Origin of the sequence: Phytoactinopolyspora limicola, assembly GCF_011320225.1 — a bacterium.
GTDB lineage: Bacteria > Actinomycetota > Actinomycetes > Jiangellales > Jiangellaceae > Phytoactinopolyspora > Phytoactinopolyspora limicola.
Genome location: NZ_JAAOEN010000004.1, coordinates 1 through 230,686 on the forward strand (window position 1 = coordinate 1; position 230,686 = coordinate 230,686).

Sequence of the window (230,686 nt, forward strand, 5' to 3'; positions counted from 1 at the left end):
CGGTTGTCCCGACCATGCTCACCTGGATCATCCGGACGCTTATCCCGACCGTCCTCACCAGGATCATCCGGACGCTTATCCCGACCATGCTCACCTGGATCATCCGGACGCTTATCCCGACCGTCCTCACCAGGATCATCCGGACGCTTATCCCGACCATGCTCACCAGGATCATCCGGGCGAACGTTCAGGCTCTCCTCCTCCGGGGGCCGACTCTCGGGTGCCGCGTCGTCCTCGGCCTCTTCCACCTCCACGCCAGCCTGCTCGTCACTGGAGAAGCTGACCGGCGTGACCGATTCGACGACGGTACGCACGCGATCCCCCACCGCGTCGGGTAACGCCCCAGCGGCCGCGGCACCGGTGGCTCCGATCATCATCACAACCACGCCGGTGGCCAGCCGGGTCCGCCGGGTCATGGCGGCCAGCAGCGACTGGGCCCGCATGATCAGGCTGCGCCGGACCGGATAGGGCGCGGCCGGTACTCCGGTGAAGTCTCCCCGAGCCATCCGTTCGGCTAGCTCAGCCGACGGGTGCGCCGTCGCCGTCGCCTCGTGCCGGATGGCGAGCGTCACCTCGCGCAGCGGCGCATGATCCGGCGTCACCGGCTCGCCGCCGAGGATGGCTTCGGCGGTAGCGTCGTCGATCGGGCGGGAAGTGGTCATCTCACCTATGTCATCGTCACGGTGGCTCATAAAGACACGCCCTCCCGTGACAGTTTTTTTCGTAGGGTGTCTAAGCCGCGGCGCTGCAACGCTTTCACCGCTCCAGGGGTCTTGCCGACAACACCGGCGACCCGCTCGATGGAAAGATCGGCGACGATCCGCAGCAACAACACCTCCCGTTGATCATCCGACAGGTCCGCGCACAGCGCCTGCACTCGGTCCCGGCCCATGGCGTTCAACGCGTCCTGCTCGGCGTCTCCCCCTGGTCGGTCGAGCACGTCGACATCGCCCGTCGGGGTTGCGGGGCGGCGCGACATACGGCGCCGCTCGTCGATCAGCCGTCGGTGGGCGATGGTGAAGACCCACGACCGGAACTGCTGCTCGGAGCCGGTGAACGACGTCAGGCCGGCGAACACCCCCATGAAGACCTCACTACTGAGGTCATCAGGTTCAGCCGAACCTTGTAGTCGGGCATACCCCACCACCGCGGGCGCAAGGTCACCATAGATCCGCTCGAACGCCCACGGCGCGCCCGAACGCGCAGCATCGAGCACATCATCGAAATCACTACCGAGCGACAGCTGAGCCTCCCCTTGAGCGCCACTCTGCCTCATATGAGTAATCGAACCAGCCCCGCGAAAGGGTACGGGTTGTCAAGAAAAACACCGGATGAGCATCGCGCTTCCCACGAGCCCGACGGTCGGGCGGACGCGGACCACCGCAGTACGATTCAGGGTGCCACGCGGTGTACGGCGCTGCCAAGCAGGGCGGCCCAGGTCACGTCACGGGGTCGAGCGAGGCGATAGCCTCGTCCGCCGCGGCCACCTTCGTCGCGAGCAGCCGAGCCAACTCCCCCACCCGTTGCTGGACGGTGGGCTCGTGCCCACGGATGTATAGGAAGCCGATCACGTCTCCGACCGGGACGGCGACGATGAAGCCACTTGCCCGGCTCCCATCCGGATAGGTCCACCTGTCGTCCAACGCCGCGGCCCCCTCCGGGAGGCCGGCCGGCGCCTCGGCGGCGGCGAACACGGCTGAGGCGCCGCTCGCGTAGTCGGCGGCGGGGCAAGTGTCAGGCACCGCCGCGAAGGCCGACATCGTGTCGAGCGCCCCGCCCGGTTCGTAGTGCACCACCTCGACACCGACGGTGTATCCGCCGTCGGCCACGTGCGGCCACAACTCGTTCTTCCACCATTGCTGCGATCTGGCGGTACGCGCGCCGTCCACCACATCCGAAGTGTCGTCGCAGTAGGCGAAGGTGGCCGTCTCGAGTCCGGACTCACGCCGGTAAGAGATGTCGATGGCGAGACCGATGTCGGTCTCGGAGAACCGGGCGTCGTCCAACAGCTGCTGGATGAGATCGACCCGCGGCCCCGGTTGCGGGCTTTCCGGGGTGTCGTCCGGGTGATCGTCGCCGCCGCTGCATCCGGTCACGACCAGAACGGCGGCGACGATCACCGCGAACGGCGGCCTCATGGGGCCAGCATGTCCGACGTCAGGTTCGCATCGGTGCCGGGTATACCCAGGTCTGTTGCCTTACGGTCGGCCATGGCCAATAGCCGGCGGATCCGGCCCGCCACGGCGTCTTTGGTCATCGGCGGATCCGACAGCTGCCCCAGCTCCTCCAGGCTCGCCTGCTTGTGCTCCAGCCGCAGCCGGCCGGCCGTACGGAGGTGGTCGGGTACGTCGTCGCCGAGGATGTCCAGGGCTCGCTCGACGCGGGCGCCGGCGGCAACCGCGGCTCGGGCCGAACGCCGCAGGTTGGCGTCGTCGAAGTTGGCGAGCCGGTTGGCCGTAGCGCGGACCTCACGGCGCATCCGCCGCTCCTCCCACGCCAAGACGCTGTCGTGCGCCCCGATCCGGGTCAGGAGCGCGCCGATTGCTTCGCCGTCGCGGACGACCACCCGATCCGTGCCCCGGACGTCACGCGCCTTGACCTGGATACCCAGTCGACGGGCGGCGCCGACCAGCGCCAGTGCGGCCTCCGGCCCGGGACAGGTGATCTCCAACGACGACGAACGGCCTGGCTCGGTGAGCGAGCCATGGGCCAGAAACGCACCCCTCCACGCGGCCTCGGCGTCACACGAAGCACCGTTGACCACCTGCGGCGGCAAGCCACGCACCGGCCGCCCGCTGGCATCGATCAGCCCAGTCTGGCGGGCTAGATGTTCACCGTCCCGGGCCACCCGCACCATGTAGCCGGTGCCCTTGCGTAATCCTCCGGCGGCCACCGTCGCCAATTCGCCCTGGTGGCCGAACACGTCGGCAATATCACGTCGCAGCCGGCGAGCCACGACCCCCGTATCGACCTCTGCCTCGATGACGATCTTGCCACTGACGAGATGCAAACCGCCGGCGAACCGCAGCAGCGCCGACACCTCCGCCTTACGGCAACATGTCTTGGTCACGTCGAGGCGAGCCAACTCGTCCTTTACCGATGCTGTCATCGCCATGGGCCGATCCTGCCACGTCCGAGGGTCCGGGCGAACGCCCAGCCCAACAACTCGGGGTCGTGCCGCGGTGTACCGTCGGCGGCGGCGACGTCGGCGATCACTAGCTCGGCCCCCATATCGGCGGCTACTCGCCGCAACACCGGCTCATGCGGCACCGATCGGCGGTCCGCGATCACCAGGTCGATCCGGAGGTCGGGGGCATAGGCGCCGAGCACCTCCAAGTGCATCTCCGGGGTGAAGTTGGTGGTCTCGCCACCTTCCGGGGTGAGGTTGAGCGTTACCGCCCGCAGTGCCGGCGTCGCCACCAGCGCGTCGCGCAACTGCGGCACCAGCAGGTGCGGGATGACGCTGCTGAACCACGAGCCAGGTCCGAGCACGACCCATTCGGCCTCGCCGATGGCAGCAATCGCCTCCGGGCAGGCGGGTGGATCCGGCGGAGTCAGGCAGACCGCGACCACGTCGCCGTCGACGGTCGCCACGGCATGTTGACCGGTGATGGTGCGGATGTCTCGGACACCGTGGACCGATCGGCGTGGACTGCCCACCAGGGCCTCGATGTTCATCGGCACCAGTGCCATCGGCAGCACCCGGCCTTGGGCACCGAGTAGCCGAGCCACCCAGTCCAGACCTTCGATGACGGGCTCCGCACCTCTGGTGGCGCCGATGGCGCCAGCGCCGTCGGCACTCCGGGTGGCACCTGCGTCCCCACTGGCCGCGCCGCCAGCCAGCATGTCCCACAGGGCGACGATCAGCAGGTTGCCCGCCGCGTGCTGATGAAGGTCGCCGCCGCTAAACCGATGCTGCAAGACGTCGGCCCAGGTGCGTCCCCACTCGTCGTCGCCACACAGCGCCGCCAGAGCCATCCGGAGGTCGCCGGGCGGCAACACACCTAACTCACGGCGCAGCCGACCGCTTGAGCCGCCGTCGTCGGCCACCGTCACCACCGCGGTCAGCCGGCCGGCTATCCGGCGCAGCGCCGATAGTGATGCCGCGAGACCGTGCCCACCGCCGAGGGCCACCACCCGGGGGCCAGCCAGCGCATCCATAGTCAGTGTCGGATTCCCCTCATTCCCGGCCAAGGTCACGATGAACGACGAGAGTCTCCACGCCTTGCTCACGCAACCGAACCGCCAACGCCTCGCTCATGGCGACGCTGCGGTGTTTGCCGCCGGTGCAGCCAATGCCGATGGTGACGAACCGTTTGCCTTCTCGCAGATAACCTTCCGACACGACGCTGACCAGGTCGCCGTATCGGTCGAGGAAGTCAGTGGCGCCAGGTTGGTTGAGTACGTACTCGCTGACCTGAGCGTCCCGACCGGTTTGGGGGCGAAGCTCCGGCACCCAATGTGGATTGGGCAGGAAGCGCATGTCAGCGACGAGGTCGGCGTCGACGGGCAGCCCGTACTTGAAGCCGAACGAGACGATCACCGCGCGCAGCCCGATCTCTTCGCCGGCGAACGCGGTGCGGATCCGGGCGCTCAACTCGTGGATGTTCAGTAGAGACGTGTCGATGACGACGTCGGCGTTGGCCCGAAGTGTGGCCAGCTCACCCCGCTCGCGTTCGATTGCCTCGACCACCCGTCCGCCACCCTGCAACGGGTGTGGCCGACGCGCGGACTCGAAACGTCGCACCAGGACCTCGTCGCTGGCCTCGAGGAACAGGATCGACGGGCGTGCCCCCTGGTCGGCCATGGCCTGTAGGGCGCCACGCAGCTCGCCGAAGAACGCGCCGCCGCGGACATCGGCCACCACCGCGAGCCGGCGGGTGGCTTCGTCCTTGCTCACCATGGTGACCAGGTCCATGAGCAGCGCGGGCGGGAGGTTGTCGACCACGAACCAGCCGAGATCGTCGAGTGCCGCGGTAGCGGCGGTCTTGCCAGCGCCGGACATACCCGTGACGATCAACACCTCGGGCACCGCCGACGCTCCGGCATCATGCGATTCATCCTGAAGCTCCACCTTTTTCCTCCCCCGTCAATCCGAGTGGCTGGCTCCCCCGGCCACTGGTGTTCAACCCGCTTAGTAACGCCCCGCCATGATCCCAGCTTCCACGCCGCTACGCACGGCCAACTATGGCTCACACTTCTCGAAGCCGACGGCGATCGATCCGAGCACCTGGTGCGTGCGCCGCTAGCGATCCCCGTATCCGCCGGCCCAGCGGGACGCCAGCACACCAGACCACGATGCCGTGCACCGGCAACACGCCGCACCGGAAGTTAACCCGCGGCTTGCAGAGTCAACGGAGCACCTCTCGGGTGAAGGGATCCCACAGTGTCTCGGCTGATCGACGCCCTGGCCGGCGAGCACGCCTCCGATGATGCGCCCCACACCGCGACAAATCACCCCAGAACCTCAACCAAGAGGCAGAACGATCATCAGCGCGCAGCCCATGAAAGATCTGGGCTAAAGACGCAAGCGGCGCCAGTTGACCCACCGCTAGCCGGCATCAGCGGCCGTATACAAGTTGGGCAGCGGGGCTGATCCAACTCTCCCAGAAGGTCTTAGTCCAAGTGCTCGGCATAGATAAGATAGGTGCTGGCCAGCGCCCCTTCACGGGCGATCTTGGGAGAAACCCAGCCGGCAAAAATCCGGTCCCCCACGTTGAAAGTCAGGGCTTGCCCATCTACATCCCGCACCGCGACCAACGCACATCCAGCGCTCGCTCGCTCATCTGTTGGCGGGCGATCACCAAAACACACGGCGGAACCGTCAGCATCAACCGCGTGAACATACTGCTCCTTGGTGTGCACCCAATTGGTACCGCCCACGGGGTCAACCCCGAGCAGCAAGAACGTAGCCGCCACCGCCACGCCAGCACCTACCAGTGCACTGGCGAGCATAGTCAGCCACCGCTGCGGGGATCGTGCAGCCAGCACCAGCACAGCCACCGCCAGGACCACTAGCACAACGATGACGACATATCTCATTTTGAGTTCCCCTATCACTTGCACACATGAACTGGTGGGACTTCCCGCCGGGAAAGCCCCACCATACCGCGCTGGCGTCTACTTACCACACCCAAGTAAAGCCAATTCGGTAACTGAATCCAGTAACCGAACCCTTCCGATACACCGCATCTACAGCCATCGTTCGACGCGTGCCGGTCGTGTGGGAATACCATGGATTTACCCAGGTCACGCGGAATTCTTTACCCTTATCATGGAAACTTGGGCTTAGCTTAGCAGGACACACCGTTGAACTCTGACTCCATGAGATGCCTTGATAACTTAGCCCAATCGTTCGACTTCCACAGGATCCAGCACTAATGTCTTCTTGTGGGCGCCACCGCCGAATCTCAGTGGTGCTATTGTATATGTGGCGTGTCCGCAACCGCTCCAGCGAGCGTATCCCTTTAGCCGACCCACTCACCACACTTGATGTTCCCCAATAGCGCGACGTGTTACCCGTCTTTCTTGAGTAACAACCATGGGCCCATCCATTAGAATTGTCGATATCCACGCACGCCTGTGCGGTGAACTCTCCATCCTGAAGTTCTGCACTTGAGACGAGCGCCAACGACTCGCCGCGCGTCACCATGCCGACCTCTTCGGCCAACGCGAGAGCATCGACCTCTGCCACCTCCTGAAGATCACCCGGGGGTGTGACCGAAGCCCAGGACTCGCCGCCGTCGTCGGACGATTCCGTTCCATAAACTATCTCCGAACCAACCGGAGCAACGACCCTCACCCCTTCGCCAAAAGAAGCGTAGACCATCCCTCCCCGGAGAATCTGCACATCCGTAGGTGACGAAAGTCCACGGGTCGAAATTAATTCACCATCGTCGGGAGAATCCGAACCGGAACCTACCGATGCCGGCGCCAACATCACCACCACTGATAAAAGTGCCACGAAAGGAAGACGGATTAATTTATCCACCACTAGCCCCCTCTATAGGGTCCCCCAGGAAAACAACTAGAGTCGACCCGAGAGATACGAAGCGCCTTGACCTAAGGCTGAACTCACCTGCGAGCAGCTGGAACGGCCACGCAAGCTAATTCGGCATCACATGAAGACGGAATAATTTGCCAGCCCCATGCCACCCATCATGGAATGATGGCGAAGTCCCCTCCTACTCTTGCATCACGCTGGGCCTTGCGATTTTCTGAAGGTACAACCAGGTCACATGCCTGTCAATAGTGGTCAGAGCAACAACGCTGAACAACTGCGCCAGCCCTACTAGGAGCTTTCGCCAAGCGATCTCAGCCTTCGATGATCTCGCCGGTGGCGGTGTTGACCGAGCGGGCCGGCTGACCTTGGGCGAGCGCCTCGGCGATGGTCTCGGCGAGCGCCGGACCGATCCCCTTGACCTGGCTGATCTCATCCGGGGTGGCCGCACGTAGCTTCTTCAACGAGCCGAAGTGGGCCAGAAGTGCCTTCCGCCGCGCCGGCCCGAGGCCCGGTATGGCGTCCAGGACGCTATCTGTCATGGACTTCGACCGCCGCTGCCGGTGGAAGGTGATGGCGAACCGATGCGCCTCGTCCCGGACCCGTTGCAGCAGATAGAGCCCTTCACTGGTGCGCGGCAGGATGACGGGGTAGTCGGTGTCGGGTAACCAGACCTCCTCGAGCCGCTTGGCCAGGCCCACCACCGGAATGTCCGGCACCCCGGACTCGTCCATAGCCTGCCTCGCCGCGTTCACCTGCGGCTGACCGCCGTCAACCACCACCAACCCGGGAACATAGGCAAACTTGCGAGGCCGCCCGGTGTCAGGATCGATCCTGGACGGCCGGGGCGTCGGATCGTCGTCACTCTCCACCACGGGTGCGTTGTCGGCCGCTTGCTCGCCGTTCATCCGCCGGAACCGGCGACGTAGCACCTCGCGGATCGAGGCGACGTCGTCAGTACCGTCGACGCCCCGGACGCTGAACTTCCGATACTCACTCTTGCGCGGCAACCCGTCCTCGAAGACCACCATCGAGCCGACCACCTCGGTGCCCGCCAGGTTGGAGATGTCATAACACTCGACCCGCAGCGGTGGCTCGTCGAGCTCCAACGCCTCCTGGATCTCTTCGAGCGCCCGGCTGCGGGTGGTGAGGTCGCTGGCTCGCTTGGTTTTATGCAGCGCCAGAGTCTGGGCGGCGTTGCGGGCAACCGTCTCCATTAACGCCCGTTTGTCACCCCGGACCGGGATCCGCAGGTCCACCTTTGCGCCGCGTAGCTCGCTCAGCAGCTCACGCAGCGCCTGGGCTTCGTCGGCATCAGCCGGTAGCGAGGGGACGATGATCTCGCGGGGCACGGCCTCACCACCCAGCTCGCCGTAAAGCTGCAGCAGGAAGCGCTCCACGAGTTCACCAGCCGGTGCGTCGTCGGCCTTGTCCGCCACCCAGCCCCGCTGTCCACGCACCCGGCCGCCACGCACGTAGAAGATCTGAACGGCGACTTCCAGGGGATCCTCAGCCAGGGCAACGACGTCGGCGTCCGTACCGTCACCCAGCACCACGGCGTTGGCCTCCATGGCCCGTTCGAGTGCGGCGATGTCATCTCGAAGCCGGGCGGCGCGCTCGAAGTCGAGGTCAGCCGCGGCCGCCTTCATCTCACGTTCCAACCGTTTGACATACGTGCTGGTCTTGCCATCAAGGAAGGCGACCAGATCCTCGACGATCTCACGATGTTCGGCCGCGCTCACCCGTTCCACGCAGGGTGCCGAACACTTGCCGATGTAGCCGAGTAGACACGGGCGGCCGATCTGACGTGAGCGGTTGAACACCCCTTTTGAGCAGCTCCGGATAGGAAACACCCGGAGCAGTTGGTCGAGCGTTTCCCGGATAGCCCAGGCGTGGGCGTACGGGCCGAAGTACCGCACCCCGCGCTTCTTGGCCCCGCGCATCACCAGAGCACGTGGATATTCTTCGTTGAGGGTGACCGCGAGGTACGGATAGGACTTATCGTCCCGGTATCGGACATTGAACCGGGGATCGAACTCCTTGATCCACGAGTACTCAAGCTGTAGCGCCTCGACCTCGGTGCGCACCACTGTCCACTCGACCTTGGCCGCCGTTGTCACCATGGCCAGAGTGCGTGGATGCAGCGCGGACAGGTCCTGGAAGTACGACGACAGCCGCGACCGCAGGCTCTTGGCCTTTCCGACGTAGATCACCCGGCCCGTGGCGTCGCTGAACCGATACACGCCAGGCTCGACCGGGATGGAGCCGGGTGCGGGACGGTACGTCGAAGGATCAGCCACGCCACCAACCCTACGAGCCGTCACCGACACCGGACACGTACTGGTCGGCTACTCCACCACCGAACCGACCGATAATTCACCATTTCCCCACCATTTCCCCATTTTCCATGTTTAAATACCGGCGCAAAAACTCACCCCAACTGGCCACCACCATGCGATTTCGCGAGCCATCCGTCGTTGACTTCGATATGTTCGTGCCACTGACGGACCGAACAACAACAAGGAGTGGGTGCGGAATGCATTATTACTCAGCAGACTTTGACTTTGTTGATCAGCTAGTCGACTCGTTCTCGGAGCTTGGCCGAGATATCGGAAACTTTGTCCCACGCCTGGTCACAGCCCTCCTACTACTGCTCATCGGGCACTGGATAGCCAAGCTCATCAGGCGTCTGCTGACGTCAGTTCTCGAGCGTGTCGGAGCGGGACGGCTGACCGAGGCGGCCGGCCTCGAGCCCATGCTTCAACAAGCCGGAACGTCTGGCGTTCGCCTACTCGGGCAAATCGCATACTTCCTGATCTTCCTTATCTTTATCCAAATAGCGGCCGAGGTACTGGGCATAGATCAGCTAACCCAGATGCTCACGGACCTCATCTCGTACCTACCCCTGGTACTGATCGCACTCCTGGTGCTGTTCGTCGCCGCCGCCATCGCCAATTGGGCCGCTGGTGTCGTCCGGCCATTGGCGGAAAGCCGCAACATGGGTTGGGCCGCCACGGCCGTGCGCATCGGCATCCTGGTCATCGGTATCTTGGCCGCCCTGGACACCTTGAGGTTCGCACCGTCGGTGACCGACAAGATCGAGAACACGCTCCTCCAGTTCCTGCCACTGGCCGTACTCCTGGCTGCCGTGATCGCCTTCGGTGTGGGCGGCATCAAGACGGCACAGCAGTGGTGGGCCAAGGTGGCCCCCCGGCCACGCAACGGCGGTGGCGAGCCCGAGCCGCCGGACCGTCAGGATTCGCCGTTCCTCTGAGGTTCATAGTGCTGCCAACACGGACAGCGTTCTGACCAGCACAACGAGGCGCCCGCACCGACCACGGTGTGGGCGCCTCGTCATGTGGGGACGGAAGCCGCCGAGATAACGGTATGGGAACGCTCCCAAATGATCTCTTGATCTCGCCTTAACTCAGGGGCAACGTGATGTGGGAGCGCTCCCGGCACGTCGATTCGACGGCGATCGATCGACGGGCCCGGCCGCGCGGACCCAGCCGCACCCACCCTGGAGGGCCACCGTGAGACTCAGCCGACACCGAACCCGTAGCGCCCTGGCCGTCGCGGGCGTGACAGCCCTACTCGTTGCCGCCTGCGGTGGGGACGACGATTCAAGCGACGCGAGCGGACCCGATACCGAACCGGCCGGTGATACCGACGTCGACGACGCCACCGAGGAAGAACCCGCGGGCGAGCAGGTCACCCTCGTGCTCCAGACGTTCCAAGACTTCGGATACGACGCCGCCCTCGAGGAGTTCGAGCGCCTCCACCCCAACATCACGGTCGACCACCAGCGCATGGGAGAGCTGCGCGACTTCGCTCCCCAGCTGGCCCAATGGCTGGCCGCGGGCAGCGGCGCGGGTGACGTCGTCGGCCTAGAGGAAGGTATCCTCCTTGGCTACATCGAGAACCCGGACGCCTTCCACAACCTTCTCGAACTCGGCGCTGACGAACTCGATGGCGTTTATCTCGACTGGAAGTGGGATCGCGGCATCACCGCCGACGGTCAACTGATCGCGCTAGGCACCGACGTCGGCGGACTCGCCATGTGTTACCGCGCCGATCTGTTCGAGGCAGCAGGTCTCCCGTCAGACCGGGACGACGTGGCCGCACTCTGGCCGACATGGGACGACTACCTTGCCGCCGGTCAGCAGTTCCGCGACAGCGGCGTAGACGCCTACTGGCTCGACGGTGCGGCCGGTATCCCCCAGCCCTACGTCATGCAGAACTCGGACGTCTTCTTCTACAGCCCCGATGGTGAGTTCATCGGCGACACCAACCCCGTCTTCCGGGAGGCGTGGGACTTCGCGGTTCAGCTACACGAGGAGGACCTCACCGCCGGGCTCACGTTGTGGACCGAAGACTGGACCGCGGCGTTCGAGCGTTCCGAGTTCGCCACCCGGCCATGTCCGTCGTGGATGACCGGTCTGATCGAGAACTGGTCCGGCCCGGACCACGCCGGGCTGTGGGACATCACGACGATCCCCGGTGGCGGCGGCAACTGGGGCGGCTCCTACCTGGGTATACCGGCACAGACCGAACATCCGCAGGAGGCCTACGAGTTGGCCAAGTTCCTCACCAGCCCAGAGGGGCACTTGTTCGCCTTTGACGAGGTCGGCGCCATGCCGTCCAGTGTGGCCGCCCTCGAGGACCCGTCCTTCACCAGCTCGACGAGCGGCTACTTCCGCGACGCACCTGTCGGTCAGATCATGGCCGAGAGCGTGGCCGGCCTGGAGCCTATCCACCTCGGCGCGCTTCACCAGGAGACCTGGGAGAACATCTTCGAGCAGGCGCTTAACCGGGTCGACGCCGGACAGCAGAGTTCGGACGACGCGTTCGACCAAGCCGTCAGCGAAGCCCAGGCGCTTCAGTAAGCGCGGCCCGTCTTGACGACAACCACGAAGCCTCCCCCGGGCGAGCGCCGGCAGCGCACCCACCGCCGCCGGATCTCGCTGCGGCTCGGCCGGTTCGAGGTGAAGGCCGCGCCCTACCTGTTCATCTCGCCGTTCTTCATCCTGTTCGGCATCTTCGGTGCGTTCCCGATTATCTTCACCGTCTACGTGTCGATGTTCGATTGGACACTGCTGGCCGGAAACCAAGGCTTCGTCGGCCTGGACAACTTCAGCCGCCTGCTCGGTGACTCGTTGTTCTGGAACGCGCTGCGCAACACGTTCGCGATGTTCATCATCGCGACCGTTCCCCAGTTGCTGCTCGCCTTGATGATCGCGAACCTGCTCAACCGCACGCTGCGGGCTCGCACCATGTTCAGGATGGGGATCCTGGCGCCCTACACCACGTCGCTGGTCGCCGTCGGTATCGTGTTCGGTTTCATCTTCGCCGAACGGTACGGCTTGGCGACCTACCTACTCGAGATGATCGGGGTCGGCCAGTTCAACTGGCGCAACGAGCAACTGCCGGCCTGGGCGGCGATCTCCATCATGGTCGACTGGCGCTGGACCGGGTACAACGCGCTGATCTATCTGGCCGCGATGCAAGCCATCCCGCGGCAGCTCTACGAAGCCGCGGCGATCGACGGCGCCCGCCGATGGCGACAGTTCTGGACCATCACCGTGCCACTCATCAAACCGACCATCCTGTTCACGGTCATCCTCTCGACCATCGGCGGGATGCAGTTGTTCACCGAACCCTTGGTGTTCAACTACGGCCGGATCCAGGGCGGCATCGGACGGGAGTCCCAGACCGTCGCCATGTACGTCTACGAGCGGACGTTCGGCGGCACGTTCCACGTGGGTTATGGCGCGGCGATCTCGCTGGTGCTGTTCCTGATCATCATCCTGGTGGCGCTGGTGAACTTCACCCTGGTGCGCAGGTCCATCCGGACGGCGGAAGGGTAATGCGTTGAGCACGCTCACATCCGATCCGAAACGCACGACACACACCCCGCCGCGCCGGCCCACCCGACCTCGCAGAGGTGTCGGCAGCCGCCTCTGGGAGGCCAGCCCGCTCACCTATCTGGCCCTGGTGATCGCGCTCGTGTTGTCCGTGTTCCCCATCATCTGGGCTTTCCTCATGGCGACGCGGGACAACCGCTCGGCCTACCAGGTGCCACCACCGCTGCTGCCCGGTGGCGACTTCGCGGACAACGTCTCTCGAGTGTTGGACGCGGAGAACGGCATCTTCCTCAGGGGGCTGGTCAACTCCGCGATCGTCGCCGGGATCATCACGATCTCGGTGGTGTTCTTCTCGTCGATGGCCGGCTTCGCCTTCGCAAAGCTGCATTTCCGTGGCCGCACCGGGCTGATGTTGTTCATCATCGCCACCATGATGGTGCCCACCCAACTCGCCATCGTTCCGCTCTACTTGATCATGATCCGCCTGGACTGGACCGACACCCTGCAAGCGGTCATCGTCCCGTTCCTCGTCAACGGCTTCGGCGTGTTCCTCATGCGGCAGTACGCGGTCACCGCCATTAGTGACGAGCTGATCGAGGCGGGGCGGGTCGATGGCTGCTCCACCTGGCGGATCTACTGGAGTCTCGTACTACCCGCGCTGCGCCCCGCGGCGGCGGTGTTGGGCCTGCTGACGTTCATGCTTCAGTGGAACGAGTTCATCTGGCCATTCGTCGTGCTCACTCCGAACACCCCGACGGTCCAACTCTCGATCAAGATCATCTCAGCGGCGCATTACACCACTGACTACGCGATGGTCTTCGCCAGCACCGCCCTCGCGATGCTGCCTCTGCTCGTGGTGTTCGTCGTCTTCGGCAAACAGATCATCAGTGGGATCATGGAAGGGTCGGTCAAGGAATGACCATCGGTCGCGAGAAACCACACCCCGTCAGCACCACAGAGAACCCGTTCCCGGTCGGATTCCGGTGGGGCGCCGCCACGGCCGCGTACCAGATCGAGGGGGCCGTCGACGCCGACGGTCGAGGGCCATCCATCTGGGACACCTTCAGCCACACCCGAGGCGCCATCGCCGACGGATCCACCGGCGACATCGCCTGCGACCACTACAACCGGTTCCGCGACGACGTCCGACTAATGGCCGAACTCGGGCTCACCGCCTACCGATTCTCCATCGCCTGGCCACGAGTACAACCCACCGGCCGCGGCGCCCCCAACCCCGCCGGACTCGACTTCTACCGCCGTCTGGTCGACGAACTCCTGGGCCATGGCATCGAACCATGGCCGACGCTCTACCACTGGGACCTGCCACAACCACTCGAACACGACGGCGGCTGGCCGGAACGCGACACAGCGCAGCGGTTCGCCGACTACGCCGCCCACGTCCACCACGCCCTCGGCGACCGGGTGGACCGATGGACCACACTCAACGAGCCGTGGTGCTCGGCCTTCCTCGGGTATGGCTCGGGAGAACACGCCCCGGGCCGGCGCGATCCGATCGCCGCCGTTCGGTCCGCACACCACCTCATGCTCGCCCATGGCCTCGCCTGCCAGGCCATACGCGAAGCCAACCCGAGCGCCGAGGTAGGAACCACGGTCAACCTCTACGCCGTCTCCCCCGCCACCACCAGCCCCGCCGACGCCGATGCCGCCCGGCGCATCGACGGCCTGGCCAACCGGATCTTCCTCGACCCCCTCCTACGAGGCCGGTACCCGGCCGACGTCCTCGACGACATAAGCGTCGCCACCGGTCTCGACCACATCCACCCCGACGACCTGGTCACCATCGCCGCGCCACTCGCCCACCTCGGCGTCAACTACTACAGCCGATACGTCGTCGCGCGATCACACCACGATGGTCCGCTGCCGCTCAGCCACGGCGCCTGGCCCGGCGCCGACGACATCCAGTTCGCCGAACCCCACGGGCCCACCACCGACATGGGCTGGGCCATCGACCCGGCCGGCTTGACGGAAACCCTCGTCCGCCTCCATCGCGACTATCCTGCCGTTCCCCTCTACGTCACAGAGAACGGCGCGGCGTTCGACGACATCGTCGGCCCCGACGGGCGAGTCGACGATCCCCAGCGCGCCCGATACATCGAGCAACACCTGGGCGCCTGCCTCGACGCCATCAGCCACGGCGCTCCAGTACGTGGCTATTTCGTATGGTCCCTCCTCGACAACTTCGAGTGGGCCCACGGCTACAGCCAGCGGTTCGGCCTCGTCCATGTCGACTACACCACCCAGCGCCGCACACCGAAAACGAGCGCACACTGGTACGCCGACGTCATCAGACGCCACCGACTCAGCCCATAATGGGCGCGTGAGCAGCGCACGCAAGGACCGCATGAGCGACCGCCCCACACTCGACGAGGTGGCCGCCCGCGCCGGTGTAGGCCGCGGCACCGTGTCGCGCGTGATCAACGGATCGACACAGGTCAGCGACCAAGCTCGGCAGGCTGTGGAGCAAGCCGTCGCCGAACTCGGATACGTCCCCAACCTCGCCGCGCGGTCACTGGTCACCCAGCGCACCGAAGCCGTCGCCCTCGTCGTCTCCGAGTCCGAGGAACGTGTGTTCGGCGAGCCGTTCTTCGCCGGCATCGTCCGCGGCATCAGCTCAGCGCTCGTCGACACCGGCCTGCAACTGTGGCTGGCCATGGCGCAAACCCCCGCCGAGCGGACCCGCGTGGAGCACCACCTGACCGCGCAACACGTCGACGGCGTCATGCTCCTGTCTCTGCACGACGCCGACCCACTCCCCCTGCTCGTGGAGCAGCGCGGCCTTCCCCTCGTGCTCGGTGGCCGCCCCGCCCGCCTCACCCGGCCGGGTGCCGCAGCAGGATGGTTCGTCGACGCCGACAACGAAGGTGGTGCGCGGCAAGCGGTGGACCACCTGTACGCCACCGGGCGACGGCGCATCGCCACGATCGCGGGCCCACAGGACATGGGTGCCGGCTCAGCGCGCCTCGTCGGCTACCGCGACGCGTGCCAAGCTCATGGGCTACCACCGGAAGCCAGCCTCGTCGCGTACGGCGACTTCAGCTTCGACGCCGGTGTGGCCGGGATGCGTGAGCTGCTACAGCGGCATCCGGATATCGACGGCGTGTTCGCGGCCGCGGACCTGATGGCCGCGGGCGCCCTACGCACACTGCGGGAGGCCGGGCGACGGGTCCCCGACGACGTTGCCGTCGTGGGGTTCGACGACTCCGGTGTAGCCCGCCAAACCGACCCCACCTTAACCACCGTGCGCCAGCCCACCGAGGAGATGGGCCGCGAGATGGCACGGCTACTGATCTCGCGGATCGCCGGCGCCGACCCCGAACAGTCCTTCGCCGTCTTGGACACCACCCTCGTTGTCCGCGAATCGGCCTAGCCGGTTCGGTCGCGGAGTCTCACCCGTCCGGGTGCGGGTGGGGGGGTGTGAGGTGTAGCGGTGTCCGGTGGGTGTGGTGGTTTCGACGATGTGCCGGTACGGGTCGACGAGGCGGATGGTCCAGCCCGGCATCTGTTTGACGTAATTGCCGCGGGCGCAGGTTCCGCGCCCGTTGGCCGGGGTGGTGGGCCCGCCGTGGGTGTAGGGATGGATGTGATCGAAGTGCCGGATCGGTGCGTCGCAGTAGGGGTCGCGGCAGGTGCCGCCGTCGCGGTAGGTCAACAACCGGGCCAGGGTGCCGTCGAAGCGGCGGCGCCGGGGGTCGCAGTCGACCACGACCCCGGTGACCGGGTCGGTGAACAACCGCCGCAGGAACACCCGGGCTTGGTGCTCGTCACCGCCTTGGCTGTCACCGCGGTGGTTGTCTCCGCGGTGGTTGTCTGCGCCGCGGCGGGTGATGTCGCGGGCGGTCTCGGCGGGGATGGGTCCGTACCCGAGTAGCTCCGCCGCCTCGGTGTTGTCTCCGCCGAGCAGCGCGCTGTCGGTCATCACCAGCCCGATCTCAGCGGACACCGCGTCAGCGCTGGCTTGTCCGGTGAGCCGCTCCACGAGGGTGTCGGCCATGATCTGATCCCGGGAGCGCCCATCACCACCGGCAGCGACGACCGCGTCGGCGTGGCGGCGCAGCGCAGCATAGGCCGCGACGCCTTGTTCACAGGGCAGCAGCGCGGAGAGCACGGTCATGGTGTCCGGTGCGGGGCGGATGCCGACCCGGCGGTCTTTGCGGGCTCGGGCGGCCCGGGCGACGGCGGCGGCGGGGTCGGCTTCGATGGCGTAACGCCGGGCCAGGCCTTGAACCCGCCGCGGCCCCACCCCGACCACCTCGCCGGCGAGGCGGGCGTCGACCTGGCGGCGCTGCTCGGGGTCGAGGTGGGAGGTTTCGTTCACGATCACCGTGGCAGCGAACTCGGAGATTTCACCCTTGCGGAGCAGGTCGAAGGTGGCCGGGAGGTGGCAGGTCAACGCCTGGGCCCGGCTGAGTTGGCGGGCCGCGGCCGAGGGTGAGGTTTTCGTGGCCAGCCCGATCTGTTCGGGCACCCCACGGGTGGCGTGGCGCTCAGCGAATCCCATCCCGCGGCGGGCTGCGCGTTGGGAGGTGGCGAACTGGACCATCACCTCGTACTGGGTCGCCGCGGCGGCGGCTTTGAGCCGTTCCAGCCCGGTGAGCAGGTCGATGCGGGCCGCGTCATCAACGACGGTGGTGGGTAGTTCGGCCAGCCGGGACAGCATCGAGGCCAGCTCACCCACCACCGCCGGCTGACCGGCGACCGCATCTTCGTTCATGTGTTCGATTCTACCGCTCTAACAGGCTCCAACACAACCAGTCACACCAACCAGCCAGCCACCCCACCCACCACACCAACCCCGGTGATCGAAAACGCGATCCAGTCGCTATAGCGACACAAAACCGGCAACGATCACCGGGCTAGGTGGCAGCGGCCCCATGCCCCGGGACCCACACAAACCCGACCAGCCAACCCAACTCACCCCGAGCAACCCCAACTCACCCCGAGCAACCCCAACTCACCCCGAGCAACCCCAACTCACCCCGAAGCCACACCAGCCAACCACCCCAACCCACCACCCCAACCCACCACCCCAACCCACCACCCCAACCCACCACCCCAACCCCGGTGATCGAAAACATGATCCGGTCGCTATAGCGACACAAAACCGGCAACGATCACCGGGGTAGGTGGCAGCGGCGGGTCGTTGCGCTCGGGGATCGACGTGCTCAGGGATCGACGTGCTCAGGGATCGACGTGCTACACGCCCAGGATCGGACGGAGGAAGCTGCCGGTGTGGGACGCCGCGACCTGTGCCACCTGCTCTGGTGTTCCGGTGGCCACGACCTTTCCACCACCGGTGCCACCTTCTGGTCCCATGTCGATGATCCAGTCCGCGGTTTTGATGACGTCAAGGTTGTGTTCGATGACGACGATGGTGTTGCCCTTCTCGACGAGTCCCTGCAATACGCCGATCAACTTGCGGATGTCCTCGAAGTGCAGGCCGGTGGTGGGCTCGTCGAGCACGTAGATGGTGCGTCCGGTGGATCGCTTCTGTAGCTCCGCGGAGAGCTTGACCCGTTGCGCCTCGCCGCCCGACAGCGTCGGGGCCGGCTGCCCCAACCGGACATAACCCAGCCCGACATCGACGAGTGTGCGCAGGTGCCGGGAGATCCGCTGCACCGGCTCGAAAAACTCGACCGCTTCTTCGATGGGCATCTCGAGGACCTCGGAGATGGTCTTGCCCTTGTAATGGACCTCGAGGGTCTCGCGGTTGTATCGAGCACCGTGGCAGACCTCACATGGGACGTAAACGTCCGGCAGGAAGTTCATCTCGATCTTGAGGGTGCCGTCGCCGCTGCACGCCTCACAACGCCCACCTTTGACGTTGAACGAGAACCGGCCCGGTTGATAGCCCCGGATCTTGGCTTCTTGGGTCTCCGCGAACAACTTACGGATGTGATCGAACACTCCGGTGTAGGTGGCTGGATTGCTCCGCGGTGTGCGGCCGATAGGTGACTGGTCTACGTGGACCACCTTGTCCACGAGGCCCATGCCGTCAATGCGCCGGTGCCTGCCGGGCACGGTCTTGGCTCCATACAGCTCTTTGGCCAGTGACGTGTACAGGATGTCGTTGACCAGCGTTGACTTGCCCGAGCCGCTCACACCAGTAACGGCCACGAACAGGCCCAGCGGGAACGCGACGTCGACTCCACGCAAGTTGTGCTCTCGGGCACCCACCACCGTCAGGGCGCGGCTGTCGGTAGGTGGCCGGCGGACGGCCGGCACGGGGATCTCTCGCCGGCCGGACAGATACTCGCCAGTGATGGAGCTTGGACTGGACAGCAGTTCTTCAACCGGTCCGCTGACAACGACCTGGCCGCCGTGCTCACCGGCCCCGGGGCCGATGTCGACCACCCAGTCGGCGGTGCGGATGGTGTCTTCGTCATGTTCGACGACGATGAGAGTGTTGCCCAAGTCACGGAGCCGGACCAGGGTCTCGATCAACCGGTGGTTGTCTCGTTGATGCAGGCCGATCGATGGCTCGTCCAACACGTACAACACACCAACCAGCCCAGAGCCGATCTGCGTGGCCAGCCGGATCCGCTGCGCCTCCCCACCGGCCAGGGTGGCCGCTGGGCGGTCGAGGCTGAGGTAGTGCAACCCGACGTCGACGAGGAACTGCAGACGCTCGTTCACCTCTTTGAGCACTCGCGCCGCGATCTGCTGCTCACGCTCGGAGAGCTCAAGCTCGCGCAGGAACCTGGCGCACTCACCGATCGGCATAGCCGCGACCTCGGCGATGCTGCGGCCACTCAGCGTCACCGCCAGCACCACCGGCTTCAGCCGGGTCCCCTTGCAGGCAGCGCACGGGATCTCCCGCATGAAACCCTCGAACCGCTCGCGGCTGGCGTCGGACTCAGCCTCGGAGTATCGGCGCCGAACCCACGGAATAACCCCCTCGTACGACGTGTAGTACGACCGCTCTCGCCCATACCGGTTGCGATAGCGGACATGCACCTGTTGGTCGAACCCGTGGAGTACCGCGTCGCGCGCCTTCTTCGGCAACTTCTCGAATGGCACGTCGGTTCGGAATCCGAGTGTTTCCGACAGTGCCGTGACCAGCCGACCGAAATACTCGGATGTCTGTGCCGGAGCCCACGGTGCCAGCGCGCCATCGTCGAGGCTGCGCTCCGGATCGGGAACGACGAGTTCTTCGTCGACCTCCATCCGGGTGCCGAGCCCGGCACACTCCGGGCAGGCTCCGAACGGTGAGTTGAAGGAGAACGACCGAGGTTCTAGCTCCTCGAACGACAGCTCGTCATAAGGGCAATACAGATGCTCGGAGAACGTCCGCTCACGGTTTTCGTCATCCTCCGGCAGGTCGACGAAGTCAAGGGTGATGAGCCCACCGGCCAGCCGCAGTGCGGTCTCGACCGAGTCAGTCAGCCGACGCACCGCCGACGACTTGACCGTGAGGCGGTCCACCACCACCTCGATGGTGTGTTTTTCCTGCTTCTTCAGCTTGGGTGCGTCGGCGAGTTGGTGGACGACGCCGTCGATGCGAGCCCGCGAGTATCCCTGCGACTGCAAGGTGCGGAACAGCTCGACATACTCACCCTTACGTTCGCGCACCACGGGCGCCAACACCTGAAAGCGGGTGCCTTCGTCGAGCTCAGAGACCCGATCCACGATGGACTGCGGGGTCTGCCGCCCGATCGGGCGGCCACATTCGGGACAGTGCGGGCGGCCGGCACGGGCGTATAACAACCGCAGGTAGTCATACACCTCGGTGATGGTTCCGACCGTTGACCGCGGGTTGCGCGACGTGGACTTCTGGTCAATGGACACCGCGGGCGAGAGACCCTCGATGAAGTCGACGTCGGGTTTGTCCATCTGCCCGAGGAACTGCCGGGCGTACGCGGACAACGACTCGACGTAGCGGCGCTGCCCCTCGGCAAAGATGGTGTCGAACGCAAGGCTGGACTTACCCGAACCGGACAGGCCGGTGAAAACGATCAGTGCATCTCGAGGCAGGTCAAGCGAAACATCCTTGAGGTTGTGCTCCCGAGCACCCCGAACCACCAGGCGGTCGGCGGCATAACGTGTGGTCTTGTCGGTCATCTGCGGCCCGGCTCTCCGATCCAGCACAGTGGTTTAGGCATTCGGTTCGCATGGTAAAGGTCGGCACTGACAAGGTTGGCTTCCACAGCGCCTCCCCCAGTAGATTCGGACCCGTGCCTTCCATGTCTTCCAAGAACGCCGACAACGACGCCGTGGAATCCGCTGGCCCGGTCAGTGCCGCCACCGAACGACTGGTGACGACGGCCAGCGCGTTCGACGCCGAAGCACTGGCCGCACCCAGCTTATGCGCGGGCTGGACCCGTGGCCACGTGCTGGCCCACCTAGCGCGCAACGCCGACGCCTTGACCAACCTCCTCACCTGGGCCCGAACAGGTGTGCGAACCCCGATGTACCCGAGTCGCGAGGAACGCGAGGCCGACATCAACACCGGAGCCGCCGCGTCGCCCGAGGCGCTCCTGACCGATCTTCAGGAGGCATCGGCCCGGTTCACGGCGGCCGTCACCGACCTGCCCGCCGATCGCTGGCAGCGTGAGGTCGTCACCGGTCCTGCCGCGTCGGGCCGGACCATCCCGGTACGCCGGACCTTGTGGATGCGGCTGCAGGAGCTCGAAGTGCATCACGTCGACCTCGACGCCGGCTACACCGTCGAACACTGGCCCGACATGTTCGTCGGGCGTGCGCTCACCGAGACCGTACGTAGCTTCAGCCAACGTGATGACACCCCCGCCTTCGTACTCGTCACGAACGGTTTCACCACCCGCATCGGCACCGGTGGTCAGGTCACTGTGAGCGGGGATTCCCGATCGGTCCTCGCCTGGCTCATGGGCCGGTCCCCCGGCACCGGACTGAGCACCGAGCCGAACCGCCCGCTGCCGGAACTCCCGGCGTGGTTGTGATGAGCTACCACGGCCACGTCGTCCCGGGCGGTCCACCGGCCGTCCGCGAACTGGCACATGTCATCGTCAACAAAGTGTCCGTCGGCGGTAGCTGGGACAACAACGCCTACGTGTTGCGTTGCCGTGACACCGGCGAGGAACTACTCATCGACGCCGCCGACGAGGCCGACAGAATCCTCACCACGTGTGGCGACGGGCCCCTCATCCGCATCGTGACCACCCACCGGCACCGCGACCATTGGCGAGCGCTCGCCGACGTTACCCGCCATACCGGTGCTATCACCATGGCTCACCCGGACGACGCCCCGGCCATCTCCGTACCCACAGCGGAGCTGGTGAACGACGGCGACCGGATCCGATTCGGCCACTGTGAACTCGGCGTCATCCATCTGGTCGGTCACACCCCGGGTAGCATCGCGTTGCTCTACGACCCCGCCGGTCAGCCCCACCTGTGGACAGGAGACTCGCTGTTCCCGGGTGGCGTCGGCAAGACCACCTCTCCCGAAGACTTCGCCTCACTCATCGACGACGTCGAGCACAAACTCTTCAACCGGCTCCCGGACGAGACCTGGGTGTACCCCGGCCACGGTGACGACACCACCCTTGGGCGAGAGCGCCCGCACCTGTCCGAATGGCGCAGCCGCGGCTGGTAGTTAACGCAGGCGGACCTTGTCGCGGCGGGTCTTGAGCAGGCTGGCCACCGTCGTGACGGCTAACGTCGCACCGATGAATCCCAGTGAAACCAGGATCGAGATCTGGGGAACGTGGATCGGCTCTCCCCCATTCACGAATGGCAGATTGTTCTCGTGAAGTGCGTGCAACACCAGTTTCACGCCGATGAACGCCAGAATGACGGCGAGCCCAGCCGAGAGATATACCAGCCGCTCCAGCAGCCCGCCCAGGAGGAAATACAGCTGCCGCAACCCCATCAACGCGAACACATTCGCCGTGAAGACGAGGAACATCTCCTGGGTGATACCAAAGATGGCTGGAATCGAGTCAACCGCGAAGAGTAGGTCGGCCGAGCCGATAGCAACAAAGACGATCAGCATCGGGGTGAGCATCTTGCGGCCGTCGACCACGGTGCGGAACTTGATGCCGTCATAGTCCGCACTCACCGGGAACCGTCGCCCGATCCGCTGTAGTAGCGGGCTGTCGAACTTCTCGTCCACGTGAGGGCCGCTGGCTTGCTGTTGGGCCAGCTTCGCCGCCGTGTAGATCAAGAAGACCCCGAAGAGGTAGAACACCCAGGCGAACTGGTTGATGGCCAGGGCCCCGAGGACGATGAACACACCTCGCATGACGATGGCTAGCAAGATCCCGAACATCAGTACCGACTGCTGGTACCGCCGTGGCACCCGGAACTGGTTCATGATGATGACGAAGACGAAGAGGTTGTCGACGCTGAGACTCTTCTCCGTCACCCACCCGGCGAAGAACTCCCCTGACGCCTGGCCACCGCTGATGATGAGCAGGAGGATGCCGAACACGATCGGCAACGCGATATAGAACGACACCCATGCCGTGGACTCCCGCATCGACGGCTCATGTGGCCGCCTGGTGACAATCAGGAGATCGACGATGAGCAGGAGAGTCAGCGTAACGAGGGTGACAACCTCGAACCACACAGGCAGATCCAGCAACGGGCAGGCTCCCTCTCCGGTCGCTTCGACACACAACGGTTGTTGCGTGCGACCGGAGGTCTCTTCCGCCCTGAACTAGCTGGGGCCGACGGGGCCGGGGTCCGTTGCCAGATCCGAGATGACGACACCGCCGCGAAGGAATACTCCCCTCCACTACGCCCACTATCTCACACCCGGATGACCAGGAGGTCAGCCGACGCCGGCCTCGTGCATGCCGCGTAGCTCCTTCTTCAGCTCCGCGATCTCGTCCCGCAGCCGGGCGGCCAGCTCGAACTGCAACTCAGCCGCGGCGTTGTGCATCTGGTCGGAGAGCTGCTGGATCAGCCCGGCGAGGTCCGCGGCCGGCATTCCGGCCAGGTCAGCCGCGTGTCGGCCGACATCGGACGTGCTCTGCATACCCGGTACCGGTGCCTTACCCCGGCTGGCGGTCCGGCCCGAGCCACCAACGAGCTCCTCGGTGTCGGCGTCTTCCCGGGCCAACATCTCGGTGATATCGCCGATCCGTTTACGCAGCGGCGTGGGATCGATGCCGTGTTCGGCGTTATACGCCACCTGCTTCTCGCGCCGCCGATTGGTCTCGTCGATCGCGTTCCGCATCGACGGAGTGATGGTGTCGGCATACATGTGGACCTGGCCGGAGACGTTCCGGGCGGCCCGGCCGATGGTCTGGATCAGCGACGTGCCGGACCGGAGGAAACCCTCTTTGTCCGCGTCGAGAATGCTCACGAGTGACACCTCGGGAAGGTCGAGCCCCTCGCGTAGTAGGTTGATGCCGACCAGCACGTCGAACTCGCCGAGCCGCAACTCGCGCAGTAGCTCTACCCGGCGCAGGGTGTCGACCTCACTATGCAGGTAACGGACCCGGACCCCGTTCTCCAGCAAGTAGTCGGTGAGATCCTCGGCCATCTTCTTGGTCAATGTGGTGACGAGGACGCGTTCGTTCCGCTCCGCCCGGCTGTTGATCTCGTGCATGAGGTCGTCGATCTGCCCCTTGGTGGCTTTGACGACCACCTCCGGGTCTACCAAGCCGGTGGGCCGGATGATCTGCTCGACGACGCCGCGGGCCCGCCCGAGTTCGTATGGACCGGGAGTAGCCGACAGATAGACCTTCTGTCCCACCCGCTCGAGAAACTCCTCCCAGCGCAGTGGTCGGTTGTCCATAGCGCTGGGCAGCCGGAACCCGTGCTCGACCAGAGTGCGTTTACGGCTCATGTCGCCCTCGTACATGCCGCCGATCTGCGGCACCGTCACGTGCGACTCATCGATGACCAGAAGAAAGTCCTCCGGGAAATAGTCGAGCAGGCAGTGCGGCGGCGATCCGGGACCGCGCCCGTCGAAGTGGCGCGAGTAGTTCTCGATGCCGGAGGTGAACCCGACCTCACGGATCATCTCCAGGTCATACGTGGTCCGCATCCGCAATCGCTGGGCCTCCAGCAGCTTGTTCTGCCGCTCCAGCTCGGCGAGCCGCTCCTCAAGCTCGGCCTCGATCGCATGTAGTGCCCGCTCCTGTGTCTCCGGCGCGGCGACATAGTGCGACGCCGGGAAGACGTACATGAGGTCTTCCTCGCTGATGACCTCACCCGTGAGGGGATGGAGAGTGGTGATCCGCTCGATTTCGTCGCCGAAGAACTCGACCCGCACGGCCATCTCGCCGTACTGCGGGATGATCTCCAGTGTGTCGCCACGCACCCGGAAGGTGCCCCGGGTGAAGTTCTGATCATTGCGGGCGTACTGGATCTCCACCAACCGGCGTAGCAGCGCCTCGCGGTCTCGCACCTCACCAACCCGGAGCCACACCATGCGGTCGGAGTACTCCTGCGGGTTCCCCAGGCCGTAGATACACGAGACGGTCGCCACGACCACGACGTCTCGACGTGTCATCAGCGACCCCGTAGTGGAATGGCGCAACCGCTCCACTTCGTCGTTGATGGACGAATCTTTCTCGATATAGGTGTCCGTCTGCGGGACGTACGCCTCGGGCTGGTAGTAGTCGTAATACGACACGAAGTACTCAACCGCGTTGTGCGGCAACAGGTGGCGGAACTCGTTGGCCAGCTGCGCCGCGAGTGTCTTGTTGGGTGCCATTACCAGGGTGGGCCGCTGTAGTCGTTCGATCAACCACGCGGTGGTCGCGCTCTTGCCGGTACCCGTAGCACCAAGCAGGACGACGTCGTCCTCTCCCGCGCGCACGCGGCGCTCCAGCGCGTCGATAGCGTCCGGCTGATCACCGGACGGGTCCCAGTCGCTGACGACCTGGAACGGTGCGTCGCGTCGGGTGAAATCGATAGTCGGGCGCATAGAGACCACGGTATGTCCTGACACCGACAACGTCATGCGTGACTGTCGGAGCCGTGTTCCGGACGCCGGGGACGACGGGGTGCAATCGAACACTGCGGGAACAGGCGACGCCGGGTGGAGAGGCTGGTTTGCGCTTGGAATCGCGGCGTCAGCGAGGCTGACACGCCCGCCGGCCAGCCGGACGACCCGCTCATCGAGGCGTCAGCGGCGCCGAGGAGACGACCTCGAACACCACTCACTGACGAGGAAGTGGATGCTATGCGAACGTGACGAGAAATCGGCGCCAGGAGTGTCATCCGCGGGGTGAAGAAGCGGGCCGGGGTCGGCCTTTAAACTGAGCCGATGAGGAAGTGGGTAGTCCTGGCCTCAGCGGCGTTGGGACTTGCCGGACTCGCGGCGCTTCTGGCGTGGCGAGGGCCTCGTCTGCCGCCCGGCACCGATAGCACGATTGCCCGCGTCCGCGCCGGCCCCGTGACCGGAGTCGTCAGCGGCGAATCGGGGTACGCCCAGTCCGGCGGGGTCCGGATCTGGTACGAGTCCATCCCTCCGGTCGGTGCGGAGAAGGGTGTCGTATTGCTCAACTCCTCACTCGGTGTGGGCTCGTTGTTCTGGCCGCCCGCGTTCCTGCGCGCCCTGGCGGCGGCGGGATACCGCGTGGTCAGGTACGACCAGCGGGGTACCGGCGCGTCGAGTTGGATGACGGGCTGGAGCCGAAAGCAACCGTACTCGCTGATCGACATGGCGAACGATGCGATCGCCGTTCTCGACGAGCTTCGCATCGACCGCGCTCACCTGCTCGGGCTCTCCCTCGGAGGGTTCGTCGCCCAAGAGGTCGCGGTCGAATACCCCGAGCGTGTCCACTCGCTCACCCTCATGTCGACATCGGCGGACCCGACCGACGCCGCTATGCCCGGACCACAGACCTGGCCGCTGATCCAGTCCGCGATAGCGGGCTTTCCACTGCTGCGTTATCGCTTGCTCGGCGGCGAAACAAACCTCGTGAAGGAGTTCCTCGCGGGGCTGATCGCGCACGGCGGAGATGAACCTGTCGACGTGGAAGAGTGGACCAGGATCGTTCTTTACGACCTGCGCGAACGAAACGGACTCAACCTCCGTGCACTGGTGCAGCACCAGGCTGCTGTGGCCGTGACCCGCTCCCGATACCCGCTTCTAGGCACCATCACGGCACCCACTCTCGTGATACACGGGACCGCCGACGTGCTCTTGCCGATCGAGCACGGCCACCGACTCGCCGCAGCCATCCCTTCCGCCCGCGGCCTCTGGCTGGAAGGCGCTGGTCACCCGTTCCCATACCCTGACATGCCCAAGGTGACGGCGGCCATCACGAGCCACCTCGACGCTACCGATCCCTACGTCTCCGGACCGGCGGGGCGGTCGGGCTAGGCCTCGGGTTCGCGCCCGTCTGAATGCGCGTAACCCAGGTGGCCGTAGAGCCATGTTTCCTGGACCGAAGACGAGCAGCCGTGCCCGCCCTTGGCCTAGCCCTTCGCCACCATCGTGACCGCAACCGGGCGGAGGAGACGACGGCACATACGGAAACTCGTGCATCGGGGACACCGGGTTCGGTTCGCCTGCCGGGTGCCGTCCTGGTCGATGAATGCATACGCAAGAGCGATGAGGCGACCGCAACCGTGGTCACGAACACTGACGTAGCCTCGGCGCGGCCACCATGATCCAGGCGTCCCGCTCCATCTCGATGCACCGCTCCTCTACGCCGAGACCGCGCAGCCGGTCAGGTCGTCCACGACGCTCCGCGGGAGCGCCAGGTGCTCTCCGGCGGCACGGCACTCGAACTTCCCGTTTTCCCAGCGGTACCCCGAGCAGCTGAGATACGTTGACCGAGGCTCGGCCGGTAGCCGAGTCACCAAGCCGATAAACGCACACCACCACGGGGACTGACATGGGCACCACTCAACACCGCTCCGCGCCTACGCGCCGGAGCCGCTTGACCGGCATCTTCGCTTTCGCCGCCACAGCCGGACTCGTGACGGCTACTGGCGTGGCGTTCGCACTCAGTACCACCGCCGACGACGACGTTCCAAGTGGATGTATCGGCGATGAGTGCCCGGAGGAGTGGCTCCCACCGCACAACGGCGACTTCTCCGGCACCGACGCCGCCGTTAACGTCTTCGCCGGCGGCGACTTCACCGTAGAGAACGCCGCAGCCGAGTCTGAGGGTCTCCTCGTCGTGCTCGGTGATGCTCATATCGACCTGGTCAATCGCGTATACAACATCGGTGTAGTGGGCGTGGGCTCGAGGGTTCCGCCGCCGGACGGCACCGATCACTTCATCGTCGGCGGCGATCTAGCCATCAATCCAGGTTCCCGGATAATTCTGGGTGGCATCGACACATCCGGCCGATTCATCAGCGGTAACGTCGCGTACGGCGGAGCCAAGAACTTCACCGACGATCAGGTCGACGTCGCTCCCGGCACAGTGCGCCAGGATCCCGAGGCCGTCGAGCCGTACCTGGACCTGCCCGCCTTGGTAACGGAGCGCTCGCAGTGTGTCGCCGAATCCGAGGCTACTGGCCAGGTGGTCGAGGAGTTCGGTACGGCCCAGTTCATCGGTGACGGCGAGAGCAACCCACAGGTCTTCGAGATAGACGAGCGGCTACCGTCGGTCGGCACGCAGAACATGATGATCGAGTTCGTCGATGTACCAGCAGGCGCCACCATCATCGTCAACGTGTTGGGCACCGACGTCGACCTCGCGCTCGACTCCCCCGCCCTTGACCCCGAGTTGGCTCAACGGGTGCTCTGGAACATTCCCGCCGCCAGCGACGTGAACATTCACGGCTTCGCCCAACTTCCAGGATCGATTCTGGTCGCCCGGTCCGACAGCAGCACCCGCATCGACCTACCGGGCACCAACGGCCGGGTTCTTGTCGCCGGCGATCTGATCCACGGCGGTCGGAGCTTCGGCAGCGAAATGCATAGCTACCCGTTCACCGGTCAGCTGCCTGATTGCGACGAGAACGGCGACGAGAACGGCGACGAGAACGGCGACGTCAACGGCGACGTCAACGGCGACGTCAACGGCGACGAGAACGGCGACGAGAACGGCGACGAGAACGGCGACGTCAACGGCGACGTCAACGGCGACGTCAACGGCGACGTCAACGGCGACGAGAACGGCGACGTCAACGGCGACGTCAACGGCGACGAGAACGGCGACGTCAACGGCGACGTCAACGGCGACGAGAACGGCGACGTCAACGGCGACGAGAACGGCGATTCACTGCCGGACACTGGTGGCAGCCTCGCGGTCCTGGCGGCTGTCGGGTTGATGGCCCTGGGAGCTGGCGCTGTGGCGCTTCTGTCCGGTCGCCGTCGCCACGCGCTGCACAGCTGAGCATGCCGAAAAGTGACGGGTGCCCTCGGCCAGCCGCCGAGGGCGCCCGTCAACGTCCGATCTATCCGAGCAACGAGATCCGCACCGCGTCGGCGATCACATAACCCGAACCCGACGTCCATCGGCTCACGCCGACGACCTGGCGGCGCCCGCTGCCCATCTGGAAGTTTCCGATGGAGCGCCACTGCCCGCCCCCGGTGCGCTGGTTGACGCGGACCGACTGATTGCCGCCGGTAGCTGCGACCACGTATGGAGTGCTGTCGTTGTAACCCGAATCAGCTGGGTGCCAGACCTCGATCCGGTAGGTGCCAGATTCGGGCAAGGTGGCGTAGTACCAAACCGGATCGGAGATCGGCTCCGGGGTGTTGAACAGGTAGTAGTCGCCGTACTTCTGCGACGACCACGAAGACTGCTGCCAACTCGAACCCGCGGTGACATCACTCGAGGTGGCATCCACCACAGCCGTCCAGATCGGGTCGCCGCCATTGTCCTCGGTGACGTAGCTCATGTACCGGCCCCAGTCCCAGATCTGACCTGGACACGGCGTCGCGTTGACTTCTCCGTGGCCGACGATGCGAGAGCGGGTCTTCGGGATGTTGTGCATGTCGCAGATGTGCCGGGTCAGGGCCGCCGACGAGCGGTACATGGCTTCGGTGTACCACTGCGCCTGGTCGAACCAGCCTTCGTGTTCGATCCCGACGCTGCGCGAGTTGTAGTCCCGCGCGTGCCAGCCGATGTCCTTGTGCCGGACCATCTGGGTGACTTGTCCGTCGGAGGATCGGACGCAGTAGTGCGCGGACACGTTCGCCGACGGGTTCTGGAACCACGAGATGCTGCCCGCGTAGGTGCCCTGCATGACGTGGATGACGACATGGGTAATCGCATGGCTGCTTGGGCGGTTGGCCACCGTGAAGTTGCTGGAGTGGGCCGCTACCCACAGGGCCGGCGGGTAGTCGACGTGGTTCGACAAGGTGCCGAACTCGGTGTCGACGGCGTCGCGGTCCGGATCGACTGGATCGGCCTCCAGCCGGACGCCGGCGGCGTCGGCACCGGTCCAGAAGACGTCGTAGACGCCGTCGGCGTAGAGCCGCGCCACGTACGGGTCTTTCGCACCCGAGTAGCGGGCGACGACGGGGTACCAAGCACCAAGGTCGCGCCGGGTGCCAGCCGAGAACCGTGCGTCGTCGGCGTAGGCCCGCAACACGGCAGCAGCACCTTCGATGTTCGCTGTGGTGTCGACGCGTAGGGCTCGCTTCGAGTGGTCGGTCAGGCGAGCGGCCTCCGCCAGGGTCTGGTGCCGTGGGTTGTCGACGAGGTGCATGAGGCCGAATCCGCGGGCCTGGCTTGGTCCGTCGTGCCGGGTCAGGCGGGTTTCAGCGTAGCCGATGGCGACCAGTAGGTCGCGTGGTACACCATAGGCGGCTGCCGTGGCCTCGAACACGTCGGCGAGCGTGCTGGTGGTTCGCGCCTGGGCCGGCAGGGTCAGGGCGGTCCCGCTTGCGGCGACGCCAAGGAGCGCACCTCCTCCGAGGGCCAGGGCGCGGCGACGGGTGACGATGGGGGAATTGGGCGAGGGGCCGGGCGACATGTCACTCCTCCTGTCGCGGAGTTTCTCCGGGTCGCCTGGAATATATTCGCGATTTCACGCGTCGTCGACCCCTTTAGAAAAAATTCTTTCCGACCTTCGGGTGAGGACGAGAGGAAAAACCGCAACCGGATCTGACCGATGGTCATGCCCAGGTGTGTCGCTGAGCGAGCACGTTGACAAGTACCCGCAACCCTTCCTCAAGCTCCGCACGATGCTCCGGAGCCGCGTATCCGAGAGCCGCTCCGAACATCCACGGCGACCCCGTGAAACAACGCCGCAGCCCATCGATCCGGACACCGGCATGTGCCGCCTCCCCCACCAGGCGTTCCTCGTCGACGAGGCGATCCAGCAACACCGCCACATGACTCCCGGCGCGGTCGCCGGTCACCGGGACACCCGCCTCAGCCAAGGTCTGAGCCACCAGGTCACGTCTGGCGGACAGCTCACGCCGGATCCGTCGCAGATGCCGGGGAAGATCCCCAGCTTCAGCCATCGCCGCCAACACTCGCTGCCCCGCCAGGCCAGGAGAAGCACTGCTGATGTCCCGATACGCCAGCACTGCCGAGCGCACCGCCCGCGGCGCCACCATCCATCCCACACTCAGCGTCGGCGACAACAGCTTGCTGGCCGTTCCCAGATGGATGACGACGTCCGGTCCGATCGATGCCAACAGGGGAAGCGGGGCGACGTCGTAACGCAGCTCGCCATCGTAGTCATCCTCGACGATCAATGCGCCGGCCTGCCTCGCCCAGGCCACCAATTGTGCGCGGCGTGCCGCGGGCAGCCGGCCACCCAGCGGGAACTGATGCGCCGGGGTGCAATACACCACCCGCGTCGACGTAGGGATCGCATCGACGAGCAAGCCGTTCGTGTCCACCGGCACGGCCACTACCCGCATACCAGCGGCCTGAAAAGCCGCAACAGCCCGCGGATACCCGGGTTCTTCCACCGCGACAGTGGTGCCACGCTCGAAGGCTGCCATGGCCAGTTCCAGAATGGCCGCCGTGGTCCCGGCGGTGGCCAGCACGGAACTGCCGGGCATGGCCAGGCCTCGGTGTCGTAGCAGGTGTTCTACCACCGTGGTCCGGAACTCCGGCAGCCCAGCGCGGAGATGCCTGGCGTCCGGTGGGGTATCCCCCGCCCGACGCCAGGCGCGGCGCCAGATCTCCGGCGGGACACCCGCGGCCCATGCTGCTCCGGGACGCAGATCGGGTCCCTCACCATCCGCCTCCGGCGGGTTCTCCGCGAGCTGGCGAACCCGGGACCGGAAGACAACACCTTCGGCCGCCACCGGCCGGATCGAAGGCACCGTCGTCGTCGGTGGCACAGGGGTGGACGCCACCACCAGCTCAGGGTCGATGGCGGAGGGCACCGCCGCGACGAACGTTCCCGAGCCGCGCCGAGAGATGATCCACCCCTCGGCATGTAGCTGGTCATAAGCCGCCTCGGTGACGGTCCTGCTGACCTGCAAACTCTTAGCCAAGGCTCGGGTGGACGGGAGCCGGTCCCCTACCCGGATGAGGCCTTGGGCGCAGACCTCGCGGATGCCATCGGCAACCTGGCGGGCCAGCGGTCGTCTCGACGTGCGGTCGATGGCGAACGGCAAGTCACTCATGGTCCGAAGTGGCTCTCTAGGATCGATGGGAATTGGCCATTCAAGGCTGCCACATGGTGGGCCATGATGACAGGCATGGCTAGCAGTACACCGCTCTCCCCTACTCCACGAAGCACCGTGAAGCGCGGCCGCCAACGTGCGCAGACCGACCGGGCCACACTGCACGGAATACTGGACTCGTGCCTCATCTGCCACCTGGCCACAGTGCGCGACGGTGTTCCCATCGCCTTGCCCACCGGGTACGGGCGAGACGGAGACACGCTTTATCTCCACGGCTCCACCGGGGCGGCCAGCCTCCGCGACGCCACCGGTGACATCCCGATCAGTGTGACGGTCACCAGGGTCGACGGCATCGTGTATGCCCGCTCGAGCTTCCACCACTCGATGAACTACGCCAGTGCGGTGATCATCGGCGCGGCCACACCGGTGACCGACCCCGACACCAAGCTGCGTGCCCTACAGGTACTCACCGAACACCTGGCTCCAGGATCGTGGGCGGCCACCCGCCCTCCGACCCGCAAGGAACTTGCCCAGACCGCGGTACTCGCGCTGTCCTTAGACGAGGCATCGGTGAAACTGCGATCGGGACCGCCCGGCGACGACGATGACGACATCGGTGTACACGGCGACTGGGCCGGCGTGCTGCCGTTGCGCCAGGTGTGGGGAACACCGGAGCCGTGCCCGCTGCTACCCACCGACGTGCCGGTGCCCGACCGGGTCGCCCACCGTTCGCCACTTGTCCCACGGTCACGTCCAGTAGCCCACCTGTATTAGCTGGGCTCCAACCGCCAGCCGGTGTCCCGCGCCCACTCGTCGGCTCGACTCAACGCGGCGTTGATCCACGGCGTCTTCCGAACCGCGTAGTCGTCCATCGTCTCGTACGTGTCACCGGCCAGCTTCCGCTTCAGGGCGGCGTACTCAGCCACAGCGCGCGGCTGAGCCCGCAACCAGTCACGGAACATCACGGCGTGGCGCCACGTCGGCGAGTCGGCGTGACGAATGTGGACGTTGACCGCCCGGTCCGGATCGGCGTTGCCCGCCATCACCTTGTCGACCTCGGCTCCGTCGCGGGCGGTGTCGAACCACCGGCCAGGCAGCCGGGCGAACCCGACGTCGATCAGCCGGTCCGCCACGGACGCGGCCTGCTCGAGGTCGTCTACCACCACCTGGACGTCGATGACATCCTTGGCGGCCAAGCCGGGCACCGACGTCGACCCAATGTGATCGATCCGCTGGGCATCGTCACCGGCGACGTTCCGGATCCGGGCAGTGATGCGGGCCGCATCGGACGTCCATGCGGGGTCGGCGTCGACAATGACCGGCTGGCCCGAACGCTCCGCCGCCCGGCGAGCCCGTACGTTGCCCTCGAACGGCACCAGCCGTTGCGCCCAGAGTGCGGCCACCTGTGTCGACAACACGTCAACGGAGCCAGTGTTGTCCAGCCACACATCGGCCGCGGCGCGCCGGGCATCGTCACTGGCCTGAGCGTCGATCCGGGTTTGTGCATCGGCCGCCGACAGTCCGCGCGCGACGAGGCGTTCGATGCGCGTGTCGACTGGTGCGTGGACGACGATGACCGCTGGGTAAGCCGCCACCAGGCCGTTCTCGACCAGCAGGGGGATGTCTTCGACGACGATCGCATCCGAAGGTGCGGCCGCGACCAACTCAGTGCGGCGCTCATGGACCCGGGGGTGGACGATCGCGTTCAACGCGGCCCGGCGCTCGTCGTCGGCGAAGATGATCCGGGCCAACTCGGCCCGGTCCAGCGAGCCGTCGTCAGCCAGTACCTCTCGGCCGAACTCCCCGACGACCTCATCGAGGCCCGGCGTCCCCGGCGCCACCACCTCGCGAGCCAACCGATCCGCGTCAATCAGCACGGCGCCCAGCTCGACGAGCTTCGTCGCCACGGTGGACTTGCCCGATCCGATCCCGCCCGTCAATCCGACACGCAACACACCTCAGACTCTAATGCCTGAGCCCTCGGGGGCTGGGAGGGCATTAGTTGGAGGGAGTCGGCTCCGCGATACCCAGCAGCTCGGCCGCAAGCTCCAAGATAACCACCACCTCAGCTGCCTCCGGCACCACACCACGGCGCAGGGTAATGACGTAGGTACGCACACCCTCGGCCACGATGTACGACACGTCGTCATCACCGGTGAGCAGGTACCCCTCCTCGCCGCCGATGGTCTGCGGGTCGATATCACGCGAGGTCGCGCCGACCGTCGACTCGATCCGGCCGCTCGCCGTTTCCGCGTCGACGTAAGAACTCACCGCGATCTCCACTGCCGGTGCCAGCTCATCCGCCTCCGCGTCCGGAGTAGGCGACGCCGTCGGGTCACTGGTGGGCACACCATAACGACAGGTCAATCTGCCGGTTCGACCGGAACTCTCCAGAAACTCGTCGTTGTAGATCCGCTGGGTCTCGCCGTCCAGCGATGTCTGCACGATCTGCACTACTCGGCCCGCGGTCAGCATGTCACCACACTCGAACGGGACATCCAGGGCCTCGGTCGGGTCGGCCGTCGGATCGACCACGGACGTCGGCTCCGCGCCGTCGGTGGGCTGCTCTGTACCGCCCGGCACCTCGGGGACCTCCGGCTCGTCCTGATCAGTGCAACCACTGACCGCGACGAGCAACGGCAGCACACCACCCAAGGCGCACCAACGCATAATCCGCTTCACGGCGACAACCGTACCCGGTGCTGACCACCAGGTTTCATGATCACATGTCACGATTACTCTACGGTGCGCGACGCTAGGGTGTTCTCGCCAGGTCATGGTGCGGTAAGCACAAACAGCGGTGGCGCCGAATGGGTAACCCATCCGGCGCCACCGCCGTTGCCGTCACAAGTTACGACCCAGCGCAGAAACCGGCCGGTGCCGGTCAGCCTCTCCCCCCCCGCCTGCAGCGCCTCGTCCGACGCCAGCGTGCCGCCTTCATCAGGCTTGGGGTCCTCACCGCGCGAGGTGTACTCGGACGGCGCGGCCTCACCCTTGGCGTCCGCATCCGCGACCTGAGCGGTCTGGATCTGCGTCTTGTGCGCCTCCCAGCGGGCGTGCGCCTCCGCGTACTGACGCTCCCACTCCGCACGCTGCTCGTCGAACCCAGGCAGCCAATCGTTGGTTTCGGGGTCGAAACCTTCGGGGTACTTGTAGTTGCCTTGGTCGTCGTAGTCGGCCGCCATGCCGTACAGCGTGGGGTCGAAGTGCTCGGCGACGTGCTCGGCCGTCTCGCCCTCGTTCGCCTGCTTCAGCGACAGGGAGATACGGCGACGCTCGAGGTCGATGTCGATGACCTTGACCATGCAGTCCGAACCAACCTCGACAACCTGCTCGGGCACCTCGACGTGGCGCTCGGCCAGCTCAGAGATGTGAACCAGGCCCTCGATGCCATCGTCGACCCGGACGAACGCACCGAACGGAACCAGCTTGGTGACCTTGCCCGGCACGATCTGGCCGATCTGGTGGGTCCGCGCGAACTGCTGCCACGGGTCTTCGAGGGTGGCCTTGAGCGACAACGACACCCGCTCGCGGTCCATGTCGACGTCCAACACCTCGACGGTGACTTCCTGGCCGACCTCAACCACCTCGGACGGGTGATCGATGTGCTTCCACGACAGCTCCGACACGTGCACCAGGCCATCAACACCGCCAAGGTCGACGAAAGCGCCGAAGTTGACGATGGACGACACCACACCGGACCGGATCTGGCCCTTCTGCAGGGTTTGGAGGAAGGTGGAGCGGACCTCGGACTGCGTCTGCTCCAGCCAGGCACGCCGGGACAGGACCACGTTGTTGCGGTTCTTGTCCAGCTCGATGATCTTGGCCTCGATCTCCTTGCCGACATACGGCTGAAGATCCCGGACCCGGCGCATCTCGACCAGCGACGCGGGAAGGAACCCACGCAGCCCGATGTCGAGGATGAGCCCGCCCTTGACGACCTCGATGACGGAACCGGACACAACGCCGTCCGCTTCCTTGATGGCCTCGATCTTGCCCCAAGCGCGCTCGTACTGAGCCCGCTTCTTGGACAGGATCAGCCGACCCTCTTTGTCCTCTTTCTGAAGGACTAGGGCCTCGACCTCGTCACCAACAGCAACAACCTCATGAGGATCGACGTCGTGCTTGATGGAGAGCTCACGCGAGGGAATAACACCCTCGGTTTTGTAGCCGATGTCGAGCAGGACCTCGTCCCGGTCGACCTTAACGACGGTACCGGCAACGATATCGCCGTCATTGAAGTACTTGATGGTCTCGTCGATCGCGGCGAGGAAGGCCTCCGCGGACCCGATGTCGTTCACTGCGACCTGCGGGGATGCAGGCGTGTTCACGGTGGGTGTTTCAGCCTCGATGCTGCTCGTCATGTGGAAGCGGGCTCCGGACAGGTGTGTTTGCGCTACGTAACGCCACGGGCCCTTTGGATCGCCGTGCCGAGGGACGGAAAACCTTGGAGAGCACCGGCCGAACGACATGAACGAGCGCGAGCCTGCTCGGTCCGAGGTCGCGCAGGCCCACAGCGCACAGGCAAGGTTACCTGGCCACCACATTGATGGTCAATCGTGTGCGCGTATGTTACGTCTTCTTAGTCAACGACTCGGCGCCGGGAGGGGTTCCACACCGCACCCCGCCACCCGGGCCGCCGTTGTCCCCGCCCTACCTCAGCAGGCCTTTTAGTCGCGCCGGTTCGGCGCCGGGGTGTCACCCGGGGAGATCGACTCCGGGTGTTCGTCCTCATCCTCGTGACCGTCATCGGAGGAGCGCGCAGACGTCGACTCGGGGTTGTCCTCGCCTAGACACTCCGCGGGCTCGGACGGCTCCGACGACTCCGGTGATGTGGTAGGCCCGGTTGGCGCCGGCGACTCGGTGTCCGCGGCGTCGTCAGGATCGGCTTCGGCACCCTTGAGCTCCGGACACTGCTCGTCGGGCCCATCGGTGGGTTCCGGCGGCTCGGGTGTCTCGGTCGGTTCGGGCGTCTTCGTCGGTTCCGGTGTCTCGGTCGGTTCCGGTGTCTCGGTCGGCTCGGGCGTCTTCGTCGGTTCCGGTGTCTTCGTCGGCTCGGGCGTCTTCGTCGGCTCCGGCGTCTTCGTCGGCTCCGGCGTCTTCGTCGGCTCCGGCGTCTTCGTCGGCTCGGCAGTCCTCGTAGGCTCCGGCGTCTTCGTCGGCTCCGGCGTCTTCGTCGGCTCGGCAGTCTTCGTGGGTTCCGGCGTCTTCGTCGGCTTCGGAGAGGTGGTTGGCTCCGGAGACGGCGCCGGGTTCGTGGTCGAGTCGGTGGCGTCGGTCGAGCTGTCTGAACTGCCACGGCTCTCCGGTGGGGCCGCAACAATCAACTCGCCGGGACGATGACTACCCGGCCCGGCCTCGGCCACCGGAGCGATGTTTCCGCTGTCATAAGCGGCGATCCAGGCACGAACTTTGAGGACGTATGCCCCCGAATTGTTGTACCGCCGGAGGGCGGCGTTCAGTCCGCTGTCAGTCGACAGATCCGAACCTCCGAAGCACAGGTAACGTGCCGCCGAGACGGTGGCATCGAACAGGTTGTGTGGATCGGCCTCACCACTGCCAGTGGCGTCGACGCCGAAAACCCGCCATGTGGTGGGGATGAACTGCATCGGCCCAACCGCACGATCCCAGACCGTGTCGCCGTCCCAACGGCCGTTGTCGGTATCGGCGATCGCCCGGATCCCCGGCCCACCATTCAGTGGCGGCCCGTAGATCCGTGGCTGACTGTCGCCCTGCGCGGTAACTTGACCACCCCGGGCGTGGCTCGATTCGACCTTCCCTACGCCCGCCAAGATCTGCCAGCGGATGTTGCAGCTGGGCTGCCGTTCCTGCCAGGTGTCGGCTGCCCGCCGGTAGGCTTCGAGGACGATCGCGGGAATGCCGATGGCACCGCCCCTCGCTGCCGCCGGACCGGCAGCGACCGGCTCGAATCCACGAGGTGTCTCGACCTCAGCATCAGGGGGATCGTCACCCTGATCGACCGACACCATGCCGGATCCGGGCTCAGCGCCCGGCTTGGTGCCGAGTTCAGCCGTCACCGGGGGCAAAGATGAGCCGGCGGGCATAGTGTGCTCAGCAGACGTCACCAACGGCTGCTCGACGACCAGCTCAGGGCTGGTCAGTGCCGCCGCTCCCCCCAAGCAGAACACGCTGGTGACCGTGGCCACCCCTACCGCCGCTCGAACAACTCGCTGCACGCAAGAACCTCCGCTCGCAACGCGACCGACGCCCCCTGTGAGTTGAGCTTGTCACGAACCCATAAAGTTCGCTACCCCCTGCGCCGAAGAGGTGTGGATTCTCAGTGCGCGGCGTCCTGCCACGTCGCGCCGGCGCCGACCGATACCTCCAGCGGCACCCGCAGTCCGTGGGCGGCGCCCATCTCCCGCCGAACCAGTGCTTCGACTGTGTCGCGCTCACCGGGCGCCACCTCGAGGACCAGCTCGTCATGCACCTGGAGCAGCATCCGGGACGCCAACCCCTCGGACGCCAGCGCCCGCTCGACGCCGAGCATCGCCACCTTGATGATGTCGGCCGCCGACCCTTGGATCGGAGCGTTGAGCGCCATCCGCTCGGCCATCTCTCGACGCTGGCGGTTGTCGCTGGTGAGATCCGGGAGGTACCGGCGGCGCCCCAGGATGGTTTGGGTCCACCCCTCGGCGGCAGCGCGTTTGACGACCTCGCGCAGGTAGTCACGGACCCCGCCGAAGCGCTCGAAGTACTCGTCCATCAACCTCTGCGCCTCGGCGACGTCAATGGTTAACTGCTTGGAGAGGCCGTACGCCGACAGCCCGTAGGCGAGTCCGTAGTTCATCGCCTTGATCTTGGCCCGCATCTCGCCGGTGACCTCGGCCGCGGCGACGCCGAACACCCTTGACGCGGTGGCGGAGTGGAAGTCCATGCCGGACTCGAACGCCTCGATCAGGCCTTCGTCGTCCGACAGGTGCGCCATGATGCGCATCTCGATCTGGCTGTAGTCCGCGGTCAGCAGACTCTCGTATCCGTCGCCGACGACGAACGCCTGCCGGATGCGCCGTCCCTCCGCCGTGCGGATCGGGATGTTCTGCAGGTTGGGATCGGTGGACGACAACCGTCCGGTGGCGGCGATGGTCTGATGGAATGTTGTATGGATGCGGCCGTCCGGTGCCACCGACTTCAGGAGGCCCTCGACGGTGACCCGTAGCTTCGACGCGTCGCGATGCCGGAGCAAAGCCTCCAGGAACGGATGCTCGGTCTTGGCGTACAGCTCAGCCAACGCCTCGGCGTCGGTGGTGTAACCCGTCTTGGTGCGCTTCGTCTTCGGCATGTTGAGCTCTTCGAACAACACCACCTGCAGTTGTTTCGGCGAGCCGAGATTGACCTCGTGACCGATAGCGTCATAAGCGTCCGCGGCCGCTTGGGCCACGGCCGCCGCGAACGACGACTCCAGCCCTTCGAGGTAATCCACGTCGATCCCGATGCCCCGTCGTTCCATGCTGGCGAGCACACCAACGAGAGGAAGCTCGACGTCGTCGAGAAGTTGACGTCCGCCGCGTTTACCGAGCTCATCGTCGAGCGCCGCACTCAACTCCAGGACCGCCCGCGCCCGCACCGCCTCGTCGTGCCCCAGCTGATCCTCGTCACCACCATCGAGAGACAACTGGACGTCCGCCGGAGCACTCTCGCTACGCAGCTCCTGCCCAACGAACCGGAGCACCAGATCGGCGAGATCGTACGAGCGCTGCCCGGGCAGCGCGATGAACGCCGACAGCGCGGTGTCGGCAGCCAGCCCGGCTACCGGCCAGCCCCGCGCACTCAGTGCATGTAATGGCCCCTTGGCATCATGCATGACCTTGAGCTGCTCCGGATCGGCAAGCCAGGCCGCCAGCGCGGTGTCGTCCTCCGGCGTGAGCTTCGCCGTCTCGAACCACGCAGCGGCCCCATCGGTACTGGCCAGTGCCAGCTCGGTGGCGTCGCCAGTGGCCCGGGCCCAAGTGCCGCGCACCGAGACACCCGTCGGGCCGTCGGCGGTGTGCTCGGCCAGCCACCCCGCCAACGTGCCGGGCTCGAGCCGGCTGGCCTCGACCTCCAGCACCCCGGCCGCCTCGGGCTCGGCCGCCTCCAACGTCTGGTAGAGGCGGTCGCGGAGTACCCGGAACTGCAATGTGTCGAAGACACGATGGACGTCCTCGCGGTCCCACGACTGACGGACCAGCTGGTCGGTGTGCAGCCCGAGCTCCATATCCCGGACCAGCTCGGTCACCTGCCGGTTGGTCATCACCTGGCCGAGGTGTGCCCGCAACGCATCGCCCGCCTTGCCTTTGACCTCGTCAGCACGTTCGACGAGCTGCTCCAGCGAGCCGAACTGCACCACCCACTTCGCGGCGGTCTTCTCGCCGACACCGGGGATGTTCGGAAGGTTGTCGGAAGGGTCTCCGCGCAACGCCGCGAAGTCTGGGTATTGGGTCGGGCTGAGCCCATAACGTTCCTGAACCGCATCCGGCGTCATCCGGCTCAGGTCGGAGACACCACGCTTCGGATACAACACCGTGACGCGCTCGTTGACGAGCTGGAAGGTATCGCGGTCGCCGGTGCAGATGAGCACGTCCACCCCATCGGCCTGGGCACGTTCGGCGAGCGTGGCGATGATGTCGTCGGCCTCGTACCCCTCCTGCTCCACCGCCGGAATCCGCAGCGCCGCCAGGACCTCCTTGATGAGAGCGACCTGGCCTTTGAACTCGTCCGGTGAGCTACTGCGGTTGGCCTTGTACTCCGGGTACATCTCATTGCGGAAGGTCTTCCTGGACACGTCGAACGCGACGGCGACGTGGGTGGGTTGCTCGTCCCGCAACACGTTGATCAGCATCGACGTGAACCCGTACACGGCATTGGTGGGCTGGCCCGTCGTGGTGGAGAAGTTCTCCACCGGCAGAGCGAAGAACGCCCGGTAGGCCAGCGAGTGACCATCGAGCAACAACAAGCGGGGACTCTCAGCAACATCGACCACGGCGCCACCCTAGTCCCCAGCGGCGACAATGTCCGCCACGCTCCCCGGTTCGGCTGGGCCGTGAGCCGCGGCACACCAGCGATACGGCAGGATCAGGTCATGAGCCAGGTCGAATCCAACGAGCGTGACGCCACCCCATCGTCAGACCGTTCACCGTCGGAATGGCCGGACATCCCGCCGCCGTCGGCGCTCGACGAGCGGATGGGCATCACCTTCATCGAACTATCCCCCGACCGTGTGGTGGGCCGGATGCCGGTGGCCGGCAACACACAGCCGTTCGGCCTCCTCCACGGTGGCGCATCGTGTGTGTTGGCCGAAAGCCTCGGCTCCACGGCTGCCGCCCTCCACGCAGGTCCAGGGCACATCCCCCTCGGCGTCGATATCAACGCCACTCACCACCGCGCCGCGCGCGACGGATACGTCACCGGGGTGGCCACCCCGGCGCACCGCGGCCGAAGTTTCGCCACCTACGACATCGTCATCACCGACGATGACGACCACCGCGTCTGCACCGCCCGGATCACCTGCTTCCTCCGACCGATCCCGGACGAAGCCCGTTGAGCAGCGATATCAACCGCCCGCGCGCCCGCTTTATACCAAACCTCCCACCGCCGTCTCGAGCCGCATTCACTGAATCACCTTCTGATATCGAAAGGGCTACATCCAGCCACCCGCGTCGGCAACAGGTGGAATAACAGCTATGCTCCCTCCACGCCAAAAGCGAATTCATCACCGGGGAGCCACGTGGTAAATGGTGTCGTACCGCGCCTTGCGCGGGGCATGGCCCTTCTTCTGGCCAGCGTCGTCATGGCATTACTCGCCGCCGGGGCACTCGGTCCCACGGCGGCGGCCAGCGGACAAGAAGAATCGGTCAGAGGCCGCCTAGAAGAACGCACCGCAGATGACGAACGTCATCCCGTCGCGGGTGTCCGAGTGTTCGTCGAGGGGCAAGGTTTCGTCGAAGAGACTCAGACGGATGAGAACGGTGACTGGCTCATTCCCGTGCCGCAACCCGGCTCGTACACCGTGACGCTGGATGAGGCCACTCTTCCCGACGACGTCGTCCTCCGCGATCCCGACGACAACCCCTGGAGCGGCGACGTCCGGTCCGGGCGAAGTCAGATCGTGCGGTTCAACCTCGGCGAAGGACTGACCCGCGAAACCAGCACTATCAACCGGGTCATCGAACGCACGGCCGTCGGTATCCGCTTCGGACTCCTGCTGGCTCTGGCAGCCGTCGGGCTGTCCTTGATCTTCGGCACGATGGGCTTGACCAACTTCGCCCATGCCGAGCAGGTCGCCATCGGTGGGCTGGTCGGCTATACGTTCGCGGCCACCATGGGGATACCTCTGCTGCTGGCCGCCGTGCTCACGTTGCTGGCCGGCTGCATCGTGGGCTGGACGCAAGACGCCGGATTGTGGAAACCGCTACGAAGACGCGGGACCGGGATCATTCCGATGATGATCATCACCATCGGATTGTCCTTGTTCGCCCGGTCGGTGCTGCAAGCAATCTACGGCTCCTCACCACGCGCCTTCCCACACCGCTCCGACGTGGTAGCGCTCGGCCCCACCCGGCTGACGGTGAACGACTACATCAGCATGGCCGTCGCGCTCGTGCTGCTCGTGGCCGTGGCGTACGTGCTGCTGCGGACCCGATGGGGCAAGGCCACTCGTGCCGTGTCCGACAACCCGGCGCTCGCCGCCGCGTCCGGCATCAACGTCGACATGGTCATCCGGGGCGTGTGGACCGCCGGCGCCGGTCTCGCCGCGCTCGGTGGCATGCTCCTAGGGCTCTCGCAGCAGGTCAGTGCTCAGATGGGCATCAACATGCTGCTCCTCATGTTCGCCGCCGTCGTGCTCGGCGGACTGGGAACCGCGTTCGGCGCCATGGCCGGTGCGTTGATCGTCGGAATCTTCATCGAGGTGTCGACCATCGTCATTCCCACGGAGATCAAAAACGTCGGTGCCCTGGCCATTCTTATCGTCATTCTGCTCTTGCGCCCACAAGGCATCCTGGGCAGACGCGAGCGGGTCGGGTAAGGGGAGGCCACGATGGACTGGAACCTACTTGTCGCCAACGCCTTTCACGCCGCCCTCGGCCTGAATGCGATCGCCTACGCCATCGCCGCGATCGGCCTGAACGTGCACTTCGGTTACACCGGACTGCTCAACTTCGGTCAAGCCGGCTTCTTGGCGGTAGGCGCCTACGGCACCGCGATCTCCATTGTGCACTTCAACGTGCCATACCTGGTCGGCGCGCTGATCGGCGTCGCGGTGGCGGTGCTGCTAGCGCTGCTGCTCGGCATCCCGACACTCCGATTGCGGGCAGACTATCTAGCCGTCGCCACCATCGCCGCGGCGGAGATCGTCCGCCTGGTGATCGGCTCCACGGTGTACGCCCGGTGGACCGGCGGCTCGTCCGGCTTCTCCGGTGCGTTCGCCCGCACGTTCTACAACTGGAACCCACTACCGGCCGGCACCTACTCACTCGGGCCGGTCCGCCTGACCGCCGACCGGGCCTGGTTCATGCTCATCGGCTGGTCGCTCGTCATCATCATCGCGCTGCTGGTCTGGCTACTGGTACGAAGCCCATGGGGACGGGTACTGAAAGGGATCCGCGAAGACGAGGACGCCGTGCGCAGCCTCGGCAAAAACGTCTTCGCGCGGAAGATGCAGGCGTTGATCATCGGTGGTGTCATCGGAGCCGTCGCGGGCATCGCGTTGGTCACCGGCGAACAATCGGTCAACCCCCAGACGTTCAATACCCAGCTGACGTTCTTCTTCTGGACACTGTTGCTGCTCGGTGGTGTGGCGCGGGTCATCGGACCAGTCCTCGGCGCCGTCCTGCTCTGGCTGGTGTTCTCCGTCACCGAAACCGTGCTGCGGTCCGGAGCGAGCGCCGGTTGGGTACCGGACACACTCGTCTCCGAGTCCCAGATCGGTCTGGTCCGCGTCGCACTCGTCGGCCTGGGACTGATGTTGTTGATGATCTTCCGGCCGCAAGGCATCTTGGGAGATAGAAGGGAGTTGGCCTTCAATGTCCGCTGATGCCACATCGCCGTCGGCGCCCATCCGGGCTCAAGTCCTGGCCGACGTGCCACCGGTTCCCGGTGCACCGAAGCCGGATCCGATCCTCGTCGCCGATAACGTCACCCGCCGCTTCGGTGGCCTCACCGCAGTCGACGTCGAACACGTCGAGGTCCAACGCGGCGTGATCACCGCGTTGATCGGGCCCAACGGAGCTGGCAAGACCACCTTCTTCAACGTCCTCACCGGGTTCGATCAAGCCGACACCGGCAGCTGGACCTTCGAGGGTGCGTCGGTGGCCGGCAAACCGTCGTACAAGGTGGCCCAAGCCGGTATGGTCCGCACGTTCCAACTCACCAAGGCCCTGTCGCGGCTACGAGTGCTGGAGAACATGCGGCTCGGCGCCACCGGCCAACGCGGCGAGAGCGTCTGGCGAGCCCTGCTGCCCTTCCTCTGGCGCGACCAAGAGGAATCCATCACCGAACGCGCCGAACAGCTGCTGAGCAGGTTCAAACTCGACCATATGCGCGACGAGTTCGCCGGCGCGCTGTCCGGTGGGCAACGCAAGCTGCTCGAGATGGCCCGCGCCCTGATGTCCGAACCGACCATGGTGATGCTCGACGAACCCATGGCCGGGGTCAACCCCGCCCTCACCCAGTCCCTCCTCGGCCACGTGAAAGACCTGCGGGCCGAAGGGATGACGGTGCTCTTCGTCGAACACGACATGGACATGGTTCACGACATCTCCGACTGGGTCATCGTGATGGCCCAAGGCAAGATCGTCGCCGAAGGGCCACCGGAAGCCGTCATGGCCAACCCCGACGTCATCGACGCCTACCTCGGCGCACACCACGACGCCCCGGTCACCGAGGCCGAAGAACAACAGCAGCTCGCGGAGATCGAATCGGACATCGAGGCCGAGCTGTCCGCACCGGACGAATCACCCGCCACCGAACCGTCGACGGGAGGCTCGTCGTGAGTACCCAGAATCCTGTCCCCGATCGCAGCGAACACCTCACCCACGCCGACGGCGCCATCCTCCGCGCCGACGAGATCGTGGCCGGCTACTTCCCCGGCGTCAACATCCTCAACGGATGCGACCTCTACCTCACCGAGGGCGAACTCGTCGGCATCATCGGGCCCAACGGGGCGGGCAAGTCCACCTTGCTGAAGGCGCTGTTCGGACTGGTCAAAGTCACCTCGGGCAGTGTCACCTTCAACGGTGAGGACATCACCGGCCAGAAGGCCAACGCGCTCGTATCCCGCGGCATCGGCTTCGTGCCGCAGACCAACAACATCTTCCCGTCGCTCACCATCGCCGAAAACCTCGAGATGGGCGTCTTCCAGAAGCCGCGCCAGTTCAACAAACGGCTCGAGTTCGCGCTCTCCCTCTTCCCCGCCCTAGCCGACCGGCGCAACCAGCGCGCGGGCTCGCTGTCCGGCGGTGAACGCCAAATGGTCGCCATGGCTCGGGCGCTGATGATGGAGCCGTCGGTCCTGCTGCTCGACGAGCCGTCGGCCGGCCTCTCCCCCGCCATGCAAGACGAGGTGTTCATCCGCACGCGGCAAATCAACCGTGCCGGGGTGTCGGTCATCATGGTGGAACAGAACGCCCGTCGCTGCCTACAGATCTGCGACCGCGGCTACGTGCTCGACCAAGGCCGCAACGCCTACACCGGCACGGGTGTGTCGCTGCTCGACGACCCTAAAGTCATCGAACTCTACCTGGGGACCCTCGCCCGGGCCTGACCGGCAGATCGGGGTAGCACCAAACCACTCACCCGCCCCCGGTGTGCACCTGATCTCCGTTTTGACGCCTGATCGTTTGTGTGGCGACGATCAGATGCGCGGTGGTGACGACGGCCAGCGGCGACGCGCGGTAGCCGCGCCTGATCGTCGCCACGATGTGGGACGGTTGGCGATCAGATGCGCTAACCACCCGAGTACTGTCCGATGACGCATCTGATCGTGCGAAGCGACACCGTCGGTAGGGCGAAGACCGGGAACTAATCGCGGCGACGAGCAGTGCGGCGCTGACAGACCAGGCATGGTGCGCTGAGCGCTCGTTGAGCTGGGCAAAATGTCGGAAACGTGGAGGCCGTCAACGCACCATGCCCGTACGCAGTCCCGCGGTCCACCGATGAGCCCTTGGACCACGTCGAGCACGCCGAAGAACCCGCCCAGCGCCGATAGAACACCAGCCAGCCGTCGCATCCACCCCACGGGCATCGCCCCAAAAGATCAGATGCGCTGCCGGACACAATCCGTGGGTTAGCGCATCTGATCGCCAGCCGTCCCACATCGTGGAGACGATCAGGCGCCGCTACCGGACGTCGGCACTAGCCGTCGTCACCACCGCGCATCTGATCGTCGCCACACAAACGATCAGGCGCCAAAACGGAGATCAGGTGCACAAGGGTGGGGGACGTGGGCCGCGTTTCTGGCTCCGCTCACGGGATTGAGACGACGAACGGCCCCACAACGACGGAGGTCCCGCAACGACGGAGGTCCCGCAACGACGGAGGTCCCGCGACGACGGAGGTCCCGCGACGACGGAGGTCCCGCGACGGCGCAAACCATCGCGGGACCTCCTGTTGAGCGACTAGCCAACCAGTCCGGCCGTGCGAACGGCCGGACCGTCGGGAGTTGATCAGTCGACGTCGAGCGTCCGCGCCTCGCGGAACTGCGGGGCGTTGTCGGCATCGAAGTCGTAGATACCGATATAGGCGCTCTGCGGGTCACCGTTGTCGTCGAACTCGATCGGACCGGAGATACCGTCGTAGTTGACGTCCTCGCCGGCTTCGATGAGCTGCTTGCACTCGACGAACGACGAGCAGGCCGTACCGCCACCACCGGAGACACTGGCCATCTCGGCGGCGATGTCCTGGCCATCCGACGAACCCGCCTGGATCGCAGCCAGCGCGACCAGCACGATGGCGTCGTAGGCCTCACCAGCGTAGGTGTAGGAGTCCAGGTCCGGCGTGATCTCAAGCAGGCGTTCGCCGAACGGCGTGCCTTCGACGCTCTGCCCCGGAATGGTGCCGGTGGCACCCTCCACGACACCCTCCGGCAAACCTGGCTCGTCAGGGGTTGGGCCCTCACTCAGGTTCTTCGTGTTGCCGTCCACCAGGTAGAGGTTGTCCAGGCTGTCGAACGCCCGCTCCAACTCCGGCACGATGGCGTAGATGTCGTCATAGGTGATCACCGCGATAGCGTCCGGGGACTCCGCAGCCAAGCCGGAGACCTCGGCGCTGTAGCTCTCCGACCGCTCGGCGATCGCAGAGTTGTGCACCACTTCGACGCCGCCGGCCTCAGCGGTCTCGGCCAACGAGGTGGCCAGCCCTTCACCGTAGGGGTTGTCCAAGTACAGGATGCCGAGCGTCTCGTGTCCGTCCTCGAGGATGACCTCACCGAGGATCTCACCCTGCAGCAAGTCGGACGGCGCGGTACGGAAGTACAGGCCGCCGGTGTCCCAGTCGCTGACGATGACACCCGTGTTGGACGGGGAAATCTGCAAGATGCCAGCACCTGTGATCTGGCTGTAGACCCGCTGCGACATACCAGTGGCTGCCGCTCCGAGGATGGCGTCGACCTCCTGGTTGATGAGGCTGTCGGCAGAGGCACCCACGATGTTCAGGCTGTCGTCGCCCTCATCGGCATTAACCAACTCGACGGGGGCACCATCGATGCCGCCAGCCTCGTTGATGTCGGCCGCCGCCAGTTCGGCGCCGGTGGTCATCGGCGGCCCGAGGAAGGCCAGCGTCCCGCTCTGCGGCAGCAACGTGCCGATGGTCAGCGCGGGATCACCTTCAGCGGGCTCGTATTCGCCAGCTCCGGGGTCGTCACCGGGATCTTCCGGATCGTCGTCCCCCGGCTCGTCCGTTTCTTCGGCGACCGGGCCGTCGTCATCCGACGGCTCATCACTGTCGTCGCCACCACACGCGGCGAGCACGAGAGCGGCAACGCCCACGGCGGCGATCGACCGCCATAGTCGCGTACTGCGATTCATTTGCTCTCCTTCTTAGGTGGGCACCGCGGTGGAGCCCCACTGACGTGGCAGTTGGACCCCCTCCAAGGACCGGCCATCACTTGGGCTGGACACGGTACCGACTTGGTCTGTGATCGTCGAACCTATTCCCGTCGGCACCAGGACGCACGTATCTGAGTCCAGCTGGCGCACGTTGTTAGGAACATGTGACCTAATGGCCTGCTCATAGAGACCATCGACGATTCAGCGTGGCTCGACGGCCAACGGCGACCACACGTTGCCGTTGACCTTCAAGAGAACCGGATTGGCACCGACCCGATCACCATACTCGTCGAACGCAAGCTCCGCAGTGCCACCGCCAACCGTCACCTCCGCCATTTCGCCGATACACCCGCGCCGTGCAGCCGCCGCCGAACTCGCCGGCGGCAAACAGCCGGTCAACACCGTACCGACCGCCAACCCGGCATCGTAGGCTGCCGCGACCTGCGGGACTCCGACATCGAGGCCGGACTCGGCCAACCGACTCCGCGTGTTGTCGTCATCAGAGCCGGCCAGCTCACCGGCGACCGCCGTCCAAGCCCCCTCGGCCGACGAGCCGGCCTCGGCCAGGAAGTCGTCGTTCATCAGCGCCGCCCCGCCCAACAGTTCCACCCCGCCCCCGGTTCGGGCCAGCTCGTCGGCTAACGCCGCGGCGAGGGCCGAACTTCCGGTGACGAACACCGCTCCGGCATCCGCGTCTCGTACGGCTTGCACCAACGCGGCACTGGTGACCGTCTCGTCATCCACGGCCTCGTCATCCACGGCCTCGTCATCCACGGCCTCGTCATCCACGGCCTCGTCATCCACGGCCTCGTCATCCACGGCCTCGTCATCCACGGCCTCGTCATCCGCCGCGTCGTCGGCGATCTGGACTACCTCGCCGCCGGCCCTGTCGACGGCCTCCGCGAACGCCGCGGACTCGTCGTGGTCCCCCGCATCGATCACCGCGATCCGGTCCGCCTCGAGTGATCCAACCGCATGCCGGGCCAGCATCCGCAGCGGATGCTCGCCGGTCACCACGGTCCGGAAGTAGTTGGGATAGGGACGCAGCGGAGCACCCGGGTCAGCACCCCTCGTGTGCTCCGGGACGGTGTCGGCGGGTGAGACGAACAACACCGACGACGCACTCAGCACCGGCTGCGCGGCCCGCACCACCTCGGTGGACATACCTCCGATCACGGCGATCACGTCGTCCTCGGCGACCTCACGGACCAGCTCGGCCGGTCCGTCGTCGTGGCTGTCGTCAGCGACGAACCGTACGTCGATCGTCCAGCCCGGCACGTCGCTGGCGGTCTCACCGATAGCCAGTTCGACCGCGTCCATGACGGCGTCGCCGCTGGCGGTACCGCCGGGCGCGAGAACCACCACGGCGGCCTCGCGGGATCCGGCCTCCTCATCCGCGACGACCCGCTCGAACAGGCTGCACGACGTCAGGACCAGGACGGAGCAGAGCACTCCCGCGAGCATCGATGCCCGGGATACCCGGGCCGCACCCCCAGGCGCCATCAGTCCGCGTCGGCCTCCTGCGCCGCGTCCTGCTCGTCTGCGCCGTCGTCGAGGATCACTTCGGCGACGTTGCGCATGGAGGTGCGCTTGTCCATGGCGGCCTTCTGGATCCACCGGAAGGCGTCCGGCTCGCTCAACCCGTACTGCGTCTGAAGCACCCCTTTGGCGCGATCGACCAGCTTGCGGGTCTCCAACCGCTCCCCGAGGTCGGCGACCTCCTTCTCGAGGTGCAGGATCTCCTCGTGCCGGGACAACGCCATCTCGATCGCTGGAACGAGATCGGCCTTGGAGAACGGCTTGACGAGGTAGGCCATGGCGCCAGCCTCACGGGCTCGCTCGACGAGATCGCGCTGCGAGAACGCGGTGAGGAACAACACTGGTGCGATCCGTTGGCGGGCGATGCGCTCGGCAGCCGAGACACCGTCCAGCACGGGCATCTTCACGTCCATCATGACGAGATCGGGACGGTGCTCCTCAGCCAGCCGGACCGCCGTCTCTCCGTCGGCAGCCTCGGCGACGACGTCGTACCCCTCTTCCCGGAGCATCTCGATGAGGTCAAGCCGGATCAACGACTCGTCCTCGGCCACGAGGACGCGACGGGCCGGAGCGGTCTGGGGCTCGGTAGCTGGCGTATCGGTCACCCGGGCAGACTACCCGCCCGGCAAGCGTCGTCAGCACCCGACACCGCTCCGAGGTTGTTCCGCGCCACGTTAGCCGAGCCGGGCCATAAGTCCCCGGGTCTCCTGAGCTGCGCTCTCCATACCCATATCAGTGAGCCGAGTTATGGCTGACTCGGCCAACTCTCCGGCCGCCGCGACGTCACCAACGGCCGCCAGAGCACCCACCAACGACGCCGCGATATGTGCTTCGGTGCGAGCGCGCCCGGCCTGTTGCGCGATCACCATCCCCCGCGTGAGGGTGGCCCGCGCCTCGACGTAGTCTCCGTCGTCGAGCTGCGCCTTTCCTAACCCGCCGAGCACGTGGGCCTGGAGGAAGAGTGATCTGCCCCGCTCGGCATACCGCAGCGCTTCGGTGAAGAGCCGACGCGCCCCGGTGGTGTCGCCATCCAGGTAGCTGAGCTCGCCGCCCCGCGTCCGGACGTGCGCGAGGTGTCCCCAACCACCGAGTTGTTCGGCAAGGGCCTCAGCCTTGGTCAGCAGATCCGCGGCAGCGCCCAGCTCACCTTGCGCCATGAGAACGTGGCTGGCTTCCAAGAGGGTGAAGAACCGGATCTCGACGTCCGGGGCCGCGCGGAGCAGTTTCAACCCTTCCTCACAACACTGCAACGCAGCCTCGAGGTCGCCGTGCAACCGGTTGAGGAAGGCCACGTAGCGCAGGGCATAAGCCTGTCCTCGTGGTTCGCCGATCCGCCCGAAGAGTGCCAGCGCCTGTTCGAGGTACGGGCGGCCGCTGGCCTGCTGCCCCACCTGCAAGCCGCCCCACCCGAGCATCAGCATCGCCGTGCCGAGTCGATTTCCCGCTGCACGGGTAGCGCTGAGCGCGGTCAGATACATCTTCTCGGCATCGTCGTGGTAGCCCACCGGCCGCTGCAACCCGAAACAGGTCAATGCGAGCTCCCAGCACAGCTCGTCCTCGCCGAGACGGGCGGCCTGCGTGACGGCGGCAACGAGGTTCTGCCACTCATTCTCCAGCCAATCGTCCACCTCGAGTAAGGCGTCAGCTACTTCGGCCGGCACACACCAGCGCGGCGCGCTTCCCACCAGACCGGTACTGCCGCCTGAATCGCGGCGCACAGCGGTTTCGGCGAGGGCTAGCCAACCAGCGAGTACCCGCGCTACGGCGGCATGTTGGGTATCGGCAGGTTCTTCGTCTCTGGCGCGGTCGCGGGCGAACAGCTTCATCAGGTCGTGCATCCGATAGAGGCGCACGGCGTCGTCACCATCGACCACATCGATCAGATGCGCCTCCCACAGCTTGCCCAGAAGGTGTTCTCCCTGTTCTGTGGAGGTATCCATGAGTGCGGCGGCGACCCAGGCGGATACCACCGGGCTGTCCAGCAGGCCGATCCGGCGGAACAGCGCCGCTTGATCACCATCGAGCCCTCGATAGCTCAGCATGAAGGTCGTCGTAAGACTGGATGATCCTGCCTGCAAGTCCGGAACCAGTTGCCGGCGCAACTCTCCGACCAGCGCCCGAACGCTGGAGACCAGCCCGGTCGCGAGCCGGGTACCGGCGATCCGCAAGGCAAGGGGCACGTAGCCACACAGGCGCGCGGCCTCGGACAGGTTGCCGTCGGCTGAGTCAGGCGGCTCCGCGACCAGCAGCGAGACCGCGTCCTGCTCGGACAACTCCTTCAGCCGCAGCACACTCACCCCCTGCTCGACGATCACGTCCAGAAGGGCGTCTCGGCTCGTCACGATCACCACGCAGCCTGGACCGCTCGGTAGCAGAGCACGAACCTGCTCCGCCGATCGAATATTGTCCAGCAGCACCAACAGCCGTTTCTCGGCGGTCAGGCTCCGGTACAGCGCGATGCGCTCCTCAACGTCGCGCGGGACGCTACTCGCCGGGACACCCAAAGCTCTGGTAAACCGGGCCGCCGCGTGCCCCTCGGTGACTGGGTCGCGGTCGCTGTAGCCGCGGAGGTCCACGTATATCTGGCCGTCTGGGAAGTGGCTGGCGTTCCGCCGTGCCCACTGGAGTGCCAGGGCCGTCTTTCCGATGCCTCCCATGCCCGTGATCAGCACCGCTCGCGGACCGTCCGGCGCTCGATCGCCGAGCAGTTCGTGGTCGAGCCACGTCAACTCCTTCATCCGCCCGCGAAAGTTCGCCACCATGGGCAGCTGACGAGGACGTACCTGGTTGGTCGGTGCGGGGACCTCCGGTTCGTCGTCAACGGCGCCGACTGGAGCGGTGCGAGGGGCCGGGATCGGCGCTTGCCGAAGAATATGCTGGTGGGCCAGCTGCAATTCGGTCCCTGGATCGGCTCCGGTCTCGTCCCTGAGCCGCTGGCGGAACTCTGCGTGCAGTCGCAGCGCTTCGGTCGGCCGGCCAAGGCCGTAGAGGGCCTGCATCGTCAACGCGCCGAGCCGTTCGTTAAATGGGTCGGCGTCGAGGGCGGCCGCGAGGTCGTCCAGCGCCTCCCGGTAGAAGCCGAGCTGGACATCGAGTTCGATACGTTCCTCCAGCAATGAACGGCGCAACGCGTCGAGCCGGTGCCGCCATTCACCGACTACCTCAGCCGACACGACGTCTTCGAGAACCTCCCCACGCCACAGGGCTATCGCGCGGCGATATTCACGCGCCGCGTCGTCGTTGTGGCCGGCCGCGCGAAGCTGGCGGGCCCGCCGTGCGTGGTCGGTGACGAGACTAGAGTCCACCTCGCAGGTGTCCGGGTTGAGCACATATCCGCTCGCGGAGAAGTCGATCAAATCCTCGTCCACACCCACCAGAGCGCGACGCAGAGTCGTCACACAGATCGCGAGTTGCTGAAACGGCTGCTTGGGTGGCTTCTCCCCCCATACCGCGTGCGCTAATGCCTCCCGGCTGACCACCCGGCCAGCATCGAGCGCCAACATCCCGAGAACAATGCGCAACCGGTTCTGGCGAAGCACCACCGGCTGGCCGTTCGCCATCACCTGAAGCGGACCAAGGACTCCTACCCATCGGTTCACCGCTGGCCGGCCTCCCCTGCCCGGGAACGATGTCTCCCGGTCACCTCCGACAGCCGCGAGTCTAGGAGTTGCTCACATATCGATCAATCAGCTGCTCGCTGGTTGAGGCGCCATGCGGCCAGAATCACCGGCACCATACAGGCCGTGAACAGGATGTAGGGCACGCTCGTGGCTCCCGTCAAGCCGCCACCTTCAGCTTCTGCCCGCAGCAGAACACCTGCCACCGCCATCCCCAGCAAGGCGCCTGTCGTCTCAGCCAGGGTCACCGACGTCGCCTGATTCGTCGCCTGTCCCTCGTCGCTGCTGTCAAAGGCAGCCAAGGTGATCGGTGCGTAACACAGACCCATGCCAAACCCGCCGATGGCCCATGACATCCACAACAGCGTCACCGTCGCCGTCGGCGAGTGGTCCCCCAGGAGATTGATCAGAAGCACGACAAGTCCTGCCATCACGAGGACGGCACCGAGTCCTGCTGTGCGACGGAACCCAAAGCGCCGATACTCCAGCAGACGGGGCTGCAAGAGGCTGGCCATCGAGCGGCACACTGCCCCGGCGGTCAAGGCTAGCCCGGCTTGCAGAAGCGACGTGCCGAGATCCGCCACGGCCATCAACGTGACGATGCTCTCCGCCCCATATAACGCGAAAGACAAGAGGAGCATTGCCAGAATCGCCGCTGGTGTACCGGTCTGTGCGCGGAACGTGCCCGGCGGAAAGAGCCCTTTCAGCGCGACCACCGTCAAGCCGATCCCAACGGCGAGCGCTACCGCACCCCACCCCGCAAGTGATCCACTGGCTGCGAGCACGCAGAGCACACCGATCGCCAGCAGCCCGGCTCGACGCAACGGCAAACCCTGCGGCCCGGAGACCGACGGTGGGTAGGCGCCAAGCCGCTTGGCCACCAAGGCTCGGGCGGCCAGCATCGGCGGCACCAGGATCAGCAGTGCCCAGCGCCAGCCCAAGGCGGACGAGACGAGTGCGGCGTACGCGGGCCCCACCAGCGCCGGCACGATCCACATACTCGAACTCAGGGCGATCATCCGCGACCGCAGATGAGGGGCGAAGGCGGACACCATGGCGCTGAGACTGAGCACACCAAGCACCGATCCCGCCGCGCCACGGATGAGCTGCCCGACGACAAACGCCCACATAGTAGGCGCAAGTGCCGCACCAAGCAGACCCAGCACGAAGACCGGAGTGGCGACGTACATAGTTCGGCGCAGTCCGAATCGAGCCATGAGCGGCCCAGCCATGGGCACCGTCACGATGGTGGCGAGCAACACTGACGACGTGGCGAAGCCGTACCACCGCTGGCCATCGAACTCCGCGGCCACGCTTGGCATGATCGTGGACAGGGTGAACACCCCGATGGCAGTGGTGAACTGCATCAGGAGCAACCCGAGAGCCAGCTGCCCCCGCGCCCCGTGGAACAACTCCCGCCATGCTCGGCTCGACGGGTTCGGGGCACTGGAGGAAGGGGCGACTGAGGTGTGCTGGTCTGTCATGTCAGTTCCTGCCCGGTGGTGCGGCACGGTGGTCGCGTGCCAGGGAGTCGGCCGCTATCCCGAGAGGATTCTCCGACGTCTCGCCTTCCCCCGAGCTCTGTGCGGATTTCCTCGCCGCTTCTGCCCTTCTGGGCTGTGCCCGCTCAGGCCTTCGGGCCGATGAACGAGTCGAGGATGGCCACGCTGGGACGGCGAGCCACCGAGATCACCCTCGGCCGGCTAGGCCGCCACTCCACCCCGATGGCATCGCAGGCCCGGGTAAAGATGGTCCGGATGTCGGCCGAGGCGTTGGTGAACTCGTAGCGCGGATAGGGCGGGTATTTGGTCCCGTAAGCCCGGTTGAGCGCGCGGCAACCGTCCGAGTGGATCAAGCCGCGCAGCAGCGGACGCGGATCCTGATCCACCAATTCTTGCTGCCACTGCGCCAACTCGATCTTCCGGGTGTGCTTCACCCCTGGACCGTGCTGCGGGAACAGGCACGGCCAATGCTTCGAGTACGACGGATCTCAGTACAACCCCGCTTGCGCACCCGGCCCACTTTGGTTGGGAGCACGGCTGCCATAGCGTCCTGGCACAGTTCCGCCAGCTTCGGATACTTGTCGTCGCAGAAGATTCCCAACCGGTAGACACCCTTCGGACCTCGATACACACAACCGTCACCGAGATAGAGCCCCAGAAGGTACACGTAGTGCGCTTGAGGCAGAGCCTCGTGACAGTTCGCACATATCGGGCACGCGTAGCCATTTTTCCCGCTCCGGCCACGGCGACGGGCCTCGAAGTCCGGCACTGTGCCTGACACCCACCGGGCCACCGTCCGGTACGGAATGCCGGTGTAGCGGGCGATCTCAGCGTTCGTCATACCTCGCACCCGGAGGTCATTAACGAGGGCGACTTCATCGGGCGTCCGCATCCACGCTATCCTTTCCGGTGTCCATGTTGGAGCCGTCGGCTTGGACATGACGCCCGAGTGGAGAAATTGGCAAACTCGATGGATTCAAAATCCATTGTCCGTAAGGGCTTGCGGGTTCGAGTCCCGCCTCGGGCACCATCAACCTTGAAGACACGCTAGCCGCCGGCACCGACAGGGTCGCCGGCTCCGCTGGAGCACTCAGCAAGCCGTCCATGGCCGAACCACATAGCGCCGCAACCATGTTGATCTTGACCCACCAAGCGTATTCTCAGTGGCGTCGTGCGGCCGGGCCAGACGGCCGGTTGCCGTGAAAGGACGTCGTGTGGACGAGGTCGTGGCTGCGGCGCGGGCAGGCGATAAGCAGGCGTTCGCCGCGGTGGTCGAGCGGTATCGTCGCGAGTTGCTCGTCCACTGCTACCGGATGACGGGTTCGCTCGACGACGCCGAGGACCTGGTGCAGGAGACGTTCGTGCGGGCGTGGCGGAGCGTCGGGACCTTCGAGGGCCGATCGTCGCTGCGTACCTGGCTGTACCGGGTAGCTACCAATGCCTGTCTCGATACTCTCGCCTCCGCCCACCGCCGACGAGTACTGCCGTATGACCTCTCGGCACCCAACGTCCCCGGCCCGCCGTCAACCGACGTGGCGTGGCTGCAGCCCTTGCCCGACCGACTGTGGCAGCCGGCTCATGATGGCGAGGCCGAGCCCGAGGCAGCCGTCGTCGCTCGGGAGACGATCGAGCTGGCGTTCCTGGCCGCCATCCAGCACCTGGCACCGCGGCCCCGCGCCGTACTGCTCCTACGCGATGTTCTCGGATGGCCAGCCAAAGACACAGCTGAACTACTTGGCCTCACGGTGGCGGCAGCCAACAGTCACCTGGCCCGGGCTCGGGCCACACTCCGGAAGAGCGTGCCCGACCGCCATGATGCCTGGGAGCCGGGAAATCCGCCGAACGACGACGAACGTGCCGTACTAGACCGCTACATGACGGCGGTCGGCCAGGGGGACCTCGCCGCGATCGCCGCGGTGCTCGCCGAGGACGTCCAGGCGTCGATGCCGCCGTTCACCTTCTGGTTCCGCGGCCGGGATCACATCCTGGCGGCGCTGGCCAAGAGCTGGGACCCCTCGTCGCCGGACTACGTCGGCGAGTTTCGTATGGTGCCTACCGCCGCCAACGGCCAGCCGGCCGCCGCGGCCTATGTTCGAAGGCACGACGACGCCGCGTACCACCCTCTTGCGGTGTCGGTGCTCGACGTACGCGGTGGCCGCATTCGTGAGATGGTCGCGTTTCACGACCCCGCCCTCTTTCCGGCGTTCGGCCTGCCGGACGCCTTGCCTGCCGGCTGATCAGTTCTCGGAGCACCGTTCCGCGTCATCAACCAACCATATACATGCTTACAGTAACCATGTATATTATGGCCATGAACGCCGATCCAACTACCGCCACCTGGCCCAGCATCGGCTACCTCGTATGGCGCCTGAGCATCAAATGGCGGACAGAACTCGACCGCACGCTCGAGCCGTTCGACCTGACGTCGGCGCGCTACGCGCTAATGGCCTCACTACACGGCCTCTCCCAGTCCGGCGGACTCCCTACCCAGCGCGAACTAGCTGACTTCAGCGGCCTCGAGCCGATGTTCGTCTCCAAGCTGGCCCGAGCGCTCGAGCAGGCCGGCCTCATCGCCCGCCAGACCAAGGCGGACGACCCACGAGCACGCGAACTCACCCTCACCACCAACGGACAGGCCGTGCTCGACGAGGCGCGCGCCATCGTCAGCCGGCTCGAGGAACGACGATTGGCGGCACTCGGCACCGACGACGCCACCCGCCACCAGCTGGGCAACCTCCTGCACACCCTCCTCCATCAGCCACTCAGTGCCGACGCACCCCCGGACACAGCCGGTGCCCCAGCGAAAGGACAGCCACACCCATGAGAATCACCGTCTTCGGGGCCGCCGGACGAACCGGCCGACTCGTCGCCGCCGACGGCATCCGCCGCGGACATGAGATCACCGCCTGCACTCGCCGGCCCGATGCGCTGGACGACCTATCCGGACTCGCCCGTGTCGTGAGCGGAGACGGACGCGACCCCACGGTGGTGGAGACGGCTGTCACCGGCGCCGATGCGGTCATCTCGATCGTCTCGCCGCCGGGACGCAAGGGGCCACACCACACCGCGGCGGTGGCCGAGACGGTCACGAGTGTCATGAAAGCGCAGGGTGTTGGCCGGTTGGTCGTCACCAGCGCCTACCCGAGGGTCGCTGACCGCCCGCGCCTACTGGTAGCCGTCCTGCGTCGGATCCTGGCTGACTCCTACGCCGACGACGCCGCGATGGAAGAGATCGTGCGCTCGAGCGACCTCGACTGGACCATCGTTCGCCTCAACATGCTCACGGACAAGCCAGCTACCGGGCGGCTGCACACCAGCCGCGACCTACTCTCCAAGCCCCGGTCGATGACCCGCGCCGACGCGGCCATCCTGCTACTCGACGTCATCGAGGATCCAGCCGCGACCCAGACCGCCGTCAACGCGACCGGCATGCGTTGATCGGTCCGCGGCGGGTACCGAGCAAGCCATCACAAGGGTACGGTGAGCGAATGGCGCTCGGTGCGCCATCCTGGCCGAATCCGACATCGGGCCGGCAACCTCGCCCGCCCCGTACGCTGGGAGGATTAGCATGACCACCACCGGAGCGGCCCTATGACGGCCAGCGGGCGGGTCTTCTACGACGGCACCCTCACCCGCCCGCAGCTCGACCACCCCGAAGGTGTCGCTATTCACCCCGACGGCAGCGTCTGGTGCGGCGGCGAGCGTGGCCAGATCTTCCGGATCGCCGCGGACGGCAGCGCCATGGACGAGGTCGCCACCACCGACGGCTTCATTCTCGGCATCGCCTTCGGCGCGGAGGGTGACCTCTACGCCTGCGACGTCCGCCACCGAGCGGTGTTCCGGATCGACACCACCACCGGAGCCGTGCGCCGCCACAGTGATGGCGCGCCACGCCGGCCCTTCGTCGCGCCCAACTTTCCCGTCGTCGCTCCAGACGGAAGTCTCTACGTGTCCGACAGCAACGTTGCCGGTGAGCCGGGGCCCGGTATCTACCGGATCCACCCCGATGGCACCACCGAGCTGTGGTTCTCCGGCCCACTCAATTTCGCCAATGGCCTCGCCCTGAGCGCCGAGGGTTATGCGCTTCTCGTGGTGGAGTCGTTCGGGCCGGTTATCACCCGTATTCCTATCACCGCGGGTGGCACGGCCGGCCGCCCGGAGCCGGTGGCCACCTTACGTGGCACTGTTCCCGACGGGATCGCGGTCGGCCCGGACGGCATGCTCTACGTCGGCTGTTATGAACCTAGCCAGGTTCTGCGCGTCGACCCATCCACCGGACAGGTCAGCACCGTGCTCACCGATCCAACAGCCCACTTGTTGTGTCATCCCGCCAATGTCGCCGTCCGCGGCGACCAGCTGTTCACCAGCAATCTCGGGCGGTGGCACATCACGGTGATCGACGACGTCTTCGACGGTGCCAGCGGCCAGCGTGTCCGACAAACCTGACATTGCACCGCACGTACATCTGCATACACATACATCCATGCAGATCCTCCGGTACTATGCACGCGACGAAGTTTTAGACAAAGTGCTAGACATGAGGACAATTCGGTAGTGAGGTGCGATGAGGCACACCACGTGCACCGCCCCGGTTGTCCGCGCTGCTGTGCTGTCCGATCTCCACACTGCGTTCGAGACGTTGGGGCGAGTGGTCTGCACCGGCCCGGCCGGCATCGGCAAGACCGTCCTACTCGACCAACTCCTGCGCGCCCTCCCCGAAACACAGGTTCTGCGGGCCTACCCGCGGGGTGAGCCGGAGGCCTATTCCACCCTCGCCGAACTGCTGGACGGCCTGCCACCCGCGTGTGTGGCCGAACTCCCCGGGCCCCGGCGCGCCGCGCTGGCCAGTGTCCTGCGCTGGGACCAAGCTGACGACACACCGGACCCTACGGCGCTGCGGCTCGCGGTCCGCGACGTGCTTGCCCGACTAGCCGGCCCCGATCCGGTGCTCCTAGCCGTCGACTCCATCGACGACGCCGACGATGCCTCACTCGACCTCCTCGGACACGTGCTACGTCATGTCCCCGCGGACCGACTGCACCTCCTCGCGACGGCGCGTAGCCCAGGTTTTGCCCACCGCCTCGACCTGTCCGGCGATCACGATGCCCCGATCCCGGCCTGGACCATGGCCGAGGTGGCCGAGCTGTTGGCACCCCTGAGACTGCCTGGCCAGGTTGTTCTACAGGTGCACCGTCGAAGCGGCGGGTCGCCCGACCTGGCCGCCCGGATCGGGGCGGCCGCCGGATCGGCGTTCCACGATGCCGCGTCGATGCCGGCGCTTCCACCTCCGGCCGCGGCACTCACTCGGGAGCACCTGTCCGCGCTGTCGGCCAGATCCCGGGAAACCCTGTTGTTCGCGGCGCTCGCCGTCAAACCGTCACCCCCGCTCCTGCAACGGGCCGGCCGGCACAGCGCCATGGAAGATCTCCTCGAGGCAGCCGTGCTCGGTCTGATCCGGCAGAACACCACCGGCGAGATTCAGTTCACCGCCGACGCCACGGTCGAAGCCCTGATCACCGACACCCCAACACCGGAATGCCAACGCGCTCACGAACTCCTCGCCGAGGCAGAGACGGATCCGGTGGTAGCCCTCCGGCACCGGGCCAACGCTGCCCGCAGCCCAGCACCGGAGCTGCTCACGGAGTTGGACGCGGCCTGCGCTACCGCCGCCCAGCGCGGATCCGCGCTGCTCGCGGCCGAGCTGGCGCTCCTCGCTGCTGACCACACTCCACATTCCGACCATGACGCGCTGATCGAGCGGCTCGTCCAAGCTACTCAACACGCGAGCTGGGCCGGCAGATACGGCCTCGTCCAACGAGCGGCACACAAGGTGCTGTCGATGGCGACCGACCCGTCGCACCGGCTGCGCACCTTCCTCGCCGTGATCAACTCGGTCGGGCAAGGTTTCACGAAGGTGCACGACGTCTTCACCGAAGCCGCCGCCGAGGACGGCGTCGACCCCTTCCTCAAGGCCCAGCTGACACTCTGGCGAGCCTGGCGGGCCAACGTCAGCGACGGCGACCTGCAAGCCACTCTCGACCTCGCCGGGCAAGCCGTCCAGCACGCTCGGGAGGGCGCCGATACCTTCACCGAGATGCAGGCATACGCCCTGATGGCGCGCATCCTGCGCTACCTGGGGCGGGACGGGGTCGAAGACGCGCTGATCCGCGCCGAGTCGCTGGAGACCACCCCCGACGTCGAGATTCCCGCGTCGCCCCGGTTCGCCCGGGCCCGCGATGCCCTCTTCGACGACCGGCTCGACGCCGCCCGGCAACAGTTCGGCGCACTTCTCCCGATGGCTCGGCGCAACGGCGACGTCAAGTCGCTGCTGGAGGTGCTGCGCAACCTCGCCGAGGTCGAGGTCCGGGCCGGCCGGTGCGCCATGGCACGAGAGCACCGCGACGAGTTCCTCACCAAACTGGCCGGCTCCGACCTTTCCCCGGGCCCGAGCTGGTATTCGGCGGGGTTGGTGGAATGCGACGCCGGCGACATCGACCGGGCCCTCGGCTTCGCCACCCAGGGCCTGCACACCGCCCGGGAGGACAACGACGTCATCTTCACCGCTCGCAATCTGTATGTGCTGGGCCGAGCCAGGCTCCTCAAAGGAGACGTCGACGAAGCCGTCCGGTGCCTGCGCGAGGCGGAACGCTTGGAGCTGGCCAGCGGAACCATCGACCCGTCGGTGCTTCCGTGGCCGAGCGAGCTGGCCGAAGCGCTGGCCGCCAGCGGTGAGGTCGACGCCGCCCAGGAACTTGTCGCCACCACCCGCAAAACCGCCATCAGTTTGGGTCGAGACAACGTACTCCCCCGGCTCGACCTCGCCGAAGCCGCCTGCCGGATCGCGATTCATGAACACGACGGTGCACTGGACCTGCTCCAGCAGGCCGCCGACGGTTTCGAGGAACGTGGCTTGGCCATCGAACATGGCCGCGCCCTGTTGACCACCGCCGGGGTCTACCGCCGGCTGCGCCGCCGGTCTACCGCGCGGGAGCTGCTGAACCAGGCCGAGCAGGTGTTCACCGGCTGTGATGCCCGGCCGTGGTTGCTGTTGGTCGCGGCCGAGACCCGTCGGCTCGGGTTCGGGTTCGACGCTGGTTCCGCCGGTGGACCTGCTGCCCCAGGGGCCGGTTCGAGGCATCCTGAGCTCAGCCCGTCGGAAGCCCGGTTGGCCGAGCTGATCCGCGATGGCGCCAGCAACCGTCAAGCGGCGAGTTCACTCGGGGTGAGTGTGAAGACGGTTGAAGGCACCCTCACCCGCATCTACCGCAAACTCGGCATCCGGTCGCGCGCCCAGCTCAGCCGCTACCTGCCCTGAGCCCGCCGGTTGACGCCCCGCCCTCTACTCCCGGCAACGATCACCGGGAGTAGAGGAGACGAGCTCCTGGCCCCTTGGCCCGTCCTCAATGTCGAGGGTTGAAACGAGGGTTTCCCGGTACTGTCGGCGAGCGGCCTGCCCGCCGGCGCTAGCGCCGACATCGACCCCTCCACCATCGAGTCCGGTGCGTCGGCGACACTCACTATCTCCACCAGCGGAACAACCGGCACCATCACCAAACCGGTAACCGTCGGCTGGGAGCTTTCCGCCAATAGATGCTGGCGGAAGCTCTAAGGACAATCAACTTTCCATCCCCGAAACGCGTGGGCCCCGTCGTCACGGCGGGGCCCACGCATCCGGATCGACGGCGCCGCACCAAGCATCCCGAGCCCGGCTCAGGGTTCTAGCAAGGGTTTTCCCTGTACGTCCCCCTCGCTCGCCGGCCATACCGTCTCGATACCCCATCAAGGCGGTCGGTCACGAGCCGGACCGTCGTACCCGTCGCCGGGGCCGCACCGGCCCCGATACAGGAGGTGAAACCGACATGGGCAAACCCCATGTCCGGCGGTTTGCCGCTGGAACGGTCGCAGTCGGTGCCGCACTGGCCCTTGGGATGTCCCCCCTAGGCCCGGCCCACGCGACCAGCGCAACAGACGACGACGTCGAGATCCTCGCCGCCGACGAACCCGATCGGATCCCCGGTGTCTACATCGTCAACCTCGTCGAGGAACCCGGAACCCAGTCCGAGGACGACGTCAACGACGCGGCAGACGCGCTGATCGACGAGTACGGCGGCGACGTCCGCTTCGTCTACCATGCCGCATTGACCGGGTTCTCCCTGGAGACCACGGAGGACGCCGCGCTGGAACTGGCCGCCGACTCCAGGGTCGCATCGGTCGAGGCGGTGGGCATGGCCCGCATCGCCAACGAGACCCAACCGAACCCACCCAGCTGGGGCATCGACCGCATCGACCAACGCAACCTTCCCCTCGACCGCAGGTTCACCTACCCGACCAGTGCCGGCACGGGTGTCACCGTCTACGTGCTCGACACCGGCAACCGGCACACCCATCAAGACTTCGGCAACCGCGCCCGTGGCGGCCGCGACTTCATCACCCCCGGCGGGAACTCCGTCGACTGCAACGGCCACGGCACCCACGTCGCCAGCAGCGCCGTCGGCAGCGCCTACGGGGTCGCCAAGCGGGCCTCCACCGTCGCCGTACGGGTCCTCGGTTGCGACGGCAGCGGCTCGTGGGATGGCATCGTCGGTGGCGTCGATTGGGTCACCGCCAACGGCCAGCGCCCCGCCGTCGTCAACATGAGCCTCGGCGGCAGCGGTTCGCAGCCGTCGCTGGAGAACGCCGTCCGCCGGTCCATCAACGCCGGTTTCCAGTACTCGATCGCCGCTGGCAACAGTGGTGTGAACGCGTGCAACTTCACGCCGGCCCGGACCCCGGAGGCGATCACCGTCGGCTCCACCCAGTCCAGCGACGGCCGCTCGGTTCATCCCGGCTGGGCCAGCAACGTCGGCACCTGCCTGGACATCTTCGCCCCCGGCAGCAGCATCACCGCCGCCTGGCACACCAGCAACACCGCCACCAACACCATTAGCGGCACCTCCATGGCCGCACCCCACGTCGCCGGTGCCGCTGCCCTGTACCTCAGCGAGAACCGCAACGCCACCGCCCAACAAGTCAAAGCCGCACTCGTGAACAACGCCACCACCGGCGTCGTCACCAACCCCGGTGCCGGTTCCCCCAACCGGCTCCTCTACACCGGATTCATTCAGGGTGGGGAACCACCGGACGACGACGACTTCAGCATGACGGTGAGTCCGGGATCGGGCGCCGTAGAACCGGGCGGTTCGGTCACCGCCACCATCAACACCCAGGTGACCAGTGGCGACCCCCAACAGGTCACCCTGTCGGCGAGCGGCCTGCCCGCCGGCGCGAGCGCCGACATCGACCCGTCCAGCATCCAGTCCGGGCAGTCGGCCACGTTGACCATCTCCACCAGCGCCAGCACACCAACCGGCACGTACAACGTCCGCATCGACGGCGACGGCACGGAAGTGGATCGCAACGCCACGTTCCGGCTGACGGTGACGGGCGACGACCCAGACGGACCACAAGCCGACTTCACCTACGGCTGCATGACGTCGACGGTCTGCTACTTCGACGGATACCGCTCCTCCGGTGACCACCCCATCGTCTCGTACAACTGGAACTTCGGCGACGGCAACACCGGTGAAGGGTGGATGGTCTTCAACGTCTTCAGCAGCCCCGGCACCTACGACGTGACACTGACCGTCACCGATTCGACCGGAGCAACCGGCACGATCACCAAACCGGTTTCGACCGTGGGTTAGTGCTTCTGCCCATCCCACGCGTGTGGACCCCGCTGACGCCAGCGGGGTCCACACGCCTACGTCGGCATCTCAGACCAACACCGACACCTCGGAGCACGCCATGGTCACCACCCCGGTATATCCAGTCCATCCTGTCCATCAACCCGGACCAGTCCGGCCGGCGTATCCAACACCGCTGGTCGGGAGGGAAGACGAGCTGAGCGATCTGGTCTACGCGCTGCGGCATCCACCAGCCCTGGCCGTGATCGACGGCGAGGCCGGCGTGGGCAAGAGCCGGCTCATCCACGATGCCCTTCACGAGGCCGGCCCCGGTGTGCGTGGTCCGTGCCTCGTCACTAGGTGCCTGCCGACCCGGAGTCCGCTTCCGTACGGACCGGTCCTCGACGTCGCTCGCCGACTCACCATTCCACGGCCGGAGCGGCTGAACCCGGTCTGTGGTGCCCTGCATCCTTACCTGCCTGAGCTGGCGGCGATCCTGCCCGCTCCGGTTCCAACGGCGCTCGGCTCCGGGGGTGAGTGCCATCGCCTGTTCCGAGCGCTACGCGAGTTGCTGGCCGCATCCGGCGCCGCCGTCCTCGTGATCGAGGATCTGCACTGGGCCGATTCCGATACCGTCGATCTCATCCGGTTCCTCGCCGCCGATCTGCCGGGAACGTTGTCGTTGGTACTCACCCGCCGACGCGACGTCCCGCACCCGCCGGGGGTCCCCCTCGGCCGGACGCTGCGGCCGGGCCCGGACACAGCCCACGTGGTGCTCTCCTTGGGCCCGCTGGATGCTGGCGAGACCGGTGCCCTGGCGGCGGCCGAGTTCGGCGTCCCAGGTCTCGCGACGCCGGTCGCCCACGCCATCCACGCTCACACCGGTGGGATTCCCTACCTCGTCGAACAGGTGGTCCGTTCCCTGCCCGCACCGCCCCCGCCGGTCCCGGCCAGTCCAGTTCCGGGCACCTCTGACCCCCGGTGGGATCTCCCCGTTCCCGTCGCACTGCGCGATTGGGCGGCCGAGCGCCTGACGATGCTCGACGAGGCCGCGGCCCACGTGGTGCGTGCCGCCGCCGTCCTCGAATCCGCTGTCTCCGAAGACCTCCTGGGCGCGGTGGCCGGCAGCGCCGCTGAACCCGGCGGTGTGGCCATGGCGTTACGTACCGCGTTGACGGCAGGGCTGTTGCACGAAGCTGGCGAAGGACGCTACACGTTCCGGCACGGCGTGGCCCGCAAGGCGGTCTACGATGCGATCCCGGGACCAGATCGACGGGCCCTGCACCAGCGTGCGCTCAAGCACCTAGTCCGGCAACACCCGCAGGAGTGGCTGCGGCTGGCGCACCACGCCGAGCGGTCCGCCGACGCACCGGCGTGGTCACGGTACGTTGCAGCAGCCGCGGCTGAAGGGGTGGCCAGCGGTGATGCCCGCCTGCTGGCTGATCTGGTCGAACGGGTCTTGGCGACGGCGGACGCCGCCCGAGAGGTCCGCGGCGACCTGGCGTGCACTCTCGGCCGAGTGGCCGTGGCCGGGCTCGAACACGAACGCGCCATCACGATCCTGCGGGCGGCCGTCGACCGGCACCGGTTGCCGGCCGCGGTCCGGGGGGAGATCCGGGTGTACCTCGGCCTGCTCCTTTCGCAACAGGCCAGTGACGTCTCGGCGGGGCGAGCCGAACTCGAACGCGCCGTCGACGAGCTCGACGACCGGCCCGCACTGGCCGCGCGGGCGATGGCGGCGCTCGCTCTGCCGGGTCGTAGCGGCGTCTCGCTCAGCCAGGACCAGCAGTGGGTGGCCCGCGCCCAGCGCCTCGTCGCGTCGGCCCGCTACCGCCCAGCTGGTGAGGCGGCACCCCTGGTAGTGGAGGGCAGTGCGCTGGCGGTCCGGATGGCCACCGGTGACCCCGACGTGTGGCCCGACGTCGAACGGTTGTTGGCCAAACAGGGCACGCCGGACGGACAGCCCACGCCGGATGACCAGCGTGCGGCGGCGTGGATCTACTGCGAGCTGGCCGACAGCGCCAGCTGGTCGGGACACGACGAGGCGGCGCGCCGGTTGAGCACGCTGGCCGGGCAGATCGCCGCGGAACACTCAGCGCCGTACTACGCCGCCGTGGCCACCGCGGCCCAGCTGCGCGCGGACTGGTTGGCCGGCCAATGGCACGGCCTGGCGGATCGTGCCAGAGACCTGCTGGCCGGCCACGCCGGGGTCGCTCGAGTGGCTGCCGAGGCGCACCTCGTGCTCGGATCGCTGGCGGTGACGCAGGGTGCCTGGGCGGAGGCGGAGGCACATCTCGACGCGGCCGGCCTCGATGAGGCCGGCGCTACGGCGACTCCGGTCATTGCCGCCGCCGCGGCCACCCGCGCCCGGTTGCGGATGGGTCGCGGCGACATCGACGCGGCCGTGGCCGAGATCCACGCCGCGATGGACATCATCGAGCGCAAACAGGTCTGGCCATGGGCCGCGGAGTTGGCTCCCACGGCCGTGAACATCCTGATCCGGGCCGGTGCGACACGTGACGCCCAGCGCATCGCCGCCGACCTCGCCGGCGGTACGGCCGGCCAGGACACACCACTCGTGGCGGCGGCGTTGCACATGTGCCGTGGTGCGTTCGCGGCCGCCGCGGCCGAACCTGCCTCGGCCGCGGCGGCGTTCGGGCGGGCGGAGGTCGCCTACGCGGCGTTGCCACGGCCGTATCCGGCTCTGCGGGCTGCCGAGTCGGCGGCCCGGTGCCGGCTCGACAACGGCGACCCGTCGGCCACGACGGAGCTGCTGGACCTCGTGGAGCGCTTCACCGAGTTGGGTGCCGCCCGCGACGCCGGCCGCTGTCGGCAGACGTTGCGGGCGGCCGGCGTCGTCATCGCCTCGCCGAAGGGCCGGCGCGGGTACGGTGACCAGCTGTCGCCGCGCGAGGGCGACGTGGCGCGGCTTCTGGCACTCGGGCAGACCAACCGGGAGATCGCGGAGGCGTTGTTCCTGTCGCCCCGCACGGTTGAGCAACACGTCGCCCGGGTGCTGCGCAAACTCGGTCTCCGGTCGCGCACGGAGGTGACCTCCACCCCCTGATCACGACGAGAGACCACACACGGGCGGGGCGCATCCGCTCAACGGGCAGCGAGCTCCAACCGCTGATGAGAGGCTTCCTCGTCCTGTGCCACGCAGTACTGCGCCTCTTTGCCGATAGCGCGGTACGGGCAGTCGGCGTACTCCATCAGATGCAGCACCGCGGCCCGGTTCCTGGCCGTCTCTCGCTCGATCACCGACGGAGGCGGGTAGAAGTTGGCGTGCCGCGGATACATCTCGAAGGTGAACGAGAATATCCCCTGGTTCGCCCACATCCAGTCGATGATCGAGCCGTCGGTGATGTATAGGCCGCTGGATTGCATCGGACGGTAACCGTTGGTCTGGGCCATCGCCCGGCCAAGGGTCACGAACACCGCGTTTTCGTCGGGACTCATGTCGGGTCCGGTCGAGTTGTAGGTGTAACCCATCGGCCACAACACGAGTTCGCTGTAGGTGTGGAAGTCGATGTGTGCGGTGATCTGCTGTTCGCCGTTCACCACCCGGCTGCGGACGAAGTTCGCCAGCGCCCGCACCTCCGGAGCCGACTCCGGCCCGGCTCCGCGATAGACGTCGCTGCGCGGGTTGTTCGACGACCCACCACAACATCCCCATCGATGGGCCCAGTTGCGGTTGAGGTCGGTGCCGATGTACGGGCTGTTCCGGTTGGGCTGCCGGTTCTTCCGCCACATCCGGCCGGACCCCACCATGTCGTAGACCACCCCGTCGGGGTTGGCCATCGGCACGATCCAGATCTCGCGGGAGTCGAGGAGCCTGGTCACGGCTGGGTCGCGGCCGTACTGCTCAGTGAGCATGGCCGCCAGGTAAAGGTTCATCTCGGAGGTGAGCCGTTCGCGGGCATGCAGGTTGCCGTTGATGAGGATCTCCGGCACATCCTCGTCGACGTGCACGTTATTGCTGATCTTGAGCGCGGGGATGTCCCGGCCTTGGTGTGACCGCCCAATGCTCACCTTCCGTGCGAGGTGAGGATACGACGCCGCGATTGACTCCAGCTCGGCGACCATCTCACTGTAGGTGCGATATCGCGCCTGCTGGATCTGCCCCTCGAACGGCTGCGGCAGTAGTTCGACGGTGAACCCCAGCTCTTTGATCGCCTCGATCTCCGCCCGATGCGCGGTGACGACGACGTGATCGTCCCCGACCTCGTCGATCGCCACCCCCGTCCGCGCGATCCTGGTGCGCTGTTCCCTGGTGTCGGGGCCGAGCACCCGGTACCGCTGTGGCGACGCCTGCCGGTCCGGCTCGGACTCGGCCCCTGCATCCGATCCGGTTGCATCGTTCGGGTCCGGACCGGACTGAGCCGCCACGGGGACGGCCAGGCTCAACGTCAGTGCTGCGATGGTGGCGCCGACGACGTGAGCGCGAATGCGTCTCATGCTGATCACCTTCCTTGCGGCCCGCCCGGCCACATAGCGGCCGTTTCGAGCGGGCGGCGTACACCGGCAGCATCAGGGACCTACCCGGGGTGAACAATCCGGATTTGTCTAGGTAGATCGAGAAGTCAGCACCAGGTCGCACGGCACAGATCCGGCGACGACGATTTCCGCCAGGCGTCATCAGGAGGGCCCTGACCCGCAGATTCGCCCTAAACGAACGGCCGACGGTGGATGAATTACGAAGGGCGCGGCATCCACGGATAGACCGGCGAACTCAGGGCCAAAGCGAGGGTTTTCCCTAAATGACCAACTATGCGACTATTCGCAGGTTCTCCAGTATTCAGGTCGGCGCATTGTGATGCCGCCATCCGGCAGGGGCCACGTGCCCTCATCCCCCCGGCGGCAACTCCGTCGACCGCAACGGCACCCACGTCGCCAGCAGCGCCGTCGGCAGGGTCACCGCCAACGGCCAGCGCCCCGCCGAAGCGGTAACCCTGCCTCGCCATTGGCGTGGCAGGGCCCACCTCACACGATCATGGGCGGTCACGCGAACTCGCCCAGATTCCCACCAACCGGGCGATCACCACTGTGAGGTACAGCGTACCCGCGACGGTCTCGAACGACGCCAACGACCGCGCCCAGGCCGTCAGCGGAAGGATCTCGCCGTACCCGAGTGTGGCCATGGTGACGTAGCTGTAGTACACAAGCTGCTGCCATGCTGGCGATTCTCCAGGCGTCGTCGGATCCTCGAAACTCCCGGGCTGAGTGATCTCGACAATCGAGAAGACCGCACCGAAGAAGCCACCCATGATGATGTAGACACACACCGCCGCCGCGATGAGATCGACGCCAACCGCCTGCCCCCGGCGGAAGACGAACCGCAGCAGCGACAACACCAGTGCCAGCATAAATGCGGCCACCGACCCGAGCATGGCAAGCGTCACCGGCTCGCTGTGCTGCGCGAAGGCGAACCAGATCCCGAATACGGCGAACACCGAGCCGAGCACGAGGAACCCGCCGACGCGCTGGCCCTCCTCGCGGACGACGAGAACCCCGAAGAAGATCATGCCGGCATAGAGGATCATGTACAGGCCGGTCCACAGCTCGCCATAGAGCGTGATCGGGTACCCGAATTGCAAGAGCACCGCAACGACGAGCAACGACACCAAACTTGTGGTGCGACGAGAGAACCGATCCAGCCGGGTTGGATGCGATCTACCGGGTTGCATGCGCTCCATGAAACCAGTTGGCGCGCTGACCGGGCGGAACCTTGCTAATGTAGCCAGCCGTGTCTGACCACGTGACGTCCGAACCACCCCGGCGACGGCTAACCCGGCTCGGCGGCAGCGTCCATGTTGGCGGCATCGAACTGTTCTTCGACCTCGTCTATGTGTTCACCATCATCCAGTTGTCGCACTACCTGCTGCACGACATGTCGTGGCGCGGCGCAGCGGAGACAGCCGTGCTGTTTCTAGCAGTGTGGTGGGGATGGAACTACACAGCGTGGGCCATGAACTGGCTCGACCCGGAGCACGCTGGGGTGCGCGCCCTGCTGGCCGTCCTGATGCTCGCCGCCCTCGGCATGGCCATCGCCATACCGGGTGCGTTCGCGGACAAGGCCGGCCTGTTCGCCACGGCCTACGTGTTCTTTCAGCTGCTACGCAGTGCCTTCATGGTGGCCGTTTTCCGGGGCCAGGTCATGGGCCGCAACTATGCCCAGCTCCTGACGTGGAGCGCCATCGCCGGCGTGATCTGGATCGTCGGCGTGTTCGTTCCCGACGACACTCGCCTGGGTGTGTGGGCGCTGGCCGTCGCTGTCGACTACGCCGCTCCTCGGATCGGCTTCTGGCTACCTGGAGCCGGGGCGACCCAGATGTCCGACTGGCCGCTGGCCGAAGAACATCTTGCCGAGCGCAACCGGCTCGTTTTCATCATCGCACTGGGCGAATCCATCCTGATTCTGGGTTTCGCCCTCTCCGAGGTCGAGCTGACCACCGCGGTGACCACAGCGGCCGTAGTCGGATTCGCCACCATTGTCATGCTGTGGTGGCTGTACTTCAGCTTCCGCCTGGGCAACGCCGAACATCAGGCGCCCGACGCGCGCAACGCCACCGCGATGGCGCGCACCGCCTACGCCTATGCACATGCGTTGATGGTCGGTGGAGCCATCGTCGTCGCCGTCGGGATCGAACAGATCACGTTGCATCCGCTGGATGACGCCACATGGCCACTGGTGGGCACGGTACTCGGGGGGCCGGCGATCTATCTTGTCGGCAACATCATCTTCAATGTCGCCCGCACCGGTGCGGTGCCACGATCTCGGCTGGTGGCCTTAGCCGCACTGGCCGCGCTCGCGCCGATGAGCCAGGTGATGTCCACACTCGTTCTCGGGCTCTCGGCGCTCACGGTGCTGACGGTGTTGGCAGTCACCACCGGCGAAATCCGAGCCAGCGAGGATGCTGACCTCTAGACGGGTTCGCCCAGGTCAGTCGCGCACCGCGGATTCCCGCTCGACCACACTCGTGGTGTGCCTAACCTCGGCCACGTCCCCGTCGATTCAGTGGCCACATACCTGCTTGATGGCCGCCGCGACACCGGCCGCAGCCGAGTCCGGGAGGACCGCGGCGATGTGGGCGTCGGGCCGGACGAGCCACAACTCCCCCAGGCGGGCGGCGAGCGTGGCGGTCAGCGTCCCGGTCGGATCGAGGGTGCTCATCACCTCGGCCCGTACCGCTGCTCCAGTGGCCGACGCCGCCGCCGACCGCGCCGTCGTGATGTCCACGCCGTGGCTGGCCAGGAGCAAGAACCCGTCACGGGCCAGCTCGCGCAGCCGCCTCGGCCGCCCGTCGTCGACCACCGGCAGGTCGGGTAGCAGCACACCGGGTGCGGCTGGTGGAACGGCACCACGCTCGGGCCGCTCGGCGAACGGGCGGGACGGATCCGGCGTGGTCAGCGGCGAGTCGACGTACCAGAACGGTTCGGCGAGCCGTCCAGAGTCGACCGCTGCCCTGGCGCGTGGATCGTGTGCGGCGCGTTCGAGGGTGTCCAGCCGGATGCGGCGCTGCTCGTCGTCATGGGGAACGAGGAAGTTCATCGTGGCGGTGGTGACGTCGAGGTTCTCTAGTGCGGCGGCGTGCCGTTCGGTGTGGTAGGTCTCCAAGAGCGTCTCACGGGCCCAGCCGTTCAGCACGAAGGCCAGCTTCCAGGCCGCGTTCTCCGCATCACCCACCCCGGAGTTCAGTCCACGTGCCCCGAACGGCGCCATGACGTGGGCGCAGTCGCCGGCCAGCAGCACGCGGCCCACCCGCATGCGGTCGGCGACCCTGGAGTGGAAGCGGTACACCGAATTCCACCCGATCTCGTACGGCCGGTCGCCGATGACGGCCCGGATCCGCCGGTCCAGCGCACCGCTGGCCTCTTCGGCGGCGAGATCGTAGTCCCCCGGCACCTGCCAGTCGATACGGAACGTCGAGTCAGGACACGGGTGGATGAGGATCTGCCGGCCCGGGTTCCACTCCGGGTCGAAGTAGAAGCGCCGCTCGTTGGCCCATCCCGGCAGGTCGGCCCGGATGTCGCAGATGAGGAAACGGTCGTCGAACGAGGCACCGTCGAATCCGACCCCGAGACCCTCGCGGAGGGCATCGCAGCGGGCACCTGCACACACCACGGCGTAGGGGGCGGGGATGGCGACCGGTCCGCCCGGCGTGTCGCAGCGTAGCTCCACACCGTTGGTGTCCTGCTCGATGCCGGTGACGGTGTGGCTCCACCGGACGTCGATCAGCGGCTCGGCGGCGATGCACTCGTCGAGGATCTCTTCGGTGCGCGCCTGCGAGATGTTCACGAACGGCGGCAGCGGCGAGCGGCCCGGGTCGAGTAACTGGTAGGAGAACAGTTCCGTGTCCCGGTAGAAGGTGCGGGCCGTCGTCCAGGTGAGCCCTTCGGCGGCGATCCGCCCAGCGCCGACCGACGCCCACACGTCGAGCACGTCGCGTTGCTGACAGATGGCCTTGGACCCGATGGGGTCACGTTCCGGCCGCCCGTCGAGCAACACCGATGGGACACCCCACCGAGCCAGCAGCAACGCCGTCGTCTGCCCGACCGGTCCGTTGCCGACGATCGCTACCAACACCCCGCCCCTCCTCCTGCGCCCCTCCCATGATCATGAACACTTTGCCGTGCGATAGCACGGCAAAGTGTTCATGATCATGAGTGGAGTTGGTTCCAGACGTCGCGATCACGCTCGGCGGTCCAGATCTCCGGCCGCTCGATGCCGGCCAGTTCGTCCCACACCCGCGACACGTCGAACGGCAAACAATGCTCGAAGATCGGCCATCCGCCATAACGGTCCACCAGGGCCGCATGACACGCCACGAACGCCTCCCGCAACGTCCCGCCACGGGCCTGCACGGCACCAACCTCGGCCAGCAACACCTGCAGGAAATGCCGCGTCTGCCCCACCGCGGCCGCCACCGCGTCCCGACCCCGCACCACGGCTCCACGTCCACCCACCAGGGTCTCGGCGTCCAGCGCAGCCACCCGATCCAGGGTCGACGACGACCAGTCACGGTGAAATGCGTCACCGGTGTACAGCGCAGCCTGCGCCTCCACCAGGTCACCGGCGAAGAGAATCCGCTGGTGCGGCAGCCACGCCACGATGTCACCCTCCGTATGCCCACGGCCCAGATGTCGCAGCTCGACGACGCCGCGATCGCCACCCAGGTGAATCGTCGCCGTGTCATCGAAGGTCAGCGTCGGCCAGGTGAGGCCCGGAATCGACGCCGGCTCTTTGAACAACCGGGGCATCCGCCCATACTCGGAGGCCCAGTCCTGCTCCCCTCGCTCGGCGATCAACACCCGGGTGTTGTCGTGCGCCACGATCACCTCGGCGTCGAACGCACTGGCCCCCAGCACCCGCACCGCGTGGTAGTGCGACAGGACCAGGTACCGGATCGGCTTGTCCGTGTATTCGCGCAGCTTGGCCAGCCATTCACCGGCCGCGACCGGCGTCGCCAACGCCTCGAAGCACACCAGGAAATCCTCGCCCTCGACGGCGCCGACGTTGGGGTCGCCCTCGGCGGTCAGCGCGTAGACCCCGTCGGCGAGCACCTCCAGCGTCTGTTCCTTCTCTTCTACATCCGCCGACGACGCGAACGGCCTCGCACCCACAACAACCACCTCAGGATGATTAAATGTTTGACTAAATGAGGATGTCGTGAGCCTACCCCAGGCCGCACCTCGGCACTAGAGCGAACTTCCAACGACGAGGAGATCGACGTGGAACCCGCGGACGACGGCCCGGAGGTCCTCGACGAGGCGGCACCGGGACACGCCGACGCTGACCACCTCGACTATCTGTCGTTCATCGATCACGCCATCGGCCGTGCGACGGCGGAGCGACCCGACCTCGACGCCGCCGCCATGCGTATGGTGCTCACCCTGCACCGGCTCGCCAGCACCGTTGTCTACGACCTCGAGTCCACCGTGCACCGGCCAAGCGGGTGGACGTGGCCCGGATTCCGGCTGCTGTTCGTCCTATGGCTGGCCGGTCCGATGGAGGCCAAACGGGCCGCCGAACTCTCCGGCACCAGCCGCGCCGCGGTATCTGCGCTGGCCAACACGCTAGAACGGGATGGGCTGCTCGGCCGTCGGCGCGACACGCTCGACCGCCGCTCGGTGCGGCTGAGCCTGACCACCGCCGGTAGAGCGTCGATCTCCGCGGCGTTCGGGGCGCACAACGCCCGTGAACAAGCCTGGGCCGACACGTTGACCGACGATGAGCTAGCCACGTTCAATCGGCTCCTGGACAAACTCATCCAGGGCCCTCAGGCCACGCGCGCCAACCGTCGCTTCTAAGCTTGCTTTCTACCCGTCCACGGCAGGTTCGACGCGGCCGGTGACCTCACCGAGGCTGATCCGCCCGCCATCCGCCGTAGGCGCGGTGCCACTGATGGTGACGGTGTCGCCGTCGGCGAGAAACGTCCTCGTGCTGCCGTCCTCCAACGTCAGCGGCTCGGTGCCGTTCCAGGTCAATTCGATCAGCGATCCGCGCTGCTCACGTTCAGGCCCGGACACCGTGCCCGACGCGTAGAGGTCACCGGTGCGCAGACTGGCACCATTCACCGTCATGTGGGCCAGCATCTGCGCCGGAGACCAGTACATCCGCGTATATGGCGGACGGCTGAGCACCTGACCGTTCACCTCGAGCGCAAGATCCAGGTCCAACGCCCAGGCCTCTTCGGCCAGATACTCCAGCGGCGCCGGATCCTGGGGCGGTCGCGGCACCCGCGCCGCCGCCAGCGCGTCGAGCGGTACCACCCACGGCGACACCGTCGTCGCGAACGATTTACCCAGGAACGGGCCGAGCGGCACATACTCCCACGCCTGGATGTCCCGCGCCGACCAGTCGTTGACCAGGACCACCCCGAAGACGTGCTCGGCGAACCGGCTGACCGGGACCGGCCGGCCCAACTCACTCGAGGCGCCAACGACGAAGCCGACCTCGACCTCGACGTCCAGCTTCGCCGACGGACCGAAAGTGGGCGCGGCAGCTGACGGCGCCTTGCGCTGCCCGCACGGGCGCACCACCGGGGTGCCCGAAACAACCACCGTGCCGGCCCGGCCGTGGTAGCCGACCGGCAGGTGCTTCCAGTTCGGAAGCAGCGGCGCGGCGTCGGGACGGAACATCCGGCCGATGTTGCCCGCGTGGTGCTCGCTGGCGTAGAAGTCGACGTAGTCGGCGACGCCGAACGGCATCTGGAGGACGACGTCGCCGACCGGATACAGGTGCGGGGTCAAGCGCGGCTCGTGCGACGTGTCGGTCAGCAGGTCGACGATCCGGTTCCGGGTCTGCGTCCACGCCGTCCGCCCGCGGGCGAGGAACGCGTTCAGCGACGGCGCGGCGAACCCGTCGTCACCCAACGCCGCGGCGAGATCGAGGACGTGATCACCGATCCGCACCCCGCACCGCGGCGGCTCACCCGGTGGGGCGAAGACACCGTAGGGCAGGTTTGCGAGGCCGAAGCCAGAGTCTGCTGGGACCGGCGCCCATGTCCGCGTCATCCGTCGTTACCCTTCATCGTCGTTGTGCCAGCTCCGGTCAGGAGGCGAGGCCGAGTTCGTGGGCTTCGGTCGCCGGCGTCGCCGTGCTGCAGGAGCCGTAGCTGACGAACGTGTGCCGAGTCCGACGCACCGCGTCCGCGTCCAAAACCTTGGCGCGCTGGACCAGTTCGGCTGCCTCCTCGATCCGCAACGTCGCCGCCACGTCGTTCGCTTCCGCGCCGGACACCACCGTCTCCGCGGTGGCCACCAGCAGATTCAGATATCCGTGGTGGGTGAACCCGGTGCTGGCGTCCGTATAACGCACGGCATGATGCAACCCCGCCGTCGCCTTGATCGCAACGCCGGCCCGCGTGGCCGCCACCACCGCAGCGGCCAGGTCGTCTGGCGACGGGAACAGCTCCGCGCGCACGCCGCCGCAGCGCAGCTTCACTCCGACGAAACGTCGCCTCGAACGCGCCGCGACAGCCGGCGCCAACGCGTCGACGTCGGCCAGCACCGCTGGTTCGACGAACAACGGCACCGTCGGAGGCACCCCAGCGGCGTCCACCGCGGCAACGGCAGCGTCGAGGGCGGCAACGGGCGCCGGTACCGGCTCACCGCCCGCGCGGGCCAGGGGAAACTCGACTCCGGCCAGCTCGAGTCCGGCGTCGGCGGCAATCTCGGCGACGGCCGCGCCCAGGCCGACCGCGCCGGCGTCGGCGATGACCCCGACCCGGATCCGGCCCTCCGTCCGCGGCCCGCCGCGCAGCCCGCCGCGCAGCACGCCACGCAGCTCCGCCACCCGCGACACCGGGCATAGAAAACGGTGGGACAACACCGGGCTCGCCTGGGCGAGGTCCTGGCGGTGGCGTTGCACCGCGTCGGCCATGGTCAACGCGGTGGGCGGAAACAGGCCGGCGTCGTCGACCAGACCGGTCATCAGACCCGTCGTGGGTCCGGCAGCCGAGCCCGTCGTCGGCCCCGTCGTCGGCCCCGTCGCTGGCCCGGGCAAGGTCACGTGTTCTCCCGATTCCAGCTCCACGCATAGGCGGGGTCTTCGGAGGCGTACCCGCCCTCACCCATCTCCAACGGCCGGAAGGTATCGACCATCACCGCCAACTCGTCGAAGTACTCGACGCCGACACTACGCTCGTACGCTCCCGGCTGCGGCCCGTGCGACCAACCACCCGGATGCAAGGAGATGGAGCCTTGCCCGATACCCGACCCCTTCCGCGCCTCGTAGTCGCCGCCGCAGTAGAACATGACCTCATCGGAGTCGACGTTGGAGTGGTAGTACGGGACGGGAATAGACAACGGGTGGTAATCCACCTTGCGGGGCACGAAGTTGCAGATGACGAAGTTGTAGCCCTCGAACGCCTGGTGCACCGGCGGCGGCTGGTGGACCCGTCCGGTGATCGGCTCGAAGTCGGCGACGTTGAAGGTGTAGGGGTAGAGGCAGCCGTCCCAGCCCACGACGTCGAACGGGTGCTTCGGGTACACGAACCGGGTGCCGACGATGCCGCCCGGGCCACGGTGTTTGACCAGGACGTCGACGTCGTCACCGTCCATGAGGAGAGGTTCGCTTGGTCCGTGCAGGTCACGTTCGCAATAGGGGGCATGCTCCAGGAGTTGCCCGTAACGCGAGAGGTACCGCTTCGGTGGTGCGATGTGAGAGTTGGCCTCGATGACGTAGGCGCGCAGCGGCTCGTCGGGGTTGGGAACCCAGCGGTGGGTGGTGGCTCGGGGCAAGATGACGTGGTCTCCCTGCCGGACCGAGAGGGCACCGAACACCGTCTCGACGGTACCGGAGCCGGATTCGATGTAGACGTCTTCGTCCCCGATGGCGTTGCGATACAACGGCGAGGTCTCGCCGGCGACGACGTAGGAGATCCGGACGTCGCCGTTGCCGAGGACCAGACGCCGCCCGGTGACCACGTCGGTCGACTTCCACTCCTGGTCGGCGAAGAGGTCGTGCAGCTTCAGATGCCGCGGCTTGAGCGGGTGGTTCGCGGTCAAGGTCTGGTCCGGCAACTCCCAGACCTGCGAGTCGGCGATGGTGGAGGGGATGTTGCGGTGGTAAAGCAACGACGAGTCGCTGGAGAAGCCCTCCTCCCCCATCAGTTCCTCGTAGTAGAGGCCGCCGTCCGGGCGGCGGTGTTGAGTGTGCCGCTTGGGTGGGACATCGCCCACATGCCGGTAGTACGCCATCGTCGGCCTCCTTGCAGCGACACATTTGAGATGAGCGATAATCGCACGTATAGTGCGTATTCGGCACCTTCACCTTAGGTAGTGATCCAGAACACGTCAAGGGATAAGGGTTGTGAGCATGGCTGACGTCGCGGATCCCCACCCAGAGCCGGAACGCGCCACGGCTGGCTCCAAGACCCTGGACAACGGCATCCGGGTACTCAAAGCCCTCGCCCAGCATCCGCGCGGCCTGACCATGACCGAACTGGCCACCGCAGTGGGTGCGCACCGCACGGTGGTATACCGGCTGCTCGGCACCCTCACCAGGCACGGCCTGGTGGCCCAGGGACCGGACAATCGGTACCAGCTGGGGCTGGCCATCATCGAACTGTCCGGCGCCGTACGGCCAGACTTGCAAACCCTGGCTCAGGCGCCGCTACGCGAACTGGCCGACGAAACCGGCGCCACCGCGTTCCTCTCGCTCCTCGACGGTGACGAGGTGGTCAGCACGCTGGTGGTCGAGCCGCTGCACGCCGACGCCCACGTCGCATACCGCCTCGGCACCCGTCATCCGGTCACCCTCGGCTCGGCCGGGCTCGCTATCCTCAGCGCCCGCGCACCACGCGCGAACGAACGCGGCGAAATCTCACTCGCCCGCGAGCGCGGCTATTCGGTGAGCCAGGGCGAGATCCAGCGCGGCGCCTGGGGACTGGCCGCACCCATCCGGCCGCGCAGCGGTGACGCCGAAGCCTCCGTGGGGGTCGTGGCGTTGCAGCCGCTGGATGAGGTGCACGTCGCCCGGCTCGTCATGGATACGGCCGAAACAATCGGCAAACTCATCCCCTGACCTGCCCCTCGGTGGCGGATTCGGCCGGGCGGCCAGGCGTCGGGGCGCCGGATCAGGGCCAGAGATCCCAGTGCGCCATCGCGCACTTCGCTACCGCCAGATGGCGTTAAGCGCCGGAATCGGGCTTTAACGCCATCTGGCGGTAGCGAAGTCCGAGCCGGGCAGGCACGGTCCCGTCACCCCAAAGGGAACGTGTTGATCACCCGGACGACAACAAGGAGGCTTACTGCGGCCCCGCCCCGGACACAAGGACGCTTACTGTCGCCAGAGCAACAACAAGGAGGCTTGCTGCACACGGCGGTGCGCCGTAAGGAAGCTTATTGCAGCCGACGCCGTGGGCGGTATCGCCAGAATGTACGCCGAGACCGACGCCCGCGAAGGGCGCGGCGGACGCTCTGACGATCAGATGCACGCCGCGCGACCGCACACGTTTGCCGTGCACCTGATCGTTCCGCGTCCACCTCGTGAGATCCGACCGGACGACACTACAGCGCGTTGACCAGCAGCGTCACCGACACATGTGCACCTGATCGTCGCCATAGAAAAGATCAGGTGCACAAACGACGATCAGGTGCACAACGGGTTAGGAGTAGGCGGGGGCTACCTTGCCGACGGCGTCGCCGATCCGGTGCACCCGCATGGCATTCGTCGACCCGGGGATACCAGGCGGGGATCCGGCGACGATCACCACGACGTCACCCTCCTCGCAACGGCCCAGGTCCAGCAGCACTCGGTCGACCTGTTTGACCATCTCGTCGGTGTGTTCGACGTAGTCGGCCGTGAACACCTCGATACCCCACGCCAACGCTAGCTGGTGTCGGGTGGACTCCAGCGGGCTAAACGCGAGCAGCGGGGTGATCGGGCGCAACCGCGCCATCCGTCGCGCGGAATCCCCGCTCTGCGTGAACGCGACGATGTACTTGGCGCCCAGCAGCTCGGCCGACTCCACCGCGGCCCTGGTGATCACCCCACCCTTGGTTTTGGGTCTGGTGCCCAACGGTGGGATCCGGTCCAGGCCGTGCTGCTCGACCGTCTCCACGATCTTGCCCATGGTGGTGACCGTCTCGATCGGGTAACTCCCGACGCTGGTCTCGCCGGACAACATAACCGCGTCCGCGCCGTCGAGTACGGCGTTGGCCACGTCTGAGGTCTCGGCCCGGGTCGGCCGCGGGCTGTTGATCATGGAGTCGAGCATCTGGGTCGCCACGATGACCGGTTTGGCCTGCCGTCGGCACAGCGTGATGGCCTGCTTCTGCACCAGGGGAACGTCCCAGAGCGCCAGCTCGACGCCGAGATCACCGCGGGCGACCATGACGCCGTCGAACGCGTCGACGATCTCCTCGAGGTTCTCCACCGCCTGTGGCTTCTCGACCTTGGCGATGACCGGCAGCCGCAGCCGCTCCTCGTCCATGATCTTGTGCACTTGTTCGATATCCGCCGCCGAGCGGACGAACGACAGGGCGATCATGTCCGCTCCGGTGCGCAACGCCCACCGAAGGTCATCGACGTCCTTCTCGGACATCGCCGGCACGCTCACCGCGGTGCCGGGCAGGTTGAGACCTTTGTTGTTGGAGACCCGGCCGCCCAGGACCACCCTGGTGACAACTTCGTTGCCCTTGACTTCTTGGACTTCCAAGGCCAGCCGGCCGTCGTCGACCAGCACCTGATCACCTGGCGAGACGTCACCGGGCAGCCCCGAATAGGTGGTCGAGCTGCGCTCCACATCACCGGAGATGTCGTCGGTGGTGATGGTGAACGTGGCGCCCGGTTCGAGGAGCACAGAGCCCTGGGAGAAAGTGCCAAGGCGGATCTTCGGACCCTGAAGGTCGACGAGGACACCCACGTTGCGGCCGACCTCCGCAGCCGCCTTGCGCACGCGGGCGTACCGCTCCTCGTGCTCGACGTGGCTGCCATGGCTCAGATTGAAGCGGGCAACGTCCATTCCCGCTTCGACGAGGGCCTGCAAGCGCTCGGGCGAATCGGTGGCCGGCCCGAGGGTACAGACGATTTTGGCTCTACGCACGTCTATCAACTCTAGACCCAAACGGTGTCTCCCCGCGAGCCGGACACGTCGGACCTTGCTCCGGACTACCTGACCTTCACGCCGTCGTCACCCAACGGCCATCTCACACCTGGATGGTCAGCCGCCGAGTGCACGCAGTCCCGGCAGCACCTGCTCGGCAAAGCTCGTCAGGAAACGCTGCTGGTCGTGGCCGGGTCCGTGGAAGACCAAGTGCTCGAAGCCGGCATCGACGTACTGTTTGACCGCCGCCACCACCTCGTCCGGGTCGGAGCTGACGATCCACCGCCGAGCGACCTGCTCCAGCGGCAACGCCTCAGCCGCCTGCTCCATCAGCAGCGGGTCCTCCAGGTCGGCCTTCTGCTCGGCGGGCAAGGACAGCGCTGCCCAGAACCGAGTGTTCTCCAACGCCTGACTCGGGTCCGGATCGAACGACAGCTTGATCTCGATCATCCGGTCGACCGCCGACGGCTGCCGGCCACTCTGTTCGACCCCCTCGGCCACCGCCGGCAAGAGCTTCTCGGTGTAAAGCTCCATCCCTTTGCCGCTGGTGCAGATGAACCCGTCTCCAGCCCGCCCCGCATACCGGGCCATGACCGGCCCACCGGCGGCGATGTAGATGGGGATAGGTATGTCCGGGCGGTCGTAGACCGTGGCCGCGGTGGTCTGGTAATGCTCGCCCTCGAAGCTGACCCGCTCGTCGGTCCAGAGCTGCCGGATCAGGTCGACGGCCTCGCGCAGCCGAGCGTAGCGCTCCTTGAAACCCGGCCATTCGATGCGGGCGACGGCGACCTCGTTGAGCGCTTCGCCGGTGCCGACGCCCAGCAGGATCCGTCCCGGGTACAGGCAACCGAGAGTGCCGAACGCCTGCGCCACCACTGCCGGGTTGTATCGGAACGTCGCCGTCAGCACGCTCGTGCCGAGTTCGATCCGCGACGTCCGTTCCCCGGCCGCCGCCAGCCACGCGAGGGAGAACGGGGCGTGGCCACCCCGATGCCGCCAGGGCTGGTAGTGGTCGCTGATCATGACACTGTCCAAGCCGACATCCTCGGCTAGCACGGCATAGTCCACCAGCTCACGCGGACCGAACTGTTCCGCCGAGGCTTTGTACCCGATCTTCAGAGACATCTCATCACCATCCGTCAAAGGTGGTCGCGTATCACCGCGCCACCGCGTCAACGAGGAGCCACCCAAACCGTGGCCGCGGCTTCTGTCATCCCAGGCGTACTTGCAGCTCCGCGACGAGCCGTTCCACTGGGTTGTCGAGGTCGAGCCCGCAGATCTCGCGGATCCTCTGGAGCCGGTATCGCAGCGTGTTGCGGTGCACGAACAGCATCTGCGCCGCCCGGGCCCGGTCGCACGAGGCGTCGAAGTAGGCCCGCAAGGTCGCCATGTATTCGGTGTTCTGGGTCCGGTCCAGCTCGGCCAGCACCGAAAGGCGACCGTTCAGGAGGTGTGGGCGGTCGCGGACGACGTCGCGCAACTCGGACAACACCACCTGAGGCCGCAGATCGTCGGCGTGGCAGACCCGCGTCTCCGGCGCCGACACGATCACACCGAGCATGCAGTCGACCGTCCGGCGGGCATCCGGTAGGCACCGTAGGTCGCCGACGAGGTCACCAATGGCGGCGACGACGTCGAGGCCCAATTGGTTGCCCGCCCGCTCGACGATCTCGGCGGCCAACGCCCAGAGCGCCCGCTCACTGATCCCGGCGACGTCCACCAGGAGGTAGGTGCGCCCGCCCACGGTGGTTCCGGCGCACCTGGACCCGAGCGCCTCGGCCCGCATGAGGGCCACCCCGACCAGGCAGCGCACATCCACCGGCTCCGGGGTGTCGCGTGGCGTGACCTCGAACCCGATCAGCCGGAACAGGCTGGTTCGGGGTGCGGCCAGGCTGGTCACCAGCGCCTCGACGAGGTCGGCACCATCCAGGACGCCGCCGAGCAGACTGGCCCGGACCCGCCCGTCGGTGCCAGCGGCCGACTGGCCACGCACCATCACGGCGGCTGCCTGGCGGGCCACGCGTTCCACGGTGAGTTCAGCGTCCGGCGGGAAAGGCTCGGCGGTTTCCGCGACCCAGACGTAACCAAGGATTTCGATGCCGACCCGGATCGGCGCCACGAGCCGCCGTGCGCTATCCGGAGGTTCAACGGACAACGGCTGGTACGTCGCTCGCAGCCGCTGGTCCAACCCTTCGGCTCGCAACCATTGCTGAGCCCACGGGGGAACACCTCGATTCAGAATCGACGCGGTCCGTAGCTCGTCCAGCTGGTGCCCGAGGCTGGAGAAGGCCAAGACCCGCAATGCGGCGTCGTCGATCTCCACGGGCGCACCGAGATCGGCCGCCGCGGCGTTGGCCAGGACGAACAGCGCATCACCTGGTGCGTCTGGGCCGCACTCGACGGCGCTGGTAGCGAGCATGCCGCGGGTACGCTGATGGATCCAATCCCACGAGTAGGACGGTGGCACAGCCAGCACGGCCACTCCCGAACGGTCCGCGTGCGGTCGTAGCCACGACGTCTGTGCCGGGCCTTTCACCAGCACAGCGATCGCACCACTCCGGCCGGCAGCGGTCACCATGTCGGCCATCGCCGACGCGGTGGCGTCGACCCCAACGGCCAGGACAAGATCGCCGGCGGCCACGGCCGTGGTTCCAGCGTCCCAGATCATCACCCGGCGGATCGGCCGATCGATACCCATGGGCGCCGACAGCACCTCGACCTGGGGGATCCAGTCGTCAGCCAGCAGCTGCCGAACCGTCACGTCCAGCCCCGACGCCTCCTCAGCCAGGTGTGTCGCGGGCGAGTGGTGCTGTTCGGTCGCACCAACCACCGTGAACTGCGGTCGACGGGTGCCAACCGGTTCGACGTCGTCATGAACCAGGACAGTCATCACGCCACCTCCTTCGGGCATCAAGGTTGCGGCAACGGTAGGTCCCACCGTGACCCACGTCATTGGGCAAGTTGCATGATCTTCTCCGACCACTTGTGCATAGCGCCCCGTCTCGCCGGCTCCCATCCCGGCCACCCCGAGGTGAACAGCCTGTTGCTGCATGACGCACAACCCACACATCCGCGTTGAGCAACTTGACCAATGACGCCGCGACCACCGCGTCCGTAGGGTCGATCCACAGGCGGCCCGCTCCTGGCCCTATGGCCGCCAGCTGACCTGAACCGCTCCAGCGGTGAAAACCACGAGGTGACTGCATGCGCATCGGGATCGACGTCGGCGGGACCAACACGGACGCCGTGCTCCTCGACGGGACGTCCGTGCTCGCCGAGACCAAGATGGCCACCAGCAACGATGTCACCAGCGGGATCATCAACGCCCTCGACGAGTTGCACCGTGTCCGGCCGTTCCCGACGGAATCGGTCCAGGCGGTGATGATCGGCACTACCCATTTCATCAACGCCATCGTCGAAGCGGACCGGCTCAGCCCGACCGCCGCCATCCGGCTCGGTCTGCCGGCTACCGCGGCCCTTCCACCCCTGGTCGGCTGGCCGGACCGGCTGGTCACGGCGATCCGGGGCCGGGGCTACCTCTGCCACGGCGGACACGAGTTCGACGGGCGGCTCATCTCGCCGATCAACCGCGCGGAGCTGCTGCGCGTGGCCGAGGAGCTATCCAGCCTGGGCATCCGGTCAATCGCGATCTCCTCGGTATTCAGCCCGGTCAACGCCGAGATGGAGCAGGAGGCGGCATCGCTTCTTCTGGAGCAGCTACCGGGCCTGCACGTCAGCATGTCGCATGAGATCGGCCGGATGGGCCTGCTCGAACGCGAGAACGCCACCATCATCAACGCGTCTCTGCGGGAGCTGGCCGAGAACGTCTGCACCGGGCTCGCCCAGGCGCTCAGCACCGCCGGGTTCTCCGCGGCGTTGTACCTCAGCCAGAACGACGGCACCCTCATGGATGTCGACTACGCCCGCGATTACCCGGTGGCGACGTTCGCGTCCGGGCCAACCAACTCCATGCGTGGGGCGGCCTTCCTGTCCGGCCTCGAAACGTGTGCGGTGGTCGACGTGGGCGGCACCACCAGCGACGTCGGCATTCTGCAAGGTGGTTTCCCCCGGGAGGCCACCGCCGAGGCCAGCGTCGGCGGGGTACGGACCAACTTCCGCATGCCCGACGTGCTGTCGGTAGGCATCGGTGGTGGCAGCCGCGTCCGGTCCACCGATGGCCAGGTAACGGTAGGTCCGGACAGCGTCGGATACCGGCTGCACGAACAGGCCATGGTGTTTGGCGGCACAACACTCACCGCCACCGACGTCGCGGTGGCGGCGGGGCGGGCCGACGTCGGTGATGCCAGCCTCGTCCGCGACCTCGATCCCGCGCTGGTCCGCGCCTGCCTCGACGTCATCGCCGGCGATGTCTCCTCGGTGGTCGATCGCATGCGGACCAGCCCGGCCCCGCTGCCGGTGGCGCTCGTCGGGGGCGGCAGCATCTTGCTTCCCGACGAGCTCGACGGCGCGGCCAAGGTGTTCCGGCCTGATCATTTCGCCGTCGCCAACGCCATCGGCGCGGCCATCGCCCAGGTGGGGGGTGAGGTGGACCGGATCTTCGCGGTACCACCCGGCCAGCGGGACGACGTGTTGGACACCGCCAAACAAGAAGCCGTCGACCGGGCGGTGGCGGCCGGCGCCGAAGCCACCAGCGTGGAGATCGTCGACGTCGATGAAGTCCCCATCGCCTACCTGCCGGGCAACGCCACCCGGATCCGGGTGCGCGCCGTCGGCGACCTGACCCTGCGTACGTCATGACCGGCTCCGACACGATCCACCACCAAGCAACCACGATGCCCACGGAAGGACGCACCACATGGCCTTCGACCTGACCATCGACGACCTCGGCGACCTTGTCCGGGGAGCCGCGCTGCTCGGCACCGGCGGCGGTGGTGATCCGGAGATCGGCCGGGCGCTGGTCGCCGAGGCACTACGGGCACACGGGCCGATCCGGGTGCTCGACCCCAGCGAGCTGACCAGCGACGACCTGGTGATTCCGACCGCCCTCGTCGGCGCCCCCAGTGTGCTGGTGGAGCGGCTCCCCCGGGGCAACGAGCCGATCGACGCGCTTCGCCGGCTCGAACAGCACCTGGGCCGCAAGGCGACCGCGACGATGCCGATCGAGTGTGGTGGCATCAACTCGACGATCCCGTTGTACGTGGCCGCTCGCCTCGGCATACCCGTGGTCGACGCCGACGGCATGGGCCGCGCCTTCCCCGAGCTGCAGATGGAGACGTTCGCCGTCTACGGAGTGCCTGGCTCGCCGTTGGCCATCGCCGACGAACGCGGCCATACCGCCATCGTGCAGACCGGCGACGACAACAAGAAGATGGAGTCCTGGGCCCGGGCGATCACGATCCGGATGGGTGGTGTCGGCTACATCGCCGAATACGCCATGGACGGCCCCACTGTGCAGCGCACCGCCATCCCCTACACGTTGTCGCTCGCACTACGCCTCGGCCGCACCATCCGGACCGCCCGCAGCAACCACCGCGACCCCGCCGACGCGCTCCGCGACGAACTGGCCGGCACGTTGTACCAGCATGGCGCGGTCATCTTCACCGGCAAGGTGGTCGACGTCGAACGGAGCACAGAGGGTGGGTTCACCCGTGGTTCGGCCCGGCTGGCCGCCTTCGGCTCCGAGTCGACATGTGTCATCGAGTTTCAGAACGAGTACCTCGTCGCCCGCGTCGACGGGCAGACCCGGGTTCTCGTGCCGGACCTCATCACGACGTTGCACCTGGAAACCGGGGAGCCGATCACCGCCGAGTCTCTACGCTACGGGCAGCGGGTCCGAGTGTTCGCCATCTCTACTCCAGAGGTCATGCGGACACCGGAGGCGCTGGCCACGTTCGGGCCGGCGGCGTTCGGGCTGGCCGAGGAGTTCGTGCCGTTTGAAGAACTCGCCGCCGTCGCGGCGTCCTGACCTGGAGGTGACCGGATGCTCACCACGGTGGTATCCCCTGATGTACGTTCGCCCGGATCCATCGACGACGCCGTCCGCCAGCTGACCGACCTCGGTGCGGACGCCATGCCGCTGGCCGGTGGCACCTGGATCATGCGAGCCGGACTACGCGGTGAGACGCCGCGCCGGTGCTACGTATCTCTCGACCGCATCGCCGAACTCCGGCGGTACAGCGTGGGCGACGTCGTCGAACTCGGTGCGCAGCTGACCCACCGGGACCTAACCAGCATCACCACCGGCCCGGCCGCCACGGCGCTGCGGCAGGCGGCGGCGTTGTCGGCTTTTCCGCAGGTTCGCAATGTGGCCACGCTGGCCGGCAACATCGCCGCCACCGGCTTCGCCGCCGCGGATCTGGTGCCCGCGTTGCTGGCCGGCCAGGCCGAGGTGGAACTGGCCGGACCGGAGGGGCCGCACCGGACCACTCTGGCCAGCTATCTCACCAGCCGGGACCAACGGCCGTCCGGTGAGCTGATCACCGCGGTGCGGCTCCCGGCGCCCCCTGGCCGGTTCTCGGCGTTCGAGCGGCTGACCGTCCGGGTCGGCGGTGAATACGCCGTGGCCAACGTCGCGGTCTCGGTTGACGTCGACGCCGGCGGCAGCGTCCATGACGCCCGGATCGCCGTCGGCGCGGTGGAACCCGTGGCCACTCTGGGTCCGGCACGGGCACTCATCGGACACCCCGTCGGCGACGACGACGCGGCCCAGGCGGCCGGCGAAGCCGTCGCCGCCGGGCTCACCCCACGAGAGGATCCGGACGCACCGGGCTGGTACCGGGTGGCGGTTGTCCCCACCCTGGTCCGGCGCGCCGTCGCCCAGCTCCCGCAGCTCATCGACCACTGAGGAGGCCCGCGTGTCCTATTCCTTCACGCTGAACGGCCAGACCGTCGAGGCCACCACCCCCGGTCTGACCCCGCTACTCACCGTGCTACGCGACCAGCACGGCCTTCAAGGGGCCAAGCTGGGCTGCGGTGAGGGCCGGTGCGGTTCGTGTACGGTGCTCGTCGACGATCAGCCGGTGGCGGCCTGCCTCTTCCCGGTGGCCAACGTGGCCGGCCGCGCGGTCCGCACCGTCGAAGGGCTCGCCGCCCCCGGTGCACCACTCACCCCCGTCCAGGACGCACTACTCGACCATGGCGGCGTGCAATGCGGCGCCTGCATCCCGGGGGTCGTCATGACGTTGACCGCGCTGTTGGAGTCCGAACCCGCCGTCGACGCCGCCACCGCCAAGGAAGCTCTGACCGGCAACATCTGCCGGTGTACGGGCTACGTCAAGATCGTGGAGGCGGCCGTCGCCGCCAGCGGCCGAGGAGATCAGGCATGAGTGTCATCGGCACCAGCGTGCGCCGAGCCGACGGCGACGACAAAGTTCGTGGTGCGGCGGTCTACGGCATGGACTACACCGAACCGGGCGCGCTCACCGCCCGAGTCTTGCGCTCACCTGTACCCGCGGCCCGGATCCGCCGACTCGACGTCACCGCCGCCGCCGCGATGCCTGGCGTCCGGGCGGTGGTCACCGCCGCGGACGCGCCCGGGCGGTCCGGCATGTTCTTCGCGCTACGCGATCAGACGTTGTTCGCCACCGACGAGATCCGCTACGCCGGCGAACCGGTAGCGGCCGTGGCCGCCGACACCGCCGCGCAGGCCGAGGCGGCCATCGCCGCCATTGAGCTCGACCTCGAAACGCTCGACGCCGTGCTCGACGTGGAAACCGCCCTGGACGACGGCACCCGGCTGATCCACCCGGACTGGGAGAGCTACGAAACTCTGGTGCCCGGCCCGCGCCGAGGCAATCTCGCCTGGGAGGCACGTACTGAACGTGGCGACGTCGAGCAGGCGTTTCGCGAGGCTCATCTCGTCGTCGAGGACGAGTACCGTTCACAGCGGCAGCACCAGAACTCGATCGAGCCGCACGCCGCGGTCGCCCGGTACGAGAACGGCCGGTACGTGGTGCACACCCCCACCCAGTTCCCGTTCAACGTCCGAGGGCGGGTGGCGCAACTACTCGGTGTGCGCCCGTCCGACGTACGCGTCGTCGTTCCCACCATCGGTGGGGGCTTCGGCGGAAAGCTGGACGCGATGCTGGAACCCATCGCGTGTGTGCTGGCCCAGCGGGCCGGCCGGCCGGTGCGGCTGCTGAACACCCGCGCGGAGGAGCTGCGCACCTGCGGACCGCGGGAGAACGCGGTGGTCCGGCTCCGCACCGCCGTCGCCGCCGATGGCACCATCCTGGCGCAAGACGGCCTGATCATCGCCGACAACGGCGCGAACAGCAGCGGTGAGACGGTAGCCTGCGCGAACGTCGCTCCCTTGGTGCTGGGTGGTAGCTACCGGATCCCGAATGCGCGCTACGTCAGCCAAGTGGTCTATACCAACACCCCGCCCACCGCCGCCTTCCGCGGCGTCAACGCCCCGTACTGCGTGTTCGCCCAGGAGATGCACCTGGACCACATCGCCCGCGAACTCGGCGTCGACCGTCGCGAGCTGCGGATGCGCAACCTCCTGCGGGCCGGCGAGCCGATGGTCAACGGCCAGCAACTCGACGACGCCTACCTGGTCGAGGCCATGCAGACGGTGGACCGGCTCCGGCCCTGGGGTGAGCTGACCGCTGCGAGCCGCCCCTTGCGCGGGCACGCCGTGGTTCCCCTGACCTGGATCACCAACCCTGGCCCCGGGGGTGCGGGCGTCAAGCTGGAGGAAGACGGCACGGTCACGGTCGCCAGCGCCGCGGCGGAGATCGGCTCGGGGGCCGTCGCCACCGGCATCCGGCAGATCGTGGCCGAACAGCTGGGTGTGCGGTTCGAGGACGTCAACGTCTCCCCCACCGACACCGACGCCGCCGCCTACGACAACGGCGCCCAGGGCAGCCGGACCACGTTCGGCATGGGCAACGCCGCGCTAGAGGCGGCCGGCAAGGTCCGCGAGCAGGTCCTCGACGTCGCGGCCGGCCTTCTGGAGGCCGATCCAGCCGACCTGGAACTCGTGGCCAACGCCGTACGGGTCGCCGGTGTGCCGGACCGGCAGCTGGACCTTGCGACGGTGGCGGGGACAGCACTGATGACCCGGGGGCCCATCTCCGCCACCGGTGCGTTCGTCGCCCCGCCGATCCCGTTCGATGCCGGGTGTATGACGGGTGCTCTGTTCACCCACTTCGCCGCCGCCACCTACCATGCACACCTTGCCGAGGTGGAGGTGGATCCGGACACCGGCCGGGTCACCGTGCTGCGCTACGCCGTCGCCCAGGATGTCGGGCGAGCCATCAACCCGCAGATGATCGAGGGCCAGATCCACGGTGGTGTGGTTCAGGGAATCGGATACGCCCTGTTCGAGGATCTGCGGCTGAGCGACGACGGCCACGTGGTCGACGAAAGCCTGGAGACCTACCGGCTGCCCACCTCACTGGACGTCCCGCCGATCGACGTGGCGATCCTGGAGAACCCCTGCCCCTACGGGCCGCTCGGTGCGAAGGGCGCCGCGGAGCCGTCCATCATCCCGGTAGCGGCCGTGATCGCCTGCGCCGTGGCCGACGCCATCGGCACGCCGATCCGCCAGCTCCCACTAACACCCTTCGCGGTGCTCCGCGCGCTGCGCGAGGGACGGAGGTCACGCGACCTCTGATCACGGCCGCCGGCGGGGTTGCCTCCACATCGCCCCCACCCATTCAGGAGTGCAGCACCCGCCGGCGGTCGACGCAGTAAGCCTCCTTATGGCCACCGCAGCACCGCAGTAAGCCTCCTTATGGCTGCCCCAGCAACAACAAGGAGACTTACTGCCACCAGACCCAGCGCAACAAGCCTCCCCATGGCGTCCCCAGCCGATCCCACTCGCGCGAACTCCTAGCGGGCCGGTGGCATGGTGTCGTCCACGCCCTGCAGAACCCGGCAGGCCAACTGCAACACCAGCCGGTTGTCCGGTGCGGCGAGATTCATCGCGAGCAGTTGCTCGATCCGGTTGATCCGGTAGGCCACCGTGTTGCGGTGGATTCGTAACGCCGCTGCCGCCGACGACGCCGACGACTCCAACTCCAGATAGGTTCGCAGCGTCTCGAGGAGCTGCTCCTCACCGGAGTCGAGCAGTGGCGCGAGCAGGGTCCGCGCATACGCCCGGAACGCCTCGGCGTGATACCAGTCGGCCAGCACCCGTCGCACCCCCAACTCGTCGACGTGTTCGACGCGGTGGCGACGGCGGCCGGTTCCGGCGAACAGGCACGCCTCTCGGGCCTCTTTCAGCGACGTGACGATCCCCGCCGGCCCGGCGTACGGCCGGCCGATCCCGGCGACGACATCGACGTCGCTGGCCAAGCCGGAGAGCGCCTCGCGCATCTTCGCCGTGAAAGCGCGGTGTGACGCGCTGGGCGGCTCATGGTCTTCGGTGATCCAGCTGGCCCAACCGTCAGCGTGTTCAACGAGCGGCCCGTCCAGGCCGTTCTCGTGGAGAGCGGCCCGCACCCGCGGGGTGGCCCGCACCACGGCGCCAGCATCACCGGCCATCCGGATGTGGATCCCCACATGCCAGCCGTCCAGTCGCCACCCGGCCTGCACCGCCCGCTCGGCTAGCCGAGGGGACAGCGACGGTGCGGCGTCCACGAGCTCGGCCAGCAGAGCACTCCGATCGCGGGCGTCGCGTTCGCCGGCCAGCCGCTGCCGCAACGTCCAGCTCGCCACGGCCAGCGCGGCGGCCGACAGAGCCTGCGACGACGCCTCGAGCCACCACTGGTGCGATACCGGAACCTGGGCCAGCAGCCAGAGTTCCGGGCGCCGTAGGTTGTCGACGAACACGGGCACACACAGCAGATGCCCATCGGCGTGATCTATCCGTTCTGCCACTGGCCGGTTGAAGATCGTGGCCGGCAACTCGGTCTCCGGCAACACACCGGCTACCACCGACCCCTCCGTGTTGACGATGGCCGCCGTAGCGTTCAGCTCCGTCTCCACCACGGTGATCAAGTCGCTGAGCCGGCTCAGCGGGGCCCGCAGGCGGTGGAGCATGCCGGACACGAGTTCGGCGCCGAGCCACTCGGGTTCGTGGACATGCCGGGACAGCCGCCACGCCACGTGGAGAGGGTCGCCGTCGGCAAGCGTCAGCAGGGGCATCCGCAGGTTCTCGGCGAGGCGACGGGTGGACAACATCAGCCGGCCGGCTCCCACGAGGACAACGGCGACGACACCACTGGTGTCGGCCTTACGCAGCAAGAGTTCGGCTTCATACCCAGCGCCCCGCCGATATGGCGCCACCACCACCGCATCGGACGGCAGGTCGACACCGGCACGAGCCACCACGACGTCGCGGACTTCGCGGTCTACGTTGGCCTCGCCGGAGGTCAGTTCGTACCCGGCAAGATCCTCCAAGCGCAGCAACTGGCGAAAGGTGAGGAGCGGGCGATGAGTGTTCACCGTTCACCTCGCGGAATGGCGTACGGAACGTCGTAGCCGAAGGCACGTGGTCCGACCAGGCCCAGACCAGCCGGGGTGCGCCAGGCCGGGGCGCATGGGAGCGTGATGACGTCGAGTTCCAGGCCGTACCGCAGCCGTTCGCTGGTCACCGGGACACAGCGGTCGGCCTCCAACAGGCAGATGATGTCGGGCACACACGCGCGTACCTCGCCGTTCTCCAAAACCAGCAGGTTCTCGTTCTGGAACTCCACCCGCAGGTAACGTCCACCGTCGAGGTGCTCGAGAACGGCGCTGCCACCGCCGAACCGGCCGTGTGAGTCCCGTATGACGTCCACGACGCGCCCGCGGAACAGGGCCCGCCCGCCGTGCCGGGTGAGAATCGCGTCGATGGTGCCGGAGCCGAGCAGCCGGCCGAGTTCGATCGCCCGGCGGATGGTGCCGGTGATCGCGTATCGGGCCAGGTCCGCACCGCTCTGTGGGGCGAAGACCACCATCGCCCAGCCGCCCATGGTCACCACGGCGGACCGGGCCAGCTGCTCGCCCAGGAGGCCGTCCACCCCGTCGAGGACCGCCAACGCACCGCTGCCACCGGACAGGACCATGGGCGAGACCGCGAGTCCGTGCAGGGTGAACACGGTCTGGTCGAGTTGTGGAAAGGCGCGTCCCATGCCGTCGGCGTCGACGAGGGGTAGCTCGAGAGCGGCGGCCGCCGCCACGGCCAGCAGGGCGTTGACCCCGGCCGCTTCGAAACCGAGTACCGCGTCGAGCCGGATACCGGTGTAACGTTCCAGGGCTCGTACCGCCGTCGTGAACTCGGCACCGGAGAGGGGCTTCTCCTCGAACACCGTGACCGAGCCCACGAGGCCGAGTGCAGCGCCGTGGGCGTCGGGGGCCAGCTCCCCGGCCTCGACGACATGAAGCGGTCCGGACCGTTGGAGGGCCCGTTCGGCGACCAGCGCCGCCGCCCGGGTGGACCCGCCCCCGCCGCCACCAACAAGGGCAGCGCCGCGCGCGAGCGCGCCGACATCGTCGGCCTGCAGCTCCCACATGGTGAAACTCTAGTGTGCGGCGCCGGAGCCGCCCGCCGGACGTCGCCCAGCGCCCGGTGATCGTTGCCGGTTTCGCGTCGCTATAGCGACCGGATCTTGACTTTGATCACCGGATTGGTGGAGGACCGACGCGAGGGTTTCGAGATCGGCTAGGTTGTGCCCGCTGGAGAACACGTCGACGTGCGGCAGGGCGGCCCGCATCCCGCGGGCCAACGGCTCGTAGCCATCCGCGGCGCTCAACGGATTCAGCCACACCACCTGATACGCCAGCCGCGACAGCCGGGCCATCTGCCGGCCCAGCACGTCCGGGTCCCCCGTCTCCAAGCCGTCCGAACACATCACGACGACGGCGCCGCGGGCCATCCCGGCCTGCCCATATCGGTCGAGAAACTGACCCACCGATTCTCCGATCCGGGTGCCGCCGTCCCAGTCGAGGACAACATCGGCGGCACGACGCAGCACGAAATCCGGGGTGGAATGGGAGAGCGCGACGGTCAGGCGGGTCAGCCGGGTGCCGAAGCAGAACACCTCGACCGGGCCGGCGCTGCGAAGTCCGGCATGGGCGAACATCAGCAACGCGCGCGCGTACCCGGCCATCGAATGCGACACATCCAGGAGAAACACCAGTCTCCGCGGCCGGATCCGGCGGGTACGGGTACACAACACCACCGGCTCACCGGCGTGGCGCAACGCCAACCGGGTGGTGCGACGCAGGTCGGGCCGGCCGCGGATGGCGGGTTTCCAGCGCCGGGTGCGCCGCCTCGGAACGGTGATCTCCAGCCTGGCCAGCACGGCGGCTAGACGCGCCAGCTCGTCGCTGGTGAGAGCGGCGAAGTCCTTCCGCCGTAGCACCTCCACCGAACTGGCCACGCTGTCGGGTTCTCCCCCACCACCGGAGGAATCGCGGTCGAGATCGGCCAACCGGTTGGACTCCGCGGGCCGGGCCAGCAGGTCACGCGACACCGCCCGGCTGCCACCGAAGTATTCGGCGAAGACGCGGTCGTACACCGGCAGGTCGGCCGGGCGGGACACCAGGGTGACCCGCCCGGCCCAGAACAACTCGTCCGGACCGGCGAGCACCGCGGCTCGGCAGAACTCGACCATCCGCGCCGGGTCGGCGGGTACACCGGCCCGCCGCAGGGCGGTACCGAACCCGGTGAGCTCGCGGTGCCCGTCCACGCCGTGCCGGCCTTGATCCGGCTGACGGGTCACCTGCGCTCACCGCCGTCGCCGACCAGCATCGTCCGCACCCGATCCAGGTCTTCGCGGTGTTTCACCACCGAGCCGACCGTGGCGGCGGCCAGCGCCGGGTCCAGCTCGGCGGCTCCGACGAGGGTGAGTGCGGCCGCCCAGTCGATGGCCTCGGCCACCCCGGGTGGCTTCACCAGGTCGAGCCCACGAATGTGCTGAACCGTGGCTGCTACCGCCGTGGCGAGCTCCGCCGACACGCCGGGGACTCGTAGCCGGATGATCTCTACTTCGCGGTCCGGTTCCGGGTAGTCGATCCAGTGATACAGGCAACGCCGCTTCAGCGCGTCGTGCAGTTCGCGGGTCCGGTTCGACGTAATGATCACCACCGGTGGGGTCTCGGCGGCCACCGTGCCCAGTTCGGGCACCGTCACGGCGAAGTCGGCCAAGATCTCCAGTAAGAACGCCTCGAACTCGTCATCGGCCCGGTCCAGCTCGTCGAGTAGCAACACGGCCCGGCCACCGGCCCGGATGGCCTTCAGCAGGGGCCGCTCCAGCAGGAAATCGGGGCCGTAGAGTTCGGCCATCCGCTGCGCCGGCTGGTCCGGCGCGGGCCGGGTCGCTCCCTCGGCCACCAGCCGGGCGTGCAGCAGCTGACGCGGGTAGTCCCACTCGTACAGCGCCTGTGCGGCGTCGATCCCCTCATAACATTGCAGCCGGATCAGCTCACCGCCCAGCAGCCGGGCGAGTGTCTTGGCCACCTCGGTCTTTCCTACCCCGGCGGCACCTTCGAGCAGCAGCGGCCGACGCATCCCGAGGGCCAGGAACGCCGCCGTGGCCAGCCCGTGGTCCGGCAGGTAGTCCGCGCCGCGCAACGCCTGCTCCAGCTCGGCGATGGAGGGGAACGCCGGATGCGGCTCGACGACGGGGACACTCACGTGGCCGGTCTCATCTTCGGCGCGGCTTCCTGGATGGATTCGACGATGAACTGGTAACCGGTACACCGGCACAGGTTCCCCGAGATCCCCTCCCGGATTTCCTCGGCCGACGGGTCGGGATTGTCGGCCAGCAGTTCACACGCGGTCATCAACATCCCCGGCGTGCAGAAGCCACACTGCAGGCCGTGCCGGTTCCAGAACGCCTCCTGCAGCGGATGCAGCTGGCCGTCCTCGGCCAGGCCTTCCACGGTGGTCACCTCGGAGCCGTCCGCCTGCACGGCCAGCATGCAGCAGGATCGGGCCGTGCTGCCGTCCAGTTGGACCGTACACGCACCACACACGCCGTGTTCACAGCCGAGGTGCACACCCGTGTAGCCGAGATCTTCGCGGAGGAAGTCGGCCAGGGTGGTACGCGGTTCGCAGTCGGCCCGATGGGTCCTACCGTTGACGGTGATGGTCACCGGGACCTTGTTGGCCACCGTGCCCTCGGCCGCGCCGTTCACGTGGTCGCTCATCAGCTCACCTCTACTCGCCGGCATTCGTTCGGTTGGCTTGGGCCCACGCCCGCTGAATCGCCCGGCGGCCCAGCACCGCGGCCATCTCCCGGCGGTAGTCAGCGGGGGCGTGGATATCGTTGGGCGGATCGGTCGCCGCCGCGAGCCGGTCGGCGGCCGCACCGGCATCGGCGGCGCTGACCCGGGAGCCGATCAGCGCCTGCTCCGCGTTGTCGGCCCGCAGCGGTGCGGCGGCCGCACCAGCCACCGAGATCCGGGCCTGAGTGCAGACACCGTCGGCCCCCATAGTCAACGCGGCGAAGACCGCCACCAGCGCGAAGTCGCCGTTGCGGCGGGTGAGCTCTTCGACCGCGCAGCCGGTCCCCTGGGGCAGCACCGGCCAGCGGATCTCGGTCAACAGCTCGTCGGGTTCCAGCGCCGTCATCAGATAACCGAAGAAGAAGTCCCCGGCGGCGACGCTGCGCTCCCCTCCGGGGCCACGCAGCCGGAACGTCGCGTCCAATGCAACCGCCACCGCGGGCAACTCGGCGGCCGGATCGCCGTGTGCGATGCTGCCGCCGATGGTGCCCCGGTTGCGGATGGTGACGTGCCCGACGTGCGCCAGCGCGTCGGCCAGCAACGGGACGTCGCGCCGCACCAGCTCAGCCGTCTCCACCGTGCGGTGCCTGGTCAACGCGCCGATGGCGAGCTCTCCGTTCTCGCGACGGACGTAGGCCAGGTCGGCCAGCCGGTTCAGGTCCACCAGCACGGTCGGCCGGGCCAACCGCATCGCCAACAACGGCACCAGGCTCTGCCCGCCCGCGAGGACCTTGGCATCGTCGGCGGCACCGAGCTGCTGGATGGCGTCGTCGACGGACGTCGCCCGGTGATAGTCGAACGCTGCGGCCTTCATGCTTGCACCTGCCCATTTCGCATCGCGGCCAGAAGCCGGGGTGGGGTGATCGGCAGCGCGACGGTTGCCACTCCGAGGTCGGCCAGAGCATCGTCCACCGCACCCGCGATCGCCGCCGCGCCGCCGATCGTTCCACCTTCCCCCATACCTTTGAACCCGCCCGGGATGTGCTCGGCGGGGGTTTCCATGTGCAGCAACTCGAACGCCGGGATCTCACTCGCCGTCGGCATCAGATAGTCCATGAACGTGGTGGTCTGGATCTGTCCGTCCGGGCCGTACACCAGTTCCTCGTACAGGGCGCCGCCGATGGCCTGCGCGGCGCCACCGTGGAGCTGGCCGTCGACGATCAGCGGGTTGATGACGGTGCCGCAGTCGTGGGCGATCAGGTAGTCCAGCAGCCGCACCTCGCCGGTCTCCCGGTCCACGTCGGCCAGCACCGCGGTGCAGCCATACGAGAAGGCGACATTGGGCGGATCGAAGACCTCTCGTTCCTCGAGGGTGGGCACCTCGTCTTCGGGGAGCCGGCCGTTGATCCGCCGGTAGGCGGCATCACCGATCTCGGCCATACTCACCGACCGATCCGGCACCCCCACCACGGAGATCCGGCCGTCGGCCACCACCAGATCTTCCGGTGCGGCCTCGAGCATGCCACCGGCGATCCGCAACACCTTCTCCTTGAGCCGCTTCGACGCGGTCAACACCGCCCCGCCGCCCAACGACGCCGCCCGACTAGCCCCCGTTCCGTATCCCGTGTAAGGGCAGGTATCGGTGTCACCGACAACCACCGTGACGTCGTCGAGTGGTACTCCCAGCTGCTCGGCGGCCACCTGGGCGAGTGCGGTCTGGATCCCCTGCCCGAGTGCGGTCTGCCCGGTATACACCGTGACCCGTCCGCTGGAATCGATCCGCACGACCTCTTCGTCGAACGCCGAGTGCTGCAACCCGGCCATGTTCATGATCCGGCTGGGCCCCAGCGCGGTGATCTCGACATGGAACGAGTAGCCGATCCCCACGGTGCGGCCGGAGCCCCGGGCCTCGTCCCGTCGGCGCAGCCAGCCGCGGTCGCGCACGGCGTCCGTGGCGAGGCCGAGGCATTCGTCGTAGCGGCCGCCGTCATAGAAGAAGACCGGGCTGGCGTAGGGGAACGCGTCAGCCGGGATGAGATTCTTCCGCCGCACATCCAACGGATCCATGTCCAGCCGCCGGGCCAGCAGATCCACCATCCGTTCGTGGGCGAAGTTCGACTTCGGCTGCCCCCAGCCACGGTAGGAGCCGTACGGCGAGCGGTTGGTCACCACACCCACAACGGACGCTTCGACGTTGGCGATGTCGTACGGCCCGCTCATCAGCGCGGCGGTCAGCCAGCACGGGCCGATCCCGACGGTGGCCAGCTGCCCACCGAGCACGGCGTACACCGTGCCGCGCAGGCCGGTGATCCGGCCGTCGCTGGTGGCCGCCAGCTCCACCTCCACCTTCTGCTCCCGCGAGTGTGCGTTGGCGACGAAACTCTCCAACCGGTCCTCGATCAGCTTGACCGGCCGCCCCGTGCGCTTGGACAGAATGGCCGCGACCACTTCCTCGCCGTAGAAGTCGAACTTGTTGCCGAATCCGCCGCCGACGTCGGGCACCCGGACCCGGATCTTGTCCACCGACACGTCCAGCACCTCGCCGAACAGGTCCCGGGCGAGATTGGGTGACTGCGTCGACAGCCACACGTCGAGCCGGTCGGTGAACGGATCCCAGGTAGCGACCACACCCCGCGTTTCCAGCGGAGTTCCCATCTGCCGGGCGAAGCGGAACGTCTCCCGGACAACGACGTCGGCCTCGGCGAACGCCGCTTCGACATCGCCCTTCGGGATGGTGGCGCGGCAGCTCACGTTGTCCGGCCACTCGTCGTAGAGCTTCGGCGCATCCTCGGCCAGCGCCTCTTCCAACGTGGTCACCGCCGGCAGCTCGTCGTACTCGACGTCGATCAGCTCCAGCGCGTCTTCGGCGGTGGCCCGGTCGGTGGCCGCGACGGCGGCGATTCCCTGCCCGACGTAGCGCGCCTTCCCCACCGCCAACGGGTAGCCGTCGGTCATCCGCTGATCGGGGATCATCCGCCAGATCACCGGCTGCGGGGTGGCCACCGCCGCCCGCACTTCGTCCCCGGTGACCACCGCGTACACCCCTGGATGTGCCAGGGCCCGGCTGACGTCGATCCGGACGATGCGGGCATGCGGCACCGGGCTTCGCAGCACGGCGGCGTTGAGCATGCCGGGTAATCGGACATCGTCGACGAACTGCGCCCGGCCCGTGAGTAGCCGCGGATCCTCTTGTCGTCGTACCCGAGCTCCGATCAGCCCGGCAGCACTCTGCTCGGCCACGATTGTCACTCTCCAACGTGTTGAGTGGGTTCGCTGGCGCCGGTGAACCGGGGGACGACGGCGACTCCGTCGTACCCGCGACAGCACCTGGCGCCTCGGTGTGCTCCCAGCCTGGCCCCCGGCTCGCGCGAGCGCATTGTGCACGCTGGCAAGGCCCGCCGGCCGGTCTTGTGCATCGCGCACGTTCGCCTGGCCACTGATGCGACGAACAATGGTGGTGCATCGGACCGACGTCGAGGAGTTGCCCCGTGGAGTTGACCAACACGTTCACCGTGCCAGTACCGGTCGAGCACGCCTGGGAAGCGCTACTGGACATCGAGGACGTCGCCGAGTGTGTCCCAGGCGCCTCCCTCGACTCGATCGACGCCGACGGAGTCACCGGCACCGTGCGAGTCCGCCTCGGACCGGTACAGCTGACCTACGGCGGCCGAGCCCGGTTCACCGAGCTGGACCGGGCGAACTGGCGGGCTGTGCTGGAGGCCACCGGGAAAGAGACTCGGGGCTCCGGAACGGCCAGCGCAACGGTCACCACCACGCTGACGCCGGACGGCGAGCACACGGTGATCGAGGTGATCACCGACCTCGCCATCACCGGCCGGCCAGCACAGTTCGGCCGCGGGGTGATGCAAGATGTCAGCAACCGGCTCATCGGCCAATTCGCGCGGGCCCTGTCCGACCGGCTGGCAGCACGGTACACCGGTCAGGCCCCGCTGCCCGATGCGGCCACCCCTGGTTCGGGCGCACCCACCGCACCAGCGACGCCCGCACCGAACCGGTCGGCCACCGCGGTCGACACCAGCAGCCAGGACAACGGCTCGCTGAACCTCATGGCGGTGGTGGGGATCCCGCTGGCCAAGCGGCTCGCCCTTCCGGTGCTCGTCGTCGCGGCTATCGTCGTCGGCATCGTGCTGCTGCGCTGAACACCACCGTCCCGCCACCCGAGAGCCGCCCAGACCAAGGAGCCTTCGATGAGTGAGACCCCCATCGGCGTGTTCATCGCCACCTCCACCCCACCGGAACAGATCGGGCCGCTCGCACACCGCGCCGAGCAACTCGGATACTCCGAGGTGTGGGTCGCTGAGGACTACTTCTGCTACGGCGGCTTCACCGCGTCCGCGCTGGCACTCCAGGCGACCAGCCGGGTGGCCGTCGGCCTCGGTGTCGTGGCGTCGGTGGCCCGCCACCCCGCTGTGACAGCCATGGAGATCGCCACCCTCGCCCGCACCTACCCCTCCAGGTTTCTCCCGGGTATCGGGCACGGCGTGCCGTTCTGGACCGACCAGATGGGGCTGACACCGAAGTCGCCGCTGACCGCGCTCACCGAGACGATCGACGCCGTACGTGGCCTGCTCGCTGGTGAGACGATCGACGTCGAAGGCAAACAGTTCGCCTTCCACTCGGTGAGCCTGGCACACCCCGCGACATCCGAGGTTCCCATCCTGACCGGGGTACTCGGCCCGAAGTCGTTGCGGCTGTCCGGCCGGATCGCCGACGGCACGGTGATGAGTGTGCTGTGCGGCACGAAATACCTCGAGTTCGCCCACACCCACATCAGCGACGGGATGGCCGAGGGCGGCCGCACCCAGCACCGGGTGCCCATGTTCGCCCTGTTCAGCGTCGACCACGACAGCAAAGCGGCGAAGGCGGCGGTCCGTCCGACGCTGGCGTTCTACCTGGCCGCCGTGGGGCCGCACAACCCGCTCACCGCGCCATTCGGTTACAACGACCAGCTCGCCGACCTCCTCGACCGGGGCGGGCCGGAACTGCTGGCCCGTGAGATGCCGGACGAATGGGTGGACGAGTTGGCCGTCGCCGGTGATCCCGACGAGGTCGCCGACCGGATCCGCACCCTCCTCGACGCCGGAGCCACCAGCGTCGTCCTGTCCCCCGTCAACCGAGAATCCGCGGCGGCGGAACTGGAGCTGTGTTCGGCCGAGGTTTTCGGCGCGGTCGGGCGCTGACATGCTCGACGTCCTGGCCGACGTTCGCCGCTGGCATCAGAACGGCCAGCGGTGTGCCGTGGCCACCGTCGTCAGTACGTTCCGCTCCGCACCACGACCACCCGGGGCGGCGATGGCCGTCGGCGCCGACGGCGTCGCCGCGGGCAGTGTATCCGGCGGCTGCGTGGAAGGAGCGGTGTACGAGCTGGCCCAAGAGGTCATCGTCACGGGCCGACCGGTTCTGCAACGCTACGGGGTCAGCGACGACGACGCGTTCAGCGTTGGGCTGACCTGCGGCGGCATTCTCGACATCCTGGTCCAGCCGGTAAACGGCGACAGCTTCCCCGAACTCCCAACGCTGGCTCACGCGGTGGACGAGCGTCGTCCCGTGGCGACCGCCACGGTCATCACCGACGGTGCCCACCTCGGAGCCCGGCTGGTGGTGTGGCCGGAGCAGATGTCCGGCAGCCTCGGTGACCCCGGACTCGACGCGGCGGTGACCGCTGACGCCGCCGGCATGCTCAGCCAGGCGCAGACCGGCGTGCGGCACTACGGCGCACACGGCGAGCGCCGCCTCGACGACGTAGCCGTCTTCGTCCAGTCCTACGCCCCGCCGCCGGCCATGTACGTCTTCGGTGCCATCGACTTCGCCGGTGCGGTCGCCCGCATCGGCCGATTCCTCGGCTACCACGTCACCGTGTGCGACGCCCGCGCCGTCTTCGCCACCGAGCGGCGTTTCCCGGACGCCGACGACGTCGTCGTCGCCTGGCCGCACACCTTCCTGGAGGCGGCGGTGAACCGTGGCGACGTCGATCGGCGCAGCGTTCTCTGCGTCCTGACCCACGACCCCAAATTCGATGTTCCCCTGCTGGAGGTCGCGTTGCGCACCGACGCCGGTTACATCGGCGTCATGGGCTCACGCCGGACCCATGCCGACCGCCTGGACCGGCTCCGTGAGTTCGGTGTGACTCAAGCGCAGCTCAGCCGGCTACGGGCCCCCGTCGGGCTCGACATCGGCGCCCGCACCCCGGAGGAGACGGCGGTGTCCATCGCGGCGGAGATCGTGGCGGTCCGGTCCGGGGCAAGCGGGCGGCCGCTATCGACGACATCTGGACCAATCCACGGCGATCATGGCCTCGTGCCTACCCGGTGAGCCGGGCCGGTACGGTCAGTGCGGAAAGGCGACGAGATGCTGGTTGACCGGTACGGACGGGTGGCAACAGACCTGCGTGTCTCGTTGACGGACCGCTGCAACCTACGGTGTACGTACTGCATGCCGGAAAACGGTCTGGCCTGGCTGCCCGGCCCGGACGTTCTCACCGACGACGAAGTGGTCCGACTGGTCCGCATCGCCGTCGAACGCCTCGGCATCAACGAGGTCCGATTCACCGGCGGCGAACCGCTCCTGCGGCGTGGCCTGGTGGACATCGTCGCCGCCTGCGCTGCCCTGGAACCGCGGCCCGACCTGTCGCTGACGACCAACGCGGTGGGGCTGGCCCGGATCGCCGCCGCCTTGGCCGCCGCCGGACTCGACCGAGTCAACGGTTCGCTGGACACACTGCGCGCCGACCGGTTCGAGCAGCTGACCCGGCGCAAGCGCCTGGACGACGTGCTGGCCGGCCTGGCCGCCGCCGACGCGGCAGGGTTGTCGCCGGTCAAGGTCAACGCCGTGCTCATGCGCGACGTCAACGACGACGAAGCCGTCGACCTCCTCGGCTGGGCGTTGGGCAACGGCTATGAGCTACGGTTCATCGAGCAGATGCCGCTCGACGCCCAGCACGGCTGGGACCGCGCGCGGATGGTCACGGCGGGCGACATCCTGGCCGCCCTCCAGCGCCACTACCACCTCACCCCCGAAGCGTCGGACCACCGTGGCAGCGCCCCGGCCGAGCGGTGGCTGGTCGATGGCGGACCGGCCCGGGTCGGCATCATCGCCTCGGTGACCCGGCCGTTCTGCGGCACCTGCGACCGCACCCGGCTCACCGCCGACGGCCAGGTGCGCACCTGCCTGTTCGCCCGCGAAGAATCCGACCTGCGCGGCGCCATGCGAGCCGGGGCCAGCGACGACGAACTGGCGCAACGGTGGACGACGGCGATGGCCGGCAAGGCCGCCGGGCACGGCATCGACGATCCCGGCTTCCTGCAGCCCGACCGGCCGATGTCCGCCATCGGCGGCTAACCCCGTTGTGCACCTGATCTCCGTTTTGGCGCCTGATCGTTTTCACCGGGGTGATCAGATGTGGATGACGACGTGTTGTGGCATGTGGCGGCACGGAGGTGAGCATCTGATCGCGTCTTAGAATGTGAACGCGAAACGATCAGATGCACAAGCTCGACGTACCGGTAGGTTGATGCATCTGATCGTTAAGAGTCGGCGCCGATCCACATTGATCCTCACCGACCTAGGTTGATCTACGCTGTCCCACGTTGATCTGCGTCGTGCAGCCAAGCCCGTGGCACGAGCGCGCGCAGCCGCGTTTCCGGACCGCTAGGTGGCCGGGTGGTGGCCCGTTAGACGATCAGATGCACAACCCGCTCTGAAGCGGCCGCTCGTGCATCTGATCGTTTCGCGTTCACATTCTAAGACGCGATCCGATGCATCAACCTCGCCATCAACCACCGTCAACACGTCGTCATCCACATCTGATCACCCCGGTGAAAACGATCAGGCGCCAAAACGGAGATCAGGTGCACAACGTGGGCTGGTTGTGCACCAGCGTCGCGCTGAAGATGGTTAGACGACGAGGGGGCGGTCGGTGGGCGCCACCGGCGCGGGCAGCCGGTCGGTACCGGTCAACCACCGGTCGACACCCGCCGCACAGGCCCGGCCTTCCGCGATCGCCCACACGATCAGCGACTGCCCACGCCCAGCGTCACCGGCGACGAACACACCCGGCACACTCGTCTCGTAGGCGGCGTCGCGGACCACGTTGCCCCGCGCGTCGAGCTCCACACCTAGCTGCTCCAACAATGGCGAACGCTCCGGGCCAACAAAACCCATCGCGAACAACACGAGGTCAGCAGGCAGATCGCGTTCGGTTCCCGGAACCGGCTCGAAGCCCTTCTCCCCCATCCGCACCTCGACGATTCGCAGCGCCCGTACCCGGCCGGACTCGTCGCCCAGGAACTCCTGAGTGGAAACGGAGTAGACCCGCTCGCCGCCCTCCTCGTGAGCACTGGAGGTGCGCATCATCAGCGGCCAGGTGGGCCACGGCGTCGACGGGTGCGGCGTGTCCGGCGGTTGCGGCATGATCTCCAGCTGGGTCACCGACGCCGCTCCCTGCCGGTGCGCGGTGCCGAGACAGTCGGCCCCGGTGTCGCCACCACCGATGATCACGACGTGTTTGCCGTCCGCCGTGATCTGATCCGGCACGGCCTCGCCCAGCGCCACCCGATTGCCCTGCGGCAGATACTCCATGGCCTGGTGGATACCCGCCAGCTCACGGCCCGGGATCGGCAGATCGCGGGCCTCCGTGGCCCCTACAGCGAGGACGACGGCGTCGTAGCGGGACCTCAGCTCCTGACCGGTCAACGACTGGCCCGCCTCGACTCCAGTGCGGAAGATCGTGCCCTCAGCGCGCATCTGATCCAGCCGCCGGTCGAGGTGGCGCTTCTCCATCTTGAACTCGGGAATGCCGTACCGCAGCAACCCACCCACGCGGTCGTCGCGCTCGTAGACGGCAACGGTGTGCCCCACGCGGGTCAACTGCTGCGCAACCGCCAACCCCGCCGGGCCAGAACCGATCACCGCGACCGTCCGGTCGGTCAGGCGCTCCGGCGGCTGCGGCACCACCCAACCTTCGTCGAAAGCCCGATCGATGATGGACACCTCGACGTTCTTGATGGTGACCGCGTCGTCGGCGATCGCCACCACACACGCCGCCTCACACGGCGCCGGGCACAGCCGGCCAGTGAACTCCGGGAAGTTGTTGGTCGCGTGCAACCGTTCGGCCGCCGCCTGCCAGTCGTCGCGCCAGACGAGATCGTTCCATTCCGGGATGAGATTGCCCAACGGGCAACCCTGATGGCAGAACGGAATCCCGCAGTCCATGCAGCGTCCGGCCTGCTTGGTGATGATCGGCAACAGGGTCTTACCGATACCCGGCTCCGGGTAGACCTCTTTCCAGTCCTGCACCCGCTGAGCTGCTGGGCGCGCCTTGGCGCCCTGCCGGTCGGTGGTTAGGAACCCACGAGGATCAGCCATGCGCCGCCTCCAGTCCAATGGTCAGCGCGACACGGACTCGTTCCCTCCGCGGGCGCATCTCCTCCGTCGAGCGACCACTCCACTCACTCATCCGTGCGCCGCCTCCAGTCCAATGGTCAGCGCGACACGGACTCGTTCCCTCCGCGGGCGCATCTCCTCCGTCGAGCGACCACTCCACTCACTCATCCGTGCGCCGCCTCCAGTCCAATGGTCAGCGCGACACGGACTCGTTCCCTCCGCGGGCGCATCTCCTCCGTCGAGCGACCACTCCACTCACTCATCCGTGCGCCACCTCCATCACAGCCGTGTCTACATCTCGTCCATCACGCTCGGCGGCGGCCTTGGCGGCGAGCACACGTTTGAAGTCGCGGGGCATGATCGTGGTGAATCTGCGCGCCGACTGCTCCCAGTCGGCCAGCAGCGCCTCCGCAACCGTGGATCCGGTTTCGTCGCGGTGCCGGGTGATGATGTCGCGCAGCCGGTCCAACGCATCCGCGGTCGGCTCCTCCATCTCCACCATGTCCAGATTCACCCGCGACGGGTCGAGATCGAGGATGTACGCGGTACCACCGGACATACCGGCGGCGACGTTGCGGCCGGTGCGGCCCAGGATGACCGCGACCCCTCCGGTCATGTATTCGCAGGCGTGGTCGCCGACACCTTCGACCACCGCGGTGACACCGGAGTTGCGCACACAGAACCGTTCACCCGCCATCCCACGGATGTACAGCTCGCCACTGGTGGCGCCATACGCGGTGACATTGCCGGTGACGACGTTCTCCTCAGCGACGAACGTCGCCGACCGGTCCGGCCTGACGATCACCCGTCCGCCGGACAGGCCCTTGCCGAGATAGTCGTTGGCATCACCCTCCAGCCGAAGGGTGACCCCGCGCGGCACGAAAGCACCAAACGACTGCCCGGCCGAACCGACCAGGGTGATGTCGATGGTGTCGTCCGGCAGTGCGTCGGTGCCGAATCGTTTGGTGACCTCATGGCCGAGCATCGTGCCCACGGTCCGGTTGACGTTGCGGATATTCACCTGGGCCCGCACCGGCTCACCATGCTCGAGTGCCTCGGTGGCCAGCGAGATGAGCTGGTTGTCCAGCGCCTTCTCCAGGCCGTGGTCCTGCCCGACCACCTGCCGCCGGGCGGCGCCGTCGGCCAGCTCGGGAACGTGCAGCAGCGGGGTGAGGTCGAGCCCGTTGGCTTTCCAGTGGTCGACGGCGGCGGTGGTGTCGAGCATCTCCGCGTGTCCGATCGCCTCGTCGAGGCTGCGGAACCCGAGCTGCGCCAGGTATTCGCGGACCTCCTCGGCGATGTACTCGAAGAACGTGACGACGAAGTCCGCCTGGCCGGTGTAGCGCTTGCGCAGCTCCGGGTTCTGCGTGGCGATACCCACCGGGCACGTGTCCAGGTGGCACACCCGCATCATGACGCAGCCGGACACTACGAGCGGCGCCGTGGAGAAGCCGTACTCCTCCGCGCCCAGCAACGCCGCGATGACGACGTCGCGGCCGGTCTTGAGCTGGCCGTCGGTCTGGACGACGATGCGGTCGCGCAGCCCGTTGAGCAGCAGCGTCTGCTGAGTCTCGGCCAGGCCCAGCTCCCATGGCCCGCCGGCATGTTTGAGCGAGGTCAGCGGCGACGCGCCGGTGCCGCCGTCGTGCCCGGAGATCAGCACGACGTCGGCGTGTGCCTTGGACACCCCTGCGGCGACCGTGCCGACCCCCACCTCGGCGACCAGCTTCACGTGCACCCGCGCCGACGGGTTGGAATTCTTGAGGTCGTGGATCAGCTGGGCGAGATCCTCGATGGAGTAGATGTCGTGGTGTGGGGGCGGCGAGATCAGGCCGACACCGGGGGTGGAATGCCGGGTCCGGGCGATCCACGGCCACACCTTGTTGCCGGGCAGCTGACCACCTTCACCCGGCTTGGCGCCCTGGGCCATCTTGATCTGGAGATCGTCGGCGTTGGTCAGGTACTCCGACGTGACGCCGAAGCGGCCACTGGCGATCTGCTTGACGGCGCTGCGCCGCTCGGGGTCGTAGAGACGCTCCGGGTCCTCGCCGCCCTCACCGGTGTTGGACTTCGCGCCCAGCCGGTTCATCGCGATGGCCAGCGTCTCGTGCGCCTCCATGCTGATGGAGCCGTACGACATCGCCCCGGTGGAGAACCGCCGCACGATCGACTCGACCGGCTCGACCTCCTCGATCGGCACCGGCTCCCGCTCACCCTCCTTGAAGGCGAACAGCCCACGCAGCGTCATCAGCCGCCGCGACTGCTCGTCTACTCGGTGGGTGTACTGCTTGAACACGTCGTAGCGCCCCGACCGGGTGGAATGCTGCAACCGGAAGACCGTCTCGGGGTCGAACAGGTGGTGTTCACCCTCGCGTCGCCACTGATACTCACCGCCGACGTCGAGCGTGCGATGTGCGGCGGCCAATCCGCCGGGCGGGTACGCGCTGACGTGCCGGCGGCGCACTTCCTCGGCGAGCACGTCCAGCCCGACCCCGCCGAGCCGCGACGTGGTGCCGGTGAAGTAGCGGTCGACGACGTCGCGCGCCAGCCCGATCGCCTCGAAGATCTGCGCCCCCGTATAGGAGGCCACGGTGGACACCCCCATCTTGCTCATCACCTTGAGCACGCCCTTGCCGAGCGCCTTGATGAGGTTGGCCACGGCCTTCTCCGGCGCCAGGTCAGGCAGCAGAGTGCCGCGTCGGGCCAGATCTTCGACCGTCTCCATGGCCAGGTACGGGTTGACCGCCGCGGCGCCGTAGCCGATGAGAAGCGCGACATGATGGACTTCGCGCACGTCGCCGGCTTCGACCACCAGGCCCACGAACGTCCGGGTCTTCTCCCGGACGAGGTGGTGGTGGACGGCGGCGGTCAACAGCAGCGACGGGATCGGCGCCTGGGTGGCGTCGGAGTGGCGGTCGGACAGCACGATGATGCGAGCACCGGCGTCGATCGCCTTGGACGCTTCCTTGCAGATATCGTCCAGCCGGCGGGCCAGCGCCGCTCCCCCGCCCGCGACGTCGTAAAGCCCGCGGATGACGTGAGTGGCATAACCGGGCAGGTTGCCGTCCCGGTTGATGTGGATGATCTTGGCAAGGTCGTCGTTGTCGATGACGGGGAAGGGGACGACGACCTGCCGGCAGGACGCCGGCCCCGCGTCGAGCAGGTTGCCCTCCGGGCCGATAGTGCTGGCCAGCGACGTCACCAACTCTTCCCGGATGGCATCCAGTGGCGGGTTGGTGACCTGCGCGAACAGCTGAGCGAAGTAGTCGAAGAGCATCCGCGGCCGCTCCGACAGGGCGGCGATCGGAGTGTCGGTGCCCATCGAGCCGATCGGCTCGGCGCCGTTCTTCGCCATCGGCGTTAGGAGAATGCGCAGCTCTTCCTCGGTGTAGCCGAAGGTCTGCTGACGACGGGTGACACTGGCGTGCGTATGCACGATGTGCTCACGCTCGGGGAGATCGTTGAGGTGGATCAGACCGGCGTGCAGCCACTCGCTGTACGGCTCGGCGCCGGCCAGCTCCTCCATGACCTCGTCGTCGCTGATCAGCCGGTGCTCGTCGAGATCGACGAGGAACATCCGGCCGGGTTCGAGGCGCCCCTTGCGGACAACCCGTGCCGGGTCGATGTCGAGCACGCCGGCCTCGGATGCCAGAACCACGAGACCGTCGTCGGTGACCCACCAACGGCCCGGCCGCAGGCCGTTGCGGTCCAGCACCGCACCCACCTGGGTGCCGTCGGTGAACACGACACACGCCGGACCGTCCCACGGCTCCATGACCGCACTGTGGAACTCGAAGAAGGCCCGCCGCTCAGGTGAAAGCCCGGCGTGGTTCTCCCACGCCTCGGGGATCATCATGCGCACCGCGTGCGGCAGGCTGCGCCCTCCGAGGTGGAGCAGCTCGAGCACTTCGTCGAAACTGGCGGAGTCGCTGCCCGACGGGTCGACGATGGGGAACAGCCGCGTCAGCTCGCCGGGAATGAGCTCACTGGCCAGCAGCGACTCCCGGGCCCGCATCCAGTTGCGGTTGCCCTGCACGGTGTTGATCTCGCCGTTGTGGGCGACGTACCGGTACGGGTGCGCCAGCGGCCAGCTGGGGAACGTGTTCGTGGAGAAGCGAGAGTGGACCACAGCCAGCGCGGAAGCGAACCGGTGATCGGAGAGATCCGGGAAGAACGGCTCCAGCTGACCGGTGGTCAGCATGCCCTTGTACACCGTGGTACGGGCGGACAAACTCGGCAGGTACACACCGGCCTCGTGTTCGGCCCGCTTGCGCAGCGCATAGGCAAGCCGTTCCAGATGCATCACGTCGGCCTCACCGGCGACGGCAACGAACAACTGCCGGAACCGCGGCATCACCGAGCGGGCGGTAGCACCCACCAGCGACGGCATCACCGGGACGTCGCGCCACCCGAGCACCCGCAGGCCCTCCTCGGCCGCGATGCGCTCCACCGCGTCGGCACAACTTCCTGCCTGCTCGTCGTCGTCCGGCAGGAACGCCATGCCGACCGCGTACGAACCAGCCTCCGGCAGCTCGAACTCGACTACTGCCCGCAGGAACGCGTCCGGGACCTGAACCAGGATGCCGGCGCCGTCGCCGGAGTCAGGTTCGGCACCCGAGGCACCCCGATGGTCGAGGTTGGCCAGCGCGGTGAGGCCGTGCCGGACGATCTGGTGACTTGCTTCCCCGTCGAGCGTGGCGACGAACGCCACACCGCAGGCGTCGTGCTCGAACCGGGGGTCGTACAAGCCCTGCGGCCCGGGCATCCCTGGGCGGGATACGAACGGGCTAGGCGGGACAGCAGGCGTGAGGCGCATCGGCACTCCCGTCGTCTTCGATCTGGCGGCGGGTGATCGGGACAGCGCTGGCCCTGGGAAGCTCTTGACGAGTTTCGTGGAGGTTACATCATCAATGCCGGAAATTGTTGTGCTGTCTCACCAGAAGTGGGACAACCAACTCCCGTGGTACGCCGGCGGCGATGCCGGGAAACGAACCCACGTCAGACTGCCGGATCGCGGCGCTACGTGCACTGTGTTAAGCCGACTTTACCGCATGTGTCGAGGTAGGGAGCGCATCACGGGTGCGGCGAGGGTGTGCCGCCGGTCTCCGCGTACCCCCGTTTCGTCATCATCGGTCAGCCTAGGGGTCGCGTGCAACGGTCTCGTCGTGTTTCTTATCACCAGAGGGCGTGTCGTCCTGGTCATCGATGTCGTCGACGCCCGACGTGTCCTGATCGACGTCCGACGCCGGGCCGTCACCAACCCCGGATCCGTCAGCCGGCTCTCCGTCGTCGCCGCTCGGCTCTCCGTCGTCGCCGGCGCTCGGGCCGTCGTCGTCGGGTTTGGTGTCGCCGGGTCTGGTGTCGCCGGGTTTGGTGTCGTCGGTCGCGTACGAGCCGAGCAGGTCAGCCGGCTCCTCACGCCCCGGCCGCCGACGGGCGGAGACGATGAAGTACACGACGGCCCCGACGAACAGCAACGCCGACACCCACTGGTTGACCCGCAACCCGAGGATCTCGTTCGCCTCGTCGATGCGCAGGTACTCGAACAGGCTACGTCCCAGGGTGTACCCGGCCACATACAGCGCGAACACCCGGCCATGCCCGAGCCGGAACCGGCGATCGGCCCAGATCAGCAGGCCGGCGATCGCGAACGCCCACAACGACTCGTACAGGAAGGTGGGGTGATACAGGCCTTCCAGCAGCACCGGCTCACCGTCCGGGCCAACCACGGCCCGGCCGTTCTCCATCTGATGGATCTCCAGGCCCCACGGCAGGTCGGTCTGGCGCCCGTAGAGCTCGTTGTTGAAGTAGTTCCCCCACCGGCCGATCCCCTGCGCGATGAGGATGCCAGGTGCCAGGGCGTCCGCCATCGCCGGCAGCGGGATACCCCGTCTGCGGCAGGCGATCCACGCCCCGAGCGCACCACCGGCGATGGCACCCCAGATGCCGATGCCGCCTTCCCAGATCTCGAAGATCCGCATGGCGTCCCGGCCTTCACCGAAATAGAGCTGATGATCGGTGATGACGTGGTAGATGCGGGCGCCGATGATACCGAACGGCACCGCCCAGATGGCGATGTCGCTCACCGCCGCCGGGACCCCACCACGGGCCGCCCAGCGCCGGGTGCCCAACCAGATGGCGACCACGATGCCGGCGATGATGGCCAGCGCGTACGCACGCAGTGGCACCGGCCCAAGGTTCCACACGCCACGATCCGGGCTGGGAATCGACGCCGGGAGCATGGCCGGCACCATCGCCGGGGAGATCATCGTCATGGAGAGACCGTACCGGTCCGAGCTGTTCGGCTAACAGCCCGTTGGTGAGGGTCCGTCTGACGGACCCTAGTCATCGGCGGCGCCGTCCTCGTCGTCGTCCTGATCGGCCTCGGAGTCGTCATCCGCGTCGTCGCCGTCGTCGCTGGTGTCGTCGTCCGCGCCGTCGTCGTCGCCGGCGGGCTGGTCGGCACCGGCAGCAGCCTGCTGAACCGCGGCGGCCAGGTTCTCCGGGGTCCAATCACCGACCGGTTCTCCGTTGACGAAGATCGACGGAGTACCGGTGATCTCGGCGGCTCGGGCCGCGTCCACCATCGAGCGAGCCCAGTCCGAGTAGTCGCCGTCTCGTACGCAGCTGGAGTAGTCGCCGCCGATACCGATGTCGTCACCGAGGCTCACCAGCGCGTTGTTCGTCCATTGCTGTGGTGCGGCGAAGGCGGCCTTGACGAACTCGTCGGCCATACCCTCGTCGGCGGCACAAGCCAGGGCGTTGTTGGCGCGCCGGGAGCTGTTCTGCCCCGTGTAGTCCACCGGGCTGTAGACCACGTTGACCTCACCGGCCTCGACCCACTGGTCGATCATCGCGGCGTTGGTCTGCTCAAAAGTCTGGCAGTGCGGACAGAGGAAATCCATCCAATTGGTGATGGTGACCGGAGCGTCCGGATCGCCGACCATGATGCCGTCGTTATCACCCAGCGACGCCTGCGGGACCGCCACCGGCCCGTCGTCGTCTCCGCCACGATTGCTGATCACCGCGACGGCGATGATCACCACACCCACCAGGACCGCGGCAGCAATGCCGAAGCGCATCATGCGCTCGCGAGCGCGGTCCTTACGAGCCTGCTCCTCGCGCATCGCCTTGACCCGCTCACGGGCCTCCGCCTTCTTGGAGCTCATCAGCTGCCTTTCTGAGATCACCTGAACTGTGTGTTCGCGTGCGCCGCCCCACGCGGGAGACGCCCTCGACGCGCCACGCGGAGGAATGCCGTCGACGACGGTACAACTTCCGTCGCGCCGTGGCGAGTTCCCGGCCCAAGATTACGGTTCGGTCACCGCATGTCCAGGGGCCTTACCGCTGGCGGACCCCCTGGGCGAGATCGGCCGCGACCGCGGCGACGGCACGTGCGCCCGCGGCGGCGTCATCCGCCTCGAGCAACGGGCGCACGAAGGCCGAGCCAACGATGACACCATCGGCGAAACCGGCTACCTGCGCCGCCTGCGCCGCGTTAGACACCCCGAGCCCCACCGCCACTGGTAAGTCAGTGACCCGGCGGGTGCGCTCCACCAGACCCGCGGCAGCGTCCCCTACCTGCTCCCGAGTACCGGTGACACCCATGGTGGAGGCTGCGTACACGAATCCCCGGCAGGCGTCGGCGGTGAACGCGACGCGTTCGTCAGTGGACGACGGTGCCACCAGGAAGACGGTGTCGAGGTCATGCCGCCGGGCGGCCGGCAACCATTCGCCGGCCTCGTCGGGGATCAGATCAGGGGTAATCGCCCCGGCGCCGCCGGCAGCGGCGAGATCACGGGTGAACGCATCGACGCCGTACCGGTCGATCGGATTCCAGTACGACATCACCAACACCGGGGCGCCGGTGCTGGCCACCGCCTCCACGGTGCGCAACACGTCGCGGGTGTTGATGCCTTGCCGCAGCGCTGCCTCAACCGCCGCCTGGATGACCGGGCCGTCCATGAGGGGGTCGCTGTAGGGCAAACCCACCTCGACGACGTCCACCCCGGCATCGATCATCGCCTTCAGCGCGTCGATCGCGCCGTCAGCGGTGGGGTAACCGGCAGGCAGGTAGCCGACCAGCGCGGCACGCCCCTCGGCGCGCGCCTTCTCGAACACCGCCAGGGTCGTCATGGCGCGTCTCCCTCCAGCAAGCCGAACCAGCGAGCCGCCGTATCCACGTCCTTGTCGCCCCGCCCGGAGAGGTTCACCAGAATCACCGCGTCCGGACCGAGTTCGGCGCCGAGATGGCGGGCCCCGGCGAGCGCGTGGGCGCTCTCGATGGCGGGGATGATCCCTTCGGTGCGGCACAGCAGCCGGAACGCCTCCATAGCCTCGGCGTCGGTGACCGACCGGTAGTGCGCCCGGCCGGAATCCCTCAACCAGGAATGCTCCGGCCCGACGCCCGGGTAGTCCAGACCCGCGGAGATGGAATGCGACTCGATCGTCTGCCCGTACTCGTCCTGGAGCAGGTAGGAGCGGGCGCCGTGCAAGACGCCGGGGGTTCCCGCGCTGATGGTGGCGGCGTGCCGCCCCGTCTCGACCCCGTCACCGCCGGCCTCGAAACCGTAAAGGGCCACGTCAGCGTCATCGATGAAGGCGTGGAAGATGCCGATGGCATTGGAGCCGCCACCAACACAGGCCGCCACGGCGTTGGGCAGCTTTCCGGTCAGCTCCAGGACCTGCTGGCGGGCCTCGACCCCGATGATGCGCTGGAGATCTCGGACCAACGTGGGGAACGGATGTGGCCCGGCCACCGTGCCGAAGACGTAATTGGTGGTGTCGACGTTGGTGACCCAGTCGCGCAGGGCTTCGTTGATCGCGTCCTTCAAAGTGCGCGAGCCCGTCGACACCGGAACGACGGTAGCCCCCAGCAACTCCATGCGGGCCACGTTCAGTGCCTGCCGGCGGGTATCTTCCTCGCCCATGTAGATCACACACTCGAGCCCCATCAGCGCCGCCGCCGTCGCGGTCGCCACGCCATGCTGGCCGGCGCCGGTCTCGGCGATGACCCGCTTCTTGCCGATCCGCTTGGTCAGCAAGGCCTGCCCGAGCACATTGTTGATCTTGTGCGAGCCGGTGTGGTTGAGGTCCTCACGCTTGAGCAGTACCCGAGCGCCCGCCGCGGCCTCGGCACCGAAGCGGGCCGCCTCGGTGACCGGCGTAGGACGCCCGGTGTAGGACTTCAGCAGCCCGTCGAGCTCAGTGGAAAAGGCGGGGTCGGCCACCGCGGCCTGATACTCGCGGTCGAGTTCGTCGAGGGCCGCCACCAGGGCCTCGGGTACATACCGGCCGCCATAGGGGCCGAACCGGCCCGGCGCATCGGATGGGAGGGTGGCGCTCGGATTGTCGCTCACGCACATGACAGTAGTCCTCCCCGTGGCGACGCCGAAACGCGGGGCAGTACGACCGACGGCGCATCATCCGTTCGGCCGCGTTCTTCACAAACTCATTGACGTGAGGTCATTGGACGCCCTAGTTTTCTGCGCACCGCAAGTTACTCGCGCGTAACAGCGCAGATCCACTCCCACCCGGCACCCACCGGGTGATCACGTTCCGGCTGAACCTGCCGGACGAGCACCATCCCCAGGGCCGGCCCGGGCTTTGCTCCCCGCACCAAGTCCGGGCCGGTCACCCCACACCCCCACACCCCCACACCCCCCACACCCCCACACCCCCCACACCCCCACACCCCCCACACCCCCACACCCCCCACACCCCCACACCCCCCACACCCCCCACACCCCGGGTGATCGTCAGCTGATTTCTGCCCTCACCCCCAGTGATCGAAGTCAGGATCCGGTCGCTATGGCGACACCAAACTGCTGACGATCACTGGGGGTGAGGGGCAGAAATCAGCTGACGATCACTGAGGTATTGAATGAAAGACGTGCACTATGGCTGACCGAACCCTCGCGCGCCGCACCTTCCTGGCACGTATCGGTGTGCTCGGCGCCGCCACCGCCTTCGGCTCGGCGATTCCCGCCGCCCTCCCCCGCACGGCCGCCGCAGCCGGTTCCGACGCGCTACTCGACCCACTCGTTGGTCTGCTGCGGCCGGTCCTGGCCGAGTTGGCCCGCGACACGCTCAGCGGACTAGTGGTGATGACCTGCCCGGGGCCGGATCGGTTCTCTCATGCGCAGGGCACACCGCGTTCCGAACCCGGCGCCATCGACGCCGGGGCGGACGACTTCATCATCAACGCACTCGACAACTTCCTGCCGTTCCCCGACCAAATCGCCACCCCACTGGCCACCGCGCTGACCACCGCCCTGGACGACACCGGCATCCCGCTGCCACCGTCGTTGCATTCACTGCTGCTCGGCCAGGTCAACACCGTCGATCGCGCCCTCATGGTCATCTTGCGCAACGATCAGACGGTCCCGCTGTCCCTCGTCGTCGGGCTCCTACTGAACCTGCTGGCTACCCAGGTGAACCCGCTGTCCATCACCGGGTCTTTGCTGTCGCCGTTCGCCCGGCTCAGCATCGACGAGAAGTGCCGCGCGTTCGAGCTGCTGGAAGGGCCCAACGCGGATCTTCTCGCGGTGCTCGACTCCAACCTGCCGGAGCCGTTGACCAGCTCGCTGTCCGGCCTTCTGCAATTCCTCGCCGGTGCGCTACTCGAGTTCTCGGCTTTCGGCGCGCACAACGAGTTCGCGGTGTTCGACCCTGACACCAAGGAGCTCACCGCGCGGCCCGTCGGATGGGAGTTGGCCGGTTATCAGCCTGACGGCGTGGTCGACGGGTGGGACGACTTCATCGGCTACTACGAGGATCGAACCGAGGTGGGTGCGTGATGCGCGACGTCATCATCATCGGCGCGGGCGGCGGCGGTCCCGTCGTCGCCAAGGAACTGGCCGCTCGCGGCTTGGACGTCCTGCTGTTGGAGGCCGGTCCGCGACACGCCGATCCGGAGTCCGAATGGACCCACTTGGAGAACGACGCCAACAACCCGCTCTCCGGCTTCCTACGGTTCGGCCCGGAGAACCGGGACGCACCGGCCTGGTACCGCGAGACCCCGCAGAACTCGTTCATCTGGCAACTGTCCGGCGTCGGCGGCACCACCCAGCACTATTTCGGCAACTCGCCACGCGCCATGCCCGGTGTCTTCACCGGGTACAACGGGCCGGACCGCGACGCCTACGACACCGCGCACCTGTTCCCGTTCACCTACGAGGAGCTGGTGCCGTACTTCGAGTGGGTCGAGGCCACCCTGCCCGTGCAAACAGCCGCCATGGGCACCAAGGAGTCGGTGTTCTTCCGCGGGTGCGAGGGTATCGGGCTGCCGGTGCAAACGTCGAAGACCACCACTGAAGACTCGTTCCGGCCTCAGGAGAACGCCATTTTGCAGCCGGGTGGGTGGGCCGGCAAGCTGACCGGGCGGGACGATCCCCGGCTGCGCTTTCCGGAGGCCACCGGCTGCACGTTCTGCGGGTATTGCATGCAGGGCTGCTCCAAGCCGCGCGGGGCGCCGCGCAACCTGGCCGCCAAACGGTCGACGGACAACAGCTACGTGCCGATGGCGCTGACCGCCGACGTGTGGGCCGACGGCGGCCGTCGCGCTGAATTGATCGCCGACGCCTACGTCACCAAGATCCACACAGAACAGCGCGGCGGTGAAACCACGGCTACCGGGGTGACCTGGCGGGTAGGTGCTACCGGTGACTATCACCGCGAGGACGCCACCGTGGTGGTCATGGCGGGTGGCTGTACCGAAGACCCCCGACTGTGGCTGAACAGCGCACTGCCGAATCCCAACGGCTGGGTCGGGCGTGGATACACCGATCACTTCTTCGACTGGGTGATCGGCCTGTTCGACGACGACACCGGATCCACCAGGGGAGCCGCGTCGGCGGCCCGCGCCGACTTCCCGGGCCGCGGCGGCATGGAGAACGTCGGACTGACGCCGGGGTTGCAGCAGTTCGCCGCCACCTTCTCCGACAGTGGCATCCGCGGCCACTACACCAATGGGCGCGGCCCGGAGGGCCCCTGGGACGGCACGGCCGGCCGGATGATCGGCGACGAGCTCAAGGATGCCCTGACGAACGGGATCGACCGGCTGCTCAACGTGCTGGTGATTACCGACGACGACGTCGAAGCCCAGAATCGGGTGACGTTGTCGGCGCTACCGGCCGACGAGCACGGCCCCGTGCCTAAGGTCCGATTCCACCAGCGCGAGCGTTCCGCGCGCACGCGGGCGAACCGGGAGTTCGTGGCCCGCCGGGCGGCTGAGATGTTGCGGGCGGCCGGGGCGACGAAGGTGGTTCGGATCGACTGGCCGCCCCTGTTGCTCCACGTACAGTCGTCGATGCGGATGGGTCTGTCCGAGGACGACTCGGTGCTGGACGCCAACGCCGAGGCGCGGTGGGTCAAGCGGCTGTTCATCGCCGACAATGCCGCCTTGGCGAACAGCCTCGGCGGGCCGAATCCGACGTTAACGGCGCAGGCGCTGGCCACCCGCACCGCGGAGAAGATCTTCAGCCGCTACTTCGGTGGCGATGCCTGGGTGGGTCGGGAATCTCCCGTCGTCTCCACCGACTCCCGGATCTCCGCGCAACTTACCCCCTCCCGGTGATCATTGGCTTTTGTCTACCGAATTCGGTAGTCAAAAGCCAATGATCACCGGGGGGGGGGGGGGGGTTACTGGGAGCGGTTGTTCAACGCGGGGTGCGCGCCGGCAGCGACCAGGTCGGCGACGGCGCTACGCGGGTCCCGGCCAGTGACCAGGCTCTCCCCGACCAGAACGGCATCGGCGCCGGCCTGGGCCAGCTCGATCACATCGTGTGGGCCGCGCACCCCGGACTCGGCGATCCGCACCACGCCGTCCGGCACCGCGGGCGCCAGCCGGTGGAACGTCTGGGTGTCGACCTGGAGGGTCTTGAGATTACGTGCGTTGATGCCGATGATGCGGGCACCGGCGTCCACTGCCCGGGTGACCTCGTCCTCGGTGTGTGCCTCGACCAACGGAGTGAGCCCGATCGACTCGGCCCGCTCGATCAGGCTAACCAACGCGGTCTGTTCCAACGCCGCCACGATGAGCAACGCCAGATCGGCCCCACAGGCCCGGGCTTCCCACAGCTGGTAGCTGGCGACGATGAAGTCCTTGCGCAAGATGGGAACGTCGACGACGTTGCGGACCGCGCGGAGATCGTCGAGCGTGCCACCGAACCGGCGCTCCTCGGTCAGCACGCTGATGGCTGCGGCTCCACCGGCCTCATAGTCCGTGGCCAGCGCGGCAGGATCGGAGATCTCAGCCAGGGAACCCTTGGACGGGCTCGACCGTTTCACCTCTGCGATGACGGCGACGCCGGGCGACCGGAACAGGGGTAACGGGTCACGTGCCGGTGGTTGCTTCGCCGCGAGAGCCTTCAGCTCGCCCAGCGAGACGCGTTCTTGACGCACGGCGAGGTCGGCGCGGACTCCATCGAGGATCTCCTCGAGAACGCTCACCCTTGCCTCCGCCCTCTGCCTGATTACTCGGATCGTCATAGCGACCTTGTCTCGACCCTGACATGGCGGCTCCAGCGTAGCCGCGCGGCCCACCGCGTCACGCCGCACCCCCCTGTTGAGTTCGTTCAGGTGGTTCCACGCCGGGTCTGGCGCGGCCGGCCTGCCAACCACGGGGAGTTACTCCCCGCCGCGCACACCCGGCCGTTCGAGGGTATAACCAACTCCGCGCACGGCCCGAATCCGCAGCGCTCCACCCAGCTTGCTGCGCAACGTGGCGACGTGGACGTCGACGGTGCGCGAACCGACCGGGTTGGGATACCCGAGCGCGTCGCGCATCAGGTCTTGCCGGGTGCATACCTCACCGGGCCGACTCATCAGATAAGCGAGCAACTCGGTCTGCAACGGCGTCAAAGGGACGCCGGCACCGGAGCCGTGCGCGACCCGGCGCCGCAGAGTATCCAACGTGACCCCACCCACCGAGATCGACGACGGGCCCCCCAAGGGCTGGCCCGCCGATCCGGCGCCGAGGCCACCGGACATGGCTACCCGCTGCTGCCCTCTGCGGTGGCCACCGCCTGCTCCGCCGGCTGCTCAGCGCCGGGTGCCGGGGCCCGTTCGGTCTGCCCCATGCCCATCATCTGCATCACCTTGCCGACGATGCCGCCGAGCACTATCAACCCGACGCCACCGAACCAGAACACCTGCCAGGTCAGTGTCATGACGCCGATGGCGGCGACCACGAACCCGAGCACGATGATGATCACAGCCGTCCAGGCCGCTGGAGTGTGGCCGTGGCTGTTGTAAGCCATCTCATCTCCTTCTACCCATGGCGCGGGCCGCACCCGCCGCAGTGTTCTGGTGAATCTGTCTCACCATTGTGCCGGATCGGGTCAGAATCGTGCGGGCGGGTCGCCCAACGGCAGCCTAGGCTGCGCCGACACTTCGAGGCCGGGTCTCTTACGCTGTTGGGTCGTCACCCCGGTCGAGCGCATCCCACGTCTGGGCTGAATTGGCGGCCGCGGTGGTGTCGCCGGCCGCGGTGGTGTCGCCGGCTGAGGGGGCAGCGGCCCGGGCGGAGGATGCGGCCGGCCTCTCGTATCGCGACCCCATACTCGGCCAGCGGGGACCACGCACTGCCACCAACACCCCCGCCAACGTGACCGCGGCCGCGGCAACCACCGCGAGGAACCCCCAGGCCGGTGCTGTGGAGACCGATTCCAGCACACCGTGGTCGGGCACGCTGGTGACCCAGTCGTTTACCTCGGTGCCGAGCCTGGCGGTGACGACGGCCGCGTTGACGGCCATGGCGACCCCTAACAACGCAACAACCGCACCTGCCAATCGCCGCCCGATCCGACGCACCGCCGGGACCAGGATCACCGCGGCCAGCGCGACGAACGGCACCGCCGACACCAACGGAGCGAGATCCGCGCCGGAGACGGTGGTGGACGTCGCCGTAAACGCCGACGACTCCTGGGCCGTCCCCCACGCCTGTCCGCGCACTACAAGGCCGAGAACACCGCCGAAGGCGAGCAGCACCAGCGCGGCCAGATACTCACGTTTGGCGGTCATCGCTCGACGCCGGGTCCAACCGGGCGCATCGCGTTGGCCAGCGCCACCGCCCGCAGTGCCGCCGCGGCCTTGTTCCGCGACTCGGTCCATTCGGCTTCCGGATCGGAGTCGGCGACGATGCCACCTCCAGCCTGGACGTACGCGACACCATCGCGGATGAGCGCGGTGCGGATGGCAATCGCGACGTCGAGGTCGCCGGCGAAGTCGAGGTACCCGACCACCCCGCCATACAGGCCGCGCCGGGTGGGTTCGAGTTTGTCGATGATCTCCATGGCGCGCACTTTCGGCGCCCCCGAGAGGGTGCCGGCCGGGAAACAGGCGGCCAAGACGTCGAGTGCGGTGCGATCTTCCCGCAGCTGCCCGACGACGGTGGACTCGATGTGCATGACGTGGCTGTACCGGCGCACCGACATGAAGTCGACCACCTCGACGCTGCCGGACACACACACCCGGCCGAGGTCGTTGCGGGACAGGTCGACCAGCATCAGGTGCTCGGCCCGCTCCTTGGGGTCGTCCAGCAGCTCGGCGGCGAGCGCCGCGTCGGCCTCTGGTGTGTCGCCCCGCCAGCGGGTGCCGGCGATCGGGTGGGTCATCACCCGGTCACCCTCGACCTTGACCAGCGCCTCCGGGCTGGAGCCGACCACGGCGAATCCGTCGGCGCCGGTTCCGTCCGGGCCGGGGAAACGCAGCAGGTACATGTACGGGCTGGGGTTGTCCCGGCGCAGCACTCGGTAGATATCGAGGGGATCAGCGTGGGTCTCCGCCTCGAACCGCTGCGACACGACGATCTGGAACGCCTCACCGGCGTAGATCTCCCGTTTGGCGTGTTCGACGGCGGCGATGAACTCGGCTTTAGGGGTACGACTGCGGTGTTCGGGCAGGGTTTCCGGCACGTACGGGTTCACCGACGACGGCGTGGGCGCGGCCAGCTGTGCGGTCATGCGGTCGAGCCGGCGGACCGCGTCGGCCCACGCGTCGTCGACCCGTTCGTCGCTGTTGTCCCAGTTGACGGCGTTGGCGACGAGGAGCACGGTGCCTTGTTCGTGGTCGAGCACGGCAAGGTCGGTGGCGAGCAAGAACGCCATCTCCGGCAGCCGGAGGTCGTCGGCGGTGGTGTCCGGCAACCGCTCCAGGCGGCGCACCGCGTCGTAGGAGACGAAGCCCACCAGCCCGCCGGTCAGCGGCGGCAGGTCGGGCAGGTGTGAGGTGCGCAGCACCTCCAGCGTGCCGGCCAACGCCACCCACGGGTCGCCGCCGGACGGCAAGCCGACCGGCGGGTTGCCATGCCACACCGCCTCGCCGGCCCGTTCGGTCAGGATGGCGGCGGAGTCGGCGCCGATAAACGAATAACGAGACCAGACTCCACCGTGTTCGGCCGACTCGAGGAGGAAGGTACCGGCGCGCTCACCAGCGAGCTTGCGGTACACACCCACCGGGGTCTCGGCGTCGGCCAGCAGCTTGCGCACCACCGGAATCACCCGGCGATCCTTGGCCAGGACCCGGAAAGCCTCCAGGTCGGGTGTTACCTCGAGCACGGCACTACCCTTCTTCCGCCATCATGACGAACATTCGATCGTGGATGGGAGCACCAACTATCCACGATCATGGTGTGGTGACCTCGATCAGGCCGTCGTCGAAACACGTACGCGTCCCGGTGTGGCAGGCCGGGCCTTCCTGGTGGACTTTGACGAGCAGGGTGTCACCATCGCAGTCGAGACGCACCTCGCGCACCCACTGACGGTGCCCCGACGTCTCCCCCTTGACCCAATACTCCTGCCGGCTGCGGCTCCAGTAGGTGGCCCGGCCCGAGGTCAACGTCCGGTGCAGCGCCTCGTCGTCCATCCAGGCGAGCATGAGCACCTCACCGGTGTCATGCTGCTGGACCACCGCGGCGACCAAGCCGTCCGGGGTGCGTTTGAGCCGCTCGGTGAGAGCGGGTGCGAGACCGGGCATCACTCCATTCTGCCGGACGGAGGTGCGATCGGCTCCCAGGACACCTACCCTAGGTGCGGCCCACCCGGTGCCATGCGGAGTGTGGTCCGTCCATACGCTGGACACCGCACCCGGCCGACCCGATGAGTGGTTGGGTCCGTTCCGGGCCGAGATGAGCTGATTTCGACAAGGAGTATCTCTGTGACACGCACCACCCGCATCTCCGGCGCCATCCGCGTCGCCGCTATCGTCGGCGCCAGCGCGTTGGTCCTGACCGGATGCTCGGTGTTCGACGACCTCTTCGGTGGCGACGACGAGCCGGACCGAAACGACGACGGCCAGGTCAGCGACGTCGTCGAGAATGCCAGCATCTTCGATATCACCGAGGGCGACTGTCTGGGTGAATACGCCGACGACGGCGACGTGAAGGTCGTCGACATCATCCCGTGCGACCAGGAGCACTTCCAGGAGGTGCTCCTCATCACCCAGATCGACGCCGAGGAGCTGCCCGACCAGGAAGAGGTCCGCGCTCAGGTGATCGACGAGTGCCCGCCGGCCTTCGAGGAGTTCGTCGGGCTCGACTTCGACGAGTCCGAGCTCGACATCCACTACCTGTCGCCGTCCAGCGACTCCTGGGAGCAGCAGGACGACCGTGACATCGTCTGCACGGTCTACGACCCCAGCGGCATGGTGACGGGTAGCTTCCGGGGCGCCGAGCGCTGACCCGCAGGACACCCCCGCCCAGCGCCACCTAACTGCCGTCGGCGTGCCTGATCGCTCTCAGCGGGACTGGGTGATCCACGCCGCGTGCAGGGTGGCGTACACGCCGCCGCCATCCACCAGCTTGGCATGGGGGCCACGCTCCACCAGCCGGCCGGCGTCGAACACGAAGACTTCGTCGGCCGCCTCGGCGGTGGACAGCCGGTGCGCGATGGTCACCGACGTACGCCCGCGCGAGATCCCTTCGAGTGCCCGGGCCAGGCGTACCTCGGTAGCCGGATCGACGGCGCTGGTGGCCTCGTCGAGCACCAGCAGGTCCGGGTCGGTGAGATAGGCCCGCGCTAGCGCCACCAGCTGGCGCTCACCAGCGGAGAGGGACTCACCGCGCTGCCCCACGGGTGAGTCCAGGCCGAGAGGCAGCGCTTCGGCCCAGTCGGCCAGGCCCAGCTCGGTCAGCGCCAGCCAAAGGTCGTCGTCGGTCGCCTCGGGCCGGCCGAACCGGAGGTTGGCCGCCAAGGTGTCGTCGAACAGGAAACCCTCCTGCGGCACCATGATCACCCGGCGGCGCAGCGAGTCGAACTGAATCTCACGCAGGTCGACGTCGTCGATCAGCACCCGTCCGGAGATCGGGTCCATCAGCCTGGTCAGCAACTTGGCGAAGGTGGTTTTGCCCGAGCCGGTCTCGCCCACGACGGCCACCCGGGTGCCTGGCGAGATATCGACGTTGACGTCGTCCAGCACCACTGGTCCGTCGGGGTAGGCGTAGGCCACCGACTCGAACCGGACGTCGATGGGGCCACGCGCCAGCTCCTGCCCGCCGGGGCCGGGGTCGGCGATGTCGGCGGGTGTGTCGAGCACACCGAGCACCCGCCGCCAACCGGCGATCGCGTTCTGCGCCTCGCTGAGCACCTCGGTTCCGACCTGGACCGGTGCGACGAACAACGTGACCAGGAAGATGAACGCGAGCAGGCCGCCCAGCGTGATGTCGCCGGCGATGCCGAGGTAGACGCCGACGACGATCACCGCGGCGTTCGCGAGGCCAGCCACCACCTCGCCGGTGGAGAACGTCATCGCCGCCAGCCGCTGCGCCTTCGTGGCCGCGACACGGTGTTGCTCGACCGCGTGGTCGATCCGCTCCTGGGTGCGCGTCTCGACGGCGTAGGCCCGCACTGCCTGGGCGCCTACCACCGACTCGGAGATGGCACCGAGCATGACGCCGACCCGCTCCCGCACCACCATGAACGCCGCCGACAGCCTCCGCTGAAACCACCGCAGCGCGACGAAGAACGGCAGGAACGTGATCCAGACCAGCAACGTCAACTGCCACGAGTAGATCGCCATGATCACCGTGGCGATCACCAGCTGCCCCATGCTGACCAGCAGGAACAATCCGCCCCACTGGACGAACTGGGAGATCGTGTCGACGTCGGTGGTCACCCGGGCCACCAACGCGCCGCGCCGCTCGGTGTTCTGCGTCAGCACCGAGAGGTCGTGGACGTGCCGGAAACCCTTGGTGCGCAGCGTCGCCAGCCCGGACTCGCTGGCCCGGAAGATCCGGAGGTTCATCAGGTAGGCCGCCCCGATGGTGACCATGATGCCGACCGCGGCTAGCAGGCACATCCAGCGCACGTAGGCGAGGTCGGGCCCGCCGGGTGCGTTCAGTCCACGATCGATGGTCTGCTGGACCGCGACGGGGACGATCACCCGTCCGGCGGTGGCGATCACCGCGATCCCCAGCGTCAGTGGCAGACCTTGGCGCATCTCCGGAGACAGCGACAGGCCTCGCCGGATGGTCCGCATCGCGCCGTCGAGCCTGGTGTCGCCCAGCCGGGACGACGTTCCCGTCGTGCTCACGACACCTCACCTTGGTCGCCGTCGCCGTCCATCGCGGCCCGCTCCGCGGCATCGCGTTCATACGCGGTGATCAGCCGCTCGTAACCCGCCGCCGCGACCATGAGTTCGTCGTGGCTTCCGCGGGCCGCCACCCGGCCGCCTTCGATGTAAGCGACCTCGTCGGCCAACGCGATCGTGGCCCGCCGGTAGGCCACGACCAGCACCGTCGACGGCAGTCCGGCGGCCCGCAGGCCGGCCAGGATGCGCCGCTCCACCTCGGGGTCGACGGCGCTCGTGGCGTCGTCGAGCACCAACAGCCGCGGTTTGCGGACCAAAGCCCGGGCAAGAGCCAGCCGCTGGCGTTGCCCTCCGGACAGCGTAGATCCCCGCTCGCCGACCGGGGCATCGAGGCCGCCGTCGAGCTCACGGACGAACTGATCGCCCTGGGCCAGCTCGAGCGCCGCCCAGACGTCGTCGTCGGGCACGTCACGGCCGAGGGTGATGTTGTCTCGGATGGTGTCCTCGAAGACAAACGGCTGCTGGAAGACCAGCGCCACCGACTCGGAAATCTCGCCGCGGCGCAACTCCCGGAGGTCGGCGCCGTCCAGCAGGACCTGGCCGTCGTCCGGGTCGACCAGCCGGACCAACAGGCTGACCAGTGTGGACTTCCCGGATCCGGTGGGGCCGACGACGGCGACGGTACGCCCCGGCGGGACGTCGAGGTGGACGTTGTCGAGCACCGACACCCGCCCGTCGGTGACCGGTCGGCCGGTCACGGCGCGGTGGTGATCACCGGTGGGCACGGCATCGCCGCCGGCGGCTGGCAGCGGCCGGGCCGCGGTGCGCCGACTCACCGTTCGCGCTGGGTTCTCGGCTACCTCGAAGGCGCCGCGGCCCGCGTCGCTGGCGTAAGTGAAGCTCACGTCACGGACGTCGAGATCGGCGGCGGCAGCGGTGCCCTGAAGCGCACGGTGGCCGTACTCCTGTGCACCCGTCGCGTCGAGCACCGCGGCCACCCGCCGCCACCCGACCACGGCCCGGGGCAACTCCCCCAGCACGAAGCCGATGGCCCGGATGGGGAAGGCCGTGACGGTGAACAGGTAGGCGACCTGCACGAGTTGACCGGGTTCGAGATCGCCCCCGGCGATCCGGGAGGAGCCGATGAGCAGCACCGTCAGGATGCCCAAGTTGGGCAACGCCTCCAGCACGGGATCGAATGCGCCGCGGATCCGCCCCACCCCGACATTCGCCTCTCGTAACTCCAGAGCGACCCGGCGGAAACGTTCGGTTTCGTCAGCCTCGCGGCCCATGGCCTTCACCACCGCCGCGCCGTCGAACGACTCGTGCGCCACCGCGGACAGATCCGCACGCAGCGCCTGCGCCCGAGTAGCCAGCGGCGAGAGCTTGCGCTGGTAAATGAAATTGATCACCAGGATGGCGGGGAACACCAAGAAGCCCACGAGGGCGAGCAGCGGGTCGACGAGCGTCATCGACACCAACGCGATGATCAACATGACGATGACACCGAGCGCGAACGGCAGCGGGGCGATCGGCCAGAACGTCGCCTCGACGTCGGCGTTGGCGTTGGACAACAACCGCCCGGCCGGGTGCCGGTGATGCCACGACAACGGCAACCGCAGGTACTGCCGGGTCACCCGGCGCCGGTATCGCGCATTCAGCCGGTACTGCCCCAGGCCGGCGAAGAAACGTCGGATCACGATACCCGTGGCTTTGAGGATCGCCGTGACCATGATGGCCAGCGCGGCCAGCCCCATGGTGCCGGCGGCGGTGTCTCCGTCGGCGAAAGCCGGGATGATGACGCGGTCGGTGACCCGGCCGATCACCTCTGCCGCCACCACCGTCATCAGGCCGTACAGGGCGCTGCCGGCGATGGAGATACCCAGGATGACCGGCTCGTCGCGCAGCGCCCGTCCGAGGATACGCATACCCTCGCCGAGCGTGGCCCGACGCTCGACTCGACTCTCGCTCACGACCTGCTGCCCTCGTCCTCGAACACCTCAGACCTGAGCAGCGTGACGCGTGCGACGTCAGTAATGCCTGCCCGGGATGACTGTCTCAGCACAGTACCAATCCCCGCCGACACCCATGAAACGGGTTTCGTCGATGCGTCACAGCACTGCCGGCAAAAGTCCCACCCCGTTGTGCACCTGATCTCCGTTTTGTCACCTGATCTTTTCGCCAGGCGCGATCAGGTGCACAACTGTGGCGACGCTGCTGGTCGCCGCATGGTGGTGTCGTCCGGACTCGTCTCACGATGCGAGCCCGGAAAAGATCAGGTGCACAACACACGTGTGCGGCACTGATCAATGCATCTGATCGTCAGAGCGTGCCACCGCGCCGTCATGCTCGCCGTCCGCGGACGAGCATCACCATCAGCACGAGACGCCCGTCATCACGGTGCCGAGCAGCAGCCCCTTTGATCCGGCGCCTGCATCCGGAACCCGATCCGACCACGTTCATCGCGCCTGCCGTGTCCGTCGCGGACGTCGCGCCCGTCGGCCTCGCCGTCCATTCCGGCGACACCCACCCCTCGGCTGGGCGCAACAAGCTTCCTTACGGCACGCCGTCGTGTGCAGTAAGCCTCCTTGTGGTCGCCTCAGCGACAGTAAGCCTCCTTGTGCCCGGGGCGGATGCCGCAGTGAGCCTCCTTGTTGTGGCCCGGACGGCGACACGCTTCCCCGTGCGGTGAGCACCGCGCCGCCATGCCCGGCACTCCGCTACCGCCAGATGGTGTTAAGCGCCGGATTCGGGCGCTAACACCATGTGGCGGTAGCGAAGTGCGCGATGTCGCACCAGGATCTGACACCCATCCGGCTCAACTTCGCCATAGCGGGGCCTTCGCGGTCGTCGGCACCCCCGAACGGGTGACGGACAGTTCGCCAACTGTGGCGACGCTGCTGGTCGCCGCGTGGTGGTGTCGTCCGAACTCGTCTCACGATGCGAAGCCGGAAAAGATCAGGTGCACAACACACGTGTGCGGCACTGATCAATGCATCTGATCGCTGAGCGGAACGGCCAAGACCGCGCGACTGGGTGGCGCGGCACGGTGAGCGCCGGCCCCTGGTGCGCTGAGCGCCGGCAGCCGCGTCCACTATGCCGCCTTTGTGGAAGCCGTCAACGCACCATGGCGCGCCGCAGCGGTCGAGGGACTCAGAGCACACGGCGAACACCCAGCGAGCCACCCACGTGGAACCTCGCCGCGAGGTTAGCGGCGCACGGTTTGTCCCGCGGCGGCCAACGCGCCCTTCACCTCGGAGATCCGCAGCTCACCGAAGTGGAAGACACTCGCCGCCAACACCGCGTCAGCTCCGGCTTCGACCGCCGGGGCGAAATGGCCGACCTGCCCGGCTCCCCCGCTGGCGATCACCGGGACATCGACGACGGCACGCACCGAGGCGATCATCTGCAGGTCGTATCCGTCTTTGGTGCCGTCGGCGTCCATCGAGTTGAGCAGGATCTCCCCCGCTCCGGCGGCCGCGGCCTGGCGGGCCCACTCCACGGCGTCGATACCCGTGCCGCGCCGCCCGCCGTGGGTGGTCACCTCGAAGCCGGATTCGGTGTCGCCACCTCGGCGCGCGTCCACCGACAAGACCAGCACCTGAGCGCCGAACCGGTCGGCGATCTCGCCGATCAGCGACGGACGCGCCACAGCTCCGGTGTTGACACCAACCTTGTCCGCACCCGCCCGCAGCAGCCGGTCGACGTCGTCCACCGACCGTACCCCGCCCCCGACGGTCAGCGGGATGAACACTTCTTCGGCGGTGCGGGACACGACGTCGTACACGGTCGAGCGGTCGTCGCTGGATGCGGTGATGTCGAGGAAGGTCAGCTCGTCGGCGCCTTCCGCGCCATACGCGGCGGCGAGTTCGACGGGATCGCCAGCGTCGCGCAGGTCGGTGAAGTTGACGCCTTTGACCACCCGGCCGGCGTCGACGTCGAGGCACGGGATGACCCGCACCGCCACTCCCCCACTCCCCGTGATCATTGGCTTTTCACCACCGAATTCGGTGGTGAAAAGCCAATGATCACGGGAGCGGGGGCGGGGGCGGGGGTGGGGGTGGGGTTGGGGTTGGTCACGAGGCGATCTCCAGGGCTTGCTCCAGGGTGAACGCACCCGCGTAGAGCGCCTTGCCCACGATGGCACCCTCCACCCCTACCGGGACCAACGCACGGAGGGCGGCGATGTCGTCCAGGCTCGAGACGCCGCCGCTGGCCACCACGGGCCGGTCGGTGCGCTCGCACACCGACCGCAGTAGGTCGAGGTTGGGGCCACGCAGGGTGCCGTCCTTGGTGACATCGGTGACGACGTATCGTGCACATCCGTCGGCGTCGAGCCGCGCCAGCACCTCCCACAGGTCGCCGCCCTCCCGGGTCCAGCCGCGGGCCGCCAGCGTGGTGCCACGTACGTCGAGCCCCACCGCGATGCGGTCGCCGTGGCGCGCGATCGCACTCGCCGTCCAGTCCGGATTCTCCAGCGCGGCCGTGCCGAGGTTCACCCTGCGGCAGCCGGTTTTCAGCGCGTTCTCCAGCGATTCGTCGTCGCGGATTCCCCCGGACAACTCCACCGCGACGTCGAGCCGGCCGATCACCTCGGCGAGCAGCTCGCGGTTGGAACCACGGCCGAACGCCGCGTCGAGATCCACCAGGTGAATCCACTCGGCACCTGCCGACTGCCAGGCCAGCGCCGCATCTACGGGTGCGCCGTAGGCCGTCTCGGTGCCGGCCTCACCCTGAACCAGGCGCACCGCCTGCCCATCCGCGACGTCTACCGCCGGCAACAGCTCCAGCCGATCGTCAGCCATGTCTACTTCCCCTGCCCATCCGTCGTCTCAACCGCGATCCGTCCGAGGTAACCACCACGGCGCCCCGCCGCGGATACCCCAACGTCGTTCACGCCACCTTCACCGCTCGGAAGCGTAACCGGCGATAGTCAGCCCACCATGCATCGTCTCGCCACAGCTGCGGCCGAGCCAGCTCGGTGGCGCGACTCAGCACGTCGACCGGCACGTCGGCCAGGACGTCGCGGGCGAACATCTCCAGCCATTTTTCCAGACCGTCCGGTCCGCTGAGCCGGGTGGGCCGGTCGTAGAAGTCGAGCTGACGGACCTCGAGGCCGGCGTCTTCGAGGATCGCCGCGTACTGCGCCGGGGACGGGAAGTACCAGGGCCAGCGCCGTTCCGGGAGTCCGGATTCGCGGCAGGCCTGGTCCACCGCCGTGCGGATGGTGGCGACGTTGCCCGTGGCGCCCATCTCGGCGATGAACCGGCCGCCCATCCGTAGCGCGTCGGACACACACCCGAGCACTTCCACCGGCGCCGGCATCCAGTGCAGCGCCGCGTTCGACACGACCGCGTCCACCGGCTCTTCGACGGTGAAGTCGTGTGCGTCGACGACGCGCAGGTCGACGGCGGTACCGAGCCGCTGGCGCGCCGCCTCCACCATGTCGGCGTCGGCGTCCATTCCGATGACGGTGGCACCGGTCTCGACCAGCCGGGCGGTGAGATCCCCGGTGCCGCATCCGAGGTCGATGATGGTTTCGCCCGGCTCGGGTTTGAGCCAGTCGAGCAGCTCTACGCCGTAGGCGGCGACGAAGGCGAAGTCACGGTCATACGCCCGTGCATCCCAGTTGGTCACGTTCACACGCCTTTCACCCAGTTCTGAAGGAAGGTCAGGCCGGCGTCGCCGGATTTCTCCGGGTGGAACTGGGTGGCCGATAAGGCCCCGTTCTCCACCGCGGAGACGAACCGGTCACCGCCATGTTCTGTCCAGGTGACCAGGGGCGCACGCAACGCGCTTCCCCCTGGCAGCTCCCAGCGGCGCACCCCGTAGGAGTGCACGAAATAGAAACGCTCTTGCTCGACGCCGGTGAACAGGGCGGAACCCGCCGGGACGTCGACGGTGTTCCACCCCATGTGGGGCAAGGGCCTGGCGTGTAGCCGCTCGACGGTACCGGGCCATTCGTCCAGCCCGGTCGCCTCGGTGCCGTGCTCGACCCCGCGCGCGAACATGATCTGCAGCCCGACGCAGATGCCGAGCACGGGCCGCCCGCCGGCGAGGCGTCGCCCGATCACCTGGTCGCCGTGGACCGCACGTACGCCGTCGACGCAGGCGGAGAAGGCCCCCACACCAGGTACGACGAGCCCGTCGGCGTTCTCGGCGGCGGCGCGGTCGGCGGTCAGTTCGACGGCGGCGCCGACGTGCTCCAGGGCTCGCACGGCCGAGCGGACGTTGCCGAACCCGTAATCGAGGACAACAACCCGACGTGGCGCGCTCATCTTCTACCTCCGCGTGCCAAACTTGCTCCGTGGCAGTGGACGACCCTTCGACGACAACCCGCACGAGCCCCGATCATGACGGTTCCGAGACGGCGCGCCGCTGGCCCAAGCGGGTGGCGATCGCATCGGCGAGTGTGGTGGTTGTGGTGGTCGCCACCACGGCGGCCGGTGGCTGGTATTACGCCGACGAACTGCTGCTGGTCGACACCTCGCCGACCGAGTTTCCCATCGAGGTGGTGGAGGTCAGCGACACCAGCGTCACGCTCATCGGCGAGGGCGCCGACCAGCCCGGGCTGACCGGCCTGGATTGGCCGGGCGGCTACGCGCGCGTCGGCCCCGACATCGAACGGGTCGGCGACACCATCACTCGCAGCCTTATCCCATTCCCTGACGTGCCCGAGCCCGGCACCATGGTGCGCACCAACTTCTACGCCTACCCGTTGGATTTGGCCAGCTTCCGTAAGGTCAGCGAACTCGACGCCGACGAGATCGTCTACGACGGTCCGCTGGGCGGCTATCCCGCCACCTACCTGCCTGGTGAGCGAAGCCGGTGGGTCATCCATGTCCACGGTCGCGGCGCCACCCGCGCGGAGGCGTTCCGGCTGCTGCCGCCCCTGCACGAGGCCGGTTTTCCGCAGCTGGCGATCGCGTACCGCAACGACGACGACGCCCCCGCCGATCCCAACGGCCGATACGGTCTCGGCTGGACCGAATCCGACGACGTCGCCGCGGCCATCGACTACGCCCGCGGCCAGGGCGCCGACGACGTCATCCTGGCCGGCTACTCGATGGGCGGCGCCGTCGTCGGAAACTACCTGCGGGTACACGGCCCCGACGGGGTGGCTGGGGTGATCTACGACTCCCCCGTGCTGTCCTGGTCCGACGTGCTGGCCAACGAGTCGCGCAACCGGAATCTGCCGGCGGTGGCCGCGACGATCGCCTCGGGGGTGGTGCGGCTGCGCACCGGGATCAATCTGGGCGCCATGAACCAGGTGGCCAACGCCGACACGCTGACTCTGCCGGTGTTGTTGTTCCACGGCAGTGGCGACGAGACGGTGCCGGTGTCCTCCTCCGACGCGTTCGCCGACGCCCGGCCCGACCTGGTCACCTATGTCCGGCTGGACGGAGCCGGCCATGTGCAGGGCTGGAACGTCGACCCGGCCGCGTATGAACAGGCGGCGGCCGAGTTCGCCGTCACCCTGCCCAACCCGTGACCGCTGCGCGCACGGGGCCTCCCGCGTCACAACGCACCTTTGGTGGAGGGCACGCCACGCTCGCGGGGGTCGACGGCGACCGCGGACCGCAACGCACGCGCGACGGCCTTGAACTGTGCTTCGACGATGTGGTGCGGGTCGCGTCCACCGAGCACCCGCACGTGCAGCGTGATGCCGGCATGGTGGGCGATGCTCTCCAGCACGTGGGCCGTCAGCGATCCGGTGAAGTGTCCACCGATCAGCACGTACTCCTGGCCGGCGGGTTCACCGGAGTGGACGAAGTACGGTCGCCCGGAGACGTCGACGACGGCCTGGGCGAGCGCCTCGTCGAGTGGCACCAGCGCGTCGCCGTACCGGACGATGCCGGTTTTGTCGCCGAGCGCTTGGCGCAGGGCCTGGCCGATGACGATGGCGGTGTCTTCGACGGTGTGGTGGACGTCGATGTGGGTGTCGCCGGATGCCTCGACGTTGAGGTCGATCAATGAGTGGCGGGACAACGCGGTGAGCATGTGGTCGTAGAACGGCACCGTGGTGGAGATGCTGTGGGTGCCGGTTCCGTCCAGGTTCAGTGTGACGCTGACCTTGCTCTCGCTGGTGACCCGCTCGACGGCGGCGGCCCGGGCCGGCCGGGTTCCTGGGTCTGTCATCTACTCCAGCACCTTCCGTAGTGCCTGTTTGAACGTTTCGGTTTCGGTGGGGGTGCCGACCGTCACCCGCAGCCACCCGTCGGGGCCAGTCTCACGGATGAGTACACCGTGGTCGAGCAGCGCTTGCCAGCCGGCGTGGCGGTCCGGGAACCGGCCGAAGAGCACGAAGTTCGCGTCCGATTCGGGTACGTCGAGGCCGAGCGAGCGCAGCCACGACGCGAGGTCGTCCCGGATGACCCGAAGCTGCGCCACCCGTTGCTGCAGCTCGTCAGCGTAGGCAAGCGCGGTGCGGGCCACCGCCTGGGTCACGGCGGAAAGGTGGTACGGCAGCCGCACCACTCGCAGCACGTCGATCACCGCACGGCTCGCGGCGGCGTAGCCCAGCCGGGCGCCGGCCAAGGCGAAGGCCTTGCTCATGGTGCGGGTTACCAGCAGCCTCGGGTGGGTGGCGAGCAGGCTCAACGCGCTGGGGGTGCCGTCGCGGCGGAACTCGGCGTACGCCTCGTCGACGACCACCATGCCGGGGGTGGCATCGTGCAACGCCCGGACCAGGTCCAGTGAGACGGCGGTACCCGTCGGATTGTTGGGTGAGGCGATGAACACGACGGCCGGGCGGTGGGTCGCGACGGCGGCCACGGCGGCTTCGGCGTCGATGGTGAAGTCGTCGCGGCGCGGCGCGGTGATCCACGTCGTCGACGTGTTGCGGGCATACTCCGGGTACATCGAGTAGGTCGGGGCGAACGAGAGCACGCTGCGCCCCGGGCCACCGAAGGCCTGCAAGATCTGCATCATGATCTCGTTGGAGCCGTTCGCGGCCCACACCTGCTCGGTACCGAGCGACACCACGGACTCGCGCTCTAGGTACCCGGCGAGGTCCGACCGTAGATCCCATGCCTCGCGGTCCGGGTAACGGTTCAGGCCCAGCACAGCCTCGCGTACGGCGTCGGCCGCCGCATCGGCCAGGGCCGCCGACGGTGCGTACGGGTTCTCGTTGACGTTGAGCAGCACGGGGACGTCGAGCTGCGGCGCGCCGTAGGGCTGCTCGCCGCGCAGGTCGTCGCGGATGGGCAGGTCGTTCATCGCGGGAACCTCGCTCGGACGGCCGCGCCGTGGGCGGGCAGGTCTTCGGCTTCGGCGAGGGTCTCGACGTGCCGGGCGACGTCGCGCAGCGCCGCCTCGTCGTATTCGACGACGTGGATGCCGCGCAGGAACGATTGGACGGACAGGCCGGAGGAGTGCCGGGCACACCCGCCGGTGGGTAGGACGTGGTTGGAGCCGGCCGCGTAGTCGCCGAGGCTGACCGGCGCCCACGGACCGACGAAGATCGCCCCGGCGTTGCGCACCCGGGCGGCGACCGCGGCGGCGGCGCGGGTTTGGACTTCCAGGTGTTCGGCGGCGTAGGCGTCGACGACGGCCAGCCCTTGGTGGACGTCGTCGACGAGCACCGTGCCGGATTGTGCGCCGCGGAGCGCCGCTTGGACCCGCTCGACGTGTTTGGTGGCGGCGACCTGAAGCTCCAGCTCGGCGTCGACGGCGTCGGCGAGTTCAACGCTGTCGGTGACGAGGACACTAGCCGCCAAGGGATCGTGTTCGGCCTGGCTGATGAGGTCGGCGGCGACGTGCCGGGCGTCGGCGGAGTTGTCGGCGAGGACCGCGATCTCGGTCGGACCGGCCTCGGCGTCGATCCCGATGACACCCTTCAGGAGCCGTTTGGCGGCGGCGACGTAGACGTTGCCCGGGCCGGTGACGAGATCGACCGGGGCGCACACCAGCGTGCCGTCGTCGTCGCGCGCGCCGTAGGCGAACATGGCGACGGCCTGCGCACCCCCGACGGCGTACACCTCGGTGATGCCCAGCAGTGCACACGCGGCGAGGATGGTGGGATGCGGCCGGCCACCGGTGTTCTTCTGCGGCGGGCTGGCCACGGCCAGGCCCCGCACCCCGGCTGCCTGCGCGGGGACGACATTCATGACGACGCTGCTCGGGTAGACGGCGAGCCCGCCCGGCACGTAGAGCCCGACCCGCTCGACCGGGACCCAGCGTTCGGTGACCGTGCCACCGGGGACCACCGTGGTGGTGACGTCGGTTCGGCGCTGAGCGGCGTGGACGACGCGGGCCCGGGTGATCGACTCCTCCAGCGCGGCCCGGATGTCGGGCTCGAGGGTGTCCAGCGCCTCGGCGAGCGCCGCTTCCGGCACCCGCAGGTCGGCCACCTCCACCCCGTCGAAGCGCGCGGTGTACTCCTTGAGCGCCGCGACCCCACGATGACGCACGTCGGCGCAGATGGGTCGGACGGCGTCGAGTGCGGACTCGACGTCGACGGGAGCACGTGGGACCAGCGCGCGGTAGTCGAGGACCTCACCCGCGGCGAGGCGGCCGCGCAGGTCGATGCGGCGTATCACTCAGAAGAGTCTATGTAGCGCGTCCACAACTTGGACAACCCGCCCGCATACCAAGACGGCCAGCGTTCCTTTCCGGCACCATGGTGGCACACCTCGCACCTCGATCCGGCGAGCTACCCAGCCGACAGACGTGGCTGCGCCGTAGGACCGCCGAGCCGCGAGCACCATGCCTCGAATACGGAATCAGTGGCGATGAGACGCCATCACCGAGCGCATCATCGCCTTGATCGCCCTTGAGGAAGGATTACGGCATTCGGTACGACATGCCAGCGTGCAAAACGTAGTTGACATGAACTGCAAACCTTTGTAGTCTCCACGTCAAGTCCTGCCGGAGGATCTCGTGCCTGACCATGTATTTCGCTGGTCAAATGATCCAACAACGGTGACCTTATCTTTGCAAACGATTGCCAACACACCTCACAATGCGGTTCGATCACCGGCGGCGGCGCCATACCCCCTGTGAACGAAGGGACGTGTCATGACAGACAAGACCACCCAGCACCGGACCACACTGGACAGTGCGGGGCTCTATCCCCGATTCACTCAGGCGGAATTTGCCCGGCGCTACGATGCGGTGCGTGGATTTCTGGACCGTTCCGGTCTCGACGCTCTCGTCGTCTTCGGTTCGTCCGCGGTGGGCCAGGCCGGACAGGCCGATGTGCACTACCTCACCAACTACCTGGGCATGCAATCCACGTTCGTGTTGCTGTCGCGCGACACCGAGCCAACCTTGTTCATCCAGGTCTACAACCACGTTCCCAATGCTCAACAGGCGGCGGCCATAGCTGACGTGCAGTGGGCGGGAGCGTTGCCCGGCGAGACGCTGGGGGCAGCCCTCCGGCACCGTGGCGCACAGACCATTGGGGTCGTGGGCGCGATGCCCTATCAGAGCCACGAGTCGATGCGTCGCGCTGCCGCCTCCCATGCCGAGTTCAGGGACGTCACCAACGAGTTCCAGGCCCTGCGCACCGTCAAGAGTGACGAAGAGATCAACTGGCTGCGCCGCGGCGCGAAGTTCACCGACCTGGCGCTCGCCGCTCTCGAACGTGAGCTACGCCCAGGATTACGCGAGGAGGAACTCGGTGAGATCGTCGAGGGTTCCTACCGTGCCGCGGGCGGACAGACCGTGTTCCACTACATCACCAGCACCCCCATGGCTCAACCCGGCAGCTGCGTACCAGCACAGGTGCTGTCTCGGCGCCGGATCGAGCCGGGAGATCTCGTGATCGTCGAGATCAGTGCCGCCTACGCCGGGTATGCCGGCCAGGGGCTGCGCTCCTACGTCGTCGACGCGGACGCCACACCACTCGTCGAGGAGTTACACGCCACAGCTGAGGACGTCTTCACCCGTCTGTTCGATTCGGTCCGCGCCGGATCGACGGCCGACGACGTGTTGGCTGCCTCGGACAGTATTGGCGCCAGCGGCTTCACCATTCGCGACGCGTTGGTGCACGGCTTCGGCATGGGCCTGCTCCCACCCACCATCGGCACCCGTCAAACCCCCTGGGACAACGATCCCTGGACGTTCCGCGAGAACGAAACCATCGTGGTCCAGCCGAACGTGGTGACCACCGACGAACAGGTCGGGGTTCAGACCGGCCATCTGTGCAGGGTCACCGCGGACGGCCTGGAGTCGTTGCACGAATACCCCCTGAAGCTCGTGCACGTGTGATGACACAAAACACCGGTGTGCGGACGAGAGTCCGCACACCGGTGCTTTTTACCCGACGGGTGCTGCGCCGCCGGATTTACCCGACGTGTGCTGCGCCGTCCGACCGACCGCGCTCCACCCCCATAACCAGCTCCCAGACGTAGTGGCGGATCTGCTGGAACTCGGCGGAGGCGATCGTGCTGGGGTCCCGTGGCCGCGGCAACGGCACATCCACGATCGTCCGGATGGAACTGGGCCGGCCCATCATGACCACCACCCGATCCCCCAGCAGGACCGCTTCCTCGATGGCATGGGTGACGAACACCATCGTCGTGGGATTCTCCGACCAGATGTTGAGCAACTCGAACTGCAACAGCTCACGGGTCTGCGCATCCAGCGAACCGAAGGGCTCGTCCATCAGAAGTACGTTCGGGTTAACCGTCAACGCCCGGGCCAGACCGGCGCGTTGTTGCATACCTCCGGACAACTGGAAGGGGTAGGCATGTTCGCGGCCCTCAAGACCGACGAGTTTGATGAAATGTTGTGCGACATCGCGGATCTCGCTCTTCGGTACACCTCTGACCTTCAGACCGTAGCCGACGTTGCCCAGTACCGTCTTCCACGGGAATAGGCCGAAGTCCTGGAACACCATCGCGATGCTCTTCCGCGGACCGAGCACGGGTTCACCGTCGACCAAGACCTGACCCTGATCGGGTTTCAGCAAGCCGTTGAGACAACGCAACAACGATGTCTTTCCGCACCCCGATGGCCCTACGATGGAGATGATCTCGTTCTTGCCGACATCGAGGTCGACTCCTTGAAAGACACAAAGATCGTCGAACCACTTTCCTACGCCGGACAACACTATGCGCGGCGCGTCTGCTTTTTCAGTGTCGTTGATGGTCGCCATCACCGATGAACCCCATTTCGTCAATGGTAAGAGCCGTCACATGTTGCCGTACCAGGGCAAGAATTTTTCGATTGTCTTCTGTACGCCCACCGTGAGCAATACCCCCACGATGGACAGGATCGCGATCGCGACGACGGCCTCGTCATGCCTGAAGGTCGTCGTGAGCGTCATGGCATAAATGCCAAGCCCATCCACCGCCGTGAGAAATTCGACGACCACCGCGGCGGTCAACGCTCGCCCTGAGGCCAATCGAAATCCCGCGACGAGGTAGGGCAATGACGCCGGGACCGCGATGCCGAGCCAGACATGGCGGCGCTGAGCACCGAATGAGTCCGCGATCTCCAGGTATCTCTTGGAGACGGCTCGGCTCCCGTCCCAGGCGCCGATGGCCAGCGGGGGAAATGCCGAGAAGATGACCAACGCGATCCGGGTCTGCTCGGAAAACCCGAACCACAACGTGAAGATGGGGAGAATGGCCAGCATGGGTGTGGCATACAGGCCATTGATGTACGGGCCGAGCGCTGCTTCGAGGGTCTTGGCCTGGCCCAGCGCGATGCCGACCAGCAGCGCCGCCGCCCCGCCCAACCCCAAGCCGATGGCAACGTCCACCAGTGTCATGCGGGTGTTGTTCCAGAGTTGAGCGTCTGTTGTCAGCATCTCGGGGGCCACCGCCAGAATCCCTAGCGGCGTCGCCATGTAGTCACGGCCGAACATCATGACCCCGGCCTGCCAGGCGGTCATGATGACCACAAAAGTGCCCAGCCTGGTCCGCACTGACTTCGAGCGCCACATACGCCCGATGGCCCGAGCCGCCTTGGCTTCCGGGGATGACCGCGGCGTTGGCCCCGGATCCCCGGGGGCCGCGCGATCGGGGTGGGTATCCGTCAGATCAGCCATCCCAGCACCATCCTCTCCAGGTCGGCTCCGACCGCGGGGCGCGCTCACCGTCGCCACTCATGACCGCCACCGACTGAACCGCGTTTCCAGGACGCGACCGCCAGCCATCGCAACCAGGCCGATGGTCACCACCACGACCACCGCCGCCAGCAGATTGTCCATCTGATAGCGGCGCGCGTAGATCAAGAGCAACTGCCCCAACCCCGACGAGTCGAGCAAGAACTCGGCGCCGATCATGCCGACCAGGCCGCGCGCGATACCTTGCCGGATCCCCGTCATGGCGTAGGGAACGGTGGCCGGGATCACGACGTCTTTCCACACGCCCCATTCGTTGGCACCAAACGACCGGGCTACCTCCACCAGGCGGCGGCTGATCGCCCGAACCCCCTCGATGACGTTGAAACAGACGGGAAAGAAGACGAAGAGCACCACTACGAGCGTCTTCGGCCAGAATCCGAAACCGATGACCGCCAAGATGAACGGGATAAGAACGATGTTCGGCATGATGTAGAGGAAGGTGATGTAGTCCTCCAACCCCAGCCGAAGAATTTCGATCCGGCCGACCGCGACCCCGACGATCAACCCAAGAGCTGTTCCAAGCGCGAACCCCGCGGCGAAGAGCTGCAAGGATTCGAGCAGTCCGGTAGCCAGATCGCCATTCTGGACGATGTGAATCAAGGCGCCGGCGGTCTCGGAGAAAGACGCGAAGAAGATCGGGTCCAAGAAGAAGCGACCGATGATCTCCCAGAGAATCGCACCTACCGCCAGACTTACCAGCGTAATGACCCGCGATCGATGACGGTCGAACCAAGTATGGCGGCCGAGCACGGGTGGCATTGTGTTCCGCTGAACTTCGACTGTGGCTGACGTACCCACGTGATCACCTTTCAATCCTGCGCCGATACAGACCATTCAGGGGCCGGCGTCAGCGACCGGCCGGTGTCAGGAGCGCTGCTCCACCATCTCGAACGCTTCATCCCAATAACGCGTGTCGAAGGCGTCGTCATAGTCGAATGCGCTCGGTATGTTCCCGAGGTCGAGCTGGGTTTGAATCGATGATTCGATCACCGAGCGATCTAGACCGATGTCGTCGAGCTGCCACCAGTCCATCTCGAGGTATTCGCGCAAGATCTCCGCTACCACGTCGGGATCATCTTGTTCGACTATCTCCGCCAGAAAGGGAACGAGATCGTCGAAGTTGTCGGGGTCATGCATGAATCGAATCGTCTCGATATGCGCGGCCAACAGCCGGACGATGACCTCGGGCCGCTTCTCGAGTACGTCGTTGCTGGCCACGACCGTCACGTAGTGCACGCTGACCGCATCGCTGAGTCTGCGAAGAATCCGCCAATCGTCGTCGGTCAGATGCCGAAGTTCGGCGAGTTCGTCGATGTGGAGGACATGTGTGTCCAGGACACCGGCCACCAAGGGCGCGACATGGTCACCGCCGGCACCAGTGTCGACGGTGTTGACGTCGGCGATGTCGACACCGCAGCTGTCCAGGATCAGGTCCAACACCAGATGCCGGGTGTCCCCTGGCGCCATGGCGCCGGAGCTACGACCGGTCATGTCCTCGCACGATTGCACCTGCGGGTCTCTGGTCACCAGGATCCAGTCGATCTGGTCGAGTCCCGCGATACCCGTCACCTTGATGCCCTGCACTACGCCACCGAGGAACGGGTCGGTCCCGGTGAACCCGACATCGATCTCGCCGGTATGCGCCGCCTGGACGTTGTCTCCCCCCGACACGAGTGGCCGGAACTCGACGTCCAGATCCCACCGGGCGTAGAAGCCGAACTCCTCGGCGACGTACGCGAGCGTCGCCACCCAGATCGGATTCAACTGTCCGGGGTGCCCGAGGGTGATCGGATCACCAGCTTCCGGTGCGGCATCGTCGCTGGTGTCCGACTCGGATCCACCGCCGCATGCGGCCACGATGGGCAACAACAACGCTGCCATGAGCTTACGCGCCCGGGCTCCGGGCGGGTGTCCTCGCTTCGAACCTGTCGGTTGTGTCTTCATCGCCCACTCCCTGGTCAGCCGGACAACACATGTCCTTCCACATCAGTGGATCGATCACGTCGGATCGGTCGAGCCAGCTCTGGCTGGCGCTAGGAATCATCGCAAACGTTTGCTGTCGCGTCAATACTTCTTCGATCGCTGATTTTGCTACGGATTCCGTTGCCGAATGAAGAATAGTCGATGATTTCGCTGGCAGGAGCCGCCACGACCAGCACCCCGACTTGGGCCGATGAGTGCACCACACTGCTCTTGTGGTTGATGTTTACACCCAAGGTTCTGCCGGAGTACCGTGTGCAAACGATTGCGGCCATCTTCCTGGAGGGTTCCGATGATTGACACCGACCTGCGGTTCACTGATGCGGAATGGCAACGACGGGCACGTGTGTTGCGCGAGATCGCCGAGGCGCACGACGTCGCACACGTGCTGCTCTACGGCGCCGACCGAAGCGGGACCTCCGTGCCCTGGTTGACTGGCTGGCCGGTGACCCGCGAAGCACTTGTGGTGTGGAGCACCGACGACGAACCAGTGCTGTTCGTCCAGTTTCGCAATCACGTCCCGCAGGCGAGTTCGATGGTCGACCGGGCCGAGGTCCGGTGGGGAGGGTCATGCACGGTTCAATCGGCCGTCGACGAACTCGAGCGTCGTCGTGCCGGCCGCCGGGTCGGCGTCATCGGCCCACTGTCCTATACGTCCTACCGGATTCTGGTGGCGGCGGGATACGAGGTGACCAGCCTGGATGCGGCGTACGTCGACGCCCGGCTGATCAAATCGGCCGAGGAGATCCGGTTCCTCAGCCGAGGCGCGGAGCTGAGCGACGCTGGCCTGGCCGGCCTGATCGATGCAGCCCACCCCGGTGTCAGCGAGCGAGAGCTGATCAACTCCATCGAGCGCGCCTACGTGCCCAACGGTGGCGGGACCCATATCCACTACCTGATGTCTACACCGATGTCGAGACCGAGCCGGTGTGTGCCCGCTCAGCGACCATCGAAGCGCCGGCTCGAACGCGGCGACGTCGTCGTCACCGAGATCAGCGCCGACTACCAGGGGTATGCCGGCCAGGTATTACGCACCATCACGGTTGACTCCGAACCCACGGCGCAGTACGCGGAGATGCACGAGGTGGCTCAGGTGACCTTCGAGCGCATCTGCGCGGTCCTCCGGGATGGCACCACCGCCGAGGAGGTCATCGAAGCCGCTTCGTCGATCGAAGCCGCCGGCCTGACCATCTGCGACGATCTCGTCCACGGCTACGGAGGTGGTTACCTTCCACCGATCCTCGGGTCACGTAGCCAGCCACACCACCAAGGCTCCCACGTGGGGTTCGCAGCTGGCATGACGGTGGTCGTCCAACCCAACGTCGTCACAGCCGACGGTCAGGCAGGCGTCCAGACCGGCGAACTCGTCCACGTGACCAGCACCGGTGTCGAGCGGCTACATTCGGCACCCCGCGGCATCCTCAGCTCGGCCCACTGACCTACAACCAGCCCGTCGTCCAGCATCAGGCCCGTTCGGCCCGCAGGGTTGGAGCGACCGGCCGCGCGGCTCCGATCCTGGCCGGAATCGCCGTAAACACCGCGACGACGAGGACAGTTGCGGGCACAACGGCCAGCAGCTGCCACAACGGCGGCACGAGCGTCTCGTCCGGATCCACAGCGACATACAGCGCGAGACCGCCCGGAATACCCAACGTGGCACCGGCCGCGGCCGGAAACACCTGCGCCGCGGAGAGTCCGACGCTCACCTGTCGCGGAGTCACCCCGAGTGCCCGGAGAAGCGCCGACGTATGCCGGACGTCGAGCACTGTCGCCCACGTGACGAAGATCGTGTTGACCGCGGCCAGGATGATCAGCATGACGGTGAGCACCAGCAGCACCCGGCCGAGCCGGTCCGATTGGAGGTCGACCGCGGCGCCGCCTCGTTGGGCGTTGAGCTGGGCATTGGCCGCGAGAGCGGCGACGATCCCGCTGGCCGTGACGGTCATGCTGACCACGCCGAGCACGACGCGGCGCGGCCGACGCGCGGCTATTCGCGACGCGACCAGCAGCGAAGCCGGCAGCCGCGACGAGACCGCAATCAGGCGTGCACTGCGCCGCGGCAGGCGGGCGGCGTCGGCCAGTGCACTCACGGTGCTCATCCGGGCCGCCCGAACCGCCGGGACACAGGTTGCCACCACCGCCACCGCCAGGGCTACCGCCGTAACCGAGGCGACGATCGGCACGGTCATTGCGGGCTCCACCCCGCCGCCGATGAGGCCCGCGGTCGGATCGGTGAGCAACGGGGCGGCCAGCCATCCGGCGGTCAGCCCGGCAGCGGACGCAATGAGCGCCACGCCCACATACTCCGCGAGCAGCACCGTGGCCACCAGGGCGGGAGTGCCCCCGACCGCCTTGAGCAACCCGACCCGGCGGATCTGGTCGGCCATCCGGCCACCCACGAGCACCGCGATGCTCGCCAGCGCGAGGGCGGCAAGCAGCCAGGCACCCGTGATCAGCGTGCGCTCGGTGTTCCGTTCCAGGTGGGTGACCTGGTCGACGATCTGCTGCCACGGCACGAGCAGCGGTGCTCCCAGACTGTCCAGCATGTGGGTGTCGGCGAAGGCTTGAGCATCGGCCGGGTTGGTCAGCTTCAGATACGTGACGTAGGACAACGCGTCGGCTGATTCGGCGACGCCCCGCGCGTCGGCCGTGGTCAGCCAGATCAACCCGGGGTCGCGCAGCATCCCGTCGGGAGGTTCGACGCCGGGCGGCGGGTCGCCGAAGAGGCAGGGCACGATACATGCCGACGCAATCGGGTACGGCGGCGTAGCTGCGGTGACCGCGATTCCGGCGATGCCGAACGCCTGTCCGTTCACCGTGACCTGATCACCGACGCGAACCCCCAGGGCGTCGGCAAGGGCGGCCTCGACGACCACCTCGCCGTCGGCAACCCAGGTGCCGTCGGTCACCCTTGGCTGGTCGACCTCCGCCACCGCTACGTCGCGGCCGATGGCCTGGACGTCCACGCGCTGGCCGCCGGCGTCGAGAGTCGCCGCCGCGGCCGGGAATGGACCGCTGTGGGCGGCCACCTCGGGGAGTCCGGCCAATACCTCGAGCGCGGCTCGGTCGGCCGGACGGCCAGCCGGCTCCGCGAAGGGTTCACCGGCCACCGAGGGAGGTGCCGCGCTGGCCACCACGTCGGGCCCGGCCGTGGCGTGCCGCGTGTTCTGGTATGGATCGCTCGCCACCCCGTGGATCAACAGCCCGAGCGTCAGCGTCGCGGTGGCCGCCACGATGGCGAGCAGCAGCAGGGCGGCCTCGGCGGGGCGCCGGCGCAGATCCCGGGCGGCCAGGCGAGTCACGAACAGCAGTCGGCCCATGAGGTCAGCCGTCCAGTCCGGCCAGCGCACCAAGGTTCCCCGTGGTGCCGCCGGTGAGCCTGGTCTCGTCGACGAAGGCGCCGTCCCGCATCGAGATCAGCCGGTCTGCCGTGGCCGCGATCCGTTCGTCGTGGGTGACGATGACGAGGGTCTGGCCGGATTCGTGCAGGTCCTCGAAGAGCCGGAGCACGTCGGCCGTGGCGGCGCTGTCGAGATTGCCGGTCGGCTCGTCGGCGAGCACGACGAGTGGTTCGTTGCTCAACGCTCGTGCCACGGCGACGCGCTGGCGTTGACCACCTGACAGTGCCGACGGCAGAAAACGGGCACGATCGGCGAGTCCGACCCGGTCCAGCAACTCCGCCGCCCGCGTCCGCGCCGTTCGTGGTGAGCGTCCATCCAGCAGCGCAGGCAGTTCGACGTTCTCGACGACGGTCAGCTCCTTCATCAGGTGAAATGCCTGGAAGACGAAGCCGACACCGGTGCGGCGCATCCGAGCCAGCGCCCGCTCCCCCAGTCGATCGATGCGGCGGCCGGCCAGCCAGGCCTCGCCGGCTGAGGGCCGGTCCAGTCCGCCCAGCAGATGCAGCAGTGTGGACTTTCCGCAGCCGCTGGGTCCCATCACCGCCACGGTCTCTCCGGTGGCGACGTCGAGATCCACCCCGTCGACGGCGCGAACCAGTCCGTCTCCGGTCCCGTATTTCTTACACAGCCCGACGGCGCGCAGGACGGGTTCGGTGCTGGGGTCACTCATGATGTACCCCGACGGATCGTCCACCTCTGGTCGCACGCTTCCAGCCAGCGCAGATCCGCCTGGAGCCGAAGCACGATGCCTTCCAGCAGCAATGCGGCGTCCGAGTGATCCGGTTCGTTCATCGCGGCCCGTTGCGCATCACGCAGCCGGCGCAGCAGCTCACGCCGCTGCGTGTCCACGATGGTGAGCGGGTCCGCCAGTCCAGCGGCAGCGGCCGCGACCAATTTGAGGTGAAACTCCGCGAGGCCCGGCTTCGGCCAGCCGACGTCGGCGAACCACTCGGCCACCCGCTCCTGGCCAGCCGATGTGAGCAGGTAGGTCTTGCGATCTGGTGAATCACCCCCCGCGGTCGACCGCTCGCACACCACGAGGCCCGCCTTCTCCAGCCGGGTCAACACAACGTAGATCTGGCCGGCGTTCATGGCTTCACCGACGGGACCCAGCGCGTGTCGTAGCCGCGCGCGCAACTCGTAGCCGTGTGAGGGCTCCTTCGCCAGCATGGCCAGCACCACTTCTTGCTGCATCTCGCCTCCTGGATAACGGTTATCTATAGATAACAGTTATCTAGGAGGCCGTCAACTGCGGCCCGCCGCGCTAGATCCGAGATCCGGCCTCGGTCAGGACCGACCGGAGGATCACCTCCATTTCGTCGAACTGCTGCTGATCGCAGACCAACGGTGGAGCAAGCTGGATAACCGGATCGCCCCGGTCGTCGGCCCGGCAGTACAGGCCAGCGTCGAAGAGGGCCTTCGAGAGGAATCCGCGTAGCAGACTCTCCGACTCCTCCTGGTTGAACGATTGTTTGGTCGCCTTGTCTTTGACCAGCTCGATTCCGAAGAAGTAGCCGTCTCCCCGAACATCGCCGACGATCGGCAGGTCGAGCAGCTTGGCAAGGGTCGCGCGGAACCGAGGGGAATTGTCGGTGACGTGCTGGTTGAGCTTCTCTCGGTCGATGATGTCCAGGTTGGCCAGCGCAACCGCGGCCGACACCGGATGCCCGCCCCAGGTGTAGCCGTGCCCGAAGCTGGCGTGCCCTCGGGAGAACGGCTCGAATACCCGGTCGCTGGCGATCATCGCCCCGAGCGGTGCGTAACCGGAGGTGATCCCCTTCGCGCAAGTGATGATGTCGGGTACGTACCCGTAGACGTCGGCACCGAAGTACCCACCCAGCCGGCCGAACGCGCAGATCACTTCATCCGACACCAGGAGCACATCGTACTCATCACAAATTTCTCGCACCCGCTCGAAATAGCCCGGTGGTGGCGGAAAACAACCACCGGCGTTCTGCACTGGCTCCAGGAAGACCGCGGCCACCGTTTCCGGGCCCTCGAACTCGATCGCCTCCGCGATGCGGTCAGCTGCCCATCGACCGAAGGCCACGGGATCGTCGATGTGTTCGGGCTGCCGATAAGGATTGGTGTTCGGCACCCGGATCGAACTGGGAACGAGAGGTTCATATGCCGACTTGAGCTCCGGCAGGCCGGTCAGCGACAGGGCGCCGTGCGTGGTGCCGTGGTACGCGATGGCTCGGCTGATCACCTTGTGTTTCGTCGGCCGCCCAGTGAGCTTGAAGTACTGCTTGGCGAGCTTCCACGCCGATTCGACCGCTTCGCTGCCGCCGGTGGTGAAGAACACCTTGTTGAGATCACCCGGCGCCAATCCGGCGAGCCGCTCGGCGAGTTCGACCGCCCGTGGGTGGGCATATGACCAGATGGGGAAGTAGGCGAGCTGCGCGGCCTGGCTGGCGGCGGCCTCCGCGAGTTCAGCCCGGCCGTGCCCCACTTGCACGACGTACAGCCCCGACAGGCCATCGAGATAGCGACGACCATGAGCGTCCCACACATACGGACCCTCACCACGAACGATGACCGGCACCTCGCTCTGCTCATATGCTGACATCCGGGTGAAGTGCATCCACAGGTTGGTGTGGGCCGTGCGAGACATGGCATGTGCGTCGTTCGGGTCCGTCATCGGGTCCCCCAAGCGTAGGTCTGTTTCCTCAGCCGCAAATAGACGAAGCTCTCCGTGCCACGAACCCCGGGGATGGCGCGGATCCGCTTGCTGATGATCTCTAGTAGATGATCGTCGTTCTCACATACGATCTCGGCGAGCACGTCGAACGAACCGGCGGTCATGACGCAGTAGGAGACCTCGCTCATCTCGGCGAGGCGGTCGGACACCGGCTCGATTTCACCGTCGACAGTGATTCCGATCATGGCCTGCCGGTTGAAGCCCAGCTGCAAGGGGTCCGTCACCGCGACGATCTGCATGATGCCGGCCTCCAGGAGGCGCTGCACACGTTGGCGAACGGCAGCCTCCGACAGTCCGACTTCGCGCCCGATGGCGGCGTACGACTTCCGTCCGTCCTGCTGGAGTTGCTCGATGATCATCTTGGCGATGTCGTCGAGCAACACGTCGACATTGCCGCCGTGGACACTCATACCCGAACCTCCTCGCTCACAATCGCTCGAGATACTGATTCCGTCGGGGTTGACGCTGACTTCAAGGGAATCAGTTTAGATTTCAGACTATAACTTACCTTTTCTACAGTAGAATGCCAACTCTGCCACGGATGACAGCAAGGATCTCTCAATGCACACAGTCGACGCCCCCTCTCCGGGACCAGTTCAACCACCAAGACTACAAACGATTGTATTCAGACGTCCTGTTACGTGAGGACAACAAAGCTAAAGGCGGTAACAAACGAACGCAGCCACACACCGTTCAGGCGGGTTAAGCTGATGTCATGAACCGACCCACGCTGCGTGATGTCGCCCAGGCGGCCGGTGTCCACCCGGCCACTGTCTCGCGAGCACTGAACCCGCAGACGCGACAACTCGTCAACGCCGACACCGCCCAGCGGGTCCTGCGCACGGCACGATCGCTCGGATACCGCCCCAACCCGTTCGCCCGCACCCTCAAAACCGCCCGTTCGGCCACGGTCGGGCTGGTCATCCCGGACCTCACCAATCCGCTGTTCCCACCCATCGTTCGCGGCCTGGAAGACGTCCTCGGCACCGCGGGTTACGGCGTCTGGGTGGTCAACACCGACAACGACGAACAACGCGAGGCCGCCGCCATCGAGTCGCTGCGCGCCCGCAACGTCGACGGCTACGTCCTGGCCACCGCCCGCCTCAACCATCCGCTGATCGACGAGCTGGCCGCCGAGAACGTACCCGTGCTGCTGGTCAACCGCCGCACCGAACGCGCCGACATCCCGTCGGTCACACCCGACGACGCCTCCGGGGTGGCCCTGGCCATGCGGCACCTCGTCGAGTTGGGGCATCGTCGCATCGTCCACCTGGCCGGACCCCAGTCACTCTCCACCGGATATCAACGGCTGCGCGCGTTCCGGTACGCGCTGCACGATCACGGCCTCCCCGACGCCCCGGAGCTCGTCGTCGAGTGCGAGTCCTTCACCGAAGACGCCGGGGCCAAGGCCGTTCAGCGGCTGCTGGACGACGACGTCGAGTTCACCGCGGTGCTGGCCGGCAACGACCTCCTCGCGGTCGGCTGCTACGACGCCCTCGAGGAGCGGGGCCTGAGCTGCCCCGCCGACGTCAGTGTCGTCGGATTCAACGACACCCGCTTCATGGACAAGCTGCACCCCCCGCTCACCACGGTGCGGATCCCGCATTACGACATCGGCGCCGAGGCCGCCCGGCTGCTACTCGAAGGGCTGAACCAGCCGCAGCGGCATGCGCGGTCGGTGTTGCTGCCGTTGTCCCTCGTCGTCCGAGCCTCCACGGCACCCCCGGCGCCCCGCACCCGCGCCACGTAGCCGCGCCCCACGCAGCCCACGCCACGCAGCCCACGCCACGCAGCCCACGCCACGTAGCCCGCGCCCCACGCAGCCCGCCCCCAATCCCCGGTGCTGAGTTGCCGGTCCCGGGGGCCGATCTCCTCGCGCATCACGTTTCCAGGGCGGCGACGATCCGCTCCGGCGTCAGAGGAAGGTCGCGGACGTCCACCCCCAACGCGTCGCGGACGGCATTGGCGATGGCCGCCGCTGTCGGCCCGTGGGCGATCTCGCCGGCCCCGACGCTTGGCTCGTCCGGCCGGTTGATCACCTCGACGTGCACGTCGGGAACGGCACGGAACCGCAGGATCGGATACGTCTCCCAGTCGGTGCTGGTGACCCGGTGCCCGTCGAGGCGGGCCTGTTCCAGCAACGTCCAACTGGCCGCCTGGATCGCCCCACCCTCAAGCTGGTTGACCACCCCGTCGAGACTCACTATCCGGCCCACGTCGGCCGCGATGACCAGCCGGGTCACCCGGATCTCATGCACCGCCTCGACATCGGCGACGACGGCACAGTACCCAGACGTGCCCTTGTAGCGGGCCCAGGCGATGCCCCGGCCGGCGTCGGCCGCAGCCTGGTCGCGCCCACCCTGCTCGCGCCGCCACCCGGCCAGCTCGGCGGCGCGCTCGAGCACCGCCCGCGCCCGCGGGTCGCTCAGGTGGGCGAGCCGGTACTCCAGGGGATCCGCACCGATCCGCCTGGACAGCTCGTCCATCAACGATTCGATGGCGAACACGTTGGTGAACGCACCGAGCGCCCGTAGGGACGACGTCCGCACCCGCGTATCCACCACCCGGTGACCGGTCACCCGCCGCGCCGGGAAGTCGTAACCGGGATCGGCGTTGCGCACGGAGCCGCCACCGGCCGCCAACGGTGGATCCACCGACGGCGGCAACACCTGCCGGTCGCGGTGGGCGGCCCCGAGCAGCCCGTGCGACCCGCCGTATCCGGGGCGGGCGACGTGACCCTGGCTCCATACGTCCACGGACCAGGTGGCGACGTGCCCGCGCGCGTCCAGGCCGGCTTCCACATCCACGGCCATGGCGGGGCCGAGTGGCCCCGAGCCCAGTTCGTCGGCCCGGCTCCACACCACCTGGACCGGGCGGCCGGGGACGGCCCGCGCCAGCAGCGCGGCATCGAAGGCGGCGTCGTCGGCACCGTTGTGTCCATAACTGCCCGCGGCCTCGACGTGGTGCACGACGACGTCCTGTTCCGGCACTCCGAACACCACCGCCAGCGCCGCCCGCAGCGGATATACCCCCTGGCTATGGCTCCACACGGTGAGTTGAGATCCCGCCCACCGGGCGATCGCACAGCTCGGCCCGATCGCGGCGTGGGCCAGGAACGGGCGGGTATAGGTGGCGCGGACGGTGGTCACCACACCCACCGCGGCCGTGGCATCGCAGATGTTCACCACGTCGATCCGGTCGGCTGGGGCAGACCGCCGCGGCTGCGCTGGATCCCCGGTTCCGGCCGGGTTCGGTGGCAGCTCCCACTGGGCGGTGTCGGCCAGTGCCGCGGCCGCCCGGATGGCCACCTCCTCCCGCTCGGCCACCACCCCTAAGAAATCTCCCTGCCGGACCGTGGCGATGACGTGGGCACCAACAAGCGACGTGTCGACGGTGCTCAGGTGCGCTGCGCGGACCGGCGGGCGGACCACCCGGCCCCACACCTGTCCGGGGAGGTGGAGGTCATGGAGGAACCGGGGCCGCCCGAGCACCTTGTCCGGCAGGTCGACACGTGGCGGGTTGGGTGGATCCGCCGGCGCCGGTGCGGGCCGCACCCACGACGGGCCACGGGCGTCCCGGTCGAGGACGTCGGCGTCGAGATCCCAGTAACTGACCGCGCTGTCCCCGGCCGCCGTCCCGACCACACCGTCCCGGACGACGAGCGCGGCGGGGTCGGCGTCGAGCCGGGCGGCGGCCACCTCGATGAGCAGCGCCCGCACTTCGGCACACACCTGACGTAGTGCCGCCACCGACCGGGCCACCGACAGGCTGCCCGCGGTGAGCCCTTCGGCCGGGCCCGCGGCGGTGCTGACCGGTTGGACGACGACGCGTGAGTCGTCGACACCCAACTCCTCGGCTGCCGCCTGGGTGAGCGCCGTCCAGATGCCCTGCCCCAGCTCCACCTTGCCGACCCGCACCAGGACGTGCCCGGTGTCGCTGAGATCGAGCCAGGTGGACAGCCGGGGGTTGGCCGCGAGGCTGGGCGGCAGGGTGTCGGCGGCGGATCGTGCCGGGTCAGCCGTCGTCATGTCGTTGCCCTGGTCCGGTGGCAGCGGCCAGCACCGCGCGCACGATCCGGTGGTGGGTCCCGCACCGGCACAGGTGGCGTTCGAGGGCGGTCCGGACGTCGTCGGCGGTCGGCTCCGGGGTGTCGCGCAGCAGCGCGGTGGCGGCGACGACGATGCCGCTGAGGCAGTACCCGCACTGCCCGGCTTGTTCGTCGAGCACGGCCCGCTGCACCCGGTTGGGGCACCCCTCCGACGCCAAGCCTTCAACGGTGACCACGTCGCGCCCGGCGGCCGCCCACAGCGGAAGGTCACACGACGGTGTGGGATGCCCGTCGACGAGAACCACACAGGCCCCGCAGAGTCCCTGGCCACAGCCGAACCTGGTGCCTTTCAGGCCGAGATCGTTGCGGAGCAGGTACAACAGCGGCGTCTCGGGATCCACGCTCGTGTGCACCGGTGTGCCGTTGACCGTCAGCGCCGTGCCGGAGCTGCCCTCGGGTGCCACCGGATCAGTCCACCAGGCCGGCCTGGGTGTCGGCCAGGACCTCCAGATGTTCGAGGCCCAGGGTGCGGATCCAGCGCTGCTGGCCGGAGGTGAGCGCGACGAAGTACCCCAGCTCCACCAGCTCCGCCTCGGTGAAGTGCTGGTGTAGACGCTGCCAGAGGGTGTCGTCGGCCATGGTCTGATCCCACACGATGGCGTCGGTGTAGGCGAGGGCGGCTTTCTCTCGGTCGCTGAGCCGCGTCGACGACTCGTAGCGGAGCAAGTCGTCCAGCTCCTGCTCCCCCAAACCTTGGTCGCGGGCCAGCTCGCTGCGTTGGCCACTGCAGTAGGCACATTCGACGGTTTTGGCCACGTACATTCGGGCCAGCTCTTTGACGCGGTGGTCGAGTTCTCCACCGTAGAACGCGGCTTCCCACGTCGCGGAGAAGGTGTCGAGGATGGCCGGGACGTGAGCCCGGACCGCCTGGCTTTCCGGGCGGGGCGCCCCGCGGGTACGGGCCAGCTCCAGGTGGTGGGCGATGTCGGGGGCGTGCAGGCGCTCGGTGGAGGGATAGCTGATCCGCGCCACGGCGTCCTCCTAGGGTTTCGAGGACCGTCATCTGACAGCAAACGATTGTAGCAAGGCAGCTAGTATGGCCGTAAGATACGAAGCCACATCACAACAAACGATTGACGTCAGTGGCGACGACGAGGAGGCGTAGTGTTCGACGTCCATGCCCACGCCATCCCGGACGGACTGATCCACACCCTGCGCCGCGACGGCCCGTCGCTCGGCGTCGAGATCGTCGACACCGACCGCGGCACCCAGGTCCGGGTCGCCGACGGACCACCCTCCGCACCCCTGGACCCACTGCTGAGCGACCTACCGGCCAGACTCGCCGCGATGGACCGAGGTGGCGTCGACGTTCAGGTGGTGTCGCCGTTCATCGGCCTGACCGCGTACTCGCTGCCGGCCGAGGCCGGCGCCCGCTACAGCCGGTTGTTCAACGAACTCATGGCCAGCACCGCCGCTCAGGCCCCAGATCGGCTGCGGGCGCTGGCCACCGTACCCCTCCAGTCCGGCGATCTGGCCGCGCGCGAGCTCACCTACGCCGTCGAGCATCTCGGTATGGCCGGTGTCGAGATCGGCACCAGCCGACCGGGTGGACAGGTGGACGATCCGGATCTGGAACCGTTCTGGGCCGCGGCGAACCACCTCCGCTGCCTCGTACTGATCCACCCCATGTCGGGTACGAGCCACCACGAGCCGTATTTTCTCGGCAACCTCGTGGCCAACCCGGCCCAGACCACCCTGGCCGCGGCCCGGCTGATGTTCGGCGGCGTGCTCGACCGGTTCCCCGACCTGCGCATCTGCCTGGTCCACGGCGGCGGCTTCCTGCCCTATCAGGCCGGCCGTCTCGAGCACGGGTTCGCCACCTACGGGCAGCGTTGGGGGGCCCGGCTGGACACCTCACCGGCCGAACTCATCCGCCGGTTCAGCTACGACACCGTGCTCCACTCCCCGACCGCGCTCCGTGCCCTGCTAGACCAGGTCGGCGCGGACCGGGTGCTCGTGGGCACCGACTACCCCTTCGCGATGGGCGACGACGACCCTGCCGGCACCCTGGCCGCGGTGCCCGCTCTCACGTCGGCCCAGCATGACTTGATCCGGCGCGACAACGCTCGCCGCCTCCTGACCCCCCGGGATCTCGATGAGTAGCGTGGCACGCTGAAGCGCTCCACAAACCGGACAAAAGACCCACGTTGACGACACCTCAGCGTGCCATGCACTACACCTCAGCGTGCCACGGCTCCAGCCCCTCTTGCCCAGTGCCGGGCGGACGAGCCGGCCGGCACCGGCTACCGTGGGCCCATGAAATTCGGGGTGCTCGGCCCTGTGGTGGTGTGGCCATCGGACGGCACCGTGGTCACCATCGCCGGGTTCAAGGTCCGCGCCCTGCTCGCCGACCTCCTCGCCCACGAGGGCCGGCCGGTGTCGGCTGACCGACTGATTGACGACCTCTGGTCCGACGACGACCTACCGGGAAATCCGGCCGGCGCCCTGCACACGAAGGTGTCACAGCTGCGACGGGCCCTCGACACGGCCGAGCCGGGCGCCCGGGATCTCGTCGAGTCCGCGGCGTCGGGATACCGGCTGCGGGTCTCCCCCGACACCGTCGACGCGCAACGATTCACCGCGATGCTCACCCAGGCGCACAGCCGGCCGGACGCTCAGGGACGGGTGGCCCTGTTGACCGAGGCGCTGGCGCTGTGGCGAGGGCCCGCGTTCGGGGAGGTCGCAGACCTGGAGTTCGCCCGGGGTTCGGTGCTGCGGCTGGAAGAGCAGCGGCTGGTGGCACTGGAGAGTCTCGCCGAGGCCCGGCTGGAGCTGGGTGAACACACCCTTCTTGTGGGTGAGCTGGGTGACCTGGTGGCCCAGCACCCGCTGCGCGAACGGCTCCGCGCCGCGCAGCTGCGCGCCCTCTACGGTTCGGGGCGCCAGGGTGAGGCTCTGGACGCTTACGACGAGTATCGCCACCACCTGCGCGATGCGCTCGGCCTCGACCCCGGCAGCGAGTTGGTCACTCTGCATCAGGCGATCCTGCGTCAGGATCCGGCGTTGACGCCGATGGGCGTCCCGGCCATGTCAGCGGCGCAACCCACCACCAATCTCCCGGTGACGATCTCGACGGAGCCCGACGGCGGACTGGTCGGCCGGGCGGCGACGATCGCCGACGCACGCAAGCAGCTGGAAACCAACCGGCTGGTCACCTTCACCGGCCCGGGCGGGGTGGGAAAGACCCGCCTCGCGGTGGAGGTGGCTCGCGCGGTCGGTGACAGTTGCGCCGACGGCGTATGGATCGTGGAACTCGCTCGGCAGACACCCCGGGCGTCCTCCACCAACCCGGCCCAGTTCAGCGCGGGCCTCGCCCCGGACGGGGTCGCCGCGATCGCCGCCGCGGTGGCCACGACACTCGGCGTCCGGGAAGACTCCGCGGCGGGCACCCGGCTGGAAGCGGACCATCCGAACGTCACCGACCGGTTGATCGCCGCGCTGCGGGCCCGGCAGGTGCTCGTGGTACTCGACAACTGCGAGCATGTGATCGAACCCGTCGCGCACCTCGTCGAACGGCTACTGACGGCGGCACCACGGATGCGGATCCTCGTGACCAGTCAAGAGCCGGTGGGTCTCCCCGATGAGGTGGTGTTCCCGGTGCCGCCGCTGGAGGTGCCGGCCACCGGGGCGTCGTTCGACGACATCTTCCGGTCCGGTGCGGTGCGGCTCTTCACCACCCGGGCGTCGACTGCCGCGGGGTTCGTGTTGTCCACTGACAATGCCGAGTCGGTGGCGGAGATCTGCCGCCGGCTGGACGGTATTCCATTGGCCATCGAATTGGCCGCGACGCGGGTCCGGGCGCTGGAGGTGAACGAGCTGGCCGCCCGGCTCGACGACCGGTTCACCCTGCTGGCCGACGGACACCGCACGGCACCGCCACGACAACGGACCCTCCGCGCGATGATCGACTGGAGCTGGGAGCTGCTACCTCCGGCGGACCGGGTGGTATTGCGCCGGCTGGCGGTGCCGGTGGGCGGGTGCACACTGGACGCCGCCGAACACGTCTGTGCCGGTGATGGCATCGCCGCGGCCGACGTCGCCGATGTTCTACGCCGCCTGGTCGACCGGTCGCTGGTCGCGGTCTCCGACGACGGAACAGCCCGCCGGTATCGGCTGCTGGAGTCGGTGGCGGCCTACTGCTGGCAACGGTTGGGCGAGGCGGACGAGATCGACGCCATCCGGATCCGGCACGCCACCTACTACACCGACCTGGCCGAACGGGCCGCGCCGCTGCTGCGTGGGCACGGCCAGCGGGCGGCGTTGCGCGGCCTGGACACCGAGACCGCCAACCTGCGCGTCGCACTGGAGAGCGCCGTCGATCTGAGCGCCCCGGAGCTGGCGTTGCGCCTCGTCAACTCCCTGGCCTGGTATTGGTTCCTGCGCGGCCGGCACCAGGAAGCCCGCAGCTGCCTGACCCTGGCGGTCGGGGCGGCACCCCCCAACGGAACCGCCGACGTCGCCCGGGCCGAGGCGCTGACGTGGCTGGCCGGTATCGCCTTCACCGACTACCGGGACGATCCGGTGGCGCGTGGTACCGCCGTGCTTGGTCTTTATGACGAGTTGGACGATCCGGCCGGACAGGCCCGCGCGCAGTGGCTGTGTGCGTTCACCATGCCAGCGTCCGGTGACCTGGCGGTGGGTGAACGGCTGGTGTCCGCGGCGCTGAGGGGTTTCCGCGCGCTCGGCGACCGATGGGGTATCGCGGCCGCGTTGTTCACCCGCGCGGAACACGCACTGGTGGAGGGCGACCTCGCCGCGGTCCGGCGGGACAGCGAGGAATCCCTGAGGCTGTTCGACGAACTGGGCGATCGCTGGGGGCGGCTGTACCCGACCCGCTTGCTCGGCATCCTCGCCGAGATCGCCGGTGACCACGCACACGCGGCCCGGCTGCACCGAGATGCCCTACGCAGTGCGGAAGACATGGAGCTGTGGCCGTCGGTGTCGATTCAGCTATCCAGCCTCGGCCGGATCTCCCTGCTCAAGGGTGACCTAGCCGAGGCCGACGAGTACCACCAGCGGGCACACCGGCTGGCGGAGGAGCTGTCGGACAGTTCCGCCGCCGCGTTCGCCGCGATCGGGCTCGGTCTCGGCGCCCGCCGCCAAGGCAAACTCGACCTCGCCGAGCGGCGGTTCCGCGATCTGCTCGACTGGCACCATCAGACCGGCCTGTACGCCGGCACCGCTTTGATCCTGGCCGAGCTGGGCTTCGTCGCCGAGCAGCGCGGCGACGCCGGATCCGCCCGGGCGCTGCACATGGAGGGGTTGACCACCGCGCGGAAGACGGGCGACATACGGGCCGTGGCGCTGGCGCTCGAGGGGTTGGCCGGGGTGTCGGCCCTCGTTGACGAGCCTGCCCACGCAGCTCGGCTGCTGGGCGCGGCAGCGGCCGCCCGAGCCGCCGCCGGATCGCCGTTGCCGCCGGGCGAGAGCGGCGACGTCGACCGGATCTCTCGTCGGGTCCGGGCCGCGCTCGGCCAGGACGAATACGACGCAGCGTTCACCTTGGCCGGGCGGCTGCCCCTGAACGAACTCCCCTAACCCGCCCTCACCCGCCCTCACCCGCCCTCACCCTCCCCCCTCCCCACCCCCACCCCCCACTCCCCACCCCCGGTGATCGTTGCCGGATTTCTGCCCTCACCCCCGGTGATCGTTGCCGGTATCGGGTCGCTATGACGACGCGAACTTGACTTCGATCACCGGGTGGTAGGGCAGAAATCCGGCAACGATCACTGGGTGAGGGCGGGTTAGACGGTGGCCGGCTGGCTGGTCAGCGAAGCGAGCAGAACGGCGGCCTGGGCGAGCCGTTCGCCCTGATGCCGGGCCGCCTCCAGCACGGCTTTCTGGTACCCGGCGTCGTCGGCCTGTTCCTCCACGAAGCTGACGCCATAGGGGTTCCCGCCGGCCGCCGCGGCGACGTTGTAGTTGACGTAGCCGGTCGGGAGGATGATCGCGCCCCAGTGGTACATCGTCTTGTAGAGCGACAGCAGGGTCGACTCCTGACCACCGTGCGGAAAATGGCTGCTGGTGAAGCCCGTGGCCGGCTTGTTGGCCAGGTTCTCAGCCTCCCAGAGCCCGCCGGTGGTGTCGAGGAACTGCCGGAGCTGGGAGCTGACGTTGCCGAACCGGGTTGGGGTGCCGAAGGCGTAGCCGTTGGCCCAGGTCAAGTCGTCGAGGGTAGCCAGCTCGATGTCCGAGGTGGTGTCCAGGTGGGCGCGCCACTCCGGGTTGGAGTCGATGGCGGCATCGGGCGCGAGCTCGGCTACCCGGCGTAGCCGCACCTCGGCCCCGGCGTCGGCGGCACCGTCGGCGAACCCCTGGGCGAGACGGTGGACGTGGCCGGTGGACGAGTAGTAGATGATGGCGATCCGGGCCTGGGGGGCGTTCATGGTGTCGTTCCTCCTGGTGGTGTTGGTGGCGGTGTTGGTGGCGGTGGTGGTGTTGGTGGTTGGCGCGGCTAGTGCTGTTGGTGCTGCTGGTCGGATGGGTCGGCTTCACGTCCGAGCGGGCGGACGTGGCGCAACACGGCGACGACGAGGACCGCGACGGCGGACAGTAGGACCGCGCTGCTGGCGGCGATGACGTTGAATCCGGTGGTGAAGGCCTCCCGGGCGGTGGTGATGAGTTCAGTGCCGAGCGCCGAAGGCAACTCCCCGGCGACGGCGAAAGCGTTGGCGAAGCTGTCTCGGGCGATATCCGCGGCCGGGCCCGGAACCGCTGCGGGGATCGTGTCGGCCAGCTGGCTGCTGTAGATCGAGGTGCCGGCCGTCCCCAAGGTGGCGATCCCCATGGCCAGCCCCAGCTCACTACCCGTCTCGGACGTCGCGGCGGCGGATCCGGTCTTCTCCGGCGGGGCGGCGCTGACCACCATGTCGGTCCCCAGCGCGAGCAGCGGCACGATACCGGAGGCGAAGACGGTGGCGCCGACGACGAGAAGCACCACGCCGGACTCCGCTTCGAGCTGGGTCAGCAGGCCGAGCCCCACAACCGCGATGACCAGGCCACCGGTGATGACGTAGGCCGGGCGCAGCCGCCGGGCGAGGAGCGGAGCGACGACCGAGGTGACGACGAACGCTCCGGCCATCGGGAGGAACCACAGGCCTGCTCGCAGCGGCGACATACCCTCGACGAGCTGCAGGTACTGGGTGAAGAAGAGCATGATGGCGGACATGGTGATCGCCGCCATCAACAGTCCGATCACCGCGCCGGAGAAGCTGCGACGACGGAACATCCGCAGATCGAGCAGCGGGTCGGCCAGGGTGTTCTGCCGACGGACGAACAACCAGCCGACGACGGCGCCGCCCACCACGGCCAGTGATGGCACGGCGGTGAGAGCTTGGTCCTTGGCGATCTCCTTGACGCCATAGACGACGGGCAGGATGGCGCCCAGGGACAATACGACGCTGACGAGGTCGAGCCGCCCCGCGTGTGGATCATGATATTCGGGCAACAGCATCGGCCCGGCCACCAGCAGGATCACCATGATGGGGACACCGAGGAGGAACACCGATCCCCACCAGAAGTTCTCCAGCATGGCGCCGCCGACGGCGGGGCCGATCGCGGTGCCCAGCGAGAAAGACATCCCCCAGATACCGATGGCGAGACCACGCTGTTTGGGTTCTTTGAACATGGTCCCGATGAGCGACAGCGTCGACGGCATCAACGTCGCACCGGCGATGCCGAGCAACGCCCGGGTCACGATGAGCATCTCCGCGCTGGCGGAGTAGGCGGCGAGCACCGACGCGGCACCGAAGGCGGTGGCGCCGATCAGCAGCAACCGGCGCCGCCCGATCCGGTCGCCGAGGGTCCCCATGGTGATGAGGAGTCCGGCGACCATGAAGCCGTAGATGTCGGTGATCCACAGCATCTGGGTGTTGCTGGCGCCGAGGTCGGCACCCAGGTGGGGCAGCGCCATGTACAGCACGGTCAGGTCGAGGGCGATCAGGATCGTTGGCAGGGCCAGTACGGCCAGCCCCAGCCACTGGCGTGGCCCGGCGCGGCGTGCGGACAGCGTCTCCGAGGTGATCATCGGACCCCTTCGCGGTAGTCGTCGATGCCACCATCACGTCTGTGCCTTACCGTGTTCTGCCCATAACCTGTCGGCGCCCTGACCGCGGCGTGCTCGCCGGCTAGTCAGCCGGTCACGCCGTCATAGATCAGGGCGACGGCGAAGACGGCCAGCAGGACGAGGACCCAGCGGTCGAACACGTCCTCGCGCATCCGGTGGGCGTACCTCGCCGCCGCCCACAGCACCAGCATGATCGGGACCAGTGCCAGCACACCTTGCCGGAGCCGGTCGGCGTCGAACATCCCCAGCGCCACCAGCGTGCCGGTCTGGACCACGGCGAATACCAGGAACAACGTGACGATCGAGACGATGAAGACCTGCCGTGCCAACCGCAACCCGTGCAGGTACATGGTCAGCATCGGCCCGGAGATACCGGTCGATCCCTGGAGGAGTCCCGCCACGAGCCCCACCGGTGGAGCTACGTACCGAGCTAGCCCGGCGGGGATGGCGAACCCGTTGTTGACCAGCCGCATCACCAGATAGAGAACGATCACCCCGCCCAGTGCCAGCGACAGCCACCGCGGGTCCAGCACCTTCAGTCCGAAGGTCCCGACGAGTGCCCCCACCGCACCCCCGGCCACCATCACCGGGACGTCCCTGGTGGCATGCCAGTGTTCCCGGTGGGTCCAGAGCATCCACGCGTTGGTCACCACTCCGGGGATGGCCATCACTACCACCGCGTGCTCCACCCCGAGGAAGATCGCCATCGTGGGGATGGCGACCTGTGGCAGCCCGGTGCCGGTCACGCCTTTGACGAACGCCCCGACCGACATCGCGACGAGGATGACGAGAAGCTCGGTCAACGTCTCACCCTGCACCTTGGCGGTACCACGGGCACCACCGACGGGTGGCCCAGCGGGCGAGGAACAGGGTGAGGATGCCGAACAGAGCCAGGGCCAGCACGGCCACGAACGCCTCGTTGTGCCGGAACGAGCGCGCGTTGAGCAGGATGTAGAAGCCGAGGCCTTCGATGCCGATCAGGTACTCGGCGACCACTGCCGCGATCAGCGCCCGCCCGGCAGCCAGCCGGAATCCGGCTAGTACGTACGGCAGCGACGCCGGCAGCACCACGCCGAACCAGACGGCGAGCCGGCCGGCCCGGAACGACGACGCCACCTCCAGGTAGTCGCGCGACACCGACCGGGAGCCGTCGTACATGCTCAGCGCCATGGGGAAGAACGCGGCGAACACGATGATCGCCAGCCGCGCCCCCTCGGTGTAGCCGAACCACATCGTCACCAACGGCAGCACGGCGACCATCGGCAGCGCGAAGAGCCCGTATACGTAGATCTTGAGGCTGCGGTCGATCCAGCGGACCTGCCCCATGGCCAAGCCGACGACGGTACCGAGCACGACGGCCACCACCATGCCTTGCACGATGGGTACCACGGTGCCGGACAACGCGGCCAGGAACTCGGAGCTGGTCACGACCTCGGGGATGACGGCGGCCACCCGCGTCGGCCGGGCCACGTAATGCGGCGCGAACACGTGTGTGAACAGCTCCCACAGCGCGAAGATCACCAGGGCGGTACTACCTTTGACCCACACCGGGTACGGCAGCCGCGGCCGGCGGGTGCGGGCCGGCCGGCCGGCGGCGGAGCCCACGTGGGTGGCCGGTGCGGCGGTCACGACGGCCCCCGCCAGGCGGCGAACCGGCGTTCGAGGGCATGCCCGAGGGCCAGCAGGAGCACGCCCAGAATGCACACCACCAGGATCGTGGCGAAGACCGCGGCGGTGTCGAACCGGCGGGAGGTGATGAGGATCAGCTCACCGAGGCCGCTGACCGCGAGGAAGAACTCCGCGGCGATCATGCCGACGAGGGCGCGGGCGATGGCCAGCCGGATCCCGGTCATGGCGAACGGGATGGTGTATGGGATGACGACGTCACGCCACAGGTGCCGCTCCCTGGCCCGGAAGGATCTGGCCACCTCGATGTGCCGGGCTGGGATACTCGACGCACCCTCATACACGGTGATGATCACCGGGAAGACCGCGAACAGGAACACCACGATCACCTTGGGGGTGAACCCGAACCCGAAGATGGCCAGGATGAACGGGATGAGCGCCACCATCGGCATCGCGTAGAGGCCGGTGATCCAGTCTTCGAGTCCGACCCGGAGGAAACGGACCCGGGCCAGCAGCAATCCCGCCGGCAGCCCGACCAGCACGGCGATGATCAGGCCGGCGCCGAATACCTGCGCCGACGCTAGGAGGGCGGTGGGCAGCTCGCCGCTGGCCACGAGTTCGCCCAGCCGGCGCACGGTGTCGGTGAACGGTACGAGGAAGACCGGGTCGATGAGGTGGCCGGCGAGCTCCCAGATCGCGGCGCCGGCCAGCAGGCTGGCACCGTAGGTGAGCAGTGCGCTGGAACGCCGCCGCCGGACCGGCCGGGCGGCCGCCGGCGCCGGCGCCGGCCCGAGCGTCGGCGTGGTGGTGGTCATGGCTCAACACCTGCGCTGGTGATCGCCGTCGCGCCGCCGCCGGTGTGACCGTCAGCCATGTTCCTCGACCAGAGCGAAGGCCTCGTCCCAGAGGGTGGTGTCGACGATGGAGGTGTACTCCGGTGCGTCCGCATCCGGGATGTTGCCGAGCCGGACCTGTTCGGCGACCGTCGCGTCGATCTTCTCCTGCGGCAGCCCGTGCCGATCGAGCGGCCAGAACTCGAGCTCCAGGAAGTCGCGCAGTGCCGCCCTGGACACTTCCTCGCTGTGACCGGTCGCGCCGGTGATGATGTCGACGACCTCGTCCTCGTGCGCCGGATCCTGCATGTACCGGATCGCCTCGGTCATCGCCGCCAGCGCCCGGACCAGCTCCGCACGCTGCGCGTCGACCGTGCTGGCGAGTGCCCAGACCACGAGGTAGTGCTGGGTGGGATCGATGTCGGCGAGCATCGTCACCACGTGCATGGGGTTCTCGCCCTGCTCCTCGATGACGTAGAGGTCGTCGATGTGGATCACCGAGTTGTCGAGTTGACCGGCCGCCACGGCCTGGATGGCCGACGGGCCCGGGAACGACGGGGTCTCCACGTCGTCGATGCCGAGTCCGCACGAGTCGAGGACGATCTCCAGCACGCTGTACCGGGCGCCGCCGACCGAGTCGACGGCGATGTCCTGGCCGGCCAGGTCGGCGCACGACTGCACGGCCGGGTCGACCGATCCGACCAGCCAGTCGATGTTGTCCATTCCCATGATCGCCGAGACGTCGACCCCGGTGCCGGCGAACGTCACGACCGGACCGGTGGGTGAATACGCCAGGTCGAGGTCTCCGCTCTGTACGGCGCGGGCGGCGTCGACCCCGGTCTCCATGGAGCGGAAGGTGACCTCGACGCCGTACTTGTCGAACAGGCCGGTCTCGTCGGCGACCGCCGTGTGCACCATGGCGTAGATGGACGGGATCCCGATGGTGCCGAACGTCAGCGACCCGACCGGTTCAAGGGCCGCATCACCACCACCTCCGCCCGGGCCGTCGTCGGAGCCCTGAGCGTCGTCCGAGCCGCACGCGGCCAGGGTCAGGGTGATCGTGGCCAGCAGGGCGAGGCCGGATCGGCCTCGGTGTGATCGAAGGGTCGGGTGTCGTCTCATCGTCGTTACCTTTCGACGCTGTTGTGGTCGTCGGGTGTGCTCATGACGAGGTTCCAGACCTGTTCTCGTAGCTCGTGGAACCGGGGGTCGGTGGTGGTGGCCCGGGTCCGAGGCCGGGCCAGGTCCACGTCGATGACCTGATGGACGGTGCTCGGCCGGCCTTTCAGGACCACCACACGGTCACCCATCAACACCGCCTCGTCGATGGAGTGGGTGACGAACACCATCGACGTGGGCCGGGTGTCCCAGATCCGGAGCAGCTCGAACTGCAGGACCTCACGGGTCTGGGCATCCAGCGCGCCGAACGGTTCGTCCATGAGCAAAACTTTTGGTTCGACGGCCAGTGCCCGGGCCAGCCCGGCCCGCTGCTGCATCCCCCCGGACAGCTGGTACGGGTAGGAGTTCTCGAATCCCCGGAGTCCGACGAGCTCGATGAACGCGGGGACCCGTTCGGCGATGGCCCGCCTCGACACACCGGCCATCCGCAACCCGTAGGCCACATTGCGGAAGACCGTCTTCCATGGGAACAGTCCGAAGTGCTGGAAGACGACGGCGACACCTTCCGGAGGCTCGACCACCGGCGCGCCGTCGATCCGGACCTCGCCGGTACTCGGCGCCACGAGTCCGTCGATACATCGCAGCAGGGTGGTCTTGCCGCAACCCGAGGGCCCGACGAGGGTGACCACCTCGGCGCTGCCGACGTCGAGGTCGATGTCGTCGAATACGCACAACTCGTCGAAGTATTTGCCTAGGCCGCGGATCTGGATGCGGCTCGTGGCGGCCGCTGGATCATGGACGGCGTTGATGTCGCGTGGGGTCGATCGCACCGTCACTCCTCTCGGGCTGAGCAGACCGGAGTGGCTACAATCGTTTGCAGGCTACCATGGCTACAAACGATTGCACAAGATCACCTCCCCGGTGATCGTTGCTGGATTTCCGCCCTCACCCTCGGTGATCGTTGCTGGATTTGCGTCGCCATGGCGACGCAAATCCAGCAACGATCACCGGCGAGGAGCGACGCGAATCCGACAACGATCACCGGGGCTTGAGGGGTGAGGTTGAGGAGGTGGGAGCACGCTCAGAGGCAGTCGGAGACGTCGACGTCTTCTGGCTCCAGCTCCACCCCGGCAGCCCGGGCCTGTTGAGTGAGCAGTGCGGCGAAGTCGGCGTCGGCCAACTCACTCGTACTCAACTGGGTCACCAACTGGTGCACAAGAGACACCACCGGCAGCGGAACGTCCAACTGCCGCCCCTCGTCGAGGCCGAGCTCTAGGTCCTTGCGCAGGAGGTGGCTGGTGAACGTCGGCGTGTAGTCGAGGTTGACCAGAGCCGGCGTCTTATAGCGGGAGAACACCGACCCCATCACGCTGTGGTTGAGGAAGTCGAGGTAGGCCGATCGCCGCACCCCGCCACGTTCGGCCAGCACGAGTGTCTCCGCCAAGACCTGGGTGGTAACCCCCAGCAGCAGGTTGTGGCAGATCTTGACCAACCGGCTGCGCTCCCCCTCTCCCACGTACGTCACGGACTCACCGAACAGCTCCAGCACCGGCAACACCAGCTCATAGGCGGCTCGTGGCCCAGACGTCACCACCGACAGCCGGCCGGCCCGCGCCACCTTCGGGTTGCCACTGACCGGCGCCGCCACCAGGGCGCAGTCGCGGCTCGCGGCTCGCTCGCGCACCCGCTGCGACGCCTGCGCCGACACCGTCGACGAGTCGATCAGCACGGCTGGAGCGCTGCCGGACCCCGCGAACAACCCCTTCTCGCCCAGTGTGACCTCCTCCAAGACGTCCGAGGCGGACACCATCGTCACGACGACGTCGCAGGCGGCGAGATCGGCCGGCGTCTCGACCGCGCGCGCTCCGCGTTCGACGAGGGGCTGTGCCTTCGCCGCCGTCCGGTTCCACACCGCGACGTCGAGTCCGGCCGCCAGCAACCGCTGGGCCAGCTCCATTCCCATCCGGCCGAGCCCGATCCAGCCGACCTTGGGGTCAGTCAGGCCGGCGGCGCCACCGGCACCTTGCGGCCGCGGTTCCGGGTGGCTGTCGACAGTGTCCTTGGGACTCAGATTCATGGCTACCTCGCGATCAACGTCGACGGCAATCGTTTGCTAACGGACTACTCCGCTGGAACGGGTTCGGCCAGCACATGGTGCCGGGTATCGCGCACCAACTCGTCGGCTCGGCCCATGTCCTCGTCCGGGCCGTGACCGCCACGAACCCGGGTCATACCGGCGACCATCACGGTGTCGACATCCCGGGCGCCGGACTGGAGCAGCACATGTGCGGCCAGGCCACAGACAGACGGACCTCCCGGTGGTGTCCGTAGGATCACCAGGTCGGCCTGTTTGCCCGGGGTCAGACTGCCGATCCTCTCGTCCAGCCCGAGCGCGGCCGCCCCGTACCGGGTGGCGAAGCGCAGAATGTCGTGCGGGGTCAGAGTCGGCAGTCCCGGCCGGCGCCGTCCGGTTCGTCCCTCGGCCCGGTCGGTGGCACCGTCGACGAAACCCTGCAAATGGAAGCCGAGCCGAAGCTGGCCGAAGAGATCGGCGTCGACGTAGCTGGGGATGTCACAACCCCAGGTCACGCGGACGCCACGCCGGAACGCCCGCCCCAGTACGGTGAACGGGGACCCGAGGCCGATCTCCACCGCGGGGGTAACCGACAGGAACGATCCGGCGTCGGCGAGCATCACCAGTTCGTCGTCGGTGCAGACGTTGCCGTGCACCACCACCAGGTCGGGGCCGAGCAACCCGGCGTCGTTCATCTCGGTGATCTGCCCGGGGAAGTTGGAGTGGATGGTCATGCGCAGGCCGCGTTCCCGGGCGAAGGCCACCTCGCGCACACTCGTGTCGAGGTCGACGGTCTCGCGATCGCTCAACGCCAGCATGAGGCCGACCCGGCCACCACCCCGCTTGCCGATCTCCCCGGCCACGCGGTCGGCGTCGGTCAGCCGGGCGGCGTGCCCGCCGAACCCGCCCACCGGACGGTCTCGCAGGCTATATCCGTGTGCTCCGCGCATCCCGGAGTCCATCAGGCCGGCCACCGCCGCATCGGAGTGCGCCGGCGACGCCAGGCAGTGGCAGAAGTCCAGCGCGGTGGTCACCCCGTTGGACAACAACTCCAGGCCGCCCGCGTACCCACCGGCGTAGATGTCGTCGGGGCGATACCGGTTGCGGTAGGGCAGCACCTGCTCGAAGTACTCCCCCTTCCACAACTCGCTGGCCAGGCCACGCAGCGGCGTCTGCCAGAGGTGGATGTGGGTGTCGACCAGCCCGGGTAGCACCACCATCCCGGTGGCGTCGATCACCTCGTCGACCTCCCCCACCTCGTCCTTCGGCACCTGATGGTCCACCGCGACGATGGTGTCGCCCTGAACCAGCACCTCGCCGGGGGTGAAATCGCCGAGCCGCTCGTCCATGGTCATGACCTGCCCGCCGCGGATCAGCACGCGCCGCGTACCGTCCGGGTCGGGCCACCGGGTGTCAGTCATGCTCCTCCTCCAGATCGTCGAGCCGCGGCACGGCTCGGGTTCGCCGGGCCAGCCGGCGCTCACGCTGCGCCACCGGATCCGGTACCAGAACCGAATCCAGCAGGCTTCGGGTGTAGGGATGGCGGGGTTCGTTGTACACCTGATCGGCCGGGCCGGACTCCACCAGCTCACCAAGCCGCAGCACCCCGACCCGGTGGCTTAGGTGCCGGACGACGGCGAGGTCGTGGGAGATGAACAGCAGGCTCAGGCCCAGCTCACGCTGGAGGTCACCGAGCAGGTTCACGATCTGGCCCTGGGTCGACACATCCAGAGCGCTGACCGCCTCGTCGCAGATGATCAGTCGGGGGTCGACGGCCAACGCGCGGGCGATCGCCACCCGCTGCTGCTGCCCGCCGGACAACTCATACGGGAACCGCTCCGCGTGCCGGCCGGCCAGCCCGACCTGGTCCAGCAACTCGCGGGCCCGCCGGCGCCGGCCAGCCCGACCAGGGGCGTCGGAACGTTGCCCGACGGCCTGCTCCACGATGTTGCCCACCAGATGCCGGGGGTTCAACGACGCCAAAGGGTCCTGGAACACCACCTGGACTGCCCGTCGATACCACATCGGGGTGTTCTTGCCCAGCGTGGTGATCTCCCGTCCGTCGAAGGCGATCGCCCCCGCCGCCGGCGTGACCAACCGCAGGATGGCCCGCCCCGTGGTGCTCTTGCCCGAACCCGACTCACCCACCAGACCGAACGTCTCCCCGGACGCGATCTCGAAGCTCACGTCGCGCACCGCCACCCGCGTGCGCCGCCGGCCCGGTGGCCAGCCCCCGATGGCCCGGCCGACCTCGTAGTCGACGTGTAGCCGATCGACCCGCAACAGCGGCGCCGGCCCCTGGTTTGCCAAGGCCACCCCGTTCACCGGTACACCCCCGCGCTCAGCATGTCGGCCACATCCTGGTGTCGCAGACAACGGATCCCATCGACGAGCGGCACCGCCTGTTCCCCGCACGCCTCGACGGCGTAGGAACAACGCGGTTGGAACCGGCAGCCGGCTGGCCAGGAATCCGGGCTCGGCACCGTTCCCGGGATCGATGGCAGCCGGTCGCCGGGCTGATCCGGGTGTGGGGTGGCGCGCAACAGGTCAGCCGTGTACGGGTGCCGCGGTGTGGTGAACAACTGCTCGACCGGGGCGGTCTCCACGATCTGGCCGGCGTACATCACCGCCACCCGGTCGCACACGTCGGCGACCACCCCAAGGTCATGGGTGATCATCATGATCGACATCTCGAATCGGTCCCGCAGATCGAGCAGCACGTCCAACACCTGGCTCTGAATCGTCACGTCCAGCGCCGTCGTGGGCTCATCGGCGATCAACAGCTTCGGTTCACAGGCCAGCGCGGTGGCGATCACCACCCGCTGCGCCATCCCGCCGGAGAACTGGAACGGGTAGTCGTCGAGCCGCCGGCGCGCGTCGGGCACCCCCACCAAGTCGAGCAGTTCGGCGGCCCGGTCAGCGGCGGCGGCCCGGCTCAGTCCGAGGTGGCGGCGCAACGGCTCGGTGAGCTGGCGGCGCACCGGGTGCACCGGAGACAAGGCCGCCAGCGGATCTTGAAAGATCATCCCGACGTCCGGGCCACGGACGGTCTCCATCTCCCGGTCGCTCAGACCGGTCAGCTCTCGCCCCGCCAACCGCACCGTACCCCCGGAGATCTGGCCCGGCACCGGCACCAGACCGGCGATCGCCAGCGATGTCTGCGTCTTGCCGCAACCGGACTCACCCACCAGACCGAAGATCTCGCCGTCACCGATGTCGAACGACACACCGTCGACCACCGTCATCAGTCCTTGGCTGCCGGCGGGGAACGCGACCCGCAAGTCTCGCACCTCCAGCAGCGATCGCACTCCACCGGTGGTCCACGCACCCACACGCTGGTCGGCCGGCTCAGCCTGGGCCCGCCCGGCCTGGTCACCGTCGTCATCCGGCTCACTCGGGCCGGCCGGCTCACCCGATCGGCCGGCACCACGCCGCCACCACCGGGTCCGGCTACCCCGGCCGTCCCGACCCCACGGGGGCCCCGCCGATCCCTGCCGGCCCAGGGCGTCGCGCAGCCCGTCGCCGAGCAGGTTGAACATCAGCACCGTCAACGTGATGGCGACGCCGGGGAACACCGGGAGCAGGGGCTGCTCAGCCGAGAACACCCGTGCGTCGTCGAGCATCTGCCCCCAGCTCACCTGCCCCGTCTGCACTCCGAGGCCGAGGAAGCTGAGCATCGCCTCGAAAAGCAGTGCGATGCCGAGGAAGATCGACGCCTGCACGACCAGCGGCGCGGCCACATTCGGCAAAATTTGCCCGAACATCATCCGGCGCCGGGACAGGCCGAGGACCCGTCCCGCATCGACGTACGGCTGCTCCCGCTCGACCAGCACACCACCGCGGGTGATCCGGGCGAAGTTGATCGCGAACACCATGCTGATCGCCAGCATCGCGTTGGTCAGACCGCGGCCCAGCAGCGCGATGATGGCGAAGGCGAACAGCAGCGTCGGGATTGCCGCCACGATGTCGATCAGGCGCATCGTCACCCGGTCCCACCAGCCACCCAGGTAGCCGATGAACAACCCGACCGGGATCCCCACCAGCAGCGCGAGCGTCACCGACTGGAAGGAGGCGCGGATCGCCACCTGCGCTCCGAACACCAGCCGGGAGAACTGGTCGCGGCCCAGCTCGTCGGTGCCGAGCCAATGCTCACCCCCTGGTCCGGCCAGCCGGTTGGGCAGGTCGACCTCCCACGGATCGTGCGGCGCCAGCCAGCCGGGCGCGACGGCGGCCAGGCCCACCACCGCGAGATACAGCAGGCAGCACAACGTGACCGGCTGGCGGGCGAGCCGGCCGAGCACCATCCGCCACTGCCGGCTCCCCGCACGGTCCGCCGCCGCGGCGGGTGCTCCCCCCGGCGCCACTGCCACCGGATCGGTCATTGCGGCCTCACCTTCGGGTTCAACAGCCCGTAGCCGACGTCGACGGACAGGTTGATGACGACGACGATGCAGGCGATGAGGACAACACCGCCCTGAACCATCGGGATGTCATTGCGCACCACGGCGTCGATGAGCAGCGTCCCGGTGCCGGCGATGCCGAACACCCGCTCGATCACGAAACTCACCGCCAGCAGCACCGTCAGTTCCCAGCCGATGACGGTGAGTACTGGCACCATCGCGTTGCGCAACGCGTAGCCGTACACGATGCGCCGGCGCGGCGTTCCGGTAGCACGCAGCGCCTGGACATAGTTGCTCTGCAAGACGTCCCGCATCGCGCTGCGGGTCTGCCGGGCGATCACCGCCGCCGAACTGACCCCCAGCGCCAGGCAGGGCAGAACCAACCCACGCGCCCATTGAACCGGGTCGTCGCCGAAGGGTGTGTATCCGATCACCGGGAACCAGCCGAGCCAGACCGCGAACATCAGCACCAGCAGCAACGCCAGCCAGAATCCAGGCATCGCCAGGCCGAGCGAGGCCAGCGCCGTCATCGCCCGGTCGGCCAGCGAACCGGCCCGCAGGGCGCTGTAGACGCCGGCCGGCAGGCCGATCAGCAACGCTATGAGCATGGCGCCACCCACCAGCTGGGCCGTCACCGGCAGCCGCTCCAGGACCGACTCCACCACCCCTCGCTGGGTGAACAGCGAGGTACCGAGATCCCCCTGGACGGCGTTGCCCAGCCAGCTCAGCAGTTGAACAGGCAGAGCTCGGTCGTAGCCGAGTTCGGTGCGCAACGCCTCCAGCTGCTCCGGGGAAGCCCCCTCCCCCGCGATCTGCCGCACCGGGTCGACCGGCATCAGCGTGATCAGGAAGAACACGAACACCGCGACCAGGAACAACAGCGGCACGAGGGAGGCCAGCCGGGTGAGGAGCAACTTGCCCATCGTGGTATCCGTCCCTCGCCGACTACCGCGCGTCCGGGTCGAGTACCTGTGCCTCCCAGTAGCGGAAAGCCGACGGCGCGAACCTGGTGGGTTCGATCCCCGCGACCTTGTCGCCATCCCAGCCGAACACCATGGTCATGCTGAAGAATCCGCAGTCCAGGGCCTCGTCGTGGATGTACTGGGTCATCTCTTGCCAGAGCTGTTCTTGCTGGGCCTCATCGGACTCGTCGATCGCCGCCTGGGCCAGCGCGTCGAGCTCCGGCACCTCGACACCCAGCGGGTTGCCAGCCCCCTCAGGGCTGAAACGGAACCGGTAATAGTCCCATGGGCCGGAGTTCTCCTGGGTGCTGGTGTTGATCGCGGCGGCGTACCGGCCGCTGTCGAAGGTGCTGAAGTACTGCGGCACCGTCATCCGTTCCACCTCGACGTCGATCCCCACGGCACCGAGCTGGCTGCGGACCAGCTCACCCATCTGATCCTGACCAGGGAAGACCGGGAAGGTGAACGCGAGGTCGTCGACCCCGGCCTCGTCGAGTAGCTGCTGGGCCCGCTCGGGGTCGTGTGGGTAGGCACTGACGTCGCCGTTGTAGCCGGGCTGCCCGGCATCGAAACGCTGGTCGTAGGTCTCCCCCAGGCCCGCGTACTGGCCGTCCAGGAACGACTGCGTGTCGATCGCGTGGCAGACGGCCTGCCGCACCCGCGGGTCGGCGAAGGCGTCGCGCCGGTCGAAGAACAACCACCGGTACCGCAACCCCGGGTACCAGAGTGTCTCGAAGCCCTGCGCCTCCACCTGGTCACGCTGGTTCGGATTCAGCTCCGTCACGTCGACCTGGCCGGTGGCCAACGCGTTGACCAGCGCGTCCGGCTCCGGAATGTACAGCACCTCGATCCGCTCCGGGCCCACACTCTCCGGCTCGTAATAGTCCTCGAAGTAGTCGACCACGACCTTCGTATCGCGCACCGACTCAGCCGCGTTGTACCGGAACGGGCCGGTGCCGGCGGGATCGGTGGCGATGGTGTCCTCGGCGATGGTGACCGGGCTGTGCATGTATCCGCCCCGGTCGGCCAGCTGGTTCACCAGGGTTGGTGCCGGCCGGCTGAGTTCCAGGGTGATCTGGTGGGTGTCGTCGACGACGATGTCCGACACCGGGTCGAACATCACCGACCACTGGCTCGGGGTATCCCGGATCCGCTCGAAGTTCGCCTTGACCGCCTCCGCGTCGAACGGGGTGCCGTCGTGGAACACCACGTCGTCGCGCAACGTGAACGTCACCGACTCGGCGGTCTCCTCCCATTCGGTGGCCAGCCGAGGCTCAACCGTGATGCCGTCGGCGGCGAAACGCACCAACCCCTCGAAGATGATCGAGACGTAGGTGGTGTTCGGCTTGTCGAGGTTCTCCCAGGTGTCCAAGGTGAACCGGCTGCCGGCGACGATTGTGCCCTGCGGCCCGTCGGCGGCTGGTCCACCCGCGGCGGGACCGTCGTCGGCGGCGTCCGTGCTACCACCACCGTCGTCCCCGCCACAGGCGGCGAGCACCAAACTCGTAGCGGCCAGCAACGCCACCACGCCGGCGGCGCTCTTGGAATGGCCGGCCAATGGCCGGCCCCGTCTCACGATCGCGCGAGCTCTCATGGCCCCTCCATGTGCGCATGTCAAAAGGCTCGATCGGCACGGCCGGGACTCGGCCGCGCCGGTGGGTCAGGTGTGGTGCGCGAAGGCCCCGTCGAAGGCGGGCGAACACCACGTCGGTTCGCCGCCGACCAGCGTGAGGTCGGCCTGCGTCGCGGTGATCTCGTCCGCGGCGACGGTGAAGTAATCCCGGTCGAGGACAACGAGGTCGGCCAGCATGCCCGGCTGCAGCCGGCCCCGGCAGTCCTCCTCGAAGCTGAACCAGGCCGCTTGTTCGGTGTACAGCCGCAACGCATCGTCCCGGCTGAGCAGATGCTCCGCGGAACGGAGTTGGTCGCCGCCGACGGTGCGTCCGGTCACGTACCAGTGCAGGGCGGTGAACGGGTTGTACGACGCAACCCGCATGGCGTCGGTGCCGCCGCCGACCCGGACACCAGCGTCGGCCAGGGTGCCCAGCGGGGGCGCGGCGGCGGCCCGCTCCGCACCCCAGGCGGCCACCAGGTCAGCCCCCTCGAAGCGCAGCAGCGCCGGCACCAGTACTCCCACCTGCAGCGCCGCCATCCGTTGCACGGTGGCCGCCGTCAGCCCCTCACCGTGCACCAACGCCCAGCGCAGGCGGGAGATGTCGACCTCTTTGGCCACCCGTTCCCACAAGTCGAGCGCCGTATCGATGGTGTCGGGCCGGATCGCGTGGAGTTGGACGGTCCAGCCCCGCCGGGCGCAGTCGAGGAAGATCCCGAACACCTCGTCGAGGGTGGCCTCCGACAGATCTGGAGCACGGTGGAAACCGTCGTGGATGGCATAGTGCACCACCTCGCCGATACCCAGCACCCGCAGCATGTCGTCACCCAACCCGGGCGCGAGGTACCGCAGGTACCCACCGATCTCGCTCAGCTCGGCACCGGGCCGAGAAGCGTGCACCGTGGTACGGACACGGAGCGTGAGCTGCCGGGAACGCCACGCCGCGTACAGCGCATGATAGGCATCCGGCCCGGTGTTGGTGCCGCCACCGTCGATCACACCGGTCAATCCGCAGCGGCTCAGCGCCTGCGATGCCGCGATAGTGGAGGCGACCTGCTGCTCCGGAGGCGGCTCCGGCAGCTGCCAGTACAGCCAACGCAGCGCGGCCATACCTCGCACCACACCCGTGGGACGGCCATCGTCTCCGGTATCGACGTCGCCGGGGTCGACTCCGTCGGCCACCGCGCGGTCCAGATCGACCATGTGGATGCCGGCCGAGTTGAGCATCCCCCAGCTGTACATACATTGCACGAGAACTGGATGGTCCGGTGCTACCTGGTCGAGTTCCGCGCGAGTGGGGCCGCGCCGTTCGGCGAACTGGTCGGGGTGCCAGCCGCCCACCACGGTCAGCCATTGCCCGCGGGGGCGGGTGCGCGTGGCGGCGGCGATCTGTCCGAGGGCGCCGGCGAGGTCGGTGGTGTCTTCCCACCGGATCTCGTCGTTCCAGGTCCGGCCGGCGCGGACGACGTGACAGTGGGCATCGATCAGGCCGGGCACGATCCGGCGGCCGCCGGCGTCGAGCACCCGGGCACCGCGCCCGGCCAGCTCACGAGCTGAAGCGGTGTCGCCCGCGTAACGCACTCGGCCGCCACTGATCAACAGAGCGTCCACCTCAGGCGGCGTTCCGTCATTGGCCAGGGTGGTGATCCGGCCGTTGTGCACGATCAGCTCGGACTGTTCGGTCATCGAAACCTCCCGTAGCAACACGCGTCCCGCCCGTCGCTTCCGAGCAGCGTGTCACCGACGACCAGCGAATGTCAATCGTTTGCAGCCATGATTTTGTGACACCTATCGCTCATTTGCGGGGATTACTCCCCGAATGTGCTGACGCAGCCGCCTACTTTGGGGCCTACGACCACAAACGATTGCTACGAATCACGCAGCTCCAGCGGACGTACTGAGGTCATCCGCCCTCCCGACCGTCCACCCCCGTCCCCGTCCCATGATCATGAACACTTTGCCGTGTGATAGCACGGCAAAGTGTTCATGATCATGGGACGGGGACGGGGGCCGGGGAGAGGGGGCCGGGGAGAGGCGCGGGGCGGGGCGGGAGGCGGGCAGGGCAGGGCGGGGCGCGACGCGGGCGGTCAGGTTCCCTGGCGAAGGATGTGCCCGAGCCGGGCGATTCCCGACTCGATCTGATCTGGCGAGGCGACCGAATAGCTCAACCGCAGGCCGCTGACCTGTCCAGGTTCCGGGTAGAACGCCTCCCCCGGAACATAGGCCACCCCCGCCGCGATCGCCGCCCGCGCCAGGGCGGTGGTGTCGAGGCTGTCCGGGCCACTCACCCAGATGAACATCCCGCCGGACGGGCGGGTCCACCGGAATCCGAGCGCCGGATCGCCGAGCTCCCGGTCCAGGGCATCGAGCATTAGGTCCCGCCGGCCCCGGTAGTGATCGCGGACCTTGTCGACCTGCTCCTCCAGCAGGCCGCTACGGACGATCTCCAAGGCGATGAACTGGGTAAACGTGGAAGTGTGGAGATCGGCGGCCTGCTTAGCACGCACCACCGGGTCGAGCGCCGCCGGCGAGCCCACCAGCCAGGCCAGCCGGAACCCCGGCACGAGTGTCTTCGAGAACGTGCCTGCGTGAATCACCACATCGGGGGCGAGATCGACCAGACGGGGCAGCTCGGCGCCATCGAAGCGCAGCTCGCCATAGGGATCGTCCTCGATGATCGGCACGCCGTACGCCCGGGCCAACTCGACGACGGCGTGCCGCCGCTCGACGCTGAGACTGGCCCCCGTGGGGTTGTCGAAGTTGGGGATGACATAGATCAGAGTGCTGCCGGCCGCCAGGGCTGCCTCCAGCGACTCTGGCACGATACCGTCGTCGTCGATCTTCACCGGCTGGAACCGGACCTCGTACGGCTCGAACGAACGCAGCGCACCCGGATAAGTAGGGGCAGCCACCGCCACGGAGTCTCCGGGGTCGAGGTAACACTTGGCCACGAGGTCGAGGCCTTGCTGCGACCCGGAGACAACCTGCACGCCATCGATCCCCACCTGCGGGTGCCGCGCCGCGATCCACTCGCGTAGTCCGGCGTCACCCTCGGTGGTGCTGTACTGGAGCGCCGCCCGGCCGCGCTCGGTCAGCACGCGATCGGTGGCCGCACGCACCGCCGCCACCGGGAACAACTCGGCTGCGGGCAGTCCGCCGGCGAACGAGATAACCTCGCCGGTCTGGGTGAGCTTGAGGATCTCCCGGATGGACGACGGACGCAGCCGGGTGGTCCGGCGGGCGGCCCGCGCCGACCAGTTGACTCCACGACCGTCGCTGTTCATCGTCGCACCTTGACCCCACGACCGTCGCCGTTCATCGTCGCACCGCGTCGCCGTGGCCGAACCCTTCGAGGTCGGCCCGCACCGGCAGGCCCTCCCAGTCGCCGAGGGTGGTGCACGCGAACGCCCCGGCCGCCACGGCCGTGCGCAGGCGCTGCTCGGCGGGCTCGCCGGCGATCCACTCGGCCAGGTAACCGGCGACGAACGCGTCGCCGGCACCAACGGTGTCGACCACCGGTACCGCGACGGCCGGTGTCTTGCGCACCTGCCCGTCGATCAACGAATAGGCACCCTCGGCGCCCATTTTGATGATCACCTGGGTGGGACCGAGCTCGGCCAGCGCCGGCGCGAGCTCCTCCACGGGCCCGTCCGGCACGACCAGCGACGCCTCTTCCGGCCCGGCGAACACCACGTGGGCGCGCTCCACCAGGTGGGTTAATGCCGCGCGGGCCTCTTCGCGGCTCCACAGGCTGGCCCGATAGTTGAGGTCCAGCGACACCAGGGTGTTGTGCTGCCGGGCGGTGTCGACGGCCTGTTGGACCGCCGATGCCGGGCCGGGCCCGAGCGCCGGTGTGATCCCGGTGACGTGCAGGACGTCGGCGTCGGCGATGACGTCGGTGTCGATGTCGAAGGCGGTGATGGCCGACGCCGCACTACCGGCGCGGTAGTACCGCACCTGCGTGCGTAGTGCGTTGGGACGTTCTTTGATCATCAGCCCGGTGGGCCGGGTGGGGTCGACCCGGACGATCGCCCGTACCCCCTCGGCCCGGAGTTCACGCTGGATCAGCTCGCCGAAACCGTCGTCGCCGAGCCGGCTGATCCACGCCGACGGCGAACCGAGGCGGCACACCCCGATGGCGACGTTGGTCTCCGCCCCGGCCACCGACAGCCGCATGTCGCGGTGGTTGGCCAACGAACCAACCTGCACCGCCGACACCAACGCCATGGTTTCGCCAAGAGTGACCAGTCCCCCGGTCATGCGGAGTCTCCACGGGCTCGACGGACCTCGTCCAGGGCACGGCGGGCCCGTGCGGCCAGCGCGTCGAGATCACCGCTCTCGGCGGCATCACCCTGTAGCGGGCCCCCCAGCCCGACCCCAACCGCGCCGGCGCGGATCCAGTCGCCGATTTGGTCGAGTGCGACGCCGCCGGTGGGCATCAGCCGCACCTGCGGGAACGGGCCAGCGACGTTCTTGAAGTACGACGGCCCCACCGCTGATGCCGGAAACACTTTCACCGCGCTGGCGCCGGCCCGCCACGCCGTGATGATCTCGGTGGGGCTGAGCGCGCCCGGATACACCGGCACACCGGCGTCGACCGCGGTGCGGATGACGTCGAGCTCCACCGACGGCGACACGAGGAAGTCGGCCCCGGCCTCGAGTACGGCGCGGGCCTCGTCGGCCGTGGTGACGGTCCCGGCGCCGACGTCGACGTACTCGGGCAGATCACGACGCGCCGCGGCGATCGCCTCGGCCGCACCGGGCGAGGTCAACGTGATCTCGAGGCAGGTGACACCGGACTCGGCCAGCACCCGGCTGATATCGCCGAAGCGCTCGGCGGAGCTGGCCCGCAGAATGGCCATCACCCCGGTTTCGCGCAGCTGGCGGCTCGGCTCGACCCGATGGGGGACGTCGACGTAGGTCACGGTTGATGCTCCTCTCGACCCCCTCACATTAGCTCCCGCCGGTCGCGGCGGGGTGAGGGTGTCCATACCTCGGTGCGCCGGTCCACTCCCGGCCGCGCCACCCCCTCCCCGCCCCCGCTGCGTTGTCAGGCCGGACAACTGGAAAGCGAGGGCGGGCGTCCGGGTAGCGTTGGGATCAGCCTTTGAACAGGCCGCGCAGCCAGTGCAGGCGCTCCCGGATCTGGAACGTCTGCCCACCCTCGTGCTCGTTGTACGGCCAGACCCGGATCTCCTTCGGACCCGCGTAGTGGTTGTACGAGCCGAACACGGTGGACGGTGGAGTCACCGCGTCCATCATGGCGACGCTGTACAGCGCCGGCGCGGTTCCGCGCACCGCGAAGTTCGTCCCGTCGACGTACGACAACGTGTGGAACACCTGTTCCTCATGGTCACGGTGGATCGACAGGTAGGTGGTGAGCTCGTTGTACGGGCCGCGGCTGGTGATCTCCGTGGCGCGCCGGAAGCCGGTCAGGAAGGGCACGTCGATGCTGGCGCCAGCCAGGCCGGGCACCAATCCGGCCACCGCTTGGGCGATCCCGCCGCCCTGGCTGCCGCCGTTGACCACGATGCGCTCGGCGTCCACCAGAGGATGCTGGGCGGCCGCCTCGAACGCGCGCACCCCGTCGGTGTACACCCGCCGGTAGTAGTAGTCGTCCGGGTCGAGGATGCCGCGGGTCATGAAGCCGGGGGTCTGCGGGTTCGCGCCACCCACCGGGTCGGGGGTGTCGCCTGGTGTACCGGCCGATCCTTGCCCGCGGGTGTCCATGACGAAGCTGGCGTACCCGGCGGCCGGCAAGGTCAGCCAATCATGTGGCAGGCCACGGCCACCGCCGTACCCGATGTACGTGACCACCGTCGGCAGCGGCTCGGTGGCCCCCGCGGGGACGATGAACCACCCCGCCACCGGTTGCCCGCCCCATCCGGCGAACCGGACGTCGAACACGTCGACCAACGCCAGGGCGGCGTCGTAAGGGGTGAACTGGGCATCGAGTGGGAACTCACGGGCCTCGGCCAGCGTGCGTGTCCAGAAGGCGTCGAAGTCCGACGGCTCGACACGTTCGGGGCGGTACTCACGCAACTCGGACAGCGGCTTGTCGAACAACGGCACGGCGGTTCCTCCTGGACGGGTCTACGACGTCGCAGAGTTCTGGTAGATGCGATGGCAGCCTAGGTCATGAGTTTCGCGGCACTGCCGCCTACCCCCGCCGTTTTCCGCCAGTTCCCACCGAATCCCGCCACGTCGCCGGCGGCTCACCTGCTCGTCGCTGTTCCTCACCGCCAGTCGGCCCGGCGCACCATGGCATAACGGAACGCGCCACGCAGGTGAAACTCCGACGTCCAGTAGCAGATCTCCCCGGTCCGGGTCACCCCCGTGACGTCGAGCGCGAGCACCGGCTCTCCGGCCGGCCGGCCGACGGCGGCGGCGTCGGCATCGTCCAACGCGTCGGCCCGCGGCCAGACGATCTCCCACTCCACCCGCTCGCCGGTGAGGGTGATGGCCAGCTCGACCATCGGCTCGGCTGGGTCGACCGCGGCCGGGTCGACCGCGGCCGGGTCGACCGCGGCCGCGTCGACCTTGGCCGCGTCGACCTTGGCGGTGTCCACTCTCCGGGATACGGGGACCGAGTCGCGGGCGAGCAGGACCGGCATCCCGTCGGCCGACCACATCTTGGTCACCCGCAGCACGGGTGTTCCCGGCGCGATCTGGTACTCCTGGGCTTCGTCCAGTGTGATGGGCGCGATCTCGGTGGCGAGGACGTCGACCGAGGGGGTGCGGCCCATCGCGGCGATCAGGTCGGCTTTGTCGATCCGGCGGTCGAAACGGGCCGGGATGTCGAGCAGGGAGGTGTTGACGGCGGTGTCGGCGCCTTTACGACGGTGAATGTAGCCCCGCTCTTCCAGCCGGATCAGCGCTTCACGCACGGCTGGGCGGCTGCTCGAGAGAGTGGCCGCGAGAGCCGGCTCACTCGGCATGGTTCCGCCTTGGCGGGCGGCCTCACCCCAGATGTCGCGCAACTGCTCCTCGAGCCACGACGACCGCAGACTCCCCGGCACCGGCTGCTCCGCCACAACACCATCCCCTTCCCGCGGTCGGGGCCGACGATACCCCTCGATCGAACCGCTTGCTGCGGACACCTGCCCGCCCACTCGGCTGTCTCACCGGTGGATTCGCGAATGACCTTCGGACTCCGCGACGACCCTGCCGTCCCGGATCACCCACCGGGGTCGGGTGTGTTCCCGCAGGACGTCGACGAGGCGCTCGCTGTGATGGATACATAGGTTGGCCGCGTTGCCTTCGGCTATGGCGTGACCGCGCAGGCCGAGCACGGCGGCTGCCCGGCCGGTGATGAGGTCGAGGAGGCGTAGCTGATCATCCCCGGAGAGGAACTGGAGGATGTGGGCGGCCAGGAAGGCCACCTCCAGCATGTTGTGGCGGCCGAACGGGTAGTACGCGTCCTCGATGTCGTCCTGCCCCAACGCCACCGGCAGGTCGTCGTCGAGGAACTGACGCACGGGCAGGTGCAACGGTCCGGTGTGCGGGTCGGAGACGAACGCCAGCCGTGCGGTCCGCGCCAGTTCGACCAGCCGGATCACCGACGGCATCGGATACCCGCCGATCGCGCGGGCGTGGCAGGCGACCCCCCGGCCCTGCAAGCTGTGCCGGATCATCGCCTCGGCGAGCATCTCGGTGGTGCGCAGCGATGGATCGCCGGCATCGTCGACCAGCATGGCCACCCTGGTGCCGGCGGTTTGGGCCAGCGCGCAGGCCCATTCAACATGGGCCCGGGCGTCGGTGTTGGTGCTTTCGATCCACGGGATACCTCCGACGACGTCGGCGCCGAGCCGCATGGCCTGTTCGCACAGCTCGGCCGCGCCTGGGTCACGCAGCACACCATCCTGCGGGAAGGCGACCACCTGCACGTCGACGAGCCCGCGGTACTCCTCCCGGACGGCGAGGACCGATTCCATCCCTTCCAGGCCGGCGGTGGTGTCGACGTCGACGAAGGCCTGCACGTGAAGCACACCGTTGAACACCGCCTCATCGAGCGCGCGCCGCACGTTGGGCATGATCCACCCGCGGTCATAGTGTTTCTTCACCGCCGACGCGTCTTCGACGATCGACCGCATCGCCGCCCCCATGGTGCCCGCGGTGTAGGCGTGGAGTGCGCCGTCGCCGGCCAGGGGCAGGGTGTACACCTTGTCGAGGTGCATATGACCGTTGACGAACGACTCCGTCACCAGCCGGCCACCGGCGTCGATACGCGTGGTGGTCGTGGCGTCGAGGCCGGTGGTGGCGCCAGCGGATACGTCGGCGACGACCCGGTAGCGGCCGTGTGCGATGCCGATCGAGACCACCCGGCCGTCGGCAAGCCGGGCATTGTCGATGATCAGGGTGGATGCGTCGTCGCTGGCTGAGCGCCCCGAGACGTCCTCAGCGCGATTGCCAGTGGAGCCCATGGTCGAGCCTCCCGCTCATCTGGTCAGGACTGAGCTAAACATGTCAGACATATTCACTCGCACTTGTCTTACATGTGTCAACCGCAGAAACTCCTCAACTCCCCACTCGCCGGCCATGGCTTGCGGACCGGCGATGATGAAAGACTCGGGAACGGTTCATCTCGACAACCTGACATATTGACGCCCTGACGAAAGGTGTGGCCCGATGCACGACGACCGCACGCTGATCGAAGACCGGCTGGATCGTGTCCTGCGGGAGCGAATCCGCCCGGCCGTCTATCCGGAGACCCGTCAGCTCACGGTCGCGGCCTGGCATGCCCCCGGCGAGCCAGTCCCACCAGCTACCGGTCTCACCTCCGACTACACCCCCGCGGCCGTCGGCGACCGCTGGGGACCGCCGTGGGGCACCACCTGGTTCCGGCTGTCCGGCACCATTCCCCCCGAGTGGGCGGGGCGTACGGTCGAGGCCGTCGTCGACATCGGCTTCACCGGCCCCGGCCCCGGCTTCACCGCCGAAGGACTGGTCTATCTGCCCGACGGGAGCGCGGTGAAGGGCCTGCACCCGCGCAGCCGCTGGGTCCGGATCGGAGAGCCCGCCGCCGGCGGCGAAGACGTCCTTTTCTACGTCGAGGCGGCCGCCAACCCGGTCATCCACGGACCTGTCACCTTGCTCGGCGACAAAAGCACCGCCGGCGACGAACCGATCTACCGGCTCGTCCAAGCCGACCTGGCCATCTTCGACCAGACGGTGTGGGAACTCGTCCAAGATCTCGACGTGCTCGGCCAGCTGATGCACGAACTACCGGTCGACCAGCAACGACGCTGGGAGATCCTACGCTCCATCGGCCGTGCCCTGGACGCCCTCGACCTACACGACGTCAACGGCACGGCAGCCGCGGCCCGGCAGCACCTCGCGCCAGCGCTGGCTACCCCGGCCCACGCCTCGGCCCACCAGGTCAGCGCCGTCGGCCACGCCCACATCGACTCCGCCTGGCTCTGGCCACTACGGGAGACCGTGCGCAAAGTGGCCCGCACCGCGTCCAACACCGTCGCACTCATGGACGAACATCCCGAGTTCGTGTTCGCCATGTCGCAGGCGCAGCAGCTGGCCTGGATCAAGGAGCACCGGCCGGAGGTGTACGAGCAGGTCACGAAGAAGGTCGCCGAGGGCCGATTCATCCCCGTGGGCGGCATGTGGGTGGAGGCCGACACCAACATGCCCGGTGGTGAGGCGATGGCCCGGCAGTTCGTGCACGGCAAGCGATTCTTCGCCGAAGAATTCGGCATCGAAACCGAGGAGGTGTGGCTGCCGGACTCCTTCGGTTACTCCGCTGCCCTCCCCCAGCTGGTCAAACTCTCCGGGTCGCGGTGGTTCCTCACCCAGAAGATCTGCTGGTCGACCACCAACACCTTCCCGCACCACTCCTTCCGGTGGGAGGGTATCGACGGCACCCGGGTGTTCACCCATTTCCCGCCCGTCGACACCTACAACAGCGAGTTCACCGGCAAGGAGATGGCACACCTCGTACGCAACTTCCGCGAGAAGGGCAACACCCGCCATTCACTCGTGCCGTTCGGGCACGGCGACGGCGGCGGGGGCGCCACCCGCGAGATGCTCGCCCGGGCCGCCCGGCTGCACGATCTCGACGGTGCGCCGCAGGTGACCATCGAGCCGCCGGCGGCGTTCTTCGCCAAAGCCGAGGCGGATTATCCCGACGCACCCGTCTGGGTGGGTGAGCTGTACCTGGAGTACCACCGCGGCACCTACACGTCGCAGGCGAAGACGAAGCAGGGCAACCGGCGCAGTGAACACCTGCTGCGCGAGGCCGAGTTGTGGGCCGCCACCGCGGCCGTGCGCACCGGGTTCACCTACCCGTACGAGCAGCTGGACCGGCTGTGGAAGGTAGTGCTGCTGCATCAGTTCCACGACATCCTGCCCGGTTCGTCCATCGCCTGGGTGCACCGGCAGGCCGCCGAAACCTATGCGGCCGTCGCTGGTGAGCTCAACCAGATCATCGACGATGCCCAGTCCGCGCTGGCCGGCGACGGCGACCGGACTGTGACGTTCAACGCCGCACCCCACCCGCGCCATGGCGTCGCCGCTGGTGGCGCGCGCCTCATCCCCGCCTCCGACGACGCTCCGGCCACGGTGAGCGAGCAGGACGGCGGTTATGTTCTCGACAACGGTCTACTGCGCGTCGTCATCGATCCGAATGGCCTGGTGACGTCCGTCGTCGAGCACACAATCGGCCGGGAGGCGATCGCGCCCGGACAACCGGCCAACCTGCTGCAACTACACCCCGACCTCCCCATCCAATACGACGCCTGGGACATCGAGGAGTACTACCGCAACAGCGTCACCAACCTCGACGACGCCGACGTCGTCGAGGTGGAACGCGACACGCCGTCGGAGGCGACAGTTCGGGTCGAACGCAGTCCCGATGCCTCGAAGACCCGGGTGATCCAGACCGTCACGCTGCGCGCCGGCAGCCGGGTCGTCGAGTTCGAGACCGCCGTCGACTGGCACGAGTCGGAAACACTGCTCAAAGCGGCGTTCCCGCTCGACCTGCGGGCCGAGGCGTCGTCGTCGGAAACCCAATTCGGCCACGTCAAGCGGGCTACACACACCAACACGTCGTGGGAGGCGGCCAAGTTCGAGATCTGCGCCCATCGCTTCCTCCACGTGGCCGAACCAGGCTGGGGTGCGGCGCTAGTCAACAACTCCACCTACGGCCACGACGTCACCCGCGACGTACGCGACGACGGCGGCACCACCACGACGGTGCGGCTGTCGTTGCTGCGCGCCCCCCGGTTCCCCGACCCGGAGACCGACCAGGGGCGGCATTCGTTCCGGTACGCGCTCGTGCCCGGTGCGGAGATCGGCGACGCCGTCCGCGAGGGCTACCGGATCAACCTGCCCGAGCGGGCGATCACCGGAGGCCACGACGTCGAGCCACTGGTGACGGTGGACAACGACGCCGTCGTGGTCGAAGCGGTGAAACTCGCCGACGACGGCACCGGCGACGTGGTGGTGCGCCTGTACGAGTCCAGAGGCGGGCGGGCAACAGCCGTCCTCACCGCCGGTTTCCCGCTGGCCTCGGCGGTCACCACCGATCTGCTAGAGCGCCCGGACGACGACGGCGCCCTGGCGGTCGACGACGATGCCGTCACCCTGCGGATGCGCCCATTCCAGATCGTCACCCTCCGCCTCACCCGACGCTAGCCACGACCGCTTCCCCACTTCGCTACCGCCAGATGGCCGTCAGAGCGATTTTCAGCCCCTAACGCCATCTGGCGGTAGCGAAGTGGGCCACCGGCGCACCGTTCCTGCGATGATGTCCGATGTGGCCAAGAAGAAACAGGCAGGCAAAGGCACACCCGCGACGGTCATGCTGGAACGCGCGGGTGTGCCGTTCACCCTGCACCCCTACGATCACCACCCCGACGCCGAGTCCTACGGTCTAGAGGCGGCGGCCGCCCTCGGTGTACCGGCCGAACAGGTTTTCAAGACGCTGCTGGCCGACGTCGACGCCGGGCGCCTCGTCGTCGGCATCGTCCCCGTCACTGGCTCACTCGACCTCAAGGCGCTGGCCAGCGCCGTCGGCGGCAAGCGCGCAGTCATGGCCGACGTCGCCGCCGCCGAACGGAGCACCGGATACGTCGCCGGCGGCATCAGCCCGCTCGGGCAGCGCAAGCTGCTGCCCACCGTCATCGACCAGAGCGCTACCACCCATGCCACCATCTACGTCTCCGCTGGGCGCCGGGGCCTGGACATCGAGATCTCACCTAAACACCTCGTTGAACTCACGGCAGCATCGACCGCTCCGATCGCTCGACCATGACCTCAACGCCTCCGATCTGGGGAGCCGCTCGGGGCCGCGGCGTCAACCAAGGTGTCTGAGGAAGAACCGCAACGCGCTGTCCAGCTCGAACGCCGGGATCTCCGCGTGCCTGCCGGGGTTGGCGTGCAGCGTCTTCTCGGTTGATGCCAAGGCGTCGAACAGCGCCAGACTCTGCGCCCGAGGCGCCCGCTCGTCGTCCCACTGCACCAGAAACTCCACCGGGACGGTGATCCTTGCGGCCGCCTCGGCTGATGCCAGCGCGCCGCCCAAGCCGACGACCGCCGCGCGGACCCGTGGTTCGGCAGCGATAAACGGAATGCCGAGTCCGCACCCCAACGACACTCCCCAATAACCAACCGGGCCGGCGCCGACGTGCTCAAGTTCTTGGACCGAATCCAGGACAGCCCGCCACTCCGGGACGGTTTGGCGTGCCACCAGCGCCTGGAAACCAGCGATCAGGGGAGCCAACTCCGCTCCGGCAGCCACCCGAGCCTGGTTCTCGCTCGCGATCCGGTCGTACTCCTCATCCTTCGGCCGATCGCCGTGGCCGGGCACGTCTACCGCCGCCACCGCGAAATCACCTTCGGCCACGAAGCGGCGCGCCCGGGCCACGACGCCGGGCCTCCTGCGGGCACTCCCTAGGCCATCCGAAGGAGGGAGTCCCGACCTGTCACATCGTTGATCGGACTCACCTCCTCGATTCACCACAACGTGCAGCGGAGCCGAAGTTATCACGATCTACGGGGCGACGTGCGGCCCGAGGCGCAGCCCACACCTCCACCACAGCGTGGGGCTTGTGGGAAAATGTCCGTTGCGGCCCCACCGGACCTGGTTGCTGGATCAGCGTTGATCCCACGGGCAAACGCCACGAGAGATCAAGGATCACTACATGACCGACCGGGCGACCGGGACACTGGAGCGACCTCATGCCCGTCCCGCATCACCCCCGACCGCCCGGCAACGGGTCACCAGCCTGGTCGAGTCCAGCACATTTCAGCGATTCATCATCACGCTCATCGTCATCAACGCCGGCCTCCTCGGACTGGAGACCTACGACGAGGTGACGGCCCGCTGGGGTGGTGTCCTCACCCCGCTCAACAGGGGCATCCTGGCGGTGTTCGTGGTGGAGGTGGCGCTGCGCATCTACGCCCACCGAGGTGCGTTCTTCCGATCCGGATGGGGCCTGTTCGACCTCTTCGTCGTCGTCATCGCCATGATCCCCGCCTCGGGTGACGCCGCCGTACTCCGTGTGCTGCGGGTCCTGCGGGTGCTGCGGCTGCTGTCGACGGTTCGGTCGATGCGCCGAGTGATTGGTGCCTTGGTGACCGCCATCCCGGGCATCGCCTCGATTGGTGCGCTGCTGGTGATCCTCTACTACGTGGGCATCGTCATGGCGACCAACCTGTTCAGTTCCATCTCCCCCGAACACTTCGGCTCACTCGGCCAGACGGCCACCTCGATGTTCCGGATCATGACCGGCGACGGCGGCCTCGGCGACATCGTCGAACCCATTGGCCGCCAGCAGCCCGCCGCCTGGCTGTTCTTCCTCGGGTTCGTGGTGATCACGACGTTCGTCGTACTGAATCTGTTCATCGCGGTCACCGTCGAGGCTCTCGACCGGCAGAAAGAGAAAGAGCGGGACGACGATCCTGGCCCGGCCAATGAGCCCACCCCGGCTGACGGCCTCGGCACCACCAACGGTGCTCCCCCGAGCAACAACAACACCGCCGGACGCGACGACGAACTCCTCGAGGCGATCACCGCCCTGCGGCAGCAGGTCGCGTCGTTGGAACGCCGGCTCGGCGACCTCCCCCACCACCGCGGTGATCGTTAGCAGATTTCTGCTGTGAAACCACGACGAGTATCCGTTGACGATCACCTGAGCACGACAGGAATCCGCTGACGATCACCGGGGGTGGTGGGGGCGGCGGCCGTTCCACACCCACGGGCTCCGGTCGTCTCTCAACAACGAGATGATGGTCACCACCACAACCGCAACAATCGGCCACGCGAACAGCGCCGCCGGCGCCTCCAACTCCATCGGCAGCTCAACCCTGGTGCCGGGCTCCTCGTCGCCCATCGACGGACCTAGAACGATGCCCACCCCCAAAGCCAGCAAAGATCCCCCCAAACCGGCCATCGCAAGAGCCAACAAGGTGGTGACCGGACGCCGCCGGTGCCGCATACCGAACACCACTCCCAGCACCACCCCGATCGCGGCACCGAGCAGGGTGAACACGGCGACCTGATCGAACATCTGACGGGCTTCGGCGAGGGTCCCCGCCACGCCGTTCTCGGCGACCTCACCGGTGATGTCCGGACTCAACACCCACCAGGCGGCGCCGAACAGCAACCCGATCACCATCGACACCACAGCGATCTCGGTACCGACCCGAGCCGGGGTAGGCCCACGGCCGCGGCCACCCGCACGGCCACGGGACCGGCCCGGCGCACGTTCGGCGCTCGGCGCGATCCACGGATCAGTGCTCATACCGCACCGACATCAGGGAGAGGCGACCACACACCCGCCCATTTCATCAGACGAGGCATGCCGGGCCGAGCAGCGCCTTCAGATCTCCCATCAACGCCGGCGACGGCGACACGCGCAACGTGTCGGACAGGCGCATGACCGTCACCCGCTCCGAGCCCGTCAGCTTCAGGTGAACCTCGGTGGCCCCCGGGTGAGTGGCCAGCACGTCCTTCAACCGCTCGACCACCGGCGGGGTGCATTTGGCCAGCGGCATCGTCACCGTCAACGGACCGGTGGGTGCCTGCGAGATATCGGGCATACTCAGCTCGCTGGCGATGAACTGTGGAGCCTCATCCCGCCGATCGAGTTTCCCCTTCACCGTGACGATCTCGTCCTCGATCAGCTGCATCGCGTGCAACTGGTACGTCGCCGGGAAGAACAGGCACTCGATAGCACCTTCCAAATCTTCCACCGTCGCGATCGCCCAGGTATCGCCCCGCTTGGTGACCTTACGCTGAACACTCGTGATCAACCCGCCGATGGTGAGCGTTGTGCCGCTGGGGACCTCCGCCTCATCGCTCAACGCGGAGATCGGACGATCCACCGCCGACGCGAGCACGTGCTCCAACCCGAGTAGTGGGTGGTCGGAGACATACAGGCCGAGCATCTCCCGCTCGAAGCCGAGTTTGACCTTCTTGTCCCACTCGGACAGCTCCGGGACGGTGACCTCGAGCCCGGAACTCTCTTCCCCGGCCCCACCAAACAGGTCGAACTGCCCGATGGCCTCGTTACGTTTGAGGGTGATGACGGCGTCGACGGTCTCGTCGACGACGGCCACCAGCGCACGTCGGGCATAACCCATGGAGTCGAACGCCCCGGCCTTGGCCAACGACTCCACCACCCGCTTGTTACACACCGGCACGGGGACCTTGTTCATGAAGTCGGGGAAGCTCTCGTACCGGCCCTCGCTCTTACGTGCGGCAACGACGCCGTCGACAACGTTGGTACCCACGTTGCGGATGGCCGCGAGCCCGAACCGGACATCGGTGCCGACCGGGGTGAAGTCTCCCTCGGACTCGTTCACGTCCGGAGGTAGCACCTTGATCCCCATCCGCCGGCATTGCCCCAGATACAGCGCCGTCTTGTCTTTGTCGCCCCGAACCGAGGTCAGCACGGCGGCCATGTACTCGGCTGGATAGTTCGCTTTGAGGAAAGCCGTCCAATAGGAGACGACCCCATAGGCCGCCGCATGCGACTTGTTGAACGCATAGTCGGCGAACGGCACCAGAGTGTCCCACAACGTCTTGATGGCCGCGTCGGAGAAACCGTTGGCCCGCATCCCCTCCGAGAACCCGACGAACTCCGCATCGAGCACCTCGCGCTTCTTCTTGCCCATAGCGCGCCGGAGCAGATCCGCTTTGCCGAGCGTGTACCCAGCTAGCTGCTGAGCGATCGCCATGACCTGCTCCTGATAAACGAGCAGACCGTACGTCTCGCCGAGCAACTTATCGAGTGCGTCGCCGAGTTCGGGATGGATATGGGTGATCGGCTGTTTGCCGGTCTTGCGCAACGCGTAGTTGATGTGGGTGTTGGTGCCCATCGGGCCCGGGCGGTAGAGCGCACCCAGCGCGATGATGTCCTCGAACGAGTCCGGCTGCATCAACCGGCACAACTGCTGGTAGCCCGTACCGTCGAACTGGAAGACACCCAGCGTGTCGCCACGCCCGAGTAGCTCATACGTGGCCGGATCGTCTAGCGGCAAGGTATCGAGGTCGACGGGTTCCTTGCCGTTGCGAACGATGTTCTTCAACGCGTCGTCGAGGATCGTCAGGTTGCGCAGGCCCAGGAAGTCCATCTTGACCAGGCCGAGCGTCTCGCAGGTCGGGTAGTCGAACTGCGTGATGATGGCGCCGTCCTGCTCCCGCTTCATGATCGGGATGGTGTCCAGCAGCGGCTCGGAGGACATGATCACGCCAGCGGCGTGCACACCCCACTGACGCTTCAGGTTCTCCAGACCCATCGCGGTGTCGACGACCTTACGGGCGTCGGCATCCGACTCGTAGAGCTGCCGGAACTCTCCCGCCTCGGAGTAGCGTTTGTGCTGCTGGTCGAAGATGCCGGTGAGCGGGATGTCCTTGCCCATGACCGACGGCGGCATGGCTTTGGTGAGCCGCTCCCCCATGGCGAACGGGAAACCCAGCACCCGAGAGGCGTCCTTCAACGCCTGCTTGGCCTTGATAGTGCCGTAAGTGACGATCTGCGCCACGTGGTCACTGCCGTACTTGTCAGTGACGTACCGGATCACCTCACCGCGGCCACGCTCGTCGAAGTCGACGTCGAAGTCCGGCATCGAGGCTCGTTCAGGGTTGAGGAACCGCTCGAAGATCAGGCCGTGCTTCAGCGGATCCAGATCGGTGATACCCATGGCATATGCCGTCATCGATCCGGCACCCGAACCACGGCCTGGGCCCACCCGCACGCCGTTGTTCTTCGACCAGTTGATGAAGTCGGCGACGATCAGGTAATACCCGGCGTACCCCTTGCCGGTGACCACCTCGGTCTCGTACTCCGCCTGCTTGCGAACCTCGTCCGGGATACCGTCGGGGTATCGCCTCCGCAGACCCCGCTCGACCTCTTTGACGAACCAGGATGTCTCGTCTTCGCCGTCGGGCACCGGGAAGTGCGGCATATACCGGCCGGCTTCTTCGATGAACTTCACCTCACACCGCTCGGCTACGAGCAGGGTGTTGTCACAGGCCTCCGGCAGCTCGGACCACAGGGTCCGCATCTCCGCGGCGGACTTCAGGTAGAAATCTTCCGCATCGAATTTGAACCGCTTCGGATCGGCCAGGGTAGAGCCCGACTGCACACACAGCAGGACCTCGTGCGCCTTGTGGTCTTCCTTGTGGGTGTAATGGAGATCGTTGGTAGCCAGCAGCGGCAGGCTGAGGTCTTTGGCCAGCCGCAGCAGGTCTTCCCGAACCCGGGTTTCGATAGACAGACCGTGGTCCATCAATTCGACGAAGAAGTTGTCCGCACCGAAGATGTCGCGGAACTCCGCGGCGGAGGCTACGGCCTCCTCATACTTACCCAGGCGCAGCAGCGTCTGGACTTCACCACTGGGACAGCCGGTGGTAGCGATCAAGCCCCCGGCGTATGTCTGCAGGATCTCTCGGTCCATCCGGGGTTTGAAGTAGAACCCCTCGATCGAGGCCAGCGACGACAACCGGAACAGGTTGTGCATCCCTGCGGTGTTCTCGGCCAGCAATGTCATGTGGGTATAGGCGCCGCTGCCGGAGACATCGTCCCGGCCCCCGTCACCCCACCGGACCCGGGTCTTGTCGAACCGGCTCGTCTTCGGCGTCAGATAGGCCTCGGTGCCGATGATGGGTTTGATCCCGTGCGCATTGGCCTTGTTGTAGAACTCGTAGGCGCCGAAGACGTTGCCATGGTCGGTGGTGGCGATAGCCGGCATACCTTGTTGGGCCGCCGCAGCGAACAGGTCGTCCAATCGGGCGGCGCCATCGAGCATCGAGTACTCGGTGTGCACGTGCAGGTGGACGAAGTTCCCGGACCCAGCGCTCGACACGACTAAACCAGACCTCCTAGAGCAGCCACGCGGGCAGAATCCAACGTCTTCCGTCGAGCCGCGCGACCCCCGCCCCAGGCGACAGCTCAACCGAAGCACCCACTCTAGGCGCCCTCCCCGACAACGTTGCGGCGCCACCCCGAGCCGCTCGCCCACTCTTGCTCGCTGTCCGGCCTGACAACTACCTGACCTGCCACAACACCGCCAACCGCCCTGACACGTCAACACCTATGGTCACCGCCGGCCGACCTGTCAGGACACGTAGCCGCGTTGGCCCTGGCCGCAGACTTGTCCGGCCTGACAACCGGCAAAACCGGTGGGCGGGACAACCGGCAAAACTGGTGGGCGGTGTCAGCGGATCAGGGCGTCCAACGCTTGTTGGAGGTCCAGCGGATACGGCGAACCGAACTCCACCACCACCCCGGTATCCGGGTGCTCGAACGCCAGGCGCACGGCGTGCAACCACTGCCGCGACAGGCCCAGACTGTCGGCAAGAGTGGGGTCTGCACCATAGGTGAGATCCGCCACGCACGGATGCCGCAGTGCACTCATGTGCACCCGGATCTGGTGCGTCCGGCCGGTCTCGAGCTGAATCTCCAACAGGCTCGCCGCCGGGAACGCCTCCAGCGTCTCGTAGTGGGTGATGCTGGGTTTGCCGTCGGCGACGACCGCCCATTTGTAGTCATGCTGCGGATGACGTCCGATGGGAGCGTCGACCGTGCCCCGCGACGGGTCCGGATGGCCCTGGACCAATGCGTGATACACCTTGTCGACGGTGCGCTCCCGGAACTGGCGTTTCAGCGACGTGTACGCCGGCTCCGACTTCGCTACCACCATCAGCCCGCTGGTGCCCACGTCCAGGCGGTGCACCACACCCTGGCGTTCGGCCGCACCGCTGGTGGAGACCCTGAACCCGGCCCCGGCCAGCCCACCCACCACGGTCGGCCCGCTCCAGCCCGGGCTGGGATGGGCCGCCACCCCGACCGGCTTGTCAACCACGACGATGTGGTCGTCGTCGTGCACGATCCGCATGTCGGCGATCCGTTCGGGCACCACCACTACCGGCGCGGCCGGCTCGGGGATGTCGACTTCGAGCCAACCACCAGCGTGTACCCGGGCGGACTTCGCTTCCGCCACACCGTCAACCAGCACCCGGCCGCTCTCCACCAGATCTGCCGCCTTGGTCCGGGAGAAGCCGAAGAGCCTAGCCAACGCGGCGTCGAGCCGCTCCCCCTCGAGCCCCTCCGGCACCGGCAACGCGCGCCGGCCGCTCACCGCTCGCCGATTCCGGGCCGATGATCAGGGTGGTTGTCGGGGCCGCCGAGCTGATCGGACCGGTCCGGCCTGGTGGCTGGCTCGGAGTCATCGCTGGGCGGTTCGCCCCCTGACCCGGTCTCCGCGCCGTGGCCGTCGGCGCCAACGCTCACGTCGGGAACGTCGGCGCCAGCCTTCATATCGGGAACCTCGACGTCTGGCTCCACATCGCCGTCATCCGTGCCGTCACCGACGGCCACCACATCCGCCGGCTGGCCGGAGAACGCGACGCCGCGGAAGCTCAACAGCGCGATCAATATCGCTGAGCCGACGATCGAAGAGTCGGAGATGTTGAAGACCGGCCAGTTCGGCAACTCGATGAAGTCGACCACGTGGCCGCGCATCGGACCTGGCTCGCGGAAGATCCGGTCGGTCAACGTGCCGAGCGCGCCACCGAGCAGGCCACCGAGCGCCACTGCCCAGACGGGGCTGGTCACCTTTCGGCTCAACCAGACGATGACGACGACCACCACCACGGCGATCACGGTCAGCGCCACCGTCATATTGGTGAACATGCTGAACGCGGCCCCGGGATTACGGACCAGCCGGAACTGGACGATGTCTCCGATGACGCTGATGACGCGGCCGTCTTGCAGCGCCCCGACCGCCCACACTTTGGTGAGCTGATCGAGGATCAAGACAACAGCGGCTACGACGAGCAGCATCACCGTGCGGCGACGAACCCGTCCCTGCTGTGTATCGTCGCGGCTCAGCGACGTTCCTGTCGTTGTTTGCATGTCACGCATAGTGTGGCACGCGGGAAGGCGAGCAGGCGAGCCTTGCCGATCGGATTGCCGCATCTCTCGCAGACGCCATAAGTGCCGTCGTCGATCCGCGACAACGCCCGCTCGGTCTGGTTCAGCATCTCCCGATGACTGGCCGCCAGCGACATCTCGTGCTCGCGTTCGAAAGCCTTCGAGCCGGTGTCGACTTGGTCTTCGCCGCCATCGTCAGTGCTACGACGTAGAAGTTCGGCGATCTCCTCTTCGGCCTCGGTGATCTCCGCGCGCAACCGCGCGGAGTCACTTCGCAGTGTCTCGCGGAGTTCCGCCAGCTCCTCCGGCGTCCACGGTTCCTCATCCGTTCCGACGACGAGTGCCGCGGCTTGGCCAGCCTTAGCAGCGGTCCCTGCACTGTCCGTGCGTTCGGCCATCCCGACGCACCCCCTAGTCTGCCGTGTGCCCGCCCACGCTTTGTCCGGGTCAGGTGAGGATAGATCTTTCCCAGCTCACCTTCAATCAGCTCGCCGGTCTCAGCGTTCTCACAGCACTCGTGTCCCGCTCCGGCCCGGCAGGCCATGATGCGGCGGCCAGGGGCCGCGCCGGTGTCGACTGCTGCGCCGACGGTATGGTAATTACCCATAACAACGTGCGCTGATGCATCCAACAGCGATGACATCAACGTCTGTTACCCGGGGTCCCGGTCGGCCGCGGCCGGTGGCCTGAACCAGAGCCGGCGCCCTCCGAGAAGGCGGAAACGAGACGCACATCACCTCTCCATGTGTTCCACGCGGCCCCCGGCGGGGTGCCCAGCAGGTGGGGTGACGGCCCGAAAACGGTGTGCTCGGCGTGCCTGGCAGCCAGTACACTGTGGGTGCGAGACGGCATTGATGGGGTCAGTAACCCGCGCACACGGCCGACAGCGAGCCGGGGACGGTGTAAGCCCGGTGGTACGCGCGCGGACGAACATCGCCTCGGAGCCGCCGGAAGAACAGCGCGCCGCCACGGGCGGCAGTCGAGCGCTCAGTAGACCCGGCCGCGTCTGAACGAAGTGGGTCGCCCGCGCCGACAGGCACGCGGCGGCCAAGGAGGGTGGTACCGCGGGGTGCGCCTCGTCCCTCCGTCGTAGGCACTTTCGACGGAGGACACCGACCACCATGAGTGACGCGACCACCCGGGATTCCTCGCCCGGCACGGCCCAGGGCCCATCCGGCGCCCGATCCACCTCTGAACCCGGCCAGTATCGTGCCGTCCCGGCGCAGGTGGAGCTTGCCGCCATGGAACGCGACATCCTCACCTTCTGGGCGGACAACGAGGTCTTCGGCCGGGCCATGAAGGCCAGCGAGGGCCGCCCGACGTGGATGTTCTACGAGGGCCCGCCCACCGCCAACGGCACGCCGGGCACCCACCACATCGAGGCCCGGGTGTTCAAGGACGTCTTCCCCCGTTACCGCACCATGAAGGGGTACCACGTCCCGCGCAAGGCCGGCTGGGACTGCCACGGCCTGCCGGTGGAGATCGCGGTGGAGAAAGAGCTGGGGCTGTCATCGAAGTACGACATCGAGACCTACGGGGTGGCGGAGTTCAACGCCAAATGCCGGGAATCGGTCCTGCGTCACGTGGACGCGTTCGAGGAGATGACCGAGCGGATGGGCTACTGGGTGGACACCACCCGGCCGTATCGCACCATGGATCCGTCGTACGTACAGAGCGTGTGGTGGTCGCTGAAACAGATCTTCGACGCGGGGCTGTTGGTGGAAGACCACCGCGTCGCGCCGTACTGCCCGCGCTGCGGCACGGGCCTCTCGTCGCATGAGCTCGCCCAGGGGTACGAGACCGTCGCCGATCCGTCGGTCTACGTGCGGCTCCCACTCACCTCCGGCCCATTGGCCGGCACGGCCGCCCTGTTGGTTTGGACAACGACGCCCTGGACGCTGGTGTCCAACACCGCAACGGCCGTCCATCCGGACGTCACCTACGTCGCCGCCACCGACGGCTCGGAGACACTCGTCGTCGCCGAACCGCTAACCGAGGCGGTACTCGGCGAAGGATGGACGGTCACCGCACGGTACCGAGGCTCGGACATGGAACGGTGGGCCTACGCCCGACCGTTCGAGCTGGTCGAACTGGCTGCTCCGGATTCCAACGACGACGGCGGCCCGGTCGCCAACTACGTCGTCGTCGACACCTACGTAACCACCGAGGACGGCACCGGCCTCGTCCATCAGGCCCCGGCGTTCGGCGCCGACGACCTCCGCGTATGCAAACGGTACGGGATGCCCGTCGTCAACCCGATCGAACCCGACGGGACCTTCCGAGCCGATGTCCCCCTCGTGGGCGGCCAGTTCTTCAAACACGCCGACACCGCGCTCACCCAGGATCTCGACGAACGCGGGCTGCTCTACCGGCACACCACCTACGAACACGAATACCCGCACTGCTGGCGCTGCCACACGCCGTTGCTCTACTACGCCCAGCCGTCGTGGTACATCCGCACCACCCAGTTCCAGGACGCGTTGCTGCGCGAGAACGAGAAGACCAACTGGTACCCGGAGACGATCAAATGGGGCCGGTACGGAGACTGGTTGCGCGGCAACGTCGACTGGTCGCTGTCCCGCAACCGGTTCTGGGGAACACCACTGCCGATCTGGCGCAACGACGAAGATCCGTCGCACCTCGTCTGCGTGGAGTCGCTGGCCGAGCTGTCCAGGCTGGCCGGGCGAGACCTGTCCGAACTCGACCCACACCGCCCGTACGTCGACGACGTCACCTTCACGATGCCCGGCGTACCAGGTACGTTCCGGCGCGAGCCGCACGTCATCGACGCCTGGTACGACTCCGGCTCGATGCCCTTCGCCCAGTGGGGCTATCCGCACGAGCCCGGCAGCGAGCAGGTATTCAACGACTCGTACCCGGCACAGTTCATCTGCGAGGCGATTGACCAGACCCGCGGCTGGTTCTACACCCTGATGGCGGTTGGTACCGCCGTATTCGACCGATCGTCGTACGAGAACGTGCTCTGCCTCGGCCACATCGTCGCCGAGGACGGCCGCAAGATGTCCAAACACCTGGGCAACATCCTGGAGCCGATCCCGCTGATGGACACCCACGGCGCCGACGCCGTGCGCTGGTTCATGGCCGCCAGCGGCTCGCCCTGGCAGTCCCGTGGCATCGGTTCGGGCATACTCGGCGAGATCGTCCGCAAGGTGCTGCTGACCTACTGGAACACGGCCTCCTTCCTGTCCCTGTACGGGCGGACGGCCTCGTGGTCACCGGCCCACGGCGCCCCACCGGTGGGCGAGCGACCGGTGCTGGACCGGTGGGCGCTCAGCGAGCTGAACCAACTCGTCGCCGACGTCGACGCCGCCATGGAGAACTTCGACACCCAGCGCGCCGGCAGCCTGCTAGCCCGGTTCGTCGACGACCTCTCCAACTGGTATGTCCGACGTTCCCGGCGACGGTTCTGGGACGGCGACCCGGCCGCCCTGGCCACTCTGCATCAATGCGTCGAGACCTTAACCAGGCTGCTCGCGCCGCTGGTGCCGTTCGTCACCGAACGGGTCTGGCAGGACCTCGTCGTCCCCGTCGACCCCGACGCACCAGAGTCGGTGCACCTGGCCAGCTGGCCGGAGGCCGACCCGGCGGTCGTCGACACCCAACTGGCCGAAGAGGTAGCCCTGACCCGGCGCCTGGTCGAGCTCGGCCGCGCCGCACGGGCGGAGTCGAAGGTGCGCACCCGGCAACCGCTCGCCCGAGCCCTGGTCGGCGCGTGGGGCTGGGACGCTCTGCGGGACGAACTGCGCGCGGAGATCGCCGACGAGTTGAACGTGGCCGAGGTCACCTCGTTGAGCGCCGCCAGTGGAGCGGGGGCTGCCGGCGATGCGGGCGATGCCGGTGACGCCCTGCTCGACGTGTCGGCCAAGGCGAACTTCCGATCCCTGGGCCGGCGGTTCGCCAAGGACACCCCCACCGTGGCGGCCGCGGTGGCAGCGGCCGACGCCGGAGCTCTCGCGGCGGCCCTGCGCTCGTCCGGTGCGGCCAGCGTCGTTGTCGACGGAATCGGCGAGGTCACACTCGGGCCGGACGACGTCGTCATCACCGAGACTCCACGTGAAGGCTGGGCGGTCGCCCGAGAGGGTGAGACGGTGGCCCTCGACCTCACGTTGAGCGAGGAGCTGGTCCGGGCCGGTTTGGCCCGGGAGGTCATCCGGTTGGTCCAGGAAGCCCGTAAGACGAGTGGGTTCGACGTATCCGACCGGATCGAGTTCGCCTGGAGCGCGGCTGCTGGCGCCGAACAGCTGGCGGCCGCACTGCGTGAGCACGAACGGTTGGTATCCGACGAGGTCCTAGCGGTCGCGGTCTATGACGACGTGGCAGCGTTGGCCGGCGAGCCGGACCACACCGACGCCGACCTCGGTCTGACCTTCCGCGTCCGCCGCACCTAACCCTCCCCGTCGTGCACCTGATCTTCGAAATGTCACCTGATCTTTTCTGCGGCGACGATCAGGTGCACGATCGGCGGCAACGGCAGACCTCGCTGCATCTGATCGCGTCCCGCTATGTGAGCGGGAAACGATCAGATGCGTGAACGGGGCTGGTCGGCGCATTGATGCATCTGATCGTGAGAGCGTCCGCTGTGCCGTCCCGTCCACCATCTGCAGACGCGCAGCGCCAGCAGCCCGGGACGGCCGGTCATCACGGTGTTGACCAGCCGACCGTCTGCGGCCCGGCGTCTGTTCCCGGACCCGGTTCGACCGCGTTCGTCGCGCCCGTCGGTCTCGACGTACGTTCCGGCGATGCCCACCCTCGGCGCCGACCGCAACAAGCTTCCTCACGGCACGCTGCCGTGTGCAGTAAACCTCCTTGTTGCTGCCCTGGCGACCGTAAGCGTCCTTGTGCCCGGGGCGGATACCGCAGTAAGCCTCCTTGCTGTCGCCCGGACTGCGACACGCTTCGCTCCGGTGAAGAACCGTGCCGGGCGTCCCGGACTCCGCTACCGCCAGATGGCGTTAAAGCCCGAATCCGGCGCTTAACACCATCTGGCGGTAGCGGAGTGCGCGATCCTGAACGGGGCGACGAGTTACCTGTCGCGCAGCCCGACATCTACGTCGCCGAACAGCAAAATCACCGCCAGCACCCACACCTGGGGCGACCCGAAAGCCCAGAAACCCACCGAGGCGGCGACCCGCGGAAGAGCCGACGGCCGCCTACTCCGTGACAACTAGAGGTAGCCGCGGAGCTTGGCCGCGCTGGCCACCCGTTCGACGCTGATCTGGAACGCCGCCTGCCGAGGCGTGATCTTGCCGTTCTGCTCGGCTCGGTCCTTCACCGACCGATAGGCGGCGACCATCTGCCGACGCAGCTGCTCGTTGACTTGATCTTCGGTCCACTTGAACTCTTGAAGGTTCTGCGTCCACTCGAAGTACGAGACCGTGACGCCGCCGGCGTTCACCAGGATGTCCGGTAAGACCTCGACGCCGCGGTCGGCCAGGATGCTGTCCGCTTCCGGAGTGACGGGGTGGTTGGCGGCCTCGAGGATCAAACTGGCACGGATCTGGTCGGCGTTGTCCGAGTTGATCACCCCGCCGAGCGCGGCCGGGACGAGCACGGTGACATCGAGCGTCAATAGTTCGTCGTTGCCGATGGTATCGGTGCCGGGTGTGCCGACGACGCTGCCGCTCTGTCGCAGGTGCTGGTCGACGGCGTCGAGGTCGAGACCGTCCGGTGCGTAGATGCCGCCCCGTACGTCGCTGACGGCAACCACGCGGAAACCTTCGGCGGCGGCCAGCCGGGCTGCCCATGAACCGACGTTTCCGTATCCTTGGATCGCGATCGTGGTGTCGGCGGCGTCCCAGCCGTGGTCAGCGGCGGCCTTGCCCAGCACGATGACCGTCCCGCGGCCAGTAGCTGCCTCTCGGCCGTAGGAACCGCCTAGTTCGACCGGCTTACCGGTAACGATGGCCGGAGTGTGGCCGCTCTTGCGGCCGTACTCGTCCATCATCCATGCCATGGTCTGGGCACTGGTGTTCATGTCCGGCGCCATGATGTCGCGGCGCTCGCCGATGACGTAGCTGACCTGAGAGAGGTAGCGGCGGGTCATCCTCTCCACTTCGGTTTCGGAGAGCTCGGACGGGTCGACCTGCACCCCGCCTTTGGCCCCACCGAACGGGACATCGATCAATGCCGTCTTCCACGTCATCAGCGCCGCCAGTGCGCGGACCTCATCGAGGTCCGCGTCCTGGTGGAACCGGACGCCGCCTTTGTACGGGCCGCGGGCGCCGTTGTGCTGGACACGGTATCCATACACAGTGCGGACGGTGCCGTTGGCCAATCGCAGCGGCACCTGGACCCGTATCTCGCGATAGGTACCCGCCAGCAGCTCGCGGGTTGCGTCACCAAGCCCTAGTTGGTCAGCAGCGTGCTGAAAACAGTCCGTGACAGCCTGAAACGCCGAAGCCTTGGACATCGATCCGTGGCGGCCGCTCAGGGTTGGTCGTCATCGAGCAGGCTGGCGACCGACCGCAACGAGCCACCCGTCTGGGTAGCGGAAACGCTATCGCTGCCCGTCGGACGCTGGGGCGGCTGCTGAGGCTGAGCCGTGCTGTTGGGCCCGGGCCGTTGGGGCGGACCCTGCTGTGGTTGCTGAGGCTGCTGTGCCTGAGCCACCCCAGCGATCTCCGCCTCCGCGCGTTCGACTTCGTTGGCGCCTCCGACTTCAAGCTTGCGCAGCTCGTTCTCCAGGTACGACTTGAGCCTGCTGCGGTACTCCCGCTCGAAGGCACGCAGCCCTTCGAGGCGGCGCTCAAGGTCGGCGCGCTCGGTCTCGAGCTTGCCGAATACTTGGGCCCGCCGTTTCTGGACCTCTTGGTCGATCGATTCGGCCCGCTGCCGGGCGTCTTGCTCCAGCTTGGCCGCCTTGGCTTTCGTCTCGGCGTCGAGCTTCTCCGAGCGGCCTCGGGCGTCACCCATCAGGCGATCAGCCTCGGACTTCGCGTCCGCGACGAGTTCGTCGGCCGTCTTCTGGGCCAGGGCGAGCACCTTGGCAGCGGCGTCGCTGGGTTGGGTAGCGGGTCCTACGGCCGCCGCCTGCTGGACCACCGGAGCGGCAGTGGGCGGGGCCTTCGGAGCTTCTGGCTGGCGTTGCGGCTGAATCGGCTCGGCCGAGCCGACAGCGCCGGCTCCACGCGTCACCGCAGCGAGCTTGTCACGAAGCTCGTCGTTCTCGCGCTGCAACCGCGAGATCTCAGCCTCGACCTCGTCCAGGAACTCGTCGACCTCCTGCATGTCGTAACCCTCACGCAGGCGGACGGTTGTGAACTCCTTGTTCTGGACGGCCTCGGGCGTCAATGGCATAACGTCACCTCGAATGTGAGCAAGCGTCGAGAGTCACCGTACCGCGTCATCCCAGTGATGCCACAACCGACTGTGCGATTCGCACCAAGATGATCAGCACAATGAACGCCAGGTCAATGGCAACCGATCCAATCCGCAGTGGCGGGATCACCCGCCTGAGCAGGCGGAGTGGCGGATCGGTCACCGTGTACACGGCCTCCAGCACGATGAGTAGCGGCCCAGAGGGCTGCCACTCGCGAGCGAAGACCTGGATCCAGTCGACCACTAAGCGGACCAGCAGGACAATGAAGTACAGCCACAGTGCTAACGACAAAGGCTGGGTAATGACCGACACGGGATCCGAACCTACCTGACATTGGCTCAGCGTGCCGCCACCGGCACCGGTCTAGGGGTCGTGCGAGTGTCATATCAGCAGAATTTCACGTACTTGTTGATCAGCTCTGGTTGAAGAACGCACCGTCGGCGATCCTGGCTTTGTCCTCCGCCGTCACCGACACGTCGGCCGGTGTGAGCAGGAAAACCTTCGCGGTGATGCGGTCGATGCTGCCCCGCAAGCCAAAGATCAGACCGGCCGCGAAGTCGACGAGCCGCTTGGCGTCGACGTCGTCCATCTCGGAGAGATTCATGATGACGGGGACACCGTCACGAAAGTGCTCACCGAGCGTTCGTGCCTCGTTGTAGGTGCGCGGGTGCAGGGTGGTGATTCGGGCCTCCCGCGCGGCCGGTGCCGGCCGATGGCTGACCGGACGCCGATCGGCCAGCGAGGACACCGTAGCCGAGTGCTCGCGCTCTCGGGGGCGTTCACGGCGGGCCGGTGGTGGGTGTTCCTCAGGTGGCTCGTGCGCCTCGGGGGCGTCATCGAACTCCTGCTCGTAGTCTTCGGTGTACTCGTCGTACTCGTCTTCGTAGCGGTCCCGGTCCTCCACGAGGCCGAGGTAGACCGCAACCTTGCGCATTGCGCTGGCCATTCTCTCAAGTCCTCCGCACTGGTGGTGGACGGTTGCTACCTTCTGTACCGACACTAGCCTCCCCCACGGCTGAGCACGAGGATTGCGCAACGCGACACGCCTGGTGTGTCGCGCGAGGCACATGGGATCCACCCAAACCCCTGTGACTCACGTGACGTTCGTTACCCCACAGCCCCGCCCGCGACGTCCAGCGTCATCGACACACACGTCACCACCAACCCAGAACGGGCCAGAATCGCCCGTATTGCGACGATTGGCCCGGACTCGCCTCCACCCACCAGCGCGCCGCCTCCTACGCCCCTGAGGGCCGCCACTGGGCACCCGCGGCGCCTCTAGGGCCGATCGACAGCGACCCGCCGCACCCCCGACGGCGCCCGGCCCGGCACGCCTATCCATCAGCGACGGCTCACATCGCCAGCGACGGCTCAACCCTGGACGGCAGGCCCGATGCCTGAGCCATCGATCCACGCGATGCCCGCGAACCGACCAGTCACCCGCTCACGCCGATACGAGAAGTACGCCACATCCTCGAGCGTGCACGGACAGCCCTCAGGCCCCCAGCCGCCCGGCACCACCACTGCACCACCCGCCTCCAGCTGAGCCCGCACCCCAGCCGGGACGTCCAGCGCGGGCGTGCGTTGCCGGGTGGTCGCCCACGCCGCTGGCACCACGGACGCCACCTCCGCGCGCAGCGCATCCGGCACCTCGTAACACCGCCCACAAACCGCCGGCCCCAGCTGCGCGATGACGTCGTGGGCTCCGGCTTGCCGCATGACCTCCAACACCGCGGGGACCACCCCGGCCGCCAGGCCGGGGCGGCCAGCGTGGGCGACGGCAGCCACCCCCGCACCCGGGTCGGCCAGCACCACCGGGACACAATCGGCCACCAGCACAGCAAGCGCTAGGCCGGGCCGGGTCGTCACCATCGCATCGACCGCCGGCGGATCCTCATCGGCCGGCCACGGCCCGTCCACCACCGCGACGTCGGCGCCGTGCACCTGGTTCATGTAAACGACGGACCGTTCAGGCAGACCGAGACGACGGGCCAGCGTGGCTCGGTTGCGCTCCACTACGGCCGGTTCGTCGCCGACGTGCCGAGCGAGGTTGAAATCGTCGAAAGGGACGTCGCTGGCTCCGCCGAAGCGGTCCGTGAACGCGAAGGTGACGGGGCCGTGGGTGCTGCGGTAAGCGATCACCCGACCATCCTGCCGTGTGCGTAGTGACACGCTGCGACGTACCCCGACACGACCCCGCGGGAGATCGATCGGCCTGGGGTTCCGTCGACTACTTGAGGAAGTCTGGTACGCCTATTTGAGGAAGTCTGGTACGTCGAGATCGTCGTCAGCGGGAGGTACGACGCGGCGCTGTTCGCGAGGGCGGGGAGGGGCCGGCACCGGATCGGTTCGATCGGGACGCTCGCGGCCCCCTTCAGACCCGGCAGCCGGCGCCGCGCCGTTGGTGCTGGCATCGGATCCCGAGCCGGTGGTGTCGGAGTCGCCCGACGCGGCTTCGGAACCATCACCTGACGCCCCGCTACCACCACCCTGACCACCAGATTGAGCGTCGCTGCGGCGTACCGTGCCGAGCTCACGTCGTGGTGGTTGACCACCGTCGAACCCCGCGGCGATGACGGTGACTCGAACTTCGTCACCCAGGGCGTCGTCGATCACCGCACCGAAGATGATGTTGGCTTCGTCGTGTGCTGCCTGTGCGACGAGGTTGGCCGACTCGTTGATCTCGAACAGACCCAGATCGGAACCGCCGGAGACGGAGAGCAAGACCCCGTGGGCGCCGTCGATCGACGCCTCGAGCAGCGGCGACGAGATAGCCATCTCGGCGGCGGCGACCGCGCGGTCCTCGCCGCGGGCGGATCCGATGCCCATCAGCGCGGATCCGGCGTTGCTCATGACCGACTTCACATCCGCGAAGTCAAGGTTGATCAAGCCTGGCGTGGTGATGAGGTCGGTGATTCCCTGCACACCGGAGAGCAGCACTTGGTCCGCGCTCTTGAACGCATCAAGCACACTGACCTGGCGGTCGCTGATGGACAGCAGGCGGTCGTTGGGGATGACGATGAGGGTGTCGACCTCTTCACGCAAGGCCTCGATGCCGGCCTCCGCCTGCATCGCGCGGCGGCGGCCCTCAAACATGAAAGGCCTGGTCACCACACCGATGGTCAGCGCACCAAGCGAACGTGCGATACGGGCGACGACCGGCGCCCCGCCGGTGCCGGTACCGCCACCCTCGCCGGCGGTGACGAACACCATGTCGGCGCCCTTGAGGACCTCTTCGATCTCTTCGGAGTGGTCTTCAGCCGCCTTGCGTCCGACGTCGGGGTTGGCTCCCGCGCCGAGGCCCCGGGTCAGCTCACGGCCGACATCGAGCTTGACGTCGGCATCGCTCATCAGCAACGCCTGCGCGTCGGTGTTGACCGCGATGAACTCGACGCCCTTGAGGCCGACCTCGATCATGCGGTTGACCGCGTTGACGCCGCCGCCACCGATGCCGACGACCTTGATCACCGCTAGGTAGTTCTGCGGAGCAGTCACGTCCAGTCGCCTCTCAATCGAGTCCCGTTCAAACCCTCACCCTCAAGTTGAGGTTCATAGTTATGTCAACCTGAGCGATGATTAGACGCTAAGCGGGGCAGACACCCGTACGGCGCAGACACGCCGATAGATCTCCTGATCGACATTTTTCGCAACAGCCCACGACGCGGGCTCGAGAGGCGAATCCAGCCGTAGCCCACCCCGGCCAGACGGCGCCCGCACGCGGCGATGCCATGTGGACTGGCAGCCCCGGCCCCCGCTGACGAGCTCCATAAATCGGACGAACCTCCCACGATTACCTCACCTCAGCGTGCCAGGCACAACGCCGCGACGTGCACAGCGGTCGGCCCGTTGCCATTCTTCTGCGGTGGGCGAGCTGCCTCACCACCCGTTCAGGGGTGTGCGACGACGGCGAACGCGGCGCTGTGGCGGTGTATGAGCCGGATGATCGCCAGATCCCGGTACGGCATAGCGCACTTCGCTACCGCCAGATGGCGTTAACACCCGATTCCCGCCCTCAACCCCATCTGGCGGTAGCGAAGTGCCGGGGCACGCCGGCGCGGCCCGCACCGCAAGGGAAACGTGTCGCCGTCCAGGCCACAACAAGGAGGTTTACTGCGGCCCCCGCCCCGGGCACAAGGAGGCTTACTGTCACCAGGGCAACAACAAGGAGGCTTACTGCACACGGCAGCGTGCCGCAAGGAAGCTTGTGGCGGTCAGCTGAGGACGGGTGCCGCCGGACTGGGCGTCCAGCCCGACGCCCGAGTTGGCGAAGGCGGCAGCCGCTCTGACGATCAGATGCATAACCCGCCGGCTCGCCCATATCCTGAGACGAGGTCGCATGCGCCAACGGGCCGTTGAGCAGGGTAAACGCCATCCGCCGTGCACCTGATCGTCGCCACAAGAACGATCAGGTGACAAAACGGAGATCAGGTGCGCGCGGGGGTTACGGGACGATGGCGGGTTTGTCCGGTGCGGAGACGTCATACGCCGACGGCGGCTCCTCCACCGTGTCCATCAACGCCAGCAACGCCGCCGCTTTGTCGTCTCCACGTTCCGACGTACCCCACCGCACCACGATGCCGTCGTCCAGGATCAGGCGGACGTCCGCCGCCGATTCGACCTCGATCCGATCGACGAGTTCGTCGACGTTGGCCGGCAGGCCGGTCAGGACCTCCACGCCCATAACCCGGGCCAGGGTCGCCGACTCACCGGTGGGGGCGCTCATCACCGGCACGCCGTCGGGCGGGTCGGACGAGCGAGCGAACAGCACACCTGTCTCGTCCACGCTCCACCATCGGCTGCCGTCGGGAACGGCCGCCAGCGGCACCCGAGGCGCTACGTCGATGGTGAGTGTCCGGGGCCATGAACGGCGGATCTTTACGTCGCCGACCTCCGGGAGTTCACGCACTCTAGATGCGATCTCACCAGCGTCGACCCGGGCTAGCGGCACCCCGATCGGGACTTCGGCGATGTCCGCGACGTCGGCGGCGAGGTCGTTGTCGACACCGACGACCCGGACGTCCTGGACGGCCAGCGCGGATGACCAGCCAACCAGCCACGCCGCGACGCCCAGCCCAGCCACGGCTACCGCCGCGACGGCGATGTGCAGCACTTTGCGGGTTCGCCGACGCCGGACACGTGCCGTGAAGCGTTGCGCCCCGGCTGATTGTGTCCCGCCGCTCACCCCGCTCCTCCCCTACTCGCCGCCCGTGCGCCGCTCGCCGCCGACGGTGACCTCTCCGCGCAGCTCTACCCCACTGGGCGCCAACGGCCTGGTCGGGGCGGCCGGGACCGAGGTCGCTCGCCTACTGGCGACGGTCGATTCGAGCCGTTCCAGGATCTCGGGCCCGACGAGGGTGACGTCGCCGGCGCCAAGCGTGAGCAGGACGTCGCCGGGACGCACCCACGACGCCGCCAGCGCCGGCACCGCCGACCACGACCGCTCGAAGGCGACCTGGGTGGGCGGCAACGCCACCGCTGCCGCCACGAGTTCACCGGTGACGCCGGGTTCGGGGTCTTCGCGCGCGGCGTAGACGTCCATGACGATGACCTCGTCGGCGGCGCCGAGTGCGGTGCCGAACTCTTGGGCGAAGATCCGGGTCCGGCTGAACAGGTGCGGCTGGAAGACGGCGATGAGTCGCCCGGAGCCGGCCACCGATCGGGCGGCGGCGAGCACGGCGGAGACCTCGGTGGGGTGGTGTGCGTAGTCGTCGAAGACCCGCACCCCGTTGGCGACACCCTTCAGCTCGAACCGCCGGCGGGTCCCGGTGAAACCCGCCAAGCCGTCGCGGAGGTCGGCGCTGGAGAAGCCGAGTCCGAGCCCCGCGGTGAAGGCGCCGGTGGCGTTGAGCGCGTTGTGCCGGCCGGGAACCCGTAGCTGAACCCGTCCTTGCCGGCGGCCGCGGGCGACCAGCTCGAACGACACTCCGGCCTCCGAGAGCTCGAGGTCGGCGATCCGCACCGTGGCTTCGGACGACTCTCCGTAGGTGTGTACCTGCACCCCGCGTGCGGCCGCCCGCTCCCCGAGGGCCCGGGCACCGGGGTCGTCGGCACACACCACGAGGAATCCGCGGACGCGGTCGGCGAAGGCGTCGAAGGCGGCGATGTAGGCGTCGTCGCTGCCGTAGTGGTCGAGGTGGTCGGCCTCGACGTTGGTGACGATCGACACCTCGGGGTGGTAGGCCAGGAACGACGCGTCGCTCTCGTCGGCCTCCGCCACGAAGATGTCGCCGCTGCCGTTGTGAGCGTTGGCGCCGGATTCGTTCAAGTGACCGCCGATGGCGAACGACGGATCGGCCCCACAGTGTTGTAGGGCGACCGTCATCATCGATGTGGTGGTGGTTTTGCCATGGGTTCCGGCCACCGCGATGGCGCGGCGCCCGGCCATCACCGACGCCAGCGCGGACGCGCGGGGCAGGATCCGCAGCCCGCGGCGGCGCGCCTCGACGACCTCGGGATTGGTCTCGCGGATCGCCGTGGAGACCACGACGGTATCCGCCTCCCCCAGGTTTTCGGCGGCGTGTCCGACGTGGGTGCTGGCGCCTAGGGCGCGCAGCCCGGTGAGCACCCCGGAGTCTTTCGCGTCGCTGCCGGATACGTCGATGCCGCGGGCCAGCAGGATCCGCGCGATGCCACTCATGCCGGCACCACCGATGCCGACGAAATGGACGGCACCGAGCTTCTCGGCGGGAATGATCCCGTCCGGCGGTGGGACGATCACCTATCGACCTCCGGTGTCGGCGCCGTTCGCGGACGGGGTACCCGGCGTGTCGGCCGCCACGGCTTGCCGCATCATCCGCACGAGGTGGTCGTCGGCGTCGCGGCGGCCGAAGCCGGCGGCGGCCGCCCCCATCGTGGTGAGCCGGTCCGTGGACTCCAGCAGCGGCACGACGGTGGCGACCAGATGGTCGGGGGTGAGTTCGGCGTCCGGGACCAACATCCCGCCCCCGGCGGCCACCGTGGGTTCGGCGTTGAGCCGTTGCTCGCCGTTGCCATGCGGCAACGGGACGTAGACCGCGGGCAGCCCGACGGCGGCCAGTTCGGCGCAGGTGATCGCGCCGGCGCGGCAGAGAACCAGGTCGGCCGCGGCGTAGGCGAGATCCATCTGGTCGATGTAGGCCACCGGCACGTATCCGGGGCGGGCCTCGACGGTGTCGATGTTGGCGGCCCCGACGGCATGCAGCACTTGTGCGCCGGCCGCCAGCAGTGTGTCGAGTGCGCCGTCAACCGCGGTGTTGAGCCGGCGGGCGCCTTGGCTACCACCGACGACGAGCAACGTCGGTAGCTGCGGGGACAGTCCGAACAGTTCCTGCCCTTCGGCCCGCCGGGCGCTGCGATCGAGTTGAGCGATGGACCGGCGCAGCGGGATACCGACGTGTTCAGCACTGCCGAGCTGCACCCCGGGGGTGGCCACGGCTACATGCGACGTGAACCGGGCGCCGATGCGGTTGGCGAGCCCGGGCCGCGCGTTGGCCTCGTGGACGACGATGGGGATACCGAGCCGGCGTGCCGCGAGGTAGGCGGGCAACGCGACGTAGCCACCGAACCCGACCACCACCTCGGCCTGGCGCTCGCGTAACACGTTGGCGGTCTCTCGGACCGCGCCGCGGACCCGCGCCGGCACCCGGATCAGCTCCACCGTGAGCCGGCGCGGCAACGGTACGGGCGGGATCAGCGCCAGCTCATAGCCGCGTTCGGGGACCAGACGGGTCTCGAGGCCACGTTCGGTGCCGAGCAAGGTGATCTGAGCATCGGGTTCGGCCCGCCGCAGGGCATCCGCGGTAGCCAGGGCCGGTTCCACGTGCCCGGCGGTGCCACCGCCGGCCAGTACCGCTTTCACCTGGTTGCCTCCCGCCGGCGCAGGCGTCGTTCGCGTTGTGCGGCCAACGCCTCTTTGGCACCGGGCTCCTGTTTGGCCAAAGCCAGAAGGAGGCCAACGGCCGAAACCGTCACCACCATCGACGCTCCGCCGTACGAGACGAGCGGGAGCGGAACACCAACCACCGGAAACACCGCCAACACCATGCCGAGATTGATCACGGTCTGCACCATGAACCAGCCGGTGATCCCGGCCGCTGCCAACCGGACGAACGTGTCTTTCGTCCGCATCGCGATGCGCAGGCCAGCATAGCCGAAAGCTAGGAACAGCACGATGACCATCAGCGAGCCGGGCAGCCCAAGCTCTTCACCGAGGATGGCGAAGATGAAGTCGGTGTGCTGTTCGGGGAGGGTGCCCCATTTCTGGGTGCTGGCGCCGAGTCCGGTGCCCCACCAGCCGCCGTTGGCGAAGGCGAAGATCGAGTTGGCCGCTTGGTAACCGGTGTTGGCGTAGTCGGCGAACGGATCGAGGAAACCCAGCACCCGCTGGGTCCGGTAGCCGGTGGAGAAGATCAGATAGACGCCGACGACGCTGACCGATCCCACGGCCAGGCCGAACAGCCAGGTCGGCACACCCAGGACCCACACCATGGTGAGCAGGATGAACATCATGACCACGGAGGTGCCCATGTCGCCCTGGCCGAGGGTCAGCCCGACGATGATCACCGCCACTGGCGCGACGGGAATCAGGAGCTGCCGCCACTGGCGCACGAGTGCACCCTTGTTGGCGAACACGTGGGCCACCCAGACGATCAGCGCCAGTTTGGCCGCCTCGGACGGCTGCAGGAGGAAGGGACCGCCGAAGTCCAGCCAGTTCCGGCTGCCGCCGCGCACCACTCCCAGGCCGGGCACGTAGGTCAGGGCGAGGAGGCCGACGGCGCCGATCACCAGCAGCAGGGACACCGCCCGCAGCAGCCGGATCGGCATGCGGGTGATCAGCCACGCGATCGGCAGCGCCACCAGGACCCAGATGAGCTGCCGGGTGAAGTAGTAGGCCGGGTGCCCGAACTGCTGAGTGGAGACGTAGGTGGTGGAGGAGAACACCATGATCAGCCCGAGCAGCAATAGCAGCCCGCCCGAACCGAGCACGAGGTAGTACGAGGCCAGCGGGCGGCGTAGGAAGTTGGTCAGCGCCGCGCGCCCGGCGCCTCGAGTACGCGCAGGACCCGGGTTAGTGGCCGTCATGGCGGTGCACCGCCGCCGCGAACGCGTCTCCGCGGCGGGCATAGTTGGCGAACATGTCCATGGACGCACACGCCGGTGCCAGGAGTACGGTGTCTCCTGCGTGGGCGGCTTCCGCCGCCGCCTGCACTGCACGGTCCATGGCCATATTGTCGGTGCCGGAGAGCTCGATCACCGGGACATCCGGGGCGTGTCGCCCAAGTGCCTCTTTGATGATGTGCCGGTCGGCGCCGATCAGCACCACGCCGCGCAGCCGCTCGCGGGCGCCGATCACCAACTCGTCGAAGACGGCTCCTTTGGCCAATCCCCCGGCGATCCATACCACGGATTCGTAGGCCTGCAACGAGGCCGCCGCGGCGTGTGGGTTGGTGGCTTTGGAGTCGTCGACGTAGCGCACGCCGTCGATGGTGGCGACGGTGGCCACCCGGTGCGGGTCGGGGGTGAAGGTATGCAGCCCGTCCCGCACGGCCACCGGCGGTACCCCCACCGATCGGGCTAGGGCGGCCGCGGCCAGCGCGTTCGCGACGTTGTGGGGGGCCGCCGGCTGGACGTCGTCGACGGTGCCGAGTTCGGCGGCCGACGTCTGCCGTTCGGCGATGAACGCCCGGTCGACGAGGACGTCGTCGACGACACCCACCATCCCGACCGCCGGAATCCCCAGGGTGAACCCGATGGCCCGAGCACCTTCGACGACGTCGGCGTCGCGCACCAGCTGCTCGGTGGCCGGGTCGGCGACGTTGTAGACACACGCTGTCTCGACACCCTGGTAGATGCGGCCCTTGGCGGCGGCGTACTCCCCGGCCGACCCATGCCAGTCGAGGTGGTCCGGAGCGATATTCAGCACCGCGGCCGAGCGCACCGCCAACGAGTGGGTCCAGTGCAGCTGAAAGCTCGACAGTTCGACCGCCAGAACGTCGTGTCCGACGGGGTCCATCACCGCCGACACCACCGGCTCGCCGACGTTGCCGGCGGCTCCGACCCGCAACCCCGAGGCGCGGAGCATCTCGGTGAGCATACGCAGGGTGGTGGTCTTGCCGTTGGTGCCGGTCAGCGCCAGCCATGGGGTCGCGGGGTCGCGCAGCCGCCAGGCCAGCTCGACCTCACCCCACACCGGTATCCCGGCGTCGGCGGCCGCGACCAGCAGCGGTGCGGTTGGTCGCCATCCGGGTGAGGTGACGACGAGCTGGGTGCCAGCCGGCAACTCCGCGGTGGCGCCGCCCCCCAATCGCACGGTGGCGTCGAGGATCTCCAGGATGTTCGCCCGTTCGCGTTGGTCGTCGCCGTCTCCTTCATCGACGACGGTGACCCGGGCACCGAGCTGGACCAGCGCGTCGGCGGCGGCGAATCCCGACACGCCGATGCCGGCCACCACGACGGACAACTCCGACCATGGGCTCTCGCGCGCCGCGTCGGCCAGCCACGGCGGCCTGCTCACAGCGCCGTCACCCACTCCGCGTAGAACAGGCCCACGCCGGCCATGACGAACAGCCCGGCGATGATCCAGAACCGGATCACGATGGTGACCTCGGCCCATCCTTTGAGCTCGAAATGATGTTGGAGTGGCGCCATCCGGAACAGCCGTTTACCCCCGGTGAGTTTGAACCAGCCGACCTGCAGGATGACCGACAGGGTGATGATGGCGAACAGTCCGCCCAGGACGACGAGCAGCAGTTCGGTGCGGCTCATGATGGCCAGACCGGCGAGGGCACCGCCGAGCGCGAGCGAGCCGGTGTCGCCCATGAAGATCTTCGCCGGGGCCGCGTTCCACCATAGGAAGCCGAAGCAGGCGCCCATCAGTGCGGCGGCCACCACGGCGAGGTCGTGTGGGTCTCGGACCTCGTAGCAGCCGGGGCCGGGTGACACGGCGCAGCTCTGGTTGAACTGCCAGATGCTGATGAGCGTGTAGGCGCCGAACACCATGACCGATGCACCCGTCGCCAGCCCGTCGAGCCCGTCGGTGAGGTTCACCGCGTTGGACGTGCCGGACACCATCAGCAGCGCCCACACCACGAACGCCGCGGCGGGTAACACCACCGGGGTGTCGCGCAGGAACGAGATCGCTTCGTAGCCGGGGGTGGAGCCCTGCTCGTTCGGGAAGTTCAGCGCCATGACCCCGAACGCCACGGCAACCGCGATCTGCCCGGCCATCTTCGCCCGGCTGCGCAGGCCGAGGCTGCGCTGCTTGGCGATCTTGATGTAGTCGTCGAGGAAACCGACCAGTCCGAGTCCGACCAGCAGGAACAGGACGAGAAGGCCGGACGCGCTGGGGGCGGACGGCCGGACGATGTGCGCCACCACGTAGCCGACCACCGCCGCGATGATGATCACCGCGCCACCCATGGTGGGTGTGCCCCGTTTGGTGTGGTGGCTGGTGGGGCCGTCGTCGCGGATCAGCTGCCCGTAACCACGACGCACCAGCACCCGGATCGCGACCGGCGTGCCGAGAATGGAGACGACGACGGCGACGAGGCCGGCGGTGAGGATGGAGATCACGCGGACGCCTCCCGGGTGCCTTCGGCCGCGGCGGGTGCGGCGAGCCGGTCGCCGAGGAAACGCAGTCCGGCATCGCGGGACGACTTGACGAGGACGACGTCCCCGGATCGCAGCTCGTCGTTGAGCAGCGCCTCGGCGGCGTCGCGGTCGGGCACCCAGGTGGATTCACCCGCCCAGGAGCCCTCCAACGTGGCGCCTTGGTGCATGGCGCGGGCGCCATCGCCGACGACGACGAGGTGGGAGACGTTGAGCCGGACGGCCAGCCGGCCGATGGCGTCGTGTTCGGCGGTCGACGAATCACCGAGTTCGAGCATCTCACCGAGAACCGCCCAGCTCCGGCGGCCCGAGGCGATGGTGGCCAGCGACTTCAGGGCGGCCCGGGTCGATTCCGGGTTGGCGTTGTAAGCGTCGTTGACGACGGTCACGCCGTCGGGCCGTTCGGTGACCTCCATCCGCCATCGCGACACCGGGCGGGCGGCACTGAGCTGCGCACCCACCGCCGCGAGATCCATACCCAGCGCGAGTGCCGCACCGGCGACGGCCAACGCGTTGGCTACCTGATGCTCGCCGACCAGCTGAAGCGTGACAGGAGCGGTGCCGTCCGCGGCGACGAGGGTGAACGATGCCCGGCCGTGGTCGTCGAGCTGGACGTTCTCCGCACGCAACTCAGCGTGTACGGACTCCCCGACCATCACGACGGTGGCCGCGGTGCGCTCGGCCATCCGACGCACCATGGGGTCGTCGGCGTTCAGCACGGCGATACCACCCAGCGGCAGGGCCTCGACGAGTTCACCTTTGGCCCGGGCGATGGTGTCGCGGTCGCCGAACTCGCCGAGGTGGGCGGAGCCGACGTTGAGCACGATGCCTACCCTCGGCGGCGAGATGCCACAGAGGTAGCGGATATGCCCGACGCCTCGGGCGCCCATCTCCACGACGAGCGTGCGGGTGGTGTCGTCGGCCGTGAGCACCGTCAGCGGAACACCGACCTCGGTGTTGTAGGAGCCGGGCGGCGCGACGACCGGCCCGAGCGGGGTCAACACCTGCGACAGGAGGTCTTTGGTGGTGGTTTTGCCGGACGAGCCGGTAACACCGACGATGGTCAACTCCGGCAGCCGGCTGACGAGCCGGCGAGCCAGCCTCCCGAGGGCCGCCTCCGAGTCGCCGACGACAACCTGCGGGATCGCCGCCGGCACGGGTCGTTCGACGATGGCGGCGACCGCCCCGGCGGTGGCGGCCGACGCGACGTACTCGTGGCCGTCGCGCACCTCGCCGACCCGCGCGACGAACAGCCCGCCGGGCGCGGCGGCACGGGAATCGACGACGACCGGCCCGCTGACTGACAGCCGGTCAGGGTCGGCTCCGGCGCCGAGCGTCGTTTTGTCGACGTTGCCGCCAACAGCGTCGGCGATTTCGGCCAACGTCATCGGAATCACGGTGTCGCCTCCATGCCGGGACCGCCCGGCAGCTCACGCGAGAACCCCGGGTGGCGGCCGACTCCTCCGCCGGCCGGGTGTGTACACCCGGCGGCAGCATCAGCGCCACGGCTCTCAGCTCTGCTCATCATCTCTTGCCCATCTTGCCTAGGTACTCTTCGCGGAGCACCACACGATCGTCGAACGGATACACGGTCCCCGCGATCTCCTGTCCCGGCTCGTGCCCTTTGCCGAGGACGACGACGATGTCGTCGGGGCCTCGGACCCGGTCCAGGGCGGCCCGGATGGCGCCCCGCCGGTCGGCTACCTCGACGACGTCGCCCCCGGTGTCCAGCCGCCCGGCGCCGGCGCGGACCGCGGCCCGGATCGCCTCCGGAGACTCCTGCCGCGGGTTGTCGTCGGTGATGACGAGCACGTCGGCATGCCGAGCGGCAGCGGCACCCATCAACGGGCGTTTGTCGCGGTCCCGATCGCCGCCCGCTCCCGTGACGGCGACCAGCATCCCCGGCTGGTGGCCGGGCCGCGGCGTCCGCAACGCCAGCAGGACGTTCTCGATGGCGTCCGGGGTGTGTGCGTAGTCGACGACCATCATCGGCGCCTCGGGATCGTCCACGTGCACCCGTTCCATCCGGCCCGGGACCCCGGGGCAGCCGCCCACACCTGCCGCGGCGACCTCGGCGTCGATGCCGGCTTCGACGAGCATGGCCACGGCCAGGGCCGTGTTCGCGACGTTGAAATCACCGGGAAGGGGGACCTGGAGGTCGACGACGCGCCCATCGGTGCCAGCCAGCCGCACCGGCTCGCCGGGCTCCACCCGCCACCGTACCCGCGGGTCACGGGCCGGTTCGTCGTGAGCCGGTGCCGTCGTCGTGGCTCCCCGCTGCCACCCGGCGGCCGCGACGGTCGCTCCGGGCAGGTCGATCTGGGCTGCCAGCCGCCGTCCGTACTCGTCGTCGACGCAGACCACCGCCCGCGCGCTGCGGCGGCTGGTGAACAGGCGGGTTTTGACGGCGAAGTAATCCTCCATGCCGGCATGGAAGTCGAGGTGGTCTTGGGACAGATTGGTGAAACCGGCGACGTCGAACCGGATCCCGTCCACCCGGCCAAACGCCAACGCGTGGCTGGACACCTCCATGACACACGCCGACGCGCCGTGTTCCCGCATGACGGCCAGAGTGGCATGCACGTCGGTGGCCTCGGGGGTGGTCCGCACACTCGGCATGACGGTGGCACCGATCCGGGTCTGGACCGTCCCCATCAGCCCCACGACCAGCCCCGCCTGCCGGAGCCCGGCTTCGATCAGGTAACTGGTGGTGGTTTTGCCGTTGGTGCCCGTCACGCCCAGCATCATCAGGTCTTTCGCCGGGTGTCCGTAGACGGCCGCGGCGATCTCGCCGAGCCATGCCCGGGGATGATCCACGACGACCACCGGCACACCGGCCCGCGACGCTGCCTCGCCCGCGACCGACGCCCCGTCCTCGTCGGTGAAGATCGCCGCGGCGCCGGCGTCCAGGGCGGCCTCGACGAAGCGCGCTCCGTGGGTCGCGGCACCGGGCAGGGCCGCGAACAGGTCCCCCGCAACCACCTGCCGGGAGTTGTGGGTGATCCCCGTGACCTCGAGGTCGGCGTCATCCGGGACCGCTCCGAGCGGCAGTAGCTCACGCAGCCGGCCCAAGGGGTACGGTGCGACGCCGGCTGGGCGCAGCCCCGCCCCGGCCGGGGGCGGCTGCTCCCGCTCTCCGCCGGACTCCCCACTTACGCTGTGCGACACGGCAGCAAAATCTACTCGGCGGGCCGGGCGGCCGCTGCGACGGCTCCGGGTTGGGCGGCACCGGCTCCCCGACACACTGCTCCGTGGCTGCTCCCGGCGCGGCCCACCGCCTGGCCGGGGCCGGGCCTGCCGGCGGACCGGCTCACGGTGCCGGCCCGCCGGAGGGTTCGTTCTCCCCCGCGGCGCCGTCCGGTGGTTCGCCGTCGATGGTGGTGTCGTCATCCGTCTGGTCCGGGTCGTCGGCGGTCGCGTCAGCGTCGTTCGCGTCAGCGTCGTTCGCGTCAGCGTCGTTCGCGTCGTCGTCGGTGGTGATCTCGTCGGCGAACAGCGGCAGTCGAGGCGGATCCTCCTGCGACGGCTGAACGCCGGTTCCCTCCAGCGCGAACCGCAGGATGTCGGCGAACGCCGGTCCGGCCAGCCCGCTGCCGGAGTTTCCGTTGCGCGGATTCATCACCGAGACCACGACGACGTACTTCGGGTCGTCGGCCGGAGCGAACCCCATAAACGACGAGTTGAACTGCCGGTAGCACCCGCAGTCGGGGTCGATGCGCTGGGCGGTTCCGGTCTTGCCCGCGACCCGGTACCCGTCCACCGTCGAACCGCTGCCGGTGCCGCCTTCACCCATGACGGCTTCCATCATCTCGGAGATCTCGGCCGCGGTCTCCTCGCTGACCACCCGTACCGGCTCGGCCCCCTCGGTAGGTGTCTCCTGGCCGTCCGCTCCGATGGTGGCCGAGATCAACGTCGGGTCGATGCGCACTCCGCCATTGGCGATGGCCGCGTACGCCGAAGCCATCTGCACGGCGTTGACCGAGACACCCTGACCGAACGACACGTTGTCCCGGGTCAGATCCGACATGTCGGCCGGCAGCCGGCCGCTGGTCTCGGCCGGCAGCCCGATCCCCGTGGCCGAGCCGATCCCGAAGCGGTCCAGGTACTCGTGGAAGGTGTCCTTGCCGATGGCCTCAGTGGCCAACAGGGTGCCGACGTTGCTCGACTTGGCGAGGATCCCGGTCAGCGTCATCTGCTGCTCGGGATGGTTGTAGTAGTCACGGATGGTGTGCCCGCTGCGCCGGATCCGGTCCGGCACCGAATACACCGACTCCGCGCCGGCCACACCCTCCTCGATCAACGCCGCCATCGTCAAAGGCTTGAACACCGAACCAGGCTCATAGGCCTCCTCGACCGCGCGGCTGCCCCGATCGGCCGGTTCGAGCTCGTTCGGATCGTTCGGATCGACGGAGGGCACACTCGCCAACGCCACGATCTCGTGGGCGTCCGGTTCGAGCTGCAGGACAACCGCCACTCCGCCGTCGGCGCGCGCGTTGTCCACGGCATCGGCGAGCACCTGTTCGGCGTGCCACTGAAGATCACGATCGATGGTCAGCCGGAGCCCGGAACCAGTGACGGGGTCCTGCCGCGCCACAGGCCCGGTAGGGATGCGCTGCCCGGTAGGACTACGGCGGTACACCACCTGGCCGTCCTCGCCGGCCAGCTGGTTGTCCTGCGACAGCTCCAACCCGGCCAGTGCGGTGCCGTCGGAGCCGATGAATCCGATGACGCTGCCGCCGACAGCGCCGGCCGGGTACGCCCGCACCTCCGCGTTGTCCGCGCCGATGCCGGCCAGCTTCAACGCCTGGATCTCCCGCCACACCGACCCGGAGACACTCTTGGCGACGTAGACGTAGCGTCGGTCCCCGGTCAGCTTCTCCTGGAGGGTGGCGGCGTCGTCGTCGAGGATGTCCTCCAACTGGAGTGCGTACCGGGCCGGATTGGTTACCTCTGTTTGGTCGACCCACACGTGGTAGGCCTCCACCGCCTGGGCGAGTGGGGCGCCGTTGCGGTCCAGGATGTCGCCCCGATCGGCGGGCAGCGTCTCGGTGATCCGCCCGATCTGGCTGGCCGTCACCGCGTACGTGGAGGCGTCGAGCCCCTGCAACTGAACCAGCCGGCCAGCGAACAACGACAGCAGCACACATCCGGCGACCATCAGCACCTTGATCCGCTTGCGGGGATCGGCCAGCCGGAACAGCCGGGCCGGTGGCTTCTTGCGGGCCGGACGACGTGGCTTCGGCGCCGGTGCCGGCTGTGGCCGTGGACGGGTGCGGCGGGTCGCCGCTGCCTGGCCGCGGGTGGCCGACCCACGCGGACCGCCGCCACGGCCGGACGCGGCACGGGCCGAACCTTGCCCGGTGTCTCCACCGCGGGTGCCACCACCACGGCTGCCGCCGCCGCGGGCAGTGCCACCGCCACGGGTACCACCGCCGCGGGCACTGCCGGCGCCGCGGGTACCACCGCTCTGAGTACCGCCGCGGCCCGCCTGCTGCGGTCGCCGCGGCTTACCCCCCGCTGGCCGCCGGGGTCGCTCTCGCCCGGTCATTCCGAGCCGCCCGGTACCGGGGCTCCCAGCTCGACGAATACCAGATTCTCCCCCGGGACCATGCCGAGTTCCCGCGCCCGCTCGGCCAACCCGGCCGGCGACTCCAGCAGGGCCACCTCACCTTGCAACATGGCGGCTCGGTCACGCAGGGACGTCGTCTCCGCCTCGAGCCGCGACAACGCGAACGATCCCTGCTGCAACGCGGTGTTGAGTAGGAGTAGGCCCACCAGCCCGACCCCGAGCACTAGAAGGACCAAAACCACGAACGGGGCCCGTGGAGTCCGGGCCGCACCCGGCAGGACTCGCAATGCCGGCCGCCGCTGCGCGCGATGGACCCGACCTACCGGTGTTAGTGCTTTGTCGGCGCTCATGGCGATTCCTCCCCGTGTCCCCCGTGGTGGTGCTGCGAGCCGGCCGATCGTCGGCCAGCTCTGCCGCCGCCCTCGCCACGGGCGGCGACACGTTCGACGACGCGCAGCCGGGCCGATGCCGCCCGCGGGTTGGCGGCGGACTCGGCGTCGGTGGGCGTCTCACCCCGACTCACCAGCCGGAACAGAGGCTGATGTTCGGGCAGCTCAACCGGGAGTCCCGGAGGGGCCGTACTCGTCGTGGCGGCCGCGAACGCCCGTTTGGTGATGCGGTCTTCCAACGAGTGGTACGTCAACACGGCCACCCGGCCACCGGTGTCGAGCGCGTCCATCGCGGCCGGCATCGCCCGACGCAACGCGTCGAGCTCGCCATTCACCTCGATCCGCAAGGCCTGAAAGGTGCGCTTGGCCGGGTGCCCTCCGGTGCGTCGGGCCGGCGCCGGGATGGCATCGCGGAGCAAGTGGACCAACCGCTCGCTGGTGGTGAACGGTTCACGTTGCCGGGCGCGGACCACGGCGGCGGCGATCCGAGAGGCGTAACGCTCCTCGCCGTAGTCGCGGAGGATCCGGGTGAGATCCCCGGCACTGTACGTGTTCAGCACGTCGGCCGCCGTCGGGCCGCCGGAGTGCTGGTCCATCCGCATATCCAGCGGGGCGTCGTGTGCGTAGGCGAACCCCCGGTCCGCTTCGTCGAGCTGGAGGGAGGAGACACCGAGATCGAACAGGACTGCCTTGATCCGGCGGATGCCGCGTTCGGTGAGCACCTCTCCGATCTCGTCGTACACGGCGTGCACCGGCACGAACCGGTCGCCGTACTCGGCCAGCCGGGCCCCGGCCAGCCGCAGCGCCTGCGGATCGCGATCCAACCCGACGAGCCGGGCCCGCGGACAGGCCCGCAACAACGCCTCGGCGTGGCCACCGAGACCAAGAGTGGCGTCGACGATCACCGCACCTGGATCCCGCGCCACCGGCGCCAGGATCTCGACGACCCGCGACAGCAGCACAGGTACGTGCCGGCCGGCCGTCGGCTCGCCTGGTGTCACGGTGGGCTCCTCGGGTTCTGCGTGCGGCCCGGGCCGGTGGTGTGCCGCCCCGCGCCGGATGGTCCGGCTCCTGGTGTTCGTGCGACCAGGTCCCCGCCCGCTCGATCTCGTCATTGCCGCCTGGCACCGGGGAAGGTGTGTCAGGGGACGTAGAGCGGGCCGGAGACCTCGCCGCACGACGCGGGCGGGGCCATAGGTGGACGGGGCCGTCAGAAGATGCCCGGCAGCACCTCCTCGGAGATGTCCGCGAACATCGGTTCCTTTTCGGACTGGTAGCTGTCCCATGCCTCGGACGACCAGATCTCCACCCGGGTCATGGCGCCGACAACGGTGCATTCCCGCTCCAGACCGGCGTACGTACGCAAGCCCGTCGGGATGGTGATCCGCCCTTGTTTGTCGGGAATCTCGTCGCTGGCCCCGGCGGCCAGCATGCGAGCGAAGTCTCGTGTGCCTTTGTGGGTGAACGGCGCCGCACGCAGTTGTTCGGTGAAGCGCAAGAACTCTGCCCGCGGCCAGACGTAGAGACAACGCTCTTGCCCCCGTGTGATCACTACGCCCTCCGCCAGATCTTCCCGGAACTTCGCGGGGAGGATGAGCCGCCCTTTGTCGTCCAGGCGAGGCGAATGGGTGCCCAGAAACATGAGCCCCACCTCCCCGTCGGTCAGGCCACTCTCGCTCCATTGCTCGCCACTCTACTCCACTTTCCCCCACTTGCAACCACAATTAGCCCCACCGCTCCCCCACGCCCTCCACTTCCCCCCGCTCCACCACGGTCCGCCCGGAGCACGGCGCACATCCCGTCACCGCCCATACACATGGGCTCTGGTTCCGGCAGGACTCGTTTCTGAGCGCGCAATTTGCAAGACTCGGGTTCACAAGTACGAAGACACAGCGCGGTCCAGAAGGAGAACCCCAGTGCCTCAGCCCGTACCGCCTCCTCCGCCCACGGGGCCGGTGCCCGCCAGCACTCCGCTGAGGGCACCCGTCGCTCCCGGTCAGCGCGGTGCCGCCGACCGCACCGAGGAGCTCGACCTCTCGGACCTCACCGAGACCGCTGACCGGCTCCAGAACGCCATCGGGGCCGTGGTGGAAGGCAAACCCGAAGTGATCGAGCTGGCTCTCGCGGTGCTGTTCGCCGAAGGTCACCTCTTGATCGAGGACGTCCCCGGCGTTGGCAAAACCCTGCTAGCCAAGTCGATGGCCAGAGCGGTCGACTGCTCCGTCCGCCGGATCCAGTTCACACCCGACCTCATGCCCAGCGACGTCACCGGCGTCTCGGTGTTCAACCAGGAGACCCGCCAGTTCGAGTTCAAACCCGGCGGAGTGTTCGCCAACGTCGTCGTCGGCGACGAAATCAACCGCGCCTCCCCGAAGACCCAATCCGCCCTGCTCGAGTGCATGGAAGAGCGGCAGGTCACCGTCGACGGCACCACCTACCAACTCGAGGCACCGTTCATCGTGGTCGCCACCCAGAACCCCATCGAGATGGAAGGCACCTATCCGCTGCCGGAGGCCCAGCGTGACCGCTTCATGGCCCGGCTGTCCATGGGTTATCCAGCAGTGGCCGACGAAATCGACATGATCGACACTCACGGCGCACATACCGGCCTGGACACCCTCGAACCGGTCACCGACGCCGCCCACATGATCAAACTGATCGGCCTGGTCCGCTCGGTCCACGTCTCCGACGCCGTCAAGCAGTACGCGGTCGCGTTGGCCGGTGCTACCCGCGCCTCCCAAGAGCTGCGGCTAGGCGCCTCACCACGCGCCACCCTCCACCTCGTGCGGGCAGCCAAAGCCTGGGCCGCACTCGACGGACGCGACTACGTCCTTCCAGACGACCTCCAGACGCTGGCCGCACCGGTCCTCGCGCACCGGCTACTCCCCACCGCCGAGGCCCAGATCGGGCGCCGCGAAGCCAGCCAGGTGGTCACCGACATCGTTCAACAGGTTCCGGTACCCGAAGGCCAGCCACACACGTGAACCGATCGCTCTCCGGACTCACCCGCCGCGGCTGGGTATTCGTCACCCTGGGCGGCGGCATCGCCATCGGTGCCGTCCTCGTCGGGCAGCGTGACCTGCTGCGCGCCGGAATTCTTCTGTTGGCGCTCCCCCTCGGAAGCCTGTTGGTCGCGCTGCGCAGCCGAGTGCGGTTGAACGCCCAGCGCACCATCGAGCCGGCCCGGGTCCCGGCGGGCACCGTGGCCACGGTCCGGCTCGAGATCTCCAACCGAGTGCGGGTCACCAGCGGGGTGGTCCTCGTGGAAGACACCCTGCCCTATTCGCTCGGCCAGCGGCCCAGGTTCGTGCTAGATCACGTGTGGTCCAGATTCCGCCGCGAGGTCACCTACAACATCCGGCCCGGAATGCGTGGCCGGTTCAACGTCGGCCCACTCACCATCCGCGTCACCGACCCCTTCGGGCTCGTCGAACTGCGCCGGGCATTCAGCGAGGTCGGCACGTTGATCGTCACCCCGACGGTGCACCCGCTACCGCCGGTCCGGCTCAGCGGCGAGTGGAGCGGCAGCGGTGAGTCGCGGCCCCGGGCCATCACCACCGCGGGCGACGACGACGTCACCGTCCGGTCCTACCGAAACGGCGACGACATGCGGCGGGTGCACTGGCGGGCCACGGCTCACCACGGCGAGATGATGGTCCGACGGGAGGAACAGCCCTGGCAGAGCCGGGCCAGCATCCTGCTCGACACCCGTTACGGCGGGCACGCCGGCGACGGCCCCGACTCCTCGTTCGAGTGGTCCGTCAGCGCCGCGGCCTCCATCGGGGTGCACCTGGTGGAGCGCGGATACGTCGTCCGCCTGCTCCAGGACGAGGACGATTCCCTGCCCACCGACTGGTACCACTCGACGCGGGAACCCGTCGACTCCCGCGTCCATCTCCTCGACACTCTCGCCGTCACCACGGCCAGCCGCACCGACTCAGTTGCCCACTGGAGCGATCTCGTGGCCGGAGCCGACGCCGCCACCGGCATGCTCGTCGCCGTCCTTGGCCGGATGCGGCCCGAGGAGGCCAAGGTGGTCGCCCGGCTGCGCCAAGGCTCGGCCACAGCGCTGGCCATCATGGTCGACGTCGCGTCGTGGACGTCCATGTCCACACTCGACAGCGAGCAGGTCCGGCAGGCCGAAGTCACCCAGATCCTGCGCCGTGGTGGCTGGAATGTCGTCACCGCCCAGCGCACCGAGCCGTTAACCGCCGTTTGGGAGCGGCTGGCTATGGAGCGCACCTTCGGAGGGGCCGCATGATCCCCCAGACCCGGCCCACCGTGGTCGCCGGCATCGCCGCGCTGATCTCGATCATCCCGCTCCTCGAGCTCACCGACAACGCCAGCTGGTTGGCTCCGGCCGCGATCGCCGTGGTGGTGGTGTGCGCTGTCGGGTTGATGGGCCGCCAGTTCCGGGTTCCCGGCGCGCTGATCCTGCTCGCCCAACTCATGGTGGTCACGTGGTGGCTCGGGCTCCTCATCGCCGCTGATCTCGCCTGGTTCGGCGTATTCCCGAGTACCACCTGGCCGGACCGGTTCAGAGCCGTCGCCTCCGAGGCCAACGAAGCTATCGAGACACTCGGCACGCCGGTGCCGGTCAGCGACGGGATCCTGCTTTACATGGTCGCCGGCATCGCCGCGATCGCCATCGCCGTCGACCTCCTGGTTGGCACCTGGCGCCGCTCGGCGCTCGCCGGCGTACCCCTCGCCGCCGCTTATGCGGTCACCGCCGGGATCCAAGGTGGTGACCTCGGATGGTGGTGGTTCGTGCCGCCGGCCGTCGGATACATGGCCCTGCTGATCGTCGAGAGCCGGCGGCGGGTATCGGCGTGGGGCAGCAGCGCGGGTCCCCCAACCGACGCCTCGGGTGAACCCGCCGCGGTGGCGCTGGCGAGGAACGGCCGGCGGGTCGGCGGGGTGGCGCTCGCCGCCGCCGTCGCCATCCCGGCATTCGTGCCCATCCTCACCGACGGCGTGGTCAGTGGGCGCGGCGGAGGTGGCGGCAGCGGCGATGGCCGCACCATCCGAACCGACAACCCCATACTCGACCTCCAACGCAACCTCACCCGGCCGGACAACGTCGACATCCTGCGTTACTCCGCGTCCGACTCGTCGTCCCACTACATCCGCACCGTCACCCTCGACTCGTTCGACGGCGACGTCTGGAAGATGTCCGACCGGCCCGTGCCCGAGTCGCAGCGGGTCAGCGAAGGGATGCCGGAGCCTCCGGGGCTCGATCTCGAGGAGCCACCGGACGAGGTAGAGATCCAGTTCGCCGTCGACACCATCTACGCGTCCAAGTGGCTGCCTCTTGCCTACCCCGCTCAACACATCGACATCGACGGCGACTGGCGCTACGACCCCGCCACCCTCGACGTCGTGGCCGCCGACAGCGATGCAGCAGGAATGGTGTACTCCGCGGTGAGCCTGGACGTCACCTTCGACGCGGCGATCCTGCAAGACGCGGGTGAGCCGCGGACCGATGTCGACGACCTTCTGGACCTCCCCGACGAACTCCCAGACATCGTCACCGACCTGGCCGACGAGGTCACCAGCGACGCCTCCGACGACTTCAGCCGAGCGGCTGCCTTACAGCAATGGTTCCGTGGCCCGTCGTTCACCTACGACCTCACCACCCAGCCGGGCACGTCATCGTCCGCGCTGGCCGACTTCCTGGAAGACCGCAGCGGATACTGCGAACAGTTCGCAGCCACGATGGCGATCATGGCCCGATACCTGGACATCCCGGCCAGGGTCGCGGTGGGATTCACCCCTGGCACGTTCGAGGGTGATGGCACCTGGTTGGTCCGCGCCCACGACGCACACGCGTGGCCCGAGCTGTACTTCGAGGGAATGGGCTGGGTGCGGTTCGAGCCGACTCCGGCCGCCCGCACCGGCACAGCGCCGGCGTGGACCCTCGAACCCAACGAGACGGCGCCAGACGAAGAGCCCGACTCACCGGACAACACCAGCACCGCGCCGCCGACGAATGACCTGGACCAGTTCCCCGACGAAGACATCCTGGGTGGTGGCGGCAGCACAACCACCACCAGCCAATCTCCTTGGCCGCTGGTGGTGGCGGGAACGGTGGCCGCGTTGGCGGTGCTGGCGTGTGTGCCGGCGGCCCTGGCCCGGGTCCGCCGGGCTTGGCGTTGGCGGCGCGCCGGCGCCGATCCGGTGGCCCAGGCAGCCGCCTCGTGGGCAGAGATTGGTGAGGCCGCCCGCGACGCAGGGCTACCGTGGGACGCGGCCACCACACCCCGCGCGGCCGGCCGGACGATCACGGCTCAGGCGAGCCTCGCCGACGAGCCACGCATTCTGCTCGATCATCTGGTGCGAGTCACCGAACGTGCACGATATGCCCGCCGAGCCGAGCCAGTGTCGGATCTACGGGCCGACACCTCCGTGCTCAGCCATACCCTCGTCCGGTCCGGATCCCGCATCCAGCGGGCACGGGCCTTCCTGTGGCCAGCCACCCTGACCGATGGTTGGAACCAGCTGACCGGGCGAGTCACGGCGGTACTCGACTGGATGGAGACGAGCCGACCACGATTGCGGGCCGCGCTCGCCCGCACCGGGCGGCGCTGAGGCAACAACAAACCACGGCGCCGGGTTCGACACGGCGCTGCCGACTGGATCGCACTGCCGGCTGGATCGCGACGCAGGCCTAACGGCCACGCCGGTCGGCATCGCCGCACCTATCCGACGACAACCCGCGTCCGACCACAGCTTGGACCGGGTCTTGGCGGACCCGACGGACCCGTCCCCACCACAACAAACCCCGCCGGCCGATCCCGAGTTACTCGGGACGGCGGCGGGGTTATCCAGCCGCTCGTGCCATCTCACCGTCGCGTTGGCGACACACGAAACGCGACGGTGTGGCCGACGTCAGTTGCCGTATCCTCGTTCGCGGCGCTGCCGCCAGCGTTCCTCCAGGCGTTGCATAAACGAGCCGTGGCCACCTGGCTGCTTGCGGCCCGAGGCACGGCGCACGCGCCGGGCCGAACCAGGGCTGATGTCTGGAATGTCGTCCGGCTCCGCCGTGGCTTCCGGGGTGCGTTTCCACGACGTGACACCCAGCCAGGCAGAACCCAGCATGACGACGAAACCGGCGACACCTAGCGGAATCACCTGAGTCACCGCACCGGACATCAACATCACGATGCCAGCGATGAACGCGATAACCGAGAGCACCGCACGCCGGACGTACCGGCGCCGGAGATCGGAACCACGCATGGTCGTGGCGAACTTCGGATCCTCGGCCTGGAGCGCCTGCTCCATCTGCTCGAGCAGCCGCTGCTCATGATCGGAGAGAGGCACGTTCCCCTCCAACGAACGCGGGCTTACATCTGTCAACTGCTGTGAAATCCAGCATATGCCCCGATGGCGCCCTGGGAAAGCCAGGGTGCCCAGTGCAACAAGATCATTTGAGGATCCAGGCATAAGTCCACCCAGAATGCGGGCTGTTGCCGGATTGGTCACACCGGTTGGCACTTCCCACCGCGGCTATTCCCGGATGGCTGTGACATGCAGCGCCCCCGCCAGAGCTCTCAGTTCGGGCATCCTCCCCGCCGTGGCCTCAAGCGCCGCCAGAGCTCGGACGTCGGTGGCGTCGTCGACGAGCGGGCCGGGCACCAGGTCAGTGAAGATTCGGACCCCGTACACCGCGTCGACCACCAGGCCACTGTTGGTGAGGAGATCGGTCAAACCCACTTCGCTGAAACGCCGTGGCAGCGGATCGGAGCGTCCCCACCGGCCATCCGGATCTTCCAGTAGATGACGCGCCTCCTCCAGGTGGCCGCCCACCGCCTTGGCGATCGCCGCCGCATTACGCTGGGCCGCCACGATGCTGGCCAACGCGGCCGGACGCAAACAGGCCACGATGCCAGCCACCGCAGCCTGGGGGTCATCCACAACCTCGAGCACTCCATGACACAACATGACGTCCGCGCTGTCGACTTCGACCACCATGGCGAGGCTTGCGGCGTCGCCCTGCACAGCCTCCACCCGCGACGTCACGTGTGCTTCCGCCGCGCGCTGTTTCAAGGTCGCGAGCGCGTTGGGACTGGGATCGACCACCGTGACGCGGTGCCCACGCATCGCCAACGGCACCGCGAACACCCCGCTACCACCACCCACGTCCAGCACATCCAACGCCGCCTGACCGACCTCCTGCGCGCGGCGATCCAGGAGTGCGTCGACCTGGCTCCACAGCGCCGTGCCACGCACTCCGTGCGGAAACTGATCCGGCATGTTATCTCCACGTCCGTCCGGCCCCGAGCCGGTTGATGTCCAGGTGATCGTATACCTGTCCGGACCAGGGTCGCGGGCTGTTCTTGCCGTGGCCCGCCCAACCTTCCACCGTTGGCCGGCCCGACCTTCCACCGTTTCGGCGGTGGAGTCTTAACTGTCGCTCGAACGTGCCCAGAGGTTGAGCCCCGCATCCGAAGCTTGCTCGTCGATGGCGACGATCTCGTCATCGGACAGCGGCGGCGCGTCCAGGGCACCCAAACTGTCGGTGAGTTGCTCGACCGTCCGGGCGCCCACCAGAACCGACGTCACCCGCTCGTCACGCAATGCCCAGCTCAACGCGAGCTGAGCGAGAGTCTGATCACGCTGAGCGGCGATCGTGTTCAACGCCCGTAGCCGGCTCCGGACATCATCGGTGATCAACGATGGGTCGAAAGAACCCGGCCGGGCCGCACGTGCGTCCTGCGGGATCCCATCCAGATACTTGTTGGTCAGCAAACCCTGAGCGAGCGGCGAGAACGCGATCACGCCCATACCCAGTTCGCCTGCGGCGTCCAACAGCCCACCTTCGATCCACCGGTTGAACATCGAATACGACGGCTGATGGATGGTGACCGGGGTGCCCAGTTCCGCCATGAGTTCGGCGGCCTCCCACGTCCGCTCCGCCGAGTAGGACGAGATGCCGGCGTACAACGCACGCCCCGACCGTACCGCGGTGTCCAGCGCGGCCATCGTCTCCTCTAGCGGGGTATCGGGGTCGAACCGATGAGAATAGAAGATGTCCACATACTCCAGGCCCATCCGCTCCAGCGACGCGTCAAGGCTGGACAAGAGGTACTTACGGGATCCCCACTCGCCGTACGGACCGGGCCACATGTCATAGCCGGCCTTGGTAGAGATCACGAGCTCGTTCCGGTACGGCCGGAGATCTTCGGCAAAGATCCGGCCGAAATTCTTCTCCGCCGATCCCGGCGGTGGGCCGTAGTTGTTGGCCAGGTCGATGTGTGTCACGCCGTGGTCGAAGGCCGTGCGGATGATCTCACGTTGAGTCGCCAACGGCGTCTCGTCCCCGAAGTTCTGCCACAGACCCAATGACACAGCAGGTAACCGCAATCCGGTGCGCCCGCTGCGTCGGAACGGCATGCTCTGATATCTCGACTCGGCCGCGCGGTGCGGAGCGTGAATGCTGAGGTCTTTTGGTGGTCGCTCACTCATACGTGCGAACCTACCTGTCGTGTCTGACAGTCGTGCGCCCCGCCGCCGCCCACCGGCCCGCCCGACCACCCCCCACCCTCTTCTGCGCCGAGCCGATCCGCGGCCCGGCTCTTACCCCATCGACACCGGCACCGCGGACCTCCTCCCCGACGGCGACGGCGCCGGCGGCTGGACTGTCGCGGTCAACGGCGTGCCCAGCTCGTACGTTCACCTGGGCGACCCCACCCGCCTCGACTTCGAGTATGTCCAATGGACCGGCCATATCGTCGATGCCGTCGCCGCACCGGGCACCCCGATCAGCGCCGTGCACATCGGCGGAGCCGGCTGCACTCTGGCCCTGTACACCGCCACCACCCGGCCACGATCCCGGCAGCTCGTGCTGGACGTCGACGCCGCACTCATCGCCCTCACCCGCCGAGCATTCGGACTGAAGCACGTACCCGGATTACGCCTGAAGGCCGCCGATGGGCGGACCGGCCTGGCCGGGCTGGCCGACGCCAGCGCGGACATCGTCATCCGGGACGCCTTCGACCACCGGCATGTGCCGCCACATCTGACCACGGTCGAATATCACCAAGAGGTGGCTCGTGTGCTGCGCCCCGGTGGCATACACGTCGCCAACGTCGCCGACAACGTCGGTGTACGAGAATCCCGCATCGAGGCCGCGGCGGCCCGGGCCACGTTCTCTCACGTCGCCATGATCGCCGAGCCGGCGCAGCTGCGTGGTCGACGGTATGGCAACGTGCTGGTGGTGGCCGCCACCGCACCATTACCCCACGACACCCTGGTGCGCCGGCTCGCCGGTGGCAGCGTCCGGGCGCGGTACGTCGCCCCCGACCGAGTGGCCGAACTCGCCGCCGGCGCACATCCCCGCGTCGATGCCCATCTCGCCACGCCGCCCTCCGAACCCGGGTGACCAGAGCTACACCCTCACTTCCCCTCGTGGGGCTCGTCAGCGCGGAGATGTTCGACGGCGTCCGGATGGGAATCGAGATACTCCACCAGTGTGCCGGGCGTCCGGCCGGTCAGGCGCTGGACGGTGTCCGAGGCGACGTTCATCTCGCCCGTGGCGATCGCCGCGTACGACGTGACCCAACCCTCAATGGCCCAGGCCGGAGCGCCGCTGGGCGCTCGAGACACCCGTGCCTCAGCCAACGTCTCCGGGACGTAGGCCACGTCCCGTCCTGCCGCCTCACCAAGGACCGCGGCGGCTTCCTCGAGACTCAGCGGCGCACCGGTGACGTCGTATGTCTGGCCATCGTGTCCGTCTCCAGTCAACACGGCTACCGCCACCGCGGCGAGGTCATCACGGGCCACCCAGGTAGCCCGCCCGCTGCCGGCGGGCCCACGGATAGCCGCGTCACTCCCGGACGCCCACAGCGGTAGGAGATCCAGATACAGACACGGCCTCAGAAAAGTCCACGCCACCCCATCCAGGGTGCGGATGTGTTCCTCGGTGGCCCAATGATCGCGGGCAAAGGTGAACGTCGCATCGGCCGCGGCTCCCAGGAACGACAGGTAAACCACCCGCCGCACACCCGCTGCGGCCGCCGCGTTCACCGCCGTGATGTGTTGTGCGACGCGGTCTTCCGCCTCGGTTGCGGAGACTAGGAATACCACGTCGACGCCCACCAGGGCAGCCCGCATCGCGTCGAAGTCTCCGTATGTGGCTTCTTCGACGTCGACACCGTCGAGGTGTGGTGCCCGGCCGCTGTCACGTACCACGAGCCGGAGGTCGTGCCGCTGTTCGGCCAGCAGCCTGGCCACCCGGCCCCCGATCTGTCCGGTTGCACCGGTCACTGCATACATGACCACATCCTGTCGTGCTCACTCCGGCCGCGCTAGCGGCATCTCGATCTCGGTGTCGCTCCCACCGGTGATCGTCGCCGCATTTCTGCCTTCCACCCGAAACGAAAGTGGGGAACCGGGCCACGACACCGGTTCCCCACTTCCCAGCGGCTGGGTGGAACAACTACTTCGATGCTGGTCCACCCAGCCACTGACCAGCGGACCGTCAGGGAGTCTCAGCGGCCGGCGTACTTCGGCATACACCGGCCGGGTTTGGCGCGATCAGCTGCAGCCACTCGTGGAACCACACCCCTCACATACGTAGCAACTGCCAGCCGGACGCATCTTGGTGCCACAAGTGACACACAGCGGGGCGTCGGTACTGGTGCCTTGCAGCGCTTCGAGCAACTCGGCCGACGTATGCGCCTCGGCGGGTGCCGGTTTGGCAGCCACGTCCTCGGTCCGCGACACGGGTTCCGCCGGCGGCTCTACCACTGGCGCCGACTGGCGATACGACTCAACCTCGACGTCGTCCTCAGCCACCGGTGCGTACTCACCCGTCTGCAACTGCTGGGCACGCTCGGCCGCCGTATGGATACCCAGCGCCGAGCGGGTCTCGAACGGCATGTGGTCAAGAGCGAGCCGGCGGAAGATGTAGTCGACCACACTCTGCGCCATCCGCACGTCGGGGTCGTCGGTCACCCCGGATGGCTCGAAGCGCATGTTGGTGAACTTCTGAACGTACGTCTCGAGCGGCACACCGTATTGCAACGCGATCGAAATAGCGATGGAGAACGCGTCCATCACGCCGGCCAGGGTGGACCCCTGCTTGCCCAGCTTGAGGAAGACCTCGCCGAGACCGTCATCGGGATACGATCCAGCCGTCACATAGCCCTCGGCGCCGCCGACGGTGAACGAGGTGGTCCGGCTCGGCCGCGACTTGGGCAGCCGCTTGCGGATCGGCCGGTACTCGACGACAACCTCCTTGTCCGCCGCCTCACCCGACTTACGAGTACTGCCGTCCGAGAGCGGCTGGCCCACCTTGCAGTTGTCCCGGTACACCGCCAACGCCTTCAGGCCCAGCTTCCAGCCCTGGAGATAGACATTCTGGATGTCCTCCACCGAGGCGGACTCAGGCATGTTGACGGTTTTGCTGATCGCGCCGGAAAGGAACGGCTGGACCGCCGCCATCATCCGCACGTGTCCCATGGGCTCGATAGCACGCGGCTGGCCCGCCGCGCAGTCGAAGACGGAGTAGTGCTCCGGCTTGAGCCCTGGGGCGTCGACGACATTGCCGTGTTCAGCTATGTACTCGACTACCGCCTCCACCGTCTCTTCGGTGTACCCGAGCTTGCGCAGCGCCTCGGGAACGGTGTGATTGACGATCTGCAGTGATCCGCCACCCACGAGTTTCTTGAACTTCACCAGCGAGAAGTCCGGCTCGATCCCGGTCGTGTCGCAGTCCATCATGAAGCCGATGGTGCCGGTGGGCGCCAGCAAGCTGGCCTGCGCGTTACGCCAGCCGTTCTTCTCGCCGAGTTTGTTGCCCTCCTGCCAGAACCGGGTGGCTACCTTCTGCACGTCACCGTCCAGAGCGAAATGAGTGCGCAGTGCGTCATTCGCGGCAGCGTGTTTGCGCATCACCCGGGCGTGCGCCTGGGCGTTGCGGGCGTACCCCTCGTACGGGCCGACTACACCGGCCAACTCGGCCGAACGCTTGTAGGCCGCACCTGTCATGAGCGAGGTGATCGCAGCCGCCAGCGCACGGCCGGCATCGGAGTCGTAGGCCAGCCCGGAGGCCATCAGCAGCGCCCCGAGGTTCGCGTATCCAATACCCAACTGGCGATAGGCACGGGTGGTCTCGGTGATCTTCTCCGTCGGGAAATCGGCGAAGCAGATGGAGATGTCCATGGCCGTGATGACCACCTCAACAGCTTTGGCGAACGTCTCGCCGTCGAAGCTGCCATCGTC

General features: G+C 67.6%; 176 protein-coding genes, 1 tRNA gene and 2 pseudogenes (1 of these 179 cut by a window edge). 53 read left to right on the plus strand and 126 right to left on the minus strand.

The genetic code is table 11. The features are described 5' to 3' along the window. The 8 genes and pseudogenes from G8760_RS11730 to uvrC form a co-directional block, all read right to left on the minus strand. Positions 1-662, minus strand: a pseudogene (locus G8760_RS11730) (hypothetical protein); the annotation flags it as partial. Positions 663-688: 26 nt separating this feature from the next. Next, complete coding sequence (locus G8760_RS11735) at positions 689-1,276, minus strand: RNA polymerase sigma factor (RefSeq protein WP_166351201.1); 588 nt, start codon at positions 1,274-1,276, stop codon at positions 689-691. A gap of 163 nt (positions 1,277-1,439) precedes the next feature. Further along, entirely contained in the window at positions 1,440-2,138 is a 699-nt protein-coding gene (locus tag G8760_RS11740; RefSeq protein ID WP_166351203.1) for a hypothetical protein, read from the minus strand. Then, positions 2,135-3,115 (minus strand): DNA-binding protein WhiA, encoded by a 981-nt coding sequence (gene whiA / locus G8760_RS11745; RefSeq protein WP_166351205.1) that lies wholly within the window; start codon positions 3,113-3,115, stop codon positions 2,135-2,137. Before whiA ends, G8760_RS11740 begins: the two co-directional genes overlap by 4 nt. Next, positions 3,106-4,161 (minus strand): 2-phospho-L-lactate transferase CofD family protein, encoded by a 1,056-nt coding sequence (locus G8760_RS11750; protein WP_166352005.1) that lies wholly within the window; start codon positions 4,159-4,161, stop codon positions 3,106-3,108. Before G8760_RS11750 ends, whiA begins: the two co-directional genes overlap by 10 nt. Positions 4,162-4,180: 19 nt before the next feature. Continuing rightward, complete coding sequence (gene rapZ / locus G8760_RS11755; RefSeq protein WP_246222513.1) at positions 4,181-5,074, minus strand: RNase adapter RapZ; 894 nt, start codon at positions 5,072-5,074, stop codon at positions 4,181-4,183. Positions 5,075-5,616: 542 nt separating this feature from the next. Next, the gene (locus tag G8760_RS11760; RefSeq protein ID WP_166351207.1) at positions 5,617-6,003 is read right to left on the minus strand and encodes a hypothetical protein; all 387 of its coding nucleotides are present in this window, start codon (positions 6,001-6,003) and stop codon (positions 5,617-5,619) included. Between the two features lie 1,311 nt (positions 6,004-7,314). After that, entirely contained in the window at positions 7,315-9,300 is a 1,986-nt protein-coding gene (gene uvrC / locus G8760_RS11765; protein ID WP_166351209.1) for an excinuclease ABC subunit UvrC, read from the minus strand. A 236-nt stretch (positions 9,301-9,536) separates the two neighbouring features. Between uvrC and G8760_RS11770 the strand changes: the two genes are divergently transcribed. The 6 genes from G8760_RS11770 (at position 9,537) to G8760_RS11795 (ending at position 16,252) form a co-directional block, all read left to right on the plus strand. Further along, a complete protein-coding gene (locus tag G8760_RS11770; protein WP_166351211.1) occupies positions 9,537-10,274 on the plus strand; it encodes a mechanosensitive ion channel family protein in 738 nt (245 codons plus the stop codon). A 259-nt stretch (positions 10,275-10,533) separates the two neighbouring features. Further along, positions 10,534-11,886: an ABC transporter substrate-binding protein gene (locus G8760_RS11775; protein WP_166351213.1), complete on the plus strand. Its 1,353-nt coding sequence runs from the start codon at positions 10,534-10,536 to the stop codon at positions 11,884-11,886. A gap of 12 nt (positions 11,887-11,898) precedes the next feature. After that, the gene (locus tag G8760_RS11780; protein WP_246222514.1) at positions 11,899-12,867 is read left to right on the plus strand and encodes a carbohydrate ABC transporter permease; all 969 of its coding nucleotides are present in this window, start codon (positions 11,899-11,901) and stop codon (positions 12,865-12,867) included. Positions 12,868-12,985: 118 nt separating this feature from the next. Further along, positions 12,986-13,783: a carbohydrate ABC transporter permease gene (locus G8760_RS11785; protein ID WP_343074398.1), complete on the plus strand. Its 798-nt coding sequence runs from the start codon at positions 12,986-12,988 to the stop codon at positions 13,781-13,783. Continuing rightward, positions 13,780-15,195 carry a GH1 family beta-glucosidase gene (locus tag G8760_RS11790; RefSeq protein ID WP_166351215.1) on the plus strand — a complete coding sequence of 472 codons (1,416 nt, stop codon included), beginning with the start codon at positions 13,780-13,782 and terminating at the stop codon, positions 15,193-15,195. Before G8760_RS11785 ends, G8760_RS11790 begins: the two co-directional genes overlap by 4 nt. A 31-nt stretch (positions 15,196-15,226) precedes the next feature. Then, the gene (locus G8760_RS11795; RefSeq protein ID WP_166352013.1) at positions 15,227-16,252 is read left to right on the plus strand and encodes a substrate-binding domain-containing protein; all 1,026 of its coding nucleotides are present in this window, start codon (positions 15,227-15,229) and stop codon (positions 16,250-16,252) included. Here G8760_RS11795 and G8760_RS11800 read toward each other — a convergent pair. Next, positions 16,166-17,596 (minus strand): HNH endonuclease, encoded by a 1,431-nt coding sequence (locus G8760_RS11800; RefSeq protein WP_166351217.1) that lies wholly within the window; start codon positions 17,594-17,596, stop codon positions 16,166-16,168. The two genes, G8760_RS11795 and G8760_RS11800, sit on opposite strands and share 87 nt — an antisense overlap. 482 nt (positions 17,597-18,078) lie before the next feature. Further along, a complete protein-coding gene (gene uvrA, locus G8760_RS11805; protein ID WP_166351219.1) occupies positions 18,079-20,943 on the minus strand; it encodes an excinuclease ABC subunit UvrA in 2,865 nt (954 codons plus the stop codon). Positions 20,944-21,065: 122 nt separating this feature from the next. On the opposite strand from uvrA, the gene G8760_RS11810 reads away from it, so the two are divergent. Together G8760_RS11810 and G8760_RS11815 are read left to right on the plus strand one after the other, a co-directional pair. Continuing rightward, positions 21,066-21,800, plus strand: coding sequence for a maleylpyruvate isomerase family mycothiol-dependent enzyme (locus G8760_RS11810; protein WP_246222544.1), 735 nt, complete (start codon positions 21,066-21,068; stop codon positions 21,798-21,800). Further along, positions 21,800-22,453, plus strand: a complete 654-nt coding sequence (locus G8760_RS11815) for an MBL fold metallo-hydrolase (protein WP_166351223.1) — start codon at positions 21,800-21,802, stop codon at positions 22,451-22,453. The genes G8760_RS11810 and G8760_RS11815 overlap by 1 nt, the downstream gene beginning before the upstream one ends. On the opposite strand, the gene G8760_RS11820 is transcribed toward G8760_RS11815, so the two are convergent. After that, the gene (locus G8760_RS11820) at positions 22,454-23,440 is read right to left on the minus strand and encodes a TerC/Alx family metal homeostasis membrane protein (protein ID WP_166352015.1); all 987 of its coding nucleotides are present in this window, start codon (positions 23,438-23,440) and stop codon (positions 22,454-22,456) included. A gap of 192 nt (positions 23,441-23,632) precedes the next feature. Further along, on the minus strand, positions 23,633-25,741 hold the full coding sequence (uvrB, locus tag G8760_RS11825) for an excinuclease ABC subunit UvrB (RefSeq protein WP_166351225.1): 2,109 nt from the start codon (positions 25,739-25,741) through the stop codon (positions 23,633-23,635). A 342-nt stretch (positions 25,742-26,083) separates the two neighbouring features. On the opposite strand from uvrB, the gene G8760_RS11830 reads away from it, so the two are divergent. Beyond that, complete coding sequence (locus G8760_RS11830) at positions 26,084-27,145, plus strand: alpha/beta fold hydrolase (protein ID WP_166351227.1); 1,062 nt, start codon at positions 26,084-26,086, stop codon at positions 27,143-27,145. Between the two features lie 276 nt (positions 27,146-27,421). Here G8760_RS11830 and G8760_RS30815 read toward each other — a convergent pair. Further along, positions 27,422-27,543: pseudogene (locus tag G8760_RS30815) on the minus strand (MerR family transcriptional regulator); the annotation flags it as partial. A 119-nt stretch (positions 27,544-27,662) separates the two neighbouring features. On the opposite strand from G8760_RS30815, the gene G8760_RS11840 reads away from it, so the two are divergent. Continuing rightward, the gene (locus G8760_RS11840) at positions 27,663-29,117 is read left to right on the plus strand and encodes a choice-of-anchor A family protein (protein ID WP_166351229.1); all 1,455 of its coding nucleotides are present in this window, start codon (positions 27,663-27,665) and stop codon (positions 29,115-29,117) included. A gap of 61 nt (positions 29,118-29,178) precedes the next feature. Here the strand turns inward: G8760_RS11840 and G8760_RS11845 are convergent, their stop codons facing one another. Both G8760_RS11845 and pdxR read right to left on the minus strand, forming a co-directional pair. Further along, positions 29,179-30,705, minus strand: coding sequence for a golvesin C-terminal-like domain-containing protein (locus tag G8760_RS11845; protein ID WP_166351231.1), 1,527 nt, complete (start codon positions 30,703-30,705; stop codon positions 29,179-29,181). 142 nt (positions 30,706-30,847) lie between these two features. Then, entirely contained in the window at positions 30,848-32,320 is a 1,473-nt protein-coding gene (pdxR, locus tag G8760_RS11850; RefSeq protein ID WP_166351233.1) for a MocR-like pyridoxine biosynthesis transcription factor PdxR, read from the minus strand. A gap of 75 nt (positions 32,321-32,395) precedes the next feature. Here pdxR and G8760_RS11855 point away from each other — a divergent pair, with 75 nt between their 5' ends. Continuing rightward, on the plus strand, positions 32,396-33,094 hold the full coding sequence (locus G8760_RS11855) for a pyridoxamine 5'-phosphate oxidase family protein (protein ID WP_166351235.1): 699 nt from the start codon (positions 32,396-32,398) through the stop codon (positions 33,092-33,094). On the opposite strand, the gene coaE is transcribed toward G8760_RS11855, so the two are convergent. The 5 genes from coaE to polA all read right to left on the minus strand — a co-directional run bounded on the left by coaE (position 33,091) and on the right by polA (position 41,303). Further along, positions 33,091-34,275: a dephospho-CoA kinase gene (coaE, locus tag G8760_RS11860; protein WP_166351237.1), complete on the minus strand. Its 1,185-nt coding sequence runs from the start codon at positions 34,273-34,275 to the stop codon at positions 33,091-33,093. The two genes, G8760_RS11855 and coaE, sit on opposite strands and share 4 nt — an antisense overlap. Positions 34,276-34,318: 43 nt before the next feature. Beyond that, the gene (locus tag G8760_RS11865; RefSeq protein WP_166351239.1) at positions 34,319-35,002 is read right to left on the minus strand and encodes a hypothetical protein; all 684 of its coding nucleotides are present in this window, start codon (positions 35,000-35,002) and stop codon (positions 34,319-34,321) included. Positions 35,003-35,094: 92 nt separating this feature from the next. Continuing rightward, positions 35,095-36,684 (minus strand): 30S ribosomal protein S1, encoded by a 1,590-nt coding sequence (gene rpsA, locus G8760_RS11870; RefSeq protein ID WP_166351241.1) that lies wholly within the window; start codon positions 36,682-36,684, stop codon positions 35,095-35,097. Between the two features lie 306 nt (positions 36,685-36,990). Beyond that, complete coding sequence (locus G8760_RS30260) at positions 36,991-38,517, minus strand: lytic murein transglycosylase (RefSeq protein ID WP_246222517.1); 1,527 nt, start codon at positions 38,515-38,517, stop codon at positions 36,991-36,993. A gap of 101 nt (positions 38,518-38,618) precedes the next feature. Continuing rightward, positions 38,619-41,303, minus strand: a complete 2,685-nt coding sequence (polA, locus tag G8760_RS11880) for a DNA polymerase I (protein WP_207782271.1) — start codon at positions 41,301-41,303, stop codon at positions 38,619-38,621. A 201-nt stretch (positions 41,304-41,504) separates the two neighbouring features. Between polA and G8760_RS11885 the strand changes: the two genes are divergently transcribed. From G8760_RS11885 to G8760_RS11905, 5 genes are all read left to right on the plus strand, one after another. Further along, the gene (locus G8760_RS11885; protein WP_343074399.1) at positions 41,505-41,864 is read left to right on the plus strand and encodes a PaaI family thioesterase; all 360 of its coding nucleotides are present in this window, start codon (positions 41,505-41,507) and stop codon (positions 41,862-41,864) included. Between the two features lie 219 nt (positions 41,865-42,083). Continuing rightward, the gene (locus G8760_RS11890; RefSeq protein ID WP_166351245.1) at positions 42,084-43,346 is read left to right on the plus strand and encodes a branched-chain amino acid ABC transporter permease; all 1,263 of its coding nucleotides are present in this window, start codon (positions 42,084-42,086) and stop codon (positions 43,344-43,346) included. Between the two features lie 12 nt (positions 43,347-43,358). Further along, the gene (locus G8760_RS11895) at positions 43,359-44,354 is read left to right on the plus strand and encodes a branched-chain amino acid ABC transporter permease (RefSeq protein WP_166351247.1); all 996 of its coding nucleotides are present in this window, start codon (positions 43,359-43,361) and stop codon (positions 44,352-44,354) included. Further along, entirely contained in the window at positions 44,344-45,312 is a 969-nt protein-coding gene (locus tag G8760_RS11900; protein ID WP_166351249.1) for an ABC transporter ATP-binding protein, read from the plus strand. Before G8760_RS11895 ends, G8760_RS11900 begins: the two co-directional genes overlap by 11 nt. Further along, positions 45,309-46,082: an ABC transporter ATP-binding protein gene (locus G8760_RS11905; protein ID WP_166351251.1), complete on the plus strand. Its 774-nt coding sequence runs from the start codon at positions 45,309-45,311 to the stop codon at positions 46,080-46,082. Before G8760_RS11900 ends, G8760_RS11905 begins: the two co-directional genes overlap by 4 nt. Before the next feature lie 901 nt (positions 46,083-46,983). Here G8760_RS11905 and G8760_RS11910 read toward each other — a convergent pair. The 7 genes from G8760_RS11910 to G8760_RS29840 all read right to left on the minus strand — a co-directional run bounded on the left by G8760_RS11910 (position 46,984) and on the right by G8760_RS29840 (position 55,913). Then, a complete protein-coding gene (locus G8760_RS11910) occupies positions 46,984-48,342 on the minus strand; it encodes an ABC transporter substrate-binding protein (RefSeq protein ID WP_166351253.1) in 1,359 nt (452 codons plus the stop codon). 222 nt (positions 48,343-48,564) lie between these two features. Beyond that, complete coding sequence (locus tag G8760_RS11915; RefSeq protein ID WP_166351255.1) at positions 48,565-49,866, minus strand: ABC transporter substrate-binding protein; 1,302 nt, start codon at positions 49,864-49,866, stop codon at positions 48,565-48,567. Next, positions 49,866-50,507 carry an ANTAR domain-containing response regulator gene (locus G8760_RS11920; RefSeq protein WP_166351257.1) on the minus strand — a complete coding sequence of 214 codons (642 nt, stop codon included), beginning with the start codon at positions 50,505-50,507 and terminating at the stop codon, positions 49,866-49,868. Before G8760_RS11920 ends, G8760_RS11915 begins: the two co-directional genes overlap by 1 nt. Positions 50,508-50,576: 69 nt before the next feature. After that, positions 50,577-53,462, minus strand: a complete 2,886-nt coding sequence (locus tag G8760_RS11925; RefSeq protein WP_166351259.1) for an AfsR/SARP family transcriptional regulator — start codon at positions 53,460-53,462, stop codon at positions 50,577-50,579. 122 nt (positions 53,463-53,584) lie between these two features. Continuing rightward, positions 53,585-55,003: an MFS transporter gene (locus G8760_RS11930; protein ID WP_166351261.1), complete on the minus strand. Its 1,419-nt coding sequence runs from the start codon at positions 55,001-55,003 to the stop codon at positions 53,585-53,587. Between the two features lie 143 nt (positions 55,004-55,146). Then, entirely contained in the window at positions 55,147-55,455 is a 309-nt protein-coding gene (locus tag G8760_RS29835) for a hypothetical protein (protein WP_207782272.1), read from the minus strand. Beyond that, a complete protein-coding gene (locus G8760_RS29840; RefSeq protein ID WP_207782273.1) occupies positions 55,452-55,913 on the minus strand; it encodes a helix-turn-helix domain-containing protein in 462 nt (153 codons plus the stop codon). Before G8760_RS29840 ends, G8760_RS29835 begins: the two co-directional genes overlap by 4 nt. A gap of 51 nt (positions 55,914-55,964) precedes the next feature. Between G8760_RS29840 and G8760_RS11940 the strand changes: the two genes are divergently transcribed. From G8760_RS11940 to G8760_RS11975, 8 genes are all read left to right on the plus strand, one after another. Continuing rightward, positions 55,965-56,051, plus strand: a tRNA-Leu gene (locus G8760_RS11940). A 184-nt stretch (positions 56,052-56,235) separates the two neighbouring features. Next, on the plus strand, positions 56,236-57,258 hold the full coding sequence (locus tag G8760_RS11945) for an RNA polymerase subunit sigma-70 (RefSeq protein ID WP_166351263.1): 1,023 nt from the start codon (positions 56,236-56,238) through the stop codon (positions 57,256-57,258). 74 nt (positions 57,259-57,332) lie between these two features. After that, a complete protein-coding gene (locus G8760_RS11950; protein ID WP_166351265.1) occupies positions 57,333-57,845 on the plus strand; it encodes a MarR family winged helix-turn-helix transcriptional regulator in 513 nt (170 codons plus the stop codon). Next, positions 57,842-58,459, plus strand: a complete 618-nt coding sequence (locus tag G8760_RS11955; protein ID WP_166351267.1) for an NAD(P)-dependent oxidoreductase — start codon at positions 57,842-57,844, stop codon at positions 58,457-58,459. Before G8760_RS11950 ends, G8760_RS11955 begins: the two co-directional genes overlap by 4 nt. A 153-nt stretch (positions 58,460-58,612) precedes the next feature. Then, complete coding sequence (locus tag G8760_RS11960; protein WP_166351269.1) at positions 58,613-59,467, plus strand: SMP-30/gluconolactonase/LRE family protein; 855 nt, start codon at positions 58,613-58,615, stop codon at positions 59,465-59,467. A 118-nt stretch (positions 59,468-59,585) separates the two neighbouring features. Then, a complete protein-coding gene (locus tag G8760_RS11965) occupies positions 59,586-62,336 on the plus strand; it encodes a helix-turn-helix transcriptional regulator (RefSeq protein ID WP_166351271.1) in 2,751 nt (916 codons plus the stop codon). A 544-nt stretch (positions 62,337-62,880) separates the two neighbouring features. Next, the gene (locus G8760_RS11970) at positions 62,881-64,704 is read left to right on the plus strand and encodes a S8 family serine peptidase (RefSeq protein WP_207782274.1); all 1,824 of its coding nucleotides are present in this window, start codon (positions 62,881-62,883) and stop codon (positions 64,702-64,704) included. A gap of 100 nt (positions 64,705-64,804) precedes the next feature. Next, positions 64,805-67,750 carry an ATP-binding protein gene (locus tag G8760_RS11975; protein ID WP_166351273.1) on the plus strand — a complete coding sequence of 982 codons (2,946 nt, stop codon included), beginning with the start codon at positions 64,805-64,807 and terminating at the stop codon, positions 67,748-67,750. A 38-nt stretch (positions 67,751-67,788) separates the two neighbouring features. On the opposite strand, the gene G8760_RS11980 is transcribed toward G8760_RS11975, so the two are convergent. Both G8760_RS11980 and G8760_RS11985 read right to left on the minus strand, forming a co-directional pair. After that, on the minus strand, positions 67,789-69,141 hold the full coding sequence (locus G8760_RS11980) for a M14 family metallopeptidase (RefSeq protein WP_166351275.1): 1,353 nt from the start codon (positions 69,139-69,141) through the stop codon (positions 67,789-67,791). 533 nt (positions 69,142-69,674) lie between these two features. Continuing rightward, a complete protein-coding gene (locus G8760_RS11985; protein WP_207782275.1) occupies positions 69,675-70,307 on the minus strand; it encodes a potassium channel family protein in 633 nt (210 codons plus the stop codon). A 122-nt stretch (positions 70,308-70,429) separates the two neighbouring features. On the opposite strand from G8760_RS11985, the gene G8760_RS11990 reads away from it, so the two are divergent. Continuing rightward, entirely contained in the window at positions 70,430-71,611 is a 1,182-nt protein-coding gene (locus G8760_RS11990) for a low temperature requirement protein A (RefSeq protein WP_207782276.1), read from the plus strand. 87 nt (positions 71,612-71,698) lie between these two features. On the opposite strand, the gene G8760_RS11995 is transcribed toward G8760_RS11990, so the two are convergent. Both G8760_RS11995 and G8760_RS12000 read right to left on the minus strand, forming a co-directional pair. Then, positions 71,699-73,270, minus strand: coding sequence for an FAD-dependent monooxygenase (locus G8760_RS11995; RefSeq protein ID WP_207782277.1), 1,572 nt, complete (start codon positions 73,268-73,270; stop codon positions 71,699-71,701). A gap of 74 nt (positions 73,271-73,344) precedes the next feature. Continuing rightward, positions 73,345-74,307, minus strand: a complete 963-nt coding sequence (locus G8760_RS12000; RefSeq protein ID WP_166351279.1) for an MBL fold metallo-hydrolase — start codon at positions 74,305-74,307, stop codon at positions 73,345-73,347. A 108-nt stretch (positions 74,308-74,415) separates the two neighbouring features. Here G8760_RS12000 and G8760_RS12005 point away from each other — a divergent pair, with 108 nt between their 5' ends. Then, positions 74,416-74,994, plus strand: a complete 579-nt coding sequence (locus G8760_RS12005) for a MarR family winged helix-turn-helix transcriptional regulator (protein ID WP_207782278.1) — start codon at positions 74,416-74,418, stop codon at positions 74,992-74,994. 9 nt (positions 74,995-75,003) lie between these two features. On the opposite strand, the gene fahA is transcribed toward G8760_RS12005, so the two are convergent. From fahA to G8760_RS12020, 3 genes are read right to left on the minus strand one after another with little or no spacing between them, the layout of a single operon-like run. Next, positions 75,004-76,200 (minus strand): fumarylacetoacetase, encoded by a 1,197-nt coding sequence (gene fahA / locus G8760_RS12010; protein ID WP_166351281.1) that lies wholly within the window; start codon positions 76,198-76,200, stop codon positions 75,004-75,006. A 37-nt stretch (positions 76,201-76,237) separates the two neighbouring features. Next, entirely contained in the window at positions 76,238-77,197 is a 960-nt protein-coding gene (locus G8760_RS12015; protein WP_207782279.1) for a hypothetical protein, read from the minus strand. Then, entirely contained in the window at positions 77,194-78,387 is a 1,194-nt protein-coding gene (locus G8760_RS12020) for a homogentisate 1,2-dioxygenase (protein ID WP_166351283.1), read from the minus strand. The genes G8760_RS12015 and G8760_RS12020 overlap by 4 nt, the downstream gene beginning before the upstream one ends. Positions 78,388-78,505: 118 nt before the next feature. Between G8760_RS12020 and G8760_RS12025 the strand changes: the two genes are divergently transcribed. Beyond that, positions 78,506-79,213 (plus strand): IclR family transcriptional regulator, encoded by a 708-nt coding sequence (locus G8760_RS12025; RefSeq protein ID WP_166351285.1) that lies wholly within the window; start codon positions 78,506-78,508, stop codon positions 79,211-79,213. A 583-nt stretch (positions 79,214-79,796) separates the two neighbouring features. Here the strand turns inward: G8760_RS12025 and pyk are convergent. The 3 genes from pyk to G8760_RS12040 form a co-directional block, all read right to left on the minus strand. Beyond that, positions 79,797-81,236, minus strand: a complete 1,440-nt coding sequence (gene pyk, locus G8760_RS12030; RefSeq protein ID WP_166351287.1) for a pyruvate kinase — start codon at positions 81,234-81,236, stop codon at positions 79,797-79,799. Between the two features lie 117 nt (positions 81,237-81,353). Beyond that, entirely contained in the window at positions 81,354-82,361 is a 1,008-nt protein-coding gene (gene fgd, locus G8760_RS12035; RefSeq protein WP_166351289.1) for a glucose-6-phosphate dehydrogenase (coenzyme-F420), read from the minus strand. 85 nt (positions 82,362-82,446) lie between these two features. After that, a complete protein-coding gene (locus G8760_RS12040) occupies positions 82,447-84,126 on the minus strand; it encodes a PucR family transcriptional regulator (RefSeq protein WP_166351291.1) in 1,680 nt (559 codons plus the stop codon). Between the two features lie 314 nt (positions 84,127-84,440). Between G8760_RS12040 and G8760_RS12045 the strand changes: the two genes are divergently transcribed. From G8760_RS12045 to G8760_RS12065, 5 genes are read left to right on the plus strand one after another with little or no spacing between them, the layout of a single operon-like run. Then, complete coding sequence (locus G8760_RS12045) at positions 84,441-85,994, plus strand: hydantoinase/oxoprolinase N-terminal domain-containing protein (RefSeq protein ID WP_166351293.1); 1,554 nt, start codon at positions 84,441-84,443, stop codon at positions 85,992-85,994. A 58-nt stretch (positions 85,995-86,052) separates the two neighbouring features. Next, positions 86,053-87,162: an S-methyl thiohydantoin desulfurase family protein gene (locus tag G8760_RS12050; protein WP_166351296.1), complete on the plus strand. Its 1,110-nt coding sequence runs from the start codon at positions 86,053-86,055 to the stop codon at positions 87,160-87,162. A 15-nt stretch (positions 87,163-87,177) separates the two neighbouring features. Then, positions 87,178-88,041 carry an FAD binding domain-containing protein gene (locus tag G8760_RS12055; RefSeq protein WP_166351298.1) on the plus strand — a complete coding sequence of 288 codons (864 nt, stop codon included), beginning with the start codon at positions 87,178-87,180 and terminating at the stop codon, positions 88,039-88,041. A 10-nt stretch (positions 88,042-88,051) separates the two neighbouring features. Next, the gene (locus G8760_RS12060) at positions 88,052-88,522 is read left to right on the plus strand and encodes a (2Fe-2S)-binding protein (protein WP_166351300.1); all 471 of its coding nucleotides are present in this window, start codon (positions 88,052-88,054) and stop codon (positions 88,520-88,522) included. Further along, positions 88,519-90,816, plus strand: a complete 2,298-nt coding sequence (locus G8760_RS12065; RefSeq protein ID WP_166351302.1) for a xanthine dehydrogenase family protein molybdopterin-binding subunit — start codon at positions 88,519-88,521, stop codon at positions 90,814-90,816. Before G8760_RS12060 ends, G8760_RS12065 begins: the two co-directional genes overlap by 4 nt. A 218-nt stretch (positions 90,817-91,034) precedes the next feature. Here the strand turns inward: G8760_RS12065 and G8760_RS12070 are convergent, their stop codons facing one another. The 7 genes from G8760_RS12070 to G8760_RS12100 are packed head-to-tail and all read right to left on the minus strand — an operon-like array spanning position 91,035 to position 99,539. Continuing rightward, entirely contained in the window at positions 91,035-92,591 is a 1,557-nt protein-coding gene (locus G8760_RS12070) for a PucR family transcriptional regulator (protein WP_166351304.1), read from the minus strand. Beyond that, positions 92,588-93,640 carry an S-methyl thiohydantoin desulfurase family protein gene (locus G8760_RS12075; RefSeq protein WP_166351306.1) on the minus strand — a complete coding sequence of 351 codons (1,053 nt, stop codon included), beginning with the start codon at positions 93,638-93,640 and terminating at the stop codon, positions 92,588-92,590. The genes G8760_RS12070 and G8760_RS12075 overlap by 4 nt, the downstream gene beginning before the upstream one ends. Positions 93,641-93,649: 9 nt before the next feature. Then, a complete protein-coding gene (locus G8760_RS12080; protein ID WP_207782280.1) occupies positions 93,650-94,852 on the minus strand; it encodes a vWA domain-containing protein in 1,203 nt (400 codons plus the stop codon). Next, the gene (locus G8760_RS12085) at positions 94,849-95,766 is read right to left on the minus strand and encodes an AAA family ATPase (RefSeq protein WP_246222518.1); all 918 of its coding nucleotides are present in this window, start codon (positions 95,764-95,766) and stop codon (positions 94,849-94,851) included. Before G8760_RS12085 ends, G8760_RS12080 begins: the two co-directional genes overlap by 4 nt. Next, positions 95,763-96,281, minus strand: a complete 519-nt coding sequence (locus G8760_RS12090) for a (2Fe-2S)-binding protein (RefSeq protein WP_166351308.1) — start codon at positions 96,279-96,281, stop codon at positions 95,763-95,765. Before G8760_RS12090 ends, G8760_RS12085 begins: the two co-directional genes overlap by 4 nt. 10 nt (positions 96,282-96,291) lie before the next feature. After that, the gene (locus G8760_RS12095) at positions 96,292-97,173 is read right to left on the minus strand and encodes an FAD binding domain-containing protein (protein ID WP_166351310.1); all 882 of its coding nucleotides are present in this window, start codon (positions 97,171-97,173) and stop codon (positions 96,292-96,294) included. Next, the gene (locus G8760_RS12100) at positions 97,170-99,539 is read right to left on the minus strand and encodes a xanthine dehydrogenase family protein molybdopterin-binding subunit (RefSeq protein WP_207782281.1); all 2,370 of its coding nucleotides are present in this window, start codon (positions 99,537-99,539) and stop codon (positions 97,170-97,172) included. The genes G8760_RS12095 and G8760_RS12100 overlap by 4 nt, the downstream gene beginning before the upstream one ends. Positions 99,540-99,787: 248 nt before the next feature. Between G8760_RS12100 and G8760_RS12105 the strand changes: the two genes are divergently transcribed. Genes G8760_RS12105 through moaA form a run of 4 tightly spaced genes read left to right on the plus strand, consistent with a single transcriptional unit; the run spans position 99,788 to position 103,658 of the window. Beyond that, positions 99,788-100,459: an SRPBCC family protein gene (locus G8760_RS12105; RefSeq protein ID WP_166351312.1), complete on the plus strand. Its 672-nt coding sequence runs from the start codon at positions 99,788-99,790 to the stop codon at positions 100,457-100,459. 48 nt (positions 100,460-100,507) lie between these two features. Further along, positions 100,508-101,500 carry an LLM class flavin-dependent oxidoreductase gene (locus G8760_RS12110; RefSeq protein ID WP_166351314.1) on the plus strand — a complete coding sequence of 331 codons (993 nt, stop codon included), beginning with the start codon at positions 100,508-100,510 and terminating at the stop codon, positions 101,498-101,500. A gap of 1 nt (position 101,501) precedes the next feature. Continuing rightward, positions 101,502-102,632, plus strand: coding sequence for an XdhC family protein (locus G8760_RS12115; protein WP_166351316.1), 1,131 nt, complete (start codon positions 101,502-101,504; stop codon positions 102,630-102,632). A gap of 36 nt (positions 102,633-102,668) precedes the next feature. Continuing rightward, positions 102,669-103,658, plus strand: a complete 990-nt coding sequence (gene moaA / locus G8760_RS12120; protein WP_166351318.1) for a GTP 3',8-cyclase MoaA — start codon at positions 102,669-102,671, stop codon at positions 103,656-103,658. Between the two features lie 555 nt (positions 103,659-104,213). Here moaA and G8760_RS12125 read toward each other — a convergent pair. The 6 genes from G8760_RS12125 to trpB form a co-directional block, all read right to left on the minus strand. After that, positions 104,214-105,683, minus strand: coding sequence for a glutamate synthase subunit beta (locus tag G8760_RS12125; protein WP_166351320.1), 1,470 nt, complete (start codon positions 105,681-105,683; stop codon positions 104,214-104,216). Positions 105,684-105,960: 277 nt separating this feature from the next. Next, on the minus strand, positions 105,961-110,466 hold the full coding sequence (gene gltB, locus G8760_RS12130; protein WP_207782282.1) for a glutamate synthase large subunit: 4,506 nt from the start codon (positions 110,464-110,466) through the stop codon (positions 105,961-105,963). Positions 110,467-110,839: 373 nt separating this feature from the next. Continuing rightward, the gene (gene lgt, locus G8760_RS12135) at positions 110,840-111,970 is read right to left on the minus strand and encodes a prolipoprotein diacylglyceryl transferase (protein ID WP_425502319.1); all 1,131 of its coding nucleotides are present in this window, start codon (positions 111,968-111,970) and stop codon (positions 110,840-110,842) included. Between the two features lie 72 nt (positions 111,971-112,042). Then, positions 112,043-112,870 carry a DsbA family protein gene (locus G8760_RS12140; protein ID WP_166351324.1) on the minus strand — a complete coding sequence of 276 codons (828 nt, stop codon included), beginning with the start codon at positions 112,868-112,870 and terminating at the stop codon, positions 112,043-112,045. 172 nt (positions 112,871-113,042) lie between these two features. Next, positions 113,043-113,837, minus strand: a complete 795-nt coding sequence (gene trpA, locus G8760_RS12145) for a tryptophan synthase subunit alpha (protein ID WP_166351326.1) — start codon at positions 113,835-113,837, stop codon at positions 113,043-113,045. After that, positions 113,834-115,066, minus strand: coding sequence for a tryptophan synthase subunit beta (gene trpB / locus G8760_RS12150; protein WP_166351328.1), 1,233 nt, complete (start codon positions 115,064-115,066; stop codon positions 113,834-113,836). The genes trpA and trpB overlap by 4 nt, the downstream gene beginning before the upstream one ends. A gap of 534 nt (positions 115,067-115,600) precedes the next feature. Here trpB and G8760_RS12155 point away from each other — a divergent pair. Next, entirely contained in the window at positions 115,601-116,500 is a 900-nt protein-coding gene (locus tag G8760_RS12155; protein ID WP_166351330.1) for a hypothetical protein, read from the plus strand. Then, a complete protein-coding gene (locus G8760_RS12160; protein WP_166351332.1) occupies positions 116,500-118,278 on the plus strand; it encodes a GMC family oxidoreductase N-terminal domain-containing protein in 1,779 nt (592 codons plus the stop codon). The genes G8760_RS12155 and G8760_RS12160 overlap by 1 nt, the downstream gene beginning before the upstream one ends. 65 nt (positions 118,279-118,343) lie before the next feature. Here the strand turns inward: G8760_RS12160 and trpC are convergent, their stop codons facing one another. From trpC to hisI, 6 genes are all read right to left on the minus strand, one after another. Further along, positions 118,344-119,153 (minus strand): indole-3-glycerol phosphate synthase TrpC, encoded by an 810-nt coding sequence (gene trpC / locus G8760_RS12165; protein WP_166351334.1) that lies wholly within the window; start codon positions 119,151-119,153, stop codon positions 118,344-118,346. Between the two features lie 177 nt (positions 119,154-119,330). Beyond that, positions 119,331-119,693, minus strand: a complete 363-nt coding sequence (locus G8760_RS12170; protein WP_166351336.1) for a winged helix-turn-helix domain-containing protein — start codon at positions 119,691-119,693, stop codon at positions 119,331-119,333. 2 nt (positions 119,694-119,695) lie between these two features. After that, positions 119,696-119,962, minus strand: coding sequence for an HGxxPAAW family protein (locus G8760_RS12175; RefSeq protein WP_207782283.1), 267 nt, complete (start codon positions 119,960-119,962; stop codon positions 119,696-119,698). A gap of 148 nt (positions 119,963-120,110) precedes the next feature. Beyond that, positions 120,111-120,725 carry a Trp biosynthesis-associated membrane protein gene (locus G8760_RS12180; protein WP_166351338.1) on the minus strand — a complete coding sequence of 205 codons (615 nt, stop codon included), beginning with the start codon at positions 120,723-120,725 and terminating at the stop codon, positions 120,111-120,113. Beyond that, positions 120,722-122,260, minus strand: coding sequence for an anthranilate synthase component I (locus G8760_RS12185; protein ID WP_166351340.1), 1,539 nt, complete (start codon positions 122,258-122,260; stop codon positions 120,722-120,724). Before G8760_RS12185 ends, G8760_RS12180 begins: the two co-directional genes overlap by 4 nt. A 67-nt stretch (positions 122,261-122,327) precedes the next feature. Then, on the minus strand, positions 122,328-122,678 hold the full coding sequence (hisI, locus tag G8760_RS12190; protein ID WP_166351342.1) for a phosphoribosyl-AMP cyclohydrolase: 351 nt from the start codon (positions 122,676-122,678) through the stop codon (positions 122,328-122,330). Between the two features lie 180 nt (positions 122,679-122,858). Between hisI and G8760_RS12195 the strand changes: the two genes are divergently transcribed. Further along, positions 122,859-123,380 carry a septum formation family protein gene (locus tag G8760_RS12195; RefSeq protein ID WP_166351344.1) on the plus strand — a complete coding sequence of 174 codons (522 nt, stop codon included), beginning with the start codon at positions 122,859-122,861 and terminating at the stop codon, positions 123,378-123,380. Positions 123,381-123,437: 57 nt separating this feature from the next. Here G8760_RS12195 and G8760_RS12200 read toward each other — a convergent pair whose 3' ends face one another. From G8760_RS12200 to hisH, 6 genes are all read right to left on the minus strand, one after another. Continuing rightward, positions 123,438-125,177: an ABC transporter transmembrane domain-containing protein gene (locus G8760_RS12200; RefSeq protein ID WP_166352039.1), complete on the minus strand. Its 1,740-nt coding sequence runs from the start codon at positions 125,175-125,177 to the stop codon at positions 123,438-123,440. A gap of 50 nt (positions 125,178-125,227) precedes the next feature. Continuing rightward, positions 125,228-127,201, minus strand: coding sequence for an ABC transporter ATP-binding protein (locus G8760_RS12205; protein ID WP_207782285.1), 1,974 nt, complete (start codon positions 127,199-127,201; stop codon positions 125,228-125,230). Between the two features lie 1,235 nt (positions 127,202-128,436). Continuing rightward, positions 128,437-129,216 carry an imidazole glycerol phosphate synthase subunit HisF gene (gene hisF / locus G8760_RS12210; protein WP_166351346.1) on the minus strand — a complete coding sequence of 260 codons (780 nt, stop codon included), beginning with the start codon at positions 129,214-129,216 and terminating at the stop codon, positions 128,437-128,439. An 88-nt stretch (positions 129,217-129,304) separates the two neighbouring features. Continuing rightward, positions 129,305-130,033, minus strand: coding sequence for a bifunctional 1-(5-phosphoribosyl)-5-((5-phosphoribosylamino)methylideneamino)imidazole-4-carboxamide isomerase/phosphoribosylanthranilate isomerase PriA (priA, locus tag G8760_RS12215; RefSeq protein WP_166351348.1), 729 nt, complete (start codon positions 130,031-130,033; stop codon positions 129,305-129,307). An 88-nt stretch (positions 130,034-130,121) separates the two neighbouring features. Then, entirely contained in the window at positions 130,122-130,865 is a 744-nt protein-coding gene (locus G8760_RS12220; RefSeq protein ID WP_166351350.1) for a class I SAM-dependent methyltransferase, read from the minus strand. A gap of 2 nt (positions 130,866-130,867) precedes the next feature. After that, positions 130,868-131,506: an imidazole glycerol phosphate synthase subunit HisH gene (gene hisH, locus G8760_RS12225; RefSeq protein WP_166351352.1), complete on the minus strand. Its 639-nt coding sequence runs from the start codon at positions 131,504-131,506 to the stop codon at positions 130,868-130,870. 29 nt (positions 131,507-131,535) lie between these two features. Here hisH and G8760_RS12230 point away from each other — a divergent pair, with 29 nt between their 5' ends. Further along, positions 131,536-132,720, plus strand: a complete 1,185-nt coding sequence (locus G8760_RS12230) for an alpha/beta hydrolase (protein ID WP_166351354.1) — start codon at positions 131,536-131,538, stop codon at positions 132,718-132,720. Between the two features lie 26 nt (positions 132,721-132,746). Here G8760_RS12230 and hisB read toward each other — a convergent pair whose 3' ends face one another. From hisB to hisD, 3 genes are read right to left on the minus strand one after another with little or no spacing between them, the layout of a single operon-like run. After that, complete coding sequence (gene hisB / locus G8760_RS12235; RefSeq protein ID WP_166351356.1) at positions 132,747-133,367, minus strand: imidazoleglycerol-phosphate dehydratase HisB; 621 nt, start codon at positions 133,365-133,367, stop codon at positions 132,747-132,749. Further along, the gene (locus G8760_RS12240) at positions 133,368-134,447 is read right to left on the minus strand and encodes a histidinol-phosphate transaminase (protein ID WP_166351358.1); all 1,080 of its coding nucleotides are present in this window, start codon (positions 134,445-134,447) and stop codon (positions 133,368-133,370) included. Next, complete coding sequence (hisD, locus tag G8760_RS12245; protein WP_166351360.1) at positions 134,444-135,769, minus strand: histidinol dehydrogenase; 1,326 nt, start codon at positions 135,767-135,769, stop codon at positions 134,444-134,446. Before hisD ends, G8760_RS12240 begins: the two co-directional genes overlap by 4 nt. A gap of 478 nt (positions 135,770-136,247) precedes the next feature. On the opposite strand from hisD, the gene G8760_RS12250 reads away from it, so the two are divergent. Beyond that, a complete protein-coding gene (locus G8760_RS12250; protein ID WP_166351362.1) occupies positions 136,248-137,441 on the plus strand; it encodes a M24 family metallopeptidase in 1,194 nt (397 codons plus the stop codon). Between the two features lie 76 nt (positions 137,442-137,517). Here G8760_RS12250 and G8760_RS12255 read toward each other — a convergent pair whose 3' ends face one another. The 4 genes from G8760_RS12255 to G8760_RS12270 form a co-directional block, all read right to left on the minus strand. Beyond that, the gene (locus G8760_RS12255) at positions 137,518-138,330 is read right to left on the minus strand and encodes an ABC transporter ATP-binding protein (protein WP_166351364.1); all 813 of its coding nucleotides are present in this window, start codon (positions 138,328-138,330) and stop codon (positions 137,518-137,520) included. Between the two features lie 36 nt (positions 138,331-138,366). After that, positions 138,367-139,071 (minus strand): ABC transporter permease, encoded by a 705-nt coding sequence (locus G8760_RS12260; protein WP_166351366.1) that lies wholly within the window; start codon positions 139,069-139,071, stop codon positions 138,367-138,369. A 213-nt stretch (positions 139,072-139,284) separates the two neighbouring features. Further along, positions 139,285-140,055, minus strand: a complete 771-nt coding sequence (locus G8760_RS12265) for an ABC transporter permease (protein ID WP_166351368.1) — start codon at positions 140,053-140,055, stop codon at positions 139,285-139,287. A gap of 114 nt (positions 140,056-140,169) precedes the next feature. Next, positions 140,170-141,249, minus strand: a complete 1,080-nt coding sequence (locus G8760_RS12270) for an ABC transporter substrate-binding protein (protein WP_166351370.1) — start codon at positions 141,247-141,249, stop codon at positions 140,170-140,172. Between the two features lie 328 nt (positions 141,250-141,577). Between G8760_RS12270 and G8760_RS12275 the strand changes: the two genes are divergently transcribed. After that, positions 141,578-142,723, plus strand: coding sequence for a M24 family metallopeptidase (locus tag G8760_RS12275; RefSeq protein WP_166351372.1), 1,146 nt, complete (start codon positions 141,578-141,580; stop codon positions 142,721-142,723). A 25-nt stretch (positions 142,724-142,748) separates the two neighbouring features. Here the strand turns inward: G8760_RS12275 and G8760_RS12280 are convergent, their stop codons facing one another. The 5 genes from G8760_RS12280 to G8760_RS12300 all read right to left on the minus strand — a co-directional run bounded on the left by G8760_RS12280 (position 142,749) and on the right by G8760_RS12300 (position 147,797). After that, on the minus strand, positions 142,749-144,635 hold the full coding sequence (locus tag G8760_RS12280; protein ID WP_207782286.1) for an ABC transporter permease: 1,887 nt from the start codon (positions 144,633-144,635) through the stop codon (positions 142,749-142,751). Beyond that, positions 144,610-145,356 (minus strand): ABC transporter ATP-binding protein, encoded by a 747-nt coding sequence (locus G8760_RS12285; RefSeq protein ID WP_166351374.1) that lies wholly within the window; start codon positions 145,354-145,356, stop codon positions 144,610-144,612. The genes G8760_RS12280 and G8760_RS12285 overlap by 26 nt, the downstream gene beginning before the upstream one ends. Beyond that, positions 145,353-145,880 (minus strand): PadR family transcriptional regulator, encoded by a 528-nt coding sequence (locus G8760_RS12290; RefSeq protein ID WP_166351376.1) that lies wholly within the window; start codon positions 145,878-145,880, stop codon positions 145,353-145,355. The genes G8760_RS12285 and G8760_RS12290 overlap by 4 nt, the downstream gene beginning before the upstream one ends. Before the next feature lie 70 nt (positions 145,881-145,950). Beyond that, positions 145,951-147,327 carry an aspartate aminotransferase family protein gene (locus tag G8760_RS12295; protein ID WP_166351378.1) on the minus strand — a complete coding sequence of 459 codons (1,377 nt, stop codon included), beginning with the start codon at positions 147,325-147,327 and terminating at the stop codon, positions 145,951-145,953. After that, positions 147,324-147,797: an Lrp/AsnC family transcriptional regulator gene (locus tag G8760_RS12300; RefSeq protein WP_166351380.1), complete on the minus strand. Its 474-nt coding sequence runs from the start codon at positions 147,795-147,797 to the stop codon at positions 147,324-147,326. Before G8760_RS12300 ends, G8760_RS12295 begins: the two co-directional genes overlap by 4 nt. A 305-nt stretch (positions 147,798-148,102) precedes the next feature. Here G8760_RS12300 and G8760_RS12305 point away from each other — a divergent pair, with 305 nt between their 5' ends. Further along, positions 148,103-149,137: a LacI family DNA-binding transcriptional regulator gene (locus G8760_RS12305; protein ID WP_166351382.1), complete on the plus strand. Its 1,035-nt coding sequence runs from the start codon at positions 148,103-148,105 to the stop codon at positions 149,135-149,137. A 130-nt stretch (positions 149,138-149,267) separates the two neighbouring features. Here the strand turns inward: G8760_RS12305 and G8760_RS12310 are convergent, their stop codons facing one another. Genes G8760_RS12310 through G8760_RS12320 form a run of 3 tightly spaced genes read right to left on the minus strand, consistent with a single transcriptional unit; the run spans position 149,268 to position 152,467 of the window. Continuing rightward, the gene (locus tag G8760_RS12310) at positions 149,268-151,415 is read right to left on the minus strand and encodes a xanthine dehydrogenase family protein molybdopterin-binding subunit (protein WP_166351385.1); all 2,148 of its coding nucleotides are present in this window, start codon (positions 151,413-151,415) and stop codon (positions 149,268-149,270) included. Continuing rightward, complete coding sequence (locus G8760_RS12315) at positions 151,402-151,899, minus strand: (2Fe-2S)-binding protein (RefSeq protein WP_166351387.1); 498 nt, start codon at positions 151,897-151,899, stop codon at positions 151,402-151,404. The genes G8760_RS12310 and G8760_RS12315 overlap by 14 nt, the downstream gene beginning before the upstream one ends. 4 nt (positions 151,900-151,903) lie before the next feature. Continuing rightward, entirely contained in the window at positions 151,904-152,467 is a 564-nt protein-coding gene (locus G8760_RS12320; RefSeq protein WP_166351389.1) for a carboxymuconolactone decarboxylase family protein, read from the minus strand. 132 nt (positions 152,468-152,599) lie between these two features. On the opposite strand from G8760_RS12320, the gene G8760_RS12325 reads away from it, so the two are divergent. Both G8760_RS12325 and G8760_RS12330 read left to right on the plus strand, forming a co-directional pair. Beyond that, positions 152,600-153,598, plus strand: a complete 999-nt coding sequence (locus G8760_RS12325) for an amidohydrolase family protein (protein ID WP_166351391.1) — start codon at positions 152,600-152,602, stop codon at positions 153,596-153,598. Positions 153,599-153,751: 153 nt separating this feature from the next. Then, positions 153,752-157,033, plus strand: a complete 3,282-nt coding sequence (locus G8760_RS12330) for an ATP-binding protein (RefSeq protein ID WP_166351393.1) — start codon at positions 153,752-153,754, stop codon at positions 157,031-157,033. Between the two features lie 206 nt (positions 157,034-157,239). On the opposite strand, the gene wrbA is transcribed toward G8760_RS12330, so the two are convergent. From wrbA to G8760_RS12430, 20 genes are all read right to left on the minus strand, one after another. Then, the gene (gene wrbA, locus G8760_RS12335) at positions 157,240-157,881 is read right to left on the minus strand and encodes an NAD(P)H:quinone oxidoreductase (protein WP_166351395.1); all 642 of its coding nucleotides are present in this window, start codon (positions 157,879-157,881) and stop codon (positions 157,240-157,242) included. A gap of 68 nt (positions 157,882-157,949) precedes the next feature. Further along, a complete protein-coding gene (locus tag G8760_RS12340; RefSeq protein WP_166351397.1) occupies positions 157,950-159,521 on the minus strand; it encodes an MFS transporter in 1,572 nt (523 codons plus the stop codon). Positions 159,522-159,625: 104 nt separating this feature from the next. Then, positions 159,626-160,363 carry a sulfite exporter TauE/SafE family protein gene (locus G8760_RS12345; RefSeq protein WP_166351399.1) on the minus strand — a complete coding sequence of 246 codons (738 nt, stop codon included), beginning with the start codon at positions 160,361-160,363 and terminating at the stop codon, positions 159,626-159,628. 4 nt (positions 160,364-160,367) lie between these two features. Then, positions 160,368-161,189, minus strand: a complete 822-nt coding sequence (locus tag G8760_RS12350) for an ABC transporter permease (RefSeq protein ID WP_166351401.1) — start codon at positions 161,187-161,189, stop codon at positions 160,368-160,370. Then, a complete protein-coding gene (locus G8760_RS12355; protein ID WP_166351403.1) occupies positions 161,186-162,001 on the minus strand; it encodes an ABC transporter permease in 816 nt (271 codons plus the stop codon). Before G8760_RS12355 ends, G8760_RS12350 begins: the two co-directional genes overlap by 4 nt. Positions 162,002-162,052: 51 nt before the next feature. Next, positions 162,053-163,141: an ABC transporter substrate-binding protein gene (locus G8760_RS12360; protein ID WP_166351406.1), complete on the minus strand. Its 1,089-nt coding sequence runs from the start codon at positions 163,139-163,141 to the stop codon at positions 162,053-162,055. Positions 163,142-163,146: 5 nt separating this feature from the next. Continuing rightward, positions 163,147-163,968 (minus strand): ABC transporter ATP-binding protein, encoded by an 822-nt coding sequence (locus tag G8760_RS12365; RefSeq protein ID WP_207782287.1) that lies wholly within the window; start codon positions 163,966-163,968, stop codon positions 163,147-163,149. 251 nt (positions 163,969-164,219) lie between these two features. Next, positions 164,220-165,215 (minus strand): NAD(P)-dependent oxidoreductase, encoded by a 996-nt coding sequence (locus G8760_RS12370; RefSeq protein ID WP_166351408.1) that lies wholly within the window; start codon positions 165,213-165,215, stop codon positions 164,220-164,222. Between the two features lie 44 nt (positions 165,216-165,259). Next, entirely contained in the window at positions 165,260-166,633 is a 1,374-nt protein-coding gene (locus G8760_RS12375) for an amidohydrolase family protein (RefSeq protein WP_166351410.1), read from the minus strand. Next, positions 166,626-167,537, minus strand: coding sequence for an ATP-binding cassette domain-containing protein (locus tag G8760_RS12380; RefSeq protein WP_166351412.1), 912 nt, complete (start codon positions 167,535-167,537; stop codon positions 166,626-166,628). The genes G8760_RS12375 and G8760_RS12380 overlap by 8 nt, the downstream gene beginning before the upstream one ends. Then, complete coding sequence (locus tag G8760_RS12385) at positions 167,534-169,594, minus strand: dipeptide/oligopeptide/nickel ABC transporter permease/ATP-binding protein (protein ID WP_166351415.1); 2,061 nt, start codon at positions 169,592-169,594, stop codon at positions 167,534-167,536. Before G8760_RS12385 ends, G8760_RS12380 begins: the two co-directional genes overlap by 4 nt. Beyond that, the gene (locus tag G8760_RS12390) at positions 169,591-170,535 is read right to left on the minus strand and encodes an ABC transporter permease (RefSeq protein WP_166351417.1); all 945 of its coding nucleotides are present in this window, start codon (positions 170,533-170,535) and stop codon (positions 169,591-169,593) included. Before G8760_RS12390 ends, G8760_RS12385 begins: the two co-directional genes overlap by 4 nt. 22 nt (positions 170,536-170,557) lie before the next feature. Next, positions 170,558-172,168, minus strand: coding sequence for an ABC transporter substrate-binding protein (locus G8760_RS12395; protein ID WP_166351420.1), 1,611 nt, complete (start codon positions 172,166-172,168; stop codon positions 170,558-170,560). A gap of 66 nt (positions 172,169-172,234) precedes the next feature. Continuing rightward, complete coding sequence (locus tag G8760_RS12400; protein WP_166351422.1) at positions 172,235-173,872, minus strand: amidohydrolase; 1,638 nt, start codon at positions 173,870-173,872, stop codon at positions 172,235-172,237. Between the two features lie 401 nt (positions 173,873-174,273). Then, positions 174,274-175,470 carry an aminotransferase-like domain-containing protein gene (locus G8760_RS12405; protein ID WP_166351424.1) on the minus strand — a complete coding sequence of 399 codons (1,197 nt, stop codon included), beginning with the start codon at positions 175,468-175,470 and terminating at the stop codon, positions 174,274-174,276. Positions 175,471-175,501: 31 nt separating this feature from the next. Beyond that, positions 175,502-176,446 (minus strand): sugar kinase, encoded by a 945-nt coding sequence (locus tag G8760_RS12410; protein ID WP_166351426.1) that lies wholly within the window; start codon positions 176,444-176,446, stop codon positions 175,502-175,504. Beyond that, entirely contained in the window at positions 176,443-177,111 is a 669-nt protein-coding gene (locus G8760_RS12415) for a bifunctional 4-hydroxy-2-oxoglutarate aldolase/2-dehydro-3-deoxy-phosphogluconate aldolase (RefSeq protein WP_207782288.1), read from the minus strand. The genes G8760_RS12410 and G8760_RS12415 overlap by 4 nt, the downstream gene beginning before the upstream one ends. Positions 177,112-177,286: 175 nt before the next feature. Beyond that, positions 177,287-178,258, minus strand: a complete 972-nt coding sequence (locus G8760_RS12420; RefSeq protein WP_166351431.1) for an acetylxylan esterase — start codon at positions 178,256-178,258, stop codon at positions 177,287-177,289. A gap of 164 nt (positions 178,259-178,422) precedes the next feature. Beyond that, positions 178,423-179,220 carry a GntR family transcriptional regulator gene (locus G8760_RS12425; protein ID WP_166351433.1) on the minus strand — a complete coding sequence of 266 codons (798 nt, stop codon included), beginning with the start codon at positions 179,218-179,220 and terminating at the stop codon, positions 178,423-178,425. 87 nt (positions 179,221-179,307) lie between these two features. Then, positions 179,308-180,609, minus strand: coding sequence for an amidohydrolase family protein (locus G8760_RS12430; protein WP_166351435.1), 1,302 nt, complete (start codon positions 180,607-180,609; stop codon positions 179,308-179,310). Between the two features lie 205 nt (positions 180,610-180,814). Here G8760_RS12430 and G8760_RS12435 point away from each other — a divergent pair, with 205 nt between their 5' ends. Then, positions 180,815-183,832: an alpha-mannosidase gene (locus G8760_RS12435; RefSeq protein ID WP_166351437.1), complete on the plus strand. Its 3,018-nt coding sequence runs from the start codon at positions 180,815-180,817 to the stop codon at positions 183,830-183,832. Positions 183,833-183,944: 112 nt separating this feature from the next. Further along, entirely contained in the window at positions 183,945-184,451 is a 507-nt protein-coding gene (gene ybaK / locus G8760_RS12440) for a Cys-tRNA(Pro) deacylase (protein WP_166352047.1), read from the plus strand. A gap of 42 nt (positions 184,452-184,493) precedes the next feature. Here ybaK and G8760_RS12445 read toward each other — a convergent pair whose 3' ends face one another. Continuing rightward, positions 184,494-185,063: a dienelactone hydrolase family protein gene (locus tag G8760_RS12445; protein ID WP_166351440.1), complete on the minus strand. Its 570-nt coding sequence runs from the start codon at positions 185,061-185,063 to the stop codon at positions 184,494-184,496. 277 nt (positions 185,064-185,340) lie between these two features. Here G8760_RS12445 and G8760_RS12450 point away from each other — a divergent pair, with 277 nt between their 5' ends. Next, positions 185,341-186,285: an ion transporter gene (locus tag G8760_RS12450; protein WP_166351442.1), complete on the plus strand. Its 945-nt coding sequence runs from the start codon at positions 185,341-185,343 to the stop codon at positions 186,283-186,285. 72 nt (positions 186,286-186,357) lie between these two features. On the opposite strand, the gene G8760_RS12455 is transcribed toward G8760_RS12450, so the two are convergent. The 5 genes from G8760_RS12455 to G8760_RS12475 all read right to left on the minus strand — a co-directional run bounded on the left by G8760_RS12455 (position 186,358) and on the right by G8760_RS12475 (position 192,977). Then, positions 186,358-186,942, minus strand: coding sequence for a hypothetical protein (locus tag G8760_RS12455; RefSeq protein WP_166351444.1), 585 nt, complete (start codon positions 186,940-186,942; stop codon positions 186,358-186,360). 46 nt (positions 186,943-186,988) lie between these two features. Further along, the gene (gene dnaE / locus G8760_RS12460) at positions 186,989-190,453 is read right to left on the minus strand and encodes a DNA polymerase III subunit alpha (protein WP_207782343.1); all 3,465 of its coding nucleotides are present in this window, start codon (positions 190,451-190,453) and stop codon (positions 186,989-186,991) included. Between the two features lie 408 nt (positions 190,454-190,861). Beyond that, on the minus strand, positions 190,862-191,785 hold the full coding sequence (locus G8760_RS12465) for an RluA family pseudouridine synthase (protein WP_166351448.1): 924 nt from the start codon (positions 191,783-191,785) through the stop codon (positions 190,862-190,864). Next, positions 191,782-192,561: a signal peptidase II gene (gene lspA / locus G8760_RS12470; RefSeq protein ID WP_166351450.1), complete on the minus strand. Its 780-nt coding sequence runs from the start codon at positions 192,559-192,561 to the stop codon at positions 191,782-191,784. The genes G8760_RS12465 and lspA overlap by 4 nt, the downstream gene beginning before the upstream one ends. Next, the gene (locus G8760_RS12475; RefSeq protein ID WP_166351452.1) at positions 192,534-192,977 is read right to left on the minus strand and encodes a TraR/DksA family transcriptional regulator; all 444 of its coding nucleotides are present in this window, start codon (positions 192,975-192,977) and stop codon (positions 192,534-192,536) included. The genes lspA and G8760_RS12475 overlap by 28 nt, the downstream gene beginning before the upstream one ends. A gap of 723 nt (positions 192,978-193,700) precedes the next feature. Here G8760_RS12475 and ileS point away from each other — a divergent pair. Next, the gene (gene ileS, locus G8760_RS12480) at positions 193,701-196,988 is read left to right on the plus strand and encodes an isoleucine--tRNA ligase (RefSeq protein ID WP_166351454.1); all 3,288 of its coding nucleotides are present in this window, start codon (positions 193,701-193,703) and stop codon (positions 196,986-196,988) included. Positions 196,989-197,764: 776 nt separating this feature from the next. On the opposite strand, the gene G8760_RS12485 is transcribed toward ileS, so the two are convergent. From G8760_RS12485 to mraZ, 18 genes are all read right to left on the minus strand, one after another. Then, positions 197,765-199,009, minus strand: a complete 1,245-nt coding sequence (locus G8760_RS12485) for a Glu/Leu/Phe/Val family dehydrogenase (RefSeq protein WP_166351456.1) — start codon at positions 199,007-199,009, stop codon at positions 197,765-197,767. A 17-nt stretch (positions 199,010-199,026) separates the two neighbouring features. Further along, complete coding sequence (locus G8760_RS12490) at positions 199,027-199,896, minus strand: DivIVA domain-containing protein (RefSeq protein WP_166351458.1); 870 nt, start codon at positions 199,894-199,896, stop codon at positions 199,027-199,029. 46 nt (positions 199,897-199,942) lie between these two features. Next, entirely contained in the window at positions 199,943-200,230 is a 288-nt protein-coding gene (locus G8760_RS12495; protein ID WP_166351460.1) for a YggT family protein, read from the minus strand. 100 nt (positions 200,231-200,330) lie between these two features. Further along, positions 200,331-200,864 (minus strand): cell division protein SepF, encoded by a 534-nt coding sequence (locus G8760_RS12500; protein WP_166351462.1) that lies wholly within the window; start codon positions 200,862-200,864, stop codon positions 200,331-200,333. 425 nt (positions 200,865-201,289) lie between these two features. Continuing rightward, entirely contained in the window at positions 201,290-202,060 is a 771-nt protein-coding gene (locus G8760_RS12505; protein WP_166351464.1) for a purine nucleoside phosphorylase YfiH/LACC1 family protein, read from the minus strand. Positions 202,061-202,171: 111 nt separating this feature from the next. Then, the gene (gene ftsZ, locus G8760_RS12510; protein ID WP_207782289.1) at positions 202,172-203,413 is read right to left on the minus strand and encodes a cell division protein FtsZ; all 1,242 of its coding nucleotides are present in this window, start codon (positions 203,411-203,413) and stop codon (positions 202,172-202,174) included. A 946-nt stretch (positions 203,414-204,359) separates the two neighbouring features. After that, positions 204,360-205,100: a cell division protein FtsQ/DivIB gene (locus G8760_RS12515; protein WP_166351466.1), complete on the minus strand. Its 741-nt coding sequence runs from the start codon at positions 205,098-205,100 to the stop codon at positions 204,360-204,362. A 12-nt stretch (positions 205,101-205,112) separates the two neighbouring features. Next, positions 205,113-206,636: a UDP-N-acetylmuramate--L-alanine ligase gene (gene murC / locus G8760_RS12520; RefSeq protein WP_166351468.1), complete on the minus strand. Its 1,524-nt coding sequence runs from the start codon at positions 206,634-206,636 to the stop codon at positions 205,113-205,115. Next, entirely contained in the window at positions 206,637-207,755 is a 1,119-nt protein-coding gene (murG, locus tag G8760_RS12525; protein WP_166351470.1) for an undecaprenyldiphospho-muramoylpentapeptide beta-N-acetylglucosaminyltransferase, read from the minus strand. Beyond that, positions 207,752-208,978: a putative lipid II flippase FtsW gene (gene ftsW / locus G8760_RS12530; protein ID WP_166351472.1), complete on the minus strand. Its 1,227-nt coding sequence runs from the start codon at positions 208,976-208,978 to the stop codon at positions 207,752-207,754. Before ftsW ends, murG begins: the two co-directional genes overlap by 4 nt. Then, positions 208,965-210,410 (minus strand): UDP-N-acetylmuramoyl-L-alanine--D-glutamate ligase, encoded by a 1,446-nt coding sequence (gene murD, locus G8760_RS12535; protein WP_246222522.1) that lies wholly within the window; start codon positions 210,408-210,410, stop codon positions 208,965-208,967. The genes ftsW and murD overlap by 14 nt, the downstream gene beginning before the upstream one ends. Next, complete coding sequence (gene mraY / locus G8760_RS12540; RefSeq protein WP_166351477.1) at positions 210,407-211,468, minus strand: phospho-N-acetylmuramoyl-pentapeptide-transferase; 1,062 nt, start codon at positions 211,466-211,468, stop codon at positions 210,407-210,409. The genes murD and mraY overlap by 4 nt, the downstream gene beginning before the upstream one ends. Beyond that, the gene (locus tag G8760_RS12545; RefSeq protein ID WP_166351479.1) at positions 211,465-212,901 is read right to left on the minus strand and encodes a UDP-N-acetylmuramoyl-tripeptide--D-alanyl-D-alanine ligase; all 1,437 of its coding nucleotides are present in this window, start codon (positions 212,899-212,901) and stop codon (positions 211,465-211,467) included. The genes mraY and G8760_RS12545 overlap by 4 nt, the downstream gene beginning before the upstream one ends. Before the next feature lie 127 nt (positions 212,902-213,028). Beyond that, entirely contained in the window at positions 213,029-214,672 is a 1,644-nt protein-coding gene (locus G8760_RS12550; protein WP_207782290.1) for a UDP-N-acetylmuramoyl-L-alanyl-D-glutamate--2,6-diaminopimelate ligase, read from the minus strand. A gap of 142 nt (positions 214,673-214,814) precedes the next feature. Continuing rightward, complete coding sequence (locus G8760_RS12555) at positions 214,815-217,052, minus strand: peptidoglycan D,D-transpeptidase FtsI family protein (protein WP_166351483.1); 2,238 nt, start codon at positions 217,050-217,052, stop codon at positions 214,815-214,817. Next, positions 217,049-217,423, minus strand: a complete 375-nt coding sequence (ftsL, locus tag G8760_RS12560; protein WP_166351486.1) for a cell division protein FtsL — start codon at positions 217,421-217,423, stop codon at positions 217,049-217,051. Before ftsL ends, G8760_RS12555 begins: the two co-directional genes overlap by 4 nt. Further along, the gene (gene rsmH, locus G8760_RS12565; RefSeq protein ID WP_246222524.1) at positions 217,420-218,463 is read right to left on the minus strand and encodes a 16S rRNA (cytosine(1402)-N(4))-methyltransferase RsmH; all 1,044 of its coding nucleotides are present in this window, start codon (positions 218,461-218,463) and stop codon (positions 217,420-217,422) included. Before rsmH ends, ftsL begins: the two co-directional genes overlap by 4 nt. A 209-nt stretch (positions 218,464-218,672) precedes the next feature. Further along, positions 218,673-219,104, minus strand: a complete 432-nt coding sequence (gene mraZ / locus G8760_RS12570) for a division/cell wall cluster transcriptional repressor MraZ (protein WP_166351491.1) — start codon at positions 219,102-219,104, stop codon at positions 218,673-218,675. 331 nt (positions 219,105-219,435) lie between these two features. On the opposite strand from mraZ, the gene G8760_RS12575 reads away from it, so the two are divergent. The 3 genes from G8760_RS12575 to G8760_RS12585 are packed head-to-tail and all read left to right on the plus strand — an operon-like array spanning position 219,436 to position 224,050. Then, the gene (locus G8760_RS12575) at positions 219,436-220,446 is read left to right on the plus strand and encodes an AAA family ATPase (protein WP_343074402.1); all 1,011 of its coding nucleotides are present in this window, start codon (positions 219,436-219,438) and stop codon (positions 220,444-220,446) included. Beyond that, a complete protein-coding gene (locus tag G8760_RS12580) occupies positions 220,443-221,723 on the plus strand; it encodes a DUF58 domain-containing protein (RefSeq protein WP_166351496.1) in 1,281 nt (426 codons plus the stop codon). Before G8760_RS12575 ends, G8760_RS12580 begins: the two co-directional genes overlap by 4 nt. After that, on the plus strand, positions 221,720-224,050 hold the full coding sequence (locus tag G8760_RS12585) for a transglutaminase TgpA family protein (RefSeq protein ID WP_166351499.1): 2,331 nt from the start codon (positions 221,720-221,722) through the stop codon (positions 224,048-224,050). The genes G8760_RS12580 and G8760_RS12585 overlap by 4 nt, the downstream gene beginning before the upstream one ends. Positions 224,051-224,350: 300 nt before the next feature. Here the strand turns inward: G8760_RS12585 and G8760_RS12590 are convergent, their stop codons facing one another. From G8760_RS12590 to mgrA, 3 genes are all read right to left on the minus strand, one after another. Continuing rightward, positions 224,351-224,782 carry a DUF3040 domain-containing protein gene (locus G8760_RS12590; RefSeq protein WP_166351501.1) on the minus strand — a complete coding sequence of 144 codons (432 nt, stop codon included), beginning with the start codon at positions 224,780-224,782 and terminating at the stop codon, positions 224,351-224,353. A 186-nt stretch (positions 224,783-224,968) separates the two neighbouring features. Next, positions 224,969-225,715, minus strand: coding sequence for a class I SAM-dependent methyltransferase (locus tag G8760_RS12595; protein WP_166351503.1), 747 nt, complete (start codon positions 225,713-225,715; stop codon positions 224,969-224,971). A gap of 150 nt (positions 225,716-225,865) precedes the next feature. Further along, complete coding sequence (mgrA, locus tag G8760_RS12600; RefSeq protein ID WP_166351505.1) at positions 225,866-226,927, minus strand: L-glyceraldehyde 3-phosphate reductase; 1,062 nt, start codon at positions 226,925-226,927, stop codon at positions 225,866-225,868. Positions 226,928-226,946: 19 nt separating this feature from the next. On the opposite strand from mgrA, the gene G8760_RS12605 reads away from it, so the two are divergent. Further along, positions 226,947-227,843, plus strand: coding sequence for a spermidine synthase (locus G8760_RS12605; RefSeq protein ID WP_207782291.1), 897 nt, complete (start codon positions 226,947-226,949; stop codon positions 227,841-227,843). Positions 227,844-227,857: 14 nt separating this feature from the next. On the opposite strand, the gene G8760_RS12610 is transcribed toward G8760_RS12605, so the two are convergent. Beyond that, positions 227,858-228,736 (minus strand): NAD(P)H-binding protein, encoded by an 879-nt coding sequence (locus G8760_RS12610; RefSeq protein WP_166351510.1) that lies wholly within the window; start codon positions 228,734-228,736, stop codon positions 227,858-227,860. Between the two features lie 261 nt (positions 228,737-228,997). Further along, positions 228,998-230,686, minus strand: the 3' portion of a protein-coding gene (locus tag G8760_RS12615; protein WP_166351512.1) for a vitamin B12-dependent ribonucleotide reductase. Its footprint extends 1,188 nt past the window's final position; the window shows 1,689 of its 2,877 coding nt (coding positions 1,189-2,877); its start codon lies off the right edge, out of view; it ends in the stop codon at positions 228,998-229,000.

Excerpts from the sequence above, each read along its gene's own strand:
- G8760_RS11735 (WP_166351201.1), bottom strand. The coding sequence starts at position 1,276 with ATGAGGCAGAGTGGCGCTCAAGGGGAGGCTCAGCTGTCGCTCGGTAGT.
- G8760_RS11740 (WP_166351203.1), bottom strand. The coding sequence starts at position 2,138 with ATGAGGCCGCCGTTCGCGGTGATCGTCGCCGCCGTTCTGGTCGTGACC.
- whiA (WP_166351205.1), bottom strand. The coding sequence starts at position 3,115 with ATGGCGATGACAGCATCGGTAAAGGACGAGTTGGCTCGCCTCGACGTG.
- G8760_RS11750 (WP_166352005.1), bottom strand. The coding sequence starts at position 4,161 with ATGGATGCGCTGGCTGGCCCCCGGGTGGTGGCCCTCGGCGGTGGGCAC.
- G8760_RS11770 (WP_166351211.1), top strand. The coding sequence starts at position 9,537 with ATGCATTATTACTCAGCAGACTTTGACTTTGTTGATCAGCTAGTCGAC.
- G8760_RS11790 (WP_166351215.1), top strand. The coding sequence starts at position 13,780 with ATGACCATCGGTCGCGAGAAACCACACCCCGTCAGCACCACAGAGAAC.
- G8760_RS11795 (WP_166352013.1), top strand. The coding sequence starts at position 15,227 with ATGAGCGACCGCCCCACACTCGACGAGGTGGCCGCCCGCGCCGGTGTA.
- G8760_RS11800 (WP_166351217.1), bottom strand. The coding sequence starts at position 17,596 with ATGAACGAAGATGCGGTCGCCGGTCAGCCGGCGGTGGTGGGTGAGCTG.
- uvrA (WP_166351219.1), bottom strand. The coding sequence starts at position 20,943 with ATGACCGACAAGACCACACGTTATGCCGCCGACCGCCTGGTGGTTCGG.
- G8760_RS11810 (WP_246222544.1), top strand. The coding sequence starts at position 21,066 with ATGTCTTCCAAGAACGCCGACAACGACGCCGTGGAATCCGCTGGCCCG.
- G8760_RS11815 (WP_166351223.1), top strand. The coding sequence starts at position 21,800 with ATGAGCTACCACGGCCACGTCGTCCCGGGCGGTCCACCGGCCGTCCGC.
- uvrB (WP_166351225.1), bottom strand. The coding sequence starts at position 25,741 with ATGCGCCCGACTATCGATTTCACCCGACGCGACGCACCGTTCCAGGTC.
- G8760_RS11830 (WP_166351227.1), top strand. The coding sequence starts at position 26,084 with ATGAGGAAGTGGGTAGTCCTGGCCTCAGCGGCGTTGGGACTTGCCGGA.
- G8760_RS11840 (WP_166351229.1), top strand. The coding sequence starts at position 27,663 with ATGGGCACCACTCAACACCGCTCCGCGCCTACGCGCCGGAGCCGCTTG.
- G8760_RS11845 (WP_166351231.1), bottom strand. The coding sequence starts at position 30,705 with ATGTCGCCCGGCCCCTCGCCCAATTCCCCCATCGTCACCCGTCGCCGC.
- pdxR (WP_166351233.1), bottom strand. The coding sequence starts at position 32,320 with ATGAGTGACTTGCCGTTCGCCATCGACCGCACGTCGAGACGACCGCTG.
- G8760_RS11855 (WP_166351235.1), top strand. The coding sequence starts at position 32,396 with ATGGCTAGCAGTACACCGCTCTCCCCTACTCCACGAAGCACCGTGAAG.
- rpsA (WP_166351241.1), bottom strand. The coding sequence starts at position 36,684 with ATGACGAGCAGCATCGAGGCTGAAACACCCACCGTGAACACGCCTGCA.
- G8760_RS11885 (WP_343074399.1), top strand. The coding sequence starts at position 41,505 with ATGGGCATCACCTTCATCGAACTATCCCCCGACCGTGTGGTGGGCCGG.
- G8760_RS11890 (WP_166351245.1), top strand. The coding sequence starts at position 42,084 with ATGGCCCTTCTTCTGGCCAGCGTCGTCATGGCATTACTCGCCGCCGGG.
- G8760_RS11895 (WP_166351247.1), top strand. The coding sequence starts at position 43,359 with ATGGACTGGAACCTACTTGTCGCCAACGCCTTTCACGCCGCCCTCGGC.
- G8760_RS11900 (WP_166351249.1), top strand. The coding sequence starts at position 44,344 with ATGTCCGCTGATGCCACATCGCCGTCGGCGCCCATCCGGGCTCAAGTC.
- G8760_RS11910 (WP_166351253.1), bottom strand. The coding sequence starts at position 48,342 with ATGAATCGCAGTACGCGACTATGGCGGTCGATCGCCGCCGTGGGCGTT.
- G8760_RS11915 (WP_166351255.1), bottom strand. The coding sequence starts at position 49,866 with ATGGCGCCTGGGGGTGCGGCCCGGGTATCCCGGGCATCGATGCTCGCG.
- G8760_RS11925 (WP_166351259.1), bottom strand. The coding sequence starts at position 53,462 with ATGGCGAACGGCCAGCCGGTGGTGCTTCGCCAGAACCGGTTGCGCATT.
- G8760_RS11930 (WP_166351261.1), bottom strand. The coding sequence starts at position 55,003 with ATGACAGACCAGCACACCTCAGTCGCCCCTTCCTCCAGTGCCCCGAAC.
- G8760_RS29840 (WP_207782273.1), bottom strand. The coding sequence starts at position 55,913 with ATGCGGACGCCCGATGAAGTCGCCCTCGTTAATGACCTCCGGGTGCGA.
- G8760_RS11950 (WP_166351265.1), top strand. The coding sequence starts at position 57,333 with ATGAACGCCGATCCAACTACCGCCACCTGGCCCAGCATCGGCTACCTC.
- G8760_RS11955 (WP_166351267.1), top strand. The coding sequence starts at position 57,842 with ATGAGAATCACCGTCTTCGGGGCCGCCGGACGAACCGGCCGACTCGTC.
- G8760_RS11960 (WP_166351269.1), top strand. The coding sequence starts at position 58,613 with ATGACGGCCAGCGGGCGGGTCTTCTACGACGGCACCCTCACCCGCCCG.
- G8760_RS11965 (WP_166351271.1), top strand. The coding sequence starts at position 59,586 with ATGAGGCACACCACGTGCACCGCCCCGGTTGTCCGCGCTGCTGTGCTG.
- G8760_RS11970 (WP_207782274.1), top strand. The coding sequence starts at position 62,881 with ATGGGCAAACCCCATGTCCGGCGGTTTGCCGCTGGAACGGTCGCAGTC.
- G8760_RS11975 (WP_166351273.1), top strand. The coding sequence starts at position 64,805 with ATGGTCACCACCCCGGTATATCCAGTCCATCCTGTCCATCAACCCGGA.
- G8760_RS11980 (WP_166351275.1), bottom strand. The coding sequence starts at position 69,141 with ATGAGACGCATTCGCGCTCACGTCGTCGGCGCCACCATCGCAGCACTG.
- fahA (WP_166351281.1), bottom strand. The coding sequence starts at position 76,200 with ATGACGCGGACATGGGCGCCGGTCCCAGCAGACTCTGGCTTCGGCCTC.
- G8760_RS12020 (WP_166351283.1), bottom strand. The coding sequence starts at position 78,387 with ATGGCGTACTACCGGCATGTGGGCGATGTCCCACCCAAGCGGCACACT.
- G8760_RS12025 (WP_166351285.1), top strand. The coding sequence starts at position 78,506 with ATGGCTGACGTCGCGGATCCCCACCCAGAGCCGGAACGCGCCACGGCT.
- fgd (WP_166351289.1), bottom strand. The coding sequence starts at position 82,361 with ATGTCTCTGAAGATCGGGTACAAAGCCTCGGCGGAACAGTTCGGTCCG.
- G8760_RS12040 (WP_166351291.1), bottom strand. The coding sequence starts at position 84,126 with ATGACTGTCCTGGTTCATGACGACGTCGAACCGGTTGGCACCCGTCGA.
- G8760_RS12045 (WP_166351293.1), top strand. The coding sequence starts at position 84,441 with ATGCGCATCGGGATCGACGTCGGCGGGACCAACACGGACGCCGTGCTC.
- G8760_RS12050 (WP_166351296.1), top strand. The coding sequence starts at position 86,053 with ATGGCCTTCGACCTGACCATCGACGACCTCGGCGACCTTGTCCGGGGA.
- G8760_RS12055 (WP_166351298.1), top strand. The coding sequence starts at position 87,178 with ATGCTCACCACGGTGGTATCCCCTGATGTACGTTCGCCCGGATCCATC.
- G8760_RS12065 (WP_166351302.1), top strand. The coding sequence starts at position 88,519 with ATGAGTGTCATCGGCACCAGCGTGCGCCGAGCCGACGGCGACGACAAA.
- G8760_RS12075 (WP_166351306.1), bottom strand. The coding sequence starts at position 93,640 with ATGTGGGAGCTGCAGGCCGACGATGTCGGCGCGCTCGCGCGCGGCGCT.
- G8760_RS12090 (WP_166351308.1), bottom strand. The coding sequence starts at position 96,281 with ATGAGCGACCACGTGAACGGCGCGGCCGAGGGCACGGTGGCCAACAAG.
- G8760_RS12095 (WP_166351310.1), bottom strand. The coding sequence starts at position 97,173 with ATGAAGGCCGCAGCGTTCGACTATCACCGGGCGACGTCCGTCGACGAC.
- G8760_RS12110 (WP_166351314.1), top strand. The coding sequence starts at position 100,508 with ATGAGTGAGACCCCCATCGGCGTGTTCATCGCCACCTCCACCCCACCG.
- G8760_RS12115 (WP_166351316.1), top strand. The coding sequence starts at position 101,502 with ATGCTCGACGTCCTGGCCGACGTTCGCCGCTGGCATCAGAACGGCCAG.
- moaA (WP_166351318.1), top strand. The coding sequence starts at position 102,669 with ATGCTGGTTGACCGGTACGGACGGGTGGCAACAGACCTGCGTGTCTCG.
- G8760_RS12125 (WP_166351320.1), bottom strand. The coding sequence starts at position 105,683 with ATGGCTGATCCTCGTGGGTTCCTAACCACCGACCGGCAGGGCGCCAAG.
- gltB (WP_207782282.1), bottom strand. The coding sequence starts at position 110,466 with ATGCCCGGGCCGCAGGGCTTGTACGACCCCCGGTTCGAGCACGACGCC.
- lgt (WP_425502319.1), bottom strand. The coding sequence starts at position 111,970 with ATGATCTCCCCGGCGATGGTGCCGGCCATGCTCCCGGCGTCGATTCCC.
- G8760_RS12140 (WP_166351324.1), bottom strand. The coding sequence starts at position 112,870 with ATGAGCTCCAAGAAGGCGGAGGCCCGTGAGCGGGTCAAGGCGATGCGC.
- trpA (WP_166351326.1), bottom strand. The coding sequence starts at position 113,837 with ATGACGACCCTGGCGGTGTTCGAGAAGGCGCGCGCCGAGGGGCGTGCC.
- trpB (WP_166351328.1), bottom strand. The coding sequence starts at position 115,066 with ATGTGCGTGAGCGACAATCCGAGCGCCACCCTCCCATCCGATGCGCCG.
- G8760_RS12155 (WP_166351330.1), top strand. The coding sequence starts at position 115,601 with ATGGCTGACCGAACCCTCGCGCGCCGCACCTTCCTGGCACGTATCGGT.
- G8760_RS12160 (WP_166351332.1), top strand. The coding sequence starts at position 116,500 with ATGCGCGACGTCATCATCATCGGCGCGGGCGGCGGCGGTCCCGTCGTC.
- G8760_RS12170 (WP_166351336.1), bottom strand. The coding sequence starts at position 119,693 with ATGTCCGGTGGCCTCGGCGCCGGATCGGCGGGCCAGCCCTTGGGGGGC.
- G8760_RS12175 (WP_207782283.1), bottom strand. The coding sequence starts at position 119,962 with ATGGCTTACAACAGCCACGGCCACACTCCAGCGGCCTGGACGGCTGTG.
- G8760_RS12180 (WP_166351338.1), bottom strand. The coding sequence starts at position 120,725 with ATGACCGCCAAACGTGAGTATCTGGCCGCGCTGGTGCTGCTCGCCTTC.
- hisI (WP_166351342.1), bottom strand. The coding sequence starts at position 122,678 with ATGCCCGGTCTCGCACCCGCTCTCACCGAGCGGCTCAAACGCACCCCG.
- G8760_RS12200 (WP_166352039.1), bottom strand. The coding sequence starts at position 125,177 with ATGCGGACCATCCGGCGAGGCCTGTCGCTGTCTCCGGAGATGCGCCAA.
- hisF (WP_166351346.1), bottom strand. The coding sequence starts at position 129,216 with ATGATCACGGGGAGTGGGGGAGTGGCGGTGCGGGTCATCCCGTGCCTC.
- priA (WP_166351348.1), bottom strand. The coding sequence starts at position 130,033 with ATGGCTGACGATCGGCTGGAGCTGTTGCCGGCGGTAGACGTCGCGGAT.
- hisH (WP_166351352.1), bottom strand. The coding sequence starts at position 131,506 with ATGAGCGCGCCACGTCGGGTTGTTGTCCTCGATTACGGGTTCGGCAAC.
- hisB (WP_166351356.1), bottom strand. The coding sequence starts at position 133,367 with ATGACAGACCCAGGAACCCGGCCGGCCCGGGCCGCCGCCGTCGAGCGG.
- G8760_RS12240 (WP_166351358.1), bottom strand. The coding sequence starts at position 134,447 with ATGAACGACCTGCCCATCCGCGACGACCTGCGCGGCGAGCAGCCCTAC.
- G8760_RS12250 (WP_166351362.1), top strand. The coding sequence starts at position 136,248 with ATGACAGACAAGACCACCCAGCACCGGACCACACTGGACAGTGCGGGG.
- G8760_RS12255 (WP_166351364.1), bottom strand. The coding sequence starts at position 138,330 with ATGGCGACCATCAACGACACTGAAAAAGCAGACGCGCCGCGCATAGTG.
- G8760_RS12260 (WP_166351366.1), bottom strand. The coding sequence starts at position 139,071 with ATGACCGCCTGGCAGGCCGGGGTCATGATGTTCGGCCGTGACTACATG.
- G8760_RS12270 (WP_166351370.1), bottom strand. The coding sequence starts at position 141,249 with ATGAAGACACAACCGACAGGTTCGAAGCGAGGACACCCGCCCGGAGCC.
- G8760_RS12275 (WP_166351372.1), top strand. The coding sequence starts at position 141,578 with ATGATTGACACCGACCTGCGGTTCACTGATGCGGAATGGCAACGACGG.
- G8760_RS12285 (WP_166351374.1), bottom strand. The coding sequence starts at position 145,356 with ATGAGTGACCCCAGCACCGAACCCGTCCTGCGCGCCGTCGGGCTGTGT.
- G8760_RS12290 (WP_166351376.1), bottom strand. The coding sequence starts at position 145,880 with ATGCAGCAAGAAGTGGTGCTGGCCATGCTGGCGAAGGAGCCCTCACAC.
- G8760_RS12295 (WP_166351378.1), bottom strand. The coding sequence starts at position 147,327 with ATGACGGACCCGAACGACGCACATGCCATGTCTCGCACGGCCCACACC.
- G8760_RS12300 (WP_166351380.1), bottom strand. The coding sequence starts at position 147,797 with ATGAGTGTCCACGGCGGCAATGTCGACGTGTTGCTCGACGACATCGCC.
- G8760_RS12305 (WP_166351382.1), top strand. The coding sequence starts at position 148,103 with ATGAACCGACCCACGCTGCGTGATGTCGCCCAGGCGGCCGGTGTCCAC.
- G8760_RS12310 (WP_166351385.1), bottom strand. The coding sequence starts at position 151,415 with ATGACGACGGCTGACCCGGCACGATCCGCCGCCGACACCCTGCCGCCC.
- G8760_RS12330 (WP_166351393.1), top strand. The coding sequence starts at position 153,752 with ATGAAATTCGGGGTGCTCGGCCCTGTGGTGGTGTGGCCATCGGACGGC.
- wrbA (WP_166351395.1), bottom strand. The coding sequence starts at position 157,881 with ATGAACGCCCCCCAGGCCCGGATCGCCATCATCTACTACTCGTCCACC.
- G8760_RS12340 (WP_166351397.1), bottom strand. The coding sequence starts at position 159,521 with ATGATCACCTCGGAGACGCTGTCCGCACGCCGCGCCGGGCCACGCCAG.
- G8760_RS12355 (WP_166351403.1), bottom strand. The coding sequence starts at position 162,001 with ATGACCACCACCACGCCGACGCTCGGGCCGGCGCCGGCGCCGGCGGCC.
- G8760_RS12360 (WP_166351406.1), bottom strand. The coding sequence starts at position 163,141 with ATGAGACGACACCCGACCCTTCGATCACACCGAGGCCGATCCGGCCTC.
- G8760_RS12370 (WP_166351408.1), bottom strand. The coding sequence starts at position 165,215 with ATGAATCTGAGTCCCAAGGACACTGTCGACAGCCACCCGGAACCGCGG.
- G8760_RS12375 (WP_166351410.1), bottom strand. The coding sequence starts at position 166,633 with ATGACTGACACCCGGTGGCCCGACCCGGACGGTACGCGGCGCGTGCTG.
- G8760_RS12385 (WP_166351415.1), bottom strand. The coding sequence starts at position 169,594 with ATGACCGATCCGGTGGCAGTGGCGCCGGGGGGAGCACCCGCCGCGGCG.
- G8760_RS12390 (WP_166351417.1), bottom strand. The coding sequence starts at position 170,535 with ATGGGCAAGTTGCTCCTCACCCGGCTGGCCTCCCTCGTGCCGCTGTTG.
- G8760_RS12395 (WP_166351420.1), bottom strand. The coding sequence starts at position 172,168 with ATGAGAGCTCGCGCGATCGTGAGACGGGGCCGGCCATTGGCCGGCCAT.
- G8760_RS12400 (WP_166351422.1), bottom strand. The coding sequence starts at position 173,872 with ATGACCGAACAGTCCGAGCTGATCGTGCACAACGGCCGGATCACCACC.
- G8760_RS12405 (WP_166351424.1), bottom strand. The coding sequence starts at position 175,470 with ATGAACAGCGACGGTCGTGGAGTCAACTGGTCGGCGCGGGCCGCCCGC.
- G8760_RS12410 (WP_166351426.1), bottom strand. The coding sequence starts at position 176,446 with ATGACCGGGGGACTGGTCACTCTTGGCGAAACCATGGCGTTGGTGTCG.
- G8760_RS12430 (WP_166351435.1), bottom strand. The coding sequence starts at position 180,609 with ATGGGCTCCACTGGCAATCGCGCTGAGGACGTCTCGGGGCGCTCAGCC.
- G8760_RS12435 (WP_166351437.1), top strand. The coding sequence starts at position 180,815 with ATGCACGACGACCGCACGCTGATCGAAGACCGGCTGGATCGTGTCCTG.
- ybaK (WP_166352047.1), top strand. The coding sequence starts at position 183,945 with ATGTCCGATGTGGCCAAGAAGAAACAGGCAGGCAAAGGCACACCCGCG.
- G8760_RS12450 (WP_166351442.1), top strand. The coding sequence starts at position 185,341 with ATGACCGACCGGGCGACCGGGACACTGGAGCGACCTCATGCCCGTCCC.
- G8760_RS12455 (WP_166351444.1), bottom strand. The coding sequence starts at position 186,942 with ATGAGCACTGATCCGTGGATCGCGCCGAGCGCCGAACGTGCGCCGGGC.
- dnaE (WP_207782343.1), bottom strand. The coding sequence starts at position 190,453 with ATGCTCGATGGCGCCGCCCGATTGGACGACCTGTTCGCTGCGGCGGCC.
- lspA (WP_166351450.1), bottom strand. The coding sequence starts at position 192,561 with ATGCAAACAACGACAGGAACGTCGCTGAGCCGCGACGATACACAGCAG.
- G8760_RS12475 (WP_166351452.1), bottom strand. The coding sequence starts at position 192,977 with ATGGCCGAACGCACGGACAGTGCAGGGACCGCTGCTAAGGCTGGCCAA.
- ileS (WP_166351454.1), top strand. The coding sequence starts at position 193,701 with ATGAGTGACGCGACCACCCGGGATTCCTCGCCCGGCACGGCCCAGGGC.
- G8760_RS12485 (WP_166351456.1), bottom strand. The coding sequence starts at position 199,009 with ATGTCCAAGGCTTCGGCGTTTCAGGCTGTCACGGACTGTTTTCAGCAC.
- G8760_RS12490 (WP_166351458.1), bottom strand. The coding sequence starts at position 199,896 with ATGCCATTGACGCCCGAGGCCGTCCAGAACAAGGAGTTCACAACCGTC.
- G8760_RS12500 (WP_166351462.1), bottom strand. The coding sequence starts at position 200,864 with ATGGCCAGCGCAATGCGCAAGGTTGCGGTCTACCTCGGCCTCGTGGAG.
- ftsW (WP_166351472.1), bottom strand. The coding sequence starts at position 208,978 with ATGACGGCCACTAACCCGGGTCCTGCGCGTACTCGAGGCGCCGGGCGC.
- G8760_RS12555 (WP_166351483.1), bottom strand. The coding sequence starts at position 217,052 with ATGACCGGGCGAGAGCGACCCCGGCGGCCAGCGGGGGGTAAGCCGCGG.
- ftsL (WP_166351486.1), bottom strand. The coding sequence starts at position 217,423 with ATGAGCGCCGACAAAGCACTAACACCGGTAGGTCGGGTCCATCGCGCG.
- mraZ (WP_166351491.1), bottom strand. The coding sequence starts at position 219,104 with ATGTTTCTGGGCACCCATTCGCCTCGCCTGGACGACAAAGGGCGGCTC.
- G8760_RS12585 (WP_166351499.1), top strand. The coding sequence starts at position 221,720 with ATGATCCCCCAGACCCGGCCCACCGTGGTCGCCGGCATCGCCGCGCTG.
- G8760_RS12595 (WP_166351503.1), bottom strand. The coding sequence starts at position 225,715 with ATGCCGGATCAGTTTCCGCACGGAGTGCGTGGCACGGCGCTGTGGAGC.
- mgrA (WP_166351505.1), bottom strand. The coding sequence starts at position 226,927 with ATGAGTGAGCGACCACCAAAAGACCTCAGCATTCACGCTCCGCACCGC.
- G8760_RS12610 (WP_166351510.1), bottom strand. The coding sequence starts at position 228,736 with ATGTATGCAGTGACCGGTGCAACCGGACAGATCGGGGGCCGGGTGGCC.